Genomic DNA, 207,136 nt, shown 5'->3' with positions numbered 1-207,136 from the left:
CCGGGGTAAGTCGGGTCCTAAGGATAAGCCTAAGGGCGCATCCGATGGCAGAGACGGTTAATATTCCGTCACTTGTCTTACGGGCGAAGTGGAGACGGAGCAGTGGCACGGCCGCGGGGCGACGGAAGTCCCCGTTGAAGAGTGTAGGTTATGAGAGGTCCAGGCAACTCCGGACTTTGAGCCGAACTTGATAGTATGGATTCCTCTTCGGTGGAATCCAATAGCGCCGGTAATCAGACTCCCGAGAAAATCCGCTAAGCTTAACCGTAGGACAACCCGTACCGCAAACCGACACAGGTAGACGGGTAGAGCATACTGAGGCGTTGAGAGATTCATGGTTAAGGAACTAGGCAAACTGACCCTGTAACTTCGGGATAAAGGGTCCTCATAGCGATATGAGGCGCAGAGAATAGGTCCAGGCAACTGTTTACCAAAAACACAGGGCTGTGCGAACTCGTAAGATGAAGTATACAGCCTGACACCTGCCCGGTGCCGGAAGGTTAAGAGGAGAGCTCATCCTGCTTTGTCAGGTGAAGGTTTGAATTGAAGCCCCGGTAAACGGCGGCCGTAACTATAACGGTCCTAAGGTAGCGAAATTCCTTGTCGGGTAAGTTCCGACCTGCACGAATGGTGTAATGATCCGGACGCTGTCTCAACCATGATCTCAGTGAAATTGTAGTATCGGTGAAGATGCCGATTACCCGCGATGGGACGAAAAGACCCCGTGAACCTTTACTATAGCTTAGCACTGACCTTGGTCATCCGATGTGTAGGATAGGCCGGAGGCTGAGAAAGAGCCACGCGAGTGGTTTTGGAGCCATCCTTGAAATACGGCCCTTTGGCTGTCTGAGGTCTAACGCGCTTGAAGTGCGGACACTGCTTGGTGGGTAGTTTGACTGGGGTGGTCGCCTCCAAAAGCGTAACGGAGGCTTCCAAAGGTGCCCTCAGACCGATTGGTAACCGGTTTTAAGGAGTGTAATGGCATAAGGGCGCCTGACTGGGAGGCAGACACGCCGATCAGGCAGGAAACTGGGGCATAGTGATCCGGCGGACGTGTATGGAAACTCCGTCGCTCAAAGGATAAAAGGTACTCCGGGGATAACAGGCTGATCCCCCCCAAGAGCTCATATCGACGGGGTGGTTTGGCACCTCGATGTCGGCTCGTCACATCCTGGGGCTGGAGAAGGTCCCAAGGGTTGGGCTGTTCGCCCATTAAAGTGGCACGCGAGCTGGGTTCAGAACGTCGTGAGACAGTTCGGTCTCTATCTATCGTGGGCGCAGGAGTTTTGAGTGGTTCCGTCACTAGTACGAGAGGACCGTGACGGACGGACCTCCGGTTTACCTGTTGTGCCGCCAGGCGCATGGCAGGGTATCTGCGTCCGGATGGGATAAGCGCTGAAAGCATCTAAGCGCGAAGCCCACCGCGAGATGAGAGCTCCATAGAGGGTCGTCGCAGACGACGACGTTGATAGGCGGCAGGTGTAAAGACAGCGATGTCAAAGCCGAGCCGTACTAATTGCCCGATATCTTTCGAATTGGGCTCATGTTTTCAACTGTATGTTTGTATGTTTCCGTGGGCGCAGAGTCCCGGGATACGGAGCGGCCCTCAGGCCGCATCCCTGTGTGACGGTACAGTTTTGCTTGCCGATTATGTCACCTTACACACGTCAGCGATGGCGTAAGACACATCAGGTGGTTATTGCGGCGGTGTCCCACCTCTTCCCATTCCGAACAGAGAAGTTAAGCCCGCTTGCGCCGATGGTACTGCAATGCAATGCGGGAGAGTAGGCAGCTGCCTCCTTTCATAAGAGCCCAGAGGACAGAAATGTTCACTGGGCTCTTTTGGTGTGAATATGAGCTATTCGGGTTGCGGGCGGTCCCTAACCATCCATAGGTCGTCCTGTAAATGACAGAAGATGTACCCGAAGATGTTCAGTATTAACCGAGATTTATTGATAATAGCAATGACCGAGGAACGATTAATAGCCAATCTACGAAAGGGACGACAATCGGCCTTGAGTGAAATCTACGACTTATATGCTCAGGAGCTACTTGTTTTCTGCTTTTCATATACTAAATCTAAGCAAGATGCAGAAGAAGTTGTGCAAGATTCTTTCCTCCGACTTTGGGAGATGCGCTCTTCCATACGGTCTGATCATTCCTTAAAGTCTTTGCTTTTTAAGATAGCTAAGAACCGAGTTATTGATTTGTTTAGGTCTAATTTAAATAGTAAGATCTTTGCCGATTACCTTCTTTTTCAACAATCGGATGCTGTCAACGAGTCTGCGGATATGGATTATGACGGTTACCGTTTGTTGGTCGATAAAGTATTGATGAAGTTACCGCCTTCGCAGAGGGAGATCGTTAGGCTGTCTGACTTTGACGGCTTAAACAATAGTCAAATAGCACAAAAACTTAATATTACGGAGAAGACGGTAAGAAATCAATTATCCGCCGGCAACCAGCTGTTTTATAAACTATTAAAGAATGCTTTGAAGTTTTTATGTTTTATTTTTTCTTTGTCTTTGGGATAAATCCTTTGTTGGATCGTCTTATAAGCACAATCCTGACATATACGTTTTTAACATGAATCCTTTATTAAAGAGATATATTGATAATACCATTACCCCCGAGGGACTTGAGGAGCTGCGAGTCTATGTCTCTACGCTTGATGACGAGCAACTGTCCACACTGCTTGAGGATGATTCCTGTAAGCGTGTCGTCTCTCCATTTACAGAGATTGAGGTTGAGCAACTGAAGAGTTCTCTGATGGAATCACTTTCAGAAGAGCCTTCTCGCTGGCCCATTGTGCGGAGGGTCATTGGCTGGGCAGCTGTCTTGTTGTTACCGATCCTGCTCTTCTCTACCTATTATTTCTATCATCATTATGTGAACGTCTCCCGGGAGCAGATTATCGTCTCAACGGGTCCTTTTGAGCGTTCAAATATTACGTTGCCAGATGGCACCCGCGTGAAGCTCAATGCCAATACTGAGTTGTCTTATTCTGCACAAGCTTTCTCCGGTTCCGACCGTAGTGTCAGTTTTACAGGTGAAGCCTACTTTGAGGTTTCAAAACTTCAGGGCCGCCATTTTACGGTGAAAGGTGATGGTTACAATGTTGAGGTGAAAGGCACAAAGTTTAATGTCTCAGCAGGCGAATCCGATCCTGAGGTCGTAGTTTCCTTGGATGAAGGTCGCGTTGGATTCACTTCTTCAAAGGGAGGAACAGTAGACATGAAGCCTGGAGATGTTTCTACGCTTGAGCGTTTGTCGGGCATGATCACCGTCAAGCACAACCAGTTGACGAACGACTTCTCTGCGTGGAAGCGGAACGAGATTGTGGTGCGTCACAGCACGCTGACTCATTTGCTCGATTTGATGAAACGGTCTTATGGTGTCTCTTTCCGAGTGGATAAGAATGTGTGTCCGTCAAGTACATTCACGGGTATGATCCCGAGCGATAACCTTAACGAAGCACTCGACATCTTAGAGACTGCTTATGGCATCAGGACATATGTAGACGGGCGGACCATTCGACTATCAAAGTAAATATTTGTTAAACATCAAGAAGCGTATGGGACACATATGCCTTTTTTGCGTCTTGTTTGTGATTCTCGTAAACTGAGAGTTCTAAAAAACAATATGTTTAAACCAAAAATTAACAACATGGTACATTCAAAAGAGAGATCTTCGTGGAAGAGCCTTCTGGTATTGTTTCTGTTCTTGTCCGGCTCTATGTTGGTCGCCAATGCGGAAACGAATGCTAAGGGTAACCGTGTGACTATTCATGTGGCGAATGCGTCACTGCTTCAAATCTTCAACCAAATTGAGAAGCAAACAACTTACCACTTCTCTTATCTCGACAGTGAGATTGACAATCGCCAGGACATCACGCTGAGCGTGAACAACACTTCTGTGTCGTCGGTGCTTGATCGAGCCTTGAAGGGACGGCCTTTAACTTATAAGATCGTCTCTGCAAAGTCTATTGTCATCTCTAAAGTTAATACTGCCTCTTCTGACTATAGGACAGCTTCTGTCGGCATCTCTCAGCAGAACGGGGGTGGATCTGTTATTAGAGGTACTGTAAAGGATGCTAAAGGTGAGCCTGTCATCGGTGCTTCTGTCACACGAGGTGGCTCCGCTACTGGTGCGGTAACAGATATTGATGGTAACTTTTCTATTAGGGCTAACCCGGAGGATGAGCTTACAATTTCTTATGTTGGTTTTAAAACACAGCGTGTGAAGGTAGGTCAAAGGCGTAATCTTGATATTACTATTACCGAAGATAACGAACTGCTCAATGAAGTTGTTGTTGTGGGTTATGGAACGATGCGTAAGAGCGACGTTACAGGCTCCATCTCAGTTGCCAAAGGTGAGGATTTGGTGAAGAACCAGAACTTCTCGGCTCTTGATAACTTACGTGGTAAGGCAGCCGGTGTCAATGTCTTCTCTAATTCAGACGACTTAGGTACTTCCACTCCGCGTGTCATTATCCGTGGTATGGCCACTATCAATGCTAGCTCAAGCCCTTTGTATGTTGTCGATGGTGTTGTGATGAGCAACTTCGCACTTGTTAATCCTAACGATATCGAGTCGATGGAAGTGTTGAAAGATGCTTCTGCTACAGCTATTTATGGTGCTCGTGGTGCTAACGGTGTCATTATGGTTACAACAAAGCGTGGTCTGAAAGGTGAGACTGGAACGAAGGTGAGCTATCAGGGATCTTTGCGTATCGGTACGATGGCCCGTAAGATGAAAGTTCTTAATGCCCAGGAATGGTGTGATGCTTTTATGAAAGGCTTGGAGAATGAGAATAAATACAATGGTTACAACTGGTCTCTCAATCGTACAGACTGGTTTACTGACAACCGTTATTTTGATTCCAAGGGTAATCCTATCTATGATACTGACTGGCAGGACGAGGCAACCCGTACGACAATCTCGCATAACCATCAGCTGAATATCCAACAGAGTGGAGAAAGCTCATCTATGGGTGCATTCCTTAATTATTCAGATTATCAGGGTCTGATGAAGAATACATGGAACAGGCGCATCAGTGCTAAGATGACGTATGATGCAAATCCTTATAAATGGCTTTCTACAGGTGTTAATTTAATGGTCAACCATATGTGGGGCCGTTTTACGGATGCCTACGGTGGTGGCCAGGAAGCCCGTCGTACGATGATCGAGATGCTTCCTTGGCTTCCTCTTCGCGAGCCGGATACCGGCAACTATACAACTTCTACATCCCCCTCGGGGATGGCAGACCGTTTCGGTTTTGAAGGAATGTCGAACCCTGTTATGATTCTTGAGCAGCAGAAGCGACTTTATTACAATACACAGATTTTCGGTAATGCGGCTCTGACTTTCCACCTCTTGCCTGGACTGGATTTCAAGACACAGCTTGGTATCGATTGGCATAATATTGACGGGCGACGTTATGCGGCTAAAACACTTAACAATATCTCTATGCCAAACGGCCGTGCCGAGAATAGCCATGCAACAAATCTCTATTGGCAGGAGGAGTCTTATCTGACTTATCAGAAGACTATCGACCAGCATCGTCTTAATGCCATGTTCGGTCTTTCCTGGACAGAGCGTACATCACGTAGCAACAGCGTGGCAACAGAAGGATTTTCTGATGATTTCTATGAGGATAACAACATGGGAGTGGGCACGAATCCTGAGACTCCCTCTTCGAGCACAGACAGATGGCGCATGAATTCTTACTTCCTCCGTTTGGCTTATACTTATAAAGACCGCTACTCCGTGACTGCAACAGGGCGTTATGATGGTTCTTCTAAATTCGGTAAGAACAACAAGTATGCGTTCTTCCCATCGGCTGGTTTAGCATGGCTTATCTCTGAGGAGAAGTTCATGAAGCCCATCACTTGGGTCAGCAACTTGAAGCTGCACACCAGTTACGGTCTGACCGGTAACTCTGAGATTGGTACGTATAACTCTTTGGCCCGCACTGTTGCCGGCACATTATTGCTTGATGGCAGGCGTGCTTCCTATATGTATCTCAGCTCCATGGAGAATCCTGACCTTAAATGGGAGAAGACAGGTATGTGGGATATAGGCTTTGAGCTCGGCTTATTTGTCAATCGTCTGAACTTTGACATTTCCTATTATAACAAGAAGACGACCGACCTGTTGCTCAATTGTCCTGTACCTCACTCAACTGGTTTCTCTACCCAGTATAAAAATATCGGTTCAGTACGCAACCAAGGTCTTGATATGATGGTGACGGCTTATCCTGTACGTACCAACGACTTCACATGGCAGGCCTCTCTTAATATGAACTATAATAAGAACAAAATTCTGCATCTTGGAGAGAATGATGAGGATATCGAAATGATGAGTTGGGTTGGCGGCTCTGAGGCTATCCTCCGCGTCGGTGAGAGCATGGGCAGTTTCTATGGCTATCATCGTTATGGCGTATGGACAGAGGAAGACCATAAGGCCGGTAACTGCACACTTTCACAGGTCGGCCGTCCACATCGCTCAGATACGAAGGAAATCCTTGGAAAAGGTCTTCCCGACTGGACTGGCGACCTCAGCAATACGTTCAGTTACAAGAATTTCGATTTTACGATGGACTGGCAGTTTGTTATGGGTGTACAGACTATGCAACAGTTCTACCATCCTACTTATGACCGTTTTGGTATTACCAATGGCCTGAAGAATATTCTTTATGATGCTTACGACGGTACTAACCCTGGTACGATGGAGCAGATGATCCGTCTGGCCAACTCCGGTCACGCTGGTCAGGACACGACAGTAGACTCCAGTTGGATCTGTAGTGGTTCTTACCTACGTCTGAACATGCTGCAGTTGGGCTATACCTTTGACCGTGACCTCTGCAAGCACATCGGTCTTGAAGCACTGCGTGTGTATATCAGCGGCAATAACTTAGCACTTGTTACCTCCAGTAAGTTCCATGGGTACGATCCGGAGTCGACATCACAGACTAGTCAGTTCGGTCAGAATATGACGTTCTATTCTTATCCGAGATCGCGTACCTTTACAATTGGCTGCAACGTAACTTTCTAATGAATAGGTTTTTCAACCAATAATAACTTAGGATATAAAAGTATGAAAAAGATATTTGTAATTGCTGCCTGCGTGGGGTTGCTTCTTTCTTCCTGCAACAGTTGGCTGGAGGAACATCCGGAATCGATTCTTACCAGACAGGACTTCAATAAGACAGAAGAGCATTTCCTTGGTCAAGTCAATTACCTGTACCGTACAGGCTTTGTTACCAAATACTCCAATGCCGGGAGTGCTTATATTGGTCCCTTTGCATCTGTCACATCTATGCTTACCGGCTATTTTCGCAATTCCTATGAAGGTCAGGAGAACGTGTGCCTCTATTCTCGCCAACTGACCCGGCAGAACGAGACAAATAATGTATCAGGCACTATGGATGGAGTATGGGACGATTGCTATGATGCCATCAACGTGGCTAATAGTGTCATATCCAACATCAACGCTGAAGGTGTATCGGTGTCAGCTGATGCCAAGACACAATATGTTGGGGAAGCGAAGTTTTTCCGCGCCATGAACTATTTCTACCTTGTGAAGACTTTCGGTGACATACCTCTGACGCTTACTAACTACTACAGTGCTTCACAGGAGATGGGACTGGCACGCACTGCAAAGGCTGATGTGATGAAACAGGTTGTCAGCGACCTCAAAGATGCCGTGTCCAGTCTGCCTGCAAAGACATGGCAGAGCGATGCCCACCGTATCACGAAATACGTGGCAGAGATGGGACTTACCGATGTCTATATGTACCAAGGCGATTATGCCAATGCAGCCTCAACGGCAAGGGATATCATCAAGTCGGGTCTTTATCAGCTCACACAGAATACTGACCGTGGCCTGAACAGTGCCTTTAATAAGTTGCGTACTACTGATGACCTCCCTGAGGTTATCTATGCCCAGGAGTTTGACAACACGGTCGCAACCAGTGGATGGTGGCCTACCTATGCCTTTACCTCATCTGCTACATCTGTGTTTGACAAGTATGCTATCACCGAACGAGCTTTCGGCCCTTACGGACGTTACCTCAATATCTATACATCCCAGGATCTTCGCGGGCAGGAGAAGCAGTTCTTCGCAACGTCTTACACCAATCCGGTGAATGGCAAGACCTGGACTATGCCTGTGGCATCGGGTGTGACCAGCGACAGCCCCGATTATTATAACCAAATCGGTTGCTGGTACTACTTTGATGAAGAGGCTATGGAGAGTACTGGTCGCGGTACCAAGGACTGGAATGTTTACCGTTACGCAGAGACGTTGCTTGATGCAGCCGAGGCTATCGTCCAGAGTTCTGGTGTAACAGCCGAAGCTGCGGATTACCTGGCACAGGTACAGAGCCGTGCGCTCGGTGAGAGTGAGGCTACACTGACAAGCAGGCTGCAGTCTTTGCCTAAAGAAAAGTTCATTGAGACCTGTTGGACAGAGCGTTTGCGTGAGTTCCCGCTGGAGTTCAAGATCTGGGACGACTGCGTAAGAACAGGCAAATTCCCTGTTATCTCCAATACGATGCATAGTGGTGAGGTGACTTATGTGGACCTCGTCGGTGCTACTAACGGCTCTGGTGCAAAGTTCAAGCAGAGCGATTTGCTCTGGCCTATTTCTCTCAATGAGATACAGCGCAATCCGAAATTGACACAGAACGATGGATACGCCTCGACAAATAAGGCTCAATAATATTAGAGAATGAACAATAATAAGATTAAACTTATTCTGAAAAAGACTATGTTGGCAGGAGTCTTGGCTCTCGGCTTCCTGCCAGCGTTGTCTGCCTCCCAGAACTACACATCTTATGTAGATCCGCTCATCGGGTCGGGAGGTCACGGTCATGTTTTTGTGGGAGCTAATGTTCCTTTCGGAGAACTGCAGGTAGGACCAATGAACATCTTCAAAGGATGGGACTGGTGCTCCGGTTATCACTACAGTGACAGTATCATTGTAGGGTTCAGTCATACACATCTTAGTGGTACAGGCTGCTCCGATTTAGGTGATATCAGTCTCATGCCTTACATGGGCAAGGAGCGAACCTCTCAAGGCAGGCAGGAAGATATTTCCGGATCGGCCTCGTCCTATTTTAAGCATGCTAACGAGTCCGTTGCCCCGGGCTTCTACAGTGTCAAGCTCGACAACGGTGTCAATGTGGAACTGACAGCTACGGATCATGTGGGCTTACATCATTATATCTATACGGGTAATGAGACTCCGCGCTTGCTTATCGATTTAAAGACGGGCATCGACTCACGGAGCTATGAGACGTACATACGCCGTGTTGATGATCATACCGTGGAGGGCTTCCGCTTTGCCCATGGCTGGGCTCCCTTTCATAAGACTTTCTTCTATGCAACTTTCAGCCGACCCATCAAGAGTTTAGATGTCTTCTCCGATGATACGCCTCAGGGTAAGAATGAATTACAAGGAAGAAATGTTAAGGGGAACGTGACGTTTGCTGACAGCGACCGTGATCTCTTGGTAAAGGTGGCTATCTCCAGCGTGAGTTGTGCGAACGCTGAGATGAATCTCAACACAGAACTGCCAGGCTGGGATTTTTCCGCTACGCGCAAGGCTGCTGTGGATAAATGGAACAAGTGGCTTGGAATTATCAGTGTAGAAGGTAACGACACTGACAAAAAAGTGTTCTATACAGCTCTTTACCACATGTTTATCGCGCCGACACAGTATGCTGACGTGAATGGTGATTTCCGCGGTATGGACGACAAGGTGTATACTGGCAATAAGTTCCGTAACTACTCTACTTTCTCGTTGTGGGATACTTACCGCACCTTGCAGCCACTGATGACGATTCTTAGTCCCAGACTTGTTTCAGACGAGGTCAACTCCATGCTCAGTATCTATGACCAGAATGGTAAGCTCCCTATCTGGCCGTTACTGTCAGGTGAGACCAACTGCATGCCGGGTTATAGTTCTGTGCCTGTTATCGCAGATGCTTATCTCAAAGGTATCGGGGGCTTCGATGCTGACCGTGCGTTGCGTTATATGGTATCTACGGCTACCAATCCGAAACAGAATGGTGTGCCAGAACTGATGAAATACGGTTATATTCCTGCGGATAAGAAACGGGAGGCCACTTCCATCAACCTTGAGTATGCTGCTGACGACTGGGGGTTGGCTCTCATGGCCAAGAAGATGGGATGCGAAGACATCTACAACACGTTCATCAAACGGGGCTTGTCTTACAACATGCTCTTCGACAGCAAGATAGAGAAGATCCATCCCAAGATGACTGACGGCACCTGGTATGAGCCTTACGACCCGTTCCTTGCCAATCACCGCAACGGTGTTGGCGACTTCACGGAGGGCAATGGTTGGGAATACACATTCATGGTACCTCAAGACCCCGAGGGACTTATTTCCGCCCATGGAGGTGATAAGGCTTTTGTGAAGAACCTTGATGAGTTGTTTGTTGCAAAAGGTGATCTTGGCGAGGGCGCACCACCAGATGTATCCGGTATGGTTGGGCAGTATGCCCATGGCAATGAGCCTAACCATCATATACCGTATCTTTATGTTTATGCAGGAGAGCAGTGGAAGACAGCCGCTCGTATACGCTCACTTATGCATCAGTTCTACAAAGCTGATCCCGACGGATACGCAGGTAACGAAGACTGTGGACAGATGTCATCATGGCTCGTCTCTTCTGCTTTAGGCTTCTATCAGGTTAATCCGTCGAATGGAGTGTATGTTTTCGGCAGTCCCCTTTTCAAGGAGGCAAGCATAAAGCTTGAGAACGGGAAGATCTTCAAGATCATTGCGAAGAACAACAGCGACAAAAATATCTATATCAAGAGTGCCAAACTTAATGGGAGATCCTACAGTAAGTCGTTCATTACCTATGACGACATTATGCGGGGAAGTACGCTTGAACTTACGATGGACAGCAAACCGAACAAGAGTTTTGGAGCTTCTAAGGTGAACCGTCCGGTGAGTGCCCGTTAAGTAAATGGTGAATGCCATGCCCAGAACTTATATGGCCAATATTGCGGCTTTATGGCTGCTGTTAGCTGATCCTACTGTCTTCAAAGATAATGACACTTATTACCTTTACGGCACAGCTTCCTGTCCACAGGAAAGACTTTAAGATTGTTGAGGGAACGGCCTGATATCTGAGGACCGACGAATGATTGGTTTGTAACAATTAAATAACCCCTGAGGATAGCAATATTCTCAGGGATTTTCCGTTTAATACCTTGCGACAGGTGATAAATTACATTTGCGGTGGGTGGCTGGCATATTAGCCGGTCTTTGGAAAGGGAGATAATCCGTCTCTCAGCAGATGGATGATAACCCGTCGCTCTCAAATAGATGATATACGACATGCATAGATTCTTCCATTCTGTTGTCCGTTGGCCCCGAAGCCATGGCTTTGGAGTGCAGTCGCCCTTTGCCTATCGCTTCGTGACGGAGGTGGTACGCTCGCACAAGCAACTGACGCTCATACCTCAGTCTTTTTATGACGAGTTCTCTACTACCAATAAGAAGTTATTGCATTTTTATGGCCGGCTCTATGATTTTCTGCAGCATGAGGATGGGATTAACGCTGTTTATGTCATTGAAGGCATTCATGCTGATGCTGCCACCTATTTACTCTGGCAGTCGCTCATTACGCTTGATAAGGTCGTCGTCAGCTTTGATCTTTACGACTGTGGCGTTCTTTTTTTAGACGGAAAGATGCCGAAATTTAACTATAAAGTAATGTTGCGTTGACTTTTTATGATTTCTTGTACCTTTTGCCGTAAAATTCTTTCCTTAATTGCTTGTAGATACAAATAATTTGTTTATTTTTGCGCCACAATTTTAGCTGATGGCATAAATAAGAACACACGACAAAATATTTCGATTATGTATTGGACACTTGAATTGGCTTCCAAACTAGAGGATGCTCCTTGGCCGGCAACGAAGGATGAGTTGATTGACTATGCTGTTCGTTCGGGTGCTCCTGACGAGGTGATACAGAACTTACAGGAGATAGAGGACGAAGGTGACGTCTATGAAAGTATTGAGGATTTATGGCCTGATTATCCTTCTAAGGAAGATTTCCTTTGGAACGAGGATGAATATTAGGTTATTGAAGTTGAATATCGGGAGTTACCAACACTGTTGTTGATTACTCCCGTAAAAGTCTAATATGTTTTTTTATACTTCATATAAAAAACAATAAAATGTTTGGTAGTTTGAGATTTTCTGCGTAACTTTACAGCGTTATAACTTTTAACGATTACCCGATTATGAAAAAGATCGCATTTATCCCAAGGTTTTTTGCGTTTAAAATAATTCTATACTAATTACCATATATTTTGAGTTGTTGCTTATAGATTATAAGTAGGGCGAGCTCCGTGACTAAAAAATATGCAAAATCGACAAAAAAATAGAGAGCAATACTTTCAGGAATTATCTATAACATCTCGTAATTATTTTCTACCTTATATTTCTCAATTCTATAATTTGAAGCCTGGACTTCACGTTTTGGAAATAGGATGTGGGGATGGGGGAAATTTGTTGCCTTTTTCGGAATTAGGATGTTATGTTTTGGGCGTCGATATATCTGAAGTTAGAATTAATGATGCTAAACGTTTTTTTAGTGAAAGGAAAGTTTCTGGAGATTTTATTTGTTCTGATATTTTTAAATTAACTAATTTACGGAATTCGTTTGATATAATTTTATGCCATGATGTTATTGAGCATATTTATGATAAAACTTTATTTATAAAAAACACAAAGTTGTATTTAAAAGATGATGGTGTTCTTTTTATATCTTTCCCCGCATGGCAAATGCCTTTTGGTGGACACCAACAAATATGTAAGAGTAAAATATTATCACATTTGCCTTTCTTCCACCTACTCCCGACAAATATTTATCTGAAAATTTTAAAGGTTTTCAAAGAGGACAAATATTGTATAAATGAATTAAAGTCTATAAAAGAGACAAAATGTCCAATAGAATTATTTGAGAAAAATATAGAAGGCGTTTACAAAACCCTTAATAGAACATTGTATTTTATTAATCCACATTATAAAGTAAAGTTTGGCCTGCAACCTTGTATTCTCCCCAATTTTATAGGCAGAATTAAATACTTCAGGAATTTTTTTACAACCTCAACTTTCTATCTTTTAAAAAAATAGATAGTATGAGGAAACTCTTACATCCGAATCTGTATCGGAGGGGCATCCTGATGAAACTTCCGACCAAATTTCAGATGCGTTGCTTGACCATTTCCTTGCTTATAACAACAATGCCCATTGTGCAATAGAAACCTTTGTCACAACCGGTCAGGTTTGTTATGATGGGAAAGGTGAGTTCTAACACATATGTTGACCTTCAGAATGTTAGCAGCCAATGTATATGGAGACTGCAGCTTATGGGCACATGGGACGTAAAAATGAGGTTGTTGAAAGAGTTTTTATCCAGTAGGTATCATGGAACAAAGACTATTTTCTTGTTAAATATTCCCACATATTATTATCGTTACAATATTTCAGGCATTTCTGCGTTGTTTTATTGTGCAGAATTATAGATACTACATACTCATTTTCATCTGTTCTCTCTGTGGTGGCGTTGTCTCCAAGGCACAATATGACCCCTCTTTCAATCATTATTTTGACATGGAGACGTCTTTTAATCCTGCTGCAGTTGGTAAGCAACCATATATCCATGTGACGGCTGCTTATGCTTTGGATATGGCTGGCTTTGAGCATAATCCACGTACTGCTTATGTGTCAGGAGATTTGCCTTTCCGTGCCCTGAAGTCTTTTCATGGTGTAGGTCTTACTTTCATGAATGATCGGATAGGCCTTTTCACGCATACAAAGTTGGAGTTGCAATATGCGTATCAATTGAAGCTTTTCGGTGGTCAACTGCGAATCGGCGCGCAGGCAGGGTTTATCAGTGAAAATTTTGATGGTAGTAAGGTCGACTTGGGAGAGTCGAATGACCCGGCCTTTTCTACTACTTCTTTAACAGGTAATACTATTGATTTGGGCATGGGACTCTATTATATTCATGGGAGTTGGTATGCTGGCCTCTCGGCTGCACATCTCAATGCTCCTCTGGTAACCTTAGGCGACAATAACGAGTTGCAGATAGACCGGACCTATTATTTTACAGCTGGAGGCAATATTCGCTTTCATAATCCGTTTTTATCATTGAAGCCATCATTCTTAGTCAGAACCGATGGTTCGGGTTGGCGCGGGGACATTACAAGTCGTCTCGTCTACTCCAATGGAGCGCGTATGCTTTATCTTGGTGCGACATACAGTCCAACCATTTCTGCGACAGTACTCTTAGGCGGAAGTTTCCACAGCGTGGTCTTGGGCTATAGTTATGAGATCTATACCTCGGGCATTAATCCGGGTAACGGCAGCCATGAGCTTTTCATCGGCTATAAGCATGAGCTGAACTTCGTGAAGAAAGGGCGAAACCTTCATAAGAGCGTGCGTATTTTATGACAAGAAGAAAAAAGAAAATAATATATATGAAGAACTTCATATTGTTACTTAGTATGACTGCCCTGACTTTGTCGTTGTCGGGTTGCTTCAGTGCGAAGACGGCGTCGGTGTCAGGCAGAGGCGGAGAGGTGGTCGGTGTCGGTGGCAGAGCGTTCACTGAGCCCACACCTTATGGGATGGTTCGGGTTGACCGTGGCTACCTCAAGATGGGTGATGTCAAGAGTGATAGCTTGTGGGGAAAGAATATCCCGGTGAAAGATATCTCTGTGGATGGCTTCTGGATGGATCGGACAGAGATTACGAACTCTCAATATAAGCAGTTCGTGATGTGGGTGCGCGACTCTATTCTCCGCACACGCCTTGCCGACCCTAACTACGGTGGCGATGAGACTTATATGATCACAGAGGATAAGAATGGCGATCCTGTGAAGCCTCATGTCAACTGGAGCAAACGACTGCCACGCAAACCTAATGAGGACGAGCAGCGCGCTATAGAGAGCCTTTATGTCACGAATCCAGTGACAGGCGAGAAAATGCTTGACTATAGGCAGATGAACTATCGGTATGAGGTATATGATTATACGGCTGCCGCTCTTCGCCGTAATCGCCTTGACCCCCAAGAACGCGACCTCAACACGGATGACGTTGTCAATCCCAATGAAGTCGTGATGATCAGTAAGGACACAGCGTATATCGACGAGTCGGGAAATATCGTGAGACAGACTGTCGACCGTCCGCTCTCGGGTCCATGGGATTTCCTTAATACGTATATAGTGAATATCTATCCCGATACTACCTGTTGGGTAAATGATTTCCGTAATGCCGATAATGAGGTCTATTTGCGTAACTATTTCTCCAATCCTGCCTACAACGATTATCCTGTTGTCGGGGTGTCCTGGGAGCAGGCCAATGCTTTTTGTGCCTGGCGTACTGATTATCTGCTTAAAGGTCTCGGACCTGAGGCACGTTATGTTCAGCGTTACCGTCTGCCGACGGAGGCCGAATGGGAATACGCTGCCCGTGGCAGGAATCAGACGGAGTTTCCTTGGGAGAATAAGGACGTGATGAGTGGCAATGGCTGTTTCTATGCCAATTTCAAGCCCGACCGCGGCAATTACACTAAAGACGGTAATCTTATCACGGCTAAGGTAGGCAGCTATTCACCCAACAGTAATGGCCTTTATGATATGGCGGGTAACGTGGCGGAGTGGACCAGTACCATCTATACCGAGGCTGGCGTGGATGCTATGAACGACATCAACCCACAGTTGAAATACAACGCGGCGCAGGAAGATCCCTATCGCTTAAAGAAGAAGAGCGTGCGTGGTGGCTCGTGGAAAGATCCTGAGAGTTTGATCCGTTCGGCTTGGCGCTCGTGGGAATATCAGAACCAACCTCGGAGTTACATCGGTTTTCGTTGTGTTCGTTCGTTGGCAAACTCTGTCAGCGGAAAGCAAAAGAGAAGATAACAAAATCAACAAAGAAAGTTTAGGCTTATTATGACATACAGCAAATATAATCTCGTCTACCGTCTGCAGAAATGGATGGATACCGTAGCAGGCCAGACCTTTCTCAACTACGCCTATAGTTGGGGCGCCTCCGTCGTCATTCTTGGTGCTCTGTTCAAGTTGACCCATCTCCCCGGGGCTAATATCATGTTGTTTATAGGTATGGGTACCGAGGTCTTCGTGTTCTTCATCTCCGCTTTCGACCGTCCGTTTGACAAGACAGCCGAAGGCCGGGTGATGCCGACCCGTCTGACGGAAGAGTATCTTGAGACTGGTAAGGTAAACTATTCTATTGGTGAAGAGGAAACTGGAAAAGCTGAGGCAGAGTCGGAATCACCTACCGCTGCTCCTCAAACACCTGCGTCTACCCAGCAGCCAACACCAGCATACGTCCCTCAGATGTCACAGGAGGAGGCGGAGGCCATGAATGAGGCGCAGGGCAACTATGTTGAAGAGTTGAAGACTCTGGTTGAGACCTTGAAGAAAGTCAATGAGCAGAGCTCGCGTCTCACACGTGACAGCGAGGAGATGGAGAACCTCAACCGTACGCTCACTGGCATCAGTAAGATCTATGAGATGCAGCTCAAAGGTGCAAGTAAACAGATTGGCACCATTGATGAGATCAACGCCCAGACCAAGAAGATGGCGGAACAGATCGATCAGCTCAACCATATCTATGCACGCATGATAGAGGCTATGACCGTCAATATGCGGGTGGCAGCGCCTAATGCGAGTATAAATAAAGGTAACGAGTAAGGGCGATGATTAATAAAGATAACGAGTAATGGCAATAAAGAAACGACCGGTCACTCCGCGCCAGAAGATGATCAACCTTATGTACATCGTCCTCCTGGCTATGTTGGCACTCAATGTGTCGACAGAGGTGCTCCATGGTTTTGCCGTGGTACAGGAGAGCCTTGACCGAACAACTGCCAATTCCTCAAAGCTGAACGAAGATATCATGAGTGACTTCCGCCGTCAGATGCTAAGCAATCCTGAGAAAGTGAGGCAATGGTACGAGCAAGCTCAGGATGTGCGTAATATGAGTGACTCGTTGTATAATTTTGCCGAGGCGCTGAAGATTGCCATTGTCAAGGAGGCTGACGGACCTGGGGGGAATCTGAGGAATATAGAGAACACGGATAATGTGGAGGCAGCTGGAACAGTAATGTTGGCGCCATTGACTGGCAAGGGCAAGAAACTCTATAAGGCCATCAACAGTTTCCGGGACCGTATTCTGCGGTATATTACCGACCCACGGCAGTATGCTATCATCAAGAGTAACCTCTCTACAAAAGTGGTGCGGGGCAAAGATAACCTTGGCAAGAACTGGCAGGAGTATATGTTTGAGAACATGCCGGTGGCTGCTGCCGTTACGCTTCTGTCTAAATTGCAGAATGATGTACGCTATGCCGAGGGTGAGGTTCTTCACTCTCTCGAGGCCAACATCGGTTTGAAAGATATTCGCGTGAATAAGTTGGAGGCGTTTGTCGTACCTGAGAAGACCACGCTCTATCCAGGTGAGCGTTTCAATGCGAATATCGTCATGGCTGCGGTCGATACGACGAGTCAGCCGGAGATTTATGTCAATGGTTCCCGTATCATCACACGCAACGGTCAGTATAGTTTCACTGCCGGTGGAGTGGGCGAGCATCAGTTCGGCGGTTACATCCTTATGCGTAGCAACCGTGGAGATGTATTGAGGCGCAATTTCATTCAGAAATACAACGTTATCCCCGTGCCGGGAGGCGCTACGGTGGCTGCCGACCTCATGAATATGCTCTATGCCGGATACGACAACCCCATCAGCGTCAGCGTGCCGGGTGTTCCGCAGAACGGTGTGTCCGTCAGCATGACCGGCGGACGTCTCATCTCTAAAGGTCCGGGAAGATACGTGGCTATACCGGCGGCTGTCGGTCATGACGTCACGTTCCGCGTCAGTGCGCGCGACGGCAAGATGACGCGGTCGTTCCCACCCTTTGTGTTCCGTGTGCGCAAATTGCCTAATCCTACTCCTTACATTGCCGTGGGTGATGACCGTTTTAAAGGCGGTAACTTATCAAAAGCCAGCCTTATGGGAGCTGGTCATCTCAATGCAGCCATCGACGATGGTATCCTCGACATACAGTTCCGTGTGACAGGCTTTTCTGCCGTGTTCTACGACAACATGGGCAACGCTGTACAGATAGCCTCACAGGACGATCAGTTCACCGACCGCATGCGCGACCAGTTCCGTCGTCTGAGTCGCGGCCGCCGGTTCTATGTTACTGAGGTCCATGCCATCGGTCCCGACGGTGTGGCGCGCACGTTGCCGGGAGCCATGGAGGTGAAAGTGAGGTAAGTGTAAATTTTAATGATTTCAATGATACTCCAATGAAGAGGATATTTATATTATTGGTATTTACAGGCCTGTGCGCAGTGAGCCTGATGGCACAGCCCAAGGTACGCCGACAGGCACAGCAGAAGGCGCGGTCGAACAGCAACAATATGACGCTGCGGCAACAGATCGACTTTCCAACGGATGAGCCGATGAGCGGTGATGTCATCTGGCGTCGTGACGTCTATCGGGAGCTTGATCTGACCAACGATGCCAATGCGGCGCTCTATTATCCCGTGGAGCCGGATGGCACACATGTCAATCTTTTCACATTGCTCTTCAAACTTATCATGGCTGGTCCCAACCATGGAGGCATAGCGGCATACAGTTATGATGTCAACAGCGGCAGTGAGAAGTTTGACGAGTCTCTGCGGTTAATCCCCAAGAAGTTCCTCGATGACTATCATATCTTTTATGAGAAGACAGACAAAGGCGTACATATTGACGACAGTGATATTCCGTCAGCTGAGGTAAAGGCTTATTTCATTAAAGAAAGCAGTTATTATGACCAGAACACGGCGACGTTCCACCGTCAGGTCACGGCGCTCTGTCCTGTGATGTACCGTGATGATGACTTTGGTGATGGGGCTACGAGGTATCCGCTCTTCTGGGTTCGTTACAGTGATTTGGCTCCATTCCTTGCCAAGCAGATGGTGATGACGAGCAATATCAACAATGCCGCCATGATGAGCCTGGCCGACTATTTTGGGACCAATCTCTACAAGGGCAAGATCTATAAAACCAATAACCTGCTCGGCAAGACCCTGGCTCAGGAGGTGGGCGGCGACTCCGTCAAGCTCTCCAGAGAGCAACAGCGCATCGACAAGGAGATTGCGGCCTTTGAGTCGCGGATATGGGGTGACCCTGCCAAGAAAGACTCGCTCGACTCCATTGCCAGGCTCGCGCCGACGGCATCGCGCTCCTCGAAAAAGACGCCGCGCGTGCGCCGTGCCTCTGCAAGGGCAGAGCGTGTGAAGGCGAGCCATACCCGTGCGCCACAGACGATATCAGCGTCCGGCGCTGCAAGGGTCACCGTGAGAAGACAGCGTCATTAATACGATTTCAAGGATATATTTCGGATGTAAAAAGATTGTTTAATTTGGATTTACGATGAAAAAAAAGTATGTTATTCTTGTGATGGCTGTAGCCATCCTCTTTGCCGCACCGGCATCTGCTCAGGTGAAGTTCGGTGTCAGAGGCGGTGTCGATGCAACAAGTCTGAAGTTCAACAAGAGCGTCTTTGACGAGAGCAACCGTGCGGGCTTCTATATAGGTCCCACCATGAAGTTCTCGCTGCCTGTGATCGGTCTGGTGGTGGATGCCTCCGCTGTCTACGACCAGCGTTCCGCCAAGGTGACCGATGAGAGCACGGCAAGCAAGGGGACGGAGATCTCCCTCGACCAGAAGCAAATTGCCATTCCCGTCAATCTTCGTTATTCGATAGGTCTGGGCTCGCTGGCCAATGTTTTCTTCTTTGCCGGTCCGCAGTTTGGTTTCAATGTCGGCAGCGACAAGAAACTGTCCGACTATGACTGGAAGTGGAAGGACTCCAACTTCAGCGTCAATCTCGGTGTCGGTGTCACGCTGGTCAACCATCTCCAGCTCAATGCCAACTACAACATTGCCTGTGGCAAGACGGGCGATGCCACCTGGTCAAAGACATCCGCTACCGTTTCCGATGGCGTGAAGAATTTCCACGCGCGCTACAATGCCTGGCAGATAGGTCTCGCTTACTATTTCTGAGCATTCCGTGGTGGTGCCCTCTACCTGCCGGAGGGCACCACCTACTACGCTATTTCGGCATAATCATTGCCCTGCGTCTCTATACTACGAACGCAGTGGAGGGGCATCTTCGTCAGATCCGTAAGATTACCAAGACCACAGGCGTGTTCCCCCATAAATGCAGTTCAGTTGACACTCTCAAATAGAGTAAAAGTGTACTTCGCCGATCCTCATGCGCCGTGGCAAAAGGGAGGCATTGAGAACACGAATGCCCTTATCAGGCAATATATTCCAAAAGGTACCGATTTCAATGAGGTAAGCCACAGAAAACAAAGATGATAACAATGAAAATTAACAGCAGGCCAAGAGAAAAATTGGAATTTTCAACACCATTTGAGTACTTTTATAAAAACATTTCGTAAATTTGCACTTGATAGTTGAATTCACCGTAGGGGTATAGTATATGGAACAGCAAATCATGACCAATCAAGAAAAGCATAAAAGACTGAATGCCTATTGGCAAATCTTTCTGAATAGCGAAACGGAGGAAGACTGCAAAGACATCTTTTCCTCTATATATTCTCTATGTGTAAACGATTTGTTGGCTTATGGACAGAGCCTGGGGTTCAATATGGATTTGTGTGAAGATGCCATACATGACGTATTCTGCACCTTGTATCTTAAAAGGAAGGAACTGACGGGGGTGTGTAGTCTGTCGTCTTACCTCTTCCGGGCTTTCAGAAATAACATGTTGAATGTGTGGCGGAGGCACTCGAAACTATCCGAGACTGATATAAACCGACTGCCTTTCACTACAGAAGTCACCGTTCTGGATACGATTATAGATGAAGAAGAGAAATCGGACATTAAGGAGATAGTAGAAGATTTGCTGAATACACTTACTGATCGACAACGTGAGGCCATCTACTTGCGATATATGCAGAACTTGAGTTACGAGGAAATAGCAGAACTGTTAGATATCAGTCCCGGATCTGTAAGAAAACTTGTATATCGCGCTATCATGTGCCTACGAGAAGAGAGCCGCAAGATAGGCAATCCATTGATACTCCTTTTTCTTTTTCAGATTTTCATGAATCGAGCATAGACTTCCCGCCGGTAAAATAATGTCCCCGGCATCTGTCTATGCTCATTTTATATACTGACTGAGAACTTATCTGTGTTTGTGATGCTCCACATATTGCAATGCATACAGATAGACTCCGGCCGTCCATCCCATCATCGGAGGCATGTCATGTTCCCCTTCGCTGGTTACACGTGTACTGCCCTCTACCACATTGTATTTTTCCCAAAGATTATGGGTCTGTGCGAAAATGCGATTCTGCCCGTCTACATAGGTGCATGCTAACCGATAGGCATCAGCTGTCATGCCATAGTTTTCCAATCCCTTGATAGCGATATATTGCAGCGGAGCCCAACCGTTGGGGTAAGCCCACTGATAGGTACCATGATAATCACCCTTTTCGGTTGCTGCTATCCCATAAGGGAATTCCAGTACTTTCAATGCGTGCCTGGCCACGGATCTGGCATTGCCCGCAGACAACACTCTGGAGAACAGCAGACTGAAGACAGCAGCAGACCTGACTGGTGAGAGCTGCCTGTTGACATAATCGTAATCATGATAAAGACCGTCTTTTGCATTGTACATGTATTTCTGTATCAGGTGCTTACGCATTCTTGCTGCTTCCTCCCATTTCCCTGCCTTGAGTGGCATGCCGAGTATACGGCAGAAGCGGGAAAGAGATTGCTCGTAATAGTAAAGATTGGCATTCAGGTCTACAGGACAGAAGTCCTCACACCTGTTTTCAAAACGTGGCGTGAAATCCCATCCCGACTCACACTCTGCACGTGCATGGGAAGCAAAGGTGGTTACTTCTCTCTCCGAGAGGCTGTCCAGTGCAATGTTACACTTCGTCCGGGACTTGGCATACTGTGCCATCCCCCGGTCCTTCTGCTTGTCAATGACATCGTTGGAATAACGGTTCAGTCCGCAGGGTGTCATTCTGTGCGTCATCCAGAATTTGTATTCTTTTTCCAGTGTTCCGAACATTCTCCCGAGCCATTCCTTGTCACCTGTCCTGGCATATATGTCCGCTACCATCATGCAAAGATAAGGTGGCTGAGAATTGTACCTGTACATATATCGGCTGCCATTGAACACCTTGCCGAAACGCTCCACTAAAGAAGCCAGGTTCTCGGTATTGTCAATAGCCCATTCAATGTGTCCATCCAGAAGCAGTCCGACGTTCGTGAAGTAGGTGTCCCAGTAATACATCTCCTGGAAATGCCCAGAAATACAAGGTACAGTATAGGGCTTTGGAAGACCTATATGATCAGCCGAGTCTTTGGGATTGTATCGTAGTGTTTTCTTCCACGACTGCTGGATATAACCTTTCACATCTTTCCCAGGCGAGAGCCTGTCCACATTCTGTGCTGTTACGTAGCCATAACCCAACGTCAGGGTGGTCAGGACTATAATAATAGTTCTGTTTTTCATTTTATGACCATGTTAAAGTTTTATTTTCGTCACTTCATAAGGATGCCTTACAGCTGCATCAGCCGCTTGTTGTGAAATATGCACCTGCTGCGGTGTCATACCTTTCGGTGCATACGGATTTCCTTCAACTTTTCTGCGGAACAGTACGGCAAACCAGGTGCAGGCGGCGGTATACCTTCCATAGAGCAAATTAAGATGAAACCCATCCCTGTTCATTGTGTCGCCGTAAGACGACGTACGTGCATTTTGAATGGCTGTTCCCGAAGGAATCAGCAGCGCAATAGGCTCTGTGCGCATAGCTTGTCCAGAGGCCCTTACGATAGCCCGATACATTTTCATCTGATTCTTTCCATAGTTCTCATATCCCGCTCGTATTGAATTCTGGGCATACGCCCAAGTCTGATGAAAAACTATCTTTACCTTGGTTGGAACGTGCGCTCTGATATAAGCGATCAGATCGTGAAGGTAAGGTTGGTAAGAATCATAGAGCCCAGACAACTGGCTGGCCTGCTGTAGACTGATGTAGTCCCAGTCCTCATCGGCCAGTGCCTTGCTTAATGACATGCTGTCAATCTGGGTCATCTCCCCGGAAACACCTATCTTCCGATAACGATAAGCCCGGGCATCAGTCCTCATGTTCTTGGCATGTAATTCCAACGGACAACCTGGAATGTACATATTCCCAATGACGGTTTCTATCCCTTCTGCCGCAGCCAATTCATGCAGGTTCTGCTCCACGGCATCTTCAGAGAAGCTGTTGCCTATAGCCAATATCTTAATCGGAGTTCCGGCATATATCCGAGCCAGAACCAACAGCATAAGCAGCAGACAATATAAACGTTTCATATATCCTTTGTATTTATTGATTATATCCCATACTCCTATGAGAGGCTGGTTCAGACAGAACCAGCCTCATGTCTATCAGTACACCCCCTCAACCTTTACAACCCATGCTGAGGGTGAAGGCAGGTGGCAGATACTGAGAGGAGGAATATTGACAGTCAGTCTTCCTTTTCTTAAAGTAGCTGCAATCCTCCCCTTTGTCTCTCCCAGAAGGCTGGCACGTCCGGCCTTTGAAATACCGTCTATAACCACAGGTCCGTCAGGACAATCCATGCCGATCACATACAGATTGCCGTGCGCCCGGGTGAGGAAAACGTTTTTGTTCCTTACCGTCAGGTTCCTGCATGGGTGTGAAGAATAGATTGCTTCCCCATTGACCTCCAGCCACTTTCCCATATCCAGCAACCGTTCCTGCATGATGACGGGGATTAAGCCGTTTGCCTCTGGCCCTACGTCCAGCAGAAGATTTCCTCCATTGGCAACCGTCCGGACAAGCAGATGGATCAGCTCCTTGGACGACAGATAATCCTCCGCACGTTCAAAGCGGTTGTAGCCATAGGAAGTCCCTATGCCACGGCTTTCTTCCCAGGGATGAGAAGCCTTGTCACCAATGCCCTCCTTCTGATGGACGAGGTTGTACTCTGTCGTATAGTAATCTCCATGCTTGCTACGTGTTTCATAGCCCCAGCGGTCATTGACTACGACGGAGTTCCTCACGGGAGATTCATCATACAGCCATGAAAGGAACTTACGGCTCTTGAGGGTCTCACTGTCATAGTCCCATTCTCCATCAGCGTAGATAACGTCAGGTTTGTATTTTACGACCAGTTCCTGCAACTGTGGAAACATATGTTCATCAACCCATCGGCCGATCGTTTTCTTGTCATACAGCGGGTGCGACCACTCCAGCAAGGAATAATAGAAACCGAAGTGCATTCCCTGACAGGTCACAGCACGGGAAATGGAATCCATGATATCCATGTGTGGTCCCATGACGACGCTGTTCCAGTGAGGCGAGTATCGGCTGTTCCAGAGACAGAAGCCGTCATGATGCTTGGAAGTCAGAACAACATACCGTGCCCCTGCTTTGCGGAAAAGTTTCGCCCAGTCGTCCGCACGGAAATACTCTGCTTTGAACATCGGTGCGAAATCGGCATACTTAAAGTTCTTTCCATATGTACGGTTATGGAAATCAGTGAACAGCTTGTTACCCGATTTCAGCCGCGCTTCATAGTGTTCGGCATACTTCTCATATACTCCTTTCACTTCTTTCACAGGGGCATATGCTGGAACGGAATAGACACCCCAGTGGATGAATATGCCGAATTTGGCATCTGTCCACCACTTCGGTATCGGTCGTCGGTCCAGCTCATCCCATGTCTTTATCTTGTCTTGTGCCCGGATTCCTGCCATGGGCAGCAGGAGTAACAGCATTACAAGGCTTGCTATCTTCGTTCTCATATTTTTTCCATTAAATCACTGTTTCTTACAACAAACTACGCTTTAGATGCCCTTGGCCTTCAGTATCTTCTCCATTTCACGCACCCAGATGGCATAGGCAGCAGGGGTATAATGCACATTATCCAATGCATATTCTTTCTTCAATCGCTTTCCTTCTGTAAGTAAAGGGTTAAGGTCGATGCAAGGGAGTCCTTTCTCCCGGGCCAGACTAAAGAGGAAAGTATTCACACTGTCCATCATCTCCGTTTTGAAATTCTGCTCTTTCGGGTCTTTCTCTGTCGGATAGGTTACTGTATTAAGCACGACCTCAATGCCATGCGCCATCAGGCTGTCAACCAGTGAACGGAAATTCCGCTTGATTCTCTCCAGCGGTATTCCTGCACCAATATCATTGCAGCCTCCTTCAAGGAAACACAGGCGCGGATGTCTCTGGATTACGTACGGATCGACAAGCCAGATGAAGTGTGAGGTAGTGAAACCGCCGAAACCTGCATTCGTGACATCAGTGCGGTTCATTCTGAGATTCCAGTCACCTGCCATCTGTACACGTGAGTCACCGAAGACAACAATATCATGCTTTTCATCCTTAGGTGTCAGCCTGACGGTATATCCTCCACCTGGCATCATCCGCAGATTTAGTTCGTCACCTGCGTGAACATCTCTTTTTCCCATGACATAGTCACTGCCTACTTTGTCGGCGTTGATACCGTCACTGACAATCTCTGCAACATACTCACGTCCCTTGTCCAGAAAGTCAAATCTGATATGCTGGTCACGTGGCGTCCAGTTCGTCATGCCCGCAACATACCATGTGCTGCCTTTCTTCCGGGCAACATTCACGTATTCGCCCACCTTGCTGTCCAGCGGTAATGTCTTGTCCCACACGGTAGGAATGCCGGCAAGGAATTTCGTGAACTGTGGCTCCTTCATATAGGCCGTTGGTGAATCGGCAAGCATCTGCAGCGGCGCATAATACACGACATACATTGCCAGCTGCTGGCAGCGTGTCCCTTGGCTCATAGGCCGTTTCTTGATGATGCGCCATTCCGCCTGATTGTAGTTTGACATTGCTCCAGGTGTGTAGTCCATCGGTCCGGCAAACATTCTGATAAACGGGATTGTTACGGCTGTCTGTGGCGTCGCACCGTCAGCACCTGCAATCTTGTCCCATTCCAGTCCCTTCACTCCCTCTACATTGATACAGTTCGGATAAGCCCGCTCCATACCGTTCGGATGATAGGCTCCATGAAAGTTGACAAGCAGCTTATGTTTGGCTGCTTCTTTCAGCAGACGTTCCTCAAAGTCGACGACCAGCTGGTCGTCACGATCAAGAAAATCAACTTTCAGCCCGGCTATCCCCCATTTCTCAAACTGCGCCAGAGCCTGTGGCATCTGTCGGTCCAGCGTATGCCATACACACCATAGGAACAATCCTACACCACGGCTTTTGGCATAATCTGCCAGTTCCTGCATATTGATACTGTCACGTACTTTCAGTAAATCGAACTGATCTCCCCATCCTTCATCAAGATTTACATATTCAATACCATTTCTGGCAGCGAAGTCAATATAATATTTGTAGGTTGCAGTGTTTAAACCTGAACGGAAGTCAACGCCTGAAATGTTCAGCCCGTTCCACCAGTCCCAGGCGACCTTCCCCGGCTTTATCCATTGTGTGTCCGCCAGTCTTGTCTCGGGAGCTAACAGGTAGACCAGCTGGTTATTCAGGATATCCTTGTCCTTGGCTGCAAAAGCCACTATCCTCCACGGAAAGGCCCTGTTGCCTGATGTACAGGCGATATAGTCTTCCGTACGCTTCACTACCAGGTTGAAGTTGTTGTATCCCCCGGGTTCGGCCACTTTAGGGAAACGGGCATGGTCAGTTGTCAGTGTGTTAGGCTGCGATGGGTCCGACTTCAGACTCATACACGGATAGTCCATTACTCCAGATTCATGCAACAAAATGTTTACCCCGTCATCGGTCTTCACCAGCACTGGCATGCTTGAGTAATTGTACTTCTGTCCACTGTCAGATACCTTCTGTATCCTGTAATCAGACTCTGAAAGCAGCGGATGGAAATAGGCTGTGTAATTATCCTTGAACTGATAGTCGATCTTTTCATCTTTCACAATCAGAGATTTTCCCTTTCGCGTTACAAACCGCCATGCAATTCCTTCATTGTAAGCCCTGAACACTATGGAGTAGTTACCTTTGCAGTCCAGCTGCAATTCATTATAAGATTCTGGGATGCTGGCGTTTATTCCGTATAAAGGAGATACAGTACGGCGGACAGAGTGTCTTACGGTATTTCTTACTTTTACATTTTCTCCCAATACTTCTTGAGATGTTCCCATAGCCATACATGGGATACGCAGATAACTAACTCCTCCATACGTAATTTCGATTTCTGTCTTCTGAGCTACAGAAATAACACCTCTGACTTTGCCATCAGGTGAGGCAAGAGTGTAATCTGCCGCTATGGAAGACATGGCGTAGAGATAGCAAAGAAGAGCAATGACAATCGTCTTTTTCATTCTCTTTTTATATTTTCTAAGGCAACAACCTCCCTTCCAGCATCTATGTTATTTACAAAACAGGATGCTGGGTAGACAGGGAAACTGAGAGGGAGTTACCGTATATTAGATTATTTTATTCTTACCTGAATAAGTTTATACTGTTTATTGCCATCGTCACCGTCATATGGTAATTTAATCAATGGCTTACCATCCTCATCTACCATAGAGATAAACAAGGTGTAGTTTCCAGCATCTGCATTTGCTGGAATAGCCAAAGATACATTTCTATTCAAGGTAGCATTGTCACTGCTTGACATTAAGTTCTGATGGTCGAACCCCAGGTCAGTAACAGAGGTGACCTCTTTTCCATTGGAATCTTTTAGCAGGAAATGCGGATAACAGGTAACCTGACAATATCCTACTCCGGCATTCTTTACAGAATAGCTTATCTTCAGTGATTGTCCCCTTTGGATAAAAGTCGGAACAGAAATCTTTGGGAATTGAATCCTGTATCCCATTTTCAAATTCATCTGATTAACAATCTTGCGTACGTCTGCTTTCCTCAAATTCGATGGAGAAGTATGGATACGACAATAATTTGCATGAGCGTCAGTCATCTGTTTCAAATACCAGTCGTCGGGAAGAAGCCATGTGTCATCTTCAAGACCGATAATAGACTTCCCGTCATGGAACTTGTCAATGATAGATTTGTTATATGCCCTTCCTGGAGGATTGACAGAGGCATCTACGCCTATGCTATGGTCGTCAACTCCATACCCAAGAGTCTTTGCATAGAGGCAAGCTGCTTCTCCATGATCATCATTTATGAACAATTGTGTTTTCGGGAAGCACTTCCGCAGAAGATTGATATGTGCTTTCAGTTCTGCTTCAGTTGGTTCCACCCCAATCTGATAGCTGTTTCCTTCACCGACCCGTCCAATGGAGCCAAGTTCTATAAACTCAATTTTATCAGCACTGTAATGTGCTGCAACTGCCTTGTAAAAATTTTCCAGCTTTTCCAGCAAGATGGGGTCCCCATAATCTGCCATCCAGGAATCATCACTTGGATTATTGTTCCCATCAAGATAATGTCCTTTGGCACCGGCATCTTTCAACCACAATGGAGTTGCCTGCCTGTCTGGATTATCCCATAAAAAGTTTGTATAGAACTTAAATGCCAGCCGTTTCCCCTCTGAAAGCCAATAGTTGGCAGCATTATCAATGACTTTCCAGTTATACTGTCCTTCTTTAGGTTCCATCTTAGCCCAACTGACTCTGAAAGAGAGTATATCACAAGGAATCCAATTCAGGTTATCCGCCTTGTCGTTTCCAGTAAGGACGGGTACATCATCGAATGTGTAGTACATTTGATTCCATCCCATACCTGGGTTTGAAAGTCCCTTCTGATTGTCTTTTAGTTCTATCACTCCATTGTCTGGGGTAAGTCCTCTGCCATCTGGTCCAGAGGTCGTATCGCTTCCTCCACAGGATGTCATTATTATCAGACAGGCACATAGTGAGACCATATCATTCTTTTTCATTGTAATCATGTTTTAAGTTTCCTTTATAATAGATATCTGCCCAGACGGTTGTTGCATAGGAATTCCACATACTCATACAACAACTATCAGACTTCTGTTTAACGTAAGTTCAGGAGAAGCCCCCCTGAACTCACGTTATTCGGATAATTCAATTGCCAGATGCATTATAACTGTCACCAGTGATTGTCCATCCTTTGGTATCCGTCAATATCTTATGTGCGTCTTTTCCGGCAGAAGAATAAGCCAGAGAATTTGCCCCTAACTTCATATTGTTCGGAGTCTTGGCGTTTTCTGCCCAGCCTTTCAAGGTTGCATCATAATTCTTAGACTTCATGCCACAGTTCGTCAGCATCTCCTCCATATTGGTTACTTTCTCTAATGTCCAACTTCCTATGTTTTGGTTAAATGCTGTTGCATGATTGAACATATACGACAGGTTCTCTGCATTGGGAAGCTCCCAGGAGCTGATATCCTGATTGAAACTGGTGGCATTCTCAAAGAAGCCGGACAGATTAGCGGCATTCTTTAAGTTCCAGTTGTCAAGTGGCTGGTTAAAGACAGTACAACCTTTGAATATAGCTGACATCAGATATCCCCCCTTTGTATTCCATGCATTGATATTCTGGTTGAATTTATAGCAGTATGCAAAAAGTTCATTCATATGCCACATCATGCTGACATTCCATTTTGCAAAGCTGTTATTACCAACCAGATTCTCACAATGGTAGAACATATTATACATTTTACCGTCACATGCCGAAAAGTCAGGAACGTCCGTTGCCGTAACATCCATATTACGACACTGGGCAAACATACTTGCTGCGGAAGGCCACTTATTCACACCCCAACGCTCTACTCTGATAAGTTTCAATCCGTCCAGAGCTGGAGCAGAATAGGTGTCAAAGATAAAGCCGAAAGGCTTCTCTGCATCTTTCGCCGTTATCCTTACACGATACATTCCTACTGAACCGAAGTCTATTGTCGGATAATTCGCTGAAGTTATATCAGAATATTCCTCCTGACCCTTATGTGAAGACTTGCCAACCTCTTCCCACTTTACAATATAGCTGCCAGAAACAGGCAATGTTACAGAAGTGGAATTAGAAGTACCCTCATTGTCTGTTTTCCATACTGTGATGAACTCATTGGTCTCTATATTGACGGGTGCCGCAACGGCTACCACAATATTCTGCGTCTTTCCTTTCTGATCCCTAACGGTGATATTGGTAGAGCCGGACTTCAAAGCCTTTATCTTGACCGTAGTTGAAAGGACGGAGACCTCTGCGATGGAGTTGTCTTCAGCAACAGCCTCATATCCACCATTTCCTTGAGATATTGTCACGGTCGTGGAGTCACCATATTCAAGGTTGACAGCTGCATTTGATACGACAAGCTCTTTCAGGTTCTCATATACCGGATCTTTTTCATTATTGTAACAGCTGTTAAACAGCATAACAAAAAAGAACAGGCATAATAAACTCCACAAGACTGACAGTTTCCGGTTGTTATTTTTTTTCATTGTGCATACTTTTTAATTAATACTCTGGGTTTTCTACGAGATTCTTATTATTAGAGATACGACTGGCCGTAATTGGGAAATAGTAATTCCGATTCTCAAAGACAGGAGGCGTGACGCCATCATAATTTTCCAAGACCTTTACCTGATATTTACGGGTGTTATAGTCCAGGATATAGCGTAATCCCGAACGGTTTACAGGAATGACGTCTTTGGCAATTCTCCATCTTCTCAAATCCCAATAGCGGTGTCCCTCAAAGGCCAGTTCCACCTTACGTTCATGTCTGATTTGATCACGGTTGACAGAGCTTAAGGCTGCTATTCCGGCACGGGAACGGATTTTATTGATTGCATCCAGCGCATCTGCGGTCTTGCCGAGTTCAAAGGCAGCTTCAGCATAATTCAGCAATACTTCTCCATAGCGGAACAGAATATAGTCCGTACTGGAAGTAGCACGTTCACCCGTATTGTCATGCGTCTCATCCAGATACTTCATCACGCCAAACCCCGTCCCATAACTATAATTGTCAATATACTGGTCACCAGCAGCTGCTACACCTTGATAAGCGCCGTCCCCCTTTATGGTTCCGTCAGGAAGTATCAGACCGTTATGGAAATCAACCTTTCTGTTCTGCCACTTGGTATCCTGTGTCCATATCGTTGCATAGAACCTTGGATCCTTGTTGGCCCACAGTTCATTCATTGACCAAAGCCTGTTTTCCAGTGTTGTCTTGTCCAGTGTGCCTGGAGTTCCGTCAATATGCTCAAATGCTTCTGCCATTTCCAGATAAGGTGCATTCTGGTTTCCGGCACCCCACGCCTGTGGATGTGGACACTGGAAGAAATCCCAGACCCATCCATTGCCGCCAGATGTTGTACGCTGTGTGGCATCATGCTGAATGACCATGATGTCTTCACTGTTGTTCTTTTTCAGGAAGACGTTCTTAAAGTTCTGCGTCTTGTCTGCATCACTGTCATAGAGGCTGTATTCGCCCCAGTTCATTATCTGCTTGCAGGCATCGTAGCACTTCTGGTAATAGTCCTTAGCCAAAGAAGACTCTATGCCTAACAGTCCCCCCAACTGAACTTTACCGAACTGGGCAATACTACCGGCGTACAAGGCAGCCCTCGCCTTCAGTGCCATAGCGGCGCCACGACTTGGCCGTCCAAGCTCTGTATTTGCCCGCGCCGGCAGGTCTGTGACAATCTTATCCATCTCCGACAGGATGAAATCATATACTTCCTTTTCCGTATTGCGAGATACATACAATTCGCTTTCAGGGTCTGTTGGCATCTGCGCCTTAAGGACAAGAGGTACACCGCCGTATCGCTTGACCATATAGAAGTAGTTAAATGCACGCAGGAAACGAGCCTCTGCAATGCGTTCTTTCTTATATGCATCTGCAAAAGAAGAATTTTCCATTTTCTCCATAAATTCATTAAGAATGCGGTTTACCTCATAAGCATCCTCCCACCATTCAAGAATTCCACCAGAATTGGATATGCCTGAACCTTTTACAGTGCTGGACTGTCCTTTTATCCAGTTGCTGACACCTTCGTCAGCAATCTCATTAATGATAAATGGGCCGTTCCAGTCGTCACTTATCGTTTCCCAATATCCGTTTTTAGGGTTGTTGAGGCGGGGGCACTCATTGATCATCACGCACATCTGTGTATATGCCTGCGTCAATTTAGCATCAGCCAATGTCTTGTCTGTATAGACCTGGGAATCAGAAATTATATTCAAAGGTTCTCTGTCAAGAAGATTGTCAGTACAGGAGCTGAGCACAAGTACTGAAGCTGATATAAACAGAATATTTTTCAAACTCTTCATGTTCTTTTCTTTTAGAATGAAACATCCAACCCGAATGAGATTGTCTTATTCAGAGGATATGACCGTCCTGTTTCACCAGAAGGAGCCTCCGGGTCAAAATTATATTTGTTCAATTTACTGAATGTTAACAGATTATATGCTGATACATTCAGTCTCAATGTCTGTAAACCTAATTTAGAAAGAAGTTTCTCAGGAACAGTATATCCGATAGTTAATGTCTTTAAGCGGACATAATCTGACTTGACGAAATTATTTTGTGTAATGTAACTGTTGGTAGGAGCACCACTCAGTCTTGGAATTAAAGCATTTGGATCATTGTTGTCTTTTGTCCATCGTTTATCATAGACAAAGGAATAGTAGTTCTCTCCTCCGGAGAAGATTAATTTCTTATAGAATCCGAAAGCTCCTTGGAACAACATGGACAAATCAAATCCCTTATAGCTGAGATCAAAATTAAGTCCCATCATATAATGAGGGATGGTCCCCTTGCCGATGACAGCCTGGTCGCGCCAGTCGATTGTACCATCATTGTTCCTGTCGACAATGATAAGGTCACCAGGTCTTAGCCTGCCATTTCCGCCAGGATAAGAATAAGCAAGATTATCTATTTGCTCTTGGGAAGTGAACAGTCCGTTGGAAATATATCCTATAGTTCTATCCACCCATTTTCCGGAATTCTTCGAGAGGCGTATCTGGTCAGGATCGGTATAATCAGGCTCCTCATAATGAATCCATTTAGAACGGGAACCAGAGAAGTTAGCTTTGACATCATAATAAAGGTCATGGAAATATCCGGCTGTACCAAGCTCCAGTTCCCATCCTCTTGTATCCTGGCTGTTCAGATTCTCCAACGGAAGTGTTGCACCGAACGTATTCGGTAAGGATATATTGCGTCGTGCAAGGATGCCGGAACGTTTACGGTAAAACATTTCAAAAGACCCATAGATCATACGGTGATTATAGGAGAAATCAATACCTGCATTGGAGATATGCATACGTTCCCATGTCATGTCCGGGTTGGCAAGTCCTGTAGATTTAATGCCATTTGTAGAGGTGTTGCCCAGCAAATAAGTCATTTCATAGAGCTTGTAGCCGGAAAGATACTGGAAATCGCCTATGGCATCATTACCCATCTGTCCGTAGCTCAGACGAAGTTTCAAGGCATCGAACTTCATGTCTTTCATGAATTTTTCCTGGTCAATTCTCCACCCGACCATGACACCAGGGAAACAGCCCCATCGGTGTCCCGGAGCAAAGTGGGCAGACGCATCAGCACGGAGGATGAGTTCCAGCAGGTACTTGTCTGCATAAGAATAATTCAGACGTCCCACATAGCTGGCACGACCGTTCTCTGATGCACTGCCATTGTTACGTGCCGTCATCGTACTTCCCATAAACATCTGGTCAATTGATGAAGTAAGAAAGTCCGTTCTTCCAGCACTCAATTCATCACTTTTCGTATCGACACTCTCGAAAAGGGCCATTGCCTTTACGCGATGCAGTTTGGCAAACAGCTGCTCATAGTTCAGTGAGAATTGAGAAGTTATGACCTGAGAATAGCCTTGCGTCTGATCGAGTGAAGCCTTATTGTAGTAAGTTCCTTGAAGGTTATACTTGTCATTCTCGTAATTATACGTATAAAAAGAGACCGGCTTATGGAAGATCTTCGTCGGATAATCAGCTTTGGCATAGTTTATGAAAGCTTTGAAGGAAAGCCCCGGAACATACTTGAAGTCATAGGTCAATGTTCCCGATATATTCGTCAGGTAGTTCTTTGAACGGCTATATCCAGTAATATCCCTGTCTGCTACCAAATGCACGCCACCGGTTCCGCCGCCACCGGCATAAGAGTGATAGTCAGGGTTGGGGAAACTTGCAGGATAAGTAGGCAGCGTCTGCCAGAAATAGCCCCACAGACTTGCCGTTCCTGAATAAACATTTGTCGATGGATAATTCCTGTCATCAATATTCTCTGCAACAGACAGCTGGATCTTTATCCGATCCGTTACCTTTGCATCCAGATTGGTCTGGAAGGCATAACGCTGATAATTGCCAAAATTGGTCTTGAAGATACTTTCCTGCTTGGTATAACCAAAATAACTGTAATAAGAGAAGCGGTCACTGCCGCCACGAATAGAAGCATTGTACTGCAGCATAGGTGCCCAGTTCCTGATAATCTGGTCATACCAGTTCGTATTCGGATATTGAGGATCTGTCCCGTCATAGTATTTCTGTACCTGCTCCTCTGTAAAAGGTGGTGTCTGCGCCGTATGCTCTCCATTAGCATTGTAGAACTCTTCCCGTTTCAGTTCTGCATACTGACCAGCCGATACTGTCTTCGGCATGGCAGTGACACTTTGCAGGGTCAGTGTAGTTCCGGCTGTAATGGTCGGCTTGCTCTGATTGCCACGCTTTGTCGTAATCAGGACAACACCATTACCGGCACGTGAACCGTAGATGGCACTGGAGGCATCTTTCAACACAGAGATAGACTCGATGGTGTTAGGATCAATGTAACGTGCATCACGCTCTACTCCATCCACGATGAAAAGAGCATTTCCAAAGCCACGGATACTCAGTGTCGCATTGTCACTGCCCGGGATACCATAGGTCTGTGTTGTGATCAGACCCGGTACACGGCCCGTCAGCATATTGGAAGCACTCACCTGCGGCGTGACGGTCAGGTCTTTGGATGACACCATGGAGATGGAACCTGTCAGGGATTCACGCTTTTGGGTTCCGTAACCCACCACGATAACATCATTCAGCGTATTGTCGTCAGCCTTCATTGTTATGTTCAGTTCATTCTTGCTGCCAACCGTGACATATTGTGGCTTCATTCCAATATAGGAAATAGTGATCACATCATGTGGAGACACATTGTTCAGGGTATAGTTTCCATCCATGTCAGTCACTGCACCGACAGTATTCTTTCCGTTGACTTTCACGGTCGCACCGATGACAGGCTCATTGTTCTCGTCAACAATCCGTCCCCTGATACTGCGCTTCTCGGGAGTCTGCTGGGGCTGAGGTGTCATAACGGCATTAATGGCGTGCGGATTTCTGTTCTGTCTCCAGAACAGGGTCACCTGCTTGCCCATTCTCTTATAAGAGATGTTTGTATTGGAGAAAAGCCGGTTAAGGACTGCATCTATGTCTTCATTTACCACACGCAGTGAGACTTTCCTGTTCAGTTCGTTCTTCACATCGCTATTGTAAATAAATACATATCCTTCTGACCGTTCTATTCTGTCCATGATATTCCTGACAGTAGTATTGCTCACTGCCAGCGTGACCATCAGATTCTGTGTCCCCAGCTCCCGTGCAGGGATATCCTGGACACATGAGAACGATAGCAAAAGTAAAGAAAACGTAACTTTTGCTATTTTTCTATAACAACAGAGAGGGTTGTTGTGAAAATTAGATTTAGATTTATACATTTGCATTTGTAATGGATAAAAATTGGATGATATTGATTGCTCAATGTTTTTCGATTGTCCTGGTCAGGCGTGTTGCATCCACAGCCTGACCTTTTTCAGGTTCCGATATTATTTCATAGGCACTATTTCCTTCCTTTTCTAACAAGTTTAACCATATCCTTTTCTCGCGTATAGGCAGACGATGTCAGCAGGGCTATGGATGAAAGAATATCATCAACATTGTCCGACAGGTTGAGTTTGCCGCTGACTTTCTTGTCATTGAGTATGGGATCCACTTCAGTAAAACGAATGTCATAGTAACTGCTGACTTTCTTCAGAACCTCACTTACCGGCGTATCATTGAAGAACAGGTAGTTGTCCTTCCAGCTTACGTAGTCGGAAACATCAACCGTCCGCTTGGACAGCCGTCCGTTCGCAAGAGAGACCCGTTCGCTGGGCAAAACTGTCATGCTGCCGTCCCTGCGGGTATCAACCTGCACCTTGCCACGTACCAGTACGACGGCTGCTTCACGCTCACGACTATATGCCGAGACATCAAAGCTGGTACCTTTCACCGTCACATCCATACGGCTTGTATGAATGATGAAAGGCTGCTGTGGATTCTTCATCACATCAGCAAATACCTCTCCGTCCACATTCACATCACGCGTTCTTCCTGTGAACTTTGTGGGGACTTCTGCTTCCGAACGTGAGTTCACCCACAGTTTTGTTCCGTCGGCAAGCGTGATGGCAAAGCGCTTTCCTGCGGGCACGTGCAGGCGGCAGGTCTTTCCGCTGACGGACCCTGACTTACCATAGATAACCTTTCCGTCTGTTATGGTCATTTCCCCGAGATGTCTGAAAGTGAGACGCTTCCCATCCACCAGCAATTCCACATTCTTACTTTTCCGCATTTCCCGTAACAATTCTTCTGTATTCACTCCATTGCCTTTGGACAATAGGGCATAGTTTTGCCCGGCGGGTTGCTTTATGTAATGTACATAACCGAAGTACAGAGCTGGCACAAATAGCAACAGGAACATAGCTGCCACAGCTGCAATTCTTGAGATATGCAGGATGCGGACATGACGCTGTTTCGCCGAAAGCGTCTTCTGTATTCTTTCCAGCAAGACATCCGTACCGGCATAATGGGCGTCGTTTATCTGCAGACTGTCACTGATGCGGACAGCTTCATCGAACTCAGCCTCCAGTTCTGGATGGCGGACGATAAAGTCATTCCAGAAATCATCCAGTTCCTGTGTCCGGAGCAGACGCCACATTATGAACTTCCTATCCTTCAGACGGAAGAAATCCATACTGCTGTTTATCTTGTCATAGTCAGAACTCTTCATAGGTACCTTGTCATTTTTGTCATTAAGATAAAATGGAGTCGTATTTGTGGACAGTAAGTGTAAGGAAATGCCATTATTTATACTTCTTTAACCGGGATTTCTGTTACAGGAAGGGTAAGTTGGCGAGATATATTCCAGTCCCATGGACTATGCCAAGCCGAAGTTTAGTGGAAGAAGATGGAACTGCAGTTTCGAACAGCAATGGCAGCAAGCATGCAAGGGACAGACAAGGTTGTTTCCTGTCAGTCCCAGATGTCACCTGATACAGGGGCAATCACCAATGGTGACGGGCACAAACTCTAACCGTGATGGAGAGTCGATTAATTAGTTTTGAAATGTTTATCTGTGGAGTGAAGATCGGTGAAAACTGAAGTTTAGAGGCTGCATCATCTCGGTACCGACGATGTCGTCCGTAGCAGTATTCTTGCTGAAGCCAACCGGTGTCGTCCGCAGGAGTCCTTTAAACAGACTTATGTATAACAGCTTGGGTAGTGCAATCCTTTTTCAGCGGACGGTAATAAAAAAGAGTATATTCCACCGAAGCGGAACATACTCTCCTTGTTTACCCTGAAAACTGTGATAAAAAACTGAGATAAAAATGTCAGATAGCAGTTACTGCTACACGGAGCACTTTTGTCTGTGTTACCCTGAAAAATCCTTGTTCTATAATATTTGTCTGTAAACAGTCAATAAAGTCACTTTAAATAACTAAAACTGAATGTAACCAAATAACCAAAATCTAATTTACATATTCACAATTAATAATCTTTATTTTCAACGTACAGACAGACACCTGTACCTGAGTGTCTCTTGTTCTTTCTTACCGTTCAGTCTTTCAGCTTGAAGACAGCTGCAGAAACGCCGCCCATCCCTATGTCCAGCTTGCCTTTCTCCGGCTTGCATGAAGCTTTTCCTACGAGAGAAACGATACTCCCCTTACAGAAAGAGATGGCTGGGAGGCTCACACGGACAGAAGCACTACTTGGATTTACGGCGATGATGTAAGTCTCATCACCAGCACTACGCTGATAAACCAGCGGATAAGGCTTGTCGACATCGCTCAGAAGCCGCCAGTCACCCGTATTGCCCAGAGCTGCTGACGACTGTCGTAGTGCCACCAGCGAGCGCACGAAGTTCAGCACCGAATGTCTGTCTTTCTCTTCTTCTGACACGGTAATCCTTCCTCCATCCGTTGCCACGGGGAAATAAAGCTGTTCCGGACGACAGGTGGAGAATCCGGCCGTGGGGCCCGGTGTCCATTGCATAGGCGTACGATTACCCGAGCGTTCATTGCTTCCTTCTTTGCTCGGCAAATCACGCTGGGAGATCATGCCGATTTCGTCACCATAATATATAAAAGGTATGCAAGGCATGGTCAGGAGGAACGTAAATGCAACTTTCAGCTGGTCGGGCGTATTGCGCGTCCCTATGTTCATACGTTGGAAATCATGATTGGCTGTCGGCAGGGCAATGTATCCCAGGCTGCGTGTCTTGGCATAAGCTTCGGAAAAGTTCTCGATGAATTCCTTTACTATGCCTTTGCCCGACTTGTCGAAGTAGCAATAGGGGTAAGAATGACGCTCGCCGAATGGAGTGTCTTTTGCAAAGAACAGAGAAGGGTATCCTGGAATTCCGAAGTGCATCATGAAGTCGATATTGAAACCATCGGGGATAGCTTCCGTCGGTCTCGACCACTCGGAGATGAGGACACACTCCGGGTAATACCTGTCTTTCCACTGCCGCATCTCCGTCCACAACTTCTTCAGTTCGCTTCCGTCATAGTCATTTTTCACCAGCGACTGTGCCATATCTACACGGAAGCCATCAATGCCTTTGTCCATCCAGAATGCCATGATATTGCGCATCTCTCTCCTTACCGCCTGTGGCCCCGGCGCATCAACGCTCTGTTCCCACGGATGATTCGGGTCAGGATGGGCATAACCGTAGTTCAATGCCGGCTGACAGGCAAAATAATTCTTCAGGTAGTATTTTGCACGGGGAGCATCCGCATCAACAAACTTACCACGTGTGCTGGAAGCTGGATTAGGATCCTGCTTGCGCAGTTCGATGTCTTTTTTATCTTGGTCAGAAATGCTGTCGGTCCAGATATAATAATCGCTGTAACGCAGGTTGCGATCTTTCCCCATCGATTCCCTGAACCATGCGCACTTGTCACTTGTATGCCCGGCTACAAGATCAAGACAGACCTTGATTCCCCGCTTATGCGCCTCCCGAACAAGTGTGACAACATCACTGTTCGTACCAAAACGAGGGTCAATCTTATAAAAATCAATAACATCATATCCTCCATCAAACCAGCCCGACTCGAAGATAGGATTCAACCATAAGGCATTCACCCCTAACGATTGAATGTAATCGAGCCGCAGGATAATTCCTCTAAGATCACCGATGCCGTTTCCGTCAGTATCCATGTAGGAGGAGGGGTAAATCTGATAGAACACGGCTTTCTCCAACCATTTGGGACCGCAATCCCTGGCACATACGCTCAATGACAGCAGGGAAGTAAAGAGCAGTGTAATAAACTTCTTCATTTCCTTAATGGATTTTAATTACATTTTTAACAAGACTATATGATAGTTCATTTGTAGACAGTCCAAACAAATATTAACAGTATTTAATGCGAGGGAATTTATCGGTAATTTCCCAGTCGTGTTTGTACATAAGCAATGCAGATTTTGACCTTAACTTTTTTATCTAACTGGCGTAAAGTTCGAGGAATTTTATGTAAGTTTGCACCGTTATGCGTTACGTTGATGTCATATTGCCGTTACCCTTACAGGACGTTTTCACCTACACCATAGCCGATGAGCTTGCAGGGCGAATCAGCATGGGCATGCGCTTGCTTGTCCCTTTTGGCAAGGGTAAGACCTATGCGGCAATGGCAGTGCGTGTCCATGATGACAAACCGGACCTTGCCGCCGATAAGATACGCGAGGTATTGACGGTGCTCGACGATGCCCCCGTGCTTCTCCCAAGTCAGCTGAGGCTGTGGCGTTGGATCGCCGATTATTACATGTCGCCCTTAGGTGAGGTGATGAATGCCGCGCTGCCGGCGGGACTGAAAGCCGAGTCTGGCTACCGGCCACGGACAGAGACCTGCGTGCGCGTCAGCAGGAAGTTCGCAGGGGTGGAGGGTGAGAAGGTCGCCGTGGAGATGCTCCGGCGCATGGCGCGTCAGCAGCAGACGTTCCGCACGCTCCTGTCTCTCAGCAGCAATACTCACGGTGGTGCTGCGTGTAGCGGCGTAGTCACGCGTGAAGAACTGATGAATGAGGCTCACTGCACCTACGATACCGTCAGGCGACTGGCCGATCAGGGGTTTGTTGAGACCTACGAGCATGTTGTGGGGCGGCTCAACAGCTGTGGAGCCGCCCCACATCCAGAGCGTATCAGCCCGTTGAGTGATGCTCAGGCAAAGGCAGAGGCGGAGATTGTACAACAGTGGGCCACCAGGAATGTGGTGCTCCTCCATGGTGTCACGTCGAGCGGGAAGACAGAAATCTATATCCATCTCATCCAAGAAGCTATCGACCGTGGTCAGCAAGTACTTTATCTGTTGCCGGAAATTGCGCTGACGGTGCAGATGACACAGCGGTTGCAGCGGGTCTTCGGCTCACGGCTTGGTATCTACCATTCCAAATATAGCGATGCAGAACGTGTGGAGATATGGCGTAAGCAACTCTCCGATGCTCCATACGACATCATCCTCGGCGCGCGCAGTGCCGTCTTTCTGCCTTTCCGTAGGCTCGGACGTGTCATCATCGACGAGGAGCACGAGACAAGCTATAAGCAGCAGGACCCGGCGCCACGCTATCATGCACGCTCCGTGGCACTCGTCATGGCGCAGATGTCAGGCGCCAAGACCCTCCTCGGCACAGCCACGCCCTCGATGGAGAGCTATTACAATGCCACGACGGGAAAATACGGCTTGGTGACGCTCACGACGCGTTTCAAAGACATCGAACTTCCGGAGATAGAGGTCGTCGACACGAAGGACCTCCGCCACCGCAAGATGATGACGGGACCGTTCTCGCCCCGTCTGCTCGCTGCCATGCGCGAAGCGCTGTCGGCAGGCAAGCAGGTCATCCTCTTCCAGAACCGCCGTGGTTTTGCGCCGGTGCTGTCGTGTCCTACCTGCGGCTGGACGCCTAAATGCCGCAACTGTGACGTGTCGCTGACCTACCATAAGCGGCTCAACCTGCTCACTTGCCACTACTGTGGTTTCACCATGCCGGTGCCTGAGACTTGTCCTAATTGTGGCAATCCGCATCTCTCTGACCGGGGCTATGGCACGGAGAAGATTGAGGATCTCGTGCGTGTCGAGCTTCCCGAGGCGCGTGTGGCGCGTATGGACCTCGACACCACCCGCACACGTGGCGCTTATGAACGGCTCATCAACGAGTTCGGAGAGGGAAAGACCAATGTGCTCATCGGTACCCAGATGATCTCCAAAGGGCTCGACTTCGACAGGGTGGCGGTGGTCGGGATCCTCGATGCCGACACGATGCTCAACTATCCTGACTTCCGTGCCTATGAGCATGCGTTTATGATGATGAGTCAGGTGGCTGGGCGCGCGGGACGCAAGGGCAAGCGCGGGCTCGTCATCCTGCAGACACGCAGCCCGAAGTTGCCAGTCATCCGTCAGGTGGTTCACAACGACTACACTGGCTTCTTCAATGATCTTCTCGAGGAGCGTGCGCTCTTTCGCTATCCTCCATTCTCCCACGTCGTCTATGTGTTTCTCAGGCACAAGCAAGAAGGAATTGTGGAGATGGCGGCACAGGAACTTGGTGGAAAGCTGCGTCAACTCTTTGGTGACCGTGTTTTGGGTCCCGACAAGCCGGCCATCGCCCGTGTGAAGACAATGTTTATCCGAAAGATCGTGTTGAAACTTGAGTTAGGCATCGATCTGCGAAAAATGCATTGGGCACTCTATGCGGCGCGTGATGCCATCACCGCTCAGGCTTGTTATAAGTCGGTGCAAATCTATTTCGACGTGGATCCCGATTAATCCTTTCCCTCACGCTGATTGACATATTACCTCCATGCTCCCACTTCAGCATTGAAATGGCTCTATGAAAACACAGGCAATGGGTTGATTAGAAAGAAAAAGGTGTACTGCCATAGTTGACGGTACACCTTTAATAATATGTGTGTAAACAGTGTTTTTTTTACAGGTTCTTGTTGTCCTCACTCCACTTCTCTATAGGAGGCACGATACCGAGGTCGATGACCTCCTGGCGCATATCGCAGAGATGCTGGTAGCTCTTCTGTAGCTCAGCCATCTCCTCCTTAGTACCGGTAGGAGTGGTATAGTGCACACCGGTCTTGTCGATCGTGGTGGGCAGTGCCATCATCACGTTCTTGATACCGAGTTCAGGCAGGTTGGCGTAGCAGCCGGCAGGCAGTGTGAAAGGCTCGCCGCCCATGGCACCCTCGATCATCTTCACAGCGCAGTAGGCAGGGCTCTGGAAAGAGCTGCGGCCACGCAGCTTGATGATGTTGGATCCGCCCTGTGTGGTAGCGTGCTTGATTTCAGCCCAGCGCTGGTCGCTCAAGCCCATCTCAGCGAGGGGCTTGCCGTCGACCTTCACCTGAGAAGCGAAGACAGCCATCTGCTCACCGTGACCGCCATAGGTGTGGGCGCCGGTGACTTTGTCCTGCTGCACGCCGAACTCGTGAGCCAAAGCCTGCTGCAGACGAGTAGAGTCGAGAGCAGCGAGTGAAGTCAACTGATTGGGTTTCAGGCCGCTGTGGATGAGGGCTGTGAGAGCCGTCACGTCAGCAGGATTGAAGATCACCACCACGTGCTCCACGTCGGGGCAGTACTTCTTGATGTTCTCACCGAAGTCGGCTGCGATCTTGCAGTTGCCCTTGAGCAGGTCCTCACGGGTCATGCCAGCTTTACGGGGAGCACCACCTGAAGAGATGATGTATTTAGCGCCAGTGAAAGCTTTCTTGGCAGCCTCGGCCACCTTCTTGGGATCATTCATGTCCTCCACTGCGGGGGCATAGTAAGAGAGGTTAGCGCCGGGGAAAGCGCACTGTTCCATCTCATCGAAGACACCGTGCACCCCGGGCTCATAAATGTCGTAGAGGCACACATTTGGAGTCAGGCCCAACGCGAGGGCTGTCTGAACCATGTTGGAACCAATCATACCGCCTGCGCCGACGATAAGGAGCTTGTCATTTGTTAAATACTTCATAACTTAGTTTGTATTATAAAAGTTTTCTATTCTCGCTTGCAAAGGTATAGAAAAAACGATAGAAGTGATTGCTTTTTTTCGTTGTGAAATGTTGTATAATATTAAAACCTTCTGCTTTGCAATGTGTGTTTGGCAGACTGTCATTATGAACCCGTATGTTGACCAAGGCGTGGTCACATGATGACCAAGGCGTGGTCATACGATGACCAAAGCGTGGTCATGCTGCCAGTCAAACGTATCCCCGTAATGATCAAACTGCACTTTTGCTGTATGGTCTTGGGACAAGCCTTACTTCAGCACGGGCCAACCGTCCTTCCAGTCGATATCCTTGACCACGAGCACCGACTGACCGCCCAGCTCCATGTTATAGCCGTGACAGATGAAGAGGTCACGCCCATTGATGTTATAGGCGGCGCAATGACCGGCTGCCTCATACTTCACTTTATCTCCTTCAATGACAGGCACACCACCGCCATTGATCATGTCTATGCCTCGATTGTCGAGGTACGGCCCTTCGACTGACTTGCTGCGGCCTACAACAACCCGATAAGTACTCTTCATCCCCATGCAGCAATAATCCCAACTGACAAAAAGGTAATAATAACCATCGTGCTTAAAGACGAACGGCGCTTCTATGGCATTCTGACCGGCGACTTGGGGGAAGTTGCCCGGAGCGAAATGGTGGGAACCTCCTTCGGCTTCTGGGATGTCTCGGGGATTGAAGGCAAAGCGGCGGGCAATGGTCCTCGGCTTTGCTCCTGCCCTGACATGCATGTTGCTGTCAAGCGCTATCAACTGTATGCCATCCCAGAACGATCCCCAGACCATCCACGGATTGTTGTTGTCATCAATAACGAAGTTAGGATCAATGGCATTCCAGTTGTCCCTGCCTCCGCGCGAAGCGATGATGCAGCCCTCATCCCGCCATCCCTGCCTGTTGCTGAGGCGGTCGTTGGAAAGAAGCCCTATGGCGGAGGTATTCTTGCCGAAGATGGAGCAGCTGTAAGCCATATACCATCTGCCATTAAACCTGATCACATCCGGTGCCCAGAGATGGTTGCGCAATCCGGGAACGCTGTCCCTCGTCCAGGACGGCAGCTTGCCATGGAGCACTCCCTCGCGGTCCACATCCCATGTATGGAGATCCCTCGATCTCATCTCGGAAATATCAAAGCCAGTACTGTAGACATAGTAGGTGCCGTCCTCATAAGCCATGACGGGATCATGGACGAAAGGCACCGGCGTAGAAAAGGATGCGACCACCGAAATGGCCGCACCCATCAATAATTGAATCAACATGTTACCTTCTGACAATCTTCTTTCCGTTGACAACAACGATGCCCTTATAATTGTTGCTGACGCGCTGACCGCTGAGGTTGAATGTGCGGCCATCGGTCATCGTCCTGCCTGTCTTGATGCCTTTGATGCCTGATGTTGTGCCGTCTATGTAGGAGCCCTCACCTCCCTTATCCACATGGAGGCTGTACTCACGGGTGTAAACCAGATCGTCCTTTGTGATCTTCAGCGTCAAGGTCACGGGACCATTGCCGAGGACGGTACCGTCTTCGCGAAGGATGTTGTTGTCGGATGAGGTCCATGCTATCGTGGTACCTAAGAGCCCTTGCTCTGGCAGGCTGACATTGCTGTTGATTGTTGCTCCGTCGGTGAAAGGTATGGAGATCTTGTCAAGCGTATACTTGACAGCTGCTTTAGCGTCCGCCTTAGACGCCCATACCTCCTGCTGATAGGTGAAAGAATCCTTGCCGATCTCCGTAGATCCGTTGTCATCGGCGACGGCTGCAATGCAGACGGCGGGGATGCTGGTATAGTCAAGCCGCTGTTTCACCAGCACGCCCTTATAATCGACGCCGTCAATGCTTAACGTAATGAAATCAGTGCCTGCCTTTCTTGTCCATTTGTCGCTTCCGCCTGTAGAGGCACCCGAGACTGACCCGTCTGCATGAAGTTCAATGTTGATGGGCTTCGCATTGACCGTGGTCGTCGCTCCGTCGTTTACAGGCTGATTGTACTGATGACGGATAAACTGGTAGTTGCCGGGGACCTCCGCATCGGATACAGATGCTGAGGACGCGATAGCCTCATTGGTGACAGGCTCACCGTTGAACTCATAGGGGGCAGCCACGAGCCAGCCATCCTCATTGAGAAAGAGCTGGTGCACACGCACCTCATGTCCGTAAGAATTATTGGTGAACTTCGTGTGGTAAACGACAAATGCACGTCCCTTCTCATCAATGAAGGCAGAGTTGTGCCCTTGTGCAGTCTCGCCTGTCAGCATGGTATCCCACTTGTATCCGTCCATGAGCAGCACACCGCGGTTGTCTGTGGCAGCAGAGCCATAGTTCATGCGGTATTTGTCGTAGAGAGCAGGGGTTCCGTAAGCATCCTTGTAGGGTCCGTCTGGCTTGTCCGCACGGAAAATGCGCATCTGATAACCAGCCCCCGGATTCAGCCCGCCATAGCTGAGGAAAAGAAACCAGTGTTTACCAATCTTTTGGATATAGCTGCCCTCTCCTGATACATAATATCCTCCGGCAATCTTCTTGCCGAAATAGGGGTCGGAGGTGCAGTTGGCATGTGCAGTAGTGATGGTCGTCTTGTTGCCATTGACCTCATAATCATAAGTGTACTGATAGTCGCGAAGACCATTCTCCCTGTTCAGACGCAGCATGAAGATACCGCCTGACCATGATCCGTAGCTCATCCAGAGATTGTCGTCATCGTCATAGAACACACACGGGTCGATACAGTTAGGCCAGTAGGTTCCCCACTTACTTCCAACCTTGTATCGCTCAGGCAGAGATGTGGCGCCTGTAGCAATGGCAAGATCCGTATGCTTCCAGTCATCGGCTGCACCGTAGCCATTGTGAGTGTAAGTGCCCTGAAAGCCGGAGAACACTACCGGTCCCTGATAGACCCAAGGTCCCTGGACGTTGTCAGACGTGAAAAGTACGATGGAAGAGCACCAATGATCGCCGTTGAGCGACATATACATACACCACTTCTTCATCGTCTTGTTGTAGATGACGTCAGGAGCCCACTGCATGCCACAGACCTTATTGCCACTTGCCTGCCACTCATGGGCATTGAAGTTGCCGAATGTGACCGTGTTTCCCTGATAATCTTTTACGCTGGTTGTCGCATTCGTGCTGTAGGCATCAGTATAATTGATTCTGACGCCCTGAGCATTGGCAAACAGGCTGTTTGCCGAGCCGCCGGTCTCGTAGGCAGCCCAACTGTCGTCCCAGGCTTTATAGTTGCTTGCAGCGTCGGTCCTGCCGTGACCTAAGTGAGAGCCATAGACATAATAGGTCCATGAGTCCGGATGGGTCACATTGTCAACAACTATCGAAGGGTCATGGCAAGAAAGCCTATGGCTATAAGTCTCCAGCCGGTAAACTCCCTCAAGGTCAGCGTCGCCGACCGTCGTCTGTGCGCCTACCGTTACAGGCAGTGCCAATGCCAGCGGAAAAAACAGTTTGAATTGATTCATATGAAAAATAGTTATGTCAAGCAGAAATCATTGAAAGCAAAATCGGGGAAGCCACCGGCTGGTGACTTTCCCAATGCTTCACCGTTATTTCGAGCTCTTATTATCTGCGAAGACTCCGGTATATTCTGTGCGCGACATGTCGCTTGGCCGATGCTGTCTTGTCGAAAACAAGATGGCAGTTGTCAACCGTGAAGTCTACATACAACGCTTTTGGATCGATCGTGTTCAGCCCGAGATAGTAGAGCGTGTAGGCGCTGCCCAGTGATCCGGTCATCACAGCCTGGATGTCGGCAGTGCCATTGTTACAGTTGGTGACGTAAACCTTAACCTTGGCACCGTTCATCTCTGTAAGCCAGGAAGCCCAGTCGGCTGCGGCAGAAGCCGTATGGGTACTTGCGGCATAGCCGTCTCCCCAACCGTAGTTGTCGGAACGGACCACAGCGTACTCCTTATACCCGGCAGCGTCATCAGCAGAGTGACCCTTGGCTACATTGACAAGGTCGACAACGAAGTTGTTCCAGTTGCTCACGCCTGTGGTATAGTTGGTGAATGAGAACTCACGTGTCTCACCCGCAGGAACCTCAACATTCGAATTGAGGTGAGCGCCCCACCAGACTGTAGAGTTATCCTCCGCACCGAGCGTTGTGGGATCAGGCGTTGCAAATGTCGACTTCGACTGACTGACCTCTATTTCAATCCTGGCAGTCTTGCCGTTGCTCGAAGAGACCGTAACTGTGTGCTTCCCTACCTTTGCAGGAATCTCAGAGAACGTCAGCTTGGCGTTGTCGATCACGGCCTTGCTGCCGTTGGGATAAGTTCCTGTTACGACCAGTCCTTCCTTATCAAGAGCCAGCGTACGGCTGGTCAAGTCGCTCGTTGCATCCGAAGAGAAGTAGTAATAATGTGTGTGAGCAGGCTGGTGGGTCACTTCGATGGATGTCGGCAACTGACGCACCATGAATTTGGCTGTAGCCGAGATTGGCTTGTCGGCAGCCACACCTTTGAAGGTCTTGTCGTAAACAACTACCAGATGCTTCTCGCCCTCGGAGCTCATGTCAGGAGTGGAGACGAAGTAGAGCTGACTTGCAGGGATGGTAGCCGTCACGCCCTCCTCGTAAGTGACGGTGGCCGTCACGTTCTGCATGGCGGTGTCGAGCGGCGTGCCGAGAGCCACTTCATCAGGAATATTATTCAATGTCATGGAGACAGGCTGCTTGTCCTTGGCTGAAGTATATCCGCCTTCAGGCTTAACGTTGGATGAGAGGAAGTCAATGTAAGAACCCTCGACAGCGAGGAAGCAGCGGATGTTCTTATTCGTGGCGTCGGCATTGAGGTTACGCAGTGCATACGGCTGACTGTACTTCTTGATGACCGTACCGTTGTTGATCTCAATCTTGAAAGAGTCGGGATTGGAACGGTCGACGATCAATGTTACCTTACCACCCAGTTTCTGCAAGCCTGCATCCTTATTGTCCGTGGGAGACATCGGAGCGTTGCTGGTGGTGTACTTGAAGAAAAGGTCGGACCCCCACTGAGAGTTGTAAGTGGCAGAGTCGTTGGTGGCATCATAACGGAAAGCACCATACTCGGTGTAACCGGCGCCGCCACGGGGAGCATCGTTCGTTATAACCAGTGCGAAGTTCTTATAGTAAGTGTTGTCACTGGGGTTGATGTTCAGGTTGAACTGAGCATACCACTTCTTTCCGTCAGGAATGACATAATACTTCGAGAAGGCAGACCACCAGCCTGACGTGAAATCGGTGCTGCCGAAACTGTAAACGTCCTCGTGCATGTCTGCAGGCAGTTCGATACCCTTGTTCTGCCCAGCCTTGGCTGCGTTGATGGAGTCTATCTTCTCAGAAATCCAATCTGGCGAATCATTGTTGTAAAGATCTGCGCCTTCGCAAGCCGTCAGTGCCAGTATGCCAAGAACTGTACCACAGAACACACCTGCAATTTTTTTGAGATATCTCATAATCGTTGTTTCTGTTATTGTTTTTAGATACAGGAGCATCCCATTCATTGAATGCAAGGGATGCTCCCTATTCATGATATACTATTTGCTCAGGTCTACTACAGGATGAACCGTGAAGCCATTACCGGTGAACCACTTAAAGTAGCTGTCATCACTGTTGTTGGCGCAGTTGCCCTTAAGATTACCGTTCTTGTTGGTAAGTGTCTGGACAATAGGGATGAACTCGTGTCCCTGGACGTATGTATCGAAAGAGCTCTTCAGTTCAGCGTCGGCACCGATCTGCGACACGTCAACGGGATCGGTTAGTGCATGCTGGGCGAAGTCTACTGAACGGCGGAAAGCCTCGTGCTGACGGAGCTGTGCCTTGCGGTCATTGTCATAGAACCATCCCCAACGGATAAGGTCGAAGCCACGACCAAACTCGCAACCGAACTCCTTCGGACGCTCCACATTGGCAATCTGCTCAAAGAGCTTGTCTTTGGTCGGGAAGTCGGCAAGTTTGAGATCCTTCAGGTGAGCACGCTCACGGACCTGATTGATCCAACCGATAGCCTGCCGTGTAGGACCGTTGACCTCATTCTCACACTCTGCTGCACGGAGCAGCACGTCAGAGTAACGCATCAGGCGAAGGTTGATGCCATCGTGAAGGCCGGTGACGACCTTGTCGTAAAGACCTGTGCGGGCGTTTGTCCACTTGACGATTGGAATGCCACCATAGTTGTTGTTGGTGTGGATATTAGAGGTAGCAGTCACCTTGTTCTTGTACATCACATTGCCAAGTGTCTCATCGTTGGTGTCCCAGTCGGACTCGTAAGTACCAAGTGTCCAGTAAAGGCGTGGATCGAGATGATTGTCGGACGTGCGCTCTGCCTTGAACAGATTGTACAGCCAGGGTGATCCGGAGAGGTCCGCCCAGCCGCCATATTCAGCGGGAGCATAGTTCGACTCAACGGCAGAACCCTGAGTGGCATTCTTGGATGTGTTTACAGGAGTCCACTCGTCGTCGGTTCCCTGCGTGCCATAGTCAAGGAACTGTACCTCAAAGAGGCTTTCATCATTGTTCTCGTAAGCTGAACCCTCACGGAAGTTATCACCGTAATTGGCCATGAGCTTATAAGTGCCATACGTGCCGGACATGATGTCTTTCAGCACCGCAAGAGCCTCAGCATACTTGTGACGCTGCATCAGCGCACGTGCATAGTAACCGGCTGCTGCACCGCTGTTGGCACGGCCCTTAGCCCACTCGCCACCTTCGCTCTTGGAGGGCAGGAGGTCGATAGCCTCCTTAAAGTCCTTCTCCACCTGGTCAAGCACAATGTCGTACTGGGTCTGTGAAGTGGAGTCGGCAGGGACATTCGTGCCATAAAGTCCATCAAGCGTAGAATAGGTCTCATAGCTCGTGATCAAAGGCACGTTCTGGAAGTAACCCGTAAGGTTGTAGTAGGACAAACCACGCAGGAAGAGCAGCTGACCCTTGATTCTCTTATAGGTATCAGGGAGCCGGGCATCATCGGTATCACCGATCTTAGACAAGCCAAGATTGCACTCATTGATAGTGTAATACCACTCACGCCAGACCCACCAACCTATATCACCGGTAACCGGCAGATCATAGTCATCAAACGGCATGTACCAAACTTGCGACGAGTTCCACACCTCATCACCACGGGTAGTATCTATCGTGTAACCAACGCGGGCGTAAGAGCCCTCCATACGGATGTGGTTGTATGCTCCGATAACGATCTCCTGAAGATCACTGGCTGTATTGCCAAAGGTCCCGGAAGTCTGCTGGTTAGGATTCTCAACGTTCAGCTGATCGCTGCAAGAGGTCACAGCGCCAAGCCCGAGCATGAGAGCCAGAGAGATCTTATACAGTTTCATATAAAATATTCGTTTTTAATGGTTCTATTATGAATTGTTTTTTAGTATGAGAAATGCAGACCGACCATGAAGGTACGCGGTGTCGGGAAAGAGCAGAAGTTGTAGCCCGGTGTGAACACGCCACCTGCGTAGTCAACATTGTAACCCTTATAACCGGTGAGGGTATAGAGATTCTGGGCTGACACATAAAGACGCACGCCGGAGACCACGCCACCGAACCACCTGTCAGGCATATTATAGCCAAGTTCCACATTAGCAATCTTCCAATAGGCGGCATTCTGAATCTTGCGGCTTGAGAACAGGTCGTTCCATGCGAGGGTTGCATTGTTGGCTGCGTATGTGCGGGGAACATTAGACAGATAGGTACCATCGTCTGCATAACGGTTAGCATCAAGCAGAGCAACATCCTTGTTGCCATAACCGTAGCAAGAATTAAGACTGTTATAGATATCATCGGCTACGTGATAGTTAAGCGCGCCATAAGTCTGGACGCTAAGATCAAAGCCCTTATACTCAAGATGTGCACTGAGACCGAAGTTCATCTTAGGCATACCACTGCCGAGAACAGTCTGGTCGCTGGCATCAATGGTACCATCTCCATTGACATCCTCATAGTAGCAGTCACCGATGTTGGCACCCTGCTGATATTCTGTCTTACCCTGAGCGGCAGCGAGCTTGTTGAGTTCATTCAACTGTACCTGTGAGCGGATAATACCAGCATATTTCCAGCCATAGAACTTACCGATCTCCTTGCCCGGTTCTGTGATGTAAGCACCGGAAATGTATGAGTCGGTACCGAAGCCGAGACTCTTCACGCGGTTGCGGAGCGTAGAGAGGGTCCCGGTCACCTCCCACTTCAAAGGATGGTCATAGTTACGGTAGGTCGCCGAGAACTCAAAGCCACTATTGTCCATTGTAGCAGCATTCATTGTAACTGTAGTGTTGGCGACACCGGCCTGCTCAGGGACAGGCACACCGTACAGAAGGTCTTTGGCGCGGTTCTTGTACCATTCGGCAGTGAACTCCAAACGGTTGTTGAACATTGCCATATCAATACCTACGTTATAGGTAATCTTCTTCTCCCATGCGATGTTCTGATTCACGAAGTCTGCAATGGCAGAGCCTGTGACGACGTTGTTGCCGAAGCTGTAACTCATGTTGTTGCGTGCCATGGTAGCCATGTACTGATACTCACCAATATTCTCATTACCGAGTTCACCATAAGAGCCACGGAGCTTCAACATATTAATAATGTCTGTCGGAACCTTGAACCATTTCTCCTTATCGATACGCCAACCGGCAGACACAGACGGGAACCAGCCCCAACGGATGTTCTTTGACAGACGGGAGCTGCCGTCACGACGGACGATAACAGAAAGCAGATATTTGTCGGCATAGTTGTAGTTCAAACGTGCGAGGTAAGAAGCCAGTGTATGCTTATACTCATAAGAACTTGCATCACGTGTCGTGCCGTTCTGAAGTTGCAGGAAGTAAGGCTCGTCAAGTTCATTGGCCCAACCTGTGAGCAGATTGGTGCGTTCATCCTCAAAGGTCTGGCCAACCACAAGATTAATATTATGCTGACCGATATGTCCATCGTAAGTAAGCGTGTTCTCTATCAAGGCGTCGCTGTAGTCACGGGAGCCTTTGGTCAGGCGCTCATTGCTCTTGGCCAAATACACACGGTTGCTCTGAATCCATGCAGGAATCCACGTCTTATCAAAGGCATGAGTCTTACTGTAAGAGAGATTGATGTTGTAATGCAGGCTGTGGTTCTTGTTCTGCAAACCAACCATCTTGAAGAGGTCCACATCAGCAGACGCAGTACCAAGGAAGCGGTCAACCAATGTCTTTCGTGTCAGCATATTGTTGACGAGCAAAGGATTAGATGCAGAAATATCTCCGTGGATATTGTCATAGTAGACGCCATAGCCGTAAGCGTCATACTTGTATCCGGAAGCAGAGCCGACCTTGTCATCAAGCACCCATGTAGAAGAATCGTATGCCTTGATGGTAGGCTGCATCAGCAGGGTGCCGCGAAGCACGTTCGTCACGTCACCATACAAGCCCTGAACATACTCGCTGGCATTACTCAATGCCATGTTGTCCTGATCGGAGTGGGTATAGGTTAGACCTGTGCGGAACTTGATAAACTTCGTATCGAAAGTGTTATTTACACGGGCAGTGTAACGCTCATAGTTAGGCCCTGCACCCTCAATGATCCCTTTCTGATTGAAATAGTCGAGGCCTACATTATAAGTATTATGCGAGCCACCACCGGAAAGATCGACGTGATGGTTCATACGGGTGCCAGTCTTGAACACCTCATCAAACCAGTCGGTATCAGTGCCGTCCATGAAATGATACTTATTGTCACTCCCAAGACTATAGCCGCCCGGGACAGGAGTGCCGGAATTGGTACAGGCCTGACCCAGATACTGACTGTACTGATCGGCATTCATCAGATCGTAAACACCCTTGGGAGCAGCATCAACACCAAAGTAACCAGAATAGTCGAGACGCAGCGGCTGGTCCTTCTTACCGTTCTTGGTAGTGATGATGACCACACCGTTAGCGGCACGTGAACCATAGATGGCGCCGGCAGCAGCATCCTTCAACACCTGAATGGTCTCAATATCGTTTGGTGAGAAATCACGGATAGTAGTACCGACAGGCACACCGTCAATGACATAGAGAGGCGCCTGAGACCCAAAAGTACCGATACCACGTATGCGAACCGACGGGTCAGCTCCCGGCTGACCGTCAGAAGTAACCTGCACACCGGCGACCTTACCTTCAAGCATCGTGGAGATGTTCGAGTTGGACACTTTCTTCATCTCATCTGCATCGACGACAGCTACGGACCCCGTCAGGTCCGCCTTCTTCTGTGTACCATAACCGACAACCACAACCTGATCGAGCGTGCGGTTATCCTGCTCCAACTGAATCTGATCGATGATAGTACGCCCGCGCACAGCAACCTCATGGTCCTTGTATCCAATGTAGCTCACCACAAGTGTAGCATTGTAAGGTGCATCAACCGAAAAGTTTCCATCCAAATCGGTTACTCCACCCTCTTTGGAATTCTTTACCTTAACAGTGGCACCGATAAGCGGTTCGCCTTTCTCATCGACAACATGGCCCTTGACCTTGATTGTCTGGCTCTGTGTGACAGAAGCTCGCAACGGTGACGGCATCATTGCCATTCCACCAACGGCTCCCAGACAAAGCATCACTGAGAATAATTGTTTCCTCATATTAATCTGTTTTTAGTTTTATAAAATAATTCTTCTTGGTCTTCGTATCTTTAGGGGGGACGATCTCTCCCTGTCTCCCTGGTCATTCGCACGATGACACATGCGCGTTTCCTGCAAAGGATACGCTGCAAAAGTACGAAGGGTGTAAATATACACGGTGGAAAAACAGAAATATAAAGTGGAAATATCGTATTTCCTCTGATTTTCTACCCTTTAGCTCTTCTTGTATGCCGATGGGGCCACACCGAAGCGCTGGGAAAAGCAACGGGTGAAATATTTGGGATCGTTAAATCCAACACGGAAAGCAATTTCCGTGATGTTACGTTCAGCAACATTATCTTCCAACATCTTCTTGGCAAGGTCAAGGCGATAATTACGGATAAACTGAGATGTTGTGAAGCCGACATTGCTCTGCAACTGTTTACTGACCTCTGTCCGCTGCATACCCAAAGCCTCTGCTATCATCCCCACATTCAAGTCGGGATTAGCATAGTTCTCTTCCATAACCTTCATAATCCGGTCCATAAACGGTACTTCTTTAGACCGTACCTCAGTCTTATCCTTGTCGATGCTCTGCTTCTGACTTTGTTGATACAGCTTCTCGTTCTGCAAAATCTTCTGGATACGTGACTCCAGGAGCTCCGGTTCCTTACTGTCCTTCAGCGCCGCCTCGATAGGCCGGTACAACTGCACGGCTACTCTGTCCCGCATCAGTCTCATGCGATATTTATAGGCTTTGAAAGCAAGGAAGGCAAGAAGGAGAGCAAGCAATGTCAGGAACCACCAGCTCTTCCAGAAATAAGGTGTCACCGTGACCCCAACAGAAGCCACTTGAATCTTACCGCTGCCCATCGGAGGTGTGTACCTCACTTCAAAAGCATAATGACCCGCAGGAAGCATTGAATATCTCACACTGTGCTCACCTGTCTGCAGGGGAATCCAGTCGTTCTCATAACCTTTCATGCGATAGGCATAGGCTCCCAGACTCTCACCGTCATAGCTGAGCGTGGAGAAATCGATAACGAAACTACGGTCACTCTCGTGAAGACGAATTTCTTTGCTGATGGCAATGTCCTCTTTCAGATAGTCGCTCCCCGCTTTCACATAGCAGTTGTTGACATAAAGAGCAGTAAACGTCAGCCTCACAGGACTGTCTGCACCCTTGTTCACACCCTCTAAAAGTGTCAGTCCTTTGTCGCTGCCCAACCATATTTCTCCATGATGGCCTTGGATGAGCCCGTTGAAATAAAACTGATTACTTAGCAAGCCGTCTGCTACCGTGAAATTGTCAAAGGTCTCTGTCCGAGGGTTCATGCACGACAGTCCGTCGTCTGTCGCAATCCACAGCAACCCGCTTTTATCAGCCGCCAATCCTTTCGCTCCATTGTTGGCGAGTCCATTCGTAATGGTAAAGCAGCGCACGGAAGCACTGTCAGGAATGGAACCTCTCATTCGGTATATGCCGTCACCATTGCTTCCTATCCATATTGTGCCGTCCCGAGTCTGAAAGAATGATGTCACCTTCTCGTATGCTTTGGAGGATGGATGGTCGAGCTTATATAAATAATGTGTAAAAGAGAACTGCCCTTTTCGGTTCGGCCCTTTCTTTAGGTCGACAGAGACCATTCCCGGAAGGCATCCCATGAATAACTTCCCATCGCGGGTCACTAAGCTGCCTATCGCTCCGTTGATGGTACGGCATTGCGGGAAAGGATCGCGAAGCTTCTGGGTCTTGAAGTCATAGAAGAACAAACCGGCATTGGCACCAATCCACATCCCGTGATTGTACGGGTCATAGGCCATGGAGCCGATAAACATCAGGTCCACAGAATGCGCTGCGTCTGTGACGAGTGGACGGATGCTACCGCCGGAAGAGACAGCTACACCACCGCCCCATGTGCCAATCCAGATGTTTCCACTGCTGTCAGTGGTAAGAACAGAAACGGAATTATGAGGCAGGCCGGAGTTGGAAGTCGTGAAGTGAACGAACTCGTGTGAACCCTTCCGCAACAGGTTGAGACCGCCTTCCACCGTTCCAATCCAAAGGTCACCGGCAGGCGATTCATACATGGCATTGACGGCTCCGGAGCTTAGAGATTCTGGCAAGGCATCATCGTGCAGGAAATTGGTGATATTAAGTTTACGTGGTTTAAGTTGTGTGATTCCGCCATTCTCCGTTCCAACCCATAACTGTCGTCCAAAAGTGTAAACGCAATTGACGAAGTCGCTCGACAACGGATTGACCGCTTGTCTGCTGTTCCAGTGTCCGGAGAACGAACGGTCCCTGTTCAGTAAGTCAACCCCTCCCAATGTGCCAATAATGAGGTGTTTGCCATTATTCGAAACAGCAAGTGACGTCACCGACTCGTGCTGCAAGCCGTTGCCTGTCGCCTTGAAGTGGATCCCGGGGTCTCTGAAAACGCTACTGTATAATCCGCGATTCGTACCAAACCACACCTGCCCATGCCACTTGACGATTGCGCCAATGATCGAACCATTTAATTGAGGATACAGGGCTGAAAGATTCTCAACGACCAGATGATCTTTCCGGACTCGAACCTTATTGAGATGCAAATTTAAGCCCACATAGACGGAGCCGTCCCCATCCAAGTCAGCAATGGCGAGATCCGGAACCTTCGTGTGGTGTGTCGTTACGAACACCTTGGAGACGTTACCCTCATCATCAAAAGACACCCGACAAAGGTCCGTAACCGTGAGAATCCATATATTTCCTTTTGAATCGCAATAGACACGGATACAAGGTCTCGTCATAACCTGTCTCAACATCTTGTCTGTCTGTGATGAGGCAGACTTGGGATGATTGACACTTCCCTTTTTCATGTCAAAGCATTTGGTTCCTTCCTCGAAAGCGATCCAAAGACGTCCGAAATGGTCTTCCACAACATTGTGACAACTGTTGGAACACATACTCAAACCAAGATTTCCACTCAGTCCGAAGTTCATAAAGGAAAAGCCGTCATACCGTAACAATCCACTGCCATGTGTAGATAGCCACACAAAGCCATGCGAGTCACGATAGATATCGTCGACATAGTTTGCCGGCATACCTGTGTTGAGGTTAAGATATGAGACGAGAAAGCCATTGCGCACTTCTCCCCGCAAGGGAAGAACCGACATCATGGTGGCCAGCAGCAACAGGGAGAGGCAACACAAAAAAACATTTGTTTTCTGTCTCATATTGGTGTTCCAAGCAAGTTTTTTATTGGTTTTACCATTGCAAAATTAATAATTATCTCTGACTTTTACCTATCTCTTCTATTATTTTCTGTAACTTTGTACATATGAATACAACCAATATCACAAAGGAGCTTAAGCCACTGCAGGGGGCAGTCTCACCCTTTGCCTTCAATGCTGATGACACGCTGTGGGACTGCCAAGATCATCCCAAATACCACACTGTATTCAGCACTTCAAAGAGCTGCTTTCCGTGCTTTTGCAAACCTTTAATAACCAACACCCATCATCCAATACCCAATAGTCATGGAACAAAAAATACTTGATAAACTCTGCCACTGTCCGCTCTTCGCAAACATGAACCCTCTTGAAATAGAAATAGCACTCAGCGGTGTCAAATGGTCCATCGTACGCTATGATGCCCACGACATCTATGCGCTTGCCAACATGCCTTACCAACATCTCGACATCATTCTCAGCGGCACTCTCATCTGTCGCATGTCGTCGTTATCGGGCAAGCAAGTGGAAGTGAGCCGGCTGCGTGATGGTAACATCGTGGCGCCTGCCTTTGTCTTCTCCAAGAACAACAACCTGCCTGTGGGTGTGGAGACGGGAACACCCGTTACAGTATTCCGCATGCGCAAGACAGAGTTTGAGCAGCTGCTCCGCGACAACTGGCAACTGTCGATGAACTTCATGCGTGTACTTTCTAACATCAACGCTTTCCTTACTAAGCGCATGCGTGTGCTGAGTCTCTACACAGTACGGGAGAAAGTGGCATGGCTTCTCCTGGAGCGCGCAGGGGAACAAGGCTCTAATGTGATTCACCTCTTACGCTCACGTCAGGAGATAGCCGACTCGTTCGGCATTCAGAAGTTTTCGCTGCTCCGTGTCCTTGCCGGCTTTCAGAAGGCGGGAGCCATCAAGATCAACGGCAGAGAGATAACTATCTTAGACCAACAGAAGATGAAGTAGCATGACGGCATTGTTGTGCTTCTCTTCTGACCCATCGGTGTTTTCAGGTATGGATTATTTAAGGTTAAACCTGTCCTCCTAATTACACTTCTGTGTTGAACTTGCCGACTCTTTACGAATAAATAATACTATGTCTTGTTAATAATACTATGTCTTATATTATCAGAATGGGAATATTGTTTGTACCTTTGCGTCAAGACTAAATATATTAGACCCTATGAAAAAAGTATCATGCTATTTACTGCTAATGTCGATTCTCTGTATACTGACGGTTCTCACTGCCTGCCATGGGAATGATGAGTCTGTACCTATTGGTATTCATAATGTTACCGATCCTGAGGCACAGCAGTTGTTGAATCAAGGTAAGATGACTATTGATCCTAAGGGTGGTGAAGTGAAGTTTGGCTTAAACGCCGAGGATGAATGGACCATCAACGATGAAGAATGCTCATGGTGTCATTTTAAGATTGAGCGAGATGCAAACTATGGCTTTGCTTTGGTAGTGGATGCAACAGAGAATGACACTGAGGACAAACGATACGCATCATTTCGGCTTCTTTGCAATGGTAAGCCGGTGTCTGTTACTATCGCTCAGGATTACATAAGATGTATCAAATTGGAATATGACAATTTTGACAATGTGCCTGCCGACGAGAGCGATGTATCTATCTGTTTCAACAGGTTACCGGCAAATGTAACATGGAAAATCACTGACGGTAACTCTATGGCAGGCCATATGGACTGGCTGACTGTTGATAAGGCCGGCTCAAGCCTGAAGAATAATGGTTTTGTAAAACTGCATATTGATAAGAATACTGGACTTGGACGTAAAGCTGCCATTACGTTCTCAGCAGATGATGCGGAAGATGTGACGGTAACCATTCTTCAGAGTGGCACATTGCACAGCAACCAGTATATCAATGTGGAACATCCTGGAACACTCTCTACCTTTCTTGGAGACAATGCATACGAATGGGCAAAGGTAGACACCCTAAGGCTTGGAGGGATGCTTGACGACAGAGACATGAAGGTGTTGAGAATGCTGCTTCACCCAATGGTTTCTTATAAAAGGGTTTCTTCTGACAGAGCTTATTACATAACTGTGACGGAGCAAGTCGCGCTGAATGTCAAGCATCTTGACATGAGTGACTGTGAAATCACCAGTGGCGGTGGCAACTATGATGGCCATGCCATTCATTGGATGGACGAGAATGATTATAAAGGAGAGATCAATACTCTTGGTAAAAACGCTTTTAATATTACCCGTTGCCCGTTGCAATCCATCATCCTTCCGAAGGCGCTGCACGAAATAGGTTCTTATGCCTTCCATTTGTTGGAGGGCATCCGGTCAATCACCATTCCCGTAAATGTGCGCGTACTCGATTCCTATGCATTATTCAACTGCCCGAATCTTGTAGAGATCATCATTCCAAAGGACTCGAAATTGGAGATCATCGGTTATAATGCACTGTTTACCGGAACCACGCTTGAAGATGTCTATTTCCCATCTACGGTTGAGGTGGTAGAAGATGCAGACCATTGTGTACTCGGCCATGTGACAGCCAAGCGCATCCATGTCAAATGGGCTACCCCTCCCGAATTGGAAAAATTCGGTGTTGCGAAGAAATGCACACTATATGTTCCGAAGGGGACGGCCGAGCTATATCGAAATGCCAAAGGATGGAATAGAGCTAAAGAGATAGTCGAAGAATAGAGTTCCTTTCTCTTGTCGCAAAGATCCACATAGTCTCATAAATGATATTTTGATGATGTGAGTCCTGATATTGTTTACGGAAGACCCTAAAGAAGTTACAAGCATAATGAAGAACTTATTAGCGTATTATAAAAGTCGTTCTTAATGATTTGCAGACAAAAGGTAGTGTCACTTTCGATTATTTGCCTCATCCTCTTCATGGAGATGATAAGGATTGCATGGAATGCCATGTCTTAGATGATTTTCGTCTCATGTGGATAGACAAGTCCAAGCCTATCATCAAGTTGTCCCAACGTGAATATCATTTCGAGTTGTATAGCAGCGGACGTAAGCGCTGATTAACTCTGTAGTTTTTTTTATATGGTTAACGATACTATTCTTTCCCGCCTTGCTGATCTTCGCGAGGTGCTGCGTCATGAAAAACTTGACGCTTTTATCTTTCCGTCTACCGATCCCCATCATTCGGAATATACGCCCGACCGTTGGAAGGGCAGAGAGTGGATAAGTGGTTTCAAAGGTTCAGCGGGCACCGCTGTGGTAACCATGGACTCCGCTGCCTTATGGACTGACAGTCGCTACTTTATTGCTGCCGAGAACCAGTTGGTGGGTACGTCTTTTCAGCTTATGCGTCAAAAGGTGAAGGGTACGCCTTCTATATCAGAATGGCTTGGCAAGGAGCTCAAGAACCGTAATGCACAAGTCGGCGTGGATGGAATGTGCAATAATTATAGTTCGGTAGAGACACTTACCCATGACTTGCGACGCCAGGGCGGCATAACGGTGCGCACAAACTTTGATCCACTCAATGAGATATGGGACGACCGTCCCGGCATACCTGACCATAAGATAGAGCTGCATTCATTAGAGTATGCAGGGGAAACTACACTATCCAAGATTGAGCGCGTGAGAGCGGCTCTTTGCGACATGGGTGCCGATGGCATGCTTGTGTCGGCGCTTGACGATATAGCGTGGTTGCTTAACCTGCGTGGATCCGACGTGCATTGTAATCCTGTCTTTGTGGCTTATCTGCTCATCAGCACCGACGAGGTGACACTGTTTGTCAACAATGAAAAGCTTACGGCTCAGGTGGAAACCTATCTCGACTCCCAAAACGTGAAGATTGCCCCCTACGGTAAGGTTGGCGAGGGACTGCGAAAATATTTTGAGTATAACATCCTTCTCGATCCGGAAGAGACGTCCTACACATTATATAATATTATCGCATCGTCAAACGACAACGCTTATGCTAAGGAAATCGTAAGACACTCTTCCCCTATTCCAGCTATGAAGGCGGTGAAGAATCAGGCGGAGATAGCGGGTTACCGCAGTGCTATGCTCAAAGATGGCATCGCACTCGTGAAATTCTTGCGGTGGCTCAAACCGGCAGTGGAAGCCGGCGGACAGACGGAGATGAGCATCGACCGCAAGCTTACTGCCTTGCGTGCTGAGCAGCCACTCTTCCGCGGCATCAGCTTTGATACTATTGCAGGATATAACGCCCATGGAGCCATAGTGCACTACGAGGCGACGCCTGAGACCAATGTAGCCCTGGAGCCCCACGGACTGTTGTTGCTCGACAGCGGTGCGCAGTATGAGGACGGCACTACGGACATCACGCGCACCATCGCCTTAGGACCAGTTACCGATGAGATGCGACGTGTCTACACACTGGTTCTCAAAGGCCATATCCAGTTGGAGCTCGCCAAGTTCCCTGATGGCGTCTCGGGCACGCAGCTCGACGCGCTGGCCCGCGAGGCACTCTGGCGCGAAGGGTTGAACTATCTTCATGGCACGGGCCACGGAGTCGGATCGTATCTCAATGTTCACGAAGGCCCTCACCAGATACGCATGGAGTATATGCCCACGCCGCTCAGAACAGACATGACCGTCACCGACGAGCCGGGCATCTATCTCGAGGGGCAGTTTGGTGTGCGCCACGAGAACACGCTACTTATCCAGCCCTACATGCAGACGGTCTTTGGCGACTTCCTGCAGATGGAGCCACTCACCCTCTGTCCCTTTGATGCCGCGCCGGTCATCAAGGAGCTGCTGCTGCCCGAGGAGCGCGCCTGGCTGAACAACTATCATCGCCACGTCTGTGACATGTTGGCTCCACATCTCGACGGAGAAGACCTGAAGTGGCTCCAGGAGGCAACGCGAGAGATCTGACTCGTACGCCATTGGTTACGGTCATCTGCCTCCTATCTTTTCCTCTATTTATCAAGGACATCGCCATTGCAGTGTATGGCTGATGCGATTACGCCGTAGAGGCAGTGCGATTACGGTGTAGAGGCAGTGCGATTACGGTGTAGAGGCAATGCGATTACGGTGTAGAGGCAATGCGATTACGGCGTAGAGGCGAAACGTCGAAAGTATGAAAATCAGAAGTTTTCGGTTGAAAAATGGCTAATTGTTTGGCCATCTGAAAAATAACCAGTAATTTTGCATCCGCTTCTCGTGGTGAGGGCGTATTATGCCCATACCGCGGAGCGCATGTCTAATTTAAATTTTTAAAACCAAAACAAAATGATTATTGTACCCGTAAAGGAAGGCGAGAACATCGAGAGAGCTCTCAAGAAGTTCAAGAGAAAGTTCGAAAAGACAGGTGTCATCAAGGAGCTTCGTGCCCGTCAGCAGTTTGACAAGCCATCTGTCAAGAAGCGTCTCAAGATGGAACACGCCGTTTACGTGCAGCACATGCGTGACGAGGAAGAGTAAAATCTTCTTAAAAAATTTGGTAGCATCAAATAATTTCCATAAATTCGCAATAGAAATCACCGAAGTGTCAGTAGGTGCTTAACTGTTGGATGAAATGGTCAACGATTTTCTCGATTATTTACGCTATGAGCGCCGGCGTTCGCCGAAGACCGTCGTGTCTTATGAGTGCTCAATCAGAGAGTTCGAGAATTTCTTTCGTCATCTTGACAGTGGGCTCGACTGGCCAACGGTCGACGAGGACATCGTCCGCGACTGGATGGAGCATCTCGTCGATGGTGGGATGGAAGCATCCAGTGTCGGTACGCGTTTCGCAGCCCTGCGCTCTCTCTTCCGCTTTGCTTTGGCAAGGCATTATGTAGAGCGCGACCCTACCTACCGATTAGAACCGCCAAAAGTGCGCAAGCGGTTGCCTGTGTTTCTCAAAGAGAGTGAGATGAACCGTCTGCTCGACGATCTGCCTTGGGGAGACAGCTTCGAGGAGGTCCGCGACAAGGCGATTATCACTATGTTTTATGAGACGGGTATCCGTGTGTCAGAACTGACGGGGCTTAACGATGTGGACATCGACAGCAACAATCACCAGCTGAAAGTGACCGGTAAAGGTAACAAGCAGCGGGTGGTGCCCTATGGTGATGAACTTGCGCAAACGCTCCGCCACTATATGGCAGTCAGAGACCGAGAGGTGCCCCGACATGCTGAAGCGGTGTTTGTCACGCCAAGAGGGGACCGCGTCACTACCGAGGAAGTGAGACGCCGCGTCAAGGCCAAGCTCTCGCTCGTGAGCACGCAGAAGAAGCTCTCGCCGCACGTGTTGCGGCATACCTTCGCCACAGCGATGCTCAACCACGGCGCGAGTATAGAAAGTGTGAGGAGACTGTTGGGGCACGCCAGCGCGTCGACCACGGAGGTGTACACACATACCACCTTCGAGCAGCTCCGCCGAGTGTATAAGAACGCCCATCCCCGGGCATGAGTTTAACCTTTAACAATGGTAACTATGGAAGTTAACATTAAGTCGATCCACTTCGACACTACCGAAAAGCTGCAGGCCTTCATAGAGAAGAAGGTCGCTAAGTTGGAGAAATCATTTGAAGATATTAAGAAAGTAGAGGTGCAATTAAAGGTTGTCAAGCCTGCTGCCGCGCTCAACAAGGAGACCAGTGTCACCGTTACGGTGCCCAACGGCAATCCTATCTATGTCGCCAAGACGTGCGACACCTTCGAGGAAGGTGTTGATCTGTGCGTAGACAGCTTGCGGGAGCAACTGACGAAATTCAAGGAAAAAATACGTAACCATTGAAAATTTCCTCAAAAAGTTTTGGAGATTGAAAAATAAATAGTACCTTTGCAGCCGTTTTACAACGAGTCAATTGTTCGGCCAGTAGGACGGCTGCATTGATACGCCTCTTTAGCTCAGTTGGCCAGAGCACGTGATTTGTAATCTCGGGGTCGTTGGTTCGAATCCGACAAGAGGCTCAGAGTAAAAAGACGGGTGGTTACCAGAGTGGCCAAATGGGGCAGACTGTAAATCTGCTGGCTCTTGCCTTCGGTGGTTCGAATCCATCACCACCCACGCTCGAAAGGGATATTGCGGAAATAGCTCAGTTGATAGAGCACTAGCCTTCCAAGCTGGGGGTCGCGGGTTTGAGCCCCGTTTTCCGCTCTCAAATGCTGTTATAGCTCAGTGGTAGAGCACTTCCTTGGTAAGGAAGAGGTCCTGAGTTCAAGTCTCAGTAACAGCTCTCTTTAGTTGCCGCCCTATAGCGGCGCGGAGGAATGCTAAACAGCTATCGATTAATTAAACAACAAATAAACAGTTAAACTATGGCAAAAGAGGTTTATGTGCGCACCAAACCGCATGTTAACATTGGTACCATCGGTCACGTGGACCATGGTAAGACCACTCTGACCGCTGCCATCTCGAAGGTGCTTCACGAGCGCCTCGGCACCGGTGAGGAAGTGAAGTCCTTCGATCAGATTGATAACGCTCCGGAGGAGAAGGAGCGTGGTATCACCATCAACACCGCCCACATTGAGTATGAGACCGCTAAGCGTCATTACGCTCACGTGGACTGTCCGGGTCACGCTGACTATGTGAAGAACATGGTTACGGGTGCCGCTCAGATGGATGGTGCTATCCTCGTTGTTGCCGCTACCGACGGTCCTATGCCTCAGACCCGTGAGCACGTGCTGCTCGCCCGTCAGGTGAATGTGCCCCGTATGGTCGTGTTCTTGAACAAGTGCGATGATCCTGAAGTCGACGATGAGATGATTGACCTCGTGAAGATGGACGTGCAGGATCTGCTTACCTCCTATGGATATGAGGAGGATACTCCTATCATCTGTGGTTCTGCTCTCGGTGCACTGAACGGTGTGAAGAAGTGGGAAGACAAGATCATGGAACTCATGGACGCTGTTGACAGTTGGATTCAGGAGCCTACCCGTGAGGTTGATAAGCCTTTCTTGATGCCTGTTGAGGACGTGTTCTCTATCACAGGTCGTGGTACAGTGGCTACTGGACGTATTGAGACCGGCCGTTGCAAGATCGGTGACGAGGTTCAGCTCCTTGGCCTTGGCGAGGACAAGAAGTCTGTCATCACAGGTGTTGAGATGTTCCGCAAGACTCTGCCCGAGGGCGAGGCCGGTGATAACGTTGGCCTGCTGCTCCGCGGTATCGACAAGGAAGAGGTGAAGCGTGGTATGGTAGTTGTGCACCCGGGTGCTATTACTCCTCACGATCACTTTAAGGCATCCATCTACGTGCTGAAGAAGGAAGAGGGTGGCCGTCACACTCCGTTCGGCAACCGCTATCGTCCTCAGTTCTATCTCCGCACTATGGACTGCACAGGTGAGATCACTCTTCCCGAAGGTGTAGACATGGTGATGCCTGGTGACAACGTAGAGATTGAGGTCCGTCTGATCTATAAGGTTGCCCTGAATGAGGGTCTTCGCTTCGCTATCCGTGAGGGAGGACGTACAGTAGGCTCTGGCCAGATCACCAAGATCCTTCCCGATGTAGCCGAGGAAGGATAACAAAATAGTTAGGAGTTAGAAGTTGGTAGTTGTAAGTTGTGGTATTTTATGTCACTCAGTTTAACTACTAACTTCTAACTTACGACTCCTAACTGTATACGGGTTTAGCTCAGTTGGTAGAGCACTGGTCTCCAAAACCAGGTGTCGGGAGTTCGAGCCTTCCAACCCGTGCTTAAAAGATTTACAATGAGTAAGATAGGCAATCTCTGTAATAGATTTGAAAATTATTGTATAGCTTGCTATGACGAGCTTGCACATAAGACAACATGGCCCACACCACATGAACTGACTCACAGCGCGGTGATTGTTTTAACAGCTTCCCTTGTCATCGCGGTTGTTGTTTTTGTGATGGATTTGGTGTTTAAGAATCTCATGGGTGTCATCTACCCTGGATAATCCTTTGATTGACAATGGCTGATTCTAATAAGAAGTGGTACGTGATGAGTGCCATCAGTGGTAAGGAAGCAAAACTTAAGGAATACATTGAGAACGAGATGAGACACAACCATGTCATCTCGGATCATGTGTCTCAAGTGATGATTCCAATGGAGAAGCATGCAGTCTCTCGCAATGGCAAAATCGTTGAGAAGGAAAGAATTTCCCTTCCCGGTTATGTGTTTGTTGAGGCTGAAATGACTCCGGATCTTGCTTCTACTTTAAGGTTCATGCCCAATTGTCTGGGATTCCTTGGTGGCTTGAGCCATCCCAGTCCGGTTCCTTTATCTCAGATCAACAGAATGTTGGGCGCTGCGGAAGAGTCCTCGAAGGAGATGACTTCCGATGTACCTTATATTCTGGATGAGACTATCAAAGTCATCGATGGCCCGTTCTCCGGATTTGAAGGTGTCATTGAGGACATCAATACTGAGAAACACACATTAAAGGTTATGGTTAAGATCTTCGGTCGTAACACGCCGTTAGAGCTTAGTTATGCGCAAGTAGAGAAAATCGCAGAGTAGTTGTTACGGGCTGCTCTCGGTTTATATTTTAATTATTTAGATTTAATAAAGAAATGGCTAAAGAAGTTGCTGGTTTAATCAAATTGCAGATTAAGGGCGGGGCAGCGAATCCTTCACCACCCGTTGGCCCTGCTCTGGGTTCCAAGGGTATTAATATTATGGGATTCTGCAAAGAGTTCAATGCCCGTACCCAGGACAAGGCTGGCAAGGTGTTGCCTGTAGTCATCACATATTACACTGACAAGTCTTTCAGCTTCATCATTAAGACTCCTTCTGCTGCTGTTCAGTTGAGGGAAGCCGCAAAGGTGAAGAGTGGCTCCGGTGAGCCCAACCGTAAGAAAGTCGCTACAGTGACTTGGGATCAGGTGAAGGCTATCGCCGAAGACAAGATGGCTGATCTGAACTGCTTCACGGTGGAGAGTGCGATGAGACTCGTTGCAGGTACTGCACGAAGCATGGGTATCAATGTTTCTGGGGAATTCCCTGAGAGTAAGTAACAACTTCAATTTGATTAAGTAAAATGAGTAAACTGACAAAGAATCAGAAATCAGTAGCTGATAAGGTTGAAGTAGGAAAGGCATACACTCTGAAGGAGGCTTCCGAGCTTGTTAAGGAAATTACCACGACAAAGTTCGATGCGTCGCTTGATATTGATGTGCGTCTTGGCGTGGATCCCCGAAAGGCTAACCAAATGGTCCGTGGCGTTGTGTCACTGCCTAACGGTACCGGTAAGGTGACTCGTGTGCTTGCTCTCTGCACGCCTGATCAGGAAGAGGCTGCTAAGGCAGCTGGTGCTGATTATGTTGGTCTCGACGAATATGTTGAGAAGATTAAGGGCGGCTGGACTGACGTTGATGTGATCATTACGATGCCTTCCTGCATGGGAAAGGTAGGTCCTTTAGGCCGTGTGCTTGGTCCCCGTGGTTTGATGCCTAACCCCAAGAGTGGCACGGTGACAATGGATGTCGCCAAGGCCGTGAAAGAGGTAAAGCAGGGTAAGATTGATTTTAAGGTAGACAAGGCTGGTATCATTCATACTTCTATCGGTAAGATCTCTATGACCGCTGATCAGATTTATGGCAATGCCAAGGAGTTCTTGAATACCGTAATCCGGCTTAAGCCCGCCGCTGCCAAGGGTACATACATTAAGAGTATCTTCCTTTCAAGTACGATGAGTAAGGGTATCAAGATTGATCCCAAATCTCTCGGCATTTAACTTTTAAAAGTTTGGTAAAATGAAGAAAGAACAAAAAGATACTATTATTGTAGAACTTGGTAAGAAGCTGACGGAATATCCTCACTTCTATCTTGTTGACGTCACTGGTATGGATGCAGAGGCTACATCCTCTTTCCGTCGTAAGTGCTTCAAGAGTGAGATTAAGATGGTTGTGGTGAAGAACAAGCTTCTTCATCAGGCATTCGAGAAGGCTGAGGTGGATTTCTCTGAGCTTTATGGAACTTTGAAGGGTAGCACTGCAGTGCTGTTCACTCAGACTGCAAATATTCCTGCTAAGCTTCTGAAGGATAAGGAGATTAAGGCAGCAGGTGTTCCTTCTCTGAAGGCTGCTTATGCCGAGGAAGGATTCTATGTAGGTGCTGACAAGCTTGAAGAGCTATCTGCTATTAAGAGCAAGGGCGAAGTTATTGCTGACATCGTTGCTCTGTTGCAGTCACCTGCGAAGAATGTCGTTTCTGCTCTGCAGTCAGGCGCTAACACCATTCATGGTGTGCTTAAGACTTTAGGCGAACGCGCTGAGTAAAGTCGATGCGTTGTATATACGCTCAAAACTATAAAGTCGAATCAATAAAAAACAAGAATAATTAAAAAAGAGAATAAAATGGCAGACGTAAAAGCTATTGCAGAAGAGTTGGTAAACCTTACTGTTAAGGAAGTTAATGAGTTGGCTCAGGTCCTCAAGGACGAGTATGGCATCGAGCCCGCAGCAGCAGCTGTAGCTGTTGCAGCAGGTCCCGCAGCAGGCGGTGAGGCTGCTGCCGAGGAGAAGTCAAGCTTTGACGTGGTTCTTACTGACGTTGGCGCTACCAAGCTCCAGGTCGTGAAGGCAGTCAAGGAAGCTTGTGGTCTTGGTCTGAAGGAAGCAAAGACCCTTGTTGAGGGTGCTCCTGCTACCATCAAGGAAGGTCTTTCCAAGGACGAGGCTGAGAATCTTAAGAAGGCCATCGAAGAGGCTGGTGCTAAGGTCGAGCTCAAGTAATTTGACTCTTTATCACATGGATGTTTCATTTACATGAACTTTCATGTTGCTTACTATTTTTTTATCAAAGGTTAGGATTCACTAAGTAAGTGAGTTCTAACCCTTTTGTATCTTTCTGAAGCTACTGCTTCATTGTCATATTGACAAAGGTAAATACCATTTATGTCACAAGTCGTTAACAATAGAATCAATTTCGCAAGCGTACCGAATCCGTATCCTTTTCCGGATTTCCTTGACGTGCAGTTGAAGTCGTTTCGTGATTTTCTTCAGCTCGATACGCCGCCTGAGGAGCGTAAAAACGATGGTTTGTATAAGGTGTTCTCTGAGAACTTCCCTATTACAGACACGCGTAATAACTTTGTGCTCGAGTTCCTCGACTACTATATAGACCCCCCACGATACTCTATCGATGAGTGCCTTGAGAGAGGCTTGACCTACAGCGTTCCCTTAAAGGCTAAGATGAAACTTTATTGCACGGACCCGGATCATGAGGATTTTGGCACTTTCATTCAGGATGTCTTCCTTGGTACGATTCCGTACATGACGGAGAATGGAACTTTTGTCATTAATGGAGCAGAGCGTGTCGTTGTTGCTCAATTGCATCGTTCGCCTGGTGTCTTTTTTGGTCAGGGTGTCCATGCTAACGGCACATCACTTTATAGTGCACGTATCATTCCTTTTAAAGGTTCTTGGATAGAGTTTGCGACAGACATTAATAATGTCATGTTCGCATACATCGATCGTAAGAAAAAGTTGCCGGTTACAACCCTTCTTCGGGCTATTGGTTATGAGAGTGACAAGGATATCTTACAGATTTTCGATCTTGCTGAGGAGTTGCAGGTCACTCAGAAGAACCGTCGTGCCCTCATTGGGAAGACGCTTGCAGCCCGTGTACTGAAGAGCTGGAATGAGGACTTCGTGGATGAGGATACGGGTGAGGTTGTTACCGTGCCGCGTAATGAGGTGATTCTTGAGCGTGAGACAGAGATTACCGAGGATAATATCGATGAGATATTTGACGCAGGTGTTAAGTCCGTACTTGTTCATAAGAATGAGGAAGCAGCCAGTCGTTATGAGATTATCTTTAATACACTTGCCAAAGATCCATCGAATAATGAAATAGAGGCCGTACGTTATATTTATCGTCAGCTTCGCAATGCGGATCCTGCTGATGATGCTTCTGCACGTGAGGTCTTCCAGAACCTTTTCTTCTCTGACAAGCGTTATGATTTAGGCGATGTTGGCCGATATCGTATCAACAAGAAACTTGGTCTCGATATTGATCCTGACGTCCGCGTGCTTACGAAGGAAGATATCATTGAGATTATTAAGTATCTCATTAAGTTGATCAACAGCAATGCTTCGGTTGATGATATTGACCACCTGAGCAACCGTCGTGTCCGCACGGTGGGTGAGCAGCTCGCCAATCAGTTCTCTATTGGTTTGGCCCGTATGAGTCGTACTATCAGGGAGCGCATGAATGTGCGTGACAATGAGGTCTTCACACCAACAGACCTTATCAATGCCAAAACCATTTCAAGTGTCATCAACTCGTTCTTTGGTACGAATCCGTTGAGTCAGTTCATGGATCAGACAAACCCGTTGGCTGAGGTAACGCATAAACGCCGCCTTTCAGCTCTGGGTCCTGGTGGCCTGTCCCGTGAGCGCGCGGGTTTTGAGGTCCGTGACGTTCACTATACTCATTACGGCCGTCTGTGTCCTATCGAGTCTCCTGAAGGTCCTAACATCGGTTTGATTTCTTCACTCTGTACCTATGCTTCCATCAATGAGCTTGGCTTCATCGCTACGCCATACCGTAAGGTGGAAGACGGCAAGGTGGACCTCGACAATAATAAAGTCATCTTCCTCACCGCTGAGGAGGAGGATGGCCAGCTCATTGCACAGGGCAATGCGCCTTTGAATGCTGATGGTACGTTTAAACGCGACTTCGTTCATTGTCGTCTTGCTGCCGATTTCCCTGTGGTTACGCCTGAGAGCGTGAGCCTGATGGATGTCTCTCCGCAGCAGATCGCTTCTGTCTCCGCAAGTCTGATTCCTTTCTTGGAGCATGATGACGGCCACCGTGCGTTGATGGGATGTAACATGATGCGTCAGGCTGTGCCTTTGCTTCATAATGATGCGCCTATCGTTGGTACTGGCCTTGAGAAGCAGGTTTGCGAGGATTCTCGCACGATGATTACTGCAGAAGGTGACGGTGTCATTGATTATGTGGATGCCACTACAATTCGCATTTTGTACGATCGTACAGAGGACGATGAGTTTGTGAGCTTTGAGCCTGCGCTCAAGGAATATCGTATTCCCAAGTTCCGCCGTACCAATCAGAATATGACGATTGACCTCCGTCCTATCTGTAACAAGGGGCAGCGTGTTAAAAAAGGTGATATCCTGACCGAAGGATATGCTACAGAGAATGGTGAGCTTGCTCTGGGTCGTAACCTTCTTGTGGCTTATATGCCGTGGAAGGGTTACAACTACGAGGATGCCGTGGTAATTTCCGAACGTATGGTTCGTGAGGATATATTAACATCTGTGCATGTTGATGAATATTCACTTGATGTTCGCGAAACGAAGCGTGGTATGGAGGTCTTTACCAATGATATTCCTAATGTAAGTGAGGAAGCCACGAAGGACCTTGACGACAACGGTGTGATCCGTGTCGGTGCACGTGTGGAACCGGGAGACATCATGATTGGCAAGATTTCGCCTAAAGGTGAGAGTGATCCGTCACCTGAGGAGAAGTTGCTCCGCGCTATCTTCGGTGACAAGGCTGGTGATGTGAAGGATTCTTCACTGAAAGCCAATCCTTCGCTGAGTGGTGTCGTTATCGACAAGAAACTCTTCTCTCGTGCTATCAAGACACGTGAGTCGAAGAAGCGCGACAAAGCCATCTTGCAGAAGGTCGATGAGGAATATGAGGCAAAGCAGGACGAGTTGAAGAATATGCTCGTCGACAAGCTCATGCAGCTTACAGAGGATAAAGTTTCTCAAGGCGTGAAAGACTATACTGGTGCTGAAATTATCACAAAGGGCAGCAAGTTCTCTGTAGCGGCACTCAAGAATCTTGAGTATGACGGTATTCAAAGTAATGACTGGACCGACGATGATCACACCAACGGTCTTATCCGTCGCCTTATTGTTAACTACATGCGTAAGGCAAAGCAGATGGATGCTGAGCTCAGCCGTCGCAAGTTTGCGATCACTATCGGTGACGATCTTCCTTCTGGCGTGCTTAAGATGGCAAAGGTTTACATTGCCAAGAAGCGTAAGATCCAAGTTGGTGATAAGCTTGCTGGCCGACATGGTAACAAGGGCATCGTGTCTAAGATTGTCCGCGCAGAGGATATGCCGTTCTTGGCCGATGGCCGTCCGGTAGACTTAGTGCTGAACCCCATGGGCGTGCCATCTCGTATGAACCTTGGACAGATATTCGAGGCTATCCTCGGAGCAGCCGGTAAGAAACTTGGCGTGCGTTTCGCTACACCTATCTTTGATGGCGCTAAGCTTGATGATCTTAAAGAGTGGACCGACAAGGCTGAGCTGCCCAATCTGTGTTCGACTACTGTCTATGACGGTGAGACGGGAGAGCCTTTCGACCAGAAGGCCACCGTGGGTATTACTTATTTCCTCAAGCTCGGCCACATGGTTGAGGATAAGATGCATGCTCGTTCTATTGGCCCGTACAGCTTGATTACCCAGCAGCCACTCGGTGGTAAGGCACAGTTCGGTGGACAGCGTTTCGGAGAGATGGAGGTTTGGGCTCTCGAAGGTTTCGGAGCCAGCCATGTCTTGCAGGAGATGCTTACTATCAAGAGTGATGACGTCAATGGTCGTTCAAAGGCTTACGAGGCTATCGTCAAAGGTGACCCGATGCCTGCTGCCGGTATTCCTGAATCACTGAATGTCCTGCTCCACGAGCTTCGTGGTCTTGGATTGAGCATGAAGATGGATTAAGGAAAACTCATAAACTATTAAGAAGAATATGGCTTTCAAAAAAGATACAAAGGTAAAGACCAATTTCACTAAGATTACCGTTAGTCTCGCTTCACCCGAAGAGATTAAGGAAAATTCGTATGGTGAGGTCACCAAGCCGGAGACCATCAATTACCGCACCTACAAACCAGAACGTGACGGTTTGTTCTGTGAGCGCATCTTTGGCCCGACGAAGGACTATGAGTGCGCATGCGGCAAGTACAAGCGCATTCGTTATAAGGGAATCGTCTGCGACCGATGTGGTGTGGAAGTGACGGAGAAGAAGGTGCGCCGCGAGCGGGAGGGACACATTGAGCTTGTTGTGCCCGTGGCTCACATCTGGTATTTCCGTTCACTGCCCAACAAGATTGGTTACCTGTTAGGCATGCCCACCAAGAATCTGGATGCTGTCATTTATTATGAGAAGTATATCGTCATTCAGCCTGGCCGTCTCGCCGGCATGAAGGATGTTGAGGGTGTGGAGGATCTTAATGGTTCACATAAAATGGATCTTCTCACCGAGGAAGAGTATATCGACATCGTCGACAATAAGCTTGACGAGAACAACGACTTGCTCGATGACAGTGATCCCAATAAGTTTGTCGCCAAGATGGGCGCCGAGGCGATCCTCGATTTGCTTCATGAGCTCTCTGAACCAGATGAGAAGGGCGTGTCAGGTCTTGACCGTCTTAGCTACGAACTCCGCGACCGTGCCAACAATGATTCATCACAGATGCGTAAGACTGAGGCTCTGAAGCGTCTTCAGGTTGTTGAGGCTTTCCGTGGATCCAAGGAGGTCAACAAGCCGGAATGGATGATCATGAAGATTATTCCCGTTATCCCGCCAGACCTTCGTCCTTTGGTTCCGTTGGATGGTGGCCGTTTTGCCACATCCGATCTCAATGATCTCTATCGTCGCGTCATCATTCGTAATAACCGTCTGAAGCGTCTCATTGAGATCAAGGCCCCTGAAGTGATTCTCCGTAATGAGAAACGTATGCTGCAGGAGGCCGTTGACTCTTTGTTCGACAATAGCCGTAAGTCAAGTGCTGTCAAGAGCGAGAGCAACCGCCCGCTGAAGTCGCTCAGCGACTCACTCAAGGGTAAGCAGGGACGATTCCGTCAGAACCTGCTGGGTAAGCGTGTTGACTATTCAGCTCGTTCGGTGATTGTTGTGGGTCCTGAGCTGAAGATGGGTGAGTGTGGTCTGCCGAAACTGATGGCAGCTGAGCTCTATAAGCCGTTCATCATCCGTAAACTCATTGAGCGTGGCATTGTGAAGACGGTGAAGAGCGCCAAGCGTATTGTCGATCGTCGTGAGCCCGTCATTTGGGATATCCTGGAGAATGTAATGAAGGGTCATCCTGTACTCTTGAACCGTGCTCCGACGCTGCACCGCTTGTCTGTCATGGCCTTCCAGCCCAAGCTTATTGAAGGTAAAGCTATTCAGTTACACCCGCTGGCTTGTACGCCGTTCAATGCCGACTTCGATGGTGACCAGATGGCTGTGCACCTTCCCTTGAGCAACGAGGCTGTGCTGGAGGCACAGATTCTGATGCTTCAGAGCCACAACATCCTTAATCCGGCCAACGGTGCTCCTGTCACAGTGCCGTCGCAGGATATGGTGCTCGGTCTTTATTATATCACAAAGATTCGTCCGGGCGCCAAAGGTGAAGGCTTGATGTTTTACGGTCCTGAGGAGGCCGTCATCGCCTTTAATGAGAAGCGTTGCGCCGAGCATGCGTTGGTGAAGTGCATGGTAGACGATCTCGACGAGAATGGACGGCCTGTCCGTCACATCGTGGAGACCTCGGTCGGACGCATCATCGTCAATGAGATTATTCCGAAAGAACTTGGATTTTTCAATGGCGTCATCTCGAAGAAGTCACTGCGTAACCTTATTTCCGCCGTTATCAAGAAGGTGGGTATGGCTCGTGCCTGCTCCTTCCTTGACGGTATCAAGAACCTCGGCTACCGTATGTCTTACCTGGCCGGTCTCTCGTTCAATCTTGACGACATCATCGTGCCGCCCGAAAAGGCTGAGATCGTGAAGAAAGGACAAGATGAGGTTGACGAGGTGCAGGCTAACTTCGACATGGGTCTTATCACAGATAAGGAGCGTTACAATCAGGTCATCGATGCCTGGACTCACGTCAACGACAATCTGAAGAAAGCCGTCATGAAGCACATGACAGAGGCTGACCAAGGTTTCAATGCTGTGTTTATGATGCTTGACTCCGGTGCCCGTGGTAGTGCCGACCAGATCGCACAGCTCGCCGGTATGCGTGGCCTGATGGCCAAGCCGCAGAAAGCTGGTGCCGAGGGTAACTCCATCATTGAAAACCCTATTCTGAACAACCTGAAGGAGGGTATGTCCGTACAGGAGTACTTCATCGCTTCACACGGTGCCCGTAAAGGTCTTGCCGATACTGCCATGAAGACGGCTGACGCCGGATACCTGACTCGTCGTCTCGTGGATGTGTCGCACGACGTGATCATCACAGAGGAAGACTGTGGTACGCTTCGTGGCCTTGAGTGCCGCGCCTTAAAGGACGGTGATGATGTTATCTCTACGCTGGCCGAGCGCATCTTAGGTCGTGTCTCTGTGCACGATGTGGTCAATCCCCATACCAACGAGATTATTGTTGAGGCAGGTGAGGAAATCACCGAGGATAAGGCTGATGCCATTGAGAAGGCCGGCATTGAGATGGTGGAGATCCGTTCTGTGCTGACCTGTGAGAGCAAGAAGGGTGTATGCCGCAAGTGTTACGGCCGTAACCTTGCCACTTCTAAGATGGTACAGCTTGGTGAAGCTGTCGGTGTCATTGCCGCACAGGCTATCGGTGAGCCAGGTACACAGCTGACGCTTCGTACCTTCCACTCGGGTGGTGTGGCAGAGAATGCCGCCGCCAATGCCTCCATTACGTCTAAGTATGAGGCCAAATTGAAGTTTGATGGCTTACGCACGGTAGCCTTCGTGGACAATAGTGGTGATACGGACATTGATTGCCAGATGGTGGTTAGCCGTCTTGCCGAGGTGCAGTTTATCGATCCGAATACCGGTGTGGTTCTTGCCACGCTCAACGTGCCTTACGGCTCCTCTCTGTTCTTTAAGGACGGCGATAGTGTCAAGAAAGGCGACGTCGTCTGCCGTTGGGACCCGTTTAATGCGGTCATTGTTTCAGAGTATGCCGGTACACTGCGTTTCCATAATGTATCTGAAGGTCAGACCTATAAGGCTGAGACGGATGAGACCTCGGGTATGACCGAGCGCATCATTGTTGAGTCGAAAGACCATAATATTGTGCCGACCGTAGATGTTGAGGACGAGAACGGTGAGGTGCTGGGTACCTACAACTTCCCTGTGGGTGGTCATATAGCCAACATTGAGGATGGTCAGAAGATCACGACAGGTGAGACGCTTGTCCGCATTCCGCGTTCAGTGTTCAATGCCGGTGGTATCACGGGAGGTCTGCCTCGTGTGCAGGAGCTCTTTGAAGCTCGCAATCCCACAAGTCCTGCTGTCGTGTCCGAGATTGATGGTGAGGTCACGATGGGTAAGCTCAAGCGTGGTAACCGCGAGATCATCATCACTTCTAAGAGTGGTGAGCAGCGTAAGTATCTCGTACCACTGTCCCGTCAGATCCTTGTTCAGGAGCATGATGCCGTGCGCGCAGGTACGGCACTCTCCGACGGAGAGATCACACCGTCCGACATCTTGGCTATCAAGGGTCCCACGGCTGTACAGGAATACATCGTCAACGAGGTGCAAAATGTGTATCGTCTGCAGGGAGTGAAGATCAACGACAAGCATTTTGAAATCATCGTCCGCCAGATGATGCGTAAGGTACGCATCGATGATCCGGGTGATACCAGCTTCTTGGAGCAGGAGCTTGTCGATAAACTCGACTTTGCCGATGAGAACGATCGCATCTGGGGCAAGAAGGTGGTTACCGATGCCGGCGACAGTGATGTGTTGTCGAAAGGTCAGATTGTTTCTGCCCGAAAGCTGCGCGACGAGAACTCCAGCCTCAAGCGCCGTGATCTCAAGCCTGTTCAGGTGCGTGACGCCGTGCCAGCAACGTCTACTCAGATTTTGCAGGGTATCACCCGCGCCGCATTGGGTACGAAGAGCTTCATGAGTGCTGCTTCCTTCCAGGAGACCACAAAGGTACTCTGCGAGGCCGCTATCCGTGGAAAGGTCGACAATCTGGAAGGCATGAAGGAGAATGTGATCTGCGGTCACCTCATCCCAGCCGGTACCGGAATGCGTCAGTGGGATAAACTCATTGTTGGTTCAAGAGAAGACTATGATCGCATCCAGGCCAACAAGAGAAATGTACTCGACTATACACAACCTGCTGAGACAGAAGAGTAATTAGTTTATTCTTATTAAAATATGAAGGCTGCCACATAAAAACACTGTGGCAGCCTTTTTTCAGTATGCTCGGCATGAGTATTGTCTAACGGGTGCAAGTCCCGAGTAAGCCTTAATAGCGGGAATTACATAGCCAAAGGCAAGGGCGTCCATCGTGAGGTGGAATCTGAAAGAAGCCGGCGGCAAACATCTGACCTAACGAACAGAAACTTCATACAAGGCATATGACCGTGGGTAAGGTTGCTAAACAAATCAAAGCCCTATAGCTATTCGGAACGGTTGGTGTAAATGAAGTGGGTATAAGATGGAAAGACAATGCCCTTATCCGAGGAGGTCTCACGGACACTTCAAATAGTTTTTTTTACGAAAGAAGTGGAGTAAAGCTTGCCGTGAGAAGTCAGCAGACGCCATAGTAGTGCAATACTCGATAACGTTGCATGAAGGGCTGAACCTAACAATCAAGCGATAGTAATTGAAACATACCTCATGAAGGAAAGAATGCAGAAAACATTATCCCAAGTTAATGGCTGCCCCCAAAGAGATAGGTCGGAAACCGAATGGTATGGGGGAGTGCAGACCTACATGTGGATGTGTGAAGACAACATCGTGGAAGTACCATTCGACAAGGAACACCTTTTCGAGCAAATCCTTAGCCCTTCAAATCTCAACCGAGCCTACAAGGCAGTTATGAGAAACAAAGGCTGTGGTGGTATCGACAAGATGTCGTGTGAGCAGTTGCTCCCATGGCTATTGACCAATAAGGACTTGCTCATCCGTTCCTTGATGGACGGCTCTTACCGTCCAAACCCAGTGAAAAGGGTAGAAATACCCAAAGACAATGGCAAGATGCGCCTGTTGGGAATACCTACAGTAGTAGACCGTTTGGTGCAACAAGCCATAAACCAAGTATTGACCCCCATCTATGAGAACCAATTTTCCAAGACGAGCTACGGCTTCCGTCCGAGAAGAGGATGCCATGACGCAATACGAGGAGCGCAAAGTATAATTAATGAAGGCTACATATATGTAGTAGACCTTGACCTTGAACGCTTCTTCGATACCGTGAGCCATAGCAAACTCATAGAAATTCTCAGCCGTACGATAAAAGACGGCAGAGTGGTCAGTCTTATACACAAATATCTCCGAAGTGGTGTAATGAACAAAGGCTTGTTTGAAGCGAGCGAAGAGGGAACTCCCCAAGGAGGACCGCTAAGTCCGTTGTTGAGTAACATCATACTCAACGAATTGGACAAAGAACTTGAACGCAGAGGGCTTCCCTTTGTACGCTATGCCGATGACTCGATGATATTCTGTAAGTCCAAAAGGGCTGCAATGCGAGTGAAGGAGTCTATAACCCGATTTATAGAAAAATGTTCTATATCTCAGAGTCAAACAAGGAAAAAGACCGTAGTGTCGTATGTACGTGGAGTGAAATATCTGGGCTACTCCTTTTATGTGATGAAAGGCAAATGCCAACTCACTGTGCACCCAAAATCCAAAGCCAAGATGAAGTCAAGGTTGAAAGAACTGACAAGTCGCAGCAATGGATGGGGATATGCCAAGAGAAAGCAAAAAGCTGAAAGAATACATAAGAGGGTGGGTTGGCTATTATCACCTTGCCAATATGAAGCGTCTCTTGCTTGAAACAGACGAATGGTTAAGACGTAGAATACGCATGTGTATATGGAAAGCTTGGAAGAAAGTCAAGACAAAAGTGGCAAACCTCATTAGATGTGGTATTAATAAATACCAAGCATACGAATGGGGTAATACTCGTAAGGGTTATTGGCATATAGCTAATAGTCCTATTTTAGCAACTGCAATAAGTAACAACAATCTACGTGCAGCAGGGTATGCTACTTTAATGGGGACGTATCTCGAATGGCACCCCCAAAAATAGGAACCGCCGTATGCGGGACCGCATGTACGGTGGTGTGAGAGGTCGGAAAACGAAAGTAGGAAGAAAACTACTTCGTTTTCCTCCTACTCGATTGTTATTTTTCTTTGCTGTATGTTTTTTTCTATTTATCTTTGCAATACAAACATTCAACTCAGACCTTTAATTAATATTTGAAACAATGGCAGAAAATAACAAAGAACAACAGAATCAGGTACAGATACAGCTCAAGCCCGAAGTTGCCGATGGCCAGTACAGCAATCTTGCAATGATCAATCATTCCAGTTCGGAGTTTGTCATCGACTTTGCCCACATGCTCCCCATTGCTCCTCCGCAGATATTCTCTCGCGTTATCATGGCTCCGGAGCATGCCAAGCGCTTGCTCTTTGCTCTACAGGAAAACATTCTTCGCTACGAGAAGGAGTTTGGTGAAATCAAACTCCCTGCACCTCCACAGGCTCCGGAAGCTGGCGGCCGTACAGCCATGCCTTTCGGTACGGGCAATGCATAAACATCTTTCATCAACCATCAGATGTAGACTTATGTCCTCACAATAAAAGACAAAGGCCACTGACTTCCCCGTTATGGGCGCAGTGACCTTTTTTATTTAATATGATTTTGTCATTTATGGGAAGCTAAGAAACAGTCTAATGAACAATAAAACTTTTTTTACGGTGTGTCTGCTCATGGGGAGCCTGTCGGCGTCAGCTGCGGGCTACACTCGCCAACAGCAATTTGTGACCATTCCTGTGACGCAGCTCTCTGCTAACGGCCCCAGGCTGGTGCGTCTGGAAGTGATGGGTCCTAAGATTATCCGCGTGGAGGCTACGGCTGAACACACCTTTCCTGCCAAGCAGAGCCTGATCATTTTACCACAGAAGTCCGCAACTCCTTTCCGGGTCAGTGAGGATGCTGCAAAGGTGCTGGTGACGACGGCATCGGTCCGGGCAGAGGTGAACAAGTCTACTGGTAGGGTCATGTTCTTTGATGCAAAAGGGGAACAGATTGTAGCTGAGAATGCCACGGACGGCAAGATCTTCAAGTCGTTCACCGTTCCTGCGAGGGAGATTGGTGTAGACAGCGCCAGAGTGTCCGATTCATGGCGCCACGGCTGGTCGTGGACACTGCAGTTTGATAATGACGGCACCCAGGGGTATTATGGTCTTGGTCAGCACCAGGCCAATGAGCTGAACATGAAAGGTAAGAACGAGGAGCTCTACCAGTATAACACCAAAGTGTCGGTACCTTTCGTGGTGAGCAACCTCAACTATGGCATCCTGTGGGATTCGTACAGTTATTGCCGTTTCGGCAATCCTGCTGACTATCTGCAGCTCAACCGTGCCTTCACGCTTTACGATGCCGATGGGGTGAGAGGTCACCTCACAGGGACCTATACGGCTGCCGACGGCAGGACCATCAGGCGTGATGAGGACAGCATCTATTATGAATATCTCTTACCTGATATTCCGCGGAAGAAGACGGGCGACCTCGGTGAGGCAGCGCTGCCCCAGGGCTTCAGACTCAACGGATCACACGTGACTTATGAGGGTTATATGGAGGCTCCGGCCGACAACCTCTACCGTTTCCTGCTTTATTATGCGGGCTACACACGGGTGTTCATCGACGGGAAAGAGGTGGTGCCTGAGCACTGGCGGCAGGCGTGGAACCCGAATTACTGCAAGTTTGACGTGCGCTTGGAGAAAGGCAAGCGCCATCATCTGCTCATCGACTGGCTTCCCGACGGCGATGTGTCCTATTGTGGACTGCGCGTGGCAGCACCGCGACCGGACAGCGAGCAGCAGAAGCTGACGGTCTGGAGCGAGATGGCAAAAGATCTTGATTACTACTTTATTGCCGGAAACAGCCTTGACGAAGTCATCAGCGGCTACCGCACGCTTACAGGTAAGGCACAGGTTGTGCCGAAATGGGCGATGGGTTTCTGGCAGAGCCGTGAGCGCTATAAGACCAGTGCGGATGTGGAGGAGACGCTTGCCGAGTTCCGCAAGCGTCACATTCCCATCGACAATATCGTGCAGGACTGGAACTACTGGAAAGACGACCAGTGGGGCGCTCAGGAGTTTGACCGCAGCCGCTATCCCAATCCCCAGGCGATGCTCGACAGTGTCCGCCAGATGCACGGACGCTTTATGATCAGTGTGTGGCCGAAGTTCTATGTCAACACCGACAATTACAAGGCGCTCGATGCCAGGGGCTGGATGTATCACCAGGCTGTCGTCGACTCTGTCAGGGACTGGGTGGGACCAGGCTACCTGAACTCTTTCTATGATGCTTATTCATCAGGGGCGCGGAGGATGTTCTGGAATCAGATCGACCGCGGGCTCTATTCACGCTACAATAAAGGAGTGGATGCCTGGTGGATGGATGCCTCGGAGCCTAACGTGCGCGACTGTACGCCGATGTGGTACCGCAAGGCGTTGAGTGGTCCTACGGCTCTCGGCACGACGACGGAGTATTTCAATGCTTACTCTATCCCCAACGCCGATGCTATCTACAACGGACAGCGCAGTGTCAATCCGAACCGGCGTGTCTTCCTGCTCACGCGCAGCGGCTTTGCCGGTGAGCAGCATTATTCCACGGCTACCTGGAGCGGTGACATCGGCACACGATGGGAGGATATGCGCGCGCAGATGACAGCAGGACTCAACTACAATCTCGCGGGGCTGCCCTTCTGGGGAATGGATATCGGTGGCTTCTCCGTGGAGAACCGCTATTCCAGTGCACAGCAGAACTATGACCAGACAGGTGTGGAAAGCGAGGATCTGAAAGAATGGCGCGAGCTGCAGGCACGTTGGAACCAGTTCGGATGCTTCGTGCCGCTCTATCGTACCCACGGTCAGTGGCCTCTTCGTGAGGTGTGGAACATCGCGCCAGAGGCTCATCCTGCCTATAAATCGATCGTCTGGTACGACCGTCTGCGCTATCGGCTCATGCCGTATATTTATAGCCTGGCAGGTGCCGTACACTTCAATGACTACACGATGATGCGCGCCTTGGTGATGGATTTCAATGGCGACAGCAAGGTTTATGACCTCAAGGACCAGTGGATGTTCGGACCGTCGCTCATGGCCTGCCCTGTGACGGAGTACAAAGCCCGTTACCGCAGTGTCTATCTGCCACAGCAGTGCGGATGGTACGACTTCTATACCGGCCGTCATTATGCCGGTGGTCAGACCGTTATGGCGGCGGCACCCTATGAGCGCATTCCTGTTTTCGTGCCCGAGGGAAGCATTATCCCGGTCGGTCCCGAGATGGAATGGAGTGACGAGAAAGCCGCTGAGCTCATCGATCTTTATGTCTTTGCCGGAAGGAACGCTACGTTCACGCTCTACGAGGATGAAGGTATTAACTATAACTATGAGAAAGGCAAGTACGCCACCGTCATGTTCTCTTGGAACGATGCCTCCAAGACGCTGACCATTGAGCCGCGTAAAGGCAGCTTCAACGGCATGCTGAAGAACCGGCGGTTCAACGTCATCGTGGTGGATGGCGCCCATGCCTTGGGTGTGAATATTGACCGGTCAACGGAAGGACACCTCGTCCGTTATGACGGTAGGGCGGTGTCTGTCCGGCTGTAACTTATATTGGTTTCAGTGCAGGGGCAGCCCCTGTGGCTGCCCACAAACAATGTCCCGACCTTTTTCATTTCATGGGTCGGACCTTGTTTGTGGATGGCCTGGGGCCCCCTCTGCATGGGTACCCATATATGTGAGGGCGAGCCTCTGCATGGGGTGTCATCTCTACGAAGCTGTGACGGCATCGCCTTTACGCTGTAATCGCATCGCCTTTACACTGTAATCGCATCGCCTTTACACTGTAATCGCATCGCCTTTACACTGTAATCGCATCGCCTTTACACTGTAATCGCATCGCCTTTACGCTGTAATCGCATCGCCTTTACGCTGTAATCGCAATGCCATCCGACTGTTGATAAATAATTGATGGCTTTAGAGCTGTCTTGATCAGTCTTGTAATCCTTGTACATATAGTAAACTTTGGCAATATCTATCCATTGGCAAGGAGCTCTATCCTGTCATTTATCATGCCAACCTTTCTGATGATAACAGGTTTCCTGGTCAATGTCAACAAGACGATTCAAAATTTTGCTCTTTATACAATATAGCTGCCATACATGATACTTGTCTTGTTCCCTCCCGTTCAAGTTCGATCCTTCGGGAGCATTGCATTCATTAGTCACTGTATTGGCAGGTATCGTTGGCAGTATCTATATTGCCAAACTCCTCGATTGGTCTCACCTCTCCTTCCTTTTTGGGCGGGCAGGATATTAGGATAGAAAAGGCAGGCAAGCCTTTCGTGTGGGTTCGCCTTCTGCCTGCAATATGGGGACGGGCGGATCTCATGGATGCTGCCTGCTTGTGTGATGGGATTAATTAGCCGGTTTGATGCCTCCGCCTTTCCTTACTGTGAGCACCCGGGCTCTGAGGGTGTGGTTGGCGTGATCGAAGAAGATGGAAGGGTCGATGGTGTGGCCGCAGAAGCGGATTTCGAAATGAAGATGAGGACAGGTGGCACGTCCTGTCTGTCCTGTCAGACCGATGACTTCACCTGCCTTCACTTTCTGACCTGTCTTCACAAAGTTCTTTGACTGGTGGCTGTAACAGGTAGAGAAACCGAAGGCGTGCTGGATGACGATGTAGTTGCCATAGCCGAAGTAGGGACCTGACTGCGTGACGACACCGTCGAATGCCGCCAATATTCCATCGTTCGCTTTGGTCTTGATGTCCACACCTGAATGTCTGTGACTGCCCCGGCTGCCGTAAGGACTGATGACGTAAGCCCCGGGGAGCGGGTAAGACCAGTGCTGCTTTTCTATCTTTTCCAGGTCTAACTTTAGTGGGGATCCCTTGTCGAAGTCGGACTTGTCAGTTGTCTCCGGATCGAGTGAGATGCTCTGTTCTTTCTCTGCATTGACAACGGAGACGTTGATGCGGTTGCCGTTTTTGCGGAATTGCAGTACTTGCCTGCGAAGGCGGTGGCTGCGAGGGTCAATGACTGTCTCGGGATTGATCCATCCGCCGTTCGCCATGATAGCAAAGAGACAGAACACATGACCGTTGCTGCTTCCGGCGATGGCGATGGTCTGTCCTGCCTTGACGCGTTGCCCCACGTCTACAAGGTTCTGCGCATTGTTGGAGTAGACGGTCTCCAGACCGTTGTCGTGGCGGATGACAATGGTGTTGCCGTATTGTGGTGTCCGTCTTGACAGACGCACTGTCCCACTGAACATGGCTTTCACGGCATCGCCTTTTGTGGTGGTTATCTCCAGTGCCTGACCGTTCCTTACTTCCGCTTTACCTATTGGCAGTGGGAAGGAATATTCTTCGTCCTTGAGGATACGGAAGTCGATGTTGAAGGTATTGCTGTGTGAGAAAATCCCGGGAGTGGGCACACTGATGGATGACTGCTCAGTGGGCGTGAATGACGTTCGTTGGGCGTAGACCGGCGCAGCTGTTGCCAGCACCAGCAATAATAGAGGAAGTATTGCAGCTGATATTCTATTCATATATGTTTTCTTTGTCTTGGCAGTGTTGTGGCCTGTCGTCTTCGGCAATGCTATGCACAGCCATGTTGCTCCGAAGGTGAAATCACCTCTCCCCCGCGGGAAAGGAAGCGGACAGGTCTCCTACCTCAAAGAGGGGGCAGTGGAAAGAATCTCTATTCCCGTGAATATTCTTCCCGACCTGATGCCCAACCGTCGTGCGGAAAAGTAATCGCCGCATTGTGCATAAGTACAGATTCCGCTGTCAATGATGTGGGCTGTGGACACGCCCATGCTTTCAAGTTGCAGTCGGTTACACAAAGGCAAATTGATGTGCCATTTCTCTTTTTTGGGGGCTTGCCTGCAGGGGAATCGGCATGCGATGCGGCTCATGTCGAAACCGTTATAGGCAAAAGCATCATAGACCTCTTGCCCCACCTCGAAGTTCTTGAGAGATATTCCCGGCCCGATGACAGCGATGGTGTCTTCCTGGAGAATTCCGTAGCACTTCTGCATCTTGCGGAACGTCTCTTTGACAATGCGGTTCACGGTGCCCCGCCATCCGGCATGGACGGCTGCTGCGGCATGGTGCCGCGGGTCGTATAACAGTACCGGAATACAGTCGGCTGTGGAGACGCCGATACAGATATTAGGCCGGTCGGTCATCAGTGCATCCTTGCCTTCAAGGAACTGCTGACGCTCTTCGGGAGAAGTGTGAAGCAGGTCTTCAGTAACCTCAAGGCAGTCGATGCCGTGGACTTGATGAGGCAGAAGCAAATGGCTGTCCTCAATGTTCAATGTCTTACAAAGTGTCTGGCGGTTAGCAGTGATGGCTGCGGTGTCGTCACCGCAATAAGGGTTGATATTCAGTTCACCGTAGTTGCCTTTGCCTGCTCCACCATGTCGTGTGGTGGAGAAAGCGATGACATCTTCGGATAGACTATAATAATGTAACTCGGGGTCACGCATCATTAATTAACCCATTAATTAGCTCATTAATTGTCATTGTCATCGAAGTCTTCGTCGAGGTCTTCTGCGTCAACTACTTCGATACCATCCTCATCGGTATCCTCGTCGTGTATTTCCTGCTGGAAGGTGCCCATGTCTTTGTCGCGGTGGACGAGCATATCCTCAGCCGTGATCTCAGCGAGTTTGTTGCTCTCGCTGTTCAGCTCGTGCCACAGCACATCTTTCAGTTCGTCAAGGCCATAGCCTGTCACAGCAGAGATGAAGACAACGGGGAGGTCGTCGGGGAGCTCCTCTTTCAACATAGAGATGAGCTCATCATCGAGTAAGTCACATTTCGTCACAGCGAGCACACGGTGCTTCTCGAGCATGTCGGGGTTGAACTTCTTCAGTTCGTCCAACAGGACCTCGTAGTCGTGCTTGATGTCGTTGCTCTCGCCCGGTACCATAAAGAGCAGGAGCGAGTTACGTTCGATATGGCGGAGGAAACGCAGGCCGAGGCCTTTGCCCTCACTGGCTCCCTCGATGATGCCGGGGATGTCAGCCATGACAAACGATTTGCCGTCACGGTAGCCCACGATGCCAAGTGACGGCTCGAGTGTCGTGAACGGATAGTTGGCTATCTTCGGCCTGGCGCTCGAGAGGGCTGAGAGCAGTGTCGACTTACCCGCATTGGGGAAGCCCACAAGACCAACATCGGCCAGGAGCTTGAGCTCAAGGATAACGGTCATCTCCTGTGCCGGTTCACCGGGTTGTGCGAAGCGAGGCGTCTGGCGCGTGGCAGTGCGGAACTGGAAGTTGCCCAATCCACCGCGACCACCTTGCAGCAGTACCTCCTCCTGACCGTCGCAGGTGATGTCGCAGATGTACTTGCCTGTCTCAGCATTGTAGACCACGGTACCGCATGGCACGTCGATATACGCGTCCTTGCCGTCGGTGCCATGACATTTGTCAGCACCGCCATTGCCACCGTGCTCTGCGAAGACATGCTTCTGATATTTCAGGTGCAGCAGGGTCCAATAGTTATGGTTGCCGCGCAGGATAATGCTTCCTCCGTGGCCACCGTCACCGCCGTCCGGTCCGCCGTTAGGCTGGTATTTCACGTGTCTGAGGTGCGCTGACCCTCTGCCGCCTTTTCCGGAGCGGCAGACAATGCGCACGTAGTCTACAAAGTTGGATTCCATATTTACAGAGCGTCAATGACGGCACAGATGTCGCCGAAAATTCTATCGAGCTCTCCGAGGCCTTTGATGTGATGATGAATACCCTCTTTCTCATACCAGTCGATGAGGGGAGCCGTCTGGTTGTGGTATACGGTGAGACGCTTCTTGATCGTCTCTTCGTTGTCATCGGAACGTCCGCTCTCCTTGCCGCGGAGAATCAGACGCTTCGTAAGCTCGTCCTTGGGCACGTCGAGCTCGATCATGGCTGCGACCTTGTGACCACGCTTGGCGAGCATCTCTTTCAGAGCCTCTGCCTGTGGGATGGTGCGGGGAAAACCGTCGAAGATGACACCCTCGTGGTCCTTGCCGAAGCTGTCGTAGACATCAGCGAGGATGCTTACCATAAGGTCGTCGGGGATGAGCTGGCCATTGTCGATATAGCCTTTGGCGGTCTCGCCCAGTTTTGTGCCACGCTTGATCTGGTCGCGCAGCACGTCTCCTGTGGAGATGTGGCCGAAACCGTATTTCCGAATCATTTTCTCACTCTGTGTGCCTTTGCCTGAACCGGGAGCACCGAAAATCACGATATTTTTCATTTATTTGTCTATTTATTATGTTGAGCGTTGAGGGTTATTCAACGATTGTATAAATGTCTCTAAGATTGCGTCCTTGTTGGTCGTAGTCGAGGCCGTAGCCGACAATGAAGCCGTTAGGGATCTCCATGGCGGGATACTCGATGTTGAGGTCTACCTCAAGTTTGTCCGGCTTGACGAGCAGTGTACAGATATGCAGCGATTCGGGATGCCGCGTGTTGAGACTATCAAGCATGTGCTTCATGGTGTGACCCGTGTCGACGATATCTTCCACGATGACTACTGTACGGCCAGCGAGGTCTTCGTTGATGCCAACGACCTCTTTCACTTTGCCGGTCGAAGTGGTGCCCTGATAAGATGCGAGCTTGACAAACGAGATCTCGCAAGGAATGGTGATATACCGCATCAAGTCGGCGGCGAAGATGAACGAACCGTTGAGAACAGCTAAGAACAGCGGGTTCTTGCCGGCCATGTCTCTGTTCAGTTTCTCTGCCACGGCTTTCACGCGGCGCTGGATTTCTTCTTCGGGAATAAACGTCTTGAACGTCTTGTCCTTGACTTTAATGATACTCATGATGCGATACTTTTGTTGCTTTTGTGCAGTATTCCAATTAATAATGCAAAATTACGAAAAATAGCTGATATTTTTCCTTTATTCTCCATTCTTTTGAGTACTTTTGCAGTGATATGAAGATTTTCACTGCTGCTCAGATACATGAGCTTGATCAATATACGATAGAGCACGAGCCCGTGAGGAGTATTGACCTCATGGAGCGTGCTGCGAAGGTCCTCGCTGCCGCTATCATGGAGGAGTGGAGTGACCAGACGCCGATGGTGGCCTTTGCCGGACCAGGCAACAACGGCGGCGATGCCCTCGCCGTGGCGCGTCTCCTTGCCGATGCCGGTTATACGGTGTCGGTTTATCTGTTCAATATTCACAACATGTTGTCTGACGACTGTGCAGCCAACCGTGAGCGGATCATCGAACAGCGGAAGGTGCAGTTCACGGAGATATCACTTAACTTTGACCCACCGGATCTGACACCGGATACTGTTGTTATTGATGGTCTCTTCGGCTCAGGATTGAATAAGGCGCTTATGGGTGGCTTCGCGTCTCTGGTGAAGTATATCAACAAGAGTCCGGCGAAGGTCGTCAGCATTGACCTCCCGTCAGGGCTGATGTGTGAGGATAACACTTACAACGTACATGCTAACATCATTCGCGCCGACCTCACACTGACGCTTCAGCAGAAGAAACTGTCGATGCTTCTTCCTGACTGTCAGCAGTATATCGGCCGGTTACGTGTACTCGATATCCGCCTCAGTCCTGAATATATCATGAACACGGAGGCGAAGAGCCGCATCTTGGAGGAGCACGAGGTCAGTGCACTCATGAAGCATCGTCCCGACTTTGCCAACAAAGGTACGATGGGTCACGCGCTGCTTGTAGTTGGAAGCTATGGTATGTCAGGGGCCGCCATTCTCGCTTCGCGTGCCTGCATGCGGTCGGGAGTGGGCAAACTCACTGTTCATACGCCGGCACGCAACTATGACATCATGCAGATCAGTGTGCCGGAGGCTGTCCTGCAGCTCGACAAAGACGACTATGAGTTCTCAGACAGTGTAGTCTGCGACGACTTCGATGCTTTAGGTATCGGCCCGGGCTTGGGTCAGTCGGAGAACACCGCTGTGGCGCTTATCGCTCAGATAAGCCGTGCCAAGTGTCCGGTGGTCGCTGATGCTGACGCCATCAACATCCTCGCCAGTCATCAGGCTTGGATTCAGCAACTGCCGAAGGGTATCATTCTTACACCCCATCCGAAAGAGTTTGACCGCCTGATGGGCAGCGCAAGCGCCAGTTGTTACGACCGGCTCATGCGTGCCCGGCAGCTGGCCTCCCGTCTCCAGGGATACATTATATTAAAGGGTCATTATTCTGCTCTTTGTCTCCCCGACGGTCAGGTGCTGTTCAACCCCACGGGTAACAGCGGCATGGCGACGGCAGGCAGTGGTGACGTGCTGACTGGTATCATCACAGGTCTGCTCGCGCGCGGCTACAATCAGGCTGACGCCTGTACGATAGGCATGTACCTCCATGGTCTCGCCGGCGACCTTGCCATGAAGGATTTAGGGAAGGAGAGCCTCGTTGCAAGCGATATTATTTCATATCTCCCGAAAGCTTTTTTAAGAATTGGTTAGCTAAGTGATAGTAATATGATCAGGCATCATCTTCGCGGCCTTTTAGCCGCACTGCCTTTTGTAGCCGTATCAATGTCTGCACAGAGTGTAGAAGGGACGAGCTATATGCTCCCGAAGAACGGGATGCGGTTCACCGTGAAAGTGGAGAAGACACAGTACACCCCGGGTGAGTTCTGCCAGTATGCGGAGCGTTTCATGAAAGAAAAAGTCCCTCAGCAGGCTCTGACGACTTACCGCATCATCGGCGTTGAAATGGACAAAACCGCTGTGCCGGATACATCGAAGCAATATCAGCTTATTGTTGATAAGAAACATGCTATTGATAAGGTCTCGCTCACACATGATGGTCAATTGCTTGCCATTAACGTTGACGCGGACCAACCTGTGATGCCAGTGCGGGTATTTGAGGCTGCTCCTAAGCCGGCACCGCTCCGGCCGAACGACTTCATGACAGAGGATATCCTTGCCGCCGGTTCTACCGCAAAGATGGCGGAGCTTACAGCTAAGGAAATCTACGATATTCGCGACAGCCGCAATCAGCTCAGTCGCGGTGACGCTGATAATTTGCCCAAGGATGGTGCTCAGCTTAAGCTGATGTATGAAAATATGAATCGTCAGGAGAAAGCGCTCACTCAGCTCTTTGACGGGCTTACCGCGAAAGATACGACATGGACGCAGATTGATTTCATGCCTGTCAAAGAAGGACGAAGCGTCCTTTTCCGTTTTTCCAAATACTATGGACTGGTGGCCAGTGACGACTTGAGTGGCACACCTTATTATATAACCGTCACGAATGAGCATACAGCTACCGACCCTTCAGTCAGTCCGGAGGAGAAAAAGAAAGAGGACAAAAACGACATCGGCCTGCGTGCCAGCCTGCCGTCTAAGATCAAGGCAGAACTGTCGGCTGATGGCAAGACACTTGGGACCTACGAAATGAGCGCAGCCCAGTTTGGCTTCGTTCAGTCGCTCAGCGGTGATCTTTTCAGCAAGAAGCAGACAGCGCAAATTGTGTTCGATCCCATGACGGGAAATGTCAGAAGTATCAAGGCTGTGGGGCTGAAATAATGAAGATATAGAAAATAGTAGGGGGCGGCCGTTTGGCCGCCTCCTACTGTGTCTTATTGTTATTGTCTCCGGCTTATTGGAACATTTTCAGAAGACTTTTCGAATCAATCAGAATATAGTTCATTGTCCAGTTGTCTACTCCGTTGCTTTCGTCCTCATAAAAAATGGCGAGGCTTCCGTCGGGCAGGCGGTCCATGGTGGAGTAGGAAGCCGCTCCGGCCTGAAGTTGACAGATGTTCTTCCAAGTCTTCCCAGCATCCTTACTGGCGAAGAGGCAAAGGTTAGCGCGTTGCAGAGAAGGAATGGTCAGAGGTATGGTATGAAGGATGATGTCTTCCTTGCCTTCTGTCTCCCTCGAGTAATACAAGATGTCGGCATTGCATGCAGCTCCGGAGAGCATGCCGTTGCGCCATTGCTGTCCCCAGTCAAGCTCTTTTGTCTTGGTCATATTGAATCCTCGTGCGCCTTTCTGTCTTACTGAGACCATGATACGCCCGTCGTTCATCTGTAATAGTTTCGATTCGTCAGCTCGCAGATAAGCCAGGTTGCCGTCGAGCGTCCAGTGCTTTCCTTCGTCCTTGGAATACATGATGAACTCGCGTATCACACCTTTGGCATTCTTGTAGTTGCAGGCAAACATAACGGTGCCGTCGGTGGTGCAGATGCCACGTCCGGAGGTAACGAAAAAACCGTAGGGGCGCAGGGCATTAGTCATTGTGTCGACTTGGTTGTCAAGCAATTGATGGACCAGGTCGGCCGGTTGGGTCCATGTTTTCCCATTGTCGTCACTGTACATCATGGCCACATCGGCTTGTCCATCCCAGAAATTCTTGTTGCCGGCACATGACAGACAGATGATGCGTCCGCTTTTTGTCACCACCAGGGCCGGGTCTCCGAATCCGAAGTCGAAGGTGCCTTGTCCTTGGCCTTGTGCTATGGTGAGCGGCTCTGTCCAGGTGCACCCGTTGTCGATGGAACGCCTCACGACCAAGTCAATGCGATGGGATCCCGCATCGCCTAAGTTGTTGAAGCGCTTGTCGAAAGCCGTGACGATACTTCCATCGTGTGCCACTACCATGGCAGGTATGCGGTAGTAATGGCTTCCGTAAGTATCTGGAACTCCCAAAAAGTGCTGAGTCTTAAATATTTTCTGTGCGTATGCAGGGTCCCCCTCGACAGGGGTTAAATGTCCGTTGATCACCATGCTGGTGATCTTTGCATCAAGCGAGTCGCCCTGCGTAGCGTTCTTGCACACGTCAGCCGTCAGAAAAAGAAAGGCCGGCTTGTTGGTCTTTGACGCTTTCAGTTTCAGTTGCAGCCGGTTACCCTTAGGTTTGATGGCTGCCAGGCACTGTGGGTGTGGATCCGCGGGGAAGTCGTTGAAAGTGGATTGATACACCTTAATGCCTTCGATATTCTTGAGCGTATTTCCTTTCAGGGTGACATTCATCGTACGTATGAAAACTGAATCTTTCGGCATTTTTATTTTCAGAAGTACGGAGTTGCGGTTGCCTTGTCCGGTGGTTTGATAGCCTTGAAAGACCGTGACATCAGCGGCTTGGGTTACTGTGGCTGAGATGAGACAGGTGAAGAGTAATAAGATCTTGTTTAACATAGATTCTGGCAGTTTATTTGAAAAAAGGGTCATTCCTTTCCGATGGAAAAAGAATGGCCCTTCTGTTTGGGTTTACCTGCCGATAGGACAGGCATACATTGTATTAATCGCAGTTGGCGAGCTTGTTCTCAGAACCAAGGACATCCTTGATCTTCTCCTCGTACATCTCAATCATGTAGTTGCGAGCCACCTTGCCATACTGACGAGGATCGAAGTACTCAGGATGGTTAGCCAGCGTCTCACGCACACCTGCTGTGTAAGCCAGGCGAGAGTCGGAGTCGATGTTGATCTTGCAGACAGCGCTCTTGGAAGCCTTGCGGAGCTGATCCTCGGGGATACCGACAGCGTCGGGAAGCTTGCCGCCGTACTTGTTGATGATGTCGACATACTTCTGGGGGACTGAAGAAGATCCGTGCAGAACGATGGGGAAGCCAGGGAGCTTCTTCTCGATCTCATGCAGCACGTTGAAAGCCAATGGAGGAGGAATGAGACGGCCTGTCTTCGGATCACGTGTGCACTGCTCGGGCTTGAACTTGTAGGCACCGTGGCTGGTACCGATAGAAATAGCGAGGCTGTCGCAGCCCGAACGCTTTGAGAAGTCGATTACTTCCTCAGGCTTTGTATAGTGGCTTTCCTCAGAGGCTACCTCGTCCTCAACACCTGCGAGCACGCCGAGCTCAGCCTCGACAGTGACATCGTACTTATGAGCATACTCCACGCACTTACGGGTCAGCTCAATGTTCTCCTCGTAAGGCTTGCTGGAACCGTCGATCATGACGCTTGAGAAACCAAGGTCAACGCAGTCCTTAACCAGCTCGAAAGTGTCTCCGTGGTCGAGGTGCAGCGCAATCTCGGGATGATGGCAGCCGAGGCTCTTTGCAAACTCCACAGCACCCTGTGCCATATAGCGGAGCAGGATGGGGTTAGCATATGCACGTGCACCCTTAGAAACCTGCAGGATGACAGGGCTTTTCAGTGTAGAGCTGGCTGTGATGATGGCCTGCAGCTGCTCAAGGTTGTTGAAATTGAATGCCGGAATGGCATAACCGCCTGATACGGCGCGCTTGAACATCTCGCGTGTATTGACGAGACCTAAATCTTTGTAGTTAACCATTTTACGAAATGTTTATAAAGATAATCCTTTAATAAATCATATGGGAGAGCACCCTTCGCTCTTCTATCCGCAAATTTAGCACATAAATTTGTTTTTCCATTCACTCATAGGTTTATTTTATGTTGTAGAACTTTAAAAAAACAATAAACTCTTATGATTTGTCATTTGATGGATACTTTTGCTATATCTACCTTGCAAAATTACAGATGCAGTATCGGGCCATTGTTTTTTCGTGTGAGTTCGGAGGCAAAGAGTAGTACAATGAAATAGCAAAGGAAGGGGATGACAAAGGGCAGCGACATCATACCTGTTGAATCGGCAATGAGGCTCATGAGCAAAAAGCCACAGCCTCCGATGGGAGTCATCATCAGTAACGATGATGCACTCTTGGTCAGATTCCCCAATCCATGCAATGCGAGAGAAAAGATGGTAGGGAACATAATGGCCTCGAAAATGTAGTTGCAGACCAGTGCTATCATTGAGATTTTACCTACGTCGCATAGCACGATTCCGATGCAGATCACACTTCCCGAGGCGCAATAGAGCAGCATGTGCTCTGCCCTGACCGACCGCATGATCCAACTGCCCCCAAATCTGCCTAACATGAAGAATGCAAGTGCAGCGGTGAGCACGATGGAAGCTACATTATCGTTCATCCATCCTTTGCTGGTAACGAAATTGATGAAGTAACTGTTGATGCTGATCTCCGCTATCTCATAGGCCAGAAGGGCGAACAGCCCAAAGACGAACATAGTATGGTGACGGAAGAGCTTGACGATGCGTGTTCCATGCTCTGCGTCTTCTGTCGTCTCTGTATGACTGATTTCTGGTAGTTTGACACGGGAGAAAACGATGGCGATAACAAGCACCACTATGCCAAGGATGGCATAGGGTAACACGATCTTACCGCTCACGTTGGGACCGCTGAAAAGAAACTGCCCGACAAAAAACGTTGCCGACAGTGATCCTAAGCCGTTGAATGACTGTGAGAAGTTGAGACGGCTTGTAGCCGTTACGGGGTTGCCCAGTTCTGTGACGTAAGGATTGGCAGAGGTCTCCAAAAAGACCAGTCCGCATCCGATAATGAAAAGCGCACCGAGGTAGGCGTAGAATGTGCCCGCCTCGGCACCGGGAATAAAAAGCAGTGCACCCACGCCGAAAAGCGTCAGTCCGAAGATAACTCCCGTACGGTATCCATGACGGTTGATGAACCATCCTGCAGGAATGGCCATGATGAAATAGCCAAGGTAGGTAGTGACTTGAATGAGTGCTGACTGCGACATCGAGATGTCGAGTGCATTCTGGAAGTGCTTGTTGAGTACATCAAGAATGGCGCGTGCAAATCCCCACAGAAAGAACAGGGTAGTGACAAGGATGAATGGAAGGATGTACTGCTTATTGGTGAGTGTTGGCCGTTCCATTATTATTACTTCTTGTCAGTTGCCGGCTCAACGATTTTCCATACTCCTGCAGCGAGAGCTCCGCCTGCCAGTGGTGCCACGATGAAAATCCAGAGATTGGTAAGTGCCGAGCCTCCTTGGAAGAGTGCGGGGCCGATACTACGTGCGGGGTTTACTGATGTACCGGTATACCGGATGCATGCAAGGTGGACAAACACGAGTGACAAACCAATGGCAAGGCCAGCAAAGTTGTTGGTGGCACCGTTGGTTTTAGCTGTAGCACCGAGGACAACCAGTACAAAGACGCATGTGAAGAATAATTCGGCAAGGAAACCGCCCAGCACCGTTACGGTGACGCCCGAGTCATTAATGACTTGAAGATCGTTAGCTCCCGTGCCGATAATGCCGGCTGAGGTGGTGATGGCATAGAGAATAGCAGCTCCAATGATACCGCCGATGGTTTGGAAGAGCATGTACATGCCGGCATCCTTACCGCTCATGCGGCCGCTGAGATACACGCCGAGCGTGATGGCAGGGTTGATGTGACATCCGGAAATACTGCCGATGGTGTAGGCCATGGCAACCACGGAGAGACCAAAGGCAAGAGCTGTACCCACTACAGCTGCCTGATTGTGGACGGGATCGCACCCTAATGACACGGCTGCACCGCAACCCATAAGGACTAAAACCATCGTCCCAACCATTTCTGCTAAATATTTCTTCATAATTCTGTTATTTAGGATTTGAGTTTATTTGACGGCAAACTTACAGAAAAATATTTAATTTCGTGTTGTATTAAATGAAAAAGTAGACGTAGAGGTCGTAATTTAACATTCCTGGTTCACTTTTCAAGATTTTCTTAATCGCATGATGACTAAAGCGCGATCATATGGTGACCAAGGCGTGGTCATGTGATGACCAGGGCGTGGTCATCATGTGACCAAAGGCTGGTCATGCGATTTCAGCGAGATTATTTTATTATTGTTTTTGTTGTTTTATTAGGAAGGAATGATTAACTTTGTAGCGGACTAAATCCAACTATAAATCTTACTCTTATGATTATAATTGAGAACATTGGCGGTTTCCGGACGGAAATTAAGAACGACAAAGAGCTGACTCACACCGATGCCCCTGCCAACCATGGCGGTAAAGGAGAATATGTCACGCCTGTAGAGCTGTTAGCGGAGTCGCTAATGGCGTGTGCTCTTACCACAGCATCGATGGGAGCTGCTAAGTCTGGCATTGATGCTAAAGGCTGGCATGCCGGCTTGATGGGAGTTGAATTCTCCGAGAATCATGACCGCGTAACCGCCATCTCTATTGAGTTCCATTTTGACAAGGATGTTCCGGAGACACAGCGCAAGCGCTTGGAAGCGTTTACGAGACATGGCTGCACAGTGGGCAACTCACTGAACGTCGATGAGAAGTTCACTTTTCTGTATGATGTGTAGTACTTTCTGCACGCCCTTATCCGGTGCCGTGATGGTCACGGGTCCTATCTACAACTCGGGCGGTCAAACGTGATACCCACACTCTGCGAATGGTCTTCGTTTGCACTACGGCCTTTGGCCATTCAATATCTTTTCTAATAAGAAGGTAGCGTTCTGGTTGCGGGCCACGCCCTGTGTGATTTTGTAGGGGTAAGCTACATTCGTTTCGAGAGCAATCTCGAAGCACCAATTGTGGAAGCGTGTGTTTTCCTGCTCCATCTTCGAGAGCTCCAAGTCGTGGGTAGCAATGAGACCGGCCACGGGCTTGTGGGCGATGGCATGTAGGAATAGACGTGAGCCATTGAGCTTGTCGAGTGAGTTGGTGCCTTTGAGAATCTCGTCGAGGATGAGTAGCGTGGGCTGTTTGATGTAGTCGAGGAGCTGTTCAAGACGTTTCAGCTCGGCATTGAAATAGCTGACGCCATGGCTTAGGTCGTCGGAGGTCCGCATACTGCTGAAGAGCTTAAAGCAGCTGACACACAGATGCTCTGCAAATACCGGCATGCCGTTCATGGCAAGGATATAGTTCACGCCGATGGCGCGCAGGAATGTGCTCTTCCCTGCCATGTTGGCTCCGGTGATGATGTAGAAGTTGCCGTCACGGATCGTGAAGTCGTTGCGCACGGCTTTCGTGCCGAGAAACGGATGCCATAGCCCATTGGCTTCATAGAGAATTGTTACCTCTTCCTCGCTCTTGATCGTTGCCGCTCCTGCTTCGGGATGATTGTACCGCATCTGAGCCATAGAGACGAGCATGTCCATTTCCGATACGGCTTCGATCCATTGCGTGAGATTGGCGGAGGCAAGGGTACGCCAATGGCTGAACTTTTCCACGAGAAAGAAACCGCGCAGGCAGAAGGCATCGGCAAAGAATTTGTAGGCATCGTTTGTGCGGAGAATCAGGGTCTCGACAATGTCTGTCAATATCTCAAAGGAATCGGCCGCTTCACGGAGTGTATTTACATCCCGTGCCAGTATCTCGATGTTCCGGATACCGTCGCGGTCCATTGCCGTGATGAGTCTTACCACCCGCATGAGCGGCTGCATCTCGTTGTGCAGACGGTTGCCCACCGCGAGCATCGCATTCAGATATTTGCCTGCCATGCCGGCGACAAGGAAGAAGTTGACGAGGATCCACGTTATCGGCAGCATGGGGCTGACGAGTCGGTAGACGGCGGCAATGATGCTCACGAAGGCGCCTGCTGAGAGGATGCACGCAAGGATTTTGATGCCTTTTCCGTGTAGTATCCCCGGGATGACTATCCGCTGCAGCTCGGGCAGAGACAGGAGAATGGCATTGGTCTCAATCTTTGTGCTGACGCCTGAGGAGATGAAACGGATGCGCCAGTCGGTATCGTCTTCTGCGGCGAGGGTGTTAATAGCGTTGCGGTAATCGTCAATCTCTCTGGCGTTTTTGTGAATGTCTACCCGACTGAGGCACTCGGCGAGTCTGTCGGCTCCACGTGTCGTCACCGTGCGGTTGATGCGCTGATACAGACTATCCTTGCCGAAGATGTCCATATCAAAGGTGAAAGGATGGTGCGGATCAATATACCGTTCGCCGTCATCGAAAGAGGAAAAGTTGCCGCTGAGAGCCGCAACTTCGTTTTTGTAGACCTGTTGCCGTTGTTCCGCTTCGGTGATGCGCTCGCTGTTCTTCACGTCTTTGTTGCGTATGACGATGTAAAGCACGGCCATTGCCGCAGCGAGCAGGCCCTCAGCCAGTTTCAGCAGCTCCGTGTCGCTGATGGTGATGAATGCGATGAAGGCCACGAAGCCGAGGAAAGACGCGATCTCTCCTGTGACGAAACCGCGGCTGCGGGCATGCAGCTGTCCGAGTTGTGCAGCGATGGCTTCGGCCTGTTCGTGATATCCTTGTTTTATCTGTTCGCCGGTCTTCATGCGTTTATTTCTGTTCCTTTCTGTGTTGATTACGGTATTGTTGCGGTGTGAGTCCAAGCCGCGTGCGGAATATTCTTGCGACGTTGCGCGCATCCGACAGTCCTGTCTCCAAGGCAAGGTCACTTACGGAGCGGTTGGTGGAGATGAGCAGTTGCTTCATCCGGTTGATTCTTAGATCGATGATGTATTGGTGTATGGAGTGTCTTGTCTCTTTCAAGAACGTCTCTTCAAAGAGTCTTCGGGACATGGGAACAAGAGGAAGAAGAGAGGTAACAGTCAGCACCTCACTGTAATGCTGATGAATATATTCCAGTACACGAAGAATATATTTATTTTCTGTACTGAAAATGTCGGTCGACTGCCGTTCAATGACACCGGTAGAGCAGACAACAATATCGTTTACAGGCTCCTTCGGATCTTGTAGGTGACGGCTAATGTATTCTGCCACGTTATATCCGCCCCGCTCCACATCCAGATTGATGCTTGACAGGGAAGGAAACGACAGGGAGCACGTGAGCTCATCGTCGTCGACACCGAGTACGGCAATGTCAGTGGGGATCTTCTTCCCGATGAGCCGGCACACTTCCAGGATGACGCTTGCACGCGTGTCATCGCATGTCAGAAGCGCGGTCTTTGGAGGCAGGTTCTCCAGCCATTCTTGTAAGGGTGTAGATTGATAGAACCAAAGATTAGACAAGGATTGACGCTCATAGATCTCTACTTGCCGATAACCGAACTCGTGGAGCTTACTTTCAAACCCTTCTCTTCTCTCTCTGCTCCATACGGAATGTGAATAACCATAGAAGGCAAAATGCTGGAATCCCTTGCTGACAAAGAATTTGGCAGCTTCTGCTCCTTGTTGGCGGTAGTTGCCAGTGATATTGGCGATACCCGTGAAGCGCTCTTCATAATCTTGTGCAAGTGCAATGATGCCATATTTTTGAAATAGTGAAAGGTCCTCGTGAGGCTCAAACTGTCCGATAATGGCATCTGCCTTCCACCGCAGTGCCCATTCCAGCAGGCTTTGCAGTCCTTTCTCTTTCCGGTAGGAAGTAGGCATGCGACAGACGACCCAAGGGGTCTGCTCCCGTGAATAGCTCAGAATACCTTTGAGCAGACGGTAGGGATAAGACTCCGAGAAGTCGGAAAGTAAAATTAGCCGGACCATGTCTTTCTTCTATATCAGCTTGTTTTTACAAAGGTATTAAAAAATGGATATCCCTTCTTGTCTTTTTAGTCTTCTTGTCTATATTTAGGTCAAATTTAGTCTTCATTCTGCGTAAAAAGAAGATAATATTGCGTGAAATGCGAACACCGATAAAGGAATGATTACCTACCTTTGCCACATAAAAACACTCAAAAACCTTCAATTATGCTTAAAAGGAACGATATGAGCAATTGGGCTTTGTTGCTACGACATTGTTGGATATTGGTTGCTGCCATTCTGCTCTCTGTCAGTATGAATGTCCGAGCCCAGGCAACCGGCACTATTCAAGGAACAGTAACGGGAGATGATGACGGACAACCACTCATCGGTGTGAGCGTCGAGGTTGAAGGCGGCCATCGGGGCGCTGTGACGGATATTGATGGTCATTTCTCTCTTCAGGTGTCTTTGCCTTGCAAGTTGCATTTGAGTTATGTGGGATATAATAGTCAGGAGGTGCGGGTAGTAAACACGGCTCCACTATCTATTCGCATGAAACCAAGCGCGCAGTCGTTGGAGGAAGTGCAGGTCATCGGTTATGGCGTGCAGAAGAAGAAACTCATCACCGGTGCCACAGTTCAAGTGAAGGGCGACGACATAGCACGTCTCAACACCATTAATGTCTTAGGTGCCATGGAGAGCCAGTCGCCGGGCGTTGATATCGTGCAGAGCTCGGGCATGCCTGGCGAAGGTTATAAGGTGACTATCCGCGGCTTGGGTACCACAGGATCTGCTACACCTCTTTATATTATAGACGGTGTGACGGGAGGCGATATCAATGCTTTGAACCCTGGTGACATTGAGGCCATCGATGTGTTGAAGGATGCTGCTTCGGCTGCTATCTACGGCTCGCGTGCTGCCAATGGCGTGATTCTCGTCACTACCAAGCAGGGACATGCGGGAAAGGCGCAGGTCAGCTACGATGGTTATATGGGATGGCAGAATATCTATAGGAAGCCTGATCTGCTCAATGCACAGGAATATGCTGCCATCATGAGCGAGGCTCGCTATATGGATGGCCTGCCTGACTATGATTACGCATCGCTTGTCCCCGACTGGGATAAGATAAAGAGTGGAGAATGGAAGGGTACTAACTGGTTGGATGAAGCACGTGTAAAGAATGCGCCTGTCACCAACCACAGTCTGAATATCACGGGTGGCAATGACCTCTCGAAGTATTCGATAGGTTTGTCGTACACAGGGCAGAAAGGTATCATCGGAAAGCCGGTGGAGCCGGACTACAAACGATATAATGCCAGGATGAACTCAGACCACGTCATTATTAAGAATGGTAGCCTCAATGTATTGAAGGTGGGTGAGAATATCACCTATTCTTACAGTGAGCAGTCGGGCATCAATATCGGTGATATGTGGAGCAATGACCTTCGCAATCTGCTACATACCAGTCCGTTCCTGCCCAATGAGGATGCGGATGGCAACTACCATTACGCCATACCCTGGGAGACACGCGAGGCTAATCCTATCGGTTTGATGGATTATACCGGTGGGCAAAACCTGTCGAAGTCGCATTGGCTTCAGGCGGATGTCTATGCAGAGATACAGCCCGTCAGAGGTTTGACGTTCAAGACTAATTTCGGTTATCAGATGACGGCATCGTCCTGGCGTAGTTTTGTGCCGGTTTATAAACTGTCTACACAGAACTTTTCCAACGAGAGTCAAGTTTCGCAAGGCTCCAGTTCGGGTAACCAGTTCCTTTGGGAGAACACCTTGAACTATATCGTGCATCTTGGCAAGAACAATATCGATGCACTGTTGGGCCAGTCGATAGAGAAGGATGGAATGGGGGAGAGTGTCGGTGCCACGAACATCAACTCAATCTTCAGCGATTTCAAGCATGCTTACATCGATAACACGCCTGTTGTAACCAATCGCACGCTCATCAATGGCGCGCCTTTCAGTGACAGCCGTCTGATTTCTTTCTTCGGACGTGTCAACTACGACTACGACAACCGTTATATGGCAACGGCAGTGCTCCGTGCTGATGGTTCGTCTAACTTCGCCCGTGGTCATCGCTGGGGATGGTTCCCATCGTTCTCTGTAGGCTGGATCATGACAGAAGAGCCATGGATGAAGCCGCTGCGCTCATGGATGGATTACTTTAAGCTGCGTGCCAGCTGGGGGCAGAACGGTAACCAGAACATCCCTGCTTTCCAGTATCTCTCGACAATCGCTTTCTCCGGTTCAGACTATACTTTCGGCCCAGACAAGACCGTTTTGACCAAAGGAGCCTACCCTGATATCCTCGCCAATGAGAACGTGACCTGGGAGACCTCTGAACAGCTTGACCTCGGCTTCGATACCCGCTTCTTCAATGAGCAGCTTGGACTGACGTTTGACTATTATGTCAAGAAGACAAAGAACTGGCTTGTACAGGCTCCTATTCTTGATATCTACGGCACTGGCGCGCCTTATATTAATGGCGGTGACGTGAAGAACACCGGTGTGGAGATCGCCCTCAGTTGGAATGGTCACATTGGTGACTTCAGATACGGTGCCAACTGGAATATGTCGTACAATAAGAACAAAGTGACGCGAATCGCCAATTCTGAGGGCATCATTCATGGCGATGATGATGTGCTGAGCAATGGCACAACGGAGTGCTACCGTGCACAGGTAGGTTATCCTATCGGCTATTTCTACGGTTACAGGACAGCGGGTGTCTTCCAGACGGAAGAAGAGATTGCCAATTATAAGGGCGCCAAACTCGCCAATACCAAGCCCGGAGACGTCATCTGGGTAGACCGTAACGACGATGGAGTCATAGACGACAAGGATGAGGGAATGATTGGTGACCCGCATCCCGATGTGACGATGGGATTTGGCGTGAACGCCTCATGGCATGGCGCTGATTTCAGCATGACGTTCCACGGTGCTTTCGGACAACAGGTCTTGAAGTCGTACCGTTCCTTTGCCGATTTCGCAAGGCAGAACTATACGTCTGAGATTTTCGGGCGCTGGCATGGCACTGGAACATCTAACCGGTTGCCGCGTCTGACGACCGGCACATCGCCCAACTGGCAGTACATCTCCGACCTTTATATGGAGAACGGCGACTACCTGCGCTGTCAGAACCTCACGGTGGGTTACGATTTCAAGCATCTCTTCAGGTCACTGCCCGTAAGCCAGTTGCGCCTCTATTTCACAGCAGAGAACCTCTTTGCCATTACCGGCTATTCGGGTATGGATCCGGAGGTAGGCTATGGTGGTTATCAGAGTTGGGTGTCTGGTATAGACATTGGCTTCTATCCTTCACCACGTACTTATCTTATCGGTGTGAATGTAAAGTTTTGAATGTAACATCAAAGAAGGATTATTATGAAAAAGATATTTATGGTCGCGCTTACCATAGGCTTGCTGACGGGGTGTAACGATTTTCTTGATACAGAGAATCTGACGAAGAAGAATAGCTCTAACTTTCCACGAACGGAGGAAGACGTACAGAAAAGTCTTGTGGGCATCTATGATGAGTTGCGTGAGATGACTTCGGGCGAAGAGGGTCAGAGTGCCTTCATCGCTGCCGAGCTGCTGTCGGATGACCGTTTTGGTGGTGGCGGGCCTGACGATCGTCGTATCCAGGCCGTTGATCATCTGTTGAAAGCTGATGAGAATATGTTCTCGGACGTATGGAAGCAGGACTATCGTGGCATTTACCGTGCCAACTCCTTGTTGGAGGCCCTGCCTTCATTGTCGGTACTCTCGGAAGCAGAGAAGAACGAGGCAAGCGGTGAGGCTCATTTTCTGCGGGCTTATTTCTATTTCCAGCTCTGTCAATTGTTCGGTACAGTGCCTATGCCGACAACCTCGAAATCGGAGAATCTTCCGCGTGGATCCAAGGAAGAACTCTACGGACTGATTGCCTCCGATCTTATGAATGCTATCCGTGAACTGCCCGCTACTCCTTATTCTATTGCCAACACCTCCAGCCTGGGACATGCTAATCATTGGGCGGCAGAGGGCTTGTTGGCACGCGTGTTCCTCTTCTATACAGGTTACTATCAGCAGGAGAGTATCCCTATGGGCGATAAGACTTTGACAAAGGATGAAGTTATTAAGTATGTGGATGACTGTGTGAACAACAGTGGCTACAGTCTGGTCAGAGATTATCGTTGCCTCTGGCCTTACACCAATGAGTACACCGCCAAGGATTATGCTTATGATAAGGCCGACAGCCTGAGCTGGGTCGGAGAGAGTGGCGCCAACACCGAGAGTATGTTCACAATTAAGTATTCTACCCATGCCAGTTGGGATGATCAGTCGGCTTACCGTTCCAATGAGGCGTGCCTTTTCTTCACGCCCCGTGAAGGCCCGGACATCACGACCAATTTTCCCTACGGCATAGGGTGGGGAGCAGGAACAGCCAATCCAAAGACCTATAATAACTGGCCTGCCAATGACCTGCGTCGTGATGCGTCGATCATGAGTGTCACCAGGGAAATGCCCAACTATGTATGGGGTAACGACAAGCAGATGAACGAGACCGGCTATTGGTCGAAGAAATATGCTGCTTTCGACTATCTCGAGACAGATGCTGACGGCAATGTGAACAGCATCAACTTTTATAAGAAGCTTTATCCCGATGCCAGTTCCGACTATCAGCTTAACAATTTCCAGGATATCATCATTCTTCGCTTTGCTGATGTCTTGCTTATGCAGGCAGAGCTTGAGAAGAATGCCGCACCTCTCAATAAAGTCAGGGCGCGTGTCGGATTGCCCGCTGAGGAGTACACGGAGCAGAATCTGCGCAATGAGCGTCACTGGGAACTTGCTTTCGAAGGTCTGCGCTATTGGGATCTCCTGCGCTGGCATATTGCTGCCGATGTATTGGAACAGCAGCAGAACCAAGTGACGGTGAAGAACAACCTCATCGATACTAAGATGGACTTCTCTAACATCAAGAAGCGTATTGAGGCTACAGGAGGATTGATGCCTATTCCACAGAAGCAAATCGACCTTTCCAACGGCAAGCTGACGCAGAACCCAGGATGGGGAACAGAGAGCCTGATGGAGTAAACGGTAAACCTCACTGGAGTATAAAGGTGAAAATATATCTGTTAGAACAAAATTTCCAAGCCATGAAATGCGTTTCTTATATAGCAATGATAATTGCCTTGTTGGTCTTTGCCGGTTGCGATCCTGTTGTTGACGACCGTGGTGCAGGCTCTGTCCTTACCCCGGACCAGCTGGATCTGGGAGTATACAATCTAACGGATGGCAGTAATGCCATCGTCGTGAAGAACAACACCCCGGGCGTGGGCAGCTACTGGGATTATGGGACAGGCGTGTCTACCCGTCAGTGTGATACGATCGTCATGCCTTATGTCGGTGACATCAGCGTGAAGTTTGTTGGTCTGTGTGATGGCGGGCAAGTTAGGGCGGAGCGTCTCGTACACATCTCCAAAATTGACCATGCCATTCAGAAGGAATGGACACTCTTTGCCGGATCGACACTCGAAGGAAAGAAATGGACGTGGGACTTTGAGGGTGCCAACAATGCTGTCTATGGTACTGGCGGGTGGCTGGCTGAGTTCCTTCCATCCTGGAGTGTTACGGCCCCTGGAGACTTGGAAGACAGAGACTGCTCCATGGTCTTCAATCTCAATGGAGGACCGAACGTAGAAAAGGTTGACGCTAATGGAAAGGTGCTGGAGAAGGGCACGTTCAGCTTTGACATGACGGCTACGAAGAGCAATGCCGATGACGGCACACCATGGTCTATTGGTGAGCTGAAGCTACAGAGGGTGACAATGCTCTCAGGTCATGCTTACTGGGATAAGAACAATAAGATTACGACCTTTGAGATTCTGAAACTCACGGAGCATGAGATGATCCTTTGTTGGAATTCGGCGGATGCCGCGGCTTGGTCTGATGCTACGTTCTGGGTGCTTAAGAGTGAATGAAAGGCTCTGGCACTATGAGACAAGAAAAAACTATTGGCGTTGACATGGGCGGCACGAATATACGTGCTGCCCGCGTCGGACAACAAGGGATAGAGGAAAGAAGATGTATTCCCTGCCCGGCTACAGGTTCCAAAGACGAGGTTCTCGACTGCTTGACTGACCTTATCCAGCCCCTTATGAATCCTGATGTTGTGGCTATCGGTGCCGGCATCCCCTCCGTCATCGATACGGAGCAGGGCATAGTCTATCAGGCAGCCAACATCCCTTCGTGGGATGAAGTGCCGTTGAAGGAGATCCTTACAGGGAAGTTTGGGGTAAGGGTTGATTTGGATAATGACTCCAACTGCTTTACATTAGGGCTGGCACGTTATGGTGAGGGTCGCTCTTTCCGTCATTTCGTAGGTATTACGCTTGGGACGGGTCTTGGTGCGGGTATCGTGATCAATGGGCAGCTCTATCATGGCTTCAATGGCGGCGCCGGAGAGGTAGGCTCTTTGCCTTATCGTGACAGCGATTTTGAGCACTATTGCAGCAGTCATTATTTTCTGGAGCAATGCGGCGAAGATGCCAGCTCTCTCGCACGGAAGGCTGAGCAAGGCAATGATAAAGCTATGCTGCGATGGAGACAATTTGGAACTCATATGGGAGAACTCGTGAAAGCATTAATGTATGCTTATGATCCTGAGGCAGTGGTGATGGGCGGTGGTATAGCAAAGGCTTTTCCACTCTTCAAAGCGACGATGATGGCGACGGTCCAAACCTTCCCTTATCCGAAGTCGGTTGGGCATTTACATGTCATTGCCACCAAGTTAGCAGATACTGCCCTCCTGGGAGCTGCGAGCTTGAATCATAAGTATGAAGAAGGTATAGTATGAAGAAGTTGTTCTTTCTGTTGGCAGGATTATGCTTGTCTTATGTCTTTTCGTTGTCAGTGTGTGCATCTGTGATCACACTTCATGATGGTTGGGTTTTGCAGAATCATTACCCTACCTCCGTACCTTCCACGGTCATGGGGACTTTGACGGAGAATGGCGAGTATGGAGGCATTTTGGAAGGTATGAACTATAAATCTGTAGACTGTACGCGCTTTGAGGTGCCATGGATCTACGAGAACCACTTCAAGCTCACAGATAAAGAGCTTCAAGGACATCACATCTTCCTCCAGCTTGACGGTATCAGCTACAGGGCAGATATCATTCTTAATGGAAAAGTTCTTGCCACAAAGGATCAGATCTTTGGGACCTATTGCCGTCACCGCTTGGACATCACTCAGGATGTGCAGTGCGACAATGACTTAAAGATAGAGGTTTACCGTGCACAGAAAGGAGAACCTAATGCCGGATTCGTAGACTGGAATCCAGGGCCAGTCGATGGGAATATGGGCATCATCCGCCCTGTCAGTATCATAGTGTGTGGGGATGTGCTTCTCAGCGATCCCGCTGTCTACAGTTTGGTTAACAAGCACACCCTGAAAGAGGCCTGGTTGCAGTTGAACACAGTTATTGAGAATGTGAGCGACCATGAGGTCACGGGCCATCTTGTCGGATCTTTTGATGGGAGGAAGTTCCAATGGCCCATGACGCTTAAGCCTCATCAGCGCAGGCTGCTCAGGTTGAATGATGAAGATGTTGAGGCACTTCATGTGCTGGCTCCGCGTCTTTGGTGGAGCCGTGATCTTGGGAAACCGGATCTGTACCGGATGCACCTTGAGTTTGTCTCTGCCAATGGTACAGAAGATGCAGATGATTTTACTTTTGGTATACGTGAGATAAATGATTATTATACCTCGAATGGAGACCGCGGATTTACACTCAATGGCAAACGGCTCTTGATTCGCGGTGGCGGGTGGACAGATGATATTTTCATGCGTGACACACCGTCGTCAAATGCGGCTCAGCTTAAAATGGTATGTGATATGAATCTCAATGCCATCCGCATGGAGAACATCTGGGGAGGGTCGCAGGATATTTTCAACCGTTGTGACAGTCTTGGTATCCTGGTCCTCCCCGGTTGGACTTGTCATTGGGAGTGGGAGGACTATCTGGGTAAGAAATGTGATATTCTCTATGGTGGCATGACCTCAGAAGCAGACGTGACGTTGATGACACGGTATTTTCACGATCAGGTTCTCTGGTTGCGTCGCCATCCGAGTATCATCTGCTGGTTCATAGGAAGTGACAAATTGCCTGCACCGGAATTGGAGCAGAACTATCTTCTTATCTTGAACAAGTTAGATCCGTCACGGCCACATATCACATCGGCTAAGAAGTTAGAGAGTGGACTGACGGGTACGGCAGGCATGAAGATGGCCGGTCCTTACGATTACGTAAGCCCTTCCTATTGGTACGAGAAACGAGCACCGGGTGGTGCCTTCGGTTTCAACTCTGAGACAGGGATAGGGGCACAGTTGCCACAGAAAGAAGACATTGTACGTATGGTGGGGACGGATCATCTCTGGCCCGTCGATTCTGTTTGGAACTACCACTGCACAGCCTCTACATCCTCTATGTCTACCCTTGACCGGCTCCAAGAGGTGTTGGGGGAACGGTACGGCGAAACAGGTACACTTGATGCTTTCCTTCATTGTGCCGACCTTGCCAACTATGAGAGCACACGGGCCATGTTTGAGTCGTTTCGGGTCAATGTGCCGCGTGCCACGGGTATCATCCAGTGGATGCTTAATTCGGCAAGGCCTGGGATGTACTGGCAACTTTATGATTACTATGGTGTGCCCAATGCGGCTTATTATGGCGTGAAGAATGGCAATGCTCCCTTACAGCTCATCTATGACTATGGACAAAGAAAGGTGATGATGGCCAACAGTACATTGAATAGACATGAGGCCATAGCGGAGATGGATCTCTATGACACGGATGGACGGCAGCTCTCCCATCAGGTAAAGCTGGCTGAGGCTAAAGAAATAAACTATGCGGGTGTGTTTCAGGTGCCTGCCTTTAGACCTGACAATGCTTTCCTTTTCCTGAAACTGAAAGACAGGGCTGGAAATCTGCTGGCGCACAATGTCTATGTCCTTGCGAAAGACTCGGATGTGTATGACTGGGCAAAGTCTACATGGATCACAACCCCCGTCAGGCACTACGCCAGTTACGAGGCATTGTCTTCCTTGCCTGTTGTTGATGTTAAGGTCGTGGTGAATACTTCCGGTAAGAAAGAAAGCGGGAAAGTAAAGATTGTATTGAACAATCCGACCAATCATGTGGCTTTCTTCCTGCGCATGGCCCTCGTCGACCGTCAGGGGACATTGGTGTCGCCCGTATTCTATTCAGATAACTACATTTCACTCGAACCTCATCAGCAGACCACGGTGACATGCGACTTGTCTCAACTCAAGACAAAAAGTAAGCTTCGTCTTAAAGTAGAGGGATGGAATATCAAGCCTCTCGGCATCAGTTTGAATTGATTTTTTCGTTCTTTTTGTTTGCTTTCTTGGGTATTTACCGTAATTTTGCGGTAAACTAAAGGCTTTATACATGAGCAATATACCCAAGGAGTGGACGAAGTTTATATTAAAGGATGTGACGTTTCTTAATATCATGACGCGTCACATCTACAATGTCCTTATCGTAGCCAACCCCTATGATGCTTTTATGTTAGAGGATGACGGGCGCGTGGAGGAGAAAATCTATGATGAGTATATGGCCTTGGGCCTGCGCTATCCGCCGACGTTCATCCAGGTGTCTACAACGGAAGAGGCGGAACAGGTGTTGACCACGACAGCCATCGACCTCGTAATCTGTATGCCAGGCAATGCAGACAACGATGCCTTCACCGTGGCAAGGGCCATCAAGACAAAGTTCCCAGAGATCCATTGCATCGTGCTTACGCCTTTCTCGCATGGTATCACGCGGAGGATGGAGAACGAGGACCTTAGTATCTTCGATTACGTTTTCTGCTGGTTAGGCAACACTAATCTCATCCTTTCCATCATTAAGCTCATCGAGGACAAGATGAATATTGCTCATGACGTGAAGGAGGCAGGGGTGCAGATGATTCTCTTAGTGGAGGATTCTGTGCGTTTTTATTCGTCGATTCTTCCTAATCTCTATAACTATATTCTTCAGCAGAGCCGCAATTTCGCCACCGAGGCCCTCAATCCCCATGCTGCCACGTTGCGTCAGCGTGGTCGGCCGAAAGTGGTATTGGCACGTACCTATGAAGAAGCGATGCGTATATATAATAGGTATAAGGACAATTGTCTGGGCGTTATCAGTGACGTACGCTTCCCTAAGGGGGGTAAGCGTGACGCGGAAGCAGGCTTTAAGCTTTTGAAAGATATCCGTAAGAATGACGAATACGTTCCACTGATCATGGAAAGCTCGGAAACAGCCAATAAAGATCGCGCTGAAAAGGAGCATTTTCATTATGTAGATAAGAACTCAAAAATGCTATCCTTGGAATTGCGTCACCTTCTGGAGGAGCATATGGGTTTCGGCGATTTCATCTTCCGTGATCCCAAGACCCATCAGGAAATAGCACGTGTGAGCACTCTTAAGCAGTTGCAGGACAATATCTTCAAGATTCCCTCCGACTCTATGCTCTACCATGTCTCGCGCAATCACATCAGTCGTTGGCTTTGCGCCCGTGCTATTTTCCCTGTGAGTAAGTTTCTCAAGCAGGTGACGTGGCACAAACTGCAAGATGTTGATGCCCACCGGCAAATCATCTTCGATGCCATTGTGCAGTACCGCCACATGAAGAACATTGGCGTCGTTGCCGTGTTTGATCGTGGCAAGTTCGACCGCTATGCCCACTTTGCGCGTATCGGTGACGGGTCGCTTGGCGGCAAGGGACGCGGATTGGCTTTTCTCGACAACGTCATCAAGATGTACCCTGAGATGAATCAGTTTCCAGGAGCTACGGTACGCATCCCGAAGACCGTGGTGCTCTGCACCGACATCTTCGACCAGTTCATGGAGCAAAACAATCTCTATCCTATTGCCTTGAGCAATGCGCCCGACGAGCTCATTCTTTCCCGTTTTCTTGAGGCACAACTGCCTGACAGTTACATTAAGGACTTCCTTACTTTTTTCGATGCTACCAATACGCCGATTGCCATCCGGTCGAGCTCACTGCTGGAGGATAGTCACTATCAGCCTTTCGCCGGTATCTATTCCACCTACATGATACCGCGTCTCAACGACCGGCAGGAGATGCTGCGCATGTTGGCGGCGGCTATCAAGAGCGTCTACGCTTCTGTATTCTATCGCGATTCGAAGGCTTACATGGCTGCCACAAGCAATGTCATCGATCAGGAGAAAATGGCTGTCATCCTGCAGGAAGTGGTGGGGAAAGATTATGGCGGACGCTATTATCCCAATATATCCGGAGTTCTGCGATCCATCAACTATTATCCTATCGGAGAGGAGAAGGCTGAAGATGGTATTGCTTCGCTGGCCTTGGGATTGGGAAAATACATTGTCGACGGTGGCCAGACGCTGCGGGTCTCGCCCTACCATCCTGATCAGGTTCTGCAAATGTCTGACATGGAAATTGCCTTACGTGATACCCAAACCCGTTTCTATGCACTCGATACAGGCTATGCAGGCCTTGACTTTAAGGTTGACGATGGATTCAACATCCTTAATCTCAGAGTGAAGGAAGCTTATAAAGATGGTGCGCTCAATTATATCGCTTCGACTTATGATCCGGATGACCAGATCATCCGTGAAGGACTCTACGACAACGGCCGTAGGATTATATCCTTTGACGGTGTGTTGCGGCAAGGTGTTTTTCCGTTACCACAACTCATGCAGATGGCCATGAAGTATGGTTCTCATGCCATGCGCCGCCCTGTGGAGATCGAGTTTGCCTGTAACCTCAATGTTGACCGTACCGGCGATTTCTGTCTCTTACAGATACGTCCCATCGTAGACACCAAGCAGGAACTCGTTGAGGATGTGGCGTCAATACCGGCGGAGGAGTGCCTTCTGAAGAGTACCAACTCCCTGGGTCATGGCATCTCGGAAGAGGTCTCCGACGTGGTCTATGTGCGTTGGGATGATCACTATTCCGCTGCCAATAATCCGCAAATTGCCCTCGACATCGATCAGATAAACCGTCGCTTCCTTGCTGAGGGACGACAGTATGTTCTTATAGGCCCTGGACGGTGGGGCAGCAGCGATCCTTGGCTTGGCATTCCTGTGAAGTGGCCTGCTATCAGTGCGGCGCGCGTCATTGCTGAAATAGCTTTACCCGGTTATCGTGTCGATCCCAGTCAAGGCACGCATTTCTTCCAGAACTTAACCTCTTTCGGAGTGGGATATTTCACGATTGATACCAACCGAGATGATGGCGGCATTGTCCAAAAGCAACTTCTTGACACCATGCCGGCTGTCGAGGAGACTTCACTTGTGCGCCATATTCATTTCCCCAGACCACTTAGAATCATGATGGATGGAAGAAAGCAAGTGGGAGTGGTAATAATTCCTTAAAATAGTACAAATTGTAAGCGGTTAGGCAAAATAAAGCTGGTTTTATTTGGAGCATAAGATAGAAAACCCTAATTTTGCCCGTGTAAACAAGGCATTTTGTCACCTAAAAAACAATTGTTACTACAATGGAAGTTGAACAAGTATTGAAAGGACTTGAGTGGAAACACAGCCAGGAGCCGGAGTTTCTTCAGGCAGTGAAAGAAGTACTTATCTCAATTAAGGATGTCTATAATCAGCATCCAGAGTTTGAGAAAGCTAAGATTATAGAGCGGCTGGTGGAGCCGGAGCGTGTACATATGTTCCGTGTGCCATGGGTCGACGACAAGGGTGAGGTGCACGTTAACACAGGTTATCGTGTGCAGTTCAATTCAGCCATTGGCCCTTACAAGGGAGGCTTGCGATTCCATCCTTCGGTAAACCTGAGTATCATGAAGTTTTTGGGCTTTGAGCAGACGTTCAAGAACGCTCTCACCACGTTGCCTATGGGCGGTGCCAAAGGCGGTGCCGACTTCTCCCTTCGTGGCCGTACAGCCAACGAGGTGATGCGCTTCTGTCAGGCATTCATGCAGGAACTGTATAAGTATATTGGTCCCGATGAGGACGTACCGGCAGGCGACATCGGCGTCGGAGGCCGCGAGATAGGCTATCTCTTTGGTGAGTACAAGAAACTCACGCACCAGTTCCAGGGTGTGCTCACCGGCAAGGGAATGGAGTGGGGTGGATCAATCCTCCGTCCAGAGGCCACAGGCTTTGGCGCTCTCTATTTCGTCAACCAGATGCTGCAGACCCATGACATCGACATTAAGGGCAAGACGATTGCTGTCTCCGGTTTTGGAAATGTGGCATGGGGCGCAGTAAAGAAGGCCATAGAGCTCGGCGCAAAGGTTGTCACCATCAGTGGGCCCGACGGATATATCTATGATCCGGATGGCGTCAGCGGTGAGAAAAACGAGTATATGCTGGAATTGCGTGCCAGCGGCAACGATGTTTGCCAGCCCTATGCTGATGAGTTTAAGGGTGCAAAGTTCTTCCCAGGAAAGAAGCCATGGGAGCAGAAAGCTGACATCTATCTGACGTGTGCTACACAGAATGAGCTCAATGCCGATGACGCCGAGCGCATCCTGGCTAGTAAGCCTTTGTGTGTAGCTGAGGTCAGCAACATGGGCTGCACCGCTGAGGCCGTTGAGAGACTGGTGGCTGCCAAAGTACTCTTTGCGCCAGGCAAGGCCGTCAATGCTGGTGGCGTAGCCACATCGGGACTGGAGATGACGCAGAACTCCATGCGTTTACACTGGCCGGCCTCGGAAGTCGACGAGCGTCTGCACTACATCATGCACTCTATTCATAAACAGTGCGTGAAGTATGGACGGCAGGCCGATGGCTATGTCGACTATGTGCGCGGTGCTAACGTTGCGGGCTTCATGAAGGTCGCTAATGCCATGATGGCGCAAGGCATCGTGTAAAGGACTCTATCCGGTGATAGGGTTCCAATAAATTTGAGTGGAACATAAATATTATAGCGCTCTCGTTAACAGTATTTTAGCGATAGCAATCTTAATGTTGGGCTTTGTCTCTGTGGGTGCTCAGATCCGGAGAGGCAAGGCCTCTTATTATTCTAAACGGGCTACAGGTGCACGCACGTCAAGTGGTGAGCGTCTCCATCACGACAGCCTTACCTGTGCTCATCTGACATATCCTTTTGGTACACAGCTGAAGGTAACCAATCTTCGCAATGGCAAGTCGGTCGTGGTGAGAGTTACAGACCGGGGCCCCCGTGGGCGAGGGCGTCTCATCGATTTGAGCTATGGCGCGGCGCGGGCACTGGGCATGCTTTCGCAGGGCATTGCTATGGTAGAGGTGGAGCCTGTCGGGAAGAAGGGAGTGCCTTATCGGGATGACGCGGAGACAGGACTGCCTGACTTTGATTTTGATTTTGAGGGAATGCGCCAATCGTTTCTTGAAGACATTTCAAAAGTGAAGTTCAAGCCTCTTGTAGAAAGTGGAAAAAAGGACATGAAGGGCATGGATGTCGGACGAAAGATACAGCTGCCTCGTATAAATGGCGCAAAGGACCCCGTGATGCGCACAAATAATTCGAAAGAGACGACCTCACGCGCGAATAACACGAAAGAGCTGAAGGAATAGCGTCTCTCGTGTTCTTCGTGTGAAAAGCCCAGTGACTATCTCATCGTGGGGATAGTGAACTCGCTGACTTTACTGATTGATTTCTCTCCCTGGACAACGCTGATGCAGAACTTTGCAGACCCTTCTTTCAGCCGATTGTCAGCTTTTACTAAGGCGGTGTAGCGGATGCCCTTGCCTGGCTGGATGAATTCTACGTGCATGTTGGGCGAGATGAGGATATGGCGGTTGCCACTGGCTTCCACTACGGTAGGCACAATGTCGTATAGTGTCTGATTGCTGCGGTTATACACCTCGAAGATGATTTTGCTCAACTCTCCACGTTCAATCTTGCCGTCTTGGTTGTCATCGACAAAACGCGCATTGCGAATCTCTATGTTTGGAGTGAATTTCAAGTTCCCGGTGAGGTTTTCCACGCTCGACTCCATGGGCATAGTCTCCTGAGGCTGTGAAGCACTGTAATTGTCGGTGTAGTCAGAACCCTTGAAATCGTAGATACGATCGTCTCCGCCGCTGCTGGAATCGAATCCGCTGTCGAAGTTGTCGTTTCCGATGATGGTGTCGGAATTTCCGTTGCCGAACGAGTGGTCGCTGCTGCCATTACCGGTATAGCCCGACTGCTGTTGTCTGGCTCTTGCCTCCTGCCTCTCTGCTCTGTCGGCCCGATAGTCGGCCAGGTCGGCCTCACGTTGTGCCTGTTGTTTCTGATCAGTGGCTTGTCCGATAGCCGCCCCTGCCACGGCTCCTCCGACCATTCCCACTACGGTACCGATGTCACTGCCGCGAGGGCCGCCGGTAATGCCGCCGATAGCCGAGCCAAAAATACTGCCCAATGTGGAGCCCATGTAAGCTCCAGAACCGGTATAAGTGTCGCAACTGCCAAGCAAGAGTAGTGCTGACATACCCATCACGATGGATTTATTCATTGTCATTTTATTTTGCCTTTCTGTTTCTGTTGCAGAATTAAGATAAAAACTACGGGCAGGATGGCTCTTTCTCCTATAATGTAGGGGGGGGCTATTTGTGCTCTGAAAGATGGCTATCAAGCATATGTCGGAGTATGAGTGTGATTATACCAGCGGTTTGTCCTTTGCAGCTTATGTTTTGAAGTATAGCGGCTGATGCTTGGTGCCACCTTTCCGCAACAAACCGTCGGCTTCGAAGAGCCCCAACCACTTGCGGGCCTTGTATTTGCTCAGTCCTGTGGCCTGGCATAACGCCCCTACTGTGAGGAAGTGGCTGGTCTCGAGAACTTGCTCAATCTGGCTCCAAGTCTCTTTACGTGTAAGTTGTGAGGAGAGAGTGGAATAAGCTGACTTGGTGAAGCTCGCTCCCCGGCGCACATTCTCTAACAGTTGGGCTTTCGGCTGAAACTTGATGCCGCGTATGTAGAGATCGCGTCCCGTTGTCTCTGCCGTTTGATAGCGGTTACTGATACCCACTGACAGAGAGAGCCAGCCCAGCTCCGGAAGATAGAACCGGTTGCCAGCCTTCAGCTCCGCCAAGGCAAAGTGGCTCAGCTCCGTCATCACAGCCTTCACGTCGGCGCGGGTTACGGAGCAGGATGCCTCGATGGCACGCTCCATTTCTTCTGCCGTCATGGTATGGCCATAGTGAAGACGGACATATTTCCGGTCTTTGCCACGTCCGGCGGCATTCTCAATTTGGTGGATTTCATAGTTGATTGGCATAGTCTATTGCTTTTATAGTGTGTACATGGCAAAAGTACAATTATTTTTTGAAATAACCAAATTTTGAAGCCGTTCTTTGAGCAGTATTTAGGGGTATGTCCGGTACTTCATCGTGCGACAGCTGTCGTACGATCGTCAAGCAGTTGTCACACGATCGTGCGGCAATTGTTTGACGATCGTTTGACAATTGTCAGACGATAGCGGAAAATATGTTCTGTCTTTTACTGAAATCGCTTGTCAAAGTTCGACCAGGTTTACTGAATTGCTTGTCAATATTTAGTCAACTTTACTATTTTGCTTGTCATCTTCGACCTTGCCTTACTGATTGGCTTGTCATAGCCGTTTTGACAGGGGAAGATGGATAATACCTGAGTGAGCCTTGCTTTCCGGCAACGTTCGTCGGGGCCCGATGCCCCGACGGACGTTTGGTGTTGATGGCGTAAAACCGTCGTTCACCTTGTTTCCGGCTCGCCAAAGTTACGGATTATTTTTCATCCGGACAAGAACAGCCGTTGGTCTTCTTCCATAAATTCTTGCCGGGCTCTTCATAGCGATATACGTTCATCGGAATCTTCATACCTATGCTCATGTGAGGCCGCTGATAGTTATGAAACGCTATGGCTTTCTCTATCCCAAGCTTCGCATGCTCATAGTTAAGAAACATATCCTCCAAATACAGTTTTTCCGTTTTGAGGATACCGTTCTGTCTCTCTGCAACAGCATTGTCCGTCGGATTATACCGTTCGGTCATGCTGATCTGAATATGATGTTTCCTCAGCAAATCAACATATGCGTAGCAAGCGTATTGGGAACCTCGGTCAGAGTGGTGTATCGTTCCGCAGAGGTTATCTCCCCCAGCCGTTTGTATGGCCATCTCCAAGGCCTTAACAGTATTCTCTGCCTCCAAGGTCTCAGATAGGCACCATCCTATTATCGCATGCGAGTACACATCTGTTACCAAGTGGAGATACAAGACATCACCCACTATCCAGATATATGTAATATCAGCTACCCATATGTGGTTAACATACTTAGCATCAACGCTTTGTATGAGGTTCGGATATTTATGATAAGGATGGTCAGAATCCGTCGTATACCTACGCTTGAGCTTAGGCAAGATGTATCCTTCCTCTGCAAGAAGGTGTAGAAAGGCATCTCGGCCATGAGTAATTTCTTCACCCAACTCCGCCCTTAGGATAATGTAGAGCTTTACGCAGCCTATACGGGGACATAACCAACGATAGTATTCCACATTAGCACATATGAGTTTCCTGCGCTGACGCTCGGAGATTACCTTGCCTCTGTTCTTGTAGAACCACTGGCGTTTCCTGCCAAACAGTCCGCAGAGTGTCTCGACTGTAACATCGGGATATTCACTCCGCAGCGCCTCTACTGTTTGACACCACCTTTTTTTAATATTGAGATACCTTCTTCTTTCTCCGCAATCTCTATCATCTTCTCGAAGGCACGGCTGCGCATCTTCTCATATGCCAAGGCTTGCTCCAGATCGGAGATGCGCTTTTGAAGGATCTCTTCATTCGTCAGTTCTGCGTGCTTCATTCTATATTGGTCTATCACTTCCATTGGCAAAGATAACTCTTTTGCATCAACTGGGCAACTCTTGAGCCAATTAGATAAAGTCGTACGAACGATGTTCCACTTACGGGCGACAGCTGTTATTGACGAGCCGTCGGAATAGTAGTCACGAATAGCTCCTAACTTCACCGATAACGGGAATTTTGCTACTTTTGTTTTTCTTGTCATAGTCTTTTACTTCTTATGAAGGTCAGAACGTGACAAGCTAAATCCGTTCAAGACATTCTTCGATTGTTGGAGGGTGACATTTGACGGCGGTTGATGGATCTTTAGTCGTGACATTGAGAATAATTCAGTCATTTCCCAACTCCATACAACCCTGTTTTTATAAAAATACGACGTAAATTTACACTTGTTAGTTGAATTCACCCTGATAGTATATACAGTTAAACGATATTAATTTTTTCAGAGCTATAAAAATACCTATTACATCTTTATTGCCATTTGGAGAAAAGTTCGTAACTTTGCGCACTGAAATCGGTGAATTTTGCCTTGTCGGGAGAAAGACGAGGTGAGAGGGAACCGTAACTGTTTGATTATAAACAAAATAATATATAAATAAAAGTTTCAATTATGCCTACTATTTCACAATTAGTGCGTAAAGGCCGTGGCGTTCTTGCAGACAAGAGCAAGTCTCCGGCTCTCGATGGCTGCCCGCAGCGTCGTGGCGTGTGTGTGCGTGTGTACACCACAACCCCTAAAAAGCCTAACTCGGCAATGCGTAAGGTGGCCCGTGTCCGCCTGACCAATCAGAAGGAGGTTAACTCCTACATCCCTGGAGAGGGTCACAACTTGCAGGAGCACTCTATCGTGCTCGTTCGTGGCGGTCGTGTGAAGGATCTCCCTGGTGTGCGTTATCATATCGTTCGTGGCACACTCGATACCGCTGGTGTGGCCAACCGTAACCAGCGCCGTTCAAAGTACGGCGCCAAGAAGCCAAAGGCTAAGAAGTAAATATTCCTACGCTTTGAGCCAGGGGCCAGGGGTTATTACCCCTCAGGCCATGGGCTCAAAGCCTGTAGCTGAAGAAGCGCAGATTTATAATACGGTGATAGTAAAGGGTGGCAGAGACTTTAGGACACAGCGCTAAACTGTCAATACCGGACGCCGCCTCACCAAATCTAAGAATAACAGTTTTGCTGGAGAAGTTGAAACAGGTTGAGTAAATATCCGGGCGAGGATGTTGAAGCTTACTTTTATTAACAGCCCCAGACAGACTATACATTAAATATAATAATGAGAAAAGCAAAACCACGGAAGCACGTGATCCTTCCCGATCCCGTCTTCAATGACCAGATGGTCTCAAAGTTCGTCAATCACTTGATGTACGATGGTAAGAAGAATACTTCTTACACTATTTTCTACAACGCACTTGACATTGTGAAGGGCAAGGCTACTGTCAATGAGGAGAAGTCTCCTTTGGAGATTTGGAAGCAGGCTTTGGCCAATATCACTCCGCAGGTTGAGGTGAAGAGCCGCCGTATCGGTGGTGCTACTTTCCAGGTACCTACAGAGATTCGCCCCGAGCGTAAGATGAGCGTCGCCATGAAGAACCTCATCGCTTTCGCACGCAAGCGCGGTGGCCACACTATGGCCGAGAAACTTGCTGCTGAAATTATGGATGCATACAACAACCAGGGCGGTGCCTTCAAGCGTAAGGAGGATATGCACCGTATGGCTGAGGCTAACCGTGCTTTCGCACACTTCCGTTTCTAATTCAAGTTAAAGGATACAATTAAAATGGCTAAACGCGATTTACATTTGACCCGCAACATCGGTATCATGGCACACATTGATGCCGGTAAGACAACTACATCAGAGCGTATCTTGTACTACACAGGTAAGACTCACAAGATCGGTGAGGTGCATGATGGAGCTGCCACCATGGACTGGATGGTACAGGAGCAGGAGCGTGGTATCACTATCACTTCTGCTGCCACTACTTGTAATTGGAACTGGAACGGCAATTCTTATAAGATTAATCTGATTGACACTCCGGGACACGTGGACTTCACTGCAGAGGTGGAGCGTTCGCTGCGTGTGCTCGATGGTGCTATTGCCACTTATTCTGCCGCTGACGGTGTACAGCCTCAGTCTGAGACAGTGTGGCGTCAGGCCGACAAATACAACGTACCCCGTATCGGTTACGTTAACAAGATGGACCGCTCAGGCGCTGACTTCTTTGAGACCGTACAGCAGATGAAGGATATTCTCGGTGCAAACCCCGTTGTAATCCAGATCCCTATCGGAGCAGAGGAGAACTTTAAAGGCGTGGTGGACCTCATCAAGATGAAGGCCATCCTATGGCACGATGAGACCATGGGCGCTGAGTATGAGGTGGACGACATTCCCGCTGACCTCCAGGACGAGGCCAACGAGTGGCGCGACAAGCTCCTTGAGTCGGCTGCTGACTTCAGCGATGAGGTCATGGAGAAATATATGGACGATCCTTCGACGATCACCGAGGATGAGCTCCTTGGCGCTATCCGTAAAGGTTGCGTCAGTATGAAGTGCTGCCCCATGCTCCTTGGCTCTTCTTATAAGAACAAGGGCGTACAGCCGCTGCTTGACTATACTTGCGCTTTCCTGCCCTCTCCAGAGGACACTCCCGCCATCAAAGGTACTAATCCTGAGACTGGCGCAGAGGAGGATCGCAAGCCTCTTGAGGAGGAACCTACTTCAGCCTTGGCCTTTAAGATCGCTACCGATCCGTTCATGGGCCGCTTGGTTTACTTCCGCGTTTATTCAGGTTCTGTTAAGGCCGGCTCTTACGTCTACAATCCCCGTTCTGGTAAGAAAGAGCGTATCAGTCGTCTGTTCCAGATGAACTCTCATCAGGAGATTCCTATGGACAGTATTGATGCAGGTGATATCGGTGCAGGTGTGGGCTTCAAGGATATCCGCACGGGTGATACACTTTGCGATGAGAACAAGCCTATCGTGCTCGAGTCGATGACCTTCCCTGACACAGTGATCTCCGTGGCCGTGGAGCCGAAGAGCCAGGCCGACGTGGCTAAGCTCGACAATGGTCTTGCTAAGCTTGCCGAGGAAGATCCAACATTCACTGTACATACTGACGAGCAGAGTGGGCAGACCATTATCTCTGGTATGGGTGAGTTGCACCTTGACATTATTATCGACCGTCTGCGTCGTGAGTTCAAGGTTGAGTGTAACCAGGGTAAGCCTCAGGTGAACTATAAGGAAGCTATCACACGTACCGTTGAGAACCACCGCGAGGTCTACAAGAAGCAGACGGGTGGTCGCGGTAAGTTCGCTGATATCATCGTTACCGTTGGTCCTAAGGATGAGGACTATACGGAGGGCGATCTGCAGTTCATCAACGAGGTAAGCGGCGGTCATATTCCTAAGGAGTTCATTCCTTCTGTTCAGAAGGGCTTTCAGGACAGCATGAAGAATGGTGTACTTGGTGGCTTCCCAATGACAGGATTGAAAGTGGTGCTTACCGATGGTAGCTTCCATCCTGTGGACTCTGACCAGATTTCCTTCGAGCTCGCAGCCCATGCTGCTTTCAAGGCTTGCTGCCAGAAGGCTGCTCCGGTGCTCATGGAGCCGATTATGAAGGTGGAGGTTGTTACTCCTGAGGAGAATATGGGTGATGTCATCGGCGACCTCAACAAACGCCGCGGACTGGTGCAGGGTATGGACGAGGCTCGTTCGGGTGCCCGTATCGTGAAGGCTATGGTGCCTCTGGCAGAGATGTTCGGTTATGTGACCGCTTTGCGTACCATCACTTCCGGTCGTGCTACGAGCTCCATGGAATATGATCACCACGCTCCGCTGTCTGCTTCCCTGCAGGCCCAGGTGCTTGAGGATCTGAAGAAGTAATATCCAGAATATCAATAAACAGCCGCCGCTGAGCAAATGACTCTTTAGCGGCAGTTTTTATACACATTATTATATATATTAATTCAACTATGAGTCAGAAGATTCGTATCAAGCTGAAAAGCTACGACCACCAGTTGGTCGACAAGTCAGCCGAGCAGATTGTTAAGGCTGTGCAGGCTACCGATGCTATTGTGAGCGGCCCTATTCCGTTGCCTACTCACAAGCGCATCTTTACGGTTAACCGTTCTACATTCGTCAACAAGAAGAGCCGTGAGCAGTTCCAACTCTGTGATTACAAGCGTCTCATCGACATCTATAGCGCTACAAGTAAGACTGTCGACGCTCTGATGAAGCTTGAGCTTCCCTCAGGTGTAGAGGTGGAGATTAAAGTCTGATAATGGCTTTTCACAGTTTCAATGATATTAGCGGGATGTTACCTTTTAGGGTGGCATCCCGCTTTTCCGTTTCTGTGCTTGAATAGATTGAATTCTCCCTTATTCAGATGTCCCCAGTATGAATGCGATATTTCTTAATTACCCAATATTTTGAGTGCAGGGTAGGGCCCTGTGCCCTACCTAAAATGATGTTTGACCCTTTATATCAGTTGTGTCCTGCTAAAATGACGTTCGCCTTCTCGTATCGGTGGGATCATTGTTTGGGGTAGGGCACAGGGCCCAATCCTGCACTGTATCAATTCGGATTTTGGGAAGACAAGGATATTATAGGCGAAAGTCTTCATCTCTGTTACCGTTGATAGCTTTTATGTTCTGATGTATGTGAGTTATCATGATAGTTGAAGATAGTAAGTATTAAATAAATATAATTTTTAGGATTAGTATATCACATGCTTGTGCATTAAATAAAAAAGCTGTAACTTTGCACTCGCTAAAGTGGGTATTGCGCTGGCTCGTAGCTATCAATACACTGATGAAGAGCGACTTGGCCTTCAGTTTAGAAGAAGTGGGGAGTTCTTTTTAAGTGTGTTGTGAGCTTGGGAAAGCAGAGTAGCACTTAAAAAGAACAAAAATACACATTATATTATTATTTAATTATTAAACTGAGATGCCAGGATTAATTGGAAGAAAAATCGGAATGACATCCGTTTTCAGTGCCGACGGTAAGAATGTGCCGTGCACTGTTATCGAAGCTGGTCCTTGTGTTGTTACCCAGGTGAAGACTGTCGAGAAGGACGGTTACAAAGCCTATCAGTTGGGCTTTGGTGAGGCTAAGGAGAAGAGGACCAACAAGCCTATGACCGGAATCTTCAAGAAGGCTGGGACAACACCGAAGAAGCACTTGGCCGAGTTCAATTTTGATGAGGAGTACAACCTCGGCGATACAATCACTGTTGATCTTTTCAATGGTGCTGAGTTTGTCGATGTCATTGGCACTTCTAAGGGTAAAGGCTTCCAGGGCGTTGTGAAGCGTCATGGTTTTGGAGGCGTTGGTCAGGCTACTCATGGTCAGGATGACCGTCTTCGTAAGCCAGGTTCCATCGGTGCCTGCTCTTATCCCGCCAAGGTGTTTAAGGGTATGCGTATGGGTGGCCAAATGGGAGGTGACAGGGTGACAACCCAGAACCTCAAAGTGTTAAAGGTGATTCCCGAGCAGAACCTTCTCATTGTAAAGGGTTCTACGGCAGGATACAATGGTTCAACTGTTTTAATTGAGAAGTAATGGAACTCAGCGTTTTGAATATCAACGGTCAGGAGACCGGAAGAAAGGTTACATTGAATGACGCTGTCTTCGGCATTGAGCCAAATGATCACGTCATCTATCTTGACGTCAAGCAGTACATGGCCAACCAGCGCCAGGGTACAGCCAAGTCAAAAGAGCGTAGTGAGCTGAGTGGTTCTACTCGCAAGCTCGGTCGCCAGAAAGGCGGTGGCGGTGCACGTCGCGGTGATATTAACTCACCTGTTCTCGTAGGTGGTGCCCGTGTATTCGGTCCTAAGCCTCGTGATTACAGTTTTAAGCTGAACAAGAAAGTAAAGATTCTTGCTCGTAAGTCAGCTTTGTCATATAAGGCAAAAGACAATGAGATCATTGTTGTTGATAATTTCGACTTGTCAGCTCCTAAGACAAAAGATTTCGTAAATATCACTAAAAATCTTAAAGTCGACGGTAAGAAGACACTTGTTGTTTTGCCGGAAGTGAATAAAAATGTACATTTGTCCGCTCGCAACCTGCAGAAGGCTGAGATCATGAGTGCCAGCAATATCAATACGTACAAGATTTTGAATGCTGATGTGCTTGTGATTACAGAGGCTTCCCTGGAGAAGATTGAAAGCGTGCTTAACAGGTAATTTGGGAAAAAAGACATGGCACAGATTATTATCAAGCCCCTGGTCACTGAGAAGCAGACCAAGATCACAGAGAAGAACAACAACCGCTATGGTTTTATTGTCCGTCCTGACGCCGACAAGCTCCAGATTAAGAAAGAGGTGGAGAGTCTTTACAATGTGAAGGTGGAAGCCGTGAACACAGCACGTTATGCCGGTAAACGTTCAAGTCGTTATACCAAGGCTGGTCTTGTTCGTGGCCAGAAGCCCGCTTTCAAGAAGGCATATGTTACCTTGAAGGGCGGCGACTCTATTGATTTTTACAGCAATATCTAAATAAAAAATGGCAGTACGTAAATTCAGCCCGGCTACTCCGGGTCAAAGACACAAAGTTATTGGCACGTTCGAGGAGATTACTGCATCCGTGCCAGAGAAGTCTCTCGTTTACGGTAAGCGTTCAACCGGTGGTCGAAACAACACCGGTAAGATGACTATGCGCTATATTGGCGGTGGTCATAAGAAGAAGTATCGTCTCATTGACTTCAAGCGAGAGAAAGATGGTGTTCCTGCTGTAGTGAAGACGATCGAGTATGATCCTAACCGTTCTGCCCGTATCGCCCTTCTGTTCTACGCAGATGGTGAGAAACGTTACATCATTGCTCCTAACGGATTGAAGGTTGGTGACAAGCTGATGTCGGGTGCTGAGGCAGCTCCTGAGATTGGTAACGCCCTTCCTCTTGCAAACATCCCTGTGGGTACCGTGATTCACAACATTGAGTTGCGTCCGGGTCAGGGTGCTCTTCTTGTCCGTTCGGCTGGTAACTTTGCTCAGCTTACTTCTCGTGAGGGTACCTATTGCGTCATTAAGCTCCCTTCAGGTGAGACCCGTAAGGTCCTTTCGGCCTGCAAGGCTACTGTTGGTAGCGTTGGTAACTCAGACCATGCTCTTGAACAATCCGGTAAGGCCGGTCGTTCGCGTTGGCTTGGCCGGCGTCCTCACAACCGTGGTGTTGTCATGAACCCTGTTGATCACCCAATGGGTGGTGGCGAAGGCCGTCAGAGTGGCGGACATCCACGTTCTCGCAAGGGCTTGTACGCTAAGGGTCTCAAGACTCGTGCACCGAAGAAACTCTCGAATAAGTATATCATTGAGAGGGCTAACAAGAAGTAATTTAAAACACAGAGCAAATTATGAGTCGTTCACTTAAAAAAGGCCCGTACATCAATGTCTCGCTCGAGAAGAAAATCCTTGCCATGAACGAGAGCGGCAAGAAGAGCGTCGTAAAGACTTGGGCCAGAGCTTGTATGATTTCACCCGATTTCGTGGGTCATACGATTGCAGTTCATAACGGTAACAAATTTATCCCCGTGTACGTTACTGAGAATATGGTGGGTCATCGCCTCGGTGAGTTCGCGCTCACCCGTCGCTTTGGCGGTCACACCGGTAACAACAAGAAGTAATCGGGATAAGCATTAATCAAGCAAACAATAATGGGAGCAAGAAAACATATTGCGGCTGAGAAATTAAAGGAAGCCCGTAAAAATCAATACTTCGCCAAGCTCGTTGGCGTGCCCTCCTCTCCCCGTAAAATGCGCTACGTGGTAGACATGATCCGCGGAATGGAGGTCAACCGTGCATTTGGCGTGCTCAGGTTCTCGAAGAAGCGCGCCGCACAGGATGTGGAGAAGCTGCTTCGCTCTGCTATCGCTAACTGGGAGACCAAAAACGATCGCAAGGCAGAGGATGGTGAGCTATATATCAGCAAGGTCTTCGTGGATGAAGGCGTAACGATGAAGCGTATGAGGCCGGCACCTCAGGGACGCGGTTACAGAATCCGTAAGCGTTCAAACCACGTCACACTTTTCGTGGATGCCAAAACTAATGACGATAAAGATTAAATAGAATGGGACAGAAAGTAAATCCAATTAGCAACCGTCTTGGTATTATCCGTGGTTGGGATTCAAATTGGTTCGGTGGCAAGAACTTTGGCGACAATCTCGTTGAAGACCGTCAGATTCGTAAATATCTGAAGAAGCGTCTTGAGAAGGCCCAGGTTTCTCGCATCATCATCGAGCGTACTCTCAAGCTCGTCACCATCACTATTTGCACTGCCCGCCCCGGTATCGTCATTGGTAAGGCCGGCCATGATGTGGACGCCCTTAAGGAAGAGCTGAAGAAACTCTATAAGAAAGATATCCAGATTAATATCTTTGAGGTGAAGCGTCCGGAGCTTGACGCTACTATCGTTGGTGAGAATATTGCCAGCCAGATTGAGCACCTCATGGCATATCGTCGTGCCATCAAGATGGCTGTTCAGAACACCATGCGCGCTGGTGCAGAGGGTATCAAGGTTCAAATTTCCGGTCGTCTTAACGGCGCCGAGATCGCACGTAAAGAGATGTTCAAGGAAGGACGTACGCCATTGCACACTTTCCGCGCTGACATCGACTATTGCCAGACTGAGGCCCTCACTAAGGTAGGACTTCTCGGCATCAAGGTTTGGATTATGCGTGGTGAGGTCTATGGTAAGAGGGATCTCGCTCCTAACTTCCAGCAGGATCGTAGCGACCGTGGCTCACGCCGCGATGGGGACCGTCGCAACCGTGGTGGTCGGCGTAGAAACAATAATCGTTAAAAGAATTATCTACAATGTTACAGCCAAAAAGAGTAAAATATAGAAGGCCGCAGGATGGACGTGGCAATAAAGGGAACGCCCATCGCGGCACACAGTTGGCTTTCGGCTCATTCGGCATCAAGACCCTTGAGAGCAAATGGTTGGACAGCCGCCAGATTGAAGCCGCCCGTGTCGCTGTCAACCGTTATATGAACCGTGAAGGTCAGGTGTGGATTCGTATCTTCCCTGATAAGCCTATCACTCGTAAACCGGCAGACGTCCGAATGGGTAAAGGTAAGGGTGATCCAGCAGGCTGGGTGGCACCTGTGACTCCTGGACGTATCCTCTTTGAAGTAGAGGGCGTGACCTTGGATGTTGCCAAGGAGGCACTGCGTCTCGCAGCTCAGAAACTGCCTGTTAAGACAAAATTCGTCATTCGTCGTGATTACGACAAAAACGCATAATAATGAAGATCAAAGAAATCACAGAACTCGCCGACAAGGACTTGCGCGAGAAGCTGGCACAATCTGAGGCAGCTTATAAGCAGCTTAAGCTCAACCATCAGATTTCGCCGCTTGAGAATCCGTCACAGATCAAAGCTGCGCGTCGTGATATAGCACGCATGAAGACAGTGCTTCGCGAAAGAGAACTTAATAAATAATGACACAGATGGAAACACGTAATTTAAGAAAGGTAAGACAAGGTGTCGTTATTAGCGACAAGATGGACAAGACCATCGTCGTCGCCGCTAAGTTCAAGGAGAAGCACCCCATTTATGGTAAGTTCGTTCAGAAGACGAAGAAGTATCACGTTCACGACGAAAAGAACGAGGCCCATATGGGTGACACAGTTCAAATCATGGAGACTCGTCCACTCTCTAAGACCAAGAGATGGAGATTAGTACAAATCGTTGAAAAGGCTAAGTAATTATGATACAGGCATTAACAAAACTTACAGTAGCAGACAACAGTGGTGCTCGTGAGGCCATGTGCATTCGTGTACTCGGTGGTACCGGCCGTCGTTATGCAAGTGTCGGTGACGTAATCGTCGTTGCAATTGAGAATGTTCTTCCCAGCAGTGACTTGAAGAAGGGTGCAGTATCTAAGGCATTAGTCGTTCGCACCAAGAAAGAGATTCGTCGTCCGGACGGTTCTTACATTCGTTTCGACGACAACGCCTGTGTGTTGCTCAACAATGCTGGCGAGCTCCGTGGCAGCCGTATCTTCGGCCCAGTGGCACGTGAACTTCGTGCTATCAACATGAAGGTTGTTTCCCTCGCACCTGAGGTTCTTTAATCTTTAAATGAAAGAAGAAATGAGTAAGTTACATATCAAGAAAGACGACAACGTTATTGTCATTGCCGGTGCAGACAAGGGCAAGACGGGTAAGGTGCTCAAGGTGCTTGTGAAAGAGAACCGTGCCATTGTTGAGGGTGTCAACATGGTTTCCAAGAGCACGAAGCCTTCAGCCAAGAATCCTCAGGGAGGCATTGTCAAGCAGGAGGCTCCTATTCACATCTCAAACATCAGTCTTATCGATCCGAAGAGCGGAAAGGCTACTCGCATTTCTGTTAAGCACGAGGGCAAGAACGTTATCCGTATCGCTAAAAAGTCAGGGGAGGAGATCAAGTAATGGATACAGCACAGTTAAAGAAACAGTATAGTGAGCAGATCGCTCCTGCTTTGAAGCAGCAGTTCAACTACTCTTCTGCCATGCAGATCCCTGTCCTAAAGAAGATTGTGATTAACATGGGTCTTGGCGATGCTACACAGGACAAGAAAATTATTGATGTAGCAGTCAATGAATTGACTGCTATTACAGGCCAGAAAGCAGTTGCCACTTATTCTAAGAAGGATATCGCTAACTTCAAGCTTCGTAAGAAGATGCCTATTGGCGTGATGGTGACTCTCCGCCGTGAGCGTATGTATGAGTTTCTGGAGCGTTTGGTTAAGATTGCTCTGCCTCGTATCCGTGACTTCAAGGGTGTCAATTCTAAGCTTGACGGCCATGGTAATTACACACTCGGTATTGATGAGCAGATTATTTTCCCTGAGATCAATATTGATCAGGTCAGTCGCCTTCAAGGCATGAACATCACTTTCGTTACTACGGCACACACCGATGAAGAAGGTTATGCTCTTCTCAAGGCTTTCGGCCTCCCGTTCAAAAATGCTAAAAACGACTAAGAGATATGGCAAAAGAATCGATGAAGGCACGTGAGGTAAAGCGTGCCAAACTCGCGGCTCGTTATGCTGAGAAGCGTGCGGCTCTGAAGAAGATTATTGCTACTTCCAACGATCCAGCAGAGGCTTATGAGGCAGCTCGCAAACTGCAGGCTATTCCTAAGAATGCAGACCCCATCCGTCAGCACAATCGTTGTAAGATCACAGGACGTCCACGTGGTTATATCCGTCAGTTCGGAATTTCCCGCATCCAGTTCCGTGAGATGGCTTCTCAGGGTCTCATTCCTGGAGTAACGAAGGCAAGTTGGTAAGATAGACTATTAGTTTTTAAGTTGGTAGATTTCTGAGTTTCTGAAGTTCAGTCTCAGTTCTTAAGACTTAAAAACTAATACTTCTCTACTTAAGAACTCATATTTAATATTGTCGGGGTGGTCCCGATTAATTAAACATTTATATTTATGACAGATCCAATAGCAGATTATCTGACACGGCTCAGAAACGCAATTATGGCGCATCATCGCGTGGTTGAGGTTCCTGCGTCAAACATGAAGAAATCGATTACAAAGATTCTCTTCGAGAAGGGTTACATCTTGAACTATAAGTTCGTGGAGGATGGTCCTCAGGGAACTATTAAGGTCGCACTGAAATACGATCCTCAAACGAAGGAGAACGCCATCAAGAACTTGAAGCGTGTTTCCACTCCAGGTCTTCGCCGTTATACCGGTTATAAAGACATGCCGAGAGTTATCAACGGACTGGGTATTGCAATCCTGTCTACATCTAAGGGGGTTATGACTAACAAGGAAGCTGCCGAGTTGAAGATTGGCGGTGAGATCCTTTGCTATGTCTATTAATTGGAGGTTTTAATTATGTCAAGAATAGGTAAATTGCCAATTAGTATTCCCGCCGGAGTTACTGTTAACTTCGATGCGAAGGAGAATGTAGTGACCGTAAAGGGTCCTAAGGGTGAGCTTTCACAGTATCTGGATCCTTCAATTAAGATGGTTCAGAACGATGGTCAGATAACCTTTGAGGTTGATGAAAAGAGTCCCGTAGATTATAAGCAGAAGCAGGCTTTCCATGGTCTGTATCGTTCACTTGTCCACAACATGGTTGTAGGCGTTAGTGAGGGCTTCCAGAAGCATCTTGAGCTTGTGGGTGTAGGTTACCGTGTATCCAATCAGGGTAATCTTCTTGAGTTCTCGCTCGGTTTCACGCATCCTATCTTCATGCAGCTTCCCAAGGAGGTGAAAGTGGAGACAAAGTCTGAGCGTAACCAGAACCCACAGATTTTGCTGGAGAGTGCCGATAAGCAGTTGCTTGGTCTTATTTGTGCAAAAATTCGTTCTTTCCGCAAGCCTGAACCTTATAAAGGTAAGGGTATCCTCTTCAAGGGTGAGGTTATCCGCAGAAAGTCTGGTAAGACAGCTGCAGCTAAGTAACTTTTAAAGTGACAACGAAATCATGACAACAAAGAAAGTAGAAAGACGAATTAAGATAAAGTTCCGTATTCGTAAGAGCGTCAAGGGAACAGCTGAGCGTCCCCGTCTTACGGTGTTCCGCTCCAACAAGCAGATCTACGCTCAGGTTATCAATGACATTGAGGGCAGGACCCTTGTCTCCGCTTCTTCCCTCGGCTTGGAGAAGCTTCCGAAGATTCAGCAGGCAGAGAAGGTGGGTGAGGCACTCGCGGAGAAGGCCAAGGCTGCCGGAGTTGAGGCTGTGGTTTTTGACCGTAATGGCTATCTCTATCATGGCCGCGTCCAGGCTCTTGCTGACGCTGCTCGTAAGGGTGGACTTAATTTCTAAACGATTATGGCAATGAATAAAGTAAGAGTTAATAGTGACGCTGAATTGAAGGACCGCTTGGTTGCTATCAATCGTGTGACGAAGGTTACTAAGGGCGGTCGTACCTTTACATTCGCTGCTATCGTCGTCGTAGGTGATGGTAAAGGGGTTATCGGTTACGGTCTGGGTAAGGCCGGTGAGGTGACAGCCGCTATCCAGAAAGGCACAGACGCTGCCAAGAAGAACCTCTTCAAGGTTCCGGTGCTCAACGGTACCGTTCCTCACGAGATGGAGGTGAAGTTTGGTGGTGCCCGTGTTCTCCTCAAGCCGGCTGCTGCCGGTACCGGTCTGAAAGCCGGTGGTGCTATGCGTGCAGTGCTTGAGAGTGCTGGCATCTCTGATGTGATTGCAAAGTCTAAGGGTTCTTCTAACGCCCATAATTTGGTGAAGGCAACGGTTCTCGCTCTGTCTCAGATGCGTGATGCCTATACCGTCGCTGGTGAGCGGGGTGTATCTATGGATAAAGTGTTTAACGGTTAATGGGTATCAATAAACAATGGCAACAATTAAAGTAAAGCAAATCAAGAGCCGTATCGGCGCTCCCGTGGACCAGAAGAGGACGCTTATCGCCCTGGGCCTCCGTAAGATTTCTCAGGTTGTTGAGATTGAGGATACTCCCAGCAATCTTGGTATGGTGCGCAAGGTGCATCATTTGGTTGAAATCGTTAAGTAATAACTTTTAAAACAGACGTAATCATGAAATTAAATACATTGAAGCCGGCAGCCGGTTCTACCCATTCACGTCGCCGTGTCGGTCGTGGTCCGGGTTCCGGACTGGGTGGAACATCTACACGTGGTCATAAGGGCGCCAAGGCTCGTTCCGGTTACAAGAGAAAGATTGGTTTCGAGGGTGGTCAGATGCCTTTGCAGCGTCGTATCCCGAAGGCTGGTTTCAAGAACATCAACCACAAGGATTACTTTGCCGTTAATCTTTCCACTCTGCAGAAGCTTGCTGAGGAGAAGAACCTTACTAAGATTGGAATCCAGGAACTGGTTGCCGCTGGTCTCACCAATGGCAAGGAGCTGGTGAAGATCCTTGGTAATGGTAAACTTAAGGCAAAAGTTGACGTAGAGGCCCATGCCTTCTCTAAGACTGCTGAAGATGCAATTAAGGCGGTTGGTGGTAATGCAACAAAACTCTAATAATGAAAAAGCTAATTGAGACACTAAAGAACTGTTGGAGGGTTGAGGATCTTCGTCAGAGGCTTCTTATTACCCTCTTGTTTACGGCTATCTACCGTTTCGGATCATTCGTTGTGCTTCCAGGTATAGATCCTGCCAAGCTTGACCAATTGCAGTCGCAAACCAAAGGTGGCTTGATGTCACTGTTGGACATGTTCTCTGGTGGAGCATTTTCCAATGCGTCTATTTTCGCATTAGGTATTATGCCTTACATCTCAGCTTCTATTGTCATGCAGCTGCTCGCTGTTGCAGTCCCTTATTTCCAGAAGATGCAGCGCGAGGGCGAGAGTGGCAGAAAGAGAATACAATGGTACACTCGTGTGTTGACAGTGGCAATTTTGCTATTCCAGGCACCGAGTTACCTTATTAACCTGAAGATGCAGGCCACCTCTGCGTTGGCCAGCGGCATCTCTTGGAGTGTATTCATGATTCCTGCTACGATCATTCTGGCTGCAGGTTCAATGTTCATCCTATGGTTGGGTGAGCGTATAACTGACAAGGGAGTTGGAAATGGAATCTCATTGATCATTATGATAGGAATCATCGCAAGGCTTCCCCAGGCTTTTGTCCAGGAGCTTAGCTCGAGGTTTACAGCCATTTCGGGTGGTGGTCTTGTGATGTTTATCGCCGAGATTCTCATTCTCTATGCTGTCATCTGTGCGTCAATCCTTTTGACGCAAGGAACGCGCAAGGTGCCTGTGCAGTATGCCAAGCGTCTCGTGGGCAACCGCCAGGTCGGTGGTGCCCGCCAGTATATTCCTCTGAAGCTTTTCGCTGCCAATGTGATGCCTATCATCTTTGCTCAGGCTTTGATGTTCATTCCGCTGGCCATCGTTCAGTATCAGAGCGAGAATGCAAGCTGGGTTGTTCGCAATTTGATGGATAACCGTAGTCTGTTGTACAACATCATCTACGTCATCCTTATTGTTGCCTTCACCTATTTTTATACGGCAATCACACTCAATCCTCAGCAGATGGCTGAGGACATGAAGCGTAACAATGGCTTCATTCCTGGAATCAAGCCAGGTCACGATACTGCCGAGTATATTGACATGGTGATGTCACGCATCACGTTCCCGGGTTCATTGTTCATTGCTTTCATTGCTGTGATGCCGGCCTTGGCTGGATTGCTCAACGTGCAGCAGGCTTTTTCTCAGTTCTTCGGAGGCACATCGCTCCTGATTACCGTGGGTGTTGTGATAGACACGCTCCAGCAGATAGAGTCTTATCTGCTCATGCGTCACTACGATGGACTTTTGAATGCCGGTCATACGCGCAGGGCTGGTGCTGTGAGCGCATATTAATTTGTGTCTTTGGAAGTATGTTTCCATTGGCGTGATCTTTAATGAATGATTGGCTTTCCAATTTATATTCATTTGGAGAGCCTTTACGAGTTGAATAAGTCTTTGGAATATTACTGATAAAAGTTAAACGGTTTTATGTCAAAACAGTCAGCTATAGAGCAAGACGGAACAGTGATTGAGAGCTTGTCGAATGCCATGTTCCGTGTTGAGTTAGAGAATGGGGTGCAAATCATCGCAAACATATCCGGCAAGATGCGTTTGCATTACATCAAGATTCTTCCCGGTGATAAGGTCAAGGTAGCGATGAGCCCGTATGACCTGACAAAGGGTAGGATTGAGTTTAGGTATAAATAGACTTTCATTTTATATACTTTCATACAGGTATGAAGACAAAAACATCCATCAAGAAGCGTTCAGCCGATTGCAAGATTGTACGTCGTAAGGGCCGCCTTTTTGTTATCAACAAGAAGAACCCGAAGATGAAGCAACGTCAAGGCTAAATGTTAATTTTGCGTAAAGTCATGCAGTATAAGGAAGCTGACATAGGTTTTCTTATTACCTTTGTATGCTTTTATGCAAATTCGATGCGTAAATTTAACACACAAGTAAAGTTTTAATTCAATTTATTTCAATTAATGGCAATACGAATTGTTGGAGTAGACTTGCCCCAGAACAAGTGTGGCGAGATCGCATTGACCTATATTTATGGTATAGGTCGAAGTAGTTCAGCAAAGATATTGGATAAGGCCGGCGTGAGCCGCGACTTGAAGGTCAGTGAGTGGACTGACGATCAGGCAGCCAAAATCCGTGAGATTATCGGAGCTGAGTTTAAAGTGGAGGGTGACCTCCGTTCAGAAATTCAGATGAACATTAAGCGTCTGATGGATATTGGCTGCTATCGTGGTGTCCGTCATCGTAATGGTCTTCCTGTTCGTGGGCAGAGTACCAAAAACAATGCCCGTACTCGTAAGGGTAAGAAGAAGACTGTTGCTAACAAGAAGAAGGCTACTAAGTAATCTAATGGAGGAACTTAATTATGGCAAAACAGCAGAAAGCAACATCTAAGAAAAGAAATGTACGTGTTGAGGCTATGGGTCAGCTCCATGTTCACAGTAGCTTTAACAATATCATTGTGTCTCTTGCCAACAATGATGGTCAGGTCATTGCCTGGTCTTCCGCTGGTAAGATGGGTTTCCGTGGTTCTAAGAAAAATACTCCTTATGCTGCTCAGATGGCAGCCGAGGACTGCGCAAAGGTAGCCTATGGCCTTGGTCTTCGCAAGGTGAAGGCTTTCGTCAAAGGACCAGGTAACGGCCGTGAGAGTGCTATCCGCGCCATCCATGGTGCAGGAATTGAGGTGACAGAAATTGTTGACGTTACTCCGTTGCCACACAACGGATGCCGCCCTCCCAAGCGTCGTCGTGTATAATCAGAACTCATAGATACAATAGTAAAGCATATTAATTATGGCAAGATATATAGGTCCTAAGTCTCGTATCGCACGCCGTTTCGGTGAGCCCATCTTTGGTGCAGATAAGGTTCTGTCAAAGCGCAACTTTCCTCCAGGGCAGCATGGTAATGACCGTCGCCGTAAGACTTCGGAGTATGGTCAGCAGTTGGCCGAGAAGCAGAAGGCAAAGTATACTTATGGCGTTCTTGAGCGTCAGTTCCACAATCTCTTCGACAAGGCTGCAAAGGCTGAGGGTAAGACCGGTGAGGTGCTGCTTCAGCTCCTTGAGAGCCGTCTCGACAATGTCGTCTTCCGTCTTGGCCTGGCTCCCACACGTGCAGCTGCCCGTCAGCTGGTAAGTCACAGGCACATCACTGTCGATGGAAACGTGGTTAACATTCCTTCTTATTCGGTAAAGCCCGGTCAGGTTGTAGGTGTCCGCGAGAGAGCTAAGTCTCTTGAGGTCATCGACAATGCGCTCGCTGGTTTCAACCACAGCAAATATCCTTGGCTGGAGTGGGATCAGAATAGCAAGAGTGGTAAGTATCTCCACGTGCCTGAGCGTACTGACATTCCTGAGAACATCAAGGAGCAGTTAATCGTTGAGTTGTACTCGAAATAAATAAAAATCATTGAATTAATGGCGATATTAGCATTTCAAAAACCTGATAAAGTTGTGATGTTGGAGGCCAACGACCACTACGGAAAGTTTGAGTTCCGTCCTCTCGAGCCTGGCTTTGGTGTTACCATCGGTAACTCGCTGCGCCGCGTCCTTCTTTCTTCGCTCGAAGGTTATGCCATCAACACTGTACGTATCAGTGGAGTTGAGCATGAGTTCGCTACCGTCCCCGGTGTGAAGGAGGATGTCACCAATATCATTTTGAATCTCAAGCAAGTTCGATTCAAACAAGTAGTAGACGAATTCGAGAACGAGAAAATTAGTATCACCGTAGAGAATTCCACAGAGTTCAAAGCAGGTGATATCGGCAAGTATCTGACTGGATTTGAAGTGTTAAACCCTGATTTGGTGATTTGTCATTTGGATTCAAAGGCATCGTTCCAGATGGACCTTACGATTAATAAGGGCCGTGGCTATGTGCCTGCTGACGAGAACCGCCAGTACTGCACCGATGTTAATGTACTTCCCATCGATTCCATCTACACCCCCATCCGTAATGTACGTTACAGTGTTGAGCCCACTCGTGTCGAGCAGAAGACCGACTACGATAACCTTATCATTGAAGTCACCACGGATGGTTCCATTCACCCGAAGGATGCGTTGAAAGAGGCGGCCAAGATTCTCATCTTCCATCTCTTGTGCTTCTCTGACGAAAAGATTACGTTGGAGAATACCGACAAAGACGGTAATCAGGAGTTTGACGAGGAGGTCCTGCACATGCGCCAGCTGCTTAAGACCAAGCTCACAGACCTCAATCTGAGTGTCCGTGCCCTAAACTGTCTGAAAGCTGCCGACGTCGAGACACTTGCTGATCTCGTGCAGTATCAGAAGACTGATCTCTTGAAGTTCCGTAACTTTGGTAAGAAATCGCTCTCAGAGCTTGATGATTTGCTTGAGAGTCTGAATCTGTCGTTTGGAATGGATACATCAAAGTATAAACTGGACAAGGAGTAAAATCAACTATCCAATTAAGAATTAAAAAAAATGAGACACAATAAAAAGTTCAACCATCTGAGTCGTACTGCACCCCATCGGGCTGCTATGCTTGCCAACATGGCAACAAGCCTGATCATGCACAAAAGAATCACTACGACTCTCGCAAAAGCCAAGGCTCTGAAAAAGTATGTTGAGCCGCTGATCACTCGTTCAAAGACTGACACTACGACTTCTCGTCGTGTTGTTTTCCGTTATCTTCAAAAGAGCTATGCCGTTAAGGAGCTCTTTGGTGAGATAGCAGCTCGCGTGGCTGACCGCCCCGGTGGTTATACTCGTATCATCAAGTTAGGCATTCGTCCGAGTGATGCAGCTTCGATGTGCTTCATCGAGTTAGTCGACTTCGATGAGAACATGGCTAAGGCACCTAAGGCTGAGAAGAAGACTCGTCGTAGTCGTCGCAGCACTAAGAAGGCTACTGAGGCTCCTGCTGCTGAGGCTTCTAAGGCCGAAGAAAAGGCGGAGGAGGCTCCTAAGGCGGAGGAGGCTCCTAAGGCGGAGGAAGCTCCTAAGGCAGAAGAGGCTCCTAAGGCTGAATAAGAATCTTTTTAGATACTCTATTATAAAGCTCCAACTCACTTTTCCATGTGGGTTGGAGCTTTTATTGGTACGCTCAACATGAGCACTGTCTAACAGGTGTAAGTCCCCAGTAAGCCCTTATAGTGGGAAGACTATAGCCAGAGGCAACGGTGTCCGTGGCGACACGGAATCTGAAGGAAGGTTTCCCGTTTTTTATGAAATTACAATCCAACTGAAATGTCAAAAACCAGACCCTTTTGATTTTTACAATGCGGATAAAAATCGTTGAATTTAACATTTCTATATTCCATTCTACGGTACATCCCATAGACGTCCATTGTAGACAATTCATACCCGATGAAAAAGTGGGTATCCTCTGTACCAAATCGCAAGCCGAATCTTAAGTCAAAAGCCGACCATTTACCATGAGAATTATGTACGTTATCTGATCCTGTTACTACACCTGTATTATCGATCAAGTCTATATTTGCGTTACCGTAAGGTATATTTAATATGGCTCCAGGATTGGCAAAAATAGTGAAATAACAATCTCTTATATGAAAGAGAGATGGCGTGTAAAACATTATGTTAGGCCTCAAATAAAAGTCCCCTATGTCCTTTGTATCTTTGTTTACAGTCCATATCATGGTCTCATGTGGTATATCTTCGTTTCCATACTGACTCCAATATCCTATACCGATTCCTATTCCTGTATATCTGAAAGGAGTAAAACGATAAGATAATTCTACTTTCCATGTATCATCAAATGTAAGACCGCCAGATAATGATACACTGTGACATGAGGACTCTTTCTTTTGCTCATGGCAAACCGCTTTTGACCAAACAAATACGTTTGGAAGGACACTTAGAAAGATTATAAAGAAAATTCTATTCATTATTATCTTTTACTATGTAAAGTTTGTATAAAAATAGTTGAATTCGTTACCTTTATGCTTATAAATAAAAAATGTCGAATAAGAGGAAGCATATTATTTATGCTCCCTCCTCATAACCTATATAGGTATATTATATCCTAATGTAAACAATGTACATCTATTTTTATAGTTAAAATCCTTGTATGCATTTGTTATGCCATGCATATATCTGATCTCTAAAGTCCACTTCCCTAAGTGATATCCAATATCAATTGGGATAGAAAGATTACATCTATGAGCTTTGGAGAAGAAGAGAAAATCTGTTCTCCCGTCAAGTAAATTAATACCAAGTATTCCTCCCGTTCCTGCATACAAACCTTTATAAACCCTCCAGTCCGCTATTACAGGAACGTCTATGTATCCAAGAGCCAATTTGCTATATCCATCTTTAGCACCCATTACTGTATATTCTATACCAGACTTCAAATTGACTAACGAATTGGCCGTATAGATTAGATCCAGAGCTGTAGAAAGACCCACTCTTGAATTAAGGCCAGATCCACTAAGGTTCGACACAGCAATGCCTACATGTGGTTGTAAAACAAAGCCACTATCGTTATTTCCCGGCAATGTATGTGCATATGTTAGTTTAATGCAACAGACTAATATTAGAATTAGTAATATCCGTAAGAATCTCATTTTAAAATATTTTTAATATCTGCATTATATTTCTTATCATTATATTTCTTATCTATGACGATGCCTCCCCATTGAGCATCAATTTGCGAAAGCAGATACACTCGGCCAGAAGATATATGTCTTACTGGTATTTCATGTAAACCTCTAAATAGATCTATGGCAGCTGCTACAGAAATAGGATTCTGTAAGATCTTATTATTACATAGCTAAAGACAAAGGTGTTCACCGTGAGTTGAAATCTGAAGGAAGCCGGTGGCGGATATCTGACCTAACGTACAGAAACTTCATATAAGGCATATGACCATGGGTAAGGTTGCCAAACAAACTAAAGCCCGATAGCTATTCGGAACAGTTATTGTAAATGAAGCAGGTATAAGATGGAAAGCCAATGCCCTTATCAGAGGAGGTCTCACGGACGTGACGATTCGTTACCCTTACGAAAGTTATTAAACTGCAATGCTTCTCTGACCACAGCCTGGTCATCGCATGACCACGCTTTGGTCATCGCATGACCACGCTTTGGTCATCGCATGACCACGCTTTGGTCATCTCTCTCCAGCCTAATTGTCTTTCATACATAAAAACAGGGAGCATGGCCGGCGATGACCGTCGTGCTCCCTGTCCAGAATAAGTATTGATTCTCTTGTCAGAGGTCGAACTTATATCCGATGGTGAATTGGAAGACGCTATTCTTGCTGCCGCTGTTGTCCCAAATATCCGTACAGCCAATGTTGTAGCGGGCGTCGAGCTGAACGTTGTTAAATTCATACGACATGCCGATAGGTATGCTGAGATCGACGCTGTTGGCCCCTGTGTTGTCATCAGCCACGTTGAAGCCAGGCTGCAGACCACACTTCAGGGCGAAGCCTTTGGCTACATAGAAGTTCGCCATGAGCGGGATGTTGATGTAGTTGAGTGATGTGGTGTGGGTCAGATCGACGCCTCTCGAGCTCACTTCACTCTTGTATCCCTGCATGGAGAAGTCGAGGGCTGCGGACAGCGAGAGCACTCTGGTGACCTGATACTCCCCCTCGAGCCCGCCTACGAACCCGCATTTGTACTTTGAGCTGCTGCCGCCACTGGTAATACCTGTGACGTTGAGTCCCACCTTAGGTTGGAGGTTGAACGACCCGATAGCATGATCGGAGTTGGACATGTAGCTGTGGTACACGCGCGTAGTGGTTGTGCGGCGGTAAGTGCGATGTTTGCGCACAGGCATGGCAGCGGAGGCTGTGGTTGCGCAAAGAAGCAAGGCAGCGAATGCCAATAAAATGTTCTTTTTCATTTTTCTTCTTTTTTAAATTAGAAATTATATCTACCCTCATGGATAGATCTTCTCTATATTATTTTAATAGTATGATCGGGAATTGAAGGATGGTCGTTAAATCGGCTAACTTATATTACCATTTGACCAAGCTTGAGGTTGATAACAACTTTCCTGAAACGCGTCCAAAATTAGCCATTTATTCTTTTACGCGCAAATATCCAACTCTCTTTTTATTATGTTTTAATAAATGATGCATAATATTTATGATCTTTTTGGCGGAGATTATAAGGAAAAACATTACTTTTGTAAATACGATATATCAATAGACAATACGATATTTCTTCATGATGCCGCTGACGATTGTTATCTTTGAGGATGATTCTTACAGCTATCGGCTTCTCCGCCACATGCTTCAGTCTATTGCCCCCGACCATGCGATCGCGGGCGTGTTGTCGTCGGTGGAGGAGGGACGCGCGTTTTTCTCCTATCATCAGGACATTGATCTCATCATAGCAGACATCCGACTGCGGGATGGACTTGTGTTTGATGCACTCAGTTATGCGCCCGACGACATTCCCATTATCTTTATAACCGCACATGAAGAGTATGCCCTACGGGCTTTCGAGTACAACAGTCTGTGTTATCTTCTGAAGCCTGTGAATGAGCACCAGCTCTCCATGGCTATTCGGAGGTCGATGCGGTTGAGACAGCCTGCTTACCACAGACAGGACCAACATGGCAGCCTATTCTCAGATGATAATCGTTGTTTGTGGGTCGGAACGGCCACGGGAGCCAGGCGAATCCCCACCTCAATGGTACGGTTTGTTTCTTCTGAGGATAAGACAACGTATCTGTATCTTATGGACGGATCGTCTTACCCTTTAGAGAAGACCCTGGAAGAGGTGGCTATTCAGCTCGATTCAATAGCTTTTATGCGTGTCAATCGAAAATATATTCTTCCACGAAGCCAGGTCAAGGGCTTCGACAGTCTGCCCAATGGAAGAATACGCCTCCAGCTCTATGGCGATGACTATCCTGAAATTATTGTTAGTCGCACACAACGTAAGAAAGTGTGCAAATGGCTCGGTAAATAATGACGATTCATCACGATAAAACGACAGTTCGGTAATTTATATTGCTTTCTTTGACATCTTCTCCTCGTTATCTGGCTACTTTTGCAATAACCAATGGGTATGGTGGGTACTGGCCGTCCCTGCAAATGGTATAATAATTATAAACAGATAACGATGAAAGACAAAAGGACACCGAACGCACCTGAGTCGTTCAAGGAGATCTTTGAAGCACATTACACTTGGATTGAGGGCTTTAACCGCAACGTACGCCGATACTATGACCGCATGGCGATGATTGACCCGAAGTCGGGTCGCCAATGGACTTATAAGGAGCTTGACAATGAGGTCAACCGCCTTGCTAACTCTTTGGTGAAAGACGGTTTCGGCAAGGGAGATGTTATCATGGTGATGACGCAGAATTGTCCGGAGTTCGCTTTTGCTTATGTTGCTCCGCAGAAGATTCGCAGTGTGATGTCCCCCGTGAGCTTCCGTCTCAGTCCGGGTGAGCTGGCACATAATCTTAGTGACTCCAAGCCGAAGGTCGTCCTCTTTGATGAGAAGCGCAAGGAGACGGTGCTGCAGGCTGTGAAGATAGCGGGTCTGAAGCCTCGTCGGCTCATTGTCACTGATGGTCTGACCGAGGGCGGCGTCATCTCTTATCACGATTATGTGGCGGCGGCGTCCAACCGTGAGCCAGAGTGCGAGGGTACAAAGAATATTTATGATGAGACAACCCGTCTCTATACATCCGGCACCACAGGTCGTCCGAAGGGCGTGCCATTGACTTCTGTGAACGAAGTACTTTCCGCCCACGACATCATGATCCACTTCCCCATGAGCTTCAAGGATGTGACGATGAACACCACGCCGTGGTTCCATCGTGGCGGTATCCACTGTGGCGGTCCGTGCCCGACGTTCTACGCCGGTGCCACGCTGGTGGTGATGAACAAGTTTGATGCCGACAACACGCTTCGTTATGTGTCACGCTATCATATCACGTTTGTCATTGGCGTGCCTACCGTGCTTGAGGAACTTTCAGATGTCCAAGAGAGGAACGACTACGACCTCTCCTCTCTTTCGGGTATCATCACCATGGGATCACCTCTGGAGCGTTCGGCTTGCCTGCGCTATCAGCGCCTGCTCACACCGAACATCTACAACGGTTACGGCACCACGGAGACGCTGTGGAACACATTCCTTCGTCCATTCGATCTGCCTGAATATGCCGGAACAGCCGGTGCTTCCATGGTCGACGACGATGTGCGTGTGGTGAAGATCTACGACGACCACAAGGCTGAGCCCGATGAGGTTGTGGCAATGGACAGTGAGGAGACCGGTGAGGTCATCATATCTTCTCCTGCAAAGTCACCGTACAAATACTTCAACAATGAAGAGGAGACAAGAAATAAATATTATAAAGGCTTTATCTATACCGGCGACCTTGCTACATGGGATAAGCACCAGTACATCACCATCTTGGGTCGTAAGGATGATATGATTATCTCTTCGGGTGAGAACATCTATCCGACGGAGATTGAGGCGGTGCTCAACAAGCATCCGAAGGTGGCCGACAGTATCGTGACTTATGTGCCTGACAAGATACGTGGTCAGGTTGTCACTGCTTACGTGGTGCGTAAGGACAAGAGCCTCACGCCGGAAGATCTCGATGAGTTCTGCAAGGAGTCACCGGATATTGCTAACTTTAAGCGTCCGCGTTTCTACCGCTTCGTGGAGCAGATACCGCGCAATGCCACGGGGAAGAAACTGCATGTCCGCATAAAGGCCATTGCGAAAGACGATCTCGTCAACGGGCTGCTCTACAGGGTATAAGTCTTTGGAAGCCCAGAAGTCATGGCATTAACAATATCCTGCGGCTTGTAACTCTTGGAATATTAGGCTGGATTTCTGGACTTCCTAACGTTAACAAATTACATATGGAATCAACGTCTGACAAAGAATGGTACGAGAGAGGCAATGAGTATCGTAGCCAGCAAGACTGGCAACATGCTATAGAATGCTATATGCGTGCCGAACAGCTCAATCCTGATGGCCCCGCAAAGTTTGCGAGGCAGATGACGGAAGAGATTGTCGCTTTCTATTGTCGCGATTATTACAACCCTTAAAAGCATGATGATAAAGATTAAAGGAGCTATCGTCGTTGATACCGACAGATGCAAAGGCTGCGCGGAATGCGTGGAAGCCTGCCCTGTCGGGGCGATTGAGCTGGAAAGTATGAAGGTTAATGTCCACGGCTATCCCTATGCACAGCCCAGCGCAAAGGCTGACTGCTGCACAGGGTGCACCTCGTGTGCGGTAGTATGCCCCGATGGATGTATTACTGTATATCGTAAAAAAGTGGAGGAGAAGGCATGAAACAACAGGAAGTGATGCTGATGAAAGGCAATGAGGCCCTGGCGCATGCTGCCATTCGTTGTGGTGCCGATGCGTTTTTCGGTTATCCTATTACCCCGCAGACTGAGGTAATAGAGACGCTCGCCATGCTGAAACCGTGGGAGACTACGGGCATGGCGGTGGTGCAGGCAGAGAGTGAGGTGGCTTCGATCAATATGCTGTACGGCGGCGGTGGCAGCGGTAAGCGCGTATTCACAACGAGTTCTTCACCTGGTATTGCCCTCATGCAGGAGGGCATCAGTTATATGGCTGGTGCAGAGATTCCAGGTGTCATCGTCAACGTACAGCGTGGCGGCCCTGGGCTGGGTACGATTCAGCCCTCGCAGGGCGACTATTTCCAGGCAACGCGTGGCGGCGGCAACGGCGACTATAATGTCATTGTCCTCGCTCCTGCCAGTGTGCAGGAAATGGCTGACTTTATGGGCCTTGCCTTCGAACTGGCATTCCGTTACCGTAACCCCGTCATGATTCTTTCCGATGGTGTCATCGGACAGATGATGGAGAAAGTAGTGTTGCCACCGATGAAGCCGCGTCTCACTGATGAGGAGGTCATGAAGCGTTATCCTTGGGCTTCCTTCGGAAGAATGGGAGGACGCCGGCCAAATATCATCACCTCGCTCGAACTGAAACCCGAGGTGATGGAACAGCGTAATATTCATTTACAGAAGAAGTATCAAGCGTGTAAAGACAAGGAAGTGCGCTACGAGTCCATCGGTATGGACGATGCTGAGTATGTTGTCGTGGCTTTCGGAAGTATGGCGCGTATCGCGGAGAAAGCCGTAGAGCTTGCCCGTGAAGAGGGCCTCAAGGTGGGACTCTTCCGTCCTATTACTCTCTGGCCGTTTCCGGAGAAACAGATTGCGACGCTGGCCGATCGCTGCAAGGGTATTCTTGTGGCGGAGATGAATGCTGGCCAGATGATTGAGGATGTCCGTCTTTCTGTCAATGGCCGTGTGCCCGTGATGCATTACGGCCGGCAGGGCGGAATCGTACCCGATCCTAATGAAATAAAAGAAGCACTGAACAGATTACAAAGTTATGCAGAATGATATCATAGCCCCGGAGAACTTGGTTTATGCCAAGCCGAGATTAATGAATGACACGCCGATGCACTATTGTGCGGGTTGTTCCCACGGTGTGGTCCACAAACTTGTGGCAGAAGTGATTGAGGAGATGGGTATGGCTGACAAAACTGTTGGCGTGAGCCCTGTAGGTTGTGCTGTGTTTGCCTATCGCTACATAGATATCGATTGGCAAGAGGCAGCCCACGGCCGTGCGCCAGCGGTGGCAACCGGCATCAAGCGTTGCTGGCCCGACCGTCTTGTCTTCACCTATCAGGGTGACGGCGACCTTGCGGCCATAGGCACAGCAGAGACACTGCATATGCTTAACCGTGGGGAGAACATCCCTATAGTTTTCATCAATAATGCCATTTATGGCATGACAGGTGGACAGATGGCACCGACTACCCTTATTGGGCAGAAGACGACGACATGTCCTTTCGGACGTGATCCTGAACTCAACGGCTATCCATTGAAAATAACGGAGATAGCCGCACAGCTCGATGGTGTATGCTTCGTCAGTCGTCAGAGCGTAGAGACTGTGGCGGCCATTCGCAAGGCAAAACGGGCCATTCGCAAAGCTTTCCAATCATCTATGGAAGGCAAAGGCTCATCACTGGTGGAGATTGTCTCTACGTGCTCCAGTGGGTGGAAAATGTCTCCGGTTAATGCTAACAAATGGCTGGAGGAGCATATGCTTGAATATTATAAGAAAGGTGACTTAAAAGACACAACGGGCATCTAATGGGTTGGCGGGCGGCCATCATGCCCGCATTAAAAGTTTCAAAGAAAATGAAAAAAGAAATTATCATCAGTGGCTTTGGCGGTCAGGGTGTGCTTTCTATGGGAAAGATTCTTGCTTACAGCGGCCTTGTTGCCGGCAAGGATGTGACATGGATGCCAGCCTATGGTCCTGAGCAGCGTGGTGGAACAGCCAATGTGACGGTTATTGTCAGCGACGACAGTATTTCCTCACCCATACTCTCCAGTTACGATATCGCTATCGTCCTTAACCAGCCCTCGCTTGATAAGTTCCTGCCGAAGGTGAAGCCTGGCGGCTTGCTCATCTATGACGGCAATGGTATCGTCAATTCTCCATTGCGCGGAGACATTACCATCTATCGTATTGACGCTATGGCAAAGGCGGCAGAAATGCATAACAATAAGGTTTTCAATATGATCGTACTTGGAGGACTGCTTCAGGTCACAGGCTCCTTCCTGCCGGACGATGCCTTGGAACATGCGCTTTACAAGACATTGCCCGAGCGCCATCACGACCTTATTCCGTTGAATATGGAGGCCGTGGCTGAAGGAAAGAAAATCATCAAGCAGTGTGTATGACAGATCACGAATTAAAGATAGAGTATCATCATTCCATGCCCATCCAGTTGCGCTGGATGGACGCGGATGCTTTTGGACACGTCAACAACACGATGTACTTCCAGTACTATGACACAGCGAAGATGGATTATTTCCGCAAGGTGTGCCATGAGATCACGGATAAGTATGCTATTGTCACCGTTCATCTTGATGCCAATTTCATGCATCAGGTCTACACGAAGGACGATGAAGTCATTGTGAGATCAGCTATTACCCATATCGGTCACACCAGCTTTACCTTCCGACAGGAGCTTGTAGGCAAGGACGGTGAGGTGAAATGCATCGGTGAGACCATCATGGTGCTCTTTGATACAGACAAGGAGAAGACCGTCGCTTTCACTCCTGAGTGGCGCGTGATGATAGAGAGATTTGAAGGCCGCAAACTCTGATACAGTAATCTTTAAAGGACTATAAAAGGAAGGAGGATATGTCAATTTTGACATATCCTCCTTCCTTTTAGTATGCTCGGCATGAGTATTGTCTAACGGGTGCAAGTCCCGAGTAAGCCTTAATAGCGGGAATTACATAGCCAAAGGCAAGGGCGTCCATCGTGAGGTGGAATCTGAAAGAAGCCGGCGGCAAACATCTGACCTAACGAACAGAAACTTCATACAAGGCATATGACCGTGGGTAAGGTTGCTAAACAAATCAAAGCCCTATAGCTATTCGGAACGGTTGGTGTAAATGAAGTGGGTATAAGATGGAAAGACAATGCCCTTATCCGAGGAGGTCTCACGGACACTTCAAATAGTTTTTTTTACGAAAGAAGTGGAGTAAAGCTTGCCGTGAGAAGTCAGCAGACGCCATAGTAGTGCAATACTCGATAACGTTGCATGAAGGGCTGAACCTAACAATCAAGCGATAGTAATTGAAACATACCTCATGAAGGAAAGAATGCAGAAAACATTATCCCAAGTTAATGGCTGCCCCCAAAGAGATAGGTCGGAAACCGAATGGTATGGGGGAGTGCAGACCTACATGTGGATGTGTGAAGACAACATCGTGGAAGTACCATTCGACAAGGAACACCTTTTCGAGCAAATCCTTAGCCCTTCAAATCTCAACCGAGCCTACAAGGCAGTTATGAGAAACAAAGGCTGTGGTGGTATCGACAAGATGTCGTGTGAGCAGTTGCTCCCATGGCTATTGACCAATAAGGACTTGCTCATCCGTTCCTTGATGGACGGCTCTTACCGTCCAAACCCAGTGAAAAGGGTAGAAATACCCAAAGACAATGGCAAGATGCGCCTGTTGGGAATACCTACAGTAGTAGACCGTTTGGTGCAACAAGCCATAAACCAAGTATTGACCCCCATCTATGAGAACCAATTTTCCAAGACGAGCTACGGCTTCCGTCCGAGAAGAGGATGCCATGACGCAATACGAGGAGCGCAAAGTATAATTAATGAAGGCTACATATATGTAGTAGACCTTGACCTTGAACGCTTCTTCGATACCGTGAGCCATAGCAAACTCATAGAAATTCTCAGCCGTACGATAAAAGACGGCAGAGTGGTCAGTCTTATACACAAATATCTCCGAAGTGGTGTAATGAACAAAGGCTTGTTTGAAGCGAGCGAAGAGGGAACTCCCCAAGGAGGACCGCTAAGTCCGTTGTTGAGTAACATCATACTCAACGAATTGGACAAAGAACTTGAACGCAGAGGGCTTCCCTTTGTACGCTATGCCGATGACTCGATGATATTCTGTAAGTCCAAAAGGGCTGCAATGCGAGTGAAGGAGTCTATAACCCGATTTATAGAAAATGTTCTATATCTCAGAGTCAACAAGGAAAAGACCGTAGTGTCGTATGTACGTGGAGTGAAATATCTGGGCTACTCCTTTTATGTGATGAAAGGCAAATGCCAACTCACTGTGCACCCAAAATCCAAAGCCAAGATGAAGTCAAGGTTGAAAGAACTGACAAGTCGCAGCAATGGATGGGGATATGCCAAGAGAAAGCAAAAGCTGAAAGAATACATAAGAGGGTGGGTTGGCTATTATCACCTTGCCAATATGAAGCGTCTCTTGCTTGAAACAGACGAATGGTTAAGACGTAGAATACGCATGTGTATATGGAAAGCTTGGAAGAAAGTCAAGACAAAAGTGGCAAACCTCATTAGATGTGGTATTAATAAATACCAAGCATACGAATGGGGTAATACTCGTAAGGGTTATTGGCATATAGCTAATAGTCCTATTTTAGCAACTGCAATAAGTAACAACAATCTACGTGCAGCAGGGTATGCTACTTTAATGGGGACGTATCTCGAATGGCACCCCAAAATAGGAACCGCCGTATGCGGGACCGCATGTACGGTGGTGTGAGAGGTCGGAAAACGAAAGTAGGAAGAAAACTACTTCGTTTTCCTCCTACTCGATTATGTATGTTCAGGCTGATGCCTATTTGAACAGAAGCGTCACGGCATGAAGATATAATAAAGCGACATGATTATCCGCAGTGGAAGAACTGCTCGACAAGTTTGAGGATTCTCGTGTCGTCATTGGCGATATCATCGCGAAGCGTTTGGTCCTTGTATGATCTGAGTTCTTCTATAATGCCGTCAATCATGTTGGGTGAGAAGATGTGATGTTGCTCATAGATGGCCCGTTGCTGTTGCAGGCGTTCTGCGGACGCACAGCAGGAGTCGGGTAAATGGTCAAGTTGCGCAAGGCGTGCAGCGTGCGCGGGATCGTTGATGTCGCCATCAATGAAAGTCTTGTCGGCTATTTCGAGAGCATTTGGCATCTCAAAGCCATGGCGGCAGGCCACACAGAGGGCGGCAATGTACTGATAGACGTCTGCCGAACCGTCACCGGAGCGTATCTCAAACGTTTGCTTTGCGCTACCACGCTCTTCGTAGGGCACTTCTTGCTCCAAGGGATTGGTGACGTGACTCATATCTACACCTGATGTCCAGCCTAACGGCACGCGGACCAGTGCAGAGCGGTTGCTCATGCCCCAGCAAATGTTGGTGGGGGCTTCCTGATGTGGTACAAGCCTGAAATAGCTTGTAGGAATCTTGTTGCCAAAAGCGGTGAGACTGGGTGCCAGCTCCATGCATCCAGCTATGGCACGGCGTGCGTTGTCATTGAGCTTTCCATGGTTGAGAAGCATGTTCTTACCATTTTTCATGAGCCGCATATGGATGTGAAGACCTGACCCAGCCTTGCCGGTGGTAATCTTCGGCGCGAAGGTGACGTTGAGGCCTTCTTGCCATGCGAGATTGCGTATCACCCATTTTGCGATGAGCAGCTCATCGGCAGCCTGCATGGCAGGTATGGGTAGGAACTCTATCTCATTTTGCTCATAGAGTAGTCCGCCAAGCTCAAAGTTTCCTACTTCAGAGTGCCCGTATTTGATGTGTCCTCCGGCCTTGGCAATGTAATCCATGCACTTCTGTCTGAACGCACCCATTTTAGCATAGGGTGCACTCTCATGGTATCCATGCTGGTCACGGGCTTTGTAATTATCGTCAGCTTGCCGGATAACGTAGTATTCCAGCTCTCCCATGGCCTCGAAGTCCATTCCCGTCGCTGTGCGGAAAGTCTCTACCGCTTTTCTCAGTGTATGTTCGGGTGAGGATTCCAGTGGCTGTCCGTTGCGATTGAAGAAGGAGCAAAGCATGCAGAGCGTGGGTTCCTCACTGAAAGGGTCGAGGAACGCAGTGGAGTAGCGAGGTATGACATACAGGTCGCTGCTTGCAGCCTCGATAAACGAAAAGAGGCTGGACCCGTCAACGCGTTCGCCGCAAGTGAGAATGCTCTGGAGATGGTCAAGGTCGGAGAGCACGAAATTGAGCGTCTTGATTTTGCCATCACCGCCCGGATACATGAAGTTAACACGACGGATACTATTCTTCCTGACGAAATGGAGAATATCTTCGCGTGTGATGTCTTCTGGTGCCATTTGCAATTTGTCGATCACAACATTGGCGTTCATGATTAATTGGTTGTCGTTCATAATGGTTTTGGTTTAGTGGAGGCCGCCAACAGATGGCAGTCCTGATGATATGAAAAATTATAGTCCTATTTCGAAATGATAGTCGCCAGAGGGTATTTCCATTTGTAGTTTTCCATTGACGACACTGATACACTTTTTCTTTAGTTTTTTCCCGTTGACCATTACTTTCTCATTCACCCTTCCTTTGTTGTCAAGGGTGATGGGAAGACGGACGGTTGCTGAGGTGTTGGCAGGCACTGTGCAACGGTAAATAAGATGATTCCCTTGTTGATGCCAGCAACTGTTAATGCGTCCATACATCGAGTCATAGTGTCCCTGCACCTCAGTAATGCCGCCGTTGGGATCGGGTTCCGGTTCGAGGTAAAAGTGCTTGAATGCAGGAGCGAGCTCATCATGCTTGATGCCGAGGGAGTGCTGCATAAGCCAGGCTGCCACAGATCCGAAAGCATAGTGGTTGAAAGAGTTCATGCTATTGTTGTTTCCGAATCCATTCTTGATAGTGTAGGAGTTGAGGCGTTCCCAAATGGTTGTGGCTCCCTGCTTAACGGGATACAGCCATGAAGGAAACTGTCGGTTCTCAAGCATGCGATAGGCAGCGTCGGAATGGCCGCATTCGGAGAGCGCATTGCTAATCCACGCCGTACCGATGAAGCCGGTCATGAGCGAATAGGGTGGATAGACAGAACCATCGTCACCCTTTGCAGGATGGGACAGCAGGTTGAGGAAATCGGTTATGGTCTTTGCCCTTACCGACGGATCAATAATCCCGAAGGCCAGGGGCAACGCATAGCTTGTCTGTGTATTGCCTTTCATCTCACCAGTTTGTTGGTTGACGTAATGAGTGTTGATGAAGTCGGTGCGCTGTTTTTTCAGGAATGCGTATCTTTGTGCGTCGTCATTCTTTCCGAGAACGGTGGCAGTCTTCTGCATGATGTCTAACTCGTGTACGAGGTATGCATCATAGAGTAGGTTGTTATCGTTCTTCTTCTGTTCGAATCCGAGCCAGTCGCCCAGTGCATTGGGATCGGTATCATGGAAAGCTCCCGTTTTGGAGTCGATGAATTGAGTGGTATAGAGGTTGATGAACTGCTTCATAGCCGTGTAGTGCTCTCTCAGGGCATCGATGTCTCCGTATTGCTGGTAGCTCTGCCAGGGTACCACGATACCGACGCTTGCCCACAGCGGTCCGCCAAAGTTGCCGCCTATGGGAGCTATGGGAGAGAAGTCGCCGTTGGACAACTGCGTGTCGCGGAGGGCGCGCAAATGGCGACGCAGAAACTCCGCACCATTGAATAGGTAGGTCATGGAGGGCGCAAACACGCTCAGGTCGCCTGACCATCCCATGCGCTCATTGCGTTGGGGGCAATCGGTGGGTACGCTAAACACGTTGGCAAGCGTGGACCATTGGATGTTTTTGTACAGGCGGTTCACGTCAGGATCGTTGGTGGAGAGGTCGGAGGCTAACTGGTCTACTGAGCTCAGCACAATTCCTTTCACATCACTGACGGGCAGAGGCGTGGGGATACCGGTCACTTCCACGTAGCGGTAGCCGTGATAGGTGTAGCGTGGGTGGAATGTTTCGGTGCCGCCCTTGGCAATATAAATGTCCTGCTCCATAGCGTCCCGCATGTTTTCCGTCATCACCATGCCGGCATTGCCTTTGTAAGCAGGCAGGTCGGGATATTTCATCTCTGCAAAGCGCAGTAATACCTTGGTGCCTGGCGTAAGTCCATGGAAAGTGATCTCTGGCACTCCAGCCATATTCTGGGCCATATCGTAGACATAGACACCCTGTCGCGGCTCTGTCATGCTTTGCGCCGTGAGCGTGGCGAATTGCCGTACGGGTTGCCCTATCTGTGCAGTGAGCGTGAACTTTGAATAGTCGTCGGGAGTGGGGAAGGCATTGGTCTGTGCCCTGCTCATGATTTCATCGAGACTGACTTTGACAGCCGGGTGCCATCCGTTAGCATTATATCCAGCCTGAGTCCATCCGTTGGTCAGGCTTTCGCGCGTGGCGTCGTAGACTTCCCCTTGGAAGAGGGATCCCATTCGCACGGGGCCGTCGGTGGTGTAACGCCATGTCGAGGGCCGCGTGACAATTCGCTGCTGAGTGCCGTCAGTATAATTGATGACGAGTTCGGCTAAAAGCGCTTGCCTGTCGCCAAAGAAGTTCCAGCTGTCGGGCTTATAAGTTAAGGCTCCGCTCCACCATCCCTCATTGAGGATGGCTCCAAGCGCGTTGTTCCCTTCTTTCAGGATCTTCGTCACATCGAAGGTCTGGTAGAACAGCGTCTTGTTGTATTGTGTAAGTCCGGGATTCAGGTAGTCGTCGCTGACGCGGTGGCCGTTGACCATCATCTCATAGGCTCCGCGTGCGGTCGCGTAGAGGCGCGCCTTGGCAATGGACTTTCCCGTGATACTGAACTCTGTGCGAAGGAGCGGCGCGCCGTTCTCATGAGGGGTGAACAGTGCCGTGGGGCCGTTGACGGTGAGGTTGTCAGCAAGGATGGAGATGGTATGCCATGGTTGCCGGAAGTTATGGATGTTGGCGGTTCCGAACAATGCTTTCTTTCCCTTGGGGACATAGAATCCCACATCGCCTACGACAGGAAAAGCAGCATGGTCACTGGGATTGAGTTGTAGGCCCTTGACGATGAGGTATTTCCACTGGTCCACCCATATGTAGGTTCGGCCGCTTACAGAAGCAATCATGACATTGTGGGCGTGATAACAGTTGTCTTTATTGATAAGACTTGTTGGTATCTTTGCTGAGGCGAATGGGGTATCAGCCCGGTCTCTTTGCGTGTAGCCTACGCGATAGACATCGATTTGCGCGCTGTCTCCGTGAAATAGCGGCGCGATGTTGAAGACCACCTTGACATACGACTGATCTTTTTCATTGGCCAGACCGAAAAGGTTCTTGTTTCGGTCCATCAGCCTTTCGTCGTTGCCACCGTAGATAAATCCGGCCTCTGTAGTCTTGGTCAGCCTGTCGAGTTGCACTTTGTAGTCGATTCGGAATACGGGCAGATATTGGCTGTAGAAGATATAGCCGTTCTCATCGTTGGCACCGATCCATTGGGCGCCGCCCCAGGCAGTGTCCTTGTCGGTAGTTGACATTAGCCCTGTCTCAAACCAGGAAGAGGCTTGCTGTTGTTCGTTTGTGCCGTTCCATACGCTGACAGTCCACTTGTAGCGAGTCATTGGCTGCAGGGCTGAGCCTTGGTAACGGATGCCGACGGAATGGGTGGCAGGTATCTTTCCTGAATTCCACATGTTGTGGCCGTACTCACTTGTTACTGTGATTTGATAGGCCGTCTGTGAGGCACCTTGTATGGAGTCGCCCATCTGCCATGAGAAACGTGGTTGCTGAACATCAATGCCTAATGGGGTAGTCATGTATTCAGTCTTGAGCTTCTGAATAGTGAAGGCGTGGGTGGTCATCACGATGAGTGATAAAAGTGTAAAGAGAATATTCCTCTTGATTGTTTTTCCCATATATTGTTTTTATTTCTTATCACATCGCGTCTACGCCGTAATCGCATCGCGTCTACGCCGTAATCGCATTGCCTTTACACTGTAATCGCATCGCGTCTACGGTGTAAAGGCGATGCGATTACAGTGTGGTCACATTGTGGTGTGGCTGGTTTGAAATTTTGCAAATTTAGCAAGAAGATATGAATAGGGCTTAGTATTCGTGTTAAAAAAACTTTTTTTAATAGGAATGGGGCGGCCTAAGAAAGGCCGCCCCATTTTACTGGTTACGTAAGTTGCTTAAAAGTCAATGTCTACACCCATTCCGAAGACATCGTTTTTGCGAGTGTAATCGGCCTTGTAGCTAAGTGTCTGTTGCCCAACGACGGAGGGAGTGTCGGTCTTCTTAGTAGTGTAGAACGTGTGGAAATAGGCTACGTTGAGCCGGACTTTGTGGCTCAGTCTGACAGCAACGCCACCGCCGACACTGCTTGAGCTGACGACGAACGACTTGTCGTTCATGTAGGCATCGGTCAAGCCATAATTCGTTCCCTGGTAGCCTGCTGAGACCGTGAGCCACTTGTTGGTATCGTATTCTGTTCCAAAGCTGTATTCAATGGTACCTCGGTCGAGCTGTTTGTTGTGCTCATTATACTGACGGGCCTGTTTGTCGAAATAATAATGGAATCCTGCATTCAGGCGGAGTTGGTCAATGGGAGTGTATTGAGCGCCCACGGTGAGGATGGCGGGGAGATCGGCTGGGATCTTCTTTCCGTTGGCGTATTCGCCCGTAGCATCGGTGATGCCCTTGTCAAAACCTTGTTTTAAGGCTCCCATGACTGCGGTGACCTTAGGATCAGTCAGGGCCGTGGTGGCTTTGTTCAATGCGGCCTCTGGGCTCAGCCCTGCTTTCATGAGGTTGGCAACAATAGCTTTGGAAAGGTTGCCGGACAAGTTTCCGATACTTGGGAATTGGTTGACGGATGTTGATTTCAACCGTAAACGGGTCTTGAATTCATATTTAGCAGCAAAGTTCCAGCGTCCTGTCTTGTAATCGATGCTGAGAATGGGTGTAAAGCCGATGCCTGACTGGTCTGAGTTGAGCTCTATGTCGGCTGATCCTGTCTTGGTCGGGTCCAACACCTGATAGAGTGGCATATTGCCGACTTTGATGTCGCGTACATAGCCATAGTAGTTACAGAGTGCATATACACCGCGTACGCCGGCGAAGGCACTCACGTTCCCATTGAATTTATAGGCTGCACCCACTGAGAGACCATAATAATACTGTCGTCCGCGCATGAAACTCTTGGCACTGTAGGTACCTTCTTTTCCGAAGGCCTGGGTTGTCGAAAACATAGGGATGCCGAGGCCTGCGTCGACAGCCTGCGCAAGTGTGGAAGCAGCAAGAGCGGTCTCAGAGACAATCTTCTCGAAGCTGCCCAATCCATTGTCGAAGGTGCACTTGCCACCTCCGCCACCTACACCGACAGCGGCCTGGTAGGAAAGTTTCCCACGGTTTAGTGCAAATTGTATGGATGGGAGCACGGGTGCAGTGGCATGTCCATGAAAGGAACGGTTAGCTGTGGGATTCTCGGTGTTGTGTGTGAAGAGCGGGTAGTAGACATTGTCGATCTGCCGTTGCTGTTTAACGTACTGCCAGTTGAGGGAGAGGTGGTACCCTTGATTGAGGTATACTACGCCGGCGGGATTGAAGTAGACACCGTCAATGGCAATCACTGCATCATGTGAGAGGGTGCGGTCGAAAGCCACGCTCATGTTGGTGTTTGTGCTGATGCCGCCTGCTTGTGCAGCCTGTACGGCGACGACTGCCATTGTAATGATGGCAAGTTTTGTTTTGTTCATTGTTTTTAAAATCTCTTACCTTATTTGGCTGCAAAGTTACAATTATTGTTCTATATGTCGCTTCTTATGTTCCCTATCCCGTGTGTTATTTAGTATTTTTTGATATATATCAATCAAAAAAGGGCAATCTTGCAGATTGCCCTTCTTTAATGATAAAGTTATTCTTTTCGTTTACCTAATGAAACTGGCTGGATGATTCTTTCTATTTACAGTGCTTTCACCTGTTTGGCAATTTCGTTTGTTGGGTCAATATTCAGCATTTTCTCGGCCCAGACCTTTGCTGCGGCTTTGTTTTTCTTGACATTGAACTCGTAGACGATCATGTACTGATAAGCAGTCTTCAGCATGGCCGTCTGGTTTTCAGTACGATCGGCCTTGCTTTCGAGATCGTTAGCCAGAGCCTCATAGAACGGTTTAGCCAGGCCAAGTTTGCTGTCAGGGTCGAGTGCTGCGTTGATGCTGCCACGGACATAGTTGCAATAGTTGGCCTGCTCAGGGTACTTGTCAGTGATCTTGGCATACATCTGGTCTGCCTTCTTGAAGGCATCACGCTCGCCGGCCTTATCGCCTGCTTGTCCTTTTTTGCTGGCAATCTCCAGATATTGGCTTCCAAGACTGTTGTAGTCGTTGAACGAAGGATTGTCTTTGACCTCAATGGACTTCTCAACATATTCGAGAGCTTTGTCATAATCGCCTTTCTCATTGTAAGCATCAGAGAGATTCTTATAGAGGATGGGTTTTGAGACGATGGCGTTGGCATCTTTGCTGAGGCTGTCAAGTGATGTATTGTAGGCTTTGATGGCATCGTCCCAGCGCTTTGCCTGCTTTAGCGCCGTGCCATAATAGGCATAGTCGTCAGCGGTGATATTGGCACTGTCGCTCCTGTTGAACAGGCGGTCGGCATATTCCAATGCCTGATCAGTGTAGTTCTTGTCCGTAGAATTCCAGAAGACAAGGCGATTCAATGTGCTCCATTTGGGATCTTTTGTCAGTCCGGCTTTTGCTATCTCAATACTCTTGTCCTTGTTACCGAGCATCCATTCGATGGTGGCGTAGTCTTTGATGTCTTCGTCATCCATTTTGGTGACGTCGGCAACTTTCCCATAGTATTGTTCAGCCTTCTGTAAGTTGGGGTTCTTGGTGTGATAGTAGATGCGGGCGGCTAAGGCGTCAACGGGATAGTCGGGCACCTGCTGGCGGAGTGTCTCCAATGTTGCCACGGCGTCCTCGGGGTTACGTCCTCTGAGAATCATGGCATATTTATAATAGGCTTCCGGATTCTTGGGTGCGAAGTAGATGGCTTGCTGGTAGTTCTGTGATGCTCCGCCCGCATCGTCGTTAGAGACGCAAATATCACCTTTCAGAATAAATGCCGGAGCACATTTGCTGCTTTTTGCCAAGGCGTAGTCAGCAAACTGATTGGCATGGTCGTAGTCCTTATTGTTGTAGAAAGTGCGGCCGATGGCTACCAGTGCGTTAGCATCCTTTTTGTTGTTCTTGTAGAGATCCTTCACCTGTTTTTCGAAGTCACTGCTCTTTGCCTTGATGATTTGTGTGGTTTGCTCCACAATGGCCTTTGTGTCTGTTTGTGCCAAGGCGGTGGTAGCGAAGCCCATCATTAAAGCACCTGCTAAGAGTAATTGATATGCTTTCATAATGTTGTGATTTTATTTTCCTACTTTCCTAATTGACGAAGAAAATACGCAAAAGTTGCCTTTTGTGCTATCTCTTTATTTTTTATTGAGCTGTGTTAACATCTCTGACATTGATATTGCCCAATACCGGCAGCAATCCAGTTTTCATGACGATGCGCTGGCCTTTAGGTCCCTGAATGAAGTGCGCGAAACCCCATGGCAGCCCTCTTCGTGGATCGTTGAGAAGAGCAAATATGGTTCTTATGAGCGGGTACTCACCATTATAAATGTAATATTGGTAAGGCTTGCGGCTGCTGGCTGCTGTAGCAGGATGTATCTTGCTTAAGCTCATCACCCTGATGTTGCGCTTGAACGTGAGATTTGTAGTGTCACGTTTATCGTTGAGCCAGTTGTTTCCTATAATGCCTATGGCATTGGGATTCTGCTCTACATATTTAATCACCTCAGCAGTCTTTTTTACTGCGGCCACATTCTTGTTGATGATGGGCTTACCGCTGAGGACGGAATCTTCAATGAAATGTACGGTACTTGACTTTGGGTTATCGAATACCACTGTGATGACGCCTTTGTTGTTTCGCTTATCAATTTGGCTCCACTTGGTGATGCGTCCGTTCATGATATCTTTGACATCTTTCACGGACAGCAATGTGTCGGTATTGCTCTTGTTGACAATGAATGCTAAGGCATCGTAAGCAATACTGAATGAGGTCGGGAGGAATTGTTTTGCCTCAAGGCTCTTTTTCTCAGCGGGTTTGAAGTCTCTCGCTGCAAAGACGAGCCAAGTCTTACCATGAAGCAGCATGTTGATACCTTCCGATTCGTTGGTGTAGATAGGGTTAACCTTCGCGTCAGGATAGTCATGCTGGAATACTTCTCTTTCTTCCTCTATGATAGGACTAAAACTCTCGTCAGAGGCAAACGAGATTGTCCCTGACGAGTAAGTGTCTGTTCTTCCATCCTTCCCCTTCTTGTTGTTGTTGCCACAAGAAGAGATAAGGATGGAAGTAATGGTTAATCCTACAAAAATGTAAGATGTGAGTTTCATGTTCAAATATTTATTATTGCAATCTGAAGGATACAGGCACGTTGTATTTCACACGTACAGCCTGTCCGTTCTGCTTACCAGGAATCCACTTCGGCATGCTCTTGACCACACGCATAGCCTCACGGTCAAGTGAGGGATCCACAGAGCGGGCAACGGCTACATCTGTGATACTACCGTCACGCTCTACGACGAACGAGATGGTAACGCGTCCCTGAACACCGTTCTCCTGTGCTACGACAGGATATTTGATGTTGCTCTGAAGGAATTGCATGAGTGCACCCTGGCCACCGGGGTAGGAAGGCATTTGTTCTACAACGTCGAATACCTTGTTTTCTACTTCTGGCTTCGGAGCTTCAGCCTTTACCGGCTCTGTCTCAACGCGTTGCGTAACCTTCAGGATTTCACCCTGATCAGAGTTACCCTTTACGTCAAGAGCACCGATAGCGGTGTTGGTTTTCATGATCTGATCCTGCGTCTTCATCTCGTCCTCAGGCTTTACCTCGGCATCTTTCTTGATGACAGGTGCTGTGAACTTGATGGAAGACTTGACCTCTTTGACCACTTCCTTCTTTTCTTCAACCTCTACTTTTCGCTCGACTTTTGCCTCTTTCTTCTTCGGCTGGTTGAGTGCTGAAAGCTCGGTCACGTTTTCATTCTTTGCGTGAGCAGCCTGATAAGCATCATAACCTGCCTTGATGTAAAAGAGAATGATCGCCAGAGCAGCGAGGATTGCAATTGTAATGATGGCTTTTAAGTTTCTCTTACCTGTCTGGGTACGAAGTTTGTAAGCTCCATACTCTTTGTTTCTTCCTTCGAAGATAAGGTCACACCAGCCATTTCTTGTTAAATCAATTTGTGCCATTTTTTTAACCTTTCTTTGAGCTATGTTACCTTATAACTTGACATTGTTTTCCTTGAGAAGCTTCAAGTCGTTGTCATTTACCTTATCAATCACATACTTACCGATGGTGCAGATGTTCATCTCATCCAGTGCGTCGACAAGGTTCTTGTAAGTAGCGTTGTCGGTTGCCTTGATGATGATGGTCAGTGTGTTGATATGTTTACCATTAATATCACCCGCTTTGATCTTTGACAGCTCCTGATTGTAGGTTGAGTCAGGCATAGCCTTCTTCGGATCAGGATTGTCATGTCTCTTGTCGAGTTCAATCTTGGCTTTCATCACATCGATAGTTGGTGTTGTGCCATCTTCAGTGGTGTGGTTGATAATGACGTCGCGGATACCCTTGGCACCCCATGTTGTCTTCTTCAAGCATTTGGGGTCTTCCGGCTTCACGAGTCCTGCCACATAGTAGATCTGGTTGTCGGCCGTACAGTAAATCGTAATGGTATACGACTCCTTTGTCACTGTCTTGTCCTGATCCGTAAGGTTCTTATCATTACTCGGCATACTCAATTCCATTGTCTGCGGTTTGGCAAGAGAGGTACAGAGCATGAAGAAAGTGATAAGAAGCATCATCATGTCCACCATGGGCGTGAAGTCCACGCGGACATTCATCTTCTTCTGTTTCGATTTTCCTGTAGCCATCTTTTAATCCTCCGCTTTCTTGTATTGAGTAATCAGATAGTAACGGTTCTCATTCATATCTTGGAGCTCGCTCATGATCTTTTTAATGGTCTTGTACGGAGTCTTCTCGTCTGCCTTGATAGCGATCTTGGCGTCGGGATTTGCTTCGTGAGCAGCTTTAACCCAGACTTGGAACTCACTCATTGCTGCATTGCCAGTCTTACCAGCTACTGAGTCGGTAGGGATGCCGTAGTTTTTAAGTTCCGCGGGACGGATGTTCTTATTCAAGCTGAGGTAAGCCTGCAACTTGTTCATGGGTACACCCCACATAGGGTCGTCGAGGAAAGCTTTTTCCTGAGCGGTCGTGAGCGAAAGGCCGAACTGATTAGCAACACTGGCGAGAGTTGCTTGTGTGTCGGTCGTCTTGTCCATGCTCATGAAGATCTTTCCATCATTTCCGACGAGGACGTTGAGGACGTTGTTTTCTGGAACTTTAATCTCAGACACACTGCCTGGCGTGTTGACCTTTACTGGTTCCTGCTTGACGAATGTTGATGTCAGCATGAAGAACGTTAGCAAAAGCACCATCACGTCCGACATAGGGGTCATGTCGATCCAGACGTCCGCTTTCTTAATTTTAATCTTAGCCATACACTAAAGAATTTAAAGTTAAAAGGCCAAGATAGATTAAGCTTCGTCGGTGTGGTTTGCTTCGTATGTCTGTGCGATTGTGTAACCTACCTCGTCGAGTGCGTATGTCAGCTTATCAATCTTGTTGGTGAAGAAGTTGTAAGTGACAACGGCGCACCAAGATGTTGCGATACCGAAGGCTGTGTTGACAAGTGCCTCAGAAATACCGGTCGACAGAGCGAGGGAGTCACCACCACCACCGGCAGCCAGAGCCTGGAATGAACGAATCATACCGGTCACAGTACCAAGGAGTCCTGTAAGAGTACCGAGTGTTACGATCGTAGCGACGATAGGAAGGTTCATCTGAAGTGTCGGCATCTCAAGCTGAGTAGCTTCCTCGTGAGCCTGCTCAATGCGAGCGACCTTCTGACTCTTCTTCAGAGCGGCGTTGGCACCGCTCTCCATAGCGCGGTAAGCGTGCAGAGAAGCGAGGACGACGTTAGCGACAGACCCCTGCATCTTGTTACAGAGATCTTCGGCCTTGTTGAAGTCGTTGGCAGCGAGAGCTGCTTTGATGTTGGCCACAAACTTTGTCAGAGAGCCCTTACCAAAGGCTGTCTTCAGTGCGAAGTAGCGCTCAACAGCAAGGCAGAGCACGGTGAGCAACAGCGTGTGGATGATAGGCACCACGTAGCCGCCTTTGTAAATTGTACCGAAGATGTTGGCAGGTGCGTTGGCATTGTCACCGCCCTGGAAGTTAGCACCGTTACCCAACCAGAGGTTGAAGATGCAAAGTGCAGCGATGAAGCAAAGGACGATGATCCAGAATGCTCCTCTAATACCTGTGAAGCCCTGAGACTTCTTTGCAGCCTTGGGGGCTGCGGCTTTTTGTGTAGTTGCCATAATGAATGATGTTAATTTTTGGTTGTGAATATTAATTATGTTTGTTGTTTGTCTTAGTTCCTGTTTCAAGCTCATTGAGAACGCTCCGTTATTGGATTTCGCTTCTTCTCAAATTCCTCGCAAAGATAATAACTTTTTGATATAGAATAAGTGTGTTTTCTTGTTTTTAACACACTTTTTTGCTAAAATCGCAGATTTCTTGTTACATCAGCTTTTTGCAGGCCTCTTTGATTCGACTTAATGCCTCACGAATGTTGTCGTCGCTCGTGGCATAGCTCATACGGAAACCGTCGGGTTCTCCAAAGGCATCACCGGCCACTGTGGCGACATGTGCTTCCTGAAGGAGGTATATTGCGAAGTCGGTAGAGTTGTTGATGGTGTAATCTTTATAGCGTTTGCCGAACAACTTTTTGCAGTGTGGGAAGAGATAGAAAGCTCCTTGCGGCACATTCACCTCAAGGCCGTTTATTTCTTTAGCGAGCTTGACGATGAGATCTCGGCGGCGTTCGAATGCTCTCCGCATGTCCTCAACGCACTGCTGGTCGCCTTGGTAGGCTGCGAGTGCAGCCCGTTGTGCCACATCATTGGTACCGCTGGTGTATTGACCTTGCAGTTTGTTCATGCCTTTGATGATCCATTCCGGCGCTGCCACCCATCCGAGTCGCCATCCGGTCATGGCGTAGGCCTTGCTCACACCGTTGCAGATGATGGTACGCTCCTTCATCTCGGGAGCCGCTGCTATGCTTGCCGAGAAGCCAACATAGTTGATGTGCTCGTAAATCTCGTCGGAGAGCACGTAGAGATCCTTGTGGCGTTTTACCACATCAGCCAGTGCATTGAGCTCGTCTTGTGTGTAGACACTGCCCGTCGGATTACTTGGCGAACAGATGATCAGCATCTTTGTCTTAGGCGTGATGGCTGCTTCGAGTTGCTCGGGGGTCAGTTTGAAGTCGCTCTCCAACGGTGTGCGAAGCGCAACGGGCGTGCCGCCTGCGAGTTTCACCATTTGCGGATAGCTCACCCAATAGGGTGCGGGGATGACGACCTCGTCGCCGGAGTTTATGAGTGACAATATGGCATTGCATACTCCTTGCTTGCCTCCTGTGCCCACAATTGTCTCTTTTGGGGAATAAGACAGATGGTTTTCTCTGGCAAGCTTCGCTGAGATAGCCTCCCGTAGGTCCATATAGCCTGGCACGGGAGAATATTTTGAGAAGTTGTCGTCGATAGCCTTTTTGCCTGCTTCCTTGATGAAGTCAGGAGTCATGAAATCTGGTTCACCGACGCTCATGTTGATAACGTCGATACCTTGGGCTTTCATCTCGCTGCTTTTCTGCGACATGGCGAGTGTGGCCGATGGAGCGAGTCTGTTAAGACGGTCTGACAATTGTGGCATAATAACTTTCTTAATGTTGTTATTCGTTTACGAAACTGTATGCAAAAGTAGGCATTTTATCTTTAAAAACGAAGAAAAAGTGTCAAAATTTTATAGTGCATTACTAATTTGTTACTTGTCTTCGAATGGCTTCCCCATGCACACATTATTATAATCGTTTGCAATGTTCACATTATTATATATGCTCACATTGTATTATATGTGTATTCTGGGTTCATTTTGCTTTACTCGAGGTGCAGGGTATGCCCCATGCGGTCCCGTTTTGTACGAAGATATTTGATGTCGTAGCGGTTTGGCGTAATCTCAATGGGCACATTCTCGACGATTTCCAGCCCATAGGCTTCCAGTCCCACACGCTTTGTCGGGTTGTTGGTCATGAGACGCATCTTGTGCACGCCGAGGTGCCGGAGCATTTGTGCGCCACAGCCATAGTCGCGCTCATCGGGTTTGAAGCCGAGATGGACATTGGCGTCCACGGTGTCGAGTCCTTGCTCCTGTTGAAGCTTGTAGGCGGCAATTTTATTCATCAGCCCGATGCCACGGCCTTCCTGTTGCATATAGACGACGACGCCTTTGCCTTCTTTTTCAATCATCTGCATGGCTTTATGGAGTTGCTCGCCGCAGTCGCAGCGCATGCTGCCGAGTATGTCGCCAGTCGCGCACGATGAGTGGACGCGCACAAGGATGGGCTCATTCTCTTCCCATTCACCTTTGATAAGAGCCATATGCTCCAGTCCGTTGCTTGTCTGACGAAAGGGAATCAGGTGGAAGTGGCCGTAGATGGTAGGCATGTCTACTTCCACGCCGACCTCAATGCTTGTCTCATGTTTGAGTCTGTAAGCGATGAGATCCTTGATGCTGATGATTTTCAGGCCCCACTCCTTGGCTTTCTCCTGCAGTTGGGGCATGCGTGCCATGGTGCCGTCATCGTTCATGATCTCCATGAGGGCACCTGCCGGATGGAGACCGGCGAGCTTGCAGAGGTCCACGGCAGCCTCGGTGTGTCCCGAGCGTCGCAGCACGCCGTTGTCCTGGGCGTAGAGGGGGTTGATGTGTCCGGGGCGGCCGAAGGTCTGCGGTGTCGAAGCAGGGTCGGCAAGGGCGAGAATGGTCTCTGCACGGTCGTGAGCCGAGACGCCGGTTGTGCAACCTTCGAGCTTGTCCACGGTGATGGTGAAAGGCGTGCCCAGCACAGAGGTGTTCTCGTCAACCTGATGGGGCAGGTCAAGCTCCTCGGCGCGCCGGATGGTGATGGGTGCACAGAGTACGCCACGCGCGTTTTTCAGCATGAAGTTGATTTTTTCGGGCGTTATCATTTCGGCAGCGGTGATGAGGTCACCTTCATTCTCACGGTCTTCGTCATCGACGACGATGACGAACTTGCCTTGCTTGAAATCTTCTATGGCCTCTTCTATACGGTTCAGCTTGAATTCTGGCATATCTATTTTTTTATATGATAATATTAATCTTTCTGTTCGTCGAGATGTCCGATACGTCTCTCTGTGTAGTTCACGATGTTGGTATTGGTGTATCTGATGACTTTCAGGTCGCGCAGTAATCTTAGGCGGAATCTCCACATTCTTAGGTAAATGAAGATGCCAGCCGGCACAATGATGGCGGAGAGCACGTTCATCCACCTGCGGCTAAACGGGCGCGTGTGTGCCTTGACCATCAGTATGGGGTACTGGTTGATAAGATGCAGCACCTGATTGTCGCGCGTATTGGAGAGATCTTGTATGACATGCTCCAGCTCTTCGTTGATCTGTTCGATGTCGTGGTCTTCCTCGTATTTGAAGAACACCTTGATGATGTTTGGTGGCGACTTGAGGTTGTGCCTGCCCGAATAGCCTCGCAGTTGGGTGTTGATTCTGAGCAGTATCTCGTTGTCCTCGGTATAGTGTGGCGGCTCTATCACCACCTCCTTGCCTTGGATGTTTCTCTTTGCCCTGAGCCCGAAGAATTTCTCGAAGAATCGTCTCCAACCGTCGGCGTTGAATACCATGGAGTCGTTAATTGCCTTATAGGTGACGAAGACGGCGAGCGGCGACAGCGCGGCGGGTGCAAGCCAGTGGCCGATCCAAATGGGCCATGAAGCCTGCCTTGACATGCGGAAAGCGGAGTTGTCGAGAATGTAATAGACGATGAAGACAAGCACTGAGATGATGATGGGCATGCCCAGTCCACCTTTGCGGATGATGGCTCCCAGCGGCGCTCCGATAAAGAAGAAGATGAGACACTGCAGGGCCAGGGCAAACTTGTTCTGTGCTTCCAGCTTGTGGTTGCGCAGGATGCGTTCGTTGTCTTGGGTGAGCATGGACTTGAACTCCAGGTCGGAAGTCTCGCGTTGCACGCTGCTGAGAGCGGCTGACATGACTTGCTGCTGTTGCTCTATTTTCAGTTTACTGAAGAGCTTGTCGATGTCTACCTTCCCATTTTGCGCCATTCTGATTTGTCTGAGAGAGTCTTTCTTTGTGATGGTAGGGCTTGGGAAGCACACCTGACGGGTGTCTCTCCAGAAAACTCGGCCTATACTGTCGTAGCACTGGTTGAGTGAGTCGATGTCGTAATGGATCTGTGAGAGACTCTTTCCCGCGGCGTTGTTTGACAGCGCTGCGGCATCCATGAGCGAGAAGTTCGCGTCGAAGTCGAGGATGACTTTCTTGTTGGTGAACGTCTCGCGGCGGTAGGGCACTGCGGCGCTGCCGCCAAGATCCGACTCACGCATGTTCTCAAACCATTCTCCGCTCCACAGTGAGAGAATGAGATGTTTCTTTTCTGCTGTAGACTGCAGCATGCCCGAGTCAGCCAGAATAATGGCGGCATCCTCATAGCTGTCGGTCATGCGGTAGATCATGATGCCGTAGAGCTTGCCCGTCTTCACATTCTTTTTCTGAACGTAGATGTTTGAGTTGGGTATGCCGTCGTAGAACACGCCCTCCGGGATTTCGAGCTCCGGACTTTTCTGTTTCATGGAGAGTATGAGTTGGGCGAGTTTTATGTTGGCGTGGGGGCCAATATTGTTCTGAAAATAGAACGATGTGCACATGATGAGCACGGTGATGACGATGAGCGACCGGAAGCTCTGCATCAGTGATATGCCTGCAGCCTTGATGGCTGTGAGCTCGGAACTCTCACCTAAGTTGCCGAAGGTGATGAGTGAGCTCAGCAGAATGGCCAGTGGAAGCGCTTGGGGCACCATCATTAGTGCCATGTAATAGAAAAATTGCGCAAGGATCTGCATTGACAATCCCTTACCAATGAGGTCGTCGATGTATCTCCATAGGAATTGCATCATCAGCACAAAGAGGCAGATGAAGAATGTTCCCGCAAAGAGCAGGAGGAACTGCTTGGCGATGAATATATCGAGTTTCTTTATCCGGAAGTTCATAATATTGTGCAAAGATAAGGAGAATATTTTAGAAACACCAAATTTCTTGGCATAACTCTCGTGGAAGACTGGAAAAAAGTAGATATCTTTGTCTCTTTATCTCTGTGGTGCAGACGCGTTGCCTTTACGCCGTAATCGCGTTGCCTTTACGCCGTAATCGCGTTGCCTTTACACCGTAATCGCATTGCCTTTACACTGTAGACGCACCAGCCTTGCTTTGAAGGGGATCTGTGAAGGCATGGTAAGGCTCTTCACATGATTTTTTATAAAAAAAAGACTGTAAAAGTTTTGGCGGTCCCAATTCTTTTGCATACCTTTGCATCCGCATTCCGAAAACGAGTGCTGTAAGGTCAAAGAGCCAACGGATTGGAAGTTTGGGTGAGTGGCTGAAACCAGCAGTTTGCTAAACTGCCGTGCGCAATTCGCGTACCGGGGGTTCGAATCCCCCAGCTTCCGCAATGATATTTAGCCATCAGATGGTCGGTTCATCTAACGGTTAGGATACAAGATTCTCAATCTTGGCATAAGAGTTCGATTCTCTTACCGACTACTATTTTTTTGTCGTGCTTTTTGAGCCTTTCCCTCATTTGCTATGCAGGAAGGCTTTTTTTATCAGGCGGCAATGGCCAAACGGTGGATTCATCTAATGGTTAGGATACAAGATTCTCAATCTTGGCATAGGGGTTCGATTCCCCTATCCACTACGAAAAGACCCCTTGCAAGCAAGAGCTTGCAAGGGGTCTCCATTCAGTATGCTCGGCATGAGTATTGTCTAACGGGTGCAAGTCCCGAGTAAGCCTTAATAGCGGGAATTACATAGCCAAAGGCAAGGGCGTCCATCGTGAGGTGGAATCTGAAAGAAGCCGGCGGCAAACATCTGACCTAACGAACAGAAACTTCATACAAGGCATATGACCGTGGGTAAGGTTGCTAAACAAATCAAAGCCCTATAGCTATTCGGAACGGTTGGTGTAAATGAAGTGGGTATAAGATGGAAAGACAATGCCCTTATCCGAGGAGGTCTCACGGACACTTCAAATAGTTTTTTTTACGAAAGAAGTGGAGTAAAGCTTGCCGTGAGAAGTCAGCAGACGCCATAGTAGTGCAATACTCGATAACGTTGCATGAAGGGCTGAACCTAACAATCAAGCGATAGTAATTGAAACATACCTCATGAAGGAAAGAATGCAGAAAACATTATCCCAAGTTAATGGCTGCCCCCAAAGAGATAGGTCGGAAACCGAATGGTATGGGGGAGTGCAGACCTACATGTGGATGTGTGAAGACAACATCGTGGAAGTACCATTCGACAAGGAACACCTTTTCGAGCAAATCCTTAGCCCTTCAAATCTCAACCGAGCCTACAAGGCAGTTATGAGAAACAAAGGCTGTGGTGGTATCGACAAGATGTCGTGTGAGCAGTTGCTCCCATGGCTATTGACCAATAAGGACTTGCTCATCCGTTCCTTGATGGACGGCTCTTACCGTCCAAACCCAGTGAAAAGGGTAGAAATACCCAAAGACAACGGCAAGATGCGCCTGTTGGGAATACCTACAGTAGTAGACCGTTTGGTGCAACAAGCCATAAACCAAGTATTGACCCCCATCTATGAGAACCAATTTTCCAAGACGAGCTACGGCTTCCGTCCGAGAAGAGGGATGCCATGACGCAATACGAGGAGCGCAAAGTATAATTAATGAAGGCTACGTATATGTAGTAGACCTTGACCTTGAACGCTTCTTCGATACCGTGAGCCATAGCAAACTCATAGAAATTCTCAGCCGTACGATAAAAGACGGCAGAGTGGTCAGTCTTATACACAAATATCTCCGAAGTGGTGTAATGAACAAAGGCTTGTTTGAAGCGAGCGAAGAGGGAACTCCCCAAGGAGGACCGCTAAGTCCGTTGTTGAGTAACATCATACTCAACGAATTGGACAAAGAACTTGAACGCAGAGGGCTTCCCTTTGTACGCTATGCCGATGACTCGATGATATTCTGTAAGTCCAAAAGGGCTGCAATGCGAGTGAAGGAGTCTATAACCCGATTTATAGAAAATGTTCTATATCTCAGAGTCAACAAGGAAAAGACCGTAGTGTCGTATGTACGTGGAGTGAAATACCTGGGCTACTCCTTTTATGTGATGAAAGGCAAATGCCAACTCACTGTGCACCCAAAATCCAAAGCCAAGATGAAGTCAAGGTTGAAAGAACTGACAAGTCGCAGCAATGGATGGGGATATGCCAAGAGAAAGCAAAAGCTGAAAGAATACATAAGAGGGTGGGTTGGCTATTATCATCTTGCCAATATGAAGCGTCTCTTGCTTGAAACAGACGAATGGTTAAGACGTAGAATACGCATGTGTATATGGAAAGCTTGGAAGAAAGTCAAGACAAAAGTGGCAAACCTCATTAGATGTGGTATTAATAAATACCAAGCATACGAATGGGGTAATACTCGTAAGGGTTATTGGCATATAGCTAATAGTCCTATTTTAGCAACTGCAATAAGTAACAACAATCTACGTGCAGCAGGGTATGCTACTTTAATGGGGACGTATCTCGAATGGCACCCCAAAATAGGAACCGCCGTATGCGGGACCGCATGTACGGTGGTGTGAGAGGTCGGAAAACGAAAGTAGGAAGAAAACTACTTCGTTTTCCTCCTACTCGATTGAATCGTCTTTAGGAAGAAACTGGATGATGAATACGCCGTTGAGGCGACGGCTTCACATTCAGCAGAAGAAGGGTGTCAAGTATTTTTATGATCAGATGGCCATTCGGACAGAAAGTAGTAACTTTGCAACTAAAAATATTACGAACCATGGAATACATGTCACAGGAATGCTACGACAAACTCGTGGCTGAGCTGCAGCACCTTATCAAGGTAGAACTTCCCAAGGCCCAGGATGAGCTCTCGGAGGCCCGCGACAAGGGCGACCTGAGCGAAAACTTCGAATACCACGCTGCCCGGCGTACTCACGGGCGACTACTTGGTAAAATAAGATTCAAGCAAAACATCCTCGCCAATGCCCGTGTGCTCGACACCACGCGGCTCAGTGCCGACACCGTGCAGCTGCTCTGTAAAGTGGAGGTGACCAACCTCAAGACCAACCATAAGGCCACCTATACCCTTGCCAGCCCACACGAGGCCAACATCCGCGAAGGGAAAATCTCGATGAAATCGCCCATCGGGCAGGCACTGATGAACCGCCATGCCGGCGATATCATAGAGGTGAGGGCCCCCGCAGGCGTTGTCAAACTGCGCATCGACAGTATTCAGCTCTGAACTGTTTTGCTACAAATTGAATTCAGAATACCGAAAAACATAAGTTTTCAAAGTATTTTTAGTAACTTTGGATAGAAAAGCGACAACCCTTTGTAGAAGGGTGTTCCGCACAATAGGCTGGTGTTCGGGTAACGATTTGGAAACCGTTCTGTTTGCTATGCTTTGCCTTGTCTTGCTTAGAGGTTTGCTCTTTGCTACAAAAGTACATAAAAACTCTAATTCCCCAAAATTCCCATCATCATTTGTTGGTGTTTTAACGCAATATAAGAAAAAAGGGTGATAAAAATTTGGAAGCAACATGAATATTGATTATATTTGCAACCGAATACAAACTAAAACAATTTATTATGAAGAATTATCTAAAATTTTTACCGGTAGTACTCTTTATTCTGAGTGGGTGTAGTGACAAAATGGATGAAGTAGATACCGTTATAGATAGCGGTCATAAATCTTATATCTCTTTGTCTGAACAAGAGTACAATAGTATTGCCTATCCTGATAAGAAAGACTTATCGGATGAGGAGGTTGAAAGCATTGCGAAATCATACATCGGAAGTATTAAGGGATCTAATACAAGGTCTGCCTTAAATTCTTTATCAAATGTGCAAAAAGAAAAAATTAGTTTATCCTTGACTACAAAACAGCACGAAAAAGGTGAAGAAATATACTTTACAAAATTAAAATGGGTTGACCATCAAGCCAAGAAGCCTATTAGTATGATTGTAAGTTCAGATTGCCGTTTCCCTTATGTTATTGCCTTTTCTGAGGAAGGAGATTTCTTTTCACCAAACGAAACAGCAGATTTGATGATAAAAAATGCAATGAACATAGCCTTGCAAGAGATTGCCGTAATTAAGCAATGCGAAGATTCTCTTCGTGAAAAAACAAAAGCTTATGTCAATATGCAAATTAGGAAGAAGGGGATGAAACATGTAGAATACCTTGTAAACAATACTCCTGTAATACGTAGTTCTGCCACAGACAATCCCTCTGGGCAATTACATAAAATAGTTGAGCCTATGCTAAAAACAAAATGGAATCAGACAAGTCCTTATAATCTTTATGTGCCTAAATGTCCCCCAGAATATGATTTTGGCTATGGTTATGACGGACGCCATCCTGCAGGGTGTACAATTATTGCTTGGGCACAAGTCTTGGCGTATTTACAACCGAATATCAATGACATTACAACTCCTGAAGGACAGAAATTTTATTGGGGTAATTTAGGAAGTTATTCTCCGAATTTTTGGGGATACCATGAGCTTACTGAGGAAGATAAAAGGTTAGCCTCTTTAATAAAGAATCTTGCAGATGGAAGCGGCACAAAATTTACAAGTGAAGGAGGTTCTGTTTCTGTAGATGCAGTTGCAAATTATGTAAAAAAATGGAATGTCCATATTGATGGAAAAAACTCTTGTACTTTCCAAAACATGGCAAACTCTTTAAATTCAAGAAGACCAGTTATATGTAGAGGAACTGCAAGAGCCATCAGAGGAACAAGAGCAACAGGAGCATTTACCAATGGTTCACATGCTTGGGTTGTTGATGGTTATCAAATTCGCGTTCGTCCCTCTAATGTGGCTCCTTCACCAAAACAACCTCGCAGGATCTTAAAGAGGTACAATGTTTATTGCCATGCTAATATGGGATGGGGAGGAAGTTTTGATGGTTGGTATTTATATCGTTATGACGGAAGTATTGACTTCGATTGTGGAGGAGATTTGTACGATATAGATTTGGCATGTTATCCAAATGCTCGTTTAAACTAACATCTTTTGGCAATCTCGCTATTCAAACGAGATTGCCTTTTCTTTAAATACTTATAGAATATGCGTTTAAAATTGAACAATACAATATATATAGTTTGCGCTATATTTTTGTTTTTTCTTAGCTCATGTATGCAAAATGAGATAGAGTTAAAAGAAAAAGATGAGGAAAAAATAGTAACTTCCTATGAGAGAAATATCAATGATGCAGAAACAGAACTCAATGAAATTCTTTTAGGCAAAACAACTCGTGTAAACTCTATTGCTCCAAAAAATCCCATCCTGAAAAATAAATTTACCCTCAAAGTAGATGGCACTTCTATAGATACAAGAGTTGGAGGAATGACAAGGTCAGATGTTGATAATTCAACAAATATACATATTTTCAATTTTCAAGGTGGTGGATATGCTATAATGAGCGGAGATACAAGGGTTACTCCAATGTTAGTGCTTACAGATAAAGGAGAAATCCCTCAAGATGGTGTCATAGACAATCCTAATCTTGTACCATTTTTGGCAAATATGGAAGTCCAAATCATTAAGGAGATTGATGAGTTTAACGAAAATAACAGAATCAATGAAAACAATGAAAACGATGAAATTTCTGTTGTATATGGAAAATGGGAAAAAACTTTTTCCGAAATGAAAGAAGGATATTGTCCTGTTGAGTGGGGGCAGGGAAGTCCTTACAATCAATTTTGCCCATTAACGGATGGAAAATTATCCAGCACAGGCTGCGTACCAACGGCTGTTGCACAATTATTATCCGTTTATAAATTTCCCAAACGATACAACAGTTATGATTTTGATTGGGAGATTATGAATCGTTATGTAAAGACTTGGAATCCATATCCTCCTGCAATCCCTTATATAGCAAGGATTATGCAACAATTAGGTTTACGACAAAATTTAGATGTTACTTATGCCAAATACCCAGAAAATGAAACTGATGAAAATAAAGGGAGTTCCGCTTCTACTGATAACATCCCGAGAACTCTTAAGAATTTAGGGTTTTCATCTGGAGGAATAAAAAAAGATTACAATGAAACAGACATTGTCAATGAATTAAGGAAAGGATACTATGTATTAGTAAGTGGTTATGCAAAGGAAACGAAACACAAAAAGAAATTTTTAGGCATTACTATAAAGACTTGGTATTCATACTCAGGTGGGCATTGTTGGTTGGTTCACGGATTATTAGAAATGAGCCGTTCTGTCTTCCGCATAAAAAATGGGCAAACCATAGGTTCTTATATACAACGAAAGTATTATTTGTTGTGTAATATGGGATGGAATGGCTGGGATAGTGGTTATTATTATAGCGGTGCTTTTAATACAGATAAAGGTCCTGAGACAGATTTTGAAAAAACAAGAAGCAATAGTAAGGAAGATGGTAATTTTCGATATAAACTATCTGCTATCACAGAAATACGGAAATAAATAATGAATACGAGAGGGCTTTTTGGAGTTGTCTTTCTGAAACGGTCTGTATCGTTCGATGATTTGCAGGGGGACATCAAGCAACTTCACTTGGAACGGAACATGCGTCTTGTGTCTTCTCGCAAGTATCCACTTCTCGCCGTTCACCTCCACTATATCGTCGGTGGTGAGTTCCTTCAGGTCCACGAACGAAAGGGCGGTGAAGGAGGCGAAGACGAACAAGTCACGCACGAAGGCGGAGTGACTGTCGGCGAACTCGTGCAACATCAGTGCCTTCAGCTCGTCCTCCGTAAGGAACTCACGCTCCTTCGTGTTCGGACTGACATGGAACTGCGCGAACGGGTTTCTGGGTATCTTGCCGTTGAAGTGCGCACGCATCACCACGCCCTTGAGCCACATGCAGTTCAGCCAGATAGTGGCGTTCCTGTTTCCTTTCACCGTGCTGAGGTACACGGCGAAGTCCCTGATGAAGTCGGGGGTGAGTTCCAGCATCGACATATCGCTGCGGTTGTACTTGTAGCGGATAAACCTCGCCGTGTTTTCCCTTGCCCTGAGCATCACCTTGTATGTCCCCATGCTCCTGTCCTTGCCCACACGCTTGAGCAGGGAGGCGCAGTCCCTGTCAAAGGATTTGAGCAGGGTGTCGTACTCGCTGCCAAGCCCCTGATAGGCGTTGCGCACCATCTCTGCCGTGACGAATGCCTCACGATCGGAAAGCCTTTGGTAGTGCTTGATGATTTGCGCCTTGATGTTGTCAAGCGAGAGATTGGTTGCGATGGCTTCCTTGCTCCTACCTTTCGCCCTGTTGCCTCTCACATCCCACAACTCCCTCGGGATGGTGCGCTTGCAGCTGAACTGTGCCACCGTGCCGTTGATTGTTACACGCCCCATGATGGGGACGATACCGTTTTTCTCCTTGCTGCCGTTCACATAGAACAGCACCTTGAATGTGCTTCTTGCCATTGCCTCTTCTTTTTGGTTGCAAAATTAAACATGAAAGAGCCTAACCCTGCTATGCAAAATATGGAGCAACAAAGCAACAGCAACGGATGCACGGAAAATCGCTGTTTTTCTCCTTTTTGGTGGAGGTGGTTACCCTGCTTTCGGGTAACGATTTGAAAACCTTTCTATTTCAATAATCCGCATATTACTGCCTCGTGGCAGGTGGCGGATTTTCTGCAGTTTGCGCCGTATGTCCTTAATAATCAAGCCCAATTGCATTAAACTGCCGACTTTATGCAAATATTACAGCAATTTTTAGTAACTTTGTACGCTGTATCGTAACAACCGCATCAACATGAGCATTACCAAGATACTGACTGGCAATGAACAGGCTCAGGGGTTCTCCATCGAAGTGCTGCCGCCCCTCAAAGGCAACGGCACTGAGCTGCTGTTCGATCATCTCGACATGGTCAGAGACTTTGAGCCGAACTACATCAACATCACCACCCACCACTCAGAGTACATCTACCGCGAGACGGATGAGGGCCAGTATGAGCGGATGCGCATCAGGCGGCGTCCGGGTACAGTCGCCGTGGCCGCTGCTATACAGAAAAGATACAAGACCGTCGTCATTCCACACGTCATCTGTTCCGGAGCGACGAGAGAAGACATCGAGTATGAGCTCATTGACATGCAGTTTCTCGACATCAACAACGTGCTGCTGCTCAGAGGCGACAAAGCCAAGGACGACAGGATGTTCACGCCCATCAACGGCGGATGGACTCACACCACTGAACTCATCCAACAAGTGAACCGCTTCAACGAAGGCTTCTTTGCCGACGGCATACCCATCAGGCACCCTGGGAGAAAGTTCCACTACGGCGTGGCGGCATACCCTGAGAAGCACGAGGAAGCTCCTAACATTGAGATGGACATGAGATATCTCAAGGAAAAGCAGGACTTAGGTGCAGAGTATGCCATCACACAACTGTTTTACGACAACCGCAAATACTTCGATTTCGTGAAGAAGGCGCGTGCCATGGGCATCACCATTCCCATCGTGCCGGGTATCAAGCCGCTGGCCAAGCTGTCGCAGGTGACCCAGGTGCCCAAGACTTTCCATTGCGACATGCCACAGGAGCTGGCCCAGGAGGCGGTGAAATGCGCAACCGACGAGGATGTCAGACAACTCGGCATTGAATGGGCCGTCAACCAGTGCAAGGAACTGTACAGAAGCGGCGTGAAGGACATTCACTTCTATACCGTGTCTGCTTTCAAGAGCATGCCCGACATACTCAAACAGATATTATAACAGCATTATTGACGTGAATTTCGATAGAGTCATAGGTCAGGAAGAAGCTAAGACACGGTTAAGACAGCTCGTCGAGGAGGACCGCATACCCCACGCACTGATGTTCACCGGTCCGAAGGGTTGCGGGAAAATGGCCGTTGCCTTAGCTTTCGCGTCGTTTCTGCTCGGTGAGAGATGGGAAGGGAAATCACTCTTAGCCCGCCAGGCAGCCATCACCAATGCTGAGGCTATGCTCGCAAAATGGCAGCATCCCGACCTCCACTTCTCTTACCCCGCCATCAAGCCTAAAGGGTCGGGCAGTGACACGAAGATCACCAGCGACGACTTTGCCAAGGAATGGCGACAAATGCTTTCCAGGGGGCCTTACTTTTCGTTAGAGGAGTGGATGACCTTCATGCGGGCAGAAAACCAGCAGGCTGTCATCTTTGAAGCGGAGAGCGACCGACTATCGAGAAAGCTCAATATGAAAGCGATCCTCGGCGGATACAAAGTGAGCCTGATATGGCTTCCGGAGCGCATGAACCTCACCTGTGCCAACAAACTGCTCAAGCTGCTGGAAGAGCCGCCGCAGAAAACCGTCTTCCTGCTGGTCAGCGAACAGCCCGAACTACTGTTGGAGACGATTCGCAGCCGCGTACAGACCTTTGCCATGCAGCGTATTGGCGAGGGAGACATTGCGCAGGCGCTCACGCAAAGGCAAGGGCTGGCACCGGAAGATGCGCACAGAATAGCACGCATCGCTTCCGGAGACTGGCTCAAGGCCCTGGAGGAAATCGATGCAGGAAACGAGAACACGGAGTTCTTCGCACTCTTTGTCACCCTGATGCGCAAAGCATTCACCAAGGATGTAAAGGCGCTCAAGGCGTGGAGCCAGACAGCATCCGACTACGGAAGAGAGAAACAGAAACGCTTCATCGCCTATATGCTGCAGATGATCAGGGAGAACTTCATGTACAACTTCCACGATCCACGACTCTGCTATATGACCCAGACAGAGGAGAACTTCGCCAAGAACTTCGCACCATTTATCAATGAGCGCAATGTCATGCTCTTTCAGAAACGCCTGCAGCTGATGATGCGCGACATCGGACAGAATGCAAATGGAAAAATACAATTCTTCAACTTTGCGCTGGAGACAACCTTATATTTGAGAAAATAAAAACATACAAGATTCTTCAGATTACAAAATATGAGAGACTATAAGATGTGTACCGGCTGTGGCCGCGGCCTCTCCGCAAAAGGAGCGGGAAGGCAAGACAAACAGCTCAACACTTACGACTGGCTCGCCGACGTGCCCGGCAACGCAGAGTCGACCGACCTGGTGGAGGTGCAATTCAAGAATACACGGAAAGGTTATTACCATAACGTCAACAATCTCCAACTGCAAAAGGGCGATACTGTCGCCGTGGAAGCCAGTCCAGGGCACGACATCGGTGTGGTCACACTCACCGGAAGGCTCGTGCGGCTGCAAATCAAGAAAGCCAACCTCAAGTCCCCCGACGACATCAAGCGCATCTATCGCATCGCCAAGCCGGTGGACATGGAGAAATACAATGAGGCCAAGGCACGTGAGCATGAGACGATGATTAAGAGCCGCCAGATTGCAAAGAGCCTCGGACTGCAGATGAAAATAGGTGACGTGGAGTATCAGGGCGACGGCAACAAGGCCATCTTCTACTATATCGCCGATGAGCGCGTCGACTTCCGCAAGCTCATCAAGGTATTGGCAGAGACTTTCCATGTGCGCATTGAGATGAGACAAATCGGCGCGCGGCAGGAAGCTGGGCGCATCGGAGGCACAGGACCTTGCGGAAGAGAGCTGTGCTGCGCCACGTGGATGAAGAACTTCTCAAGCGTCTCCACCAATGCGGCACGCATTCAGGACATCTCGCTCAACCCGCAGAAGCTCGCCGGCATGTGCGCAAAGCTCAAATGCTGCCTCAACTATGAGGTGGACGACTACTTAGAAGCAAGCCGCCGGCTGCCACCAAAGGATGTGACACTCATCACACAGGATGCAGAATACCACCTGTTCAAAACTGACATCCTTACAGGCTTGTGTACCTACTCCACCGACAAGAACCTCGGTGCCAACATGGAAGTGATTAGCGCAAAGCGCGCCAAAGAAATCATTGCTAAGAACAAGCAAGGCGAAAAGCCACTCTCACTCTCGGAAAGCAATAAGACGAAAGAAGAGAAAAAGCCCGTCGACTTGCTGGCCGACGCTGACGTCAGCCGCTTTGACAAGACGAAGAAGAGGAAAAAGAAAACTAATAAGGGGCAGAACAGGCAGCAGACCGACAAGAAAGAGCTCAAACCGGAAGCTATGAAAACAGCTACGAATCCGGATACAGACGAGAAGAAAGCCAAGTAACATAAAAATTGATCAAGAATGATGAAAAGACTGGCTTTTCCATTCATCTCTCTACTCCTGCTCACCGCATGCACAGGCAATGTCATCTACGACAAATACAACCACACTGCTGTCTCGGGATGGGACAGGGGTGAGGTGCTGTCGTTTAACACCGCAAAGATGAAGACAACCGGCAGATACCATACCACGCTTGGATTGAGAATCAACGATACTTATCCCTTTCAGGCGCTCACGCTCATCGTGGAGCAAACCGTCTACCCTGAGAAACACACGGTGAAAGACACCGTCAACTGCACGCTCTTTGATACGTCCGGAAGGATAATGGGGCAAGGTATCAGTTATTACCAATACCATTATCACGTGTCGGAGATGACTTTGCAGAAAGGAGACTCTCTGCATGTCACCGTCAGACACGATATGCAAAGGGATATACTGCCGGGAATATCCGACGTAGGCATTGAGGTTTCCCGTTAAGTCCTGACGAGATTACGCCCCGCATCTATCCTCAGGAAAATGAATAGCAGCAAGGTAAAGCCCCATAAGGAAGAGCCACCATAACTGAAGAAAGGCAGCGGGATGCCGATGACGGGCGTCAGGCTCAGCACCATCCCCACATTTATAAATACGTGGAAAAGGAAAATACTGGCTACACTGTAGCCGTAGACTCTGCCAAACTTGAACGGTTGTCGCTCAGACAGATAGATCAACCGCAGAATCAAAGCCAAGAACAACAGCAGCACACCAGCGGAACCAAGGAAGCCCTCTTCTTCACCAACCGTACAAAAAATGAAGTCGGTGTCTTGTTCGGGTACAAACTTCAATTTTGTTTGAGTTCCATTCAAGAAACCTTTACCGCGCAAACCGCCGGAGCCAATGGCAATCTCACTTTGGTGCACATTGTAGCCGGCACCCGCCAAATCATCGTCCAAGCCCAAGAGCACATTGATGCGCACACGCTGGTGAGGTTCCATGACATTATTGAGCACATAGTCAGCACTATAGAAGAAAATAATGCTACCCACAGAAAATAAACCAATGAACAGATAGTGCATAATACGCGTGGACAAACCCTCATAAACAAGGAAGCCTATCAAGACGGCGGAGATGGCAAGCTGAACCCAGACAATGTCGAAAGGTATCACAAACTCAGAGAAAAGAAGCACCAAAAGCGTCACACCAAGACAAATGCCCAACAACCGCAACGCCTGCTCCCGATTGCGCGCATAGATGTAGACCATGGACGAGGCAAAGAGCTGCACCAATAACAGGACGACAAACTTCCCCATCGAAGTGGGCGTATCCCATAGGAATACTTGCTCATACTTAATTCCCACAACGAAATAGATCACCATCGCGACACCTGTGAACAAGATGCTTCCAGGCATGCCCTCTCGATAGAACATCAAGAAAAAGGCCAGATAGACAAGTGCGGAACCTGTCTCACGCTGTCCGACAATAAACAACATCGGCAACAATACGATTGCCATGGCTGCAAAGAAGCACTTCGGCTTATGCATGTCAAACCCATAAGTGCTCATGAGTTTGGCGACGGCCAGGGCTGTAGCGAACTTGGCAAACTCTGCCGGCTGGAGACGCAGGGGACCTAATACAATCCAAGAGCGTGATCCTTTGATCTCATGCGGATTGAATATGGTAAGGAAAAGCAGCAGCAATAAAACTGCATAGATGACGTAGGCAAACGTGTCATAGAACCGGTCGTCGAGCATCAACAATATGAATCCTAAGGTGAGAGAAGTGCCAATCCACACTATCTGCATACCCGAACGCGTGGAAAGACTGAAGATGTCAGTCTCTCCATAAGTATAGCTGGCTCCGCAGACACTGATCCATCCAAAGATTAGCAAGGCAATATAGATGCCCACTGTCCACCAGTCGAGGCTGCGGAGCACGCTCGTCTGGCGGTTATCGTTCTGAGTCTCCATAAGCTATTCTGCGGTTTTGCATTTCTTCGGCAAGCCGTTCACCTGACGGACTAAGCTTACCCATGATATACTGTTCCATCAACACCTTTCCTATAGGCACGCCAAAGTCGGCACCCCAGCCGCCATTCTCTACATAGACAGCGATGGCTATCTTCGGGTTATCCATTGGCGCAAAGCCCATGAACACAGAGTGGTCATGCCCCCGGTTCTGTGCCGTTCCGGTCTTGCCGCATGCTGCGAAAGGTAGTGAGCCCAACATCTTACACGTGCCACCCATGGCAGACGAGCGCATACCCGCCACAATGTAATCGTAGGCGCGATGCTGAGCCTTCGTATAATGACGCCGTGTAAAGAGCGTATCAAGTGGCACACCTTGAATCTTCCGCACCACATGCGGCACATAATAATAGCCTCGGTTGGCTATCGACGCTCCCAGATTGGCTATTTGTAAGGGCGTGAGATTGACTTCACCCTGCCCAATACTGATGCTGATGATGGTCAAACCATTCCACGACCCATGGTAAGCCTTGTCATAGAAAGTGGCATTAGGTATCAGCCCGCGCTTCTCACCGGGCAGATCCACACCCAGACGATAGCCGAACCCCATAGAGACCATATAGTCACGCCAGGTGTTCATGGCATCGTCTACCGTTCTGTATTTGGCCCTGTTGCCCATCATATGGAACAGACCCCAGCAGAAAAATGCATTACACGACGTGCTGATAGCCGGAACAAGACTCAATGGAGACGCGTGGCTGTGGCAACCCACATGAAGGCCCTTATAATAAAAGCCCCGATGGCACGGATACTGTGTGGCTGGAGTGATGACGCCCTCAGAGAGGAAGGTTAAACCCTGTGAGGTCTTAAATGTAGACCCCGGAGGATACTGTCCCATGATGGCACGGTTAAGCAGAGGCTTCTGCGGATCATGGATAAGAAACTTATGGTATTTGCCGCGTTGCTTGCCTTCGAGCAGCCGTGGATCATAACTCGGAGAAGATACCATACACAGTATCTGCCCCGTAGAAGGCTCGATGGCTACAATAGCGCCTATTTTACCCTGCATCATCCGCTCGCCCAGAGCCTGCAGCTTGACATCCAGACCAAGCGTCAGTTCCTTGCCAGGAATAGGCCGTCGGTCAAACTTGCCATTCTGATAATGTCCCTGGACACGCCCATGAGCATCACGAAGAAGAATCTGAACACCCTTCACGCCCCGCAAATACTTCTCATAACTGCGCTCCACGCCGAGCTTACCGATGTAATCGCCAGGTTGATAATAGCTGTCCTCATCAATATCAGACTGTGAAACTTCAGACACTTCACCCAATACATGGGCGCCGTAAGGATACATGTATTGCCTTACGCTGCGTTTCTGAATATAGAAGCCAGGGAAACGAAACATCTTCTCACGAAAGACGCTAAAATTCTTATCGTCCACCTGAGTCATGAACAACTGCTGCGTGAAACGGGAATAGCCAGGATTCTTTGCCGGATCCTTGATGTCGTTCATCCGCTTGATAAACCACTCCCTTGTAATGCCCAGCGTCTGGCATAAATCCAATGTATCAAGCCGTCCGCGTTCTTCGTTCATCACCACCATGATGTCGTAGGAAGGCTGGTTGAAAACCAACAAGGCACCATTACGGTCACGGATAATGCCACGACTGGGGAAATCCACTTTCTTGAAGAAAGCATTCGAATCGGCACTCTTGCGATAGTCATCGCTCATCACCTGCAAGGTAAAGAGACGAATCACATACACCACCACCACGATGATGGCGATGCCACTGATGACTCTTCTTCTATTATCCAGACTGAAATCCTTCATTTACCGATACCCCAATTTCATTTTCCTCCCCTATTCCCTTCTTAGATTGTCGCAAACAAGCACCAACAGGAGAGTGAGCGCTGTACTGCTACATACACTTAACAACCATTGGAGCCAGTTGAAGAACGTAAAGGTCTCAAGAGAAAAGAATACCACACAATAGATAAATGTGAGTAACAGGGCAAACAACGAAAACTTGCTTATCCCCAGTGCCTTAATACAAGGAACGACATTGTTTTCATCGTCACGCTGAATAAACAGCTCAAGGGCATAAGGCTGCAAGGCTGCGACTAAAGTCATGGAGCCGGCAGCTAATCCAGGCGTATTGGAGAAGACATCTATTCCCAATCCCAAAAGAAAGCACCAAATAAGCATGGACCACTTAGGAGTGCCCCGTTGGAAAGAGATGGCAAAATAGACATACAGCAAAGGTGTCGCCACCCCGAAGAGATGGACGCGATTGAGCACCAATGCTTGTAAAAGCATGAGCCCAAAGAATAGCAGCAGCCGTTTCAGAAAATCTATATTCATCCTTTTACCTATACGCTCCTAAAGATTATCACTTGTCTGTATTGGTCTTCAATGAGTCCTGTGCCGCACGCAGTATATTCAACCGCTCCAAAACAGGCGCATTATCAATTACACACACGTCGCGCAGACGGGAGAAATTTGTGGACAACTTCACTTGAAGCCTGTAAGACACGCCGTCTACTGAATTGTAGACGTGAAGCACTTTCCCAACAAGAATACCCGGTGGGAAGACAGAAGAGAAGCCGCTGGTCTCTATTGCATCATAAAGACGGAAACGGGCGTGACGGGGTACTTCTTCCACATAAGCTATCTGCGGATCACCGCCCATCCAGTGAAGATAACCGAAATAACCGCGACCATGAATGCTGCAACTGATGTTCGACTTCGTATTGATAGCCGGAATGACTATAGAATAATGTGGAGAGGTAAGATACACAATGCCGACAACGCCACTGCCGCATGCCACACCCATATCCTTCCTTACGCCATCGGCGGAGCCCTTGTCAATCGTAATCAGATTACCAGGACGCGACACCGAATTACTAACTACTTTGGCGGGAATAAGCCGGAAGCTCTTGAGCAGTCTGACACCAGCAGTGTCTGTCCACGTCGTGTCCTTGCTCACATCCCCTAATCGATCAGAGAGTTTCTTTACTTGCTGTTCAAGATAAAGATTGCGTTGGGTAAGCTCTTGATTGACTTTGTCTAACGTGAAGAAGCTCTCCACACTTGCACTCCAGTCATCGAACTTACCCGCAACAGTATTGGCAGAGGTAAACCACACACTGCCTTGGTAACTGTTATACTGAAACAGCAAGACAAGACTGATGACCTCTAAGAAAATGAAAAGCAACCAGTGACTATGTCTTTGTAAAAAGTCTATTAAATTGTGCATTGCACAATTAACGCATTAGGAATGAGAAGCGATCCACATTCTTAAGCGCAACGCCCGCACCTTTGGCCACACTGTGAAGCGGATCCTCGGCAATGTGGAAAGGGATACTGATCTTATCCTGCAAACGCTTGTCAAGGCCACGCAGCAAAGCGCCGCCACCAGTAAGCCAAATGCCATTCTTGACAATGTCGGCATAAAGCTCCGGCGGAGTAGACTCCAAAGCCGAGAGAACCGCATTCTCAATCTTCGCCACGGTCTTATCAAGGCAGTGTGCAATTTCCTGATAGCAGACAGGCACTTCCATAGGAAGAGCCGTGATACGGTTTGGACCATGCACGACGTAATCCTCGGGAGCCTCGTCGCCCAGATCGGTCAAGGCTGACCCCACATGTATCTTGATGCGCTCAGCCATACGCTCCGACACCTTCACGTTGTGTTGACGGCTCATATACTCCTGGATATCAGCAGTAAGGTCGTCGCCAGCGATACGGATAGAGTTATTGCTCACGATGCCACCCAACGAAATGACGGCTATCTCCGTCGAGCCCCCGCCAATATCGACAATCATATTGCCCTCAGGAGCTTCAACATCTATGCCAATACCAATAGCAGCTGCCATTGGCTCGAAGATAAGATAGACGTCGCGACCGTCAGCGTGTTCTGCAGAATCGCGCACAGCTCTCAGTTCCACCTCCGTGGATCCGGATGGAACACCTATCACCATCCGCAGAGAAGGAGAGAAGAGACGGCTTCCCGTATGCACCATCTTGATAAGGCCACGCATCATCTGCTCGCAGGCGGTGAAGTCGGCAATGACACCATCGCGCAAGGGACGAATCGTGCGGATATTGTCGTGAGTCTTCTCATACATCATCTTGGCTTTCTCACCTACCGCAATCATCTTTCCCGTGCGGCGGTCAAGAGCTACAACAGACGGCTCGTCAACAACAATCTTGTCATCGCTGATGATGATCGTGTTGGCAGTTCCCAGGTCCATTGCTATCTCCTGAATGAAAGAAAACATTCCCATCTAATTTCTATTTCTAAATATTACTTATTGTTGAAATGGCAAAGAGCAGTCAGCACTGAGAGGCAAACCACTCATGAATAGCAGTATCATAATGGCTCGACACACCGAAAGCTCTTTCTGCAAGCATGCGGCGGTCTTCAATATCGGTGACAGCTCCTTTCCTATTGAGCATCTCCAAAAGTACAGGATACTCAGCCTTACTCGGGATAATAACGACATCCTTGAAGTTCTTAGCTCCGGCGCGGATCAGCGAAATGCCACCAATATCAATCTTTTCTATGATATCCTGTTCAGAGGCTCCACTGGCCACAGTCTGTTCAAAGGGATAGAGATCCACAATGACGAGATCAATGGACGGGATGTCATACTCCCGCATTTGCTCGCGATCGCCTTCATTGTCACGGCGCGCAAGTATGCCTCCAAAGATTTTCGGATGAAGGGTTTTCACACGCCCTCCCAAAATAGAAGGATAGGTCGTCACTTCCTCCACTTTCTCGCAGTCGTAGCCTAAGCTCTCTATGAATTTCTGTGTACCGCCGGTGCTAAGAAACTTCACACCCTCCTCACTCAATTTCTTAAGGAGATCGTCCAGACCATCCTTATGAAAGACGGAGATCAGCGCAGTCTTGATTTGTCTTGATTCAGCCATTTTAAGATACTTTTTTCTCTCGATGTCTACTAATGTGCAAAGTTAATCTATTTTCCTTGAATCGGTACCGAAAAGAAAAAGAAAATAATTTTGTAAACGTTAAATTGTCACAAGTCAAGGCTTTTTTTTCCTTACATTAACTTTTTTGCTTATATTTGCAACCGAAAATTACACGATGACATATGAGGAACCTTTTGTCCTTTATTATATTTCTCTTATCCAACCTGCCTTTTGTTCAGGTGAGTGCGCAGAGACATATTATGCTTTATGATCCCGAGCTCAACCAGCCTGTTCGGGGGTTTAGGATATGGACCGGACGGCTGCCATCAGATACAACCAACGTCTTCGGCAAAGCGGCGATACCAGAGAAATTCGATACCTTACTGCTTTCTAAGCCTGGATATATCGCCCTACGTATCCCATCCAACCTCGTCAAAGACACTATCCCCGTTATCAAGGACTACAACAGCATCGGGGAAGTGGTGGTTTACGCCAACCGAAAGAGCGATTTTCAGGAAGCTGTACGTAAATGGACAAAGGAAGACCGTGTTGAGATTGCGCTTCAACACCCCATCACCAGCATCAATTTCAATCTGTCCGAGCTGCTTAGTGCCAAGCGTAGACGGGATAAACACAACGCTAAACGGATGGCCAAGCTCTTCGACCGCATGGACAAGACCGATGATGACCCCATTATCCACTCTTATCGAAGGGCTTTTCAAATAGATTCGAAGCATTAATATAACCATAATATAACAATATCAATATCAAACACAACAGCATGAAAAACACCATTCTGGTGATAGTAGCTCTGCTTATCTCGCAAAACATCGCGGCTCAAATGATGCCGCGTAAGGTCTGTGGTACAGCAATGATGATAGAAAGAGAGAACGCAAAAAACGGCTTATCCACAAGAGCCATCGCCAAGACTCCCAAGTACGTAAAGCATACCGGAGACGTAACGATTCCCGTGATCCTTGTCAACTTCTCTGATGTCAAATTCACCATCAATAGACCCAAGGTCGCTTTTGAACAGATGTTCAATGGCACCACGCAGCAGGACCTCGGCAATGGAAATAAACGCAACCATGGATCAGTGGCACAATACTTCAAGGATATGAGCGGAAACACTTTCCGGCCCACATTTAAGGTCTACGGACCGGTGACCGTTGATCATCCCGAAACTTATTATGGTGGCAAAAACAACGACGACAACAACGACGAGAACCCACGACAGCTTGTGAAGGATGCGCTGGCGCTGATCAAGGACTCCGTTTCTGCTGAAGACATCAGTGCGTTCAGCCCCGACGGGAGTACCATCGAGAGTGTCTATATCCTGTATGCGGGCCTTGACCAAAATGATAATGGACCAGCAACAGCAGTATGGGCCAATACATTCTCTACAGGTGACGCCACTTTAGCAGGCAAAAAGGTAAGATGGTACACTATGTCAGGAGAGCTTTCTCCTTATAGGATGACAACCAATGGCAAGATCGACTATAAAGGGTCTCTGGGTGGGACTATTCCCATTGTCACCGGTCTGGGCGTCGCATGTCATGAGTTCTGCCATTCTCTTGGATTGCCGGACATATACTCTCTAAATAAGGAAGCCCAGCAAACTAACAATCAAAGTATGGAATTCTGGGATCTCATGGACGGAGGAGAATATGCAGGCTATGGATTCTATCCTACGGCCTTAACTGCTTTCGAAAAAGACCAGTTAGGCTGGCCTGTCACCATCAAAGAGCTCTCCAGCAATGCTTCAATCACCATGGACACGTCGACAGAGAAAGGCGGAACAGCCTATAAGATAGTCAACCCCAACAACCATCTCGAGTATTTAATGTTAGAATGTATTCAACAAAGGGGATGGAACGGGCGTCAATATGGCAACGGGCTTTTGGTTTACCATGTCAATCTTCCAAGTGAAGAATTGTCGCTGAAAACCCGTCTTAACGACTATGCCGGATTCCCAGGAATGGCAGTGGTACCGGCTGATGGTGCCTGTCTGTCTTCCTACATCACAGAAAACAAAGGTTCTTACTCTCCAAGCCTCAAAGGAGACCTCTTCCCGGGTACCGGTAACATGAACCCCGATACACTCAATGTCTCCGAGCTTAGCGACGCTAATTCCAAACCAAACTTCTGCTGGTATGATATCAATAGAACACAAAAGCTCAAGACCAACAAAGCACTGAGAAACATCCGCTATGTCACCACCACTGGTGTCATTACCTTCGACTATATAAACGATGTGGCGAGCGGTATTCAGTCCCTTTGGAAGGTCAGGGGCAACGATGGCAAGGTCTATTCTCTCGACGGGCATTACCTTGGCAATGACCTGAAGTCCCTACCCCACGGCATCTACATTAAGAACGGACAGAAGATTGCTAAGTAAGAATTGGATAGCTTTCAGCATACAAGGTGAGCCTCACCTTCCCCTTCACAGGGAAAGTGAGGCTCATCCTTATTCACAATCTTTCTAACCTTTTCTAACCTATCTCGATTCTTCTGGCATTCTTGTTAGCCTCTTCCTTCTTTACCTTAGGAAGGACGATACTCAAGATGCCATCTTCCACCTTAGCGGAAATATGGTCTTTGTCCACATCCTCAGGAAGAGTATATTCTTGCTGATAATTGCTGTAAGAGAATTCACGGCGCAGATAGTGCTCTTTCTGCTCTGTCTTTCCACTCTCCTCGTGATGCTCAAGCTTGTTCTCAATAGCGAGCTCCAAATCGCCTTCCTTGTTAAGATCAATACGGACGAAGTCCTTCTTGATGCCAGGAACAGCAACCTCCATCGTATATTTATCAGCATCCTCCTTCACGTTCACCGCAGGGGCTGTAGTGTTTACACGACGCATGTTGGTGTAGAAATTGTCACTGAAATCGTTGTCAAACCAATCGTTCAATACTGGGAATAACATAGTCATACCTCCTATTATTTTATTTGTTTTGTTTATTATCGTTTTTACTCTGAAATTCTAATGAACTTCATCCACCCTATTGCAACCTTTGTGCCGATATAGCATTCGTGTCACAATGGCAACCAAATACGTCAATATGTCATTATTGCTTCTTATGTCCAGAACTTCTTCTCACCTGTGAACACCATCTCGCCTCCACACTTAGGGCACGTGTGATGATCCCAGACCACGATACGGTTGCTACCACAACGGAGACACAGCCGTCCGGCAAGACCGTTGAACGACGGAGCATTGTTACCGATGATGCCACCCACGACGAGCGGCTCAACCGTATGGCAATCCGGACAACTCACGCTCACGATATGCTGGCGCAAGAAGCCCGTACCTTCATAGTCGTAACACTCATAGCCGCACTTCCGGCAGCGATAGGTCTTTCTTTGAGCCATATTACTCAATTACTTACGCTTTCAACGCATCGATGACTTGTGTCGCCACATCATTGGCCCAACCCGCATCGAGTCCGACTTCGAGTCTGATGTATTTACGGTCGGGGTTATGCGTAGTAAAGACCAACTGATATTGCCCGACGGTGTAAGGTGTGGCGGTGTTGACAGTCGACACATCCGCGATGTCATCCATGCTCAGTGGCTCTCCGGCAGCGACCAGTATCCTCTGGCGTTTAAATACGAGAATACAGCCAACGGCCTCATTGGCCCGAGTGGCATCCACTACGATACAGTCGTCTGGCTCACCATATTTGGCAACAGCATCATCCAGCGACAGCAAATGTCCAGTAGACACAATGTCCTTATTCTTACACTTCCGGTAAAGAAACAAGGGAATCAGGAGGAGAAGCGCCAATAGCGCATAACCATTAAAGTTTATGGCAACCAGCCAGATAGCAATGATCGCGACAAAGATAAGGATGTATTTTTTCATGTGATTGATATATTGATTGTTAGAAGCTGACTGTTGGCAAGCCTTTCTGCCATCATGTTCAGCATTTGGCATTGCGTAGGCCTTGCGCATCACGGTCTTCTCGCTTGGCGAGATGGCCGCGGAGACGAATACGCCGTAACGACTCTTGCGCTTTCCTTGCCTAACCTTCATCTGCTCATCAAGGATGCAGGCGGGAAGAAAATGATCTGGATATGCAGCGGGAGCGGTAATCATGACCATTACACCGCCGCTTCATGTTGTGGCGGGTAGCATAGTAAAAGGAAGAATGTTCTTCAGACATGGAAGAGAAGAGTTAAGATGAAGGACAAGCAGCGGCTCCGAGGGCAGAGCCACACAAAACACCGGCAAGCAGGCGCAAGAGCTAACACAGGTAAGCAAGTGCGGAAGCAGCCTCATCTGGGCTGAGCAGGCGGCGGATGTGGTTCCGTGCGCTGCCGCCCTCGACAGTGCAGGAGTCCCTGCCAGCGTATAGCCTCTATTGCATCACCGGCTTGTAGATGGCATTCCACCACGAAGCATCACCCTTGAGGTACCGCTGGAACCACGCCATGATGGTGTTGTGCCACTTGATGCGCTTGCCGTAGTCAGTGATATGATGGTCCTGACCGTCTACGACCACGAATGCCGTGGGGCGGCCAAGAAGCTTCAACGCCGTGAACATCTGGATGCTCTCACCGATGGGCACATTGTGGTCGGCATTGCCGTGGAGAAAGAGCAGTGGTGTGTGAATCTTCTCCACATTGAAGAGCGGGCTCTGATCGACGAAGAGATCCTTGCGCGTCCACGGATAGCTGCCCGCCATGGACACCTCGCTATAGCTGTAGCCCCAATAACCCTCGCCCCAATAGCTGGTGTGATCGCTGATGCCGGCATGTGAGACAGCAGCGGCAAAGAGGTTGGTTCTGGTCTGGAGATACTGTGTCATGAAGCCGCCATAACTGGCACCGATACAACCCACGTGCAGGCTGTCAGTATAGGCATGCTGCCGGCAGAAAGTCTGTGTGGCTTCGATGATGTCTTCAGCAACACCCTTGCCCGCCGTGTTGACATGGCGAGACGAGAACTCCTGACCAAAGCCAACCGCGCCACTGGGGTTGACCACAAGCACTACATAACCAGCCGCCGCCCAGACATGCTGCGGATAGCGCGTCTCAAAATCACGGCTCGTAGGCGAGCAGCCACCGTAATAGTTGACGATGACGGGATAGTGTTGGGTCTTGTCAAAATGAGGAGGCAGATAGTAACGGCAGGAAATGGAATCGCCACGGCTGTTGACAAACGACCATGGCTCGCAGGCCCCCAGCTCCACACCCTTCAACTTGTCCTTGTTCAAATCCTCAATCAGCACAGACTTCCCCGTCGCAGTATTGAGACTGTAGAGACGGTCGCTGTTGCTCGCGCCCTCGCCATACCACAGCATCTGTCTGGCATCCTTAGCGATGGCAAACGTCGACACCATGTCTTCCGGCTCGGGCACCTGTGTGATCGTGCCCGTATGCAGGTCACAATAGTAGAGGTGGCAGTAGTCGCGGTCAAGCGCTGTAAACCAAATACGCCCGTCCGACTTTGCCCATGTGAACATGTCGACGCCGGGATTGAACTGTTTGGTAATGGGATTGACCCTGCCCGAAGCAATGTCATAGATATAAAGCTGATAGTCGTACATGCTGGGGATGCGGCCTGCGGGCACATTCTTCCCCACACCACCAAGACATTCGGGCGACCCCATGATGACGAGATGACGGCCGTCAGGAGAGAAACGTGCGGACGAGACAAAGCCGTCATCTTTGACCAGACACTCCGCTTTCAGCGTCCTCAAGTCCATACGCCAGATGGAAAAAAGCGTGGTGGGACGGGCGGTGAGGCGACTGCGAGAGGTCATGAAAAGTAAATAATGGCTGTCGGCACTCACGTCGAGCAGCGATACGCCGTGGAAGCCAAATGTCAGCGGCTGCACCACACCCGTCAACAGGTCATAGCGCAGCAGCGATGAGCGGTCACGCCATCCGGGCTGACGGTCATCGGGTTCCACAATCTGGTAGATATCCTTGTCCTCAGTGGGGCCTTTGTTCACATGGGTCAGAATAAGGCTCTTGCCGTCGGGTGTCATCTGCCAACTGTCACCTTTGGGCATGTTGGAGGCCACCACCGTCTCACTTCCGTCGGAGAGCGACACCCTCACTAACTGGCGGTTGCCGTTGTCAGCCATACGCTCCATGAGCAGATCGTCACTGCCCGGGAAGAAGCACAATGACTCGCTACTCTGGTGCAGCACCTTGCCGGTGGCCATCTCCCGAACCTTCCACGAACTTGTCACCTTACCGCCGTCGCGCGTGTCATACGACCCAATGATACCATAACGTCCATCATCGGAGAGACGCACGCCCCAAAGACGTTTTCCGTTGAGCACATCCTTGAGAGAATACAGCCGTGATGCGCCAGGATCCAGGACAGACAGTGCCTCGTCGTTGTCGGCAGTCAAAGTCACCTGGGGCTTCACCGTAACATTGTTCTCGAGCAACGTGCAGATCTCCACATGATGATGGCCCGGTTCCAGAGCCATATCGCGTCCGCTGCCCTCTTTACCATCTATGAAGATACGACTCGTCTTGAGACCCGACACTGAGAGAGAGGCACGGGTATAAGCTGTTGACTCCATATCGAACGACAGGGATGCCACCGACAGTCCCTTGCTGCCCTGAAGTTTCTGTCCGGCATCGAAAACACGGGCGCCGGTATCCGTCAAGGGCCTGCATAACAGCGAGTCATCACTGAAACGCTGCCCGCTGATATTGATACTGTCGATCATCAGCGGACGCGACAAAGGCACAGGCCCCGTGAGACGAAAACGACTGACTACATGATTGCCTGCGAGAACCGGCAGGCCGAAGATGGTCAAAAGGAAGATTGACGATAAGATCTTTCTCATAATGATTGTTGATACATAAAATCTTTCAAACTTTATGTCATTTAGATAAAAAAGAAATTGCCACACCGCAACTTTTCACATTCAGGCCAATATCAAGCCTGTAAACTCTCTTGATACCACTCGTAGAGCTTACGCACGCCATCCTCGATCTCCACCTTGTGAGTCCAGCCGAGAGAGTGCAGCTTGGTGACATCAATGAGCTTGCGGGGCGTACCATTGGGCTTAGTCTTATCCCAGACAATCTCGCCCTCAAAGCCTATGGTCTGCTTCACCAGTTCGGCCAAAGCTTTGATGGTAAGCTCTTTGCCTGTGCCTACATTGATGTGACAGTTGCGAATCTCACCTAATGCGGGGATGGCTCCACCACGGCCCTCAGAGTTGTTGCGGTTCACCTCGCCGTCAGTCTTCGTGCCATAGAACACGGAAGAGTATTTCTCGATGCCGATGATGTCCTTAAAGTCGACATTGAGCAGCACGTGTACCGAGGCGTCAGCCATGTCCTCTGACCATAGGAACTCGCGCAGGGGGCTGCCGTCACCCCACAGCGTCACTCGGTTGTTGTCGATGCCATAGAAGTCAAGGGCCTTGAGAATACGCTCCCTGCACTCGCTGCCGTCCACGTTCTTCTCACCGATAAGCGCAGCGAGCTTCGACGGCGGATTGATGGGGCGCTTGTTCATATCCACGCAGATGGCGTCCCAGTCGCCGTCGTGGATGAGTTTGGCCAGGTAGATCTTACGCATCATGGCAGGCATGACGTGTGAATTCTCCAAATGGAAGTTGTCGTTAGGTCCATAGAGATTGGTCGGCATCACGGCGATATAGTTCGTGCCGTACTGCAAATTGTAGCTCTCGCACATCTTCAGTCCTGCAATCTTGGCGATGGCATACTCCTCATTGGTATACTCTAAGGGCGAGGTAAGCAGCGCGTCCTCCTTCATGGGCTGCGGCGCATCTTTCGGATAGATGCACGTCGAACCGAGGAAGAGCAACTTCTTCACATGGTGCTTGTAAGCCTGCTCAATGACATTGCACTGCATTTTCATGTTCTGCATGATGAAGTCGGCGCGGTAAAGCGAGTTGGCCATGATGCCACCCACGAAGGCAGCAGCCAATACCACGGCGTCCGGATACTCCTCATCAAAGAACTTCTTTACGGCGAGCTGGTCAGTCAGGTCCAGCTCCTTATGCGTGCGCCCTACTAAATTGTCATACCCCCTCATCTTGAGGTTGTTCCAGATGGCAGAGCCCACAAGTCCATGATGCCCCGCCACAAAGATTTTACTGTTTTTATCTAAAACCATAATCAATTATTAACGTCTCAACAATGACTCTGTAGAAACACCCGTCCGGGAATGGTTGGCTGGAATTTATTTACCGGACCGTTGTTGATGTCACCTGTATTGGCGATTCGATAGCTTTTATGGACGAAGGAGGCAAGGTGCTCGCCGGGGGAAGACTGCTTGAAGACATTGGACAAGTCTCTTAGGATCTTCTCCACTTGCCTGTTGTGAACGTAGACATGGCTCCAGTCGGTATCCGAATCTCCAACGTGCACATCTTATGGGCGAAGCTTTTAGAGATCCGGCCCTTTCCCACTTCTCTTACACAGAGAAGATAATTTCCCTTTGTTGAATCCACTATTCACTTGCAAAGATACATATTAGAAGGCTTTCCACCAAAACATAATGAGAGAATTATAATCTGAAGAGATTTTTTGTTGTGTAAATGTCGCATAGCTATTTCATGGTGCAGGTTTATCGTGGATGATCTCAACAAAATACGGGTGCCCAAAAAGATGGCAGCATGATAATAAATCTGTGCTCTTTCATCCGCATTTTTATTAATGTGTATGATCAGTTCATGCTTTGAGCACCGGCTATTATCTCAGAAGCTTTCTCACGATTACTGCTGAAAGTGAAGACATCGTATATTTCATTGGCATATCCGAGGTCTACAAGACGGGGTGCCATCACGTGTAATGCACGCAACTTGTCGTCATCAAAGCTGAAGAGTATCAGGAGCCTGGCCGCCTGACGGCACGTGAACCAACAACCCAAGCAAGCCATCTGTAACAAATCGCATTTATTGTCAGTGAAGCTGGCTTTTTTCACCTTGCCATACAACAATGAGAAATCTCCTTCGCTTAGCTCATAAGGCTGCGGATAATTGCCATACGACCCTTGGTAGCCCGGAAGCATGAGCTGAGGCGTGGTCATGACAGGACGTCCATTCTGATCATAATCAAATAAATATTCATGATAAGATGTCACAGAATTGTCCTTACCAAAGTTCACGTAAATCAACTTGTTTTCACTCACTCCGATCAGAGGTACTTTCTTGTATGTCCATACTTCACCAGACTCATTAAAACTCATGGCATCCGGTTTTCCAAGAATGCTGGTGACTTGATCTTTTGTCATTCCCCGCTGTACAAATCCTCCTTTGGCAGATGCGGAAAAGGAAAAGACAAACACCATCACGGCACACAGCAACATCCTCTCTCTAAAAGAAACTGATCTTTTCATATATTTTCGTATTTCTGTTTTTTGCAAAGATAAAAGGCTCACGGGCTACTCCAGTCTGTCCCCGCCGTCACGGAATGCCTGCGGAGACATACCCTCCAGACGCTTGAAGAACTTGCAGAAGGCACTCGACGACACGAAGCCTAAGTCCGACGCCAACTGCTTCACCGGCTGTGTGCCGCACCGCAGCGCCACCTTGGACCTGAGCAGCAACACGCGGTCTATCCATTCCTTAGGGGTCTGACCGGTGAGCTGTACTACCTGTGTGCCCAGATAAGACGGCGTAGTGCACAGCTCCGAGGCATAGAAAGCCAACTGATGCTCGTGCTGCACGTTGTCTTCGACCAATGTCAGGAAGCGTCGCATCAGCCCGTTCCCATCGCGTGCGGGCAGGCTGTCCCGCTGCCCGGCATGCCGGTTGTAGCACTGTTCCACAAACTTCATCAGAGATGCCATGAACGGTGCCGTCGCCCCGTCACTGTCTGCCGCCTCAATCACCCTGACCAGCATGTACAAATAGCGGTTTATCATCTCCCGCTCGTCGTTCTGCAAATGGATGCAGAAGCAGCGGCTTGGATCGGAGAAGAGCAGCGGCACATGCCCGTGGAAGATGCTGTACAAATAGTCCTCACGCATGGCCAGACCATTATAAACTGACACCGTATCAAGCACGTACGGTGACATTACCGCCCCCCAATTGATATACATCAGATCGCCTTTCTGACAATGGTAGGGCACTCCGTCCACCACCAGTTCAGTGGCCCCCGCGGTCACCACACCCCACCGCATGCAGTCTACCCGCACGTGGCCCGCATCCTTAAACGACGAACGCAGAAAACGCGACATGCCAAGCCCCACGGCATAGGAGTCACGCACAAGAGTCTTCACATGGCCGGACCCGCCGTCGAGAACCAGATCCCCGAAAACACTAAAAGGCACCACTGCTATCTTTTCATTCACAGTACTTTTCATGCTTCTGAGTTTTTCGGAAACAAAAGTAAGGAAAAAGAAATACAACGCCATACGTTTCACCGTATTTTTTGCAAAATGGAAATTATTTCAAAGAAATATGAAACTGACTATTCCCTGCGTCTTTATAACTTTGCACCCAAAAACAGCGTGCTGGTGCAAAAGACAGCCGTAATACCCTGCAACGCCCCAACTCAGCCCGCACCTGCCATGCACACTTGCAGACACAAGTAGCACAACAGCGGCGTTGCGATAAATATCAAGATTAACCACAACAAAGCAATAATATAATGAAGAAGAGCATTCTACTCACACTTCTGTGCATCCTTATCGCACAGACTACACGAGCCAAGCTCACTGTCAGCAAGGCCGGTGACGGTACCGTCACCCTGACCCTCAAGGCGGCGGGCGACCTCGATGCCGAGTTCACGGGAAGCTATGGCACTGCTAAAGCTTCCGACTACCTGACCAACTCCGGTGCACTTACAGCAGCAAAAATAAAGGTAGTCACCGCTTCCGGAGTAAAGATGACCCAGCAAGACCTATACAGGCTTTACGGTGAAGACTACGGCAGAAACCAGCATTTCTCATTGACTGAACTGGATTTATCTAATGCCACTCTCAACTCAGACAACAATCTGGATGGGCTGGCATGGATCACTTCCATGAAGAAAGTGACCTATCCGGCTTCGACCACCTACATCCCCACCACGTTTTCCAGTAGCAGTAAGTGCCAGATAGAGGAGGTGGTGATTCCGGATAGTGCCGGCATCAGCCTCACCATGGACCAACAGGCGTTCCACACAACGTCACTGAAGAAGATAACGATCGGTGCACGCAACAACATCAGCATCAAAGACCTCTGCTTTCAGGGTGACACCAACCTGACTACCGTCGATTTCCGTTATGGCTCAACCAACATCGTCATCGGCAATCAAGCCTTCGACGGCTGCAAAGCTTTGGCCAGCATTGTGCTGCCCGAAGGTGTCACAGAGATTGGCAACGGGGCTTTCCTCAACTCCGGCGTTACCTCCATCCGCCTGCCCAACTCACTGAAATATATCCGCCAAAAGGCATTTGCCGGCTGCTCGGAACTCAAGAGCATCACCATCCCGGAAGGAGTGGAACAGATAGAGACTACTGCGTTTGAGAACAACTATAACCTGAGCGATGTCTATGTGCTCGGAACGGCAACAAAATGCGCCGAGGGTGCCTTTACCGACAATAACACATATAGGTACACCGTATCCTCTTACACAGACGGGCAGACAGGAGTAACCAAGAACATCTACAAGCCGGAGGACAAAAACATGAAAGTGGTCACACAGCTGCACTTCAAGAAGGCCGCCTACGACAATTACGCCAACGAATACACAAAGGTGATCGGTACAGACCGCTATAACTCGTCGGAATACAGCAGTCACCGCGAGCTCAACCACTGGGTATTTGACGACAAAGGCAACAAGCTGCCCGTCAGGCACTCCAGCTATTTCGAGGGGACACAGGGCGACTATGCCGGCTGGAAAAACTTCATGATGGCAGACTCAACGCTTGACAACCAGATCCATACCGACGAGACCCGCATACGCGACAAGTGGTACACCATGTGCCTGCCCTTTGACATGACTGAGGAGCAGCTGAAGAGTGCCTACGGTGCCACCGTAGAGGTGGTGGAGTTCAGTGGCGTGACCTCAGAGAAGAAGGACAATGAGAAGTACATCACCCTGCATTTCAACACTCCTGTAACAGAGACCAAGGCTCATCATCCCTACATGATCCATCCTGCCATACACGCCGGAAACAAAACGGGTATCAAAAACACCATCGTGGGCATTGAGAAGAAGCCGGAGAACGATACGAATCTGCAGAGCCAGAAAGTCACTCAGACCTGTGACGGCATTACCTATACCTTCATAGGCAACTATGCTAAGGACAAGAGGCTCCAGCAATACAGCTACTACTATTACTCCGGCGATGACGAAACTGAATGGTCCAACGCTTTCTACAAGTGGACAGACGCTACAGGCGGCACATGGACACCCTACTTCGCCTGTGTGCTGACCTCTGCCGACGACGGCGCACGCGCCAAGGCCGGGACCCAATACTTCACCGAAGCCATTGACCATACAACCACCGCCATAGCTGTCCCGTCCACAGCCGGCAACACCATGCACGCCACCAACGGTAAGGTCTTCAGCATCAACGGACAGCTGGTGCGCACCGGCAGCACCTCACTCGAAGGGCTGCCCAAGGGTATCTATATCGTGAACGGGAAGAAACAAATGGTGAGATAAACACAACGGCTCCTGCACCCCATGCAGGGACCATACATCAACAAGAAGAATAGAATTTATGAAACAGACCAATAGAAGGATGGAGACAGCAGGCTCCATGACCCATGCTGCAGCATGCGCACCACACAAGATATACATATACATCAAACCGGAGATAGACGTGATGCACATGAATTCAGTACCCATAATCTGTGCGGCCTCAAAGGCCTCGTATGACATTGGAAGCTCCACTTCCCCGAACCATCAGTCAGGTGGCATCCAGTCAGGCGGTCCCGGTGTAGCCGGCGGCAAACGATGGCAGCCGGTGGGTAGTGACATTTGGGAGGAAGATTCCATCTAATTAATAACTTGACAACCCTCAAGCTTATAAGTAAGATCCCCTTAAAAGCAAGGAAAAGACCATTTCTTTACTCGAAAACGAGTCTCGAAATGGTCTTTTCTTATTGGATTATTCCAAACTGTAAGATTATCAAAACGGTATTTGCATTTTGACACATCCTTATTGTTTTACAGGGGCAAAGGCAGCGGACAGGCGGGTCAAAGCTATCGGATGGTACCGCCGATCTCATCAAACAACCGGCAATGGGGCTCATGATCATTGATGATACCGACAGCCTGCAGGAACGAGTAGACGAGGATGGACCCTAAGAACTTGAACCCACGCTTCTTCAAGTCCTTGGCGATCTCGTCAGACAGTTCACTCCTGGTCAGCCTTTCCCCTTCGAGATGGCAACGGTAGATGATGGTCTGCCCATTGGTAAAGTGCCAGAGGTAACGGTCGAAGGAACCATATTCCTTCTGAATCTGGATGAAACAGCGGGCATTGCCGGTCATCGCCTCTATCTTTCTACGGGATCTGATCATGCCTGGATAAGCAATGATGCGATCATAATCTGCTTCACCGAATGTTGCCACTTTCTGCTCATCAAAGTCAGCGAAGCAAGCATGAAAGATGTCCCGTTTCTTGATCATCAGGCTCCAGCTCAGTCCTGCCGACATCGCTTCAAGCATCAGATACTCATAGAGCAGCCTGTCGTCATGGCAAGGCCTACCCCATTCTTCGTCATGGTATTTCTCTATCGGCCCACCATCCTGACACCAGGAACACTTTGCTTTATCCATGTTAAGAGTCGTTTATCTTATAATGTGTATGTCTGATACGGATGAGCCTTTGGATATTGCACTCCATCCGAAAAGGCTGTCTAATTGCAATGACCACGCCCTGGTCAGGGTATGACCAAGGCGTGGTCATACCCTGACCAGGGCGTGGTCACACTACCAGTCAACCGCATCCTCGTAATGGTCAAACAGCAGATTGGTGGTATAGCCGTATTTTTGGAATAACCGGATCATCCATTCCTGCTGCTCCGGAGTCAGTCTTCTCTCGCCACGATTGTAGCGGCTGTAAGTGCCATTACCGCCGAGATAGTCTTTTATCTGCTGCCGGAGCGTTGCGGCATGTCGTTGAAGAACACTGTGAAAGAGGGTGTCAAAGCCCCAGGCCGACTTGATAACACGGTATTCCTTATGCCACTTGCAACCATCAGCGCTTTTCAATACCGACGGATAAACAGCATATCCCATATTGTCGTCATCGCGGACATGCTGACCGGCAAGATAGTGAATACAGTTGTCTTTTAACTTACACCCGTCCACAAAGCAGAGGATGTAAGAGGAGGGATAGTTGGAAAGTTCGTTTTCTGTCATAATCATTCATTCTTTAACTCAATCTTATGCAAAGATACTAAACCTTCCCGATAAAAGTGAAATCATCAGGGCAAAAGAGAGGATTTTATTGATGTTGAAGATCTTTGTCTCTCATCCGCCTCGGCAGTTTGCCCAGTATGAGTTCACAAGACTTCTTCATGAATACAGCACATCCCTTTGCTTATGTTCCCCGTAGTGTATGGTTGGATGATAGGATGTTACAAATGACATCATTTGCATTCATTTTTTCGTTAAACGTATATAAAAAAACTACTTTTACCTTGGAAGTCTTACGGGAATTTTCTAACTTTGCGATTAATAAAAAAACAAATCAGACTTCAAAAAACATAAAAGAAGAACCACGATATGACAAAGATTAAGACTATCGGTATACTTACGTCAGGAGGCGACGCACCAGGCATGAATGCCGCCATCAGGGCAGTGACCCGTGCCGGCATCTGCAACGGCTTCAACATCAAGGGCATCTACCGTGGCTATGACGGCCTGATAGAAGACGATATTAAACCATTCACTACTGAAAACGTATCGGGGATTATCATGCAGGGTGGCACCATCCTGAAAACCGCACGCTCAAAGGCCTTCATGACACAGGAAGGCCGCGACAAGGCTTATGAGAATCTGAAGAAAGAACAAATCGACGCTCTTGTCGTCATTGGAGGAAACGGCTCGCTCACCGGCGCCCGACAGTTTGCTCAAGACTACGATCTCTGCTGCATTGGTCTTCCGGGGACTATTGACAACGACCTCTACGGCACCGATACCACCATCGGCTACGACACCACCCTCAACACTATTGTCGATTGCGTAGACCGCATCCGCGACACGGCACAGAGCCACGAGCGCATTTTCTTTGTCGAAGTCATGGGCCGCGATGCCGGCTTCCTGGCACAGAACTCGGCCATTGCCAGCGGCGCAGAGGCAGCCATTATTCCTGAGGACTCCACCGATGTCGACCAGCTCGCCAAGTTCATGGAGCGCGGTATCCGCAAGTCGAAAAAGAGCTGCATTGTCATCGTTTCGGAAAGTCCCAAGTGCGGTGCCATGTATTACGCCGATCGTGTGAGGAAAGAGTTTCCGGAGTACGATGTGCGCGTTTCCATTCTCGGCTATGTGCAGCGCGGCGGACGTCCTACAGCACACGACCGTATCCTGGCCAGCCGCACCGGCGTAGGCGCCGTGGAAGCCATCCTCCAGGGCCAGCGCAACATCATGGTGGGCATTCATAACAATGAGGTGGTCTACGTACCGCTGTCTGAGGCTATCCGCTCAGACAAGCCCTTCGACCGTAAACTCATCGAGGTGCTCGACGAACTCAGCATCTGATCTACAGGCTCTCGTGCAGTCATAGCTGCCTACACATTATTATATAGAATACTATAACAACAAAAGATATTATATGTCACAGATTAAAGGGCACATCTCCCAGATTATCGGTCCTGTCATCGATGTCTATTTCGACACCCAGGGACAGGATCCCGAGAAGGTGTTGCCACAGATTTACGAGGCCATGAAGGTGACACGCCCCGACGGCAAAGAAGTTGTCATTGAGGTAGAGCAGCACATTGGCGAAGACACTGTGCGCTGCATCGCCATGGACTCAACCGACGGTCTGGAGCGTGGCCTCGAGGCCGTGCCCACAGGCGCACCCATCCAGATGCCTTCAGGCGACCAGATCCGGGGCCGTATAATGAACGTGATAGGACAGCCTATCGACGGTATGGAGCCTCTCGACATGAAGGGCAGCTATCCTATTCACCGCCCCGCGCCGAAGTTTGAGAACCTCTCTACCCATAAGGAGATGCTGCCTACCGGCATCAAGGTGATCGACCTGCTGGAGCCTTACATGAAAGGCGGTAAAATTGGACTCTTCGGCGGTGCCGGTGTAGGTAAGACCGTGCTCATCATGGAGCTCATGAACAATATCGCTAAAGGCCGTGCCGGATACTCCGTTTTCGCAGGTGTCGGCGAGCGTACACGTGAAGGCAATGATCTGATCCGCGACATGCTCGACTCCGGTGTTATCCGATATGGAGAGAAATTCCGCAAGGCCATGGACGAGGGCAAGTGGGATCTTTCCCTCGTAGACCCCGAGGAGCTCGGTAAGTCACAGTCGACTCTTGTCTATGGACAGATGAATGAACCGCCAGGGGCACGTGCACGCGTGGCACTGTCCGGACTGACCATCGCAGAGGAATTCCGCGACCACGGTGGCAAGGACGGCGGCCCTGCAGACATCATGTTCTTCATCGACAACATTTTCCGCTTCACGCAAGCCGGCTCTGAGGTGTCGGCATTGCTTGGCCGTATGCCCTCGGCAGTGGGCTATCAGCCTACGCTGGCCTCAGAGATGGGTGCCATGCAGGAGCGCATCACCTCAACGAAGGAAGGCTCCATCACCTCTGTGCAGGCTGTTTACGTGCCGGCAGATGACCTTACTGACCCTGCGCCGGCAACAACATTCTCTCACCTCGACGCTACCACGGTGCTCGACCGAAAGATTACACAGCTCGGTATCTACCCTGCTGTCGACCCGTTGGCTTCCACTTCACGTATCCTTGACCCGCTCATCGTGGGCAAAGAGCACTATGACTGTGCCCAGCGCGTGAAAGAGACGCTTCAGCACTATCAAGAGTTGCAGGATATCATCGCCATTCTCGGTATGGACGAGCTCTCTGATGAAGACAAGCTCGTGGTGAACCGCGCACGCCGTGTGCAGCGCTTCCTCTCACAACCCTTTACGGTGGCCGAACAGTTCACAGGTGTCAAGGGCGTGATGGTGAGTATCGAAGACACTGTCAAAGGCTTCAACGCTATCCTCAACGGTGAGGTGGACGACCTGCCTGAACAGGCGTTTATGAATGTCGGCACCATCGACGACGCCATCGCAAAAGGCAAGAAACTCATCGAGGAAGCTAAAGCATAAACAGAAAGCTAAAGCATCTAAGATATGTTGAGGTTAAAGATTATTTCTCCCGAAAAGGTGATCTTTGACGGCGAGGTAGAGAGTCTCAAGGTGCCGGGAACACAAGGCAGCTTTGAAATTCTCGACAACCACGCCCCTATTATCTCTTCACTTGATAAGGGAGAAGTGGAATATAAGGGCAAACAAGGAGTTGGCAAACTCACCATACTGGGTGGTTTCGTGGAAGTCAAGAAAAACGAAATCAGCCTCTGCATAGAGCTATAGTCCCTCCAAGACTCAAGTCAAGACCCTCAAAGCCTATGCCATCGCCATTGACCATCCTCTTTTTCACGGCAATGTTCACATTGTTGGGAGTGGGATGGATGAAAGGGTATGACCTCGTGAAAAGGAAGGCCCCCGACAGATTGGTGACTTTTTATATGGTATATGCCGCTTTCAGGATGGTGGCTATCCTGCTTGCCGTCGGCGTGTATGCATTGTTCATCTCGCAAAGCTTGGCAGAGTCAAAGGCCGTCGCCATGATGGTTTTAGCCATGTATGCCGCAATGATGGCCTTGACATTGAAAAAGAAACATTAACGCTCTTAAAAGTAATGAGATATATCAATCATGTTATCTGCTTCGTGATGGCGCTTTTCCTCGCCATACCGGCAACCGCCTCGCAGGAAAAAAGCGGGAAGCTAAACACGTCGCAGATTGTAGTAGGGCACATCAAGGACTCTTACGACTGGCACATCACAGACATTGGCACAAGGCACATTGTGATCAATCTCCCCGTCATCGTAAAGAGCACTACAGGCTGGCACGTATTCAGCACGGCAAAGTTTGAGGAAGAGCCCGATGCCCAAGGCTATCGCAAAGGTCCCTTCAATCTTGCCATCGCCACGACGGGTCCGCAGGCCGGCAAGATTGTGGAGCTACGGGGCGGCGATATCGTCATGCCGCTGGACATCAGCATCACCAAGACGGTGATGGTGCTCTTCATCGACTCCATCATCCTGTTGCTTTGTATCCTGCTTCCCGCAAGATGGTACAGAAAACACAAAGCCAGTGACGCGGCTCCCGGTGGATTCACCGGATTTATGGAAATGCTTATCTCATGGGTGGAAGATAATGTCGTGAAAGCCGGTGTAGGGGAAGGCTATGAGAAATACTCTCCTTATCTGCTCACGTGCTTCTTCTTTATCTTCACATGTAACCTTATGGGACTGATCCCATTCCCACCAGGCGGCGGAAACCTGACTGGCAATATAGCTTGCACGTTCTTTTTAGCTCTCTGCACGTTCATTGTCACTCAGTTCAGCGGTACAAAATACTACTGGAAAGATATCTTCTGGCCAGAAGTGCCATTGGCATTGAAAGCTTTTCCACTGATCCCACTGATTGAATTCGTTGGCATCTTCACTAAGCCCTTTGCTCTGATGATCCGACTTTTCGCCAACATGATGGCTGGACACGCCATCGCTCTGTCGCTGACTTGTATCATCTTCGTCGTTGCGTCGATGGGCGTGGGCATCGCTGTGGGAATGTCTTCTCTCAGCATCCTGATGAGCATCTTTATGATGTGCCTCGAACTGCTGGTCTGCTTCATCCAGTCAATGGTATTCACCATGCTGAGCGCAACCTTTATTGGGCTGGCCCGCTCAAAAGGCGAATAAGCCAAAAACAGACTGAAAGACAACTCGGTAATATAATACAGAATAGATAATAATTTAAAATATTAAAACATTACAACTATGATTTCAGCATTGTTATTACAGGCCGCAGCAGCAGGTCTTGGTAAGTTAGGCGTTGGTTTAGGTGTTGGTCTTGCAGCCATCGGCGCAGGTATCGGTATCGGCCGCATTGGTGGTCAGGCCATGGATGCAATGGCTCGCCAGCCGGAGGTCATCAACAAGATCTTCACAAACATGATTGTCGCCGCCGCTCTGATTGAGGGTGTCGCATTGTTTGCTGTGGTCGTTGCTTTCCTCTGCATCTAATCATCATAGAACAAACAACTGCGTATGGATTTATTGATGCCAAGCACAGGCTTACTCTTTTGGTTGACCATTGTCTTCCTCATTGTGCTGGCCATCTTGTGGAAATGGGGCTTTCCCGTCATCACGAAAATGGTGAAGGAGCGCAAAAACTACATTGATGACAGTCTGAGAAAGGCACACGAAGCCAACGAGAAGCTTGCCAACATACAAAAAGAAGGAGAATCCATTCTGCAGGAAGCACGCGAGAAAGAGGCAGCAGTCTTGAAAGAGGCCTCTGCCACACGTGATGCCATCGTCGCCAAAGCTGAAGACCAGGCAAAGAGTAGAGGAGCGCAGCTCATCAATGATGCCAAGGTCGAAATTGAACAAGAGAAACAGCAAGCCATCAGAGAAATTCGCGCACAAGTTGCCGAACTCTCTGTCAAGATCGCTGAAAGAATTGTCAAGCAGCAACTATCGACTGATGACAAGCAGATGGAATTGATCAACAAGATGCTTGATGATGTTGTCGTCTCAGAGAAGACAGCAAAGTAAAACCGATTGCCTATGGATACAGGTGTTATTGCCGTCAGGTATGCCAAAGCATTCTTGGAGAGTGCCATTCAGCTTAAAAAGGAGGATGCTGTCTACGAAGAGATGCAGACACTTGCGGAAAACTATCTACAAGTGCCACGGCTCCGGTTCACAATAGACAATCCTACGCTTGCGGCTGACAAGAAAATGGCTTTACTCAAGACAGCCTGCGGTGGGGACATCAACGATCTGACAATCAGATTTCTGGAGCTTGTGCTGAAAGAAGGGCGGGAAGCAGAAATGCAATTCATGGCAACAGCCTATCTTACGCTCTACCGTAAGCACAAAAACATCATCCGTGGGAAACTCACGACAGCAGTCCCTGTCTCAGCTGAGACAGAAGCAAAGATGAAACAGATGGTAGAAAGCAGGACGCACGGAAACGTGGAGTTCAACACGGAAGTGGACCCTGACATCATCGGAGGCTTTATCCTTGAATATGACACCTACTGTCTTGACGCAAGCGTGAGGACGAAACTAAAAGGCATACTCCAGCAACTGACTGTATAAAGAAGTTGATATTGAGAATAAAACAAGTAAGAAACATTGATTTATTATATATAAATGAGTGATAAATTAAAACCAAGCGAGGTGTCGGAAGTACTGATGAGGCAGCTTCAAGGCGTCAACTCGGAAGAACAGTTCGACGAAGTGGGAACCGTTCTCACCGTGGGAGACGGTGTTGCCCACGTCTATGGACTGCGCAATGCCGAAGCCAGCGAGCTGCTCGAATTTGAGAACGGCACCATGGCCATCGTCATGAACCTGGAGGAAGACAATGTAGGTTGTATCCTGCTTGGACCCTCTTCAGGTATTGAGGAAGGTATGAAAGTGAAACGCACGCATCGAATCGCTTCCATCAAAGTCAACGACAACTTCCTCGGGCGCGTCGTCAACACGCTCGGTCAGCCTATCGACGGAAAAGGAGATATCGACCTGACCAATGCATACGAAATGCCGCTTGACCGCAAGGCACCCGGTGTCATATACCGCCAACCCGTAAAGCAGCCACTGCAGACGGGTCTGAAAGCTATTGACTCCATGATTCCTATCGGTCGCGGACAGCGTGAGCTGATTATCGGTGACCGCCAGACAGGCAAGACGGCTATTGCTATCGATACCATCATCAACCAGAAAGATAACTATGAGGCAGGCAAGCCTGTATATTGCATTTATGTCGCCATCGGCCAGAAAGCAAGTACAGTAGCAGCCCTTGTGCAGATCCTGAAAGAGCACGGGGCTCTGCCTTACACCATTATCGTCAGTGCCACCGCCGCCGATCCCGCAGCCATGCAATACTATGCACCGTTTGCCGGCGCCGCCATCGGAGAGTATTTCCGTGACCGTGGTTTCGATGCCCTCGTAGTCTACGACGACCTGTCCAAACAAGCCGTAGCTTACCGTGAGGTCTCACTGATTCTGCGTCGCCCGTCAGGACGCGAGGCATATCCAGGTGATGTGTTCTACCTCCACTCCCGCCTTTTGGAGCGTGCCGCCAAGATCAACGAACAGCAGGAAGTTGCAGAGCAAATGAACGACCTGCCCGAATCGATGAAAGGCCATGTCAAAGGTGGCGGTTCACTGACCGCTCTGCCTATCATTGAGACGCAGGCCGGAGACGTATCGGCATACATCCCTACCAACGTCATCTCCATTACTGACGGACAGATTTATCTTGAAACCGATCTCTTCAACCAAGGCTTCCGCCCCGCCATCAACGTGGGTATCTCCGTGAGCCGTGTGGGTGGATCGGCACAGATCAAGAGCATGAAGAAAGTTGCCGGCACACTGAAGATTGACATGGCACAGTATCGTGAGCTCGAAAGCTTTTCCAAGTTCTCAAGCGATATGGATGCCGTCACCGCCATGACCATCGACCGCGGCCGTAAGAACAACCAGTTGCTCATCCAGCCACAGTACAGTCCGATGCCCGTTGGAGAGCAGGTCGCCATCCTTTATTGTGGCGTGCACGGCCTGATGCATGACGTACCCGTAGACAAGGTACGCAGCGTACAAGACCAGTTCCTTGAACAAATGCGTACACAGCATCAAGACGTCATCGACACGCTCGCTGAGGGGAAAATTGACGACACTTGCACGAAGACCATTGAGGAAGTCATGGCGAACGTCGCTGGACAATTTAAATAAGTCAGTAGTTAGAAGTTAGTAGTTAGAAGTAAAGAAGCAGAATATAGGGACATCCTCCCAACTTCCAACTTCTAACTTCAAGCTAAAAAACGAAAGATATGCCTTCATTAAAAGAGATAAAGACCCACATAGCATCTGTTCAGAGCACGAGAAAAATAACGAGTGCGATGAAAATGGTGGCATCGTCGAAACTGCATCATGCACAGACTGCTATACAGAATATGCTCCCTTATGAGAACCTGCTGGAGCACATTCTTAAATCGTTTCTGGTCTCCATGCCGGATGCCGCTGAGGACGACCTCACTGCAGAGCGCAAGGACATCAAGAGTGTGGCAATTGTCGCATACTCGTCAAACAGCTCTCTGTGCGGCGGTTACAATAACAATGTCATCCGTATGATGCTTCAAGCGATTGAGGGGTATAAGGCTCAAGGCATCAGCAACATCACCATCTATCCAATAGGAAGAAAGGTGGCAGAGAAAGTCAAGAAATTAGGTTTTGAGTCTGCAGGAGACTTCACCGAATTGGCCGACAAGCCAAATGCGGCAGAGTGCAGGGAAATCGCAGAAGAGATCATTGCAAAATACAATCATCATGAGTTTGATAAAGTGGAGATGATCTACCATCACTTCAAGAGTGCTGGCTCGCAGGTTCTTACCCGTCAGAATTTCCTTCCGCTTGATCTTTCCACCGAGAACATTGGAGCCTACAACGACCGCGACCTTTCATCCAACCTCGCCACAGCCAAGGCTCAGGAGTATCTTCGCAAGAAAGGCAGAGACACAGGAAGAAAAGCAACGGATGCCGTGCCTCTCAACGACGACTTCATCGTTGAGCCCGACATCAAGTCCGTACTCTCCCAACTGGTGCCCAAAGCCCTTAACCTCATGGTTTATACTGCGCTTCTTGACAGTAATGCTTCAGAACACGCAGCCCGTATGGTTGCCATGCAGGCTGCTACAGACAATGCGGACGAACTGTTGAGGGAACTCAATCTGCAGTATAATAAGAGTCGTCAGGCGGCTATTACGAGTGAGTTGCTCGACATTGTAGGTGGCAGTGTCAACAATTGACTTACCTGATTCAAATATCTGCCGATAAGAAGGTATCGCCTTTACACTGTAATCGCATTGCCTTTACACTGTAATCGCATCGCCTTTACGGCGTAACTAATCAACGAAAATGAAGAAAAGTAGAAGTTGGCGTAAACTAACTGATAATGAGTGAGAAATGGAACGATTTGCATAGAGGTGCTCTTTTCAAAAAGGGTAGGAATATGCAGATTTAGGCAAAAGTTCAGTTACCAAAGCATTACCTGATTTTGGGATAGGTAACGATGGAGTAATGTCCGGTAACCGAATTATTTTCGCTCGTGTGGCTGTTGCTGTGGTCGGCAGTTTTCTGCATAAGTGAGGAACGCTTTAATTCGGGTAACTTTGCCCATAAAAATTAAAGCGTATGAAACAAGAGAAAATGAAGGTGTTGCTCTACCTCAAAAAGAGCGGTCTTGACAAGTCGGGCAAGGCTCCGATTATGGGACGTATCACACTTGGAAGGAATGTTGCCCAGTTCAGTTGTAAACTCTCCTGCAATCCAGAGTTGTGGAATCCCCGTGAGAGTAGAGTGGACGGCAAGAGTCGTGAGGCAGTAGAGATAAACGGCAGGTTGGAGAGTTTGCCTGTTGTCTGTTCAGTCGGCTTATTCAAGCCTTACTTTCCAAAGGTTGCCCATTTGACGCAACCGATGTAAAGGAACTGTTTCAAGGCAGCGTACAGACACGATGTATGCTTATCGAACGATTGGACATCCTCATCAGGGAGAAGAAAGAACATATTGGAATTGACATTAAGAGAGAAACAATTTCCAATTACTATACTACCCGTAATAATCTTAGGACATTTATCGAAGACAAGTACAAGGTGGAAGATTTGTCTTTCTCGCAACTTACAGAAAATTTCATTTATGATTTCAGGGACTACTACTTGAACAAATTAGGGTTTCAGGAAAGTAGTTTCTATGCAGTTGCATCCCAAATAAAGACCGTATGCAGGTTGGCATACCGTGAAGGATTGGCTGACACCTTATTATTTGCTAATGTAAAGATAGCAAGAGGTGATAAGAAACTCCCAAAGGCACTTGACAGACGTTCACTTGACAAACTAATGAATACCCACTTCGGAGAGTTGGAGGAAGAAATGGAAACAGCAAGGGATTTGTTTGTTTTTGCCTGTCATACAGGTGCAGCCTATTGTGATTTAATGGGATTAAGTAAGACACATCTTGTCCGTGATGATGAGGAAAATCTTTGGATGAAGTTCAATAGGCAGAAGACAGGTGTACTTTGCCGTATTAAGTTGTTGCCCGAAGCGATTAGGATAATAGAGAAGTATCGAAGCGAAGAAAGGGAAACGCTGCTGCCACAGATGAAGTATGCCACCTATCAATCGTATCTTAAAGCATTGCGCCTTAGAGTGGGCATTGCCTTTCCCTTTACCACGCATACGGCAAGGCACACCTTTGCTACGCTCATCACGCTTGAGCAAGGAGTTCCGATTGAAACTGTGAGCAAGATGCTCGGACATAGCAACGTAAGT

At 48.5% G+C, this 207,136-nt stretch carries 170 protein-coding genes, 8 tRNA genes, 1 rRNA gene, 6 pseudogenes and 2 other annotated features (1 of these 187 only partly in view); of the genes and pseudogenes, 121 read left to right on the top strand and 64 right to left on the bottom strand.

The window, feature by feature from the left end:
• Nucleotides 1-673, top strand: a sequence feature (23S ribosomal RNA rRNA prediction is too short) (it extends 105 nt beyond the left edge of the window).
• A 3-nt stretch (nucleotides 674-676) separates the two neighbouring features.
• Nucleotides 677-1,524, top strand: a sequence feature (23S ribosomal RNA rRNA prediction is too short).
• 164 nt (nucleotides 1,525-1,688) lie between these two features.
• The 18 genes and pseudogenes from rrf to PREMU_RS01490 all read left to right on the top strand — a co-directional run bounded on the left by rrf (nucleotide 1,689) and on the right by PREMU_RS01490 (nucleotide 21,220).
• Nucleotides 1,689-1,801 (top strand): 5S ribosomal RNA (gene rrf / locus PREMU_RS01565).
• Nucleotides 1,802-1,964: 163 nt separating this feature from the next.
• The gene (locus PREMU_RS01560) at nucleotides 1,965-2,534 is read left to right on the top strand and encodes an RNA polymerase sigma factor (RefSeq protein WP_007572602.1); all 570 of its coding nucleotides are present in this window, start codon (nucleotides 1,965-1,967) and stop codon (nucleotides 2,532-2,534) included.
• A 52-nt stretch (nucleotides 2,535-2,586) separates the two neighbouring features.
• Complete coding sequence (locus PREMU_RS01555; RefSeq protein ID WP_007572601.1) at nucleotides 2,587-3,549, top strand: FecR family protein; 963 nt, start codon at nucleotides 2,587-2,589, stop codon at nucleotides 3,547-3,549.
• Between the two features lie 117 nt (nucleotides 3,550-3,666).
• Entirely contained in the window at nucleotides 3,667-7,056 is a 3,390-nt protein-coding gene (locus PREMU_RS01550) for a TonB-dependent receptor (protein WP_040558512.1), read from the top strand.
• Nucleotides 7,057-7,098: 42 nt separating this feature from the next.
• Nucleotides 7,099-8,724 carry a RagB/SusD family nutrient uptake outer membrane protein gene (locus PREMU_RS01545; protein ID WP_007572599.1) on the top strand — a complete coding sequence of 542 codons (1,626 nt, stop codon included), beginning with the start codon at nucleotides 7,099-7,101 and terminating at the stop codon, nucleotides 8,722-8,724.
• A 48-nt stretch (nucleotides 8,725-8,772) separates the two neighbouring features.
• Nucleotides 8,773-11,001: a GH92 family glycosyl hydrolase gene (locus tag PREMU_RS01540; RefSeq protein ID WP_040558511.1), complete on the top strand. Its 2,229-nt coding sequence runs from the start codon at nucleotides 8,773-8,775 to the stop codon at nucleotides 10,999-11,001.
• A 378-nt stretch (nucleotides 11,002-11,379) separates the two neighbouring features.
• Complete coding sequence (locus PREMU_RS14015; RefSeq protein WP_156803930.1) at nucleotides 11,380-11,769, top strand: hypothetical protein; 390 nt, start codon at nucleotides 11,380-11,382, stop codon at nucleotides 11,767-11,769.
• A 135-nt stretch (nucleotides 11,770-11,904) separates the two neighbouring features.
• Nucleotides 11,905-12,126: a DUF2795 domain-containing protein gene (locus PREMU_RS01530; protein ID WP_007572596.1), complete on the top strand. Its 222-nt coding sequence runs from the start codon at nucleotides 11,905-11,907 to the stop codon at nucleotides 12,124-12,126.
• A 285-nt stretch (nucleotides 12,127-12,411) separates the two neighbouring features.
• Complete coding sequence (locus PREMU_RS01525) at nucleotides 12,412-13,185, top strand: class I SAM-dependent methyltransferase (protein ID WP_007572594.1); 774 nt, start codon at nucleotides 12,412-12,414, stop codon at nucleotides 13,183-13,185.
• A gap of 19 nt (nucleotides 13,186-13,204) precedes the next feature.
• Nucleotides 13,205-13,406: pseudogene (locus PREMU_RS14810) on the top strand (S-adenosylmethionine synthetase N-terminal domain-containing protein); the annotation flags it as partial.
• 157 nt (nucleotides 13,407-13,563) lie between these two features.
• A complete protein-coding gene (locus tag PREMU_RS01520; protein WP_007572591.1) occupies nucleotides 13,564-14,508 on the top strand; it encodes a PorP/SprF family type IX secretion system membrane protein in 945 nt (314 codons plus the stop codon).
• 26 nt (nucleotides 14,509-14,534) lie between these two features.
• Nucleotides 14,535-15,977, top strand: a complete 1,443-nt coding sequence (gene porK / locus PREMU_RS01515) for a T9SS ring complex lipoprotein PorK/GldK (RefSeq protein ID WP_007572589.1) — start codon at nucleotides 14,535-14,537, stop codon at nucleotides 15,975-15,977.
• Between the two features lie 27 nt (nucleotides 15,978-16,004).
• Nucleotides 16,005-16,772, top strand: a complete 768-nt coding sequence (gene porL / locus PREMU_RS01510) for a type IX secretion system motor protein PorL/GldL (protein ID WP_156803928.1) — start codon at nucleotides 16,005-16,007, stop codon at nucleotides 16,770-16,772.
• A 28-nt stretch (nucleotides 16,773-16,800) separates the two neighbouring features.
• The gene (gene porM, locus PREMU_RS01505) at nucleotides 16,801-18,357 is read left to right on the top strand and encodes a type IX secretion system motor protein PorM/GldM (protein ID WP_007572584.1); all 1,557 of its coding nucleotides are present in this window, start codon (nucleotides 16,801-16,803) and stop codon (nucleotides 18,355-18,357) included.
• Nucleotides 18,358-18,389: 32 nt separating this feature from the next.
• On the top strand, nucleotides 18,390-19,448 hold the full coding sequence (gene porN / locus PREMU_RS01500; RefSeq protein ID WP_007572583.1) for a type IX secretion system ring subunit PorN/GldN: 1,059 nt from the start codon (nucleotides 18,390-18,392) through the stop codon (nucleotides 19,446-19,448).
• 55 nt (nucleotides 19,449-19,503) lie between these two features.
• Complete coding sequence (locus tag PREMU_RS01495) at nucleotides 19,504-20,136, top strand: porin family protein (protein ID WP_007572581.1); 633 nt, start codon at nucleotides 19,504-19,506, stop codon at nucleotides 20,134-20,136.
• Between the two features lie 189 nt (nucleotides 20,137-20,325).
• A pseudogene (locus PREMU_RS16040) lies at nucleotides 20,326-20,537 on the top strand (transposase); the annotation flags it as partial.
• A 41-nt stretch (nucleotides 20,538-20,578) separates the two neighbouring features.
• A complete protein-coding gene (locus tag PREMU_RS01490; RefSeq protein WP_007572579.1) occupies nucleotides 20,579-21,220 on the top strand; it encodes an RNA polymerase sigma factor in 642 nt (213 codons plus the stop codon).
• Between the two features lie 66 nt (nucleotides 21,221-21,286).
• Here the strand turns inward: PREMU_RS01490 and PREMU_RS01485 are convergent, their stop codons facing one another.
• The 10 genes from PREMU_RS01485 to PREMU_RS01440 all read right to left on the bottom strand — a co-directional run bounded on the left by PREMU_RS01485 (nucleotide 21,287) and on the right by PREMU_RS01440 (nucleotide 39,665).
• Entirely contained in the window at nucleotides 21,287-22,630 is a 1,344-nt protein-coding gene (locus PREMU_RS01485) for a trehalase family glycosidase (RefSeq protein WP_007572577.1), read from the bottom strand.
• 12 nt (nucleotides 22,631-22,642) lie between these two features.
• Nucleotides 22,643-23,476: a DUF4886 domain-containing protein gene (locus PREMU_RS01480; protein WP_007572575.1), complete on the bottom strand. Its 834-nt coding sequence runs from the start codon at nucleotides 23,474-23,476 to the stop codon at nucleotides 22,643-22,645.
• A gap of 75 nt (nucleotides 23,477-23,551) precedes the next feature.
• Nucleotides 23,552-24,934 (bottom strand): alpha-L-fucosidase, encoded by a 1,383-nt coding sequence (locus tag PREMU_RS01475; protein ID WP_007572573.1) that lies wholly within the window; start codon nucleotides 24,932-24,934, stop codon nucleotides 23,552-23,554.
• 42 nt (nucleotides 24,935-24,976) lie between these two features.
• Nucleotides 24,977-27,469 (bottom strand): glycoside hydrolase family 97 catalytic domain-containing protein, encoded by a 2,493-nt coding sequence (locus tag PREMU_RS01470; RefSeq protein WP_007572570.1) that lies wholly within the window; start codon nucleotides 27,467-27,469, stop codon nucleotides 24,977-24,979.
• A gap of 110 nt (nucleotides 27,470-27,579) precedes the next feature.
• The gene (locus tag PREMU_RS01465) at nucleotides 27,580-28,992 is read right to left on the bottom strand and encodes a DUF4832 domain-containing protein (RefSeq protein ID WP_007572569.1); all 1,413 of its coding nucleotides are present in this window, start codon (nucleotides 28,990-28,992) and stop codon (nucleotides 27,580-27,582) included.
• Nucleotides 28,993-29,140: 148 nt separating this feature from the next.
• On the bottom strand, nucleotides 29,141-30,511 hold the full coding sequence (locus tag PREMU_RS01460) for a BspA family leucine-rich repeat surface protein (RefSeq protein ID WP_007572567.1): 1,371 nt from the start codon (nucleotides 30,509-30,511) through the stop codon (nucleotides 29,141-29,143).
• A 16-nt stretch (nucleotides 30,512-30,527) separates the two neighbouring features.
• Nucleotides 30,528-32,342 carry a RagB/SusD family nutrient uptake outer membrane protein gene (locus tag PREMU_RS01455; protein WP_007572565.1) on the bottom strand — a complete coding sequence of 605 codons (1,815 nt, stop codon included), beginning with the start codon at nucleotides 32,340-32,342 and terminating at the stop codon, nucleotides 30,528-30,530.
• Between the two features lie 11 nt (nucleotides 32,343-32,353).
• Nucleotides 32,354-35,599, bottom strand: a complete 3,246-nt coding sequence (locus tag PREMU_RS01450; protein WP_223918538.1) for a TonB-dependent receptor — start codon at nucleotides 35,597-35,599, stop codon at nucleotides 32,354-32,356.
• A gap of 305 nt (nucleotides 35,600-35,904) precedes the next feature.
• The gene (locus PREMU_RS01445; RefSeq protein WP_007572561.1) at nucleotides 35,905-37,113 is read right to left on the bottom strand and encodes a FecR family protein; all 1,209 of its coding nucleotides are present in this window, start codon (nucleotides 37,111-37,113) and stop codon (nucleotides 35,905-35,907) included.
• A gap of 827 nt (nucleotides 37,114-37,940) precedes the next feature.
• Nucleotides 37,941-39,665: an alpha-amylase family glycosyl hydrolase gene (locus PREMU_RS01440; protein ID WP_007572559.1), complete on the bottom strand. Its 1,725-nt coding sequence runs from the start codon at nucleotides 39,663-39,665 to the stop codon at nucleotides 37,941-37,943.
• 209 nt (nucleotides 39,666-39,874) lie between these two features.
• Between PREMU_RS01440 and priA the strand changes: the two genes are divergently transcribed.
• On the top strand, nucleotides 39,875-42,145 hold the full coding sequence (gene priA / locus PREMU_RS01435; RefSeq protein ID WP_007572557.1) for a replication restart helicase PriA: 2,271 nt from the start codon (nucleotides 39,875-39,877) through the stop codon (nucleotides 42,143-42,145).
• A 160-nt stretch (nucleotides 42,146-42,305) separates the two neighbouring features.
• Here priA and PREMU_RS01430 read toward each other — a convergent pair whose 3' ends face one another.
• The 7 genes from PREMU_RS01430 to PREMU_RS01400 all read right to left on the bottom strand — a co-directional run bounded on the left by PREMU_RS01430 (nucleotide 42,306) and on the right by PREMU_RS01400 (nucleotide 57,162).
• The gene (locus PREMU_RS01430) at nucleotides 42,306-43,340 is read right to left on the bottom strand and encodes a malate dehydrogenase (protein WP_007572556.1); all 1,035 of its coding nucleotides are present in this window, start codon (nucleotides 43,338-43,340) and stop codon (nucleotides 42,306-42,308) included.
• Nucleotides 43,341-43,628: 288 nt separating this feature from the next.
• Entirely contained in the window at nucleotides 43,629-44,639 is a 1,011-nt protein-coding gene (locus PREMU_RS01425; RefSeq protein WP_156803926.1) for a family 43 glycosylhydrolase, read from the bottom strand.
• Between the two features lies 1 nt (nucleotide 44,640).
• The gene (locus tag PREMU_RS01420; protein WP_007572554.1) at nucleotides 44,641-46,851 is read right to left on the bottom strand and encodes a glycoside hydrolase family 43 protein; all 2,211 of its coding nucleotides are present in this window, start codon (nucleotides 46,849-46,851) and stop codon (nucleotides 44,641-44,643) included.
• 100 nt (nucleotides 46,852-46,951) lie between these two features.
• Nucleotides 46,952-48,826, bottom strand: a complete 1,875-nt coding sequence (locus PREMU_RS01415) for a hypothetical protein (RefSeq protein WP_007572553.1) — start codon at nucleotides 48,824-48,826, stop codon at nucleotides 46,952-46,954.
• Between the two features lie 81 nt (nucleotides 48,827-48,907).
• Nucleotides 48,908-50,707: a RagB/SusD family nutrient uptake outer membrane protein gene (locus PREMU_RS01410; protein WP_007572552.1), complete on the bottom strand. Its 1,800-nt coding sequence runs from the start codon at nucleotides 50,705-50,707 to the stop codon at nucleotides 48,908-48,910.
• A 41-nt stretch (nucleotides 50,708-50,748) separates the two neighbouring features.
• Nucleotides 50,749-53,964, bottom strand: a complete 3,216-nt coding sequence (locus PREMU_RS01405; protein ID WP_007572551.1) for a SusC/RagA family TonB-linked outer membrane protein — start codon at nucleotides 53,962-53,964, stop codon at nucleotides 50,749-50,751.
• 213 nt (nucleotides 53,965-54,177) lie between these two features.
• On the bottom strand, nucleotides 54,178-57,162 hold the full coding sequence (locus PREMU_RS01400; RefSeq protein ID WP_007572550.1) for an AraC family transcriptional regulator: 2,985 nt from the start codon (nucleotides 57,160-57,162) through the stop codon (nucleotides 54,178-54,180).
• A 303-nt stretch (nucleotides 57,163-57,465) separates the two neighbouring features.
• On the opposite strand from PREMU_RS01400, the gene PREMU_RS01395 reads away from it, so the two are divergent.
• From PREMU_RS01395 to PREMU_RS01290, 24 genes and pseudogenes are all read left to right on the top strand, one after another.
• Nucleotides 57,466-58,134 (top strand): Crp/Fnr family transcriptional regulator, encoded by a 669-nt coding sequence (locus PREMU_RS01395; protein ID WP_007572548.1) that lies wholly within the window; start codon nucleotides 57,466-57,468, stop codon nucleotides 58,132-58,134.
• 217 nt (nucleotides 58,135-58,351) lie between these two features.
• Nucleotides 58,352-59,848 (top strand): leucine-rich repeat protein, encoded by a 1,497-nt coding sequence (locus tag PREMU_RS01390; RefSeq protein WP_007572547.1) that lies wholly within the window; start codon nucleotides 58,352-58,354, stop codon nucleotides 59,846-59,848.
• Between the two features lie 125 nt (nucleotides 59,849-59,973).
• A complete protein-coding gene (locus PREMU_RS15925; protein WP_083819193.1) occupies nucleotides 59,974-60,186 on the top strand; it encodes a type II toxin-antitoxin system YafQ family toxin in 213 nt (70 codons plus the stop codon).
• Nucleotides 60,187-60,208: 22 nt separating this feature from the next.
• The gene (locus tag PREMU_RS01385) at nucleotides 60,209-62,017 is read left to right on the top strand and encodes an aminopeptidase P family protein (protein ID WP_007572546.1); all 1,809 of its coding nucleotides are present in this window, start codon (nucleotides 60,209-60,211) and stop codon (nucleotides 62,015-62,017) included.
• A 357-nt stretch (nucleotides 62,018-62,374) separates the two neighbouring features.
• Nucleotides 62,375-62,566, top strand: coding sequence for a 30S ribosomal protein S21 (gene rpsU / locus PREMU_RS01380; RefSeq protein WP_007572545.1), 192 nt, complete (start codon nucleotides 62,375-62,377; stop codon nucleotides 62,564-62,566).
• A gap of 94 nt (nucleotides 62,567-62,660) precedes the next feature.
• A complete protein-coding gene (locus tag PREMU_RS01375) occupies nucleotides 62,661-63,539 on the top strand; it encodes a tyrosine-type recombinase/integrase (protein ID WP_007572543.1) in 879 nt (292 codons plus the stop codon).
• Between the two features lie 24 nt (nucleotides 63,540-63,563).
• Nucleotides 63,564-63,866 carry a ribosome hibernation-promoting factor, HPF/YfiA family gene (gene hpf, locus PREMU_RS01370; RefSeq protein WP_007572541.1) on the top strand — a complete coding sequence of 101 codons (303 nt, stop codon included), beginning with the start codon at nucleotides 63,564-63,566 and terminating at the stop codon, nucleotides 63,864-63,866.
• Between the two features lie 102 nt (nucleotides 63,867-63,968).
• A tRNA-Thr gene (locus PREMU_RS01365) sits at nucleotides 63,969-64,042 on the top strand.
• Between the two features lie 14 nt (nucleotides 64,043-64,056).
• Nucleotides 64,057-64,139: transfer RNA gene (locus tag PREMU_RS01360), tRNA-Tyr, on the top strand.
• 17 nt (nucleotides 64,140-64,156) lie between these two features.
• Nucleotides 64,157-64,229, top strand: a tRNA-Gly gene (locus tag PREMU_RS01355).
• A 7-nt stretch (nucleotides 64,230-64,236) separates the two neighbouring features.
• Nucleotides 64,237-64,308: transfer RNA gene (locus PREMU_RS01350), tRNA-Thr, on the top strand.
• Nucleotides 64,309-64,390: 82 nt separating this feature from the next.
• Entirely contained in the window at nucleotides 64,391-65,599 is a 1,209-nt protein-coding gene (gene tuf, locus PREMU_RS01345) for an elongation factor Tu (RefSeq protein WP_007572540.1), read from the top strand.
• Nucleotides 65,600-65,697: 98 nt separating this feature from the next.
• Nucleotides 65,698-65,770: transfer RNA gene (locus PREMU_RS01340), tRNA-Trp, on the top strand.
• Nucleotides 65,771-65,785: 15 nt separating this feature from the next.
• Complete coding sequence (gene secE, locus PREMU_RS14405) at nucleotides 65,786-65,995, top strand: preprotein translocase subunit SecE (RefSeq protein ID WP_007572539.1); 210 nt, start codon at nucleotides 65,786-65,788, stop codon at nucleotides 65,993-65,995.
• 14 nt (nucleotides 65,996-66,009) lie between these two features.
• Nucleotides 66,010-66,558 carry a transcription termination/antitermination protein NusG gene (gene nusG, locus PREMU_RS01335; RefSeq protein ID WP_007572538.1) on the top strand — a complete coding sequence of 183 codons (549 nt, stop codon included), beginning with the start codon at nucleotides 66,010-66,012 and terminating at the stop codon, nucleotides 66,556-66,558.
• 53 nt (nucleotides 66,559-66,611) lie between these two features.
• Complete coding sequence (gene rplK, locus PREMU_RS01330; RefSeq protein WP_007572537.1) at nucleotides 66,612-67,055, top strand: 50S ribosomal protein L11; 444 nt, start codon at nucleotides 66,612-66,614, stop codon at nucleotides 67,053-67,055.
• A gap of 23 nt (nucleotides 67,056-67,078) precedes the next feature.
• Entirely contained in the window at nucleotides 67,079-67,774 is a 696-nt protein-coding gene (gene rplA, locus PREMU_RS01325) for a 50S ribosomal protein L1 (RefSeq protein WP_007572536.1), read from the top strand.
• A 19-nt stretch (nucleotides 67,775-67,793) separates the two neighbouring features.
• On the top strand, nucleotides 67,794-68,318 hold the full coding sequence (gene rplJ / locus PREMU_RS01320) for a 50S ribosomal protein L10 (RefSeq protein ID WP_007572535.1): 525 nt from the start codon (nucleotides 67,794-67,796) through the stop codon (nucleotides 68,316-68,318).
• Between the two features lie 78 nt (nucleotides 68,319-68,396).
• Entirely contained in the window at nucleotides 68,397-68,774 is a 378-nt protein-coding gene (gene rplL, locus PREMU_RS01315; RefSeq protein ID WP_007572534.1) for a 50S ribosomal protein L7/L12, read from the top strand.
• Nucleotides 68,775-68,936: 162 nt separating this feature from the next.
• Nucleotides 68,937-72,746 (top strand): DNA-directed RNA polymerase subunit beta, encoded by a 3,810-nt coding sequence (rpoB, locus tag PREMU_RS01310; protein ID WP_007572533.1) that lies wholly within the window; start codon nucleotides 68,937-68,939, stop codon nucleotides 72,744-72,746.
• Between the two features lie 28 nt (nucleotides 72,747-72,774).
• Nucleotides 72,775-77,142 (top strand): DNA-directed RNA polymerase subunit beta', encoded by a 4,368-nt coding sequence (rpoC, locus tag PREMU_RS01305; protein ID WP_007572532.1) that lies wholly within the window; start codon nucleotides 72,775-72,777, stop codon nucleotides 77,140-77,142.
• A 486-nt stretch (nucleotides 77,143-77,628) separates the two neighbouring features.
• Nucleotides 77,629-79,042 (top strand): annotated as a pseudogene (gene ltrA / locus PREMU_RS01300) (group II intron reverse transcriptase/maturase).
• Nucleotides 79,043-79,220: 178 nt separating this feature from the next.
• Nucleotides 79,221-79,550: a DUF3467 domain-containing protein gene (locus tag PREMU_RS01295; protein ID WP_007572527.1), complete on the top strand. Its 330-nt coding sequence runs from the start codon at nucleotides 79,221-79,223 to the stop codon at nucleotides 79,548-79,550.
• 139 nt (nucleotides 79,551-79,689) lie between these two features.
• Complete coding sequence (locus PREMU_RS01290; protein ID WP_007572525.1) at nucleotides 79,690-82,635, top strand: TIM-barrel domain-containing protein; 2,946 nt, start codon at nucleotides 79,690-79,692, stop codon at nucleotides 82,633-82,635.
• An 809-nt stretch (nucleotides 82,636-83,444) separates the two neighbouring features.
• Here the strand turns inward: PREMU_RS01290 and PREMU_RS01285 are convergent.
• The 5 genes from PREMU_RS01285 to hpt form a co-directional block, all read right to left on the bottom strand.
• Nucleotides 83,445-84,581: a M23 family metallopeptidase gene (locus PREMU_RS01285; protein WP_007572523.1), complete on the bottom strand. Its 1,137-nt coding sequence runs from the start codon at nucleotides 84,579-84,581 to the stop codon at nucleotides 83,445-83,447.
• A gap of 120 nt (nucleotides 84,582-84,701) precedes the next feature.
• The gene (gene pgeF, locus PREMU_RS01280) at nucleotides 84,702-85,529 is read right to left on the bottom strand and encodes a peptidoglycan editing factor PgeF (protein ID WP_007572522.1); all 828 of its coding nucleotides are present in this window, start codon (nucleotides 85,527-85,529) and stop codon (nucleotides 84,702-84,704) included.
• A gap of 23 nt (nucleotides 85,530-85,552) precedes the next feature.
• The gene (gene obgE / locus PREMU_RS01275) at nucleotides 85,553-86,707 is read right to left on the bottom strand and encodes a GTPase ObgE (RefSeq protein WP_007572519.1); all 1,155 of its coding nucleotides are present in this window, start codon (nucleotides 86,705-86,707) and stop codon (nucleotides 85,553-85,555) included.
• A gap of 2 nt (nucleotides 86,708-86,709) precedes the next feature.
• Nucleotides 86,710-87,282: an adenylate kinase gene (locus PREMU_RS01270; RefSeq protein ID WP_007572514.1), complete on the bottom strand. Its 573-nt coding sequence runs from the start codon at nucleotides 87,280-87,282 to the stop codon at nucleotides 86,710-86,712.
• Nucleotides 87,283-87,316: 34 nt separating this feature from the next.
• Entirely contained in the window at nucleotides 87,317-87,853 is a 537-nt protein-coding gene (hpt, locus tag PREMU_RS01265; RefSeq protein ID WP_007572512.1) for a hypoxanthine phosphoribosyltransferase, read from the bottom strand.
• A 113-nt stretch (nucleotides 87,854-87,966) separates the two neighbouring features.
• Between hpt and PREMU_RS01260 the strand changes: the two genes are divergently transcribed.
• Both PREMU_RS01260 and PREMU_RS01255 read left to right on the top strand, forming a co-directional pair.
• Nucleotides 87,967-89,478: a bifunctional ADP-dependent NAD(P)H-hydrate dehydratase/NAD(P)H-hydrate epimerase gene (locus PREMU_RS01260; protein ID WP_007572510.1), complete on the top strand. Its 1,512-nt coding sequence runs from the start codon at nucleotides 87,967-87,969 to the stop codon at nucleotides 89,476-89,478.
• Between the two features lie 15 nt (nucleotides 89,479-89,493).
• Entirely contained in the window at nucleotides 89,494-90,546 is a 1,053-nt protein-coding gene (locus PREMU_RS01255; RefSeq protein ID WP_007572509.1) for a DUF4831 family protein, read from the top strand.
• Between the two features lie 73 nt (nucleotides 90,547-90,619).
• On the opposite strand, the gene PREMU_RS01250 is transcribed toward PREMU_RS01255, so the two are convergent.
• From PREMU_RS01250 to PREMU_RS01235, 4 genes are all read right to left on the bottom strand, one after another.
• The gene (locus PREMU_RS01250; protein ID WP_007572508.1) at nucleotides 90,620-92,161 is read right to left on the bottom strand and encodes a sialidase family protein; all 1,542 of its coding nucleotides are present in this window, start codon (nucleotides 92,159-92,161) and stop codon (nucleotides 90,620-90,622) included.
• A gap of 103 nt (nucleotides 92,162-92,264) precedes the next feature.
• Nucleotides 92,265-93,275, bottom strand: a complete 1,011-nt coding sequence (locus tag PREMU_RS01245; protein ID WP_007572507.1) for a class II fructose-bisphosphate aldolase — start codon at nucleotides 93,273-93,275, stop codon at nucleotides 92,265-92,267.
• A gap of 200 nt (nucleotides 93,276-93,475) precedes the next feature.
• The gene (locus PREMU_RS01240) at nucleotides 93,476-94,696 is read right to left on the bottom strand and encodes a sugar MFS transporter (protein ID WP_007572506.1); all 1,221 of its coding nucleotides are present in this window, start codon (nucleotides 94,694-94,696) and stop codon (nucleotides 93,476-93,478) included.
• A 5-nt stretch (nucleotides 94,697-94,701) separates the two neighbouring features.
• Nucleotides 94,702-95,400, bottom strand: a complete 699-nt coding sequence (locus PREMU_RS01235; RefSeq protein WP_007572505.1) for an MIP/aquaporin family protein — start codon at nucleotides 95,398-95,400, stop codon at nucleotides 94,702-94,704.
• 330 nt (nucleotides 95,401-95,730) lie between these two features.
• On the opposite strand from PREMU_RS01235, the gene PREMU_RS01230 reads away from it, so the two are divergent.
• Nucleotides 95,731-96,126, top strand: coding sequence for an OsmC family protein (locus PREMU_RS01230; RefSeq protein ID WP_007572504.1), 396 nt, complete (start codon nucleotides 95,731-95,733; stop codon nucleotides 96,124-96,126).
• Between the two features lie 105 nt (nucleotides 96,127-96,231).
• Here PREMU_RS01230 and PREMU_RS01225 read toward each other — a convergent pair whose 3' ends face one another.
• Nucleotides 96,232-98,067, bottom strand: coding sequence for a MutS-related protein (locus PREMU_RS01225; RefSeq protein ID WP_007572503.1), 1,836 nt, complete (start codon nucleotides 98,065-98,067; stop codon nucleotides 96,232-96,234).
• Between the two features lie 4 nt (nucleotides 98,068-98,071).
• On the bottom strand, nucleotides 98,072-99,235 hold the full coding sequence (locus PREMU_RS01220; RefSeq protein ID WP_007572502.1) for an AraC family transcriptional regulator: 1,164 nt from the start codon (nucleotides 99,233-99,235) through the stop codon (nucleotides 98,072-98,074).
• A gap of 204 nt (nucleotides 99,236-99,439) precedes the next feature.
• Here PREMU_RS01220 and PREMU_RS01215 point away from each other — a divergent pair, with 204 nt between their 5' ends.
• The 8 genes from PREMU_RS01215 to PREMU_RS14390 all read left to right on the top strand — a co-directional run bounded on the left by PREMU_RS01215 (nucleotide 99,440) and on the right by PREMU_RS14390 (nucleotide 113,786).
• A complete protein-coding gene (locus tag PREMU_RS01215; RefSeq protein WP_040557930.1) occupies nucleotides 99,440-102,583 on the top strand; it encodes a SusC/RagA family TonB-linked outer membrane protein in 3,144 nt (1,047 codons plus the stop codon).
• 24 nt (nucleotides 102,584-102,607) lie between these two features.
• Complete coding sequence (locus PREMU_RS01210; protein WP_007572500.1) at nucleotides 102,608-104,302, top strand: RagB/SusD family nutrient uptake outer membrane protein; 1,695 nt, start codon at nucleotides 102,608-102,610, stop codon at nucleotides 104,300-104,302.
• 86 nt (nucleotides 104,303-104,388) lie between these two features.
• Nucleotides 104,389-105,189 (top strand): hypothetical protein, encoded by an 801-nt coding sequence (locus PREMU_RS01205; protein ID WP_223918537.1) that lies wholly within the window; start codon nucleotides 104,389-104,391, stop codon nucleotides 105,187-105,189.
• Between the two features lie 14 nt (nucleotides 105,190-105,203).
• The gene (locus PREMU_RS01200; protein ID WP_007572498.1) at nucleotides 105,204-106,064 is read left to right on the top strand and encodes an ROK family protein; all 861 of its coding nucleotides are present in this window, start codon (nucleotides 105,204-105,206) and stop codon (nucleotides 106,062-106,064) included.
• On the top strand, nucleotides 106,061-108,610 hold the full coding sequence (locus tag PREMU_RS01195) for a glycoside hydrolase family 2 protein (RefSeq protein WP_007572496.1): 2,550 nt from the start codon (nucleotides 106,061-106,063) through the stop codon (nucleotides 108,608-108,610). The genes PREMU_RS01200 and PREMU_RS01195 overlap by 4 nt, the downstream gene beginning before the upstream one ends.
• A gap of 70 nt (nucleotides 108,611-108,680) precedes the next feature.
• Nucleotides 108,681-111,641 carry a PEP/pyruvate-binding domain-containing protein gene (locus tag PREMU_RS01190; protein WP_007572494.1) on the top strand — a complete coding sequence of 987 codons (2,961 nt, stop codon included), beginning with the start codon at nucleotides 108,681-108,683 and terminating at the stop codon, nucleotides 111,639-111,641.
• Between the two features lie 125 nt (nucleotides 111,642-111,766).
• On the top strand, nucleotides 111,767-113,104 hold the full coding sequence (gene gdhA, locus PREMU_RS01185; RefSeq protein WP_007572492.1) for an NADP-specific glutamate dehydrogenase: 1,338 nt from the start codon (nucleotides 111,767-111,769) through the stop codon (nucleotides 113,102-113,104).
• A gap of 94 nt (nucleotides 113,105-113,198) precedes the next feature.
• A complete protein-coding gene (locus tag PREMU_RS14390; protein WP_007572489.1) occupies nucleotides 113,199-113,786 on the top strand; it encodes a septal ring lytic transglycosylase RlpA family protein in 588 nt (195 codons plus the stop codon).
• 35 nt (nucleotides 113,787-113,821) lie between these two features.
• Here the strand turns inward: PREMU_RS14390 and PREMU_RS01175 are convergent, their stop codons facing one another.
• The 4 genes from PREMU_RS01175 to PREMU_RS15465 all read right to left on the bottom strand — a co-directional run bounded on the left by PREMU_RS01175 (nucleotide 113,822) and on the right by PREMU_RS15465 (nucleotide 117,238).
• Complete coding sequence (locus tag PREMU_RS01175) at nucleotides 113,822-114,709, bottom strand: glycine zipper domain-containing protein (protein WP_007572488.1); 888 nt, start codon at nucleotides 114,707-114,709, stop codon at nucleotides 113,822-113,824.
• A 171-nt stretch (nucleotides 114,710-114,880) separates the two neighbouring features.
• Complete coding sequence (locus PREMU_RS01170; RefSeq protein WP_007572487.1) at nucleotides 114,881-115,474, bottom strand: HU family DNA-binding protein; 594 nt, start codon at nucleotides 115,472-115,474, stop codon at nucleotides 114,881-114,883.
• 484 nt (nucleotides 115,475-115,958) lie between these two features.
• Nucleotides 115,959-116,858 (bottom strand): IS3 family transposase, encoded by a 900-nt coding sequence (locus PREMU_RS01165; protein WP_007572486.1) that lies wholly within the window; start codon nucleotides 116,856-116,858, stop codon nucleotides 115,959-115,961.
• A 5-nt stretch (nucleotides 116,859-116,863) separates the two neighbouring features.
• Complete coding sequence (locus tag PREMU_RS15465) at nucleotides 116,864-117,238, bottom strand: transposase (RefSeq protein WP_007572281.1); 375 nt, start codon at nucleotides 117,236-117,238, stop codon at nucleotides 116,864-116,866.
• 405 nt (nucleotides 117,239-117,643) lie between these two features.
• Between PREMU_RS15465 and rpsL the strand changes: the two genes are divergently transcribed.
• The 32 genes from rpsL (at nucleotide 117,644) to rplQ (ending at nucleotide 135,992) form a co-directional block, all read left to right on the top strand.
• Entirely contained in the window at nucleotides 117,644-118,024 is a 381-nt protein-coding gene (rpsL, locus tag PREMU_RS01155; protein ID WP_007572485.1) for a 30S ribosomal protein S12, read from the top strand.
• Nucleotides 118,025-118,306: 282 nt separating this feature from the next.
• Nucleotides 118,307-118,786, top strand: a complete 480-nt coding sequence (rpsG, locus tag PREMU_RS01150; RefSeq protein ID WP_007572484.1) for a 30S ribosomal protein S7 — start codon at nucleotides 118,307-118,309, stop codon at nucleotides 118,784-118,786.
• A gap of 24 nt (nucleotides 118,787-118,810) precedes the next feature.
• A complete protein-coding gene (gene fusA / locus PREMU_RS01145) occupies nucleotides 118,811-120,916 on the top strand; it encodes an elongation factor G (RefSeq protein WP_007572483.1) in 2,106 nt (701 codons plus the stop codon).
• Nucleotides 120,917-121,005: 89 nt separating this feature from the next.
• A complete protein-coding gene (rpsJ, locus tag PREMU_RS01140) occupies nucleotides 121,006-121,311 on the top strand; it encodes a 30S ribosomal protein S10 (protein WP_007572482.1) in 306 nt (101 codons plus the stop codon).
• A 667-nt stretch (nucleotides 121,312-121,978) separates the two neighbouring features.
• The gene (rplC, locus tag PREMU_RS01135) at nucleotides 121,979-122,593 is read left to right on the top strand and encodes a 50S ribosomal protein L3 (RefSeq protein ID WP_007572481.1); all 615 of its coding nucleotides are present in this window, start codon (nucleotides 121,979-121,981) and stop codon (nucleotides 122,591-122,593) included.
• Nucleotides 122,593-123,222: a 50S ribosomal protein L4 gene (gene rplD, locus PREMU_RS01130; RefSeq protein ID WP_007572480.1), complete on the top strand. Its 630-nt coding sequence runs from the start codon at nucleotides 122,593-122,595 to the stop codon at nucleotides 123,220-123,222. Before rplC ends, rplD begins: the two co-directional genes overlap by 1 nt.
• Nucleotides 123,223-123,237: 15 nt before the next feature.
• Nucleotides 123,238-123,534, top strand: a complete 297-nt coding sequence (gene rplW / locus PREMU_RS01125; RefSeq protein WP_007572478.1) for a 50S ribosomal protein L23 — start codon at nucleotides 123,238-123,240, stop codon at nucleotides 123,532-123,534.
• Between the two features lie 7 nt (nucleotides 123,535-123,541).
• Complete coding sequence (rplB, locus tag PREMU_RS01120; RefSeq protein ID WP_007572476.1) at nucleotides 123,542-124,369, top strand: 50S ribosomal protein L2; 828 nt, start codon at nucleotides 123,542-123,544, stop codon at nucleotides 124,367-124,369.
• A 20-nt stretch (nucleotides 124,370-124,389) separates the two neighbouring features.
• Nucleotides 124,390-124,659: a 30S ribosomal protein S19 gene (gene rpsS / locus PREMU_RS01115; protein ID WP_007572474.1), complete on the top strand. Its 270-nt coding sequence runs from the start codon at nucleotides 124,390-124,392 to the stop codon at nucleotides 124,657-124,659.
• Between the two features lie 30 nt (nucleotides 124,660-124,689).
• Nucleotides 124,690-125,097, top strand: a complete 408-nt coding sequence (gene rplV, locus PREMU_RS01110; RefSeq protein ID WP_007572466.1) for a 50S ribosomal protein L22 — start codon at nucleotides 124,690-124,692, stop codon at nucleotides 125,095-125,097.
• Nucleotides 125,098-125,102: 5 nt separating this feature from the next.
• On the top strand, nucleotides 125,103-125,834 hold the full coding sequence (rpsC, locus tag PREMU_RS01105; RefSeq protein WP_007572457.1) for a 30S ribosomal protein S3: 732 nt from the start codon (nucleotides 125,103-125,105) through the stop codon (nucleotides 125,832-125,834).
• 14 nt (nucleotides 125,835-125,848) lie between these two features.
• Nucleotides 125,849-126,277 carry a 50S ribosomal protein L16 gene (rplP, locus tag PREMU_RS01100; protein WP_007572455.1) on the top strand — a complete coding sequence of 143 codons (429 nt, stop codon included), beginning with the start codon at nucleotides 125,849-125,851 and terminating at the stop codon, nucleotides 126,275-126,277.
• A 2-nt stretch (nucleotides 126,278-126,279) separates the two neighbouring features.
• On the top strand, nucleotides 126,280-126,474 hold the full coding sequence (rpmC, locus tag PREMU_RS01095; protein ID WP_007572453.1) for a 50S ribosomal protein L29: 195 nt from the start codon (nucleotides 126,280-126,282) through the stop codon (nucleotides 126,472-126,474).
• Nucleotides 126,475-126,482: 8 nt separating this feature from the next.
• Nucleotides 126,483-126,740, top strand: a complete 258-nt coding sequence (rpsQ, locus tag PREMU_RS01090) for a 30S ribosomal protein S17 (protein WP_007572451.1) — start codon at nucleotides 126,483-126,485, stop codon at nucleotides 126,738-126,740.
• A gap of 2 nt (nucleotides 126,741-126,742) precedes the next feature.
• Nucleotides 126,743-127,108, top strand: a complete 366-nt coding sequence (gene rplN, locus PREMU_RS01085; RefSeq protein ID WP_007572450.1) for a 50S ribosomal protein L14 — start codon at nucleotides 126,743-126,745, stop codon at nucleotides 127,106-127,108.
• 19 nt (nucleotides 127,109-127,127) lie between these two features.
• Nucleotides 127,128-127,445 (top strand): 50S ribosomal protein L24, encoded by a 318-nt coding sequence (gene rplX, locus PREMU_RS01080; RefSeq protein ID WP_007572449.1) that lies wholly within the window; start codon nucleotides 127,128-127,130, stop codon nucleotides 127,443-127,445.
• Nucleotides 127,445-127,999 (top strand): 50S ribosomal protein L5, encoded by a 555-nt coding sequence (rplE, locus tag PREMU_RS01075; RefSeq protein WP_007572448.1) that lies wholly within the window; start codon nucleotides 127,445-127,447, stop codon nucleotides 127,997-127,999. The genes rplX and rplE overlap by 1 nt, the downstream gene beginning before the upstream one ends.
• 5 nt (nucleotides 128,000-128,004) lie before the next feature.
• A complete protein-coding gene (gene rpsN / locus PREMU_RS01070) occupies nucleotides 128,005-128,307 on the top strand; it encodes a 30S ribosomal protein S14 (protein ID WP_007572447.1) in 303 nt (100 codons plus the stop codon).
• Between the two features lie 147 nt (nucleotides 128,308-128,454).
• Nucleotides 128,455-128,850, top strand: a complete 396-nt coding sequence (gene rpsH, locus PREMU_RS01065; protein WP_007572446.1) for a 30S ribosomal protein S8 — start codon at nucleotides 128,455-128,457, stop codon at nucleotides 128,848-128,850.
• Nucleotides 128,851-128,865: 15 nt separating this feature from the next.
• The gene (gene rplF, locus PREMU_RS01060) at nucleotides 128,866-129,438 is read left to right on the top strand and encodes a 50S ribosomal protein L6 (RefSeq protein ID WP_007572445.1); all 573 of its coding nucleotides are present in this window, start codon (nucleotides 128,866-128,868) and stop codon (nucleotides 129,436-129,438) included.
• A gap of 22 nt (nucleotides 129,439-129,460) precedes the next feature.
• The gene (rplR, locus tag PREMU_RS01055; RefSeq protein ID WP_007572444.1) at nucleotides 129,461-129,805 is read left to right on the top strand and encodes a 50S ribosomal protein L18; all 345 of its coding nucleotides are present in this window, start codon (nucleotides 129,461-129,463) and stop codon (nucleotides 129,803-129,805) included.
• Between the two features lie 6 nt (nucleotides 129,806-129,811).
• The gene (rpsE, locus tag PREMU_RS01050; RefSeq protein WP_040557927.1) at nucleotides 129,812-130,324 is read left to right on the top strand and encodes a 30S ribosomal protein S5; all 513 of its coding nucleotides are present in this window, start codon (nucleotides 129,812-129,814) and stop codon (nucleotides 130,322-130,324) included.
• Nucleotides 130,325-130,340: 16 nt separating this feature from the next.
• Entirely contained in the window at nucleotides 130,341-130,517 is a 177-nt protein-coding gene (rpmD, locus tag PREMU_RS01045; RefSeq protein WP_007572441.1) for a 50S ribosomal protein L30, read from the top strand.
• A 23-nt stretch (nucleotides 130,518-130,540) separates the two neighbouring features.
• Nucleotides 130,541-130,987 carry a 50S ribosomal protein L15 gene (gene rplO, locus PREMU_RS01040; RefSeq protein WP_007572440.1) on the top strand — a complete coding sequence of 149 codons (447 nt, stop codon included), beginning with the start codon at nucleotides 130,541-130,543 and terminating at the stop codon, nucleotides 130,985-130,987.
• A 2-nt stretch (nucleotides 130,988-130,989) separates the two neighbouring features.
• Complete coding sequence (gene secY, locus PREMU_RS01035; RefSeq protein ID WP_007572439.1) at nucleotides 130,990-132,330, top strand: preprotein translocase subunit SecY; 1,341 nt, start codon at nucleotides 130,990-130,992, stop codon at nucleotides 132,328-132,330.
• Between the two features lie 135 nt (nucleotides 132,331-132,465).
• The gene (gene infA / locus PREMU_RS01030) at nucleotides 132,466-132,684 is read left to right on the top strand and encodes a translation initiation factor IF-1 (RefSeq protein ID WP_005844106.1); all 219 of its coding nucleotides are present in this window, start codon (nucleotides 132,466-132,468) and stop codon (nucleotides 132,682-132,684) included.
• 29 nt (nucleotides 132,685-132,713) lie between these two features.
• Complete coding sequence (gene rpmJ / locus PREMU_RS01025; RefSeq protein ID WP_007572438.1) at nucleotides 132,714-132,830, top strand: 50S ribosomal protein L36; 117 nt, start codon at nucleotides 132,714-132,716, stop codon at nucleotides 132,828-132,830.
• Between the two features lie 135 nt (nucleotides 132,831-132,965).
• Nucleotides 132,966-133,346 carry a 30S ribosomal protein S13 gene (gene rpsM / locus PREMU_RS01020; protein WP_007572435.1) on the top strand — a complete coding sequence of 127 codons (381 nt, stop codon included), beginning with the start codon at nucleotides 132,966-132,968 and terminating at the stop codon, nucleotides 133,344-133,346.
• 20 nt (nucleotides 133,347-133,366) lie between these two features.
• Nucleotides 133,367-133,759, top strand: coding sequence for a 30S ribosomal protein S11 (gene rpsK / locus PREMU_RS01015; RefSeq protein ID WP_007572433.1), 393 nt, complete (start codon nucleotides 133,367-133,369; stop codon nucleotides 133,757-133,759).
• A gap of 37 nt (nucleotides 133,760-133,796) precedes the next feature.
• Complete coding sequence (gene rpsD / locus PREMU_RS01010; protein WP_007572431.1) at nucleotides 133,797-134,402, top strand: 30S ribosomal protein S4; 606 nt, start codon at nucleotides 133,797-133,799, stop codon at nucleotides 134,400-134,402.
• 18 nt (nucleotides 134,403-134,420) lie between these two features.
• Nucleotides 134,421-135,413, top strand: coding sequence for a DNA-directed RNA polymerase subunit alpha (locus PREMU_RS01005; protein WP_007572429.1), 993 nt, complete (start codon nucleotides 134,421-134,423; stop codon nucleotides 135,411-135,413).
• A gap of 30 nt (nucleotides 135,414-135,443) precedes the next feature.
• Nucleotides 135,444-135,992 (top strand): 50S ribosomal protein L17, encoded by a 549-nt coding sequence (rplQ, locus tag PREMU_RS01000; protein WP_007572427.1) that lies wholly within the window; start codon nucleotides 135,444-135,446, stop codon nucleotides 135,990-135,992.
• Between the two features lie 200 nt (nucleotides 135,993-136,192).
• Here rplQ and PREMU_RS00995 read toward each other — a convergent pair whose 3' ends face one another.
• The 3 genes from PREMU_RS00995 to PREMU_RS00985 all read right to left on the bottom strand — a co-directional run bounded on the left by PREMU_RS00995 (nucleotide 136,193) and on the right by PREMU_RS00985 (nucleotide 138,830).
• The gene (locus tag PREMU_RS00995; RefSeq protein WP_007572426.1) at nucleotides 136,193-136,867 is read right to left on the bottom strand and encodes a hypothetical protein; all 675 of its coding nucleotides are present in this window, start codon (nucleotides 136,865-136,867) and stop codon (nucleotides 136,193-136,195) included.
• Nucleotides 136,868-136,984: 117 nt separating this feature from the next.
• On the bottom strand, nucleotides 136,985-137,305 hold the full coding sequence (locus tag PREMU_RS00990) for a hypothetical protein (RefSeq protein WP_223918535.1): 321 nt from the start codon (nucleotides 137,303-137,305) through the stop codon (nucleotides 136,985-136,987).
• 886 nt (nucleotides 137,306-138,191) lie between these two features.
• Complete coding sequence (locus PREMU_RS00985; RefSeq protein WP_007572422.1) at nucleotides 138,192-138,830, bottom strand: porin family protein; 639 nt, start codon at nucleotides 138,828-138,830, stop codon at nucleotides 138,192-138,194.
• Between the two features lie 326 nt (nucleotides 138,831-139,156).
• Between PREMU_RS00985 and PREMU_RS00980 the strand changes: the two genes are divergently transcribed.
• The 9 genes from PREMU_RS00980 to ltrA (PREMU_RS00940) all read left to right on the top strand — a co-directional run bounded on the left by PREMU_RS00980 (nucleotide 139,157) and on the right by ltrA (PREMU_RS00940) (nucleotide 147,066).
• Nucleotides 139,157-139,906: a LytR/AlgR family response regulator transcription factor gene (locus PREMU_RS00980; RefSeq protein WP_007572418.1), complete on the top strand. Its 750-nt coding sequence runs from the start codon at nucleotides 139,157-139,159 to the stop codon at nucleotides 139,904-139,906.
• Nucleotides 139,907-140,059: 153 nt separating this feature from the next.
• Nucleotides 140,060-141,715, top strand: a complete 1,656-nt coding sequence (locus tag PREMU_RS00975) for a class I adenylate-forming enzyme family protein (protein ID WP_050796449.1) — start codon at nucleotides 140,060-140,062, stop codon at nucleotides 141,713-141,715.
• A 104-nt stretch (nucleotides 141,716-141,819) separates the two neighbouring features.
• Complete coding sequence (locus PREMU_RS00970; RefSeq protein ID WP_007572414.1) at nucleotides 141,820-142,008, top strand: tetratricopeptide repeat protein; 189 nt, start codon at nucleotides 141,820-141,822, stop codon at nucleotides 142,006-142,008.
• A 7-nt stretch (nucleotides 142,009-142,015) separates the two neighbouring features.
• Nucleotides 142,016-142,258, top strand: coding sequence for a 4Fe-4S dicluster domain-containing protein (locus PREMU_RS00965; RefSeq protein WP_007572410.1), 243 nt, complete (start codon nucleotides 142,016-142,018; stop codon nucleotides 142,256-142,258).
• Nucleotides 142,255-143,346 carry a 3-methyl-2-oxobutanoate dehydrogenase subunit VorB gene (locus PREMU_RS00960; RefSeq protein WP_007572407.1) on the top strand — a complete coding sequence of 364 codons (1,092 nt, stop codon included), beginning with the start codon at nucleotides 142,255-142,257 and terminating at the stop codon, nucleotides 143,344-143,346. The genes PREMU_RS00965 and PREMU_RS00960 overlap by 4 nt, the downstream gene beginning before the upstream one ends.
• On the top strand, nucleotides 143,336-144,103 hold the full coding sequence (locus PREMU_RS00955) for a thiamine pyrophosphate-dependent enzyme (RefSeq protein ID WP_007572406.1): 768 nt from the start codon (nucleotides 143,336-143,338) through the stop codon (nucleotides 144,101-144,103). The genes PREMU_RS00960 and PREMU_RS00955 overlap by 11 nt, the downstream gene beginning before the upstream one ends.
• 47 nt (nucleotides 144,104-144,150) lie before the next feature.
• Nucleotides 144,151-144,699: a 2-oxoacid:acceptor oxidoreductase family protein gene (locus PREMU_RS00950; RefSeq protein WP_007572404.1), complete on the top strand. Its 549-nt coding sequence runs from the start codon at nucleotides 144,151-144,153 to the stop codon at nucleotides 144,697-144,699.
• Entirely contained in the window at nucleotides 144,696-145,127 is a 432-nt protein-coding gene (locus PREMU_RS00945; protein ID WP_007572402.1) for an acyl-CoA thioesterase, read from the top strand. Before PREMU_RS00950 ends, PREMU_RS00945 begins: the two co-directional genes overlap by 4 nt.
• 493 nt (nucleotides 145,128-145,620) lie before the next feature.
• Nucleotides 145,621-147,066: a group II intron reverse transcriptase/maturase gene (gene ltrA, locus PREMU_RS00940; protein ID WP_007572400.1), complete on the top strand. Its 1,446-nt coding sequence runs from the start codon at nucleotides 145,621-145,623 to the stop codon at nucleotides 147,064-147,066.
• Nucleotides 147,067-147,190: 124 nt separating this feature from the next.
• On the opposite strand, the gene PREMU_RS00935 is transcribed toward ltrA (PREMU_RS00940), so the two are convergent.
• The 12 genes from PREMU_RS00935 to PREMU_RS00880 all read right to left on the bottom strand — a co-directional run bounded on the left by PREMU_RS00935 (nucleotide 147,191) and on the right by PREMU_RS00880 (nucleotide 164,584).
• Nucleotides 147,191-148,702 (bottom strand): glutamine synthetase family protein, encoded by a 1,512-nt coding sequence (locus tag PREMU_RS00935; protein WP_007572394.1) that lies wholly within the window; start codon nucleotides 148,700-148,702, stop codon nucleotides 147,191-147,193.
• 57 nt (nucleotides 148,703-148,759) lie between these two features.
• Nucleotides 148,760-152,200 (bottom strand): alpha-L-rhamnosidase, encoded by a 3,441-nt coding sequence (locus tag PREMU_RS00930; protein ID WP_007572392.1) that lies wholly within the window; start codon nucleotides 152,198-152,200, stop codon nucleotides 148,760-148,762.
• A gap of 276 nt (nucleotides 152,201-152,476) precedes the next feature.
• Entirely contained in the window at nucleotides 152,477-154,042 is a 1,566-nt protein-coding gene (locus tag PREMU_RS00925) for a hypothetical protein (RefSeq protein WP_007572388.1), read from the bottom strand.
• Between the two features lie 206 nt (nucleotides 154,043-154,248).
• The gene (locus PREMU_RS00920; RefSeq protein ID WP_007572387.1) at nucleotides 154,249-155,697 is read right to left on the bottom strand and encodes a tetratricopeptide repeat protein; all 1,449 of its coding nucleotides are present in this window, start codon (nucleotides 155,695-155,697) and stop codon (nucleotides 154,249-154,251) included.
• 82 nt (nucleotides 155,698-155,779) lie between these two features.
• Nucleotides 155,780-156,742, bottom strand: a complete 963-nt coding sequence (locus PREMU_RS00915; RefSeq protein WP_007572386.1) for a PstS family phosphate ABC transporter substrate-binding protein — start codon at nucleotides 156,740-156,742, stop codon at nucleotides 155,780-155,782.
• 13 nt (nucleotides 156,743-156,755) lie between these two features.
• Nucleotides 156,756-157,604 (bottom strand): energy transducer TonB, encoded by an 849-nt coding sequence (locus PREMU_RS00910; protein WP_007572385.1) that lies wholly within the window; start codon nucleotides 157,602-157,604, stop codon nucleotides 156,756-156,758.
• Nucleotides 157,605-157,634: 30 nt separating this feature from the next.
• Complete coding sequence (locus PREMU_RS00905; protein ID WP_007572383.1) at nucleotides 157,635-158,288, bottom strand: ExbD/TolR family protein; 654 nt, start codon at nucleotides 158,286-158,288, stop codon at nucleotides 157,635-157,637.
• A gap of 3 nt (nucleotides 158,289-158,291) precedes the next feature.
• Nucleotides 158,292-158,918, bottom strand: a complete 627-nt coding sequence (locus tag PREMU_RS00900) for an ExbD/TolR family protein (protein WP_007572381.1) — start codon at nucleotides 158,916-158,918, stop codon at nucleotides 158,292-158,294.
• Nucleotides 158,919-158,954: 36 nt separating this feature from the next.
• On the bottom strand, nucleotides 158,955-159,800 hold the full coding sequence (locus tag PREMU_RS00895; protein WP_007572379.1) for a MotA/TolQ/ExbB proton channel family protein: 846 nt from the start codon (nucleotides 159,798-159,800) through the stop codon (nucleotides 158,955-158,957).
• A gap of 202 nt (nucleotides 159,801-160,002) precedes the next feature.
• The gene (locus tag PREMU_RS00890; protein WP_007572377.1) at nucleotides 160,003-161,196 is read right to left on the bottom strand and encodes a pyridoxal phosphate-dependent aminotransferase; all 1,194 of its coding nucleotides are present in this window, start codon (nucleotides 161,194-161,196) and stop codon (nucleotides 160,003-160,005) included.
• A 224-nt stretch (nucleotides 161,197-161,420) separates the two neighbouring features.
• A complete protein-coding gene (locus PREMU_RS00885; RefSeq protein WP_007572376.1) occupies nucleotides 161,421-162,635 on the bottom strand; it encodes a bifunctional 3,4-dihydroxy-2-butanone-4-phosphate synthase/GTP cyclohydrolase II in 1,215 nt (404 codons plus the stop codon).
• A 23-nt stretch (nucleotides 162,636-162,658) separates the two neighbouring features.
• Nucleotides 162,659-164,584 (bottom strand): LptF/LptG family permease, encoded by a 1,926-nt coding sequence (locus tag PREMU_RS00880; RefSeq protein ID WP_040557925.1) that lies wholly within the window; start codon nucleotides 164,582-164,584, stop codon nucleotides 162,659-162,661.
• 368 nt (nucleotides 164,585-164,952) lie between these two features.
• On the opposite strand from PREMU_RS00880, the gene PREMU_RS00875 reads away from it, so the two are divergent.
• The 7 genes and pseudogenes from PREMU_RS00875 to PREMU_RS00845 all read left to right on the top strand — a co-directional run bounded on the left by PREMU_RS00875 (nucleotide 164,953) and on the right by PREMU_RS00845 (nucleotide 171,078).
• A tRNA-Ser gene (locus tag PREMU_RS00875) sits at nucleotides 164,953-165,040 on the top strand.
• 22 nt (nucleotides 165,041-165,062) lie between these two features.
• Nucleotides 165,063-165,134, top strand: a tRNA-Glu gene (locus PREMU_RS00870).
• A gap of 82 nt (nucleotides 165,135-165,216) precedes the next feature.
• Nucleotides 165,217-165,288: transfer RNA gene (locus PREMU_RS00865), tRNA-Glu, on the top strand.
• A gap of 469 nt (nucleotides 165,289-165,757) precedes the next feature.
• Nucleotides 165,758-167,204: pseudogene (ltrA, locus tag PREMU_RS00860) on the top strand (group II intron reverse transcriptase/maturase).
• A 203-nt stretch (nucleotides 167,205-167,407) separates the two neighbouring features.
• Nucleotides 167,408-167,872 (top strand): transcription elongation factor GreA, encoded by a 465-nt coding sequence (gene greA, locus PREMU_RS00855; RefSeq protein WP_007572372.1) that lies wholly within the window; start codon nucleotides 167,408-167,410, stop codon nucleotides 167,870-167,872.
• A gap of 347 nt (nucleotides 167,873-168,219) precedes the next feature.
• Nucleotides 168,220-169,641: a C10 family peptidase gene (locus PREMU_RS00850; RefSeq protein WP_007572370.1), complete on the top strand. Its 1,422-nt coding sequence runs from the start codon at nucleotides 168,220-168,222 to the stop codon at nucleotides 169,639-169,641.
• A gap of 60 nt (nucleotides 169,642-169,701) precedes the next feature.
• Nucleotides 169,702-171,078, top strand: coding sequence for a C10 family peptidase (locus PREMU_RS00845; RefSeq protein WP_007572369.1), 1,377 nt, complete (start codon nucleotides 169,702-169,704; stop codon nucleotides 171,076-171,078).
• A gap of 27 nt (nucleotides 171,079-171,105) precedes the next feature.
• On the opposite strand, the pseudogene PREMU_RS00840 reads toward PREMU_RS00845, so the two are convergent.
• Nucleotides 171,106-172,041 (bottom strand): annotated as a pseudogene (locus PREMU_RS00840) (phage integrase SAM-like domain-containing protein); the annotation flags it as partial.
• A gap of 334 nt (nucleotides 172,042-172,375) precedes the next feature.
• Here PREMU_RS00840 and PREMU_RS00835 point away from each other — a divergent pair.
• From PREMU_RS00835 to PREMU_RS00820, 4 genes are read left to right on the top strand one after another with little or no spacing between them, the layout of a single operon-like run.
• On the top strand, nucleotides 172,376-173,332 hold the full coding sequence (locus PREMU_RS00835) for a methylenetetrahydrofolate reductase (protein ID WP_007572366.1): 957 nt from the start codon (nucleotides 172,376-172,378) through the stop codon (nucleotides 173,330-173,332).
• Between the two features lie 13 nt (nucleotides 173,333-173,345).
• Nucleotides 173,346-174,491, top strand: a complete 1,146-nt coding sequence (locus tag PREMU_RS00830; protein ID WP_007572365.1) for a DNA polymerase III subunit — start codon at nucleotides 173,346-173,348, stop codon at nucleotides 174,489-174,491.
• 30 nt (nucleotides 174,492-174,521) lie between these two features.
• Nucleotides 174,522-175,706: a PSP1 domain-containing protein gene (locus tag PREMU_RS00825; protein ID WP_007572364.1), complete on the top strand. Its 1,185-nt coding sequence runs from the start codon at nucleotides 174,522-174,524 to the stop codon at nucleotides 175,704-175,706.
• Between the two features lie 18 nt (nucleotides 175,707-175,724).
• Nucleotides 175,725-176,180 (top strand): gliding motility lipoprotein GldH, encoded by a 456-nt coding sequence (locus tag PREMU_RS00820; protein WP_007572363.1) that lies wholly within the window; start codon nucleotides 175,725-175,727, stop codon nucleotides 176,178-176,180.
• Here PREMU_RS00820 and rodA read toward each other — a convergent pair.
• The 6 genes from rodA to PREMU_RS00790 are packed head-to-tail and all read right to left on the bottom strand — an operon-like array spanning nucleotide 176,177 to nucleotide 182,585.
• Nucleotides 176,177-177,649: a rod shape-determining protein RodA gene (rodA, locus tag PREMU_RS00815; protein ID WP_007572361.1), complete on the bottom strand. Its 1,473-nt coding sequence runs from the start codon at nucleotides 177,647-177,649 to the stop codon at nucleotides 176,177-176,179. The two genes, PREMU_RS00820 and rodA, sit on opposite strands and share 4 nt — an antisense overlap.
• Complete coding sequence (locus PREMU_RS00810; protein WP_007572359.1) at nucleotides 177,630-179,480, bottom strand: penicillin-binding transpeptidase domain-containing protein; 1,851 nt, start codon at nucleotides 179,478-179,480, stop codon at nucleotides 177,630-177,632. Before PREMU_RS00810 ends, rodA begins: the two co-directional genes overlap by 20 nt.
• 30 nt (nucleotides 179,481-179,510) lie before the next feature.
• Entirely contained in the window at nucleotides 179,511-180,011 is a 501-nt protein-coding gene (gene mreD, locus PREMU_RS00805) for a rod shape-determining protein MreD (RefSeq protein ID WP_007572357.1), read from the bottom strand.
• 28 nt (nucleotides 180,012-180,039) lie between these two features.
• Nucleotides 180,040-180,906: a rod shape-determining protein MreC gene (gene mreC, locus PREMU_RS00800; RefSeq protein WP_007572356.1), complete on the bottom strand. Its 867-nt coding sequence runs from the start codon at nucleotides 180,904-180,906 to the stop codon at nucleotides 180,040-180,042.
• A 7-nt stretch (nucleotides 180,907-180,913) separates the two neighbouring features.
• Nucleotides 180,914-181,936 carry a rod shape-determining protein gene (locus tag PREMU_RS00795; RefSeq protein ID WP_040557923.1) on the bottom strand — a complete coding sequence of 341 codons (1,023 nt, stop codon included), beginning with the start codon at nucleotides 181,934-181,936 and terminating at the stop codon, nucleotides 180,914-180,916.
• A gap of 49 nt (nucleotides 181,937-181,985) precedes the next feature.
• Nucleotides 181,986-182,585 (bottom strand): phosphoribosylaminoimidazolecarboxamide formyltransferase, encoded by a 600-nt coding sequence (locus PREMU_RS00790; RefSeq protein ID WP_007572352.1) that lies wholly within the window; start codon nucleotides 182,583-182,585, stop codon nucleotides 181,986-181,988.
• A gap of 260 nt (nucleotides 182,586-182,845) precedes the next feature.
• On the opposite strand from PREMU_RS00790, the gene PREMU_RS00785 reads away from it, so the two are divergent.
• On the top strand, nucleotides 182,846-183,325 hold the full coding sequence (locus PREMU_RS00785; RefSeq protein ID WP_156803925.1) for a hypothetical protein: 480 nt from the start codon (nucleotides 182,846-182,848) through the stop codon (nucleotides 183,323-183,325).
• 41 nt (nucleotides 183,326-183,366) lie between these two features.
• On the top strand, nucleotides 183,367-184,983 hold the full coding sequence (locus PREMU_RS00780) for a M6 family metalloprotease domain-containing protein (protein ID WP_007572350.1): 1,617 nt from the start codon (nucleotides 183,367-183,369) through the stop codon (nucleotides 184,981-184,983).
• Between the two features lie 94 nt (nucleotides 184,984-185,077).
• Here the strand turns inward: PREMU_RS00780 and PREMU_RS00775 are convergent, their stop codons facing one another.
• The 8 genes from PREMU_RS00775 to PREMU_RS00745 form a co-directional block, all read right to left on the bottom strand.
• The gene (locus PREMU_RS00775; protein ID WP_040557922.1) at nucleotides 185,078-185,512 is read right to left on the bottom strand and encodes an Hsp20/alpha crystallin family protein; all 435 of its coding nucleotides are present in this window, start codon (nucleotides 185,510-185,512) and stop codon (nucleotides 185,078-185,080) included.
• Between the two features lie 152 nt (nucleotides 185,513-185,664).
• The gene (locus tag PREMU_RS00770; RefSeq protein WP_007572348.1) at nucleotides 185,665-185,958 is read right to left on the bottom strand and encodes a hypothetical protein; all 294 of its coding nucleotides are present in this window, start codon (nucleotides 185,956-185,958) and stop codon (nucleotides 185,665-185,667) included.
• Between the two features lie 13 nt (nucleotides 185,959-185,971).
• Nucleotides 185,972-186,622 (bottom strand): hypothetical protein, encoded by a 651-nt coding sequence (locus PREMU_RS00765; protein ID WP_156803924.1) that lies wholly within the window; start codon nucleotides 186,620-186,622, stop codon nucleotides 185,972-185,974.
• Nucleotides 186,623-186,947: 325 nt separating this feature from the next.
• Complete coding sequence (locus tag PREMU_RS00760) at nucleotides 186,948-189,401, bottom strand: S9 family peptidase (RefSeq protein ID WP_007572346.1); 2,454 nt, start codon at nucleotides 189,399-189,401, stop codon at nucleotides 186,948-186,950.
• Nucleotides 189,402-189,493: 92 nt separating this feature from the next.
• Nucleotides 189,494-190,705, bottom strand: a complete 1,212-nt coding sequence (locus PREMU_RS00755; RefSeq protein WP_007572345.1) for a GDP-L-fucose synthase family protein — start codon at nucleotides 190,703-190,705, stop codon at nucleotides 189,494-189,496.
• Nucleotides 190,706-190,722: 17 nt separating this feature from the next.
• Nucleotides 190,723-190,959 (bottom strand): hypothetical protein, encoded by a 237-nt coding sequence (locus PREMU_RS14805; RefSeq protein ID WP_156803923.1) that lies wholly within the window; start codon nucleotides 190,957-190,959, stop codon nucleotides 190,723-190,725.
• A gap of 298 nt (nucleotides 190,960-191,257) precedes the next feature.
• Entirely contained in the window at nucleotides 191,258-191,929 is a 672-nt protein-coding gene (locus PREMU_RS00750) for a DUF4476 domain-containing protein (RefSeq protein ID WP_007572344.1), read from the bottom strand.
• 45 nt (nucleotides 191,930-191,974) lie between these two features.
• Nucleotides 191,975-192,898 (bottom strand): helix-turn-helix domain-containing protein, encoded by a 924-nt coding sequence (locus PREMU_RS00745; RefSeq protein ID WP_040558496.1) that lies wholly within the window; start codon nucleotides 192,896-192,898, stop codon nucleotides 191,975-191,977.
• Between the two features lie 287 nt (nucleotides 192,899-193,185).
• Between PREMU_RS00745 and PREMU_RS00740 the strand changes: the two genes are divergently transcribed.
• Entirely contained in the window at nucleotides 193,186-195,189 is a 2,004-nt protein-coding gene (locus PREMU_RS00740) for a leucine-rich repeat domain-containing protein (RefSeq protein WP_007572340.1), read from the top strand.
• 58 nt (nucleotides 195,190-195,247) lie between these two features.
• Entirely contained in the window at nucleotides 195,248-195,529 is a 282-nt protein-coding gene (locus PREMU_RS00735) for a hypothetical protein (protein WP_007572338.1), read from the top strand.
• A 203-nt stretch (nucleotides 195,530-195,732) separates the two neighbouring features.
• On the opposite strand, the gene PREMU_RS00730 is transcribed toward PREMU_RS00735, so the two are convergent.
• Both PREMU_RS00730 and PREMU_RS00725 read right to left on the bottom strand, forming a co-directional pair.
• Nucleotides 195,733-196,311 (bottom strand): DNA-3-methyladenine glycosylase I, encoded by a 579-nt coding sequence (locus PREMU_RS00730; RefSeq protein ID WP_007572336.1) that lies wholly within the window; start codon nucleotides 196,309-196,311, stop codon nucleotides 195,733-195,735.
• 153 nt (nucleotides 196,312-196,464) lie between these two features.
• On the bottom strand, nucleotides 196,465-196,896 hold the full coding sequence (locus tag PREMU_RS00725; RefSeq protein WP_007572334.1) for a DUF6078 family protein: 432 nt from the start codon (nucleotides 196,894-196,896) through the stop codon (nucleotides 196,465-196,467).
• Nucleotides 196,897-197,262: 366 nt separating this feature from the next.
• Here PREMU_RS00725 and pfkA point away from each other — a divergent pair, with 366 nt between their 5' ends.
• The 11 genes and pseudogenes from pfkA to PREMU_RS00665 form a co-directional block, all read left to right on the top strand.
• The gene (gene pfkA, locus PREMU_RS00715; RefSeq protein ID WP_007572332.1) at nucleotides 197,263-198,240 is read left to right on the top strand and encodes a 6-phosphofructokinase; all 978 of its coding nucleotides are present in this window, start codon (nucleotides 197,263-197,265) and stop codon (nucleotides 198,238-198,240) included.
• Between the two features lie 73 nt (nucleotides 198,241-198,313).
• Nucleotides 198,314-199,840 (top strand): F0F1 ATP synthase subunit beta, encoded by a 1,527-nt coding sequence (gene atpD, locus PREMU_RS00710; protein ID WP_007572324.1) that lies wholly within the window; start codon nucleotides 198,314-198,316, stop codon nucleotides 199,838-199,840.
• 24 nt (nucleotides 199,841-199,864) lie between these two features.
• Nucleotides 199,865-200,104, top strand: coding sequence for an ATP synthase F1 subunit epsilon (gene atpC, locus PREMU_RS00705; protein WP_007572322.1), 240 nt, complete (start codon nucleotides 199,865-199,867; stop codon nucleotides 200,102-200,104).
• A gap of 35 nt (nucleotides 200,105-200,139) precedes the next feature.
• On the top strand, nucleotides 200,140-200,418 hold the full coding sequence (locus PREMU_RS00700; protein ID WP_007572321.1) for a hypothetical protein: 279 nt from the start codon (nucleotides 200,140-200,142) through the stop codon (nucleotides 200,416-200,418).
• Nucleotides 200,419-200,432: 14 nt separating this feature from the next.
• Nucleotides 200,433-201,497, top strand: coding sequence for a F0F1 ATP synthase subunit A (gene atpB, locus PREMU_RS00695; RefSeq protein WP_007572320.1), 1,065 nt, complete (start codon nucleotides 200,433-200,435; stop codon nucleotides 201,495-201,497).
• Nucleotides 201,498-201,575: 78 nt separating this feature from the next.
• Nucleotides 201,576-201,821, top strand: coding sequence for an ATP synthase F0 subunit C (gene atpE, locus PREMU_RS00690; RefSeq protein ID WP_007572319.1), 246 nt, complete (start codon nucleotides 201,576-201,578; stop codon nucleotides 201,819-201,821).
• 24 nt (nucleotides 201,822-201,845) lie between these two features.
• Nucleotides 201,846-202,355 (top strand): F0F1 ATP synthase subunit B, encoded by a 510-nt coding sequence (gene atpF, locus PREMU_RS00685; RefSeq protein WP_007572318.1) that lies wholly within the window; start codon nucleotides 201,846-201,848, stop codon nucleotides 202,353-202,355.
• Nucleotides 202,356-202,367: 12 nt separating this feature from the next.
• Nucleotides 202,368-202,904 carry a F0F1 ATP synthase subunit delta gene (locus PREMU_RS00680; RefSeq protein WP_007572317.1) on the top strand — a complete coding sequence of 179 codons (537 nt, stop codon included), beginning with the start codon at nucleotides 202,368-202,370 and terminating at the stop codon, nucleotides 202,902-202,904.
• A gap of 54 nt (nucleotides 202,905-202,958) precedes the next feature.
• A complete protein-coding gene (gene atpA, locus PREMU_RS00675) occupies nucleotides 202,959-204,542 on the top strand; it encodes a F0F1 ATP synthase subunit alpha (protein ID WP_007572316.1) in 1,584 nt (527 codons plus the stop codon).
• Nucleotides 204,543-204,640: 98 nt separating this feature from the next.
• Nucleotides 204,641-205,615 (top strand): F0F1 ATP synthase subunit gamma, encoded by a 975-nt coding sequence (locus PREMU_RS00670; protein WP_007572315.1) that lies wholly within the window; start codon nucleotides 204,641-204,643, stop codon nucleotides 205,613-205,615.
• Nucleotides 205,616-206,000: 385 nt separating this feature from the next.
• A pseudogene (locus tag PREMU_RS00665) lies at nucleotides 206,001-207,136 on the top strand (site-specific integrase); the annotation flags it as partial.

This window comes from Hallella multisaccharivorax DSM 17128 (assembly GCF_000218235.1).
GTDB lineage: Bacteria > Bacteroidota > Bacteroidia > Bacteroidales > Bacteroidaceae > Prevotella > Prevotella multisaccharivorax.
The sequence above is the reverse complement of the archived record's forward strand: the minus strand, read 5'-3'. Positions and strand labels throughout refer to the sequence as shown.

What these genes read in the sequence shown, in the direction of transcription:
- PREMU_RS01470 (WP_007572570.1), bottom strand. Translation starts at nt 27,469, where the DNA reads ATGAAAAAGACGATTGTCATTGCTCTTCTTTGCTATCTCTACGCCATG.
- secE (WP_007572539.1), top strand. Translation starts at nt 65,786, where the DNA reads ATGAGTAAGATAGGCAATCTCTGTAATAGATTTGAAAATTATTGTATA.
- PREMU_RS00755 (WP_007572345.1), bottom strand. Translation starts at nt 190,705, where the DNA reads ATGGTTTTAGATAAAAACAGTAAAATCTTTGTGGCGGGGCATCATGGA.
- PREMU_RS01425 (WP_156803926.1), bottom strand. Translation starts at nt 44,639, where the DNA reads ATGTTGATTCAATTATTGATGGGTGCGGCCATTTCGGTGGTCGCATCC.
- PREMU_RS00850 (WP_007572370.1), top strand. Translation starts at nt 168,220, where the DNA reads ATGAAGAATTATCTAAAATTTTTACCGGTAGTACTCTTTATTCTGAGT.
- PREMU_RS01390 (WP_007572547.1), top strand. Translation starts at nt 58,352, where the DNA reads ATGAAAAAAGTATCATGCTATTTACTGCTAATGTCGATTCTCTGTATA.
- PREMU_RS01400 (WP_007572550.1), bottom strand. Translation starts at nt 57,162, where the DNA reads ATGAGACAGAAAACAAATGTTTTTTTGTGTTGCCTCTCCCTGTTGCTG.
- PREMU_RS01550 (WP_040558512.1), top strand. Translation starts at nt 3,667, where the DNA reads ATGGTACATTCAAAAGAGAGATCTTCGTGGAAGAGCCTTCTGGTATTG.
- atpC (WP_007572322.1), top strand. Translation starts at nt 199,865, where the DNA reads ATGTTGAGGTTAAAGATTATTTCTCCCGAAAAGGTGATCTTTGACGGC.
- PREMU_RS00995 (WP_007572426.1), bottom strand. Translation starts at nt 136,867, where the DNA reads ATGAATAGAATTTTCTTTATAATCTTTCTAAGTGTCCTTCCAAACGTA.
- rplN (WP_007572450.1), top strand. Translation starts at nt 126,743, where the DNA reads ATGATACAGGCATTAACAAAACTTACAGTAGCAGACAACAGTGGTGCT.
- PREMU_RS00935 (WP_007572394.1), bottom strand. Translation starts at nt 148,702, where the DNA reads ATGAACGACAACCAATTAATCATGAACGCCAATGTTGTGATCGACAAA.
- PREMU_RS00775 (WP_040557922.1), bottom strand. Translation starts at nt 185,512, where the DNA reads ATGTTATTCCCAGTATTGAACGATTGGTTTGACAACGATTTCAGTGAC.
- obgE (WP_007572519.1), bottom strand. Translation starts at nt 86,707, where the DNA reads ATGGAATCCAACTTTGTAGACTACGTGCGCATTGTCTGCCGCTCCGGA.
- rplR (WP_007572444.1), top strand. Translation starts at nt 129,461, where the DNA reads ATGACAACAAAGAAAGTAGAAAGACGAATTAAGATAAAGTTCCGTATT.
- PREMU_RS01530 (WP_007572596.1), top strand. Translation starts at nt 11,905, where the DNA reads ATGTATTGGACACTTGAATTGGCTTCCAAACTAGAGGATGCTCCTTGG.
- PREMU_RS01545 (WP_007572599.1), top strand. Translation starts at nt 7,099, where the DNA reads ATGAAAAAGATATTTGTAATTGCTGCCTGCGTGGGGTTGCTTCTTTCT.
- PREMU_RS01490 (WP_007572579.1), top strand. Translation starts at nt 20,579, where the DNA reads ATGGAACAGCAAATCATGACCAATCAAGAAAAGCATAAAAGACTGAAT.
- PREMU_RS01220 (WP_007572502.1), bottom strand. Translation starts at nt 99,235, where the DNA reads ATGGTCCGGCTAATTTTACTTTCCGACTTCTCGGAGTCTTATCCCTAC.
- PREMU_RS01260 (WP_007572510.1), top strand. Translation starts at nt 87,967, where the DNA reads ATGAAGATTTTCACTGCTGCTCAGATACATGAGCTTGATCAATATACG.
- hpt (WP_007572512.1), bottom strand. Translation starts at nt 87,853, where the DNA reads ATGAGTATCATTAAAGTCAAGGACAAGACGTTCAAGACGTTTATTCCC.
- PREMU_RS00990 (WP_223918535.1), bottom strand. Translation starts at nt 137,305, where the DNA reads ATGGGTGCTAAAGATGGATATAGCAAATTGGCTCTTGGATACATAGAC.
- PREMU_RS01230 (WP_007572504.1), top strand. Translation starts at nt 95,731, where the DNA reads ATGATTATAATTGAGAACATTGGCGGTTTCCGGACGGAAATTAAGAAC.
- PREMU_RS00890 (WP_007572377.1), bottom strand. Translation starts at nt 161,196, where the DNA reads ATGCCACAATTGTCAGACCGTCTTAACAGACTCGCTCCATCGGCCACA.
- rpsQ (WP_007572451.1), top strand. Translation starts at nt 126,483, where the DNA reads ATGGAAACACGTAATTTAAGAAAGGTAAGACAAGGTGTCGTTATTAGC.
- PREMU_RS00930 (WP_007572392.1), bottom strand. Translation starts at nt 152,200, where the DNA reads ATGGGAAAAACAATCAAGAGGAATATTCTCTTTACACTTTTATCACTC.
- rpsC (WP_007572457.1), top strand. Translation starts at nt 125,103, where the DNA reads ATGGGACAGAAAGTAAATCCAATTAGCAACCGTCTTGGTATTATCCGT.
- PREMU_RS00965 (WP_007572410.1), top strand. Translation starts at nt 142,016, where the DNA reads ATGATAAAGATTAAAGGAGCTATCGTCGTTGATACCGACAGATGCAAA.
- PREMU_RS00985 (WP_007572422.1), bottom strand. Translation starts at nt 138,830, where the DNA reads ATGAAAAAGAACATTTTATTGGCATTCGCTGCCTTGCTTCTTTGCGCA.
- PREMU_RS00700 (WP_007572321.1), top strand. Translation starts at nt 200,140, where the DNA reads ATGCCATCGCCATTGACCATCCTCTTTTTCACGGCAATGTTCACATTG.
- rplC (WP_007572481.1), top strand. Translation starts at nt 121,979, where the DNA reads ATGCCAGGATTAATTGGAAGAAAAATCGGAATGACATCCGTTTTCAGT.
- PREMU_RS01210 (WP_007572500.1), top strand. Translation starts at nt 102,608, where the DNA reads ATGAAAAAGATATTTATGGTCGCGCTTACCATAGGCTTGCTGACGGGG.
- PREMU_RS01225 (WP_007572503.1), bottom strand. Translation starts at nt 98,067, where the DNA reads ATGAAGACCGGCGAACAGATAAAACAAGGATATCACGAACAGGCCGAA.
- PREMU_RS01270 (WP_007572514.1), bottom strand. Translation starts at nt 87,282, where the DNA reads ATGAAAAATATCGTGATTTTCGGTGCTCCCGGTTCAGGCAAAGGCACA.
- PREMU_RS00730 (WP_007572336.1), bottom strand. Translation starts at nt 196,311, where the DNA reads ATGGATAAAGCAAAGTGTTCCTGGTGTCAGGATGGTGGGCCGATAGAG.
- rpsE (WP_040557927.1), top strand. Translation starts at nt 129,812, where the DNA reads ATGGCAATGAATAAAGTAAGAGTTAATAGTGACGCTGAATTGAAGGAC.
- rpsM (WP_007572435.1), top strand. Translation starts at nt 132,966, where the DNA reads ATGGCAATACGAATTGTTGGAGTAGACTTGCCCCAGAACAAGTGTGGC.
- PREMU_RS01235 (WP_007572505.1), bottom strand. Translation starts at nt 95,400, where the DNA reads ATGAAGAAATATTTAGCAGAAATGGTTGGGACGATGGTTTTAGTCCTT.
- PREMU_RS00845 (WP_007572369.1), top strand. Translation starts at nt 169,702, where the DNA reads ATGCGTTTAAAATTGAACAATACAATATATATAGTTTGCGCTATATTT.
- PREMU_RS01240 (WP_007572506.1), bottom strand. Translation starts at nt 94,696, where the DNA reads ATGGAACGGCCAACACTCACCAATAAGCAGTACATCCTTCCATTCATC.
- rplK (WP_007572537.1), top strand. Translation starts at nt 66,612, where the DNA reads ATGGCTAAAGAAGTTGCTGGTTTAATCAAATTGCAGATTAAGGGCGGG.
- PREMU_RS01480 (WP_007572575.1), bottom strand. Translation starts at nt 23,476, where the DNA reads ATGAAACGTTTATATTGTCTGCTGCTTATGCTGTTGGTTCTGGCTCGG.
- rpmJ (WP_007572438.1), top strand. Translation starts at nt 132,714, where the DNA reads ATGAAGACAAAAACATCCATCAAGAAGCGTTCAGCCGATTGCAAGATT.
- PREMU_RS00960 (WP_007572407.1), top strand. Translation starts at nt 142,255, where the DNA reads ATGAAACAACAGGAAGTGATGCTGATGAAAGGCAATGAGGCCCTGGCG.
- porN (WP_007572583.1), top strand. Translation starts at nt 18,390, where the DNA reads ATGAAGAGGATATTTATATTATTGGTATTTACAGGCCTGTGCGCAGTG.
- priA (WP_007572557.1), top strand. Translation starts at nt 39,875, where the DNA reads ATGCGTTACGTTGATGTCATATTGCCGTTACCCTTACAGGACGTTTTC.
- PREMU_RS01555 (WP_007572601.1), top strand. Translation starts at nt 2,587, where the DNA reads ATGAATCCTTTATTAAAGAGATATATTGATAATACCATTACCCCCGAG.
- atpD (WP_007572324.1), top strand. Translation starts at nt 198,314, where the DNA reads ATGTCACAGATTAAAGGGCACATCTCCCAGATTATCGGTCCTGTCATC.
- rpsS (WP_007572474.1), top strand. Translation starts at nt 124,390, where the DNA reads ATGAGTCGTTCACTTAAAAAAGGCCCGTACATCAATGTCTCGCTCGAG.
- hpf (WP_007572541.1), top strand. Translation starts at nt 63,564, where the DNA reads ATGGAAGTTAACATTAAGTCGATCCACTTCGACACTACCGAAAAGCTG.
- fusA (WP_007572483.1), top strand. Translation starts at nt 118,811, where the DNA reads ATGGCTAAACGCGATTTACATTTGACCCGCAACATCGGTATCATGGCA.
- PREMU_RS01465 (WP_007572569.1), bottom strand. Translation starts at nt 28,992, where the DNA reads ATGAAAAAGAATGATATGGTCTCACTATGTGCCTGTCTGATAATAATG.
- PREMU_RS00905 (WP_007572383.1), bottom strand. Translation starts at nt 158,288, where the DNA reads ATGGCTACAGGAAAATCGAAACAGAAGAAGATGAATGTCCGCGTGGAC.
- PREMU_RS00765 (WP_156803924.1), bottom strand. Translation starts at nt 186,622, where the DNA reads ATGAAGGTTAGGCAAGGAAAGCGCAAGAGTCGTTACGGCGTATTCGTC.
- rpsH (WP_007572446.1), top strand. Translation starts at nt 128,455, where the DNA reads ATGACAGATCCAATAGCAGATTATCTGACACGGCTCAGAAACGCAATT.
- PREMU_RS01250 (WP_007572508.1), bottom strand. Translation starts at nt 92,161, where the DNA reads ATGTTAAACAAGATCTTATTACTCTTCACCTGTCTCATCTCAGCCACA.
- greA (WP_007572372.1), top strand. Translation starts at nt 167,408, where the DNA reads ATGGAATACATGTCACAGGAATGCTACGACAAACTCGTGGCTGAGCTG.
- PREMU_RS00750 (WP_007572344.1), bottom strand. Translation starts at nt 191,929, where the DNA reads ATGAAAAGATCAGTTTCTTTTAGAGAGAGGATGTTGCTGTGTGCCGTG.
- PREMU_RS00945 (WP_007572402.1), top strand. Translation starts at nt 144,696, where the DNA reads ATGACAGATCACGAATTAAAGATAGAGTATCATCATTCCATGCCCATC.
- PREMU_RS01170 (WP_007572487.1), bottom strand. Translation starts at nt 115,474, where the DNA reads ATGCCAATCAACTATGAAATCCACCAAATTGAGAATGCCGCCGGACGT.
- PREMU_RS01485 (WP_007572577.1), bottom strand. Translation starts at nt 22,630, where the DNA reads ATGAAAAACAGAACTATTATTATAGTCCTGACCACCCTGACGTTGGGT.
- atpB (WP_007572320.1), top strand. Translation starts at nt 200,433, where the DNA reads ATGAGATATATCAATCATGTTATCTGCTTCGTGATGGCGCTTTTCCTC.
- PREMU_RS00900 (WP_007572381.1), bottom strand. Translation starts at nt 158,918, where the DNA reads ATGGCTAAGATTAAAATTAAGAAAGCGGACGTCTGGATCGACATGACC.
- PREMU_RS01525 (WP_007572594.1), top strand. Translation starts at nt 12,412, where the DNA reads ATGCAAAATCGACAAAAAAATAGAGAGCAATACTTTCAGGAATTATCT.
- pfkA (WP_007572332.1), top strand. Translation starts at nt 197,263, where the DNA reads ATGACAAAGATTAAGACTATCGGTATACTTACGTCAGGAGGCGACGCA.
- tuf (WP_007572540.1), top strand. Translation starts at nt 64,391, where the DNA reads ATGGCAAAAGAGGTTTATGTGCGCACCAAACCGCATGTTAACATTGGT.
- rpmD (WP_007572441.1), top strand. Translation starts at nt 130,341, where the DNA reads ATGGCAACAATTAAAGTAAAGCAAATCAAGAGCCGTATCGGCGCTCCC.
- rplQ (WP_007572427.1), top strand. Translation starts at nt 135,444, where the DNA reads ATGAGACACAATAAAAAGTTCAACCATCTGAGTCGTACTGCACCCCAT.
- PREMU_RS01540 (WP_040558511.1), top strand. Translation starts at nt 8,773, where the DNA reads ATGTTGGCAGGAGTCTTGGCTCTCGGCTTCCTGCCAGCGTTGTCTGCC.
- atpA (WP_007572316.1), top strand. Translation starts at nt 202,959, where the DNA reads ATGAGTGATAAATTAAAACCAAGCGAGGTGTCGGAAGTACTGATGAGG.
- PREMU_RS01205 (WP_223918537.1), top strand. Translation starts at nt 104,389, where the DNA reads ATGATAATTGCCTTGTTGGTCTTTGCCGGTTGCGATCCTGTTGTTGAC.
- PREMU_RS00910 (WP_007572385.1), bottom strand. Translation starts at nt 157,604, where the DNA reads ATGGCACAAATTGATTTAACAAGAAATGGCTGGTGTGACCTTATCTTC.
- rplB (WP_007572476.1), top strand. Translation starts at nt 123,542, where the DNA reads ATGGCAGTACGTAAATTCAGCCCGGCTACTCCGGGTCAAAGACACAAA.
- PREMU_RS01005 (WP_007572429.1), top strand. Translation starts at nt 134,421, where the DNA reads ATGGCGATATTAGCATTTCAAAAACCTGATAAAGTTGTGATGTTGGAG.
- mreC (WP_007572356.1), bottom strand. Translation starts at nt 180,906, where the DNA reads ATGCACAATTTAATAGACTTTTTACAAAGACATAGTCACTGGTTGCTT.
- rplA (WP_007572536.1), top strand. Translation starts at nt 67,079, where the DNA reads ATGAGTAAACTGACAAAGAATCAGAAATCAGTAGCTGATAAGGTTGAA.
- PREMU_RS01215 (WP_040557930.1), top strand. Translation starts at nt 99,440, where the DNA reads ATGCTTAAAAGGAACGATATGAGCAATTGGGCTTTGTTGCTACGACAT.
- PREMU_RS01430 (WP_007572556.1), bottom strand. Translation starts at nt 43,340, where the DNA reads ATGAAGTATTTAACAAATGACAAGCTCCTTATCGTCGGCGCAGGCGGT.
- PREMU_RS01395 (WP_007572548.1), top strand. Translation starts at nt 57,466, where the DNA reads ATGGAACAAAAAATACTTGATAAACTCTGCCACTGTCCGCTCTTCGCA.
- PREMU_RS01445 (WP_007572561.1), bottom strand. Translation starts at nt 37,113, where the DNA reads ATGAAGAGTTCTGACTATGACAAGATAAACAGCAGTATGGATTTCTTC.
- rpsJ (WP_007572482.1), top strand. Translation starts at nt 121,006, where the DNA reads ATGAGTCAGAAGATTCGTATCAAGCTGAAAAGCTACGACCACCAGTTG.
- PREMU_RS01290 (WP_007572525.1), top strand. Translation starts at nt 79,690, where the DNA reads ATGAACAATAAAACTTTTTTTACGGTGTGTCTGCTCATGGGGAGCCTG.
- PREMU_RS00745 (WP_040558496.1), bottom strand. Translation starts at nt 192,898, where the DNA reads ATGAAAAGTACTGTGAATGAAAAGATAGCAGTGGTGCCTTTTAGTGTT.
- PREMU_RS00810 (WP_007572359.1), bottom strand. Translation starts at nt 179,480, where the DNA reads ATGAAGGATTTCAGTCTGGATAATAGAAGAAGAGTCATCAGTGGCATC.
- PREMU_RS01420 (WP_007572554.1), bottom strand. Translation starts at nt 46,851, where the DNA reads ATGAATCAATTCAAACTGTTTTTTCCGCTGGCATTGGCACTGCCTGTA.
- rpsL (WP_007572485.1), top strand. Translation starts at nt 117,644, where the DNA reads ATGCCTACTATTTCACAATTAGTGCGTAAAGGCCGTGGCGTTCTTGCA.
- PREMU_RS01455 (WP_007572565.1), bottom strand. Translation starts at nt 32,342, where the DNA reads ATGAAGAGTTTGAAAAATATTCTGTTTATATCAGCTTCAGTACTTGTG.
- PREMU_RS01560 (WP_007572602.1), top strand. Translation starts at nt 1,965, where the DNA reads ATGACCGAGGAACGATTAATAGCCAATCTACGAAAGGGACGACAATCG.
- rpsU (WP_007572545.1), top strand. Translation starts at nt 62,375, where the DNA reads ATGATTATTGTACCCGTAAAGGAAGGCGAGAACATCGAGAGAGCTCTC.
- PREMU_RS00920 (WP_007572387.1), bottom strand. Translation starts at nt 155,697, where the DNA reads ATGAAAGCATATCAATTACTCTTAGCAGGTGCTTTAATGATGGGCTTC.
- PREMU_RS00975 (WP_050796449.1), top strand. Translation starts at nt 140,060, where the DNA reads ATGAAAGACAAAAGGACACCGAACGCACCTGAGTCGTTCAAGGAGATC.
- infA (WP_005844106.1), top strand. Translation starts at nt 132,466, where the DNA reads ATGTCAAAACAGTCAGCTATAGAGCAAGACGGAACAGTGATTGAGAGC.
- PREMU_RS01440 (WP_007572559.1), bottom strand. Translation starts at nt 39,665, where the DNA reads ATGAAGAAGTTTATTACACTGCTCTTTACTTCCCTGCTGTCATTGAGC.
- PREMU_RS00740 (WP_007572340.1), top strand. Translation starts at nt 193,186, where the DNA reads ATGAAGAAGAGCATTCTACTCACACTTCTGTGCATCCTTATCGCACAG.
- rpoC (WP_007572532.1), top strand. Translation starts at nt 72,775, where the DNA reads ATGGCTTTCAAAAAAGATACAAAGGTAAAGACCAATTTCACTAAGATT.
- PREMU_RS01415 (WP_007572553.1), bottom strand. Translation starts at nt 48,826, where the DNA reads ATGAGATATCTCAAAAAAATTGCAGGTGTGTTCTGTGGTACAGTTCTT.
- PREMU_RS01255 (WP_007572509.1), top strand. Translation starts at nt 89,494, where the DNA reads ATGATCAGGCATCATCTTCGCGGCCTTTTAGCCGCACTGCCTTTTGTA.
- PREMU_RS00760 (WP_007572346.1), bottom strand. Translation starts at nt 189,401, where the DNA reads ATGAGAAAGATCTTATCGTCAATCTTCCTTTTGACCATCTTCGGCCTG.
- nusG (WP_007572538.1), top strand. Translation starts at nt 66,010, where the DNA reads ATGGCTGATTCTAATAAGAAGTGGTACGTGATGAGTGCCATCAGTGGT.
- rodA (WP_007572361.1), bottom strand. Translation starts at nt 177,649, where the DNA reads ATGGAGACTCAGAACGATAACCGCCAGACGAGCGTGCTCCGCAGCCTC.
- rplF (WP_007572445.1), top strand. Translation starts at nt 128,866, where the DNA reads ATGTCAAGAATAGGTAAATTGCCAATTAGTATTCCCGCCGGAGTTACT.
- pgeF (WP_007572522.1), bottom strand. Translation starts at nt 85,529, where the DNA reads ATGATGCGTGACCCCGAGTTACATTATTATAGTCTATCCGAAGATGTC.
- mreD (WP_007572357.1), bottom strand. Translation starts at nt 180,011, where the DNA reads ATGAATATAGATTTTCTGAAACGGCTGCTGCTATTCTTTGGGCTCATG.
- PREMU_RS00970 (WP_007572414.1), top strand. Translation starts at nt 141,820, where the DNA reads ATGGAATCAACGTCTGACAAAGAATGGTACGAGAGAGGCAATGAGTAT.
- rplP (WP_007572455.1), top strand. Translation starts at nt 125,849, where the DNA reads ATGTTACAGCCAAAAAGAGTAAAATATAGAAGGCCGCAGGATGGACGT.
- PREMU_RS00735 (WP_007572338.1), top strand. Translation starts at nt 195,248, where the DNA reads ATGAAACAGACCAATAGAAGGATGGAGACAGCAGGCTCCATGACCCAT.
- PREMU_RS15465 (WP_007572281.1), bottom strand. Translation starts at nt 117,238, where the DNA reads ATGACAAGAAAAACAAAAGTAGCAAAATTCCCGTTATCGGTGAAGTTA.
- PREMU_RS01410 (WP_007572552.1), bottom strand. Translation starts at nt 50,707, where the DNA reads ATGAAACTGTATAAGATCTCTCTGGCTCTCATGCTCGGGCTTGGCGCT.
- PREMU_RS00725 (WP_007572334.1), bottom strand. Translation starts at nt 196,896, where the DNA reads ATGACAGAAAACGAACTTTCCAACTATCCCTCCTCTTACATCCTCTGC.
- PREMU_RS01385 (WP_007572546.1), top strand. Translation starts at nt 60,209, where the DNA reads ATGGTTAACGATACTATTCTTTCCCGCCTTGCTGATCTTCGCGAGGTG.
- PREMU_RS00955 (WP_007572406.1), top strand. Translation starts at nt 143,336, where the DNA reads ATGCAGAATGATATCATAGCCCCGGAGAACTTGGTTTATGCCAAGCCG.
- PREMU_RS14390 (WP_007572489.1), top strand. Translation starts at nt 113,199, where the DNA reads ATGTTGGGCTTTGTCTCTGTGGGTGCTCAGATCCGGAGAGGCAAGGCC.
- rplV (WP_007572466.1), top strand. Translation starts at nt 124,690, where the DNA reads ATGGGAGCAAGAAAACATATTGCGGCTGAGAAATTAAAGGAAGCCCGT.
- rplD (WP_007572480.1), top strand. Translation starts at nt 122,593, where the DNA reads ATGGAACTCAGCGTTTTGAATATCAACGGTCAGGAGACCGGAAGAAAG.
- PREMU_RS01450 (WP_223918538.1), bottom strand. Translation starts at nt 35,599, where the DNA reads ATGGACAGAATAGAACGGTCAGAAGGATATGTATTTATTTACAATAGC.
- PREMU_RS00820 (WP_007572363.1), top strand. Translation starts at nt 175,725, where the DNA reads ATGATGAAAAGACTGGCTTTTCCATTCATCTCTCTACTCCTGCTCACC.
- PREMU_RS01245 (WP_007572507.1), bottom strand. Translation starts at nt 93,275, where the DNA reads ATGGTTAACTACAAAGATTTAGGTCTCGTCAATACACGCGAGATGTTC.
- ltrA (WP_007572400.1), top strand. Translation starts at nt 145,621, where the DNA reads ATGAAGGAAAGAATGCAGAAAACATTATCCCAAGTTAATGGCTGCCCC.
- PREMU_RS00825 (WP_007572364.1), top strand. Translation starts at nt 174,522, where the DNA reads ATGAGAGACTATAAGATGTGTACCGGCTGTGGCCGCGGCCTCTCCGCA.
- rplO (WP_007572440.1), top strand. Translation starts at nt 130,541, where the DNA reads ATGAAATTAAATACATTGAAGCCGGCAGCCGGTTCTACCCATTCACGT.
- PREMU_RS01190 (WP_007572494.1), top strand. Translation starts at nt 108,681, where the DNA reads ATGAGCAATATACCCAAGGAGTGGACGAAGTTTATATTAAAGGATGTG.
- rplJ (WP_007572535.1), top strand. Translation starts at nt 67,794, where the DNA reads ATGAAGAAAGAACAAAAAGATACTATTATTGTAGAACTTGGTAAGAAG.
- PREMU_RS01200 (WP_007572498.1), top strand. Translation starts at nt 105,204, where the DNA reads ATGAGACAAGAAAAAACTATTGGCGTTGACATGGGCGGCACGAATATA.
- rpsG (WP_007572484.1), top strand. Translation starts at nt 118,307, where the DNA reads ATGAGAAAAGCAAAACCACGGAAGCACGTGATCCTTCCCGATCCCGTC.
- PREMU_RS00915 (WP_007572386.1), bottom strand. Translation starts at nt 156,742, where the DNA reads ATGAAACTCACATCTTACATTTTTGTAGGATTAACCATTACTTCCATC.
- rplL (WP_007572534.1), top strand. Translation starts at nt 68,397, where the DNA reads ATGGCAGACGTAAAAGCTATTGCAGAAGAGTTGGTAAACCTTACTGTT.
- PREMU_RS01495 (WP_007572581.1), top strand. Translation starts at nt 19,504, where the DNA reads ATGAAAAAAAAGTATGTTATTCTTGTGATGGCTGTAGCCATCCTCTTT.
- rpsD (WP_007572431.1), top strand. Translation starts at nt 133,797, where the DNA reads ATGGCAAGATATATAGGTCCTAAGTCTCGTATCGCACGCCGTTTCGGT.
- atpF (WP_007572318.1), top strand. Translation starts at nt 201,846, where the DNA reads ATGGATTTATTGATGCCAAGCACAGGCTTACTCTTTTGGTTGACCATT.
- rpmC (WP_007572453.1), top strand. Translation starts at nt 126,280, where the DNA reads ATGAAGATCAAAGAAATCACAGAACTCGCCGACAAGGACTTGCGCGAG.
- PREMU_RS00925 (WP_007572388.1), bottom strand. Translation starts at nt 154,042, where the DNA reads ATGAACAAAACAAAACTTGCCATCATTACAATGGCAGTCGTCGCCGTA.
- PREMU_RS01375 (WP_007572543.1), top strand. Translation starts at nt 62,661, where the DNA reads ATGGTCAACGATTTTCTCGATTATTTACGCTATGAGCGCCGGCGTTCG.
- PREMU_RS01405 (WP_007572551.1), bottom strand. Translation starts at nt 53,964, where the DNA reads ATGAGGAAACAATTATTCTCAGTGATGCTTTGTCTGGGAGCCGTTGGT.
- PREMU_RS00880 (WP_040557925.1), bottom strand. Translation starts at nt 164,584, where the DNA reads ATGAACTTCCGGATAAAGAAACTCGATATATTCATCGCCAAGCAGTTC.
- gdhA (WP_007572492.1), top strand. Translation starts at nt 111,767, where the DNA reads ATGGAAGTTGAACAAGTATTGAAAGGACTTGAGTGGAAACACAGCCAG.
- secY (WP_007572439.1), top strand. Translation starts at nt 130,990, where the DNA reads ATGAAAAAGCTAATTGAGACACTAAAGAACTGTTGGAGGGTTGAGGAT.
- PREMU_RS00780 (WP_007572350.1), top strand. Translation starts at nt 183,367, where the DNA reads ATGAAAAACACCATTCTGGTGATAGTAGCTCTGCTTATCTCGCAAAAC.
- PREMU_RS00835 (WP_007572366.1), top strand. Translation starts at nt 172,376, where the DNA reads ATGAGCATTACCAAGATACTGACTGGCAATGAACAGGCTCAGGGGTTC.
- rpsN (WP_007572447.1), top strand. Translation starts at nt 128,005, where the DNA reads ATGGCAAAAGAATCGATGAAGGCACGTGAGGTAAAGCGTGCCAAACTC.
- PREMU_RS00785 (WP_156803925.1), top strand. Translation starts at nt 182,846, where the DNA reads ATGCTTTATGATCCCGAGCTCAACCAGCCTGTTCGGGGGTTTAGGATA.
- PREMU_RS01195 (WP_007572496.1), top strand. Translation starts at nt 106,061, where the DNA reads ATGAAGAAGTTGTTCTTTCTGTTGGCAGGATTATGCTTGTCTTATGTC.
- PREMU_RS00980 (WP_007572418.1), top strand. Translation starts at nt 139,157, where the DNA reads ATGATGCCGCTGACGATTGTTATCTTTGAGGATGATTCTTACAGCTAT.
- PREMU_RS00885 (WP_007572376.1), bottom strand. Translation starts at nt 162,635, where the DNA reads ATGCCAGAATTCAAGCTGAACCGTATAGAAGAGGCCATAGAAGATTTC.
- PREMU_RS14015 (WP_156803930.1), top strand. Translation starts at nt 11,380, where the DNA reads ATGCATAGATTCTTCCATTCTGTTGTCCGTTGGCCCCGAAGCCATGGC.
- porM (WP_007572584.1), top strand. Translation starts at nt 16,801, where the DNA reads ATGGCAATAAAGAAACGACCGGTCACTCCGCGCCAGAAGATGATCAAC.
- PREMU_RS00895 (WP_007572379.1), bottom strand. Translation starts at nt 159,800, where the DNA reads ATGGCAACTACACAAAAAGCCGCAGCCCCCAAGGCTGCAAAGAAGTCT.
- rpoB (WP_007572533.1), top strand. Translation starts at nt 68,937, where the DNA reads ATGTCACAAGTCGTTAACAATAGAATCAATTTCGCAAGCGTACCGAAT.
- PREMU_RS00770 (WP_007572348.1), bottom strand. Translation starts at nt 185,958, where the DNA reads ATGGCTCAAAGAAAGACCTATCGCTGCCGGAAGTGCGGCTATGAGTGT.
- PREMU_RS00795 (WP_040557923.1), bottom strand. Translation starts at nt 181,936, where the DNA reads ATGGGAATGTTTTCTTTCATTCAGGAGATAGCAATGGACCTGGGAACT.
- PREMU_RS00950 (WP_007572404.1), top strand. Translation starts at nt 144,151, where the DNA reads ATGAAAAAAGAAATTATCATCAGTGGCTTTGGCGGTCAGGGTGTGCTT.
- PREMU_RS00670 (WP_007572315.1), top strand. Translation starts at nt 204,641, where the DNA reads ATGCCTTCATTAAAAGAGATAAAGACCCACATAGCATCTGTTCAGAGC.
- rpsK (WP_007572433.1), top strand. Translation starts at nt 133,367, where the DNA reads ATGGCAAAACAGCAGAAAGCAACATCTAAGAAAAGAAATGTACGTGTT.
- PREMU_RS00680 (WP_007572317.1), top strand. Translation starts at nt 202,368, where the DNA reads ATGGATACAGGTGTTATTGCCGTCAGGTATGCCAAAGCATTCTTGGAG.
- PREMU_RS01285 (WP_007572523.1), bottom strand. Translation starts at nt 84,581, where the DNA reads ATGAATAGAATATCAGCTGCAATACTTCCTCTATTATTGCTGGTGCTG.
- atpE (WP_007572319.1), top strand. Translation starts at nt 201,576, where the DNA reads ATGATTTCAGCATTGTTATTACAGGCCGCAGCAGCAGGTCTTGGTAAG.
- PREMU_RS01460 (WP_007572567.1), bottom strand. Translation starts at nt 30,511, where the DNA reads ATGAAAAAAAATAACAACCGGAAACTGTCAGTCTTGTGGAGTTTATTA.
- porK (WP_007572589.1), top strand. Translation starts at nt 14,535, where the DNA reads ATGAAGAACTTCATATTGTTACTTAGTATGACTGCCCTGACTTTGTCG.
- PREMU_RS01475 (WP_007572573.1), bottom strand. Translation starts at nt 24,934, where the DNA reads ATGAGAACGAAGATAGCAAGCCTTGTAATGCTGTTACTCCTGCTGCCC.
- rplW (WP_007572478.1), top strand. Translation starts at nt 123,238, where the DNA reads ATGGCACAGATTATTATCAAGCCCCTGGTCACTGAGAAGCAGACCAAG.
- PREMU_RS01295 (WP_007572527.1), top strand. Translation starts at nt 79,221, where the DNA reads ATGGCAGAAAATAACAAAGAACAACAGAATCAGGTACAGATACAGCTC.
- rplX (WP_007572449.1), top strand. Translation starts at nt 127,128, where the DNA reads ATGAGTAAGTTACATATCAAGAAAGACGACAACGTTATTGTCATTGCC.
- PREMU_RS00790 (WP_007572352.1), bottom strand. Translation starts at nt 182,585, where the DNA reads ATGGCTGAATCAAGACAAATCAAGACTGCGCTGATCTCCGTCTTTCAT.
- rplE (WP_007572448.1), top strand. Translation starts at nt 127,445, where the DNA reads ATGGATACAGCACAGTTAAAGAAACAGTATAGTGAGCAGATCGCTCCT.
- PREMU_RS01175 (WP_007572488.1), bottom strand. Translation starts at nt 114,709, where the DNA reads ATGAATAAATCCATCGTGATGGGTATGTCAGCACTACTCTTGCTTGGC.